The 172,671-nt window shown below is 62.2% G+C and carries 171 protein-coding genes and 1 pseudogene (1 of these 172 cut by a window edge); 78 read left to right on the forward strand and 94 right to left on the reverse strand.

The features are described from left to right. The 7 genes in view from PQT43_RS25765 to thrS are tightly spaced (at most 30 nt apart) and all read left to right on the forward strand, a layout consistent with a single transcriptional unit that may run on beyond the window. On the forward strand, window positions 1–196 hold the end of the coding sequence (locus PQT43_RS25765) for a metal ABC transporter ATP-binding protein (protein WP_102881367.1). Its footprint begins 473 nt before the window's first position; 196 of the gene's 669 nt are visible here — the last part of the coding sequence; its start codon lies off the left edge, out of view; the stop codon is at window positions 194–196. Further along, window positions 196–1,062, forward strand: coding sequence for a metal ABC transporter permease (locus PQT43_RS25770; protein ID WP_102862386.1), 867 nt, complete (start codon window positions 196–198; stop codon window positions 1,060–1,062). Before PQT43_RS25765 ends, PQT43_RS25770 begins: the two co-directional genes overlap by 1 nt. 11 nt (window positions 1,063–1,073) lie before the next feature. After that, a complete protein-coding gene (locus tag PQT43_RS25775) occupies window positions 1,074–1,958 on the forward strand; it encodes a metal ABC transporter substrate-binding protein (RefSeq protein WP_170001394.1) in 885 nt (294 codons plus the stop codon). Beyond that, on the forward strand, window positions 1,955–2,398 hold the full coding sequence (hisI, locus tag PQT43_RS25780; protein WP_110594167.1) for a phosphoribosyl-AMP cyclohydrolase: 444 nt from the start codon (window positions 1,955–1,957) through the stop codon (window positions 2,396–2,398). Before PQT43_RS25775 ends, hisI begins: the two co-directional genes overlap by 4 nt. Next, on the forward strand, window positions 2,388–2,948 hold the full coding sequence (locus tag PQT43_RS25785; protein WP_102862389.1) for a gamma carbonic anhydrase family protein: 561 nt from the start codon (window positions 2,388–2,390) through the stop codon (window positions 2,946–2,948). The genes hisI and PQT43_RS25785 overlap by 11 nt, the downstream gene beginning before the upstream one ends. Window positions 2,949–2,950: 2 nt before the next feature. After that, a complete protein-coding gene (locus PQT43_RS25790; protein WP_272754987.1) occupies window positions 2,951–4,285 on the forward strand; it encodes a dihydroorotase in 1,335 nt (444 codons plus the stop codon). 30 nt (window positions 4,286–4,315) lie between these two features. Then, entirely contained in the window at window positions 4,316–6,205 is a 1,890-nt protein-coding gene (thrS, locus tag PQT43_RS25795) for a threonine--tRNA ligase (RefSeq protein WP_272754988.1), read from the forward strand. A 94-nt stretch (window positions 6,206–6,299) separates the two neighbouring features. On the opposite strand, the gene PQT43_RS25800 is transcribed toward thrS, so the two are convergent. Beyond that, the gene (locus PQT43_RS25800; protein ID WP_170001391.1) at window positions 6,300–6,824 is read right to left on the reverse strand and encodes a DUF3617 domain-containing protein; all 525 of its coding nucleotides are present in this window, start codon (window positions 6,822–6,824) and stop codon (window positions 6,300–6,302) included. A gap of 132 nt (window positions 6,825–6,956) precedes the next feature. On the opposite strand from PQT43_RS25800, the gene cls reads away from it, so the two are divergent. Beyond that, window positions 6,957–8,396: a cardiolipin synthase gene (gene cls / locus PQT43_RS25805; RefSeq protein WP_102881371.1), complete on the forward strand. Its 1,440-nt coding sequence runs from the start codon at window positions 6,957–6,959 to the stop codon at window positions 8,394–8,396. 36 nt (window positions 8,397–8,432) lie between these two features. Here cls and cfaB read toward each other — a convergent pair whose 3' ends face one another. The 5 genes from cfaB to PQT43_RS25830 form a co-directional block, all read right to left on the reverse strand. Beyond that, the gene (gene cfaB / locus PQT43_RS25810; RefSeq protein ID WP_102881372.1) at window positions 8,433–9,620 is read right to left on the reverse strand and encodes a C17 cyclopropane fatty acid synthase CfaB; all 1,188 of its coding nucleotides are present in this window, start codon (window positions 9,618–9,620) and stop codon (window positions 8,433–8,435) included. A 54-nt stretch (window positions 9,621–9,674) separates the two neighbouring features. Next, window positions 9,675–10,493, reverse strand: coding sequence for an HvfC/BufC N-terminal domain-containing protein (locus PQT43_RS25815; RefSeq protein WP_170001389.1), 819 nt, complete (start codon window positions 10,491–10,493; stop codon window positions 9,675–9,677). Further along, on the reverse strand, window positions 10,484–11,329 hold the full coding sequence (bufB, locus tag PQT43_RS25820) for an MNIO family bufferin maturase (RefSeq protein ID WP_102862396.1): 846 nt from the start codon (window positions 11,327–11,329) through the stop codon (window positions 10,484–10,486). Before bufB ends, PQT43_RS25815 begins: the two co-directional genes overlap by 10 nt. 65 nt (window positions 11,330–11,394) lie before the next feature. Next, complete coding sequence (bufA2, locus tag PQT43_RS25825) at window positions 11,395–11,646, reverse strand: BufA2 family periplasmic bufferin-type metallophore (RefSeq protein ID WP_102862397.1); 252 nt, start codon at window positions 11,644–11,646, stop codon at window positions 11,395–11,397. 147 nt (window positions 11,647–11,793) lie between these two features. Beyond that, a complete protein-coding gene (locus tag PQT43_RS25830) occupies window positions 11,794–11,952 on the reverse strand; it encodes a hypothetical protein (protein ID WP_170001344.1) in 159 nt (52 codons plus the stop codon). 470 nt (window positions 11,953–12,422) lie between these two features. Between PQT43_RS25830 and PQT43_RS25835 the strand changes: the two genes are divergently transcribed. The 6 genes from PQT43_RS25835 to PQT43_RS25860 are packed head-to-tail and all read left to right on the forward strand — an operon-like array spanning window position 12,423 to window position 18,172. Next, the gene (locus PQT43_RS25835) at window positions 12,423–13,046 is read left to right on the forward strand and encodes a CDP-alcohol phosphatidyltransferase family protein (protein WP_272754992.1); all 624 of its coding nucleotides are present in this window, start codon (window positions 12,423–12,425) and stop codon (window positions 13,044–13,046) included. Window positions 13,047–13,056: 10 nt separating this feature from the next. Beyond that, on the forward strand, window positions 13,057–14,814 hold the full coding sequence (locus PQT43_RS25840) for a bifunctional alpha/beta hydrolase/class I SAM-dependent methyltransferase (protein WP_272754993.1): 1,758 nt from the start codon (window positions 13,057–13,059) through the stop codon (window positions 14,812–14,814). After that, window positions 14,814–16,160, forward strand: coding sequence for a phosphatase PAP2/dual specificity phosphatase family protein (locus PQT43_RS25845; RefSeq protein ID WP_267269154.1), 1,347 nt, complete (start codon window positions 14,814–14,816; stop codon window positions 16,158–16,160). The genes PQT43_RS25840 and PQT43_RS25845 overlap by 1 nt, the downstream gene beginning before the upstream one ends. Next, a complete protein-coding gene (locus PQT43_RS25850; protein WP_102881376.1) occupies window positions 16,150–16,605 on the forward strand; it encodes a hypothetical protein in 456 nt (151 codons plus the stop codon). Before PQT43_RS25845 ends, PQT43_RS25850 begins: the two co-directional genes overlap by 11 nt. Window positions 16,606–16,614: 9 nt before the next feature. Beyond that, window positions 16,615–17,238 (forward strand): lysophospholipid acyltransferase family protein, encoded by a 624-nt coding sequence (locus PQT43_RS25855; RefSeq protein ID WP_102881377.1) that lies wholly within the window; start codon window positions 16,615–16,617, stop codon window positions 17,236–17,238. A 1-nt stretch (window position 17,239) separates the two neighbouring features. Beyond that, on the forward strand, window positions 17,240–18,172 hold the full coding sequence (locus PQT43_RS25860; RefSeq protein ID WP_102881378.1) for a phosphatidate cytidylyltransferase: 933 nt from the start codon (window positions 17,240–17,242) through the stop codon (window positions 18,170–18,172). Between the two features lie 75 nt (window positions 18,173–18,247). Here PQT43_RS25860 and PQT43_RS25865 read toward each other — a convergent pair whose 3' ends face one another. Further along, a complete protein-coding gene (locus tag PQT43_RS25865; protein WP_272754996.1) occupies window positions 18,248–18,721 on the reverse strand; it encodes an Lrp/AsnC family transcriptional regulator in 474 nt (157 codons plus the stop codon). 160 nt (window positions 18,722–18,881) lie between these two features. Here PQT43_RS25865 and PQT43_RS25870 point away from each other — a divergent pair, with 160 nt between their 5' ends. Next, entirely contained in the window at window positions 18,882–19,496 is a 615-nt protein-coding gene (locus tag PQT43_RS25870) for a LysE family translocator (RefSeq protein WP_306468926.1), read from the forward strand. A gap of 206 nt (window positions 19,497–19,702) precedes the next feature. Here PQT43_RS25870 and PQT43_RS25875 read toward each other — a convergent pair whose 3' ends face one another. From PQT43_RS25875 to PQT43_RS25995, 25 genes and pseudogenes are all read right to left on the reverse strand, one after another. Beyond that, window positions 19,703–21,838 carry a hypothetical protein gene (locus tag PQT43_RS25875; RefSeq protein ID WP_272754997.1) on the reverse strand — a complete coding sequence of 712 codons (2,136 nt, stop codon included), beginning with the start codon at window positions 21,836–21,838 and terminating at the stop codon, window positions 19,703–19,705. Beyond that, window positions 21,825–23,027, reverse strand: a complete 1,203-nt coding sequence (locus PQT43_RS25880) for a DUF3142 domain-containing protein (protein WP_272754998.1) — start codon at window positions 23,025–23,027, stop codon at window positions 21,825–21,827. The genes PQT43_RS25875 and PQT43_RS25880 overlap by 14 nt, the downstream gene beginning before the upstream one ends. A 156-nt stretch (window positions 23,028–23,183) precedes the next feature. Continuing rightward, a pseudogene (locus PQT43_RS25885) lies at window positions 23,184–24,059 on the reverse strand (FAD-binding oxidoreductase); the annotation flags it as partial. Window positions 24,060–24,084: 25 nt separating this feature from the next. Beyond that, window positions 24,085–24,714 (reverse strand): glutathione S-transferase family protein, encoded by a 630-nt coding sequence (locus PQT43_RS25890; protein ID WP_110594511.1) that lies wholly within the window; start codon window positions 24,712–24,714, stop codon window positions 24,085–24,087. A 125-nt stretch (window positions 24,715–24,839) separates the two neighbouring features. Beyond that, a complete protein-coding gene (locus tag PQT43_RS25895) occupies window positions 24,840–25,742 on the reverse strand; it encodes a LysR family transcriptional regulator (protein WP_102881384.1) in 903 nt (300 codons plus the stop codon). A gap of 70 nt (window positions 25,743–25,812) precedes the next feature. Then, window positions 25,813–26,133, reverse strand: coding sequence for a hypothetical protein (locus PQT43_RS25900; protein ID WP_102862408.1), 321 nt, complete (start codon window positions 26,131–26,133; stop codon window positions 25,813–25,815). Window positions 26,134–26,231: 98 nt separating this feature from the next. Then, window positions 26,232–28,064: a glutamine--fructose-6-phosphate transaminase (isomerizing) gene (glmS, locus tag PQT43_RS25905; RefSeq protein ID WP_272754999.1), complete on the reverse strand. Its 1,833-nt coding sequence runs from the start codon at window positions 28,062–28,064 to the stop codon at window positions 26,232–26,234. 10 nt (window positions 28,065–28,074) lie between these two features. Next, window positions 28,075–28,842, reverse strand: coding sequence for a DeoR/GlpR family DNA-binding transcription regulator (locus PQT43_RS25910; RefSeq protein WP_102862410.1), 768 nt, complete (start codon window positions 28,840–28,842; stop codon window positions 28,075–28,077). 187 nt (window positions 28,843–29,029) lie between these two features. Further along, complete coding sequence (gene glmU, locus PQT43_RS25915; protein ID WP_110652496.1) at window positions 29,030–30,397, reverse strand: bifunctional UDP-N-acetylglucosamine diphosphorylase/glucosamine-1-phosphate N-acetyltransferase GlmU; 1,368 nt, start codon at window positions 30,395–30,397, stop codon at window positions 29,030–29,032. A gap of 115 nt (window positions 30,398–30,512) precedes the next feature. Further along, on the reverse strand, window positions 30,513–30,938 hold the full coding sequence (locus PQT43_RS25920; RefSeq protein WP_011064380.1) for a F0F1 ATP synthase subunit epsilon: 426 nt from the start codon (window positions 30,936–30,938) through the stop codon (window positions 30,513–30,515). Between the two features lie 45 nt (window positions 30,939–30,983). Then, on the reverse strand, window positions 30,984–32,360 hold the full coding sequence (gene atpD / locus PQT43_RS25925; protein WP_007924510.1) for a F0F1 ATP synthase subunit beta: 1,377 nt from the start codon (window positions 32,358–32,360) through the stop codon (window positions 30,984–30,986). Between the two features lie 27 nt (window positions 32,361–32,387). Beyond that, window positions 32,388–33,248 carry a F0F1 ATP synthase subunit gamma gene (gene atpG / locus PQT43_RS25930; RefSeq protein ID WP_011064382.1) on the reverse strand — a complete coding sequence of 287 codons (861 nt, stop codon included), beginning with the start codon at window positions 33,246–33,248 and terminating at the stop codon, window positions 32,388–32,390. A 50-nt stretch (window positions 33,249–33,298) separates the two neighbouring features. Next, window positions 33,299–34,843: a F0F1 ATP synthase subunit alpha gene (gene atpA, locus PQT43_RS25935; RefSeq protein WP_102862412.1), complete on the reverse strand. Its 1,545-nt coding sequence runs from the start codon at window positions 34,841–34,843 to the stop codon at window positions 33,299–33,301. A 21-nt stretch (window positions 34,844–34,864) separates the two neighbouring features. Continuing rightward, window positions 34,865–35,401, reverse strand: a complete 537-nt coding sequence (locus tag PQT43_RS25940; RefSeq protein ID WP_102862413.1) for a F0F1 ATP synthase subunit delta — start codon at window positions 35,399–35,401, stop codon at window positions 34,865–34,867. 12 nt (window positions 35,402–35,413) lie between these two features. Then, the gene (locus PQT43_RS25945; RefSeq protein WP_011064385.1) at window positions 35,414–35,884 is read right to left on the reverse strand and encodes a F0F1 ATP synthase subunit B; all 471 of its coding nucleotides are present in this window, start codon (window positions 35,882–35,884) and stop codon (window positions 35,414–35,416) included. A 57-nt stretch (window positions 35,885–35,941) separates the two neighbouring features. Further along, a complete protein-coding gene (gene atpE, locus PQT43_RS25950) occupies window positions 35,942–36,199 on the reverse strand; it encodes a F0F1 ATP synthase subunit C (protein WP_002555987.1) in 258 nt (85 codons plus the stop codon). A gap of 133 nt (window positions 36,200–36,332) precedes the next feature. Beyond that, entirely contained in the window at window positions 36,333–37,205 is an 873-nt protein-coding gene (gene atpB / locus PQT43_RS25955) for a F0F1 ATP synthase subunit A (protein WP_102862414.1), read from the reverse strand. A gap of 16 nt (window positions 37,206–37,221) precedes the next feature. Beyond that, window positions 37,222–37,629: a F0F1 ATP synthase subunit I gene (locus PQT43_RS25960; protein ID WP_016964883.1), complete on the reverse strand. Its 408-nt coding sequence runs from the start codon at window positions 37,627–37,629 to the stop codon at window positions 37,222–37,224. A 148-nt stretch (window positions 37,630–37,777) separates the two neighbouring features. Next, entirely contained in the window at window positions 37,778–38,650 is an 873-nt protein-coding gene (locus PQT43_RS25965) for a ParB/RepB/Spo0J family partition protein (RefSeq protein WP_011064387.1), read from the reverse strand. Between the two features lie 9 nt (window positions 38,651–38,659). Next, window positions 38,660–39,457: a ParA family protein gene (locus tag PQT43_RS25970; protein WP_011064388.1), complete on the reverse strand. Its 798-nt coding sequence runs from the start codon at window positions 39,455–39,457 to the stop codon at window positions 38,660–38,662. 18 nt (window positions 39,458–39,475) lie between these two features. Beyond that, window positions 39,476–40,111 (reverse strand): 16S rRNA (guanine(527)-N(7))-methyltransferase RsmG, encoded by a 636-nt coding sequence (rsmG, locus tag PQT43_RS25975; protein WP_253084183.1) that lies wholly within the window; start codon window positions 40,109–40,111, stop codon window positions 39,476–39,478. Between the two features lie 5 nt (window positions 40,112–40,116). Continuing rightward, entirely contained in the window at window positions 40,117–42,009 is a 1,893-nt protein-coding gene (gene mnmG, locus PQT43_RS25980; protein WP_170001381.1) for a tRNA uridine-5-carboxymethylaminomethyl(34) synthesis enzyme MnmG, read from the reverse strand. Between the two features lie 560 nt (window positions 42,010–42,569). After that, window positions 42,570–42,908: a hypothetical protein gene (locus PQT43_RS25985; protein WP_265073967.1), complete on the reverse strand. Its 339-nt coding sequence runs from the start codon at window positions 42,906–42,908 to the stop codon at window positions 42,570–42,572. Between the two features lie 122 nt (window positions 42,909–43,030). Then, on the reverse strand, window positions 43,031–43,852 hold the full coding sequence (locus PQT43_RS25990; protein ID WP_272755005.1) for a phytanoyl-CoA dioxygenase family protein: 822 nt from the start codon (window positions 43,850–43,852) through the stop codon (window positions 43,031–43,033). Between the two features lie 48 nt (window positions 43,853–43,900). Next, a complete protein-coding gene (locus PQT43_RS25995) occupies window positions 43,901–45,289 on the reverse strand; it encodes an amino acid permease (protein ID WP_272755007.1) in 1,389 nt (462 codons plus the stop codon). 344 nt (window positions 45,290–45,633) lie between these two features. Here PQT43_RS25995 and PQT43_RS26000 point away from each other — a divergent pair, with 344 nt between their 5' ends. Continuing rightward, the gene (locus tag PQT43_RS26000) at window positions 45,634–46,467 is read left to right on the forward strand and encodes an AraC family transcriptional regulator (RefSeq protein ID WP_110594154.1); all 834 of its coding nucleotides are present in this window, start codon (window positions 45,634–45,636) and stop codon (window positions 46,465–46,467) included. A gap of 60 nt (window positions 46,468–46,527) precedes the next feature. Here PQT43_RS26000 and mnmE read toward each other — a convergent pair whose 3' ends face one another. From mnmE to rpmH, 5 genes are all read right to left on the reverse strand, one after another. Continuing rightward, window positions 46,528–47,898 carry a tRNA uridine-5-carboxymethylaminomethyl(34) synthesis GTPase MnmE gene (mnmE, locus tag PQT43_RS26005; protein WP_115581267.1) on the reverse strand — a complete coding sequence of 457 codons (1,371 nt, stop codon included), beginning with the start codon at window positions 47,896–47,898 and terminating at the stop codon, window positions 46,528–46,530. 79 nt (window positions 47,899–47,977) lie between these two features. Continuing rightward, window positions 47,978–49,678 carry a membrane protein insertase YidC gene (yidC, locus tag PQT43_RS26010; protein WP_110652498.1) on the reverse strand — a complete coding sequence of 567 codons (1,701 nt, stop codon included), beginning with the start codon at window positions 49,676–49,678 and terminating at the stop codon, window positions 47,978–47,980. A 2-nt stretch (window positions 49,679–49,680) separates the two neighbouring features. Beyond that, a complete protein-coding gene (yidD, locus tag PQT43_RS26015) occupies window positions 49,681–49,926 on the reverse strand; it encodes a membrane protein insertion efficiency factor YidD (protein WP_003213574.1) in 246 nt (81 codons plus the stop codon). Then, window positions 49,919–50,320 (reverse strand): ribonuclease P protein component, encoded by a 402-nt coding sequence (gene rnpA / locus PQT43_RS26020; protein ID WP_197662869.1) that lies wholly within the window; start codon window positions 50,318–50,320, stop codon window positions 49,919–49,921. Before rnpA ends, yidD begins: the two co-directional genes overlap by 8 nt. A gap of 16 nt (window positions 50,321–50,336) precedes the next feature. Further along, window positions 50,337–50,471: a 50S ribosomal protein L34 gene (gene rpmH, locus PQT43_RS26025; RefSeq protein ID WP_003213577.1), complete on the reverse strand. Its 135-nt coding sequence runs from the start codon at window positions 50,469–50,471 to the stop codon at window positions 50,337–50,339. Between the two features lie 566 nt (window positions 50,472–51,037). On the opposite strand from rpmH, the gene dnaA reads away from it, so the two are divergent. The 8 genes from dnaA (at window position 51,038) to PQT43_RS26065 (ending at window position 58,940) form a co-directional block, all read left to right on the forward strand. Further along, a complete protein-coding gene (gene dnaA / locus PQT43_RS26030) occupies window positions 51,038–52,579 on the forward strand; it encodes a chromosomal replication initiator protein DnaA (RefSeq protein WP_060842037.1) in 1,542 nt (513 codons plus the stop codon). 38 nt (window positions 52,580–52,617) lie between these two features. Then, entirely contained in the window at window positions 52,618–53,721 is a 1,104-nt protein-coding gene (gene dnaN, locus PQT43_RS26035) for a DNA polymerase III subunit beta (protein WP_011058392.1), read from the forward strand. Window positions 53,722–53,741: 20 nt separating this feature from the next. Further along, window positions 53,742–54,845 carry a DNA replication/repair protein RecF gene (recF, locus tag PQT43_RS26040; protein ID WP_102862424.1) on the forward strand — a complete coding sequence of 368 codons (1,104 nt, stop codon included), beginning with the start codon at window positions 53,742–53,744 and terminating at the stop codon, window positions 54,843–54,845. Window positions 54,846–54,849: 4 nt separating this feature from the next. Then, a complete protein-coding gene (gyrB, locus tag PQT43_RS26045; RefSeq protein ID WP_110594153.1) occupies window positions 54,850–57,267 on the forward strand; it encodes a DNA topoisomerase (ATP-hydrolyzing) subunit B in 2,418 nt (805 codons plus the stop codon). A 121-nt stretch (window positions 57,268–57,388) separates the two neighbouring features. After that, entirely contained in the window at window positions 57,389–57,793 is a 405-nt protein-coding gene (locus PQT43_RS26050) for an Imm1 family immunity protein (RefSeq protein WP_110594152.1), read from the forward strand. Between the two features lie 22 nt (window positions 57,794–57,815). Then, window positions 57,816–58,112 (forward strand): hypothetical protein, encoded by a 297-nt coding sequence (locus PQT43_RS26055; protein ID WP_272755013.1) that lies wholly within the window; start codon window positions 57,816–57,818, stop codon window positions 58,110–58,112. A 25-nt stretch (window positions 58,113–58,137) separates the two neighbouring features. Then, window positions 58,138–58,623, forward strand: coding sequence for a DUF4265 domain-containing protein (locus tag PQT43_RS26060; RefSeq protein WP_102862428.1), 486 nt, complete (start codon window positions 58,138–58,140; stop codon window positions 58,621–58,623). Beyond that, on the forward strand, window positions 58,620–58,940 hold the full coding sequence (locus PQT43_RS26065) for an immunity protein Imm33 domain-containing protein (protein WP_272755014.1): 321 nt from the start codon (window positions 58,620–58,622) through the stop codon (window positions 58,938–58,940). The genes PQT43_RS26060 and PQT43_RS26065 overlap by 4 nt, the downstream gene beginning before the upstream one ends. Before the next feature lie 27 nt (window positions 58,941–58,967). Here the strand turns inward: PQT43_RS26065 and PQT43_RS26070 are convergent, their stop codons facing one another. Further along, on the reverse strand, window positions 58,968–59,696 hold the full coding sequence (locus PQT43_RS26070) for a response regulator transcription factor (RefSeq protein ID WP_102881402.1): 729 nt from the start codon (window positions 59,694–59,696) through the stop codon (window positions 58,968–58,970). A 232-nt stretch (window positions 59,697–59,928) separates the two neighbouring features. On the opposite strand from PQT43_RS26070, the gene PQT43_RS26075 reads away from it, so the two are divergent. The 3 genes from PQT43_RS26075 to PQT43_RS26085 all read left to right on the forward strand — a co-directional run bounded on the left by PQT43_RS26075 (window position 59,929) and on the right by PQT43_RS26085 (window position 63,952). Next, window positions 59,929–60,216: a hypothetical protein gene (locus PQT43_RS26075; RefSeq protein ID WP_110594148.1), complete on the forward strand. Its 288-nt coding sequence runs from the start codon at window positions 59,929–59,931 to the stop codon at window positions 60,214–60,216. A 400-nt stretch (window positions 60,217–60,616) separates the two neighbouring features. Then, on the forward strand, window positions 60,617–61,615 hold the full coding sequence (locus tag PQT43_RS26080; RefSeq protein ID WP_102881404.1) for a FecR family protein: 999 nt from the start codon (window positions 60,617–60,619) through the stop codon (window positions 61,613–61,615). 18 nt (window positions 61,616–61,633) lie between these two features. After that, window positions 61,634–63,952: a CHASE2 and HATPase_c domain-containing protein gene (locus PQT43_RS26085; RefSeq protein ID WP_272755016.1), complete on the forward strand. Its 2,319-nt coding sequence runs from the start codon at window positions 61,634–61,636 to the stop codon at window positions 63,950–63,952. A gap of 181 nt (window positions 63,953–64,133) precedes the next feature. On the opposite strand, the gene PQT43_RS26090 is transcribed toward PQT43_RS26085, so the two are convergent. The 4 genes from PQT43_RS26090 to glyQ form a co-directional block, all read right to left on the reverse strand. Next, the gene (locus PQT43_RS26090; RefSeq protein WP_102881406.1) at window positions 64,134–64,904 is read right to left on the reverse strand and encodes a lysophospholipid acyltransferase family protein; all 771 of its coding nucleotides are present in this window, start codon (window positions 64,902–64,904) and stop codon (window positions 64,134–64,136) included. Between the two features lie 82 nt (window positions 64,905–64,986). Beyond that, on the reverse strand, window positions 64,987–65,520 hold the full coding sequence (gene gmhB / locus PQT43_RS26095) for a D-glycero-beta-D-manno-heptose 1,7-bisphosphate 7-phosphatase (protein WP_092318060.1): 534 nt from the start codon (window positions 65,518–65,520) through the stop codon (window positions 64,987–64,989). 17 nt (window positions 65,521–65,537) lie between these two features. Then, the gene (gene glyS, locus PQT43_RS26100; RefSeq protein WP_102881407.1) at window positions 65,538–67,592 is read right to left on the reverse strand and encodes a glycine--tRNA ligase subunit beta; all 2,055 of its coding nucleotides are present in this window, start codon (window positions 67,590–67,592) and stop codon (window positions 65,538–65,540) included. After that, window positions 67,589–68,542 carry a glycine--tRNA ligase subunit alpha gene (gene glyQ, locus PQT43_RS26105; RefSeq protein WP_003177094.1) on the reverse strand — a complete coding sequence of 318 codons (954 nt, stop codon included), beginning with the start codon at window positions 68,540–68,542 and terminating at the stop codon, window positions 67,589–67,591. Before glyQ ends, glyS begins: the two co-directional genes overlap by 4 nt. Before the next feature lie 81 nt (window positions 68,543–68,623). Here glyQ and PQT43_RS26110 point away from each other — a divergent pair, with 81 nt between their 5' ends. The 3 genes from PQT43_RS26110 (at window position 68,624) to PQT43_RS26120 (ending at window position 70,430) form a co-directional block, all read left to right on the forward strand. Continuing rightward, on the forward strand, window positions 68,624–69,187 hold the full coding sequence (locus PQT43_RS26110; RefSeq protein WP_272755024.1) for a DNA-3-methyladenine glycosylase I: 564 nt from the start codon (window positions 68,624–68,626) through the stop codon (window positions 69,185–69,187). A 43-nt stretch (window positions 69,188–69,230) separates the two neighbouring features. Continuing rightward, window positions 69,231–70,118, forward strand: coding sequence for a lysophospholipid acyltransferase (locus PQT43_RS26115; RefSeq protein ID WP_102881409.1), 888 nt, complete (start codon window positions 69,231–69,233; stop codon window positions 70,116–70,118). Between the two features lie 72 nt (window positions 70,119–70,190). Continuing rightward, window positions 70,191–70,430, forward strand: coding sequence for a PilZ domain-containing protein (locus PQT43_RS26120; RefSeq protein ID WP_092318073.1), 240 nt, complete (start codon window positions 70,191–70,193; stop codon window positions 70,428–70,430). A 152-nt stretch (window positions 70,431–70,582) separates the two neighbouring features. Here the strand turns inward: PQT43_RS26120 and PQT43_RS26125 are convergent, their stop codons facing one another. The 5 genes from PQT43_RS26125 to def all read right to left on the reverse strand — a co-directional run bounded on the left by PQT43_RS26125 (window position 70,583) and on the right by def (window position 75,403). Beyond that, on the reverse strand, window positions 70,583–70,900 hold the full coding sequence (locus PQT43_RS26125; protein ID WP_170001370.1) for a tetratricopeptide repeat protein: 318 nt from the start codon (window positions 70,898–70,900) through the stop codon (window positions 70,583–70,585). 106 nt (window positions 70,901–71,006) lie between these two features. Then, entirely contained in the window at window positions 71,007–72,380 is a 1,374-nt protein-coding gene (gene trkA, locus PQT43_RS26130; protein WP_102862439.1) for a Trk system potassium transporter TrkA, read from the reverse strand. A 22-nt stretch (window positions 72,381–72,402) separates the two neighbouring features. Then, window positions 72,403–73,728: a 16S rRNA (cytosine(967)-C(5))-methyltransferase RsmB gene (gene rsmB / locus PQT43_RS26135; protein WP_110594144.1), complete on the reverse strand. Its 1,326-nt coding sequence runs from the start codon at window positions 73,726–73,728 to the stop codon at window positions 72,403–72,405. Beyond that, on the reverse strand, window positions 73,725–74,684 hold the full coding sequence (fmt, locus tag PQT43_RS26140) for a methionyl-tRNA formyltransferase (protein ID WP_267269164.1): 960 nt from the start codon (window positions 74,682–74,684) through the stop codon (window positions 73,725–73,727). The genes rsmB and fmt overlap by 4 nt, the downstream gene beginning before the upstream one ends. A gap of 212 nt (window positions 74,685–74,896) precedes the next feature. Next, window positions 74,897–75,403 carry a peptide deformylase gene (def, locus tag PQT43_RS26145; RefSeq protein WP_102862442.1) on the reverse strand — a complete coding sequence of 169 codons (507 nt, stop codon included), beginning with the start codon at window positions 75,401–75,403 and terminating at the stop codon, window positions 74,897–74,899. 399 nt (window positions 75,404–75,802) lie between these two features. Here def and dprA point away from each other — a divergent pair, with 399 nt between their 5' ends. Beyond that, window positions 75,803–76,909 carry a DNA-processing protein DprA gene (gene dprA / locus PQT43_RS26150; RefSeq protein WP_102881413.1) on the forward strand — a complete coding sequence of 369 codons (1,107 nt, stop codon included), beginning with the start codon at window positions 75,803–75,805 and terminating at the stop codon, window positions 76,907–76,909. A gap of 54 nt (window positions 76,910–76,963) precedes the next feature. Next, window positions 76,964–77,521, forward strand: a complete 558-nt coding sequence (locus PQT43_RS26155) for an L-threonylcarbamoyladenylate synthase (RefSeq protein ID WP_102862444.1) — start codon at window positions 76,964–76,966, stop codon at window positions 77,519–77,521. Between the two features lie 64 nt (window positions 77,522–77,585). On the opposite strand, the gene PQT43_RS26160 is transcribed toward PQT43_RS26155, so the two are convergent. Beyond that, on the reverse strand, window positions 77,586–78,563 hold the full coding sequence (locus PQT43_RS26160; RefSeq protein WP_102881414.1) for an NADPH:quinone reductase: 978 nt from the start codon (window positions 78,561–78,563) through the stop codon (window positions 77,586–77,588). 168 nt (window positions 78,564–78,731) lie between these two features. Between PQT43_RS26160 and hemF the strand changes: the two genes are divergently transcribed. Together hemF and aroE are read left to right on the forward strand one after the other, a co-directional pair. Continuing rightward, a complete protein-coding gene (gene hemF / locus PQT43_RS26165) occupies window positions 78,732–79,649 on the forward strand; it encodes an oxygen-dependent coproporphyrinogen oxidase (protein WP_102881415.1) in 918 nt (305 codons plus the stop codon). 93 nt (window positions 79,650–79,742) lie between these two features. Continuing rightward, a complete protein-coding gene (aroE, locus tag PQT43_RS26170; RefSeq protein WP_102881416.1) occupies window positions 79,743–80,564 on the forward strand; it encodes a shikimate dehydrogenase in 822 nt (273 codons plus the stop codon). Between the two features lie 106 nt (window positions 80,565–80,670). Here aroE and PQT43_RS26175 read toward each other — a convergent pair whose 3' ends face one another. From PQT43_RS26175 to betC, 3 genes are all read right to left on the reverse strand, one after another. Continuing rightward, entirely contained in the window at window positions 80,671–82,239 is a 1,569-nt protein-coding gene (locus PQT43_RS26175) for a SulP family inorganic anion transporter (RefSeq protein ID WP_253084145.1), read from the reverse strand. Between the two features lie 127 nt (window positions 82,240–82,366). Further along, window positions 82,367–83,284 (reverse strand): choline ABC transporter substrate-binding protein, encoded by a 918-nt coding sequence (gene choX / locus PQT43_RS26180; protein ID WP_253084146.1) that lies wholly within the window; start codon window positions 83,282–83,284, stop codon window positions 82,367–82,369. Between the two features lie 15 nt (window positions 83,285–83,299). Beyond that, window positions 83,300–84,814, reverse strand: coding sequence for a choline-sulfatase (gene betC / locus PQT43_RS26185; protein WP_253084147.1), 1,515 nt, complete (start codon window positions 84,812–84,814; stop codon window positions 83,300–83,302). 114 nt (window positions 84,815–84,928) lie between these two features. On the opposite strand from betC, the gene PQT43_RS26190 reads away from it, so the two are divergent. Further along, window positions 84,929–85,879, forward strand: a complete 951-nt coding sequence (locus PQT43_RS26190; RefSeq protein ID WP_102881420.1) for a choline sulfate utilization transcriptional regulator — start codon at window positions 84,929–84,931, stop codon at window positions 85,877–85,879. Here PQT43_RS26190 and PQT43_RS26195 read toward each other — a convergent pair. Then, window positions 85,845–86,306 (reverse strand): DoxX family protein, encoded by a 462-nt coding sequence (locus tag PQT43_RS26195; RefSeq protein WP_019095597.1) that lies wholly within the window; start codon window positions 86,304–86,306, stop codon window positions 85,845–85,847. The genes PQT43_RS26190 and PQT43_RS26195 overlap by 35 nt on opposite strands. A gap of 53 nt (window positions 86,307–86,359) precedes the next feature. After that, a complete protein-coding gene (gene ubiA, locus PQT43_RS26200; protein ID WP_253084148.1) occupies window positions 86,360–87,268 on the reverse strand; it encodes a 4-hydroxybenzoate octaprenyltransferase in 909 nt (302 codons plus the stop codon). 232 nt (window positions 87,269–87,500) lie between these two features. Here ubiA and PQT43_RS26205 point away from each other — a divergent pair, with 232 nt between their 5' ends. Both PQT43_RS26205 and PQT43_RS26210 read left to right on the forward strand, forming a co-directional pair. Next, on the forward strand, window positions 87,501–88,499 hold the full coding sequence (locus PQT43_RS26205; protein WP_253084149.1) for a LysR family transcriptional regulator: 999 nt from the start codon (window positions 87,501–87,503) through the stop codon (window positions 88,497–88,499). A 105-nt stretch (window positions 88,500–88,604) separates the two neighbouring features. Beyond that, window positions 88,605–88,931, forward strand: coding sequence for a DOPA 4,5-dioxygenase family protein (locus tag PQT43_RS26210; protein WP_102881423.1), 327 nt, complete (start codon window positions 88,605–88,607; stop codon window positions 88,929–88,931). Window positions 88,932–89,019: 88 nt separating this feature from the next. Here PQT43_RS26210 and trpA read toward each other — a convergent pair whose 3' ends face one another. Both trpA and trpB read right to left on the reverse strand, forming a co-directional pair. After that, complete coding sequence (trpA, locus tag PQT43_RS26215; protein WP_253084150.1) at window positions 89,020–89,832, reverse strand: tryptophan synthase subunit alpha; 813 nt, start codon at window positions 89,830–89,832, stop codon at window positions 89,020–89,022. Further along, complete coding sequence (gene trpB, locus PQT43_RS26220) at window positions 89,832–91,052, reverse strand: tryptophan synthase subunit beta (RefSeq protein ID WP_102862457.1); 1,221 nt, start codon at window positions 91,050–91,052, stop codon at window positions 89,832–89,834. Before trpB ends, trpA begins: the two co-directional genes overlap by 1 nt. A 130-nt stretch (window positions 91,053–91,182) precedes the next feature. Here trpB and PQT43_RS26225 point away from each other — a divergent pair, with 130 nt between their 5' ends. Then, window positions 91,183–92,076: a LysR family transcriptional regulator gene (locus tag PQT43_RS26225; protein ID WP_253084151.1), complete on the forward strand. Its 894-nt coding sequence runs from the start codon at window positions 91,183–91,185 to the stop codon at window positions 92,074–92,076. On the opposite strand, the gene PQT43_RS26230 is transcribed toward PQT43_RS26225, so the two are convergent. After that, window positions 92,073–92,399, reverse strand: coding sequence for a DUF883 family protein (locus PQT43_RS26230; protein WP_102881426.1), 327 nt, complete (start codon window positions 92,397–92,399; stop codon window positions 92,073–92,075). The two genes, PQT43_RS26225 and PQT43_RS26230, sit on opposite strands and share 4 nt — an antisense overlap. A 157-nt stretch (window positions 92,400–92,556) precedes the next feature. On the opposite strand from PQT43_RS26230, the gene PQT43_RS26235 reads away from it, so the two are divergent. Together PQT43_RS26235 and PQT43_RS26240 are read left to right on the forward strand one after the other, a co-directional pair. Then, window positions 92,557–92,772 carry a dodecin gene (locus tag PQT43_RS26235; protein WP_016965134.1) on the forward strand — a complete coding sequence of 72 codons (216 nt, stop codon included), beginning with the start codon at window positions 92,557–92,559 and terminating at the stop codon, window positions 92,770–92,772. A gap of 134 nt (window positions 92,773–92,906) precedes the next feature. Beyond that, on the forward strand, window positions 92,907–93,131 hold the full coding sequence (locus PQT43_RS26240) for a DUF1161 domain-containing protein (RefSeq protein WP_102862460.1): 225 nt from the start codon (window positions 92,907–92,909) through the stop codon (window positions 93,129–93,131). Window positions 93,132–93,197: 66 nt separating this feature from the next. Here PQT43_RS26240 and PQT43_RS26245 read toward each other — a convergent pair whose 3' ends face one another. Continuing rightward, window positions 93,198–94,199 carry an LLM class flavin-dependent oxidoreductase gene (locus PQT43_RS26245; protein WP_110594134.1) on the reverse strand — a complete coding sequence of 334 codons (1,002 nt, stop codon included), beginning with the start codon at window positions 94,197–94,199 and terminating at the stop codon, window positions 93,198–93,200. A 240-nt stretch (window positions 94,200–94,439) separates the two neighbouring features. On the opposite strand from PQT43_RS26245, the gene PQT43_RS26250 reads away from it, so the two are divergent. After that, window positions 94,440–94,871, forward strand: a complete 432-nt coding sequence (locus PQT43_RS26250) for an OsmC family protein (protein WP_102862462.1) — start codon at window positions 94,440–94,442, stop codon at window positions 94,869–94,871. Between the two features lie 151 nt (window positions 94,872–95,022). Continuing rightward, the gene (locus PQT43_RS26255; RefSeq protein WP_102862463.1) at window positions 95,023–95,256 is read left to right on the forward strand and encodes a DUF1161 domain-containing protein; all 234 of its coding nucleotides are present in this window, start codon (window positions 95,023–95,025) and stop codon (window positions 95,254–95,256) included. 6 nt (window positions 95,257–95,262) lie between these two features. Here the strand turns inward: PQT43_RS26255 and PQT43_RS26260 are convergent, their stop codons facing one another. After that, complete coding sequence (locus PQT43_RS26260) at window positions 95,263–95,682, reverse strand: PA0061/PA0062 family lipoprotein (RefSeq protein ID WP_102862464.1); 420 nt, start codon at window positions 95,680–95,682, stop codon at window positions 95,263–95,265. Between the two features lie 270 nt (window positions 95,683–95,952). Between PQT43_RS26260 and PQT43_RS26265 the strand changes: the two genes are divergently transcribed. After that, window positions 95,953–97,062, forward strand: a complete 1,110-nt coding sequence (locus PQT43_RS26265) for an aminopeptidase (RefSeq protein ID WP_253084153.1) — start codon at window positions 95,953–95,955, stop codon at window positions 97,060–97,062. Between the two features lie 27 nt (window positions 97,063–97,089). On the opposite strand, the gene PQT43_RS26270 is transcribed toward PQT43_RS26265, so the two are convergent. Continuing rightward, window positions 97,090–97,740 (reverse strand): HAD family hydrolase, encoded by a 651-nt coding sequence (locus PQT43_RS26270; RefSeq protein ID WP_102862466.1) that lies wholly within the window; start codon window positions 97,738–97,740, stop codon window positions 97,090–97,092. A gap of 27 nt (window positions 97,741–97,767) precedes the next feature. Continuing rightward, window positions 97,768–98,313, reverse strand: a complete 546-nt coding sequence (locus tag PQT43_RS26275; protein WP_123390219.1) for a gamma carbonic anhydrase family protein — start codon at window positions 98,311–98,313, stop codon at window positions 97,768–97,770. Between the two features lie 87 nt (window positions 98,314–98,400). Here PQT43_RS26275 and prlC point away from each other — a divergent pair, with 87 nt between their 5' ends. The 5 genes from prlC (at window position 98,401) to PQT43_RS26300 (ending at window position 105,041) form a co-directional block, all read left to right on the forward strand. Next, on the forward strand, window positions 98,401–100,479 hold the full coding sequence (gene prlC / locus PQT43_RS26280) for an oligopeptidase A (RefSeq protein WP_170001361.1): 2,079 nt from the start codon (window positions 98,401–98,403) through the stop codon (window positions 100,477–100,479). Then, a complete protein-coding gene (locus PQT43_RS26285; protein WP_047290196.1) occupies window positions 100,476–100,754 on the forward strand; it encodes a YheV family putative zinc ribbon protein in 279 nt (92 codons plus the stop codon). Before prlC ends, PQT43_RS26285 begins: the two co-directional genes overlap by 4 nt. A 430-nt stretch (window positions 100,755–101,184) precedes the next feature. After that, a complete protein-coding gene (locus tag PQT43_RS26290) occupies window positions 101,185–101,937 on the forward strand; it encodes a gluconate 2-dehydrogenase subunit 3 family protein (RefSeq protein ID WP_267269169.1) in 753 nt (250 codons plus the stop codon). 2 nt (window positions 101,938–101,939) lie between these two features. Continuing rightward, a complete protein-coding gene (locus PQT43_RS26295; protein ID WP_110594130.1) occupies window positions 101,940–103,724 on the forward strand; it encodes a GMC family oxidoreductase in 1,785 nt (594 codons plus the stop codon). A 12-nt stretch (window positions 103,725–103,736) separates the two neighbouring features. Further along, complete coding sequence (locus PQT43_RS26300; protein WP_267269170.1) at window positions 103,737–105,041, forward strand: c-type cytochrome; 1,305 nt, start codon at window positions 103,737–103,739, stop codon at window positions 105,039–105,041. A gap of 45 nt (window positions 105,042–105,086) precedes the next feature. Here PQT43_RS26300 and PQT43_RS26305 read toward each other — a convergent pair whose 3' ends face one another. Next, complete coding sequence (locus tag PQT43_RS26305) at window positions 105,087–105,443, reverse strand: hypothetical protein (RefSeq protein WP_110652527.1); 357 nt, start codon at window positions 105,441–105,443, stop codon at window positions 105,087–105,089. A gap of 194 nt (window positions 105,444–105,637) precedes the next feature. On the opposite strand from PQT43_RS26305, the gene PQT43_RS26310 reads away from it, so the two are divergent. The 3 genes from PQT43_RS26310 to PQT43_RS26320 all read left to right on the forward strand — a co-directional run bounded on the left by PQT43_RS26310 (window position 105,638) and on the right by PQT43_RS26320 (window position 109,300). Continuing rightward, window positions 105,638–106,696, forward strand: coding sequence for a PA0069 family radical SAM protein (locus PQT43_RS26310; RefSeq protein ID WP_110594127.1), 1,059 nt, complete (start codon window positions 105,638–105,640; stop codon window positions 106,694–106,696). 242 nt (window positions 106,697–106,938) lie between these two features. Beyond that, the gene (locus PQT43_RS26315) at window positions 106,939–107,673 is read left to right on the forward strand and encodes a carbonic anhydrase (protein ID WP_102862473.1); all 735 of its coding nucleotides are present in this window, start codon (window positions 106,939–106,941) and stop codon (window positions 107,671–107,673) included. Between the two features lie 91 nt (window positions 107,674–107,764). Further along, on the forward strand, window positions 107,765–109,300 hold the full coding sequence (locus PQT43_RS26320) for a SulP family inorganic anion transporter (protein ID WP_253084155.1): 1,536 nt from the start codon (window positions 107,765–107,767) through the stop codon (window positions 109,298–109,300). 69 nt (window positions 109,301–109,369) lie between these two features. On the opposite strand, the gene PQT43_RS26325 is transcribed toward PQT43_RS26320, so the two are convergent. Continuing rightward, entirely contained in the window at window positions 109,370–110,020 is a 651-nt protein-coding gene (locus PQT43_RS26325) for a hypothetical protein (protein WP_253084156.1), read from the reverse strand. A gap of 372 nt (window positions 110,021–110,392) precedes the next feature. Between PQT43_RS26325 and coxB the strand changes: the two genes are divergently transcribed. The 4 genes from coxB (at window position 110,393) to PQT43_RS26345 (ending at window position 114,776) form a co-directional block, all read left to right on the forward strand. Continuing rightward, window positions 110,393–111,520, forward strand: a complete 1,128-nt coding sequence (coxB, locus tag PQT43_RS26330) for a cytochrome c oxidase subunit II (protein ID WP_102862476.1) — start codon at window positions 110,393–110,395, stop codon at window positions 111,518–111,520. Between the two features lie 82 nt (window positions 111,521–111,602). Further along, a complete protein-coding gene (gene ctaD / locus PQT43_RS26335; protein WP_272755035.1) occupies window positions 111,603–113,198 on the forward strand; it encodes a cytochrome c oxidase subunit I in 1,596 nt (531 codons plus the stop codon). A gap of 99 nt (window positions 113,199–113,297) precedes the next feature. After that, window positions 113,298–113,855, forward strand: a complete 558-nt coding sequence (locus PQT43_RS26340; protein WP_102862478.1) for a cytochrome c oxidase assembly protein — start codon at window positions 113,298–113,300, stop codon at window positions 113,853–113,855. A 33-nt stretch (window positions 113,856–113,888) separates the two neighbouring features. Continuing rightward, window positions 113,889–114,776: a cytochrome c oxidase subunit 3 gene (locus tag PQT43_RS26345; RefSeq protein WP_102881438.1), complete on the forward strand. Its 888-nt coding sequence runs from the start codon at window positions 113,889–113,891 to the stop codon at window positions 114,774–114,776. A 14-nt stretch (window positions 114,777–114,790) separates the two neighbouring features. Here PQT43_RS26345 and PQT43_RS26350 read toward each other — a convergent pair whose 3' ends face one another. Continuing rightward, a complete protein-coding gene (locus PQT43_RS26350) occupies window positions 114,791–114,994 on the reverse strand; it encodes a twin transmembrane helix small protein (protein ID WP_016967712.1) in 204 nt (67 codons plus the stop codon). Window positions 114,995–115,064: 70 nt separating this feature from the next. Here PQT43_RS26350 and PQT43_RS26355 point away from each other — a divergent pair, with 70 nt between their 5' ends. From PQT43_RS26355 to PQT43_RS26375, 5 genes are read left to right on the forward strand one after another with little or no spacing between them, the layout of a single operon-like run. After that, a complete protein-coding gene (locus PQT43_RS26355) occupies window positions 115,065–115,805 on the forward strand; it encodes an SURF1 family protein (RefSeq protein ID WP_110594124.1) in 741 nt (246 codons plus the stop codon). Further along, on the forward strand, window positions 115,771–116,361 hold the full coding sequence (locus PQT43_RS26360) for a hypothetical protein (RefSeq protein WP_110594123.1): 591 nt from the start codon (window positions 115,771–115,773) through the stop codon (window positions 116,359–116,361). Before PQT43_RS26355 ends, PQT43_RS26360 begins: the two co-directional genes overlap by 35 nt. A 10-nt stretch (window positions 116,362–116,371) precedes the next feature. Continuing rightward, window positions 116,372–117,451 carry a COX15/CtaA family protein gene (locus PQT43_RS26365; protein WP_213664506.1) on the forward strand — a complete coding sequence of 360 codons (1,080 nt, stop codon included), beginning with the start codon at window positions 116,372–116,374 and terminating at the stop codon, window positions 117,449–117,451. After that, window positions 117,439–118,341: a heme o synthase gene (gene cyoE, locus PQT43_RS26370; RefSeq protein WP_110652531.1), complete on the forward strand. Its 903-nt coding sequence runs from the start codon at window positions 117,439–117,441 to the stop codon at window positions 118,339–118,341. The genes PQT43_RS26365 and cyoE overlap by 13 nt, the downstream gene beginning before the upstream one ends. Then, a complete protein-coding gene (locus PQT43_RS26375; protein ID WP_102862483.1) occupies window positions 118,338–118,973 on the forward strand; it encodes an SCO family protein in 636 nt (211 codons plus the stop codon). Before cyoE ends, PQT43_RS26375 begins: the two co-directional genes overlap by 4 nt. A 231-nt stretch (window positions 118,974–119,204) precedes the next feature. Here PQT43_RS26375 and PQT43_RS26380 read toward each other — a convergent pair whose 3' ends face one another. From PQT43_RS26380 to PQT43_RS26390, 3 genes are all read right to left on the reverse strand, one after another. Next, on the reverse strand, window positions 119,205–119,978 hold the full coding sequence (locus PQT43_RS26380; protein WP_102862484.1) for a MetQ/NlpA family ABC transporter substrate-binding protein: 774 nt from the start codon (window positions 119,976–119,978) through the stop codon (window positions 119,205–119,207). Window positions 119,979–120,041: 63 nt separating this feature from the next. Then, window positions 120,042–120,716: a methionine ABC transporter permease gene (locus PQT43_RS26385; protein WP_102862485.1), complete on the reverse strand. Its 675-nt coding sequence runs from the start codon at window positions 120,714–120,716 to the stop codon at window positions 120,042–120,044. Beyond that, a complete protein-coding gene (locus tag PQT43_RS26390) occupies window positions 120,716–121,723 on the reverse strand; it encodes a methionine ABC transporter ATP-binding protein (protein WP_102862486.1) in 1,008 nt (335 codons plus the stop codon). The genes PQT43_RS26385 and PQT43_RS26390 overlap by 1 nt, the downstream gene beginning before the upstream one ends. A 270-nt stretch (window positions 121,724–121,993) precedes the next feature. On the opposite strand from PQT43_RS26390, the gene katE reads away from it, so the two are divergent. Further along, on the forward strand, window positions 121,994–124,132 hold the full coding sequence (gene katE, locus PQT43_RS26395) for a catalase HPII (RefSeq protein WP_267269171.1): 2,139 nt from the start codon (window positions 121,994–121,996) through the stop codon (window positions 124,130–124,132). 56 nt (window positions 124,133–124,188) lie between these two features. Here katE and PQT43_RS26400 read toward each other — a convergent pair whose 3' ends face one another. Genes PQT43_RS26400 through zur form a run of 4 tightly spaced genes read right to left on the reverse strand, consistent with a single transcriptional unit; the run spans window position 124,189 to window position 126,994 of the window. After that, window positions 124,189–124,908 (reverse strand): PA5502 family lipoprotein, encoded by a 720-nt coding sequence (locus PQT43_RS26400; RefSeq protein WP_272755038.1) that lies wholly within the window; start codon window positions 124,906–124,908, stop codon window positions 124,189–124,191. 37 nt (window positions 124,909–124,945) lie between these two features. Beyond that, entirely contained in the window at window positions 124,946–125,734 is a 789-nt protein-coding gene (znuB, locus tag PQT43_RS26405; RefSeq protein WP_102881443.1) for a zinc ABC transporter permease subunit ZnuB, read from the reverse strand. Then, window positions 125,727–126,512 (reverse strand): zinc ABC transporter ATP-binding protein ZnuC, encoded by a 786-nt coding sequence (znuC, locus tag PQT43_RS26410; protein WP_102881444.1) that lies wholly within the window; start codon window positions 126,510–126,512, stop codon window positions 125,727–125,729. The genes znuB and znuC overlap by 8 nt, the downstream gene beginning before the upstream one ends. Continuing rightward, the gene (zur, locus tag PQT43_RS26415) at window positions 126,512–126,994 is read right to left on the reverse strand and encodes a zinc uptake transcriptional repressor Zur (RefSeq protein WP_060836879.1); all 483 of its coding nucleotides are present in this window, start codon (window positions 126,992–126,994) and stop codon (window positions 126,512–126,514) included. The genes znuC and zur overlap by 1 nt, the downstream gene beginning before the upstream one ends. A gap of 57 nt (window positions 126,995–127,051) precedes the next feature. Here zur and PQT43_RS26420 point away from each other — a divergent pair, with 57 nt between their 5' ends. Next, entirely contained in the window at window positions 127,052–127,981 is a 930-nt protein-coding gene (locus PQT43_RS26420; protein ID WP_102881445.1) for a zinc ABC transporter substrate-binding protein ZnuA, read from the forward strand. Between the two features lie 85 nt (window positions 127,982–128,066). Here the strand turns inward: PQT43_RS26420 and PQT43_RS26425 are convergent, their stop codons facing one another. After that, entirely contained in the window at window positions 128,067–129,017 is a 951-nt protein-coding gene (locus tag PQT43_RS26425) for a homoserine kinase (RefSeq protein ID WP_110652534.1), read from the reverse strand. 65 nt (window positions 129,018–129,082) lie between these two features. Continuing rightward, window positions 129,083–129,370: a DUF2782 domain-containing protein gene (locus PQT43_RS26430; RefSeq protein ID WP_253084161.1), complete on the reverse strand. Its 288-nt coding sequence runs from the start codon at window positions 129,368–129,370 to the stop codon at window positions 129,083–129,085. A 74-nt stretch (window positions 129,371–129,444) separates the two neighbouring features. Here PQT43_RS26430 and polA point away from each other — a divergent pair, with 74 nt between their 5' ends. Next, complete coding sequence (gene polA, locus PQT43_RS26435) at window positions 129,445–132,237, forward strand: DNA polymerase I (protein WP_253084162.1); 2,793 nt, start codon at window positions 129,445–129,447, stop codon at window positions 132,235–132,237. A 411-nt stretch (window positions 132,238–132,648) separates the two neighbouring features. On the opposite strand, the gene yihA is transcribed toward polA, so the two are convergent. Then, window positions 132,649–133,290 carry a ribosome biogenesis GTP-binding protein YihA/YsxC gene (gene yihA / locus PQT43_RS26440; RefSeq protein ID WP_060836883.1) on the reverse strand — a complete coding sequence of 214 codons (642 nt, stop codon included), beginning with the start codon at window positions 133,288–133,290 and terminating at the stop codon, window positions 132,649–132,651. Window positions 133,291–133,481: 191 nt separating this feature from the next. Between yihA and PQT43_RS26445 the strand changes: the two genes are divergently transcribed. From PQT43_RS26445 to PQT43_RS26475, 7 genes are all read left to right on the forward strand, one after another. Then, window positions 133,482–133,772: a c-type cytochrome gene (locus tag PQT43_RS26445; protein ID WP_016963939.1), complete on the forward strand. Its 291-nt coding sequence runs from the start codon at window positions 133,482–133,484 to the stop codon at window positions 133,770–133,772. Between the two features lie 45 nt (window positions 133,773–133,817). Continuing rightward, a complete protein-coding gene (locus PQT43_RS26450) occupies window positions 133,818–134,423 on the forward strand; it encodes a c-type cytochrome (protein ID WP_102862496.1) in 606 nt (201 codons plus the stop codon). A gap of 196 nt (window positions 134,424–134,619) precedes the next feature. Then, window positions 134,620–135,249 (forward strand): thiol:disulfide interchange protein DsbA/DsbL, encoded by a 630-nt coding sequence (locus PQT43_RS26455; RefSeq protein ID WP_102881448.1) that lies wholly within the window; start codon window positions 134,620–134,622, stop codon window positions 135,247–135,249. Window positions 135,250–135,260: 11 nt separating this feature from the next. Continuing rightward, window positions 135,261–136,139: an endonuclease/exonuclease/phosphatase family protein gene (locus PQT43_RS26460; protein ID WP_102862498.1), complete on the forward strand. Its 879-nt coding sequence runs from the start codon at window positions 135,261–135,263 to the stop codon at window positions 136,137–136,139. Beyond that, entirely contained in the window at window positions 136,136–138,343 is a 2,208-nt protein-coding gene (locus tag PQT43_RS26465; RefSeq protein WP_253084163.1) for a diguanylate cyclase, read from the forward strand. The genes PQT43_RS26460 and PQT43_RS26465 overlap by 4 nt, the downstream gene beginning before the upstream one ends. 101 nt (window positions 138,344–138,444) lie before the next feature. Further along, entirely contained in the window at window positions 138,445–139,224 is a 780-nt protein-coding gene (locus PQT43_RS26470) for an N-acetylmuramoyl-L-alanine amidase (protein WP_110594116.1), read from the forward strand. Between the two features lie 76 nt (window positions 139,225–139,300). Continuing rightward, window positions 139,301–140,920 (forward strand): EAL domain-containing protein, encoded by a 1,620-nt coding sequence (locus PQT43_RS26475; RefSeq protein WP_253084184.1) that lies wholly within the window; start codon window positions 139,301–139,303, stop codon window positions 140,918–140,920. Between the two features lie 4 nt (window positions 140,921–140,924). Here PQT43_RS26475 and PQT43_RS26480 read toward each other — a convergent pair whose 3' ends face one another. Beyond that, a complete protein-coding gene (locus PQT43_RS26480; protein ID WP_267269172.1) occupies window positions 140,925–142,709 on the reverse strand; it encodes a KinB sensor domain-containing domain in 1,785 nt (594 codons plus the stop codon). A 10-nt stretch (window positions 142,710–142,719) separates the two neighbouring features. Next, window positions 142,720–144,066, reverse strand: coding sequence for a sigma-54-dependent response regulator transcription factor AlgB (gene algB / locus PQT43_RS26485; RefSeq protein WP_267269173.1), 1,347 nt, complete (start codon window positions 144,064–144,066; stop codon window positions 142,720–142,722). Window positions 144,067–144,506: 440 nt separating this feature from the next. On the opposite strand from algB, the gene PQT43_RS26490 reads away from it, so the two are divergent. From PQT43_RS26490 to PQT43_RS26510, 5 genes are all read left to right on the forward strand, one after another. Beyond that, the gene (locus PQT43_RS26490; protein WP_213664512.1) at window positions 144,507–144,791 is read left to right on the forward strand and encodes a hypothetical protein; all 285 of its coding nucleotides are present in this window, start codon (window positions 144,507–144,509) and stop codon (window positions 144,789–144,791) included. 92 nt (window positions 144,792–144,883) lie between these two features. Beyond that, a complete protein-coding gene (locus PQT43_RS26495; RefSeq protein WP_003170804.1) occupies window positions 144,884–145,048 on the forward strand; it encodes a DUF1328 domain-containing protein in 165 nt (54 codons plus the stop codon). A gap of 2 nt (window positions 145,049–145,050) precedes the next feature. Continuing rightward, window positions 145,051–145,518 (forward strand): inhibitor of vertebrate lysozyme family protein, encoded by a 468-nt coding sequence (locus tag PQT43_RS26500; protein WP_267269174.1) that lies wholly within the window; start codon window positions 145,051–145,053, stop codon window positions 145,516–145,518. A 744-nt stretch (window positions 145,519–146,262) separates the two neighbouring features. Beyond that, window positions 146,263–147,594 (forward strand): glutamate/aspartate:proton symporter GltP, encoded by a 1,332-nt coding sequence (gene gltP, locus PQT43_RS26505; protein ID WP_102862505.1) that lies wholly within the window; start codon window positions 146,263–146,265, stop codon window positions 147,592–147,594. 176 nt (window positions 147,595–147,770) lie between these two features. Continuing rightward, window positions 147,771–149,000 carry a nucleoside recognition domain-containing protein gene (locus PQT43_RS26510; protein ID WP_267269175.1) on the forward strand — a complete coding sequence of 410 codons (1,230 nt, stop codon included), beginning with the start codon at window positions 147,771–147,773 and terminating at the stop codon, window positions 148,998–149,000. Window positions 149,001–149,064: 64 nt separating this feature from the next. Here PQT43_RS26510 and PQT43_RS26515 read toward each other — a convergent pair whose 3' ends face one another. The 9 genes from PQT43_RS26515 to PQT43_RS26555 form a co-directional block, all read right to left on the reverse strand. Continuing rightward, window positions 149,065–149,694 carry an ABC-type transport auxiliary lipoprotein family protein gene (locus tag PQT43_RS26515; protein ID WP_267269176.1) on the reverse strand — a complete coding sequence of 210 codons (630 nt, stop codon included), beginning with the start codon at window positions 149,692–149,694 and terminating at the stop codon, window positions 149,065–149,067. After that, window positions 149,691–150,629, reverse strand: coding sequence for an MlaD family protein (locus PQT43_RS26520; RefSeq protein WP_267269177.1), 939 nt, complete (start codon window positions 150,627–150,629; stop codon window positions 149,691–149,693). Before PQT43_RS26520 ends, PQT43_RS26515 begins: the two co-directional genes overlap by 4 nt. A 1-nt stretch (window position 150,630) precedes the next feature. Continuing rightward, the gene (locus PQT43_RS26525) at window positions 150,631–151,434 is read right to left on the reverse strand and encodes an ABC transporter ATP-binding protein (RefSeq protein WP_213664513.1); all 804 of its coding nucleotides are present in this window, start codon (window positions 151,432–151,434) and stop codon (window positions 150,631–150,633) included. Next, window positions 151,431–152,579: an ABC transporter permease gene (locus PQT43_RS26530; protein WP_102881457.1), complete on the reverse strand. Its 1,149-nt coding sequence runs from the start codon at window positions 152,577–152,579 to the stop codon at window positions 151,431–151,433. The genes PQT43_RS26525 and PQT43_RS26530 overlap by 4 nt, the downstream gene beginning before the upstream one ends. A gap of 54 nt (window positions 152,580–152,633) precedes the next feature. Then, window positions 152,634–153,677, reverse strand: coding sequence for a DUF5924 family protein (locus PQT43_RS26535; RefSeq protein ID WP_123390240.1), 1,044 nt, complete (start codon window positions 153,675–153,677; stop codon window positions 152,634–152,636). A gap of 94 nt (window positions 153,678–153,771) precedes the next feature. Next, on the reverse strand, window positions 153,772–155,157 hold the full coding sequence (locus PQT43_RS26540; RefSeq protein ID WP_267269178.1) for a M16 family metallopeptidase: 1,386 nt from the start codon (window positions 155,155–155,157) through the stop codon (window positions 153,772–153,774). Between the two features lie 56 nt (window positions 155,158–155,213). Further along, entirely contained in the window at window positions 155,214–156,872 is a 1,659-nt protein-coding gene (locus PQT43_RS26545) for a Na/Pi cotransporter family protein (protein ID WP_102881460.1), read from the reverse strand. 217 nt (window positions 156,873–157,089) lie between these two features. Further along, the gene (locus PQT43_RS26550; protein WP_102862514.1) at window positions 157,090–157,857 is read right to left on the reverse strand and encodes a TerC family protein; all 768 of its coding nucleotides are present in this window, start codon (window positions 157,855–157,857) and stop codon (window positions 157,090–157,092) included. A gap of 67 nt (window positions 157,858–157,924) precedes the next feature. Then, window positions 157,925–159,232 carry a CitMHS family transporter gene (locus PQT43_RS26555; RefSeq protein WP_253084169.1) on the reverse strand — a complete coding sequence of 436 codons (1,308 nt, stop codon included), beginning with the start codon at window positions 159,230–159,232 and terminating at the stop codon, window positions 157,925–157,927. Between the two features lie 319 nt (window positions 159,233–159,551). On the opposite strand from PQT43_RS26555, the gene PQT43_RS26560 reads away from it, so the two are divergent. Continuing rightward, on the forward strand, window positions 159,552–159,953 hold the full coding sequence (locus PQT43_RS26560) for a GFA family protein (protein WP_253084170.1): 402 nt from the start codon (window positions 159,552–159,554) through the stop codon (window positions 159,951–159,953). A gap of 23 nt (window positions 159,954–159,976) precedes the next feature. Here the strand turns inward: PQT43_RS26560 and PQT43_RS26565 are convergent, their stop codons facing one another. From PQT43_RS26565 to PQT43_RS26610, 10 genes are all read right to left on the reverse strand, one after another. Continuing rightward, window positions 159,977–161,938, reverse strand: coding sequence for a DUF7844 domain-containing protein (locus PQT43_RS26565; RefSeq protein WP_253084171.1), 1,962 nt, complete (start codon window positions 161,936–161,938; stop codon window positions 159,977–159,979). Then, window positions 161,935–162,255: a DUF2388 domain-containing protein gene (locus PQT43_RS26570; protein WP_102862518.1), complete on the reverse strand. Its 321-nt coding sequence runs from the start codon at window positions 162,253–162,255 to the stop codon at window positions 161,935–161,937. The genes PQT43_RS26565 and PQT43_RS26570 overlap by 4 nt, the downstream gene beginning before the upstream one ends. Window positions 162,256–162,282: 27 nt before the next feature. Continuing rightward, on the reverse strand, window positions 162,283–162,576 hold the full coding sequence (locus PQT43_RS26575) for a DUF2388 domain-containing protein (RefSeq protein ID WP_404942562.1): 294 nt from the start codon (window positions 162,574–162,576) through the stop codon (window positions 162,283–162,285). A 115-nt stretch (window positions 162,577–162,691) separates the two neighbouring features. Next, window positions 162,692–163,009, reverse strand: a complete 318-nt coding sequence (locus PQT43_RS26580; protein ID WP_102881464.1) for a DUF2388 domain-containing protein — start codon at window positions 163,007–163,009, stop codon at window positions 162,692–162,694. A gap of 473 nt (window positions 163,010–163,482) precedes the next feature. Then, window positions 163,483–163,698 carry a DUF1127 domain-containing protein gene (locus tag PQT43_RS26585; RefSeq protein WP_011058498.1) on the reverse strand — a complete coding sequence of 72 codons (216 nt, stop codon included), beginning with the start codon at window positions 163,696–163,698 and terminating at the stop codon, window positions 163,483–163,485. Window positions 163,699–164,017: 319 nt separating this feature from the next. Then, complete coding sequence (locus PQT43_RS26590) at window positions 164,018–165,511, reverse strand: acetyl-CoA hydrolase/transferase family protein (RefSeq protein WP_253084172.1); 1,494 nt, start codon at window positions 165,509–165,511, stop codon at window positions 164,018–164,020. A gap of 179 nt (window positions 165,512–165,690) precedes the next feature. Then, a complete protein-coding gene (locus tag PQT43_RS26595) occupies window positions 165,691–167,127 on the reverse strand; it encodes an NAD(P)(+) transhydrogenase (Re/Si-specific) subunit beta (RefSeq protein WP_016963710.1) in 1,437 nt (478 codons plus the stop codon). After that, entirely contained in the window at window positions 167,127–167,450 is a 324-nt protein-coding gene (locus tag PQT43_RS26600; protein WP_005783507.1) for an NAD(P) transhydrogenase subunit alpha, read from the reverse strand. Before PQT43_RS26600 ends, PQT43_RS26595 begins: the two co-directional genes overlap by 1 nt. Window positions 167,451–167,465: 15 nt before the next feature. After that, window positions 167,466–168,587 (reverse strand): Re/Si-specific NAD(P)(+) transhydrogenase subunit alpha, encoded by a 1,122-nt coding sequence (locus tag PQT43_RS26605; protein ID WP_102862522.1) that lies wholly within the window; start codon window positions 168,585–168,587, stop codon window positions 167,466–167,468. Window positions 168,588–169,038: 451 nt separating this feature from the next. Further along, a complete protein-coding gene (locus tag PQT43_RS26610; RefSeq protein ID WP_253084173.1) occupies window positions 169,039–169,938 on the reverse strand; it encodes a LysR family transcriptional regulator in 900 nt (299 codons plus the stop codon). Window positions 169,939–170,096: 158 nt separating this feature from the next. Here PQT43_RS26610 and PQT43_RS26615 point away from each other — a divergent pair, with 158 nt between their 5' ends. Then, the gene (locus PQT43_RS26615) at window positions 170,097–171,278 is read left to right on the forward strand and encodes an acyl-CoA dehydrogenase (protein WP_267269179.1); all 1,182 of its coding nucleotides are present in this window, start codon (window positions 170,097–170,099) and stop codon (window positions 171,276–171,278) included. 13 nt (window positions 171,279–171,291) lie between these two features. After that, the gene (locus PQT43_RS26620; RefSeq protein ID WP_102881468.1) at window positions 171,292–172,512 is read left to right on the forward strand and encodes a CaiB/BaiF CoA transferase family protein; all 1,221 of its coding nucleotides are present in this window, start codon (window positions 171,292–171,294) and stop codon (window positions 172,510–172,512) included. Window positions 172,513–172,671 lie beyond the last annotated feature (159 nt).

The raw sequence follows: 172,671 nt of genomic DNA on the forward strand, positions 1-172,671 counted from the left end.
CGAAGCGGGCCAGACCCTGCTCTGGCAACACCTGCACAGCTGGCACGCCCAGGGCCGGACGCTGGTGGTGGTTTGCCATGACCTGGCCGCCGTGCGCCAGCACATCCCCCAGACCTTGTGGGTCAAAAGCAGCGGCTGTGTCTTGGGCCAAAGCCAAGAACTGATCGCCCCGCCCTTCCAGACACAGGTGGCGTGATGCAGTTCGCCGCACAGTTCTGGCAACCCTTCAGCGAATTCGTGTTCATGCGCCGGGCCTTGCTCGGCGGCCTGGTCCTGGCCTGTAGCACCGCCCCCCTGGGCGTCTTCCTGATCCTGCGGCGCATGAGCTTGATCGGCGATGCGGTGGCCCACGGCATCCTCCCCGGCGCCGCCCTGGGTTTCTGGTTCGCCGGTCTCAGCTTGCCGGCTCTGACCTTCGGCGGCCTGGGCGCCGGCTTGGGCATGGCCGGCCTCGCGGCCTGGATCACCCGCCGCACCGGCCTGCGGGAAGACGCCAGCATCGCGGCTATCTACCCCATCTCCCTGGCCAGCGGCGTATTGATCCTCGGGTTGGCGGGCAAACGCCTGGATCTGTTGCACCTGCTGTTCGGCTCGGCCCTGGCGGTGGACGGCCCGACCCTCAACGGCATGCTCCTGGTCTCGGCCGTCAGCCTGCTGGCCATGGCCCTGATCTACAAACCCCTGCTGCTGGACACCCTCGACCCACTGTTCCTGCACAGCGTCAGTCGCCTGGGTCCCCTGGCTCACGGCCTGTTCCTGACCCTGGTGGTGCTCAATCTGGTGATCGGTTTCCAGGCCATCGGCGCCCTGATGGTGGTGGGGCTGATGATGCTGCCGGCCGCCGCCTCGCGCTTCTGGAGCCGGCGGCTGCCGCTGTTGATGGGCATCGCCGCGCTGCTGGGTTGTCTCTCGGTGTGGCTCGGCCTGTTGCTGTCATTCCATTACTCGCTGCCCAGCGGACCGGCCATCGTGCTGGTGGCGGGCAGCCTGTACCTGCTGTCCGTGGTGTTCGGTCCGGTACACGGCCTGTTGCACCGCCCGCCGTTGCTCACATCCCCATGAGGTGTTTCCCGATGCGCGCTCTACTCGTGCTGTTCAGCCTGCTGCTGCCACTGTCGTGGTCCACCGCCCAAGCCGCGGACAAGCTGGCCGTGGTCACCAGCTTCAGCATCCTCGCCGACATCACCCGCCAGGTCGGCGGCGAGCATGTACAGATCACCAACCTGGTAGGCGCCGATGAAGACGCCCACACCTACGAACCCACGCCGGACGATGCCAAGGCCCTGCTCAAGGCCCGGCTGATCATCAAGAACGGCCTGGGCTTCGAACCCTGGCTGGATCGCCTGGTGGCCAGCTCGGCCACCAAGACTGCGGTCATCACCGCCAGTCGCGGGGTGATTCCACGGACCCTGGACGAGGACGGCGAACAGGTGCCCGACCCGCACGCCTGGCACAACCTGGCCAACAGCGAACTCTATGTGAACACCATCACCCAGGCGCTGATCGCCGCCGACCCGGCCCACCAGGCCGACTACCAGCGCAACAGCCAGGCCTACCTGCAACAGATCTACCGCCTGCTGGCCGAGGCCAAGACCAAACTCGGCGCCCTGCCCCCGGGCAACCGCAAGATCGTCACCTCCCACGACGCCTTCGGCTACCTGGGCCAGGCCTACGGTATCGACTTCATGGCGCCCCAGGGTCTGTCCACCGAACGCGAACCCTCGGCCGCCGAAGTCGCGGCGCTGATCACCCAGATCCGCAACGCCAAGGTCAAGGCGGTGTTCATGGAGAACATCAAGGACGCCCGCCTGCTCAAGCAGATCGCCGACGAAAGCGGCGCCCATATCGGCGGCACCCTGTACTCCGACGCCCTCTCCGCCACGGGCCCGGCCAGCACCTTCATCGGGCTGTTCGAATACAACCTCAACACCCTGTACGACGCCCTGAGCCGACCATGATCCAACGCCCGCCACTGACGCTGCTGGACCTGGAAAGCGCTGCCCAGGGCAGTCGCTGGCCGCTGACCGCAGTGCTCGATGCCCTGCCCTGGAACAGCGACGGGCTGATCGCCGCCATCGCCCAGCAACACGGCAGCGGCGAGGTGCTGATGCTGGCCTGGATGAACCGCCGGGCCCTGGCCGAAACCCTGGCCAGCGGCCAGGTCTGCTACTGGTCGCGCTCGCGCCAGTGCCTGTGGCGCAAGGGCGAAAGCTCGGGCCACCGCCAGCGCCTGATCGAAGCGCGCCTGGACTGCGATGGCGACGCCGTGTTGCTGCAAGTGGAGCAACAAGGCCCCGCCTGCCACACCGGCCGCCCCAACTGTTTCTACAACGCCATTCGCGATGGCGCGGTGGAAGTCATCAGTTCCCCCTTGAAGGACTCGCGCCATGATTCGTAAAAACCCTTCCGGCGATCTGCCGGTAATCGCCGAATCCGCCTACGTGGACAAGACCGCCATCATCTGCGGCAAGGTGGTGATCGGCGACAACGTGTTCGTCGGCCCCTACGCGGTGATCCGCGCCGACGAGGTCGACGCCAGCGGCCAGATGGAAGCCATCACCATCGGCGCCAATTCGAACATCCAGGACGGCGTGGTGATCCACTCCAAATCCGGCGCCGCCGTCACCATCGGCCAGCACACCTCCATCGCCCACCGCTCCATCGTCCACGGCCCCTGCGTGGTCGGCGACCGGGTGTTCATCGGTTTCAACAGCGTGCTGTTCAACTGCGTGGTGGGCGACGGCAGCGTGGTCCGGCACAACTCGGTGGTGGACGGTCGCGACCTGCCCCCAGGCTTCTACGTGCCCTCCACCACCCGCATCGGCCCCAAGACCGACCTGGCGCAGTTCCCTCCGGTGAGCATCAGTGCCTCGGAGTTTTCCGAGGACGTGGCTCGCACCAACGTCGATCTGGTCCGCGGCTACAAGGCCCTGCAGAACGAGTTTTGAGCATGAGCCGAATCCTTATCCGCAATGCCCGCCTGGTGAACGAAGGACGGGAGTTCGACGCCGACCTGCTGGTCAATCATGGACGCATCGAGACCATCGGCAGCCTCGACCACCTCAGCGCCGAACTGGAAATCGACGCCCAGGGCCAATGGCTGCTGCCGGGGATGATCGACGACCAGGTGCACTTTCGCGATCCCGGCGCCCCGGAAAAAGGCAGCATCCATAGCGAGTCGCGCGCCGCAGTGGCCGGTGGCATCACCAGCTTCATGGACATGCCCAACACCTCGCCGGCGACCTTGACCCTGGCCGCCCTGGCCGACAAGAAACGCCGCGCAGCGATCACCTCGGTGGCCAACTACGGCTTTCACTTCGGCGTCAGCAACGACAACCTCGACACCGTCGCCGCCCTCGACCCCACCGAGGTCGCCGGGGTCAAGGTGTTCATGGGCGCCTCCACCGGCAACATGCTGGTGGACGATCCGCACGTGCTGGACCGGCTGTTTCGCCAGGTACCGACCCTCCTCCTGGCGCACTGCGAACACACCCCGAGCATCCAGCTCAAGCAACAACGCTGGCAGCAACTCTATGGCGAACAGATTCCCGCTGCCGCCCACCCGCGTATTCGCGACGCCGAGGCCTGCTACCGCTCCTCATCCCTGGCGGTGGAACTGGCGAAAAAACACGGCACCCGCCTGCACGTCCTGCACCTGACCAGCGCCCGGGAACTGGCCCTGTTCGAGGACCGGCCCCTGGCCGAAAAGCGCATCACCGCCGAAGTCTGCCTGCACCACCTGCTGTTCGATGACCGCGACTATCCGCGTCTTGGCCACCTGATCAAATGCAACCCGGCGATCAAGACCCAGGCCGATCGCGACGCCTTGCGCCAGGCCCTCAACAGCCAGCGCCTGGACATCATCGGCAGTGACCACGCGCCCCACACCTGGGAACAGAAACAGCAGCCCTACACCCGTGCGCCCGCCGGCCTGCCTCTGGTGCAACACGCCTTGCCGGCCTTGCTGGAACTGGTGGCGGACCAGGTCCTGCCCCTGACCACCCTGGTGGCCAAGACCAGCCACCGGGTCGCCGACCTGTTCGCCATCCCCGACCGTGGCTACCTGCGCGAAGGCTACTGGGCCGACTTGGTGCTGATCCGCACCGAGCCCGCGGGCCTGCTGGTGGACCAGCAGCCGATTCTTGCCCAGTGCGGCTGGACGCCGTTTGCCGGCCAACGCTTTCGCCATAGCGTCGCCACCACCCTGGTCTCGGGTCAGCTCGCCTGGCACCAGGGACGTCTGTATGACCACTGTCAGGGCCTGCCCCTGCGCTTCATCCGCTAATCCCCAAAGCCTGACCAAGGACCACCGAAGATGATCCGCATCACCCTGCCTGATGGCGCGTGCCGTGAGTACGACCAGCCGTTGTCCGTGTTCGAAGTGGCCGCCAGCATTGGCAGCGGCCTGGCCAAAGCCGCCGTGGCCGGACGGGTCGATGGCCGGCTGGTGGACTGTGACTACCTGTTGGACACCGACAGCCGCCTGAGCATCGTCACCGCGACCGATGCCGATGGCCTGGAAGTCCTGCGTCACTCCTGCGCCCACCTGCTGGCCATGGCGGTGAAGCAGCTGTATCCCTCGGCCCAGGTCACCATCGGCCCGGTGATCGAGGACGGCTTCTTCTACGACTTCGCCTATGAGCGCTCTTTCACCCCCGAGGATCTGGAACTGATCGAGGCGCGCATGCACAGCCTTGCCGCCACCAACCACACCTTGCGCCGCCGCGAGCTGTCCCGGGAGCAGGCGCTGCAACACTTCGCCGACCAGGGCGAGCACTACAAGGTCGAGCTGATCCGCGACCTGCCCCCGGAGGCCGTGCTGTCGCTGTACCGCCAGGGCGATTTCGAAGACCTGTGCCGCGGCCCCCACGTGCGTACCACCGGCCAGTTGCGGGCCTTCAAGCTGACCAAGGTGGCCGGCGCCTATTGGCGCGGCGATGCCAGCAACGCGCCGTTGCAACGGATCTACGGCACCTGCTGGGCCACCCGCCAGGATCTGGACGCCTATCTGCTGCGCCAGGAACAGGCCGCCAAGCGCGACCACCGCAAGCTGGGGCAGCAACTGGACCTGTTCCACTTCGACGATTGCGCGCCGGGTTCGGTGTTCTGGCATGCCAAGGGCTGGACCCTGTTCAAGCTGTTGATCGGCTACATGCGCCAGCGCCAGGAACAGGCCGGCTACCAGGAAGTGAACACCCCGGACGTGATGGACCGCAGCCTCTGGGAAACCTCCGGGCACTGGCAGAACTACCGCGACCACATGTTCACCACCAGCACCGAGGATCAGCGCACCTTCGCCCTCAAGCCCATGAACTGCCCCGGCGCGGTGGCGATCTTCGGCCACGGCTTGAAGAGCTACCGCGACCTGCCCCTGCGCATCGCCGAATTCGGCAAGGTCCATCGCTACGAACCTTCAGGGGCACTGCACGGCTTGCTGCGGGTCCGCCACTTTACCCAGGACGACGCCCACATCTTCTGCACCCCGGAACAGATGCAGGACGAATGCGCCCGCACCATCGCCCTGGTGTTCGACATTTATAAGGAGTTCGGTTTCGAAGACGTGGCGGTGAAGCTCTCCACGCGCCCGGCCAATCGCATCGGCAGCGACGAGACCTGGGATCAGCTGGAAAGCGCCCTGGTCGGCGCCCTGCAAAGCATGCAGATCGACTATCGGCTCAACCCGGGAGAAGGCGCCTTCTACGGTCCGAAACTGGAGTTCGTGCTGCGCGACGCCATCGGCCGCGACTGGCAGTGCGGCACCCTGCAAGTGGATCTCAACCTCCCCGAGCGCTTCGCCATCAGCTACATCGCCGACAACGGCGAACGCCGGCAACCGGTGATGCTGCACCGCGCGCTGTTCGGTTCACTGGAGCGCTTCATCGGCATCCTCATCGAGCACCACGGCGGCGCCCTGCCCTTGTGGCTGGCGCCGCAGCAGGTGGTGGTGCTCAACATCAGCGAGGCTCAGGCGGACTATGCCTGGGAAATCAGCGAACGCCTGCGCCGAGAGGGGCTGCGGTCCAGTGCCGACCTGCGCAACGAAAAGATCGGCTACAAGATCCGTGAGCACAGCCTGCAGAAAGTGCCCTACCTGCTGGTGATCGGGGACAAGGAGAAAGCCGGAGGCTACGTCAGCCTGCGCAGCAGAAATGGCGAGGATCTGGGACAGCTGACGCTGGAGCAGGTAGTGGAACGGATTAGCTAGCCGGTGCCCGGGCCTGTCGGCGAGGGCCCTGGTCCAGGTGACTGGAGGGCCGCTTCGCCGGCAAGCGCAGCGGCCGTCGCTGCTACAGGGTCGGTCAGGAAGCGCGAGGTTTGACCGTGCCGCAGTCCTGGCCCAGCCATACGGCGCGGGTGTCCATGCTGCCTTTTTGCTGCAGGCCGGTGGCATTGAAGGTGCCAATCACGTTGGTGGTGAACTCGCGATCACTGATGAACTTGGCCACCCCGTTGCCCTGAGCCTTGGGACAAGTGAAGCGAAACTTCCATTGATTGCCATTGCGCTCGGTGACCTGCTGCTGGCAACCCGATTGCGGGTCCTGCAGCGGAATGGTGTCGGATTTCACCTGGTCCGGCGTCAAGCACACCCGAATCCCCTTGCCGCCCATGGTCACGCCCTGTTTCTCCAGCATCGCCCGTTGTTCCGGGGTCATCTGTTGCTGCAGCTGGCCAAGAATCAGCGACAAGTCCGGCAAGTTCTGGTCATCGACCTTCATGTTGCTGCTGGTCAGTTCCCACAAGCCCGGTTGCAGCATCTGCGCCTGCGCAGCCAGTGGCAGCGCCAATCCCGCCGCCAAGGCCCAACCCAGTAAACGAAGTTTCATCGAATGACTCCTAGACATTAGTGGCCGTTAGACTTCGGCCAAGGCACGGCGTTGCATGCAGAATAAAATAGCGACATTCGCTGTGGAACATGGTCTGTTAGGCATTGAATCTTCAGGAGCAAAGGTTGCCCCATGGATTATTTTGGCCCGCACATCTTCGGCTATCTCATCGCGCTGTTGCATTTTCTCGGGCTGATCGCCGCGATCCACGCGGTGCTCACCGTCAGGACCGCCCAAGGCGCCATTGCCTGGGCCCTGTCACTGATGTTCATGCCCTACCTGACCCTGATTCCCTACCTGGTGTTCGGCCGCAGCACCTTCGATGCCTACATCCAGGCCCGGCGCCAGGCCAACGTGGAAATGCACAAGGCCATCAATGAGCTGAACTGGCGGCCCTGGGTCGAAGAGGCGCTCACCGCCCGTGCCTCCCAGGCCTATGCCACGCTGCGGGCCATGCCCAAGCTGGGGCGCATGCCGTGCCTGGCCAACAATCAGGTGCGCCTGCTGGTCAACGGCGACGCCACCTTCGAAGCGATCTTCAATGCCATCCGCCGCTCCCACAAGGCGGTGCTGATCCAGTTCTTCATCATTCACGACGACGAGCTGGGCCGGCGCCTGCAACGCCTGCTGCTGGAAAAGGCCGCCGAAGGCGTCTCCATCCACTTGCTCTACGACCGCATCGGCAGCCATTCCCTGCCCGCCGCTTATGTGCAGACCCTGCGTGACGCCGGGGTCCAGGTGCATGCCTTCGCCACCCGCAGTGGCTGGCTCAACCGCTTCCAGGTGAACTTCCGCAATCACCGCAAGATTGTGGTGGTGGACGGCTTGCTGGGTTTTGTCGGCGGGCACAACGTCGGTGACGAATACCTGGGCAAGAAACCGCCCCTGGCGCCCTGGCGCGATACCCACGTGCAGGTCAGCGGTCCGGTGGTGGCCTGCCTGCAGGAGTCCTTTGCCGAAGACTGGTTCTGGGCGGCCCGGGAACTGCCGCCGCTGATCCTTCCAGACACCTACCCGGATGACGGCGTGCTCTGCCAATTGCTCGCCAGCGGCCCCGCCGATGCCTACGAAACATGCTCGCTGTTCTTCGTCGAAGCGATCCATGCCGCCACCGAACGGGTGTGGATCACCAGCCCGTATTTCATTCCCGATGAAGCGGTCTTCGCCGCCCTGCGCCTGGCCGTGCTGCGGGATGTGGACGTGCGCATCCTGCTGCCCTCGCGCCCGGACCATCGCATCGTCTACGCCGCCTCCAGCCTCTACGCCTTCGAGGCGGTGCGCGCCGGGGTCCGGGTCTTCCGTTATCAGCCGGGGTTCCTGCATCAAAAGGTGGTGTTGATCGACAACGAGATCAGCGCCATTGGCAGCGCCAACCTGGACAACCGCTCGTTCCGCTTGAATTTCGAAGTGATGCTGCTGACCGTGGACGACGACTTCGCCACCGAGGTGGAGCAGATGCTGGAAGCCGACTTCGCCAAGGCCCGGGAAATCGCCCGGGAAGAAAGCCGCCAGACCCACCGCCTGCAACAACTGGGCATGCGGGTCGCGCGGCTGATTTCACCGATCCTGTAGGGAGCCACTCAGGGTCTGCAGCAAACGCTGCCGGGCCTAGGGGTGATAGAGGTCGTCCCGGGTCCAGGGCAACTCATGACTGCCATCGGCATGGGTCTTGACCGCGAGGATCTGGTGCAGATTGATCCAGCCCTTGGCAAACGCATAGGCGCAACCCGCCAGGTACAGCCGCCAGATCCGTAGCGCTTGCGGCGGCACCTGCTGGCCGGCCGCCTCCAGGTTGTCCTCCAGGCGCTCGCTCCAGTGATCCAGGGTGCGGGCGTAATGCAGGCGCAGGCTTTCGACATCGACGATTTCCAGCCCGGCCTCGCTGATTTGCGCCGAGATCATCGCCAGGTGCGGCAGCTCGCCATTGGGGAATACATACCGCTCGATGAAATCCCCGGCGCCCCGGCCCACGGGACGTCCGTCGGTGTGCTTGGCGGTGATGCCGTGGTTCATCACCAGGCCGCCCTCGCGCACCGCGTTGAACAGGGTCCGGCAGTATTCCGGCAGATTGGCATGGCCCACATGTTCGAACATGCCGACGCTGACCACCTTGTCGAAGCGGCCATCCTGAGGCAGGTCGCGATAGTCCAGCAACTGCAGCTCCACCAGATCGTCCAGGCCTTCGGCACTGACCCGTTCACGGGCCAGGGCCAGTTGTTCCTTGCTCAAGGTGATGCCAAAGACCTTGGCGCCGAACTCGCGGGCAGCGTAACGGGCCAGCCCGCCCCAACCGCAACCGACATCCAGCAGGTAATCCCCCGGTTGCAGGCGCAGCTTGCGGCACAGGTGGCGGAATTTGGCTTGCTGGGCCTGTTCCAGGGACTCGCTGCCGGTCTCGAAGTAGGCGCAGGAATAGGCCATGTCACTGTCGAGCCAGAGCTGATAGAAGGCGTTGGAAAGGTCGTAATGGTAGGAAATGGCCGCCGCGTCCGTGGCCTTGTCGTGCTGCGTGCGCACCGGCTGATCGTCGTCATCCTCATTCAGCAAGGCCTGGCTCAGCTCATCGCACACCCGGATGACTTCACTGATGGAGCCTTCGAGTTCCAGCTTGCCCTCGACAAAGGCGCCCCCCAGTGCGTCCAGGCTGGGATGGGTAAATTGCGCAACCAGCTGCGGGTCCTTGACCACGATGGTGACGCTGGGCTCCGGCCCAAGATTGAATTCATGGCCATCCCAGAGCCGCAGGCGCAAGGGTAATTGCAGATTCTGTAAGGCCGGTGGAAGTTGCGCGAGCATGAAAAATCCCCCCTGTTTCAGACGTCTGAAATGAGGGTAGACCATCTTGGAAAATTAGCTGGCTATCGAATTTCCAGCGGTTTTCCAGGACTCGCGGCGTACCACCAGGCCGTCTTCGACCCACTGTTTGAGCCAGGTAACGGCTTGCAACGGGGCCCCCTCAAGGTAAGTGACGGCCAGCTCGGCACAGAGTTCCGCGAAACTCCACTGCGCCTCGATCATGCCTCGCAACCCTTGGGCTTCTGCTGACGACAAGCTGCGATAGCGGCAGACCCGATCCACCCGCCATACCAGGCAAGGCTGCTCTTGTTCGAGTAAAGCACTCTCGGGGAAATCCGCCCGATCCTTGACCGCGCGCCACTGGGCGAGGCTGTTGTAACGGCAGTCCAGCCACTGCACACAAGGCGCCAGTTGCAGTTGCAGCAGCGGCCACTCTTCGGCGTCCAGGGCCGCCATGTCCGCCACCGTCAGCACCTGGGCCTCGGCGGCGTCAAAGGCCAGGGTGAACGCCCACTCCAGGCGCGCCAGTTCCGCCAGGGGCAGGCCCTGCTCCGGCACCAGATGGCCCTGGATGAACTCGGCGAAGCCCTGCCCCAACCAGCGCAGGCTGAAATGCCGGGAGGGAGATTGGCGTATATAAGCGCCGGCCAGTGACGCGAACTCCTCATCGCCAAGCCACTGCAGGATCGTCGGAAAGTCCGCCACCATGACTTCCAGCAGCCGCGCCTGGTAGGCGTTGTGGTAAATCGCCAGACCGGTGGCGACATTCAGGGTCGGTCCGCCGATCAGGCTGTTGCCCAGTAGGCTGTCCGCCTGGGACTGCTCGGCCAGCAGGTAGCGTTCAAAGGCCAGTTGCCATTCGTTCAGGCGCATTCAAGCCTCCCGGACAGCGCCCGTTGCCCCAGCGCGCGAGCCTTGTGCAGTTCGCCGAGCAGTTCGCTCAACGGCGGAAAATGATCGTCACGCTCCAGCAGGGTCGCGACCGGCCCAAGGTGTTGCAGGGTGCGCTGATACAGCGCCCAGACCGGATCGCACACCGGCTGGTCATGGGTGTCGATCACGTAGTCGCCATGATCCTGATGCCCGGCCAGATGCAATTGCCGCACCCGTTGCGCCGGCAGCCCCTGGATGAACTGCCAGGGATCGAAACCGTGATTGCGTGAACTGACGTAGACGTTGTTCACGTCCAGCAACAGCTCGCAGCCACTGAGCTGGCTCAAGGCGGCCAGAAACTCCCACTCGCTGAACTGATCGGCGGCGGCGCGCACATAGCTGGAGACGTTCTCCAGCACCAGGGGACGCTCCAGCACCTCCTGCACCTGGCGCACCCGGCCCGCCACGTACTCCAGGCTTTCCTCGGTGTAGGGCAAGGGCAGCAGATCGTGCAGTTGATGAGCGTTGCCGCGGCTCCAGCACAGGTGATCGGAAATCCAGGCCGGCTCAACCCGCCGGGCCAGTTGCTTGAGTTGCTTGAGGTAGTCCAGGTCCAGGGCGTGGGGACCGCCAATGGACAACGACACCCCATGCATCACGATGGGGTAACGCTCGGCAATGGCGTCCAGGTAGTAAAGGGCCTTGCCGCCCTCGACCATGAAGTTCTCGGACACCACTTCAAACCAGTCGACGTCCGGTGCTTCATCGAGAATCTGCTGGTAGTAGGCGCTGCGCAAACCCAGGCCATAGCCCAGGCAGGAAGAAAGGTCAGACATAGCGAACTCCTCGCAAGGTGGCCGCAGTGGTCGTCAGTCCCACTGCGGCTGCACGGATTCGCCGCTTACTCGCCGACTTTGCCGCCGGCTTTTTCGCACTCCGACTGGGTCATCGCCTTGAAGCCCTGGCCTTTGCAAGCGCCCATGCCTTTGCAGGCGTGGTCTTTGGTCTTGCAGTCGTTCTGGCCTTTGCAGCCGTTGACGCCATAACAATGAACCTGGGCATCAGCTGCCGAAGCCTGAGTGGCAACACCGGCAAACAGGGTGGCGGCAGCGAAAGCCAGGGCAGCACCAGCAGCGGTTTTCTTCATGTTCATTTTTTGTTCCTCAATAATCGCAGGGGATGACGGGAGGCGTGTGCAATCCCGTCATAGCACTAGAGAGAGGAAGCTCCCCGGCGTTACAGCCGGTTTAAAAAAATTCTGCGCGGCGGCCTTTCGCCGGTAACCCGGCAGCTACAGGCTTCAGCAACGGCTCCTGAAACCGCAGCAGGTGCCGCGGATCAGCAGCACACACACCGCAGCAGCCAGTACCGCGACAGCAAACAGAGCGATAAACGCCAGACGACCGACGGGAATCCACGGGCTACCCAGTTCATGTGTTCCACGTGGAACCTTACTCATGGCTGCGATCCGGATGCTTTGCTCGGCAGGCTCGGCGGACCATCCACCAGTACCCGGAACTGCGCGCCGATCAATACCGCCAGGCGCGCCGGCGCTGCGGATAACGCTGGGACAATGCGTTGCTGTATAAGCCATCGAGTGATTTTTTTGTCGCACGCCATGCCTTTTCATCTACGGCGTGCGTCGTAGTCTCTGTACGAACAGTTTTGAGACGAAGGTCAGGCAAGGCGAAAACGGTCGAGGAACGGCCGGGGTCGCGTTCGACTTTACGGGGTGTAAATGAGCATTCCGATCGGACTCGCGCACGAGACCGTTTTCAACGCAGCATCACCGAGTATCCAGGCTTTTCGTACAGAGCCCAGACACCACTGGCAGCCAGTTGCTCACGCAGAAACTTCTGATGTCAGCCCCTGGCATTTATGGCAATAATCCAGCCCTGCTCACCGCGTGCGACAAGGAACCGTCCCATCATGCTCTCGATTTACCAGCTCAAACCGCGCTTTCAGAACCTGCTGCGGCCGTTGGTGCAGCGCCTGTACGACAACGGCACCACGGCCAACCAGATCACCGTCCTGGCCGCCGTCATCTCAATCCTGGTCGGCACCGTCATCGCCCTGTTCGCCAGCCACACCTGGCTGTTCGCCCTGATTCCGCTGTGGATGATCCTGCGCATGGCGCTGAACGCCATCGACGGCATGCTGGCCCGGGAATTCGGCCAGCAATCGCGCCTGGGCGCCTACCTCAATGAACTGTGCGACGTGGTCGCCGACAGCGCCCTGATCCTGCCTTTCGCCCTGCTCCCGGGCGTCAGCCTGCTGCTGGTGCTGGCGGTGACCCTATTGGCGCTGTTCAGCGAATACGCCGGGGTGCTCGGGCCGATGGTCGGCGCCTCACGGCGCTACGACGGGCCCATGGGCAAAAGCGACCGCGCCTTCGTCCTCGGCGTGCTGGCCACCGGCATCGCCCTGGGCTGGCTCGGCGCCCTGTGGATCAACGGCGTGTTGGCACTGGTCGCCGCACTGCTGGTCTACACCCTGATCAATCGGGTCCGCCAGGGCCTCAAAGAAGTTCAGCACAACGCTCCCTCTGCATAAGGAAATGGTAATGCGCGACGCTCAACACCAGACGTTCCGGACCCATGACGGCGTCGAACTGTTTTACCGCCACTGGCCGGCCACTGAAGTGGCCCCAGGCGAACCGCGGCAGGCGGTGATGCTGTTTCATCGCGGTCACGAACACTCTGGGCGCATTGCCCATCTGGTGGACGAGCTGAACCTGCCGCAGGTCGACTTCTTCGCCTGGGACGCCCGTGGCCACGGCCAATCGCCGGGCGCCCGGGGCGACAGCCCGAGCTTCGCCACCAGCGTGCGCGACGTGCAAACCTTCTGCGACCACCTGGGCAGCGCCCACGGCATCGACGAAGAAAACATCGCCGTGGTGGCCCAGAGCGTCGGCGCGGTGATCGCCTCCACCTGGGTCCACGACTACGCCCCACGGATTCGCTCCCTGGTGCTGGCCTCGCCGGCGTTCAAGGTCAAGCTGTACGTGCCTTTCGCCCGCCCGGGCCTGGCCCTGATGCGGCGCTTTCGCGGCAACTTCTTCGTCAACAGCTACGTCAAGGCGCGCTTCTTGAGCCACGACCCGGAACGGGTCCACAGCTACGACGCCGACCCGCTGATCACCAAGGCGATCTCGGTCAACGTGCTGCTGGGCCTGTATGAAGCAGCCGACCGGGTGGTGGCCGATGCCCAGGCCATTCAGGTGCCGACCCAACTGCTGATCTCCGGCTCGGACTTCGTGGTGCACCGCAAGCCCCAGGAGCAGTTCTTCGAACGCCTGGGCAGCCTGCACAAGGAAAAACACATCCTCCCGGGCTTCTTCCACGACACCCTGGGAGAAAAGAACCGCGCGCCGGCCATGGCCAGCATCCGCCGCTTCATCCTGCAGAACTTCACCCGCCCGCTGAACCGCCCTGCCCTGCTGGACGCCGACCGCCTGGGCGTGACCTGCGCCGAGTCCGAAGCCCTGGCCGCGCCGCTGCCCCACAACTCCCTGCGCGACCTGTACTGGCGCGCCACCCGCGCCAGCATGCGCCTGGGCAGCCAGCTGTCGGCGGGGGTCAAGCTGGGCTTCGACACCGGCTTCGACTCCGGCAGCACCCTGGACTACGTCTACCGCAACCAACCCACCGGGCATTCCGCCCTGGGCCGGCTGATCGACCAGAACTATCTGAACTCCATCGGCTGGCGCGGCATTCGCCAGCGCAAGCTGCACGTGGAAGAGTTGCTGCGCCAGGCCATGGAAAAGCTCCGTGAGCAGGACAGCGAAGTGCGCATCGTCGACATCGCCGCCGGCCACGGCCGCTACATCCTCGAAGCCCTGCAAGGGGTCAGCCCGCTGCCGGAATCGATCCTGCTGCGCGACTACAGCGACATCAACGTGCGCGACGGCAGTGCCCTGATCCAGGAAAAGGGCCTGGGTGACATCGCGCGCTTCGTCAAAGGCAACGCCTTCGACCGTGAGGACCTCGCCGCCCTTGATCCCAAGCCGACCCTGGCGGTGGTCTCCGGGCTCTATGAACTGTTCGCCGACAACCAGATGGTCGGCGGTTCCCTGGCGGGGCTGGCCAGCGCCGTGGAACCCGGCGGCTACCTGGTGTACACCGGCCAGCCGTGGCACCCGCAACTGGAACTGATCGCCCGCGCCCTGACCAGCCACCGCGAAGGCCAGGCCTGGGTCATGCGCCGCCGCACCCAGGCGGAAATGGATCAGTTGGTGGAAGCCGCGGGCTTTCGCAAGATCACCATGCGCGTGGATGAGTGGGGGATCTTCAGCGTGTCCCTGGCGCAACGGGTGCAATGATGAGCGCAGGCGCCTTGCCGGCGCGGGAGCCAGGCCTGCTGAAACCGGCGGTGCTCTGGCTGCTGCTCTTGGCACCGCTGTTCTTCAGCACCTACGGCTTCGCCACCTGGGTCACCGCGCAACGGGACGATGTCGGCAGTCTGGTCTTCGACTGGGAGCGGCATATGCCGTTCTGGGCCTGGACCATCGTGCCCTACTGGTCCATCGACCTGCTCTACGGCTTCTCCCTGCTGCTGCCGCGCAGCCGGGACGAGCTCAAGCGCCACGCCCTGCGCCTGCTCACCGCCCAGGTGATCGCGGTCAGTTGCTTCCTGCTCTGGCCGCTGCGCTTCACCTTTGCCCGGCCAGAGCTGGACGGGGTGTTCGGCTGGCTGTTCGAGGTGCTGGCCGGCTTCGACAAACCCTTCAACCAGGCCCCTTCCCTGCACATCGCGCTGCTGGTGGTGCTGTGGGTCTGCTACGCCCGGCATAGCCAGGGCTTCTGGCGCTGGCTGGTGCATGGCTGGTTCGGCTTGATCGGGGTGTCGGTGCTCACCACTTATCAACACCACTTTGTCGATGTGCCTACCGGCGCCCTGGCCGGCTGGCTGTGTGTCTGGCTATGGCCGCTGGATCGCCCCAGCCCGCTGTTCAGCGCACAGCGGGCCCAAGACCCGCGGCGCCGCCAACTGGCCTGGCGCTACGCCCTGGGCGCGGTGCTATTGGCGGTGGCCGCCTTCACCTGGGGCGGCACCGGGCTGTGGTTGATCTGGCCCGCCGTGGCGTTGTTGCTGGTGGCCCTGAACTACGCGCTGCTCGGCTCCGCAGGGTTCCAGAAACGCGAGGACGGACGCCTGAGCCCCGCCGCCCGCTGGTTGCTGGCGCCCTATCTGGCAGCGGCCTGGATCAACTCGCGGCTGTGGACAAAAAAACATCCACAGCCGGATCAGGTTGTGGATAACGTCTGGCTCGGCCGCCTGCCCACCCCAGCCGAGCTCAAGGACAGCCCCTTTGTCGCGGTGCTCGACCTGTGCGCCGAGCTGTCCCTGGACCGCCGTGGCTTGCAGGCCTACCAGAGCCTGCCGGTACTGGACCTGTGTGCCCTCAGCCCCGAGCAGTGCCTGGCTGCGGCGCAAGCCGTTGAACGCCTGCGCCAGCAAGGCCCGCTGCTGGTGTGCTGTGCCCTGGGCTATTCCCGCAGTGCCACGGCCATTGCCGCCTGGCTGCTGCACAGCGGCCGCGCCGCCACCGTGGACGCAGCCATCGTGCAGATCCAGCGGGCACGCCCGCAGATCGTCCTGCAAGCGGCCCATCGGCAGGCGCTGGAAACCCTGATCAGTAGCAAGAGAGCGGCCCATGTCCAGTGAGATGCAGCTCTACAGCGTCGCCAGCCTGCTGCGCCGGGGCCGGGCCCTGGATCAGTTATCCACAGGCCTGACCCTGCTGGGCGCCCTGTATGGCCTGGGCCAGTACCTGCTGGCCAGTGTCAGCCTGGGAGGCTTGATCGTCAGCCTCGCCCTGGTGCTGCTGGGGCTGGTGGAAAAGTACCTGGCGCTGCGCGTGGCCTTCGACGCCGACCTGTTTCAGCGCGTGGCCGATGGCCCCGCGTCCCTCGAACACAGCACCCAGGCCCTGGATCAGGCCCTGAGCGCCCTCGGCCTGCAACCTGCGCAGCGCGGCGGCCGGCCCTGGAACGAACGCAGCCGCGGTGCCCTTGGCCTGCTGCGCCGCCAGGCGTTGCTGCTGGCGGCACAAGTGCTGGTGCTGTTGAGCTTGATCCTGGCCAGCCCCTGGCTGACCTTCGCCGGATAAGGAATGCCCATGTTCGAACCCCTGGTTGCCAACCTCATCACCTCCGCCGCCCGCAGCATCACTGGCGCCCGCAGCCTGTGGCTCGGCTCCGCGCCGCGACCGGTGCAGCGGATCTACTTCGCCAACCACAGCAGCCACGGCGACTTCGTGCTGCTCTGGGCCTCGCTGCCGCCGGCCCTGCGCAAACTGACCCGGCCCGTGGCCGGTGCCGACTACTGGCACAAAAGCGCCCTGCGCCGCTACATCATCAACCGGGTGTTCAACGGCGTGCTGATCGACCGCGAGCGCAAGGAGGCTGTGGATAACAATCCGCTGCAGCCGATGCTCGATGCCCTGGACAACGGCGACTCGCTGATCATCTTTCCGGAGGGCACGCGCAACCTGGAAGACGGCCTGCTGCCGTTCAAGAGCGGGATCTACCACCTGGCCAAACGTTATCCACAGGTGGAGGTGATTCCGGTGTGGATCGCCAACCTCAACCGGGTCATGCCCAAGGGTCGCTTCCTGCCCCTGCCCCTGCTGTGCACCACCAGCTTCGGTGCGCCACTGACCCTGGAAGAGGATGAAAGCAAGGAACACTTTCTCGAACGCAGCCGCGCCGCGCTGCTGGCCATGGCTCCGGAGCACAGCTGAAATGGATAAGCAGACCCTGATGTTGTTCGGCGGCATCGGCGCCATTCTGGTGCTGGCCTCGCTGATCGGTTTCATCCTCAAGTGGCGCACCCGCGGCGCGCCCAACCCGGTGATCGACAACCTCAATGCGCGGATCAATGCCTGGTGGGTGATGGTGCTGGTGATCGGCATCGCCTTCTGGCTCGGCACGGCGGCGGTGATCCTGCTGTTCTACGCGGTGTCGTTCTACGCCCTGCGCGAATTCCTCACCCTGACCCCCACCCGGCGCAGCGACTACCCGGCCCTGGTGGCGGCCTTCTACCTGGCCCTGCCCCTGCAGTACCTGCTGATCTACTCCGACTGGTACGGATTGTTCTCGATCTTCATCCCGGTCTACGTCTTCCTGCTGCTGCCGATCCTGGCGTCCCTGGGGGGCGACAGCACGCACTTTCTGGAACGGGCCTCCAAGGTTCAGTGGGGGCTGATGATCGCGGTGTTCTGCGTGTCCTTCGTGCCGGCCCTGCTGACCCTGGACATCGCTGGCTACGAAGGCCGCAACCTGCTGCTGATCGCCTATCTGGTGATCGTGGTGCAGCTCTCGGATGTGCTGCAGTACGTCTGTGGAAAACTCTTCGGCAAACGCAAGATCGCCCCCAACCTGTCACCGTCCAAGACCGTCGAGGGCTTTGTCGGCGGCATCCTCCTGGCGTCCTTGATCGGCGGCGCGCTGTTCTGGATCACCCCGTTCAACATCTGGCAGTCGTTCCTGATCGCCCTGCTGATCAACCTGCTGGGCTTTGCCGGCGGCATCGTCATGTCCGCGATCAAGCGCGACCGCGGGGTCAAGGACTGGGGACACATGATCGAGGGCCACGGCGGCATGCTCGATCGCCTGGATTCGGTGTGCTTCGCCGCGCCGATCTTCTTCCACCTGGTGCGCTACTGGTGGACCTGAGACAGGTCCACCAGTAGCGGGTTTGCGCCCGCTACGCGGTCATGCGCGAACAAACGCCCCGGCCAGCGCTGTTGATCACCCCGGTAGATGCCCCAATGGCAGGGGCCCCGGGGTTTTCACCGTATGAATGGCGAAGTTACTGCGGATGTCGCTGACCCCGGGGATCTTCAGCAAGTGGCCAGTGAGGAAACAGTCGTAACCGCGCAGATCCGGGACCACCACCTGCAGCAGGAAGTCCGATTCGCCGGAGACCAGGAACGCCGAGATCACTTCCGGCAACTGCAACACCGCCTGGCGGAAGGCTTCGGCCTCGGCGTCGTTGTGTCGCTCCACCTTGACCCCGACGAACACCGTCAGCCCCAGCCCCACTTCATCCCGGTCCAGGGTCGCCTGGTAGCCACGGATCACCCCCGCCTCCTCCAGCATGCGCACCCGGCGCAAACAGGGTGACGGCGACAGGCCGATCTCCTCGGCCAGTTGCACATTGCTCAGGCGGCCGTCGCGCTGCAGGGCAGCGAGGATCTTGCGGTCGTAGGCATCGAGTTTCATGTTTGGCATATCCGGATGGTCATTCCATTGAAAGCTGGAAGATTATGCCAATTTTCACCGCCTTGCTGGTTGATTACGCAAGCACCTGCCCGCCCCTGTGGCCCTAAACTGGGCGCACCGACTCGACAACGAATGGGGGTGCAAGGTGGCGCAACTGTGGATGTATTTCCTGGCTCTGGCGGTGGTCTACCTGCTGCCCGGGCCTGACATGATCCTGCTGCTGCAGACCGGTGCCCGCCAGGGCAAGGCCCAGGCGCTGGCCACGGCCCTGGGGCTGGCTGTCTCCCGCGGCTGTCATGTGGCCCTGGCCGCCCTGGGCCTGGCGGCGCTGTTCAAGGCCGCCCCCTGGACCTTCGACGTGGTACGCCTGGCGGGCGCCGCCTACCTGCTGTGGATCGGTATCCAGTGCCTGCGGGCCAACCTCCTGCCCAACCTCGACAGCGCCGGCACGGCGGCCACGCCCCTGCGCTGGCGCCAGGCGATCCAGCGCGGCCTGCTGACCAACCTGCTGAACCCCAAGGCGTTGCTGTTCTGCTCGGTGCTGCTGCCGCAGTTCATCGATCCCCAGGCCGGCGCGGTAGCCCCCCAATTCGTCACCCTGGGTGTGTTGCTGGTGGCGGTGGGCGGGCTGTTCGACTGCTGCTACGCCCTGGTCGGTGCCGGGCTGGGCCGCTGGATGCAGCGCAGCCCCTCGGCCCAGCGCTTGCAGCAATGGCTGTTCGGCAGCCTGCTGATCGGCTTTGCCTTGCGCCTGACCTTCGTCCAGCAGGCCTGACGGGCCCAAGGATCGCCGCCACTTCGATCTCTGCTGCACCGATCTCTGTAGCCGCTGCTGAGCCATAGCGAAGCTGCGAAAAGGCCCAAAGGGCCTTGCCTGGCAATCTCCCGACAGCATGCGCACGCCCCAACAATCGCCGCGACCGCTGCGTCGAAGTGCCGCCCAGCTCGTTCGCAGCCTGCGGCAGCGGCTACAGGTCTTGTTTAGGCCCTTTGGACGCGGCGGCGCCACAGCCAATAGGCAGCCCCGAGCACCACGCCGGCCCCCGCCCCCGTCGCCAGCTTGTGCTCGCTCATCGCCGTGCGCGAGGCCGACAGCCACTGGGTCAGGTAGCGCTTGTTGGCGCTGCCGAAGTCCGGCTCCTGGCAGTTCATGCCAAAGTTGCCGGCCCACTCCACAAAGGGACCGTTTTCCACGTAGCGCCGGTAGTAGGTGATCTCCGCATCGCTGCCCCGGGTCCAGCGCGCCGCCTTGCACAGCACCGCGGCATAGGCCTGGCTGGTGTGAGGCAGGAAGTCCGCGGCCTGGTTGCCCAGTTCCCCGGCCAGGTAGCGGTAGTGGTAACGCACGTCGGGCGCGGCGGTGGTGGCTTGCTGACGCTGCACTTCATCGGCGCTGACAAAGGGCCCGGCCTGCACCGGCGGGATCTCCAGGCTATAGCTGCCCCAGAGGCTGTGATAGTCCGGGCCCATTTCGTAACCCAGGATCTCCATGCCCGAGGCACGGGCCAGCTTGCCGGCCTGGTAATAGGCCTCGGCCCGGCGCGTGGGCAACCAGGCCGACTCGGCGCTGCGCCGGTACTCACCGTAAGCCTTGGCGATGGCCTGGCGCTCCGGGCTGTCGAAGTAGCCCCAACCCTCTTCGTAGCGGCCTTCGCGCAGCAGGCGCCGGCCGAGCAATTCGCGCACCTGGGCGGCAATCGGCAGGGTTTCGTAGTAAGCGTCCGGCTGCTTGGGCGTCGGCGACGGCGCCGGAACCTGGGTATCGACGAACTGCTTGAGTTCATCCAGGGTCAGCACCCGCTCCGCCACAGTGGCTGCGTCGTGCCAGTAGATGTCGCCGCTGCGGTAGAGCAGCTCGAAGGCTTGCACGTAGTCGCCACGATCCAGGGCCAGCAGGGCACTTTCGCCTTCGACCCGGCAACCGGGCTTGAGGTCTTCGTAATTGCCGTCGTAATCACCGCGAAAGCCCCAGCTCTCGTCTCGGGGGAAGGCCGCGGCGGCCTTGGCGTATGCGGCGGCAGCAGCCACCTTGTCGCCATCACGCAGGGCCATCTTGGCCCGCAGCCACCAGGCTAGGCCGCCATCGCCGGCATGCTCGAGCAAGCGCTGGGCGGTGGCGAAATCGCCATTCTGATAATTCAGCGCCGCCAGCCGGTCGGCGTTGTCGAAGCTGCCCGCAGTGCCCTGGCTCAGCAGCTTGATCAGTTTCACCTCCGACTCGGGCCGCTCGCCAAAGGACCAGGCCTGGTGCGAGATCAAGGAGGCGGTGAGCAAGCGGGCTACGGAAGGATGCTTGAGCTGCTCCAGCAATTGCGCGTCCGGCAGGCCGCTCAGTTCGCCCACCACCTGCTTCAGGGAGCTGTAGCCGACCTCCGAACCCAGCTGGTTCTGGATGGCATACAGATCGATGGCCTGGCTCCAGTCGTTCTGATCCTTGAGGATGCGGGCCTCCTCCCCCAGGCTGGCGACGCCCAGGCTCAAGGGGTCGCTGAAGGCGTCGATGCTCAGCTGACGGGTCTGGGCGAACGCCTGGCGCGCCGACTGGCGCATGTCGCGCCGGCCCTGATCGTCCAGCTCGTTGGCTTGCTCGCTGATAAAGGACAGGGCCCGCCCCAGGGAATAGGCCGCCCAGGTACTGCGCAGGGCGCGTTGCTCGGCGGGCAGCGCCAGTACCTTGCGGAAATACTCCGCCGCCAACTCATGATCCCCGGCGCTGAAGGCCACGGCGCCCGCGATGTAGAGCTTGATCTCCAGCGGCAGGCTGGCCCCTTGTTGCTCCGCTACGCGTGCGTCATTGAGCTTGCGCAGCTGGCCGACCAGGGTTTGCTGAGCCTGGTCCAGCCCTTGCTGTTCGGCCCAGTTACGCTCTTGCACCGAATAGCTGTCAGGCAGGCTGTAATCGACACTGAAGCCATTCTTGGCGACCGGCATGAGCCCGACGATGGGCTGACCCAGGCGGCTGATCTCGAACTGGAAACTGCCTTCGGGCAGCTGCGCTAGCGTCTGTGGGCGGTCGTCCAGCAGGCGCATGGGGAAAGTCGGTCCGCAGGCCAGGGCCGGAGCCAGGGGCAGGCACAGGCTCAGGCACAGCAGGTGACGGGATCTAGGGACGAACATGCGCAGCTCCTTGGTCAATTTTTGTACAGCGGGCCCAGCCCACGGCGCGGCTGGCGCCTGCGGCCAGGCGGCCGCTCTGTTGCCGGGTCAACCGCAGTTGGCCGTCGCGCAGCTGCGCGGCATAGCCGCCCAGCCCGTCGAATCCGTCGCATTGGGCAACGGCCAGGGTCAGTTGTTCAGGCAAGGGCTGATCGAGGTTGCCCGCGTTGCTCAAGCGGATGTCGAACAGGCCGTCCTGTTCCTCCAGGCGGATGCCCAGTTGGCCGGCCAGGGTATCGCCCCGGGCCACCGCCCGCAGGGTCTCCAGGCTCCAGGCCCGCACATCGCCCTTGAGGGGCAGGCGAAACCAGATCAGGCCGGCCAGGTGCGGCGGCGGGTCGTTGCGCAGGGTTCTGGCCAACTGGCTCAGTTGCTCGGGGTCGGCCATCAGCTCCTGGCGCTGACCGCGCCGTCGCAGCGGCGCCTCGCTTTCCACCAGGGGCGCGCCTTCGGCAGCGGGGAGCAAGGCGACGCCGTAGGCGGGCAAGGCCAGATAGAAGGGTTTGTCGCTGATGCGCGCCCAACGCCTGGCCCACTGTTCGGCTTGTCGTGGGTCGAACAGGCCCTGCCGAGGATCACTCACGGCGTGCACCTGCAGCACGCTGCTGTCGACCTTGGCCAGCAGGCCCGGCAACTCGCGGCTGTCGAGCCAGGCCGGCAAGGCGGTGATGCTCAGGGCCAGGTGGCTCGGCAGTACAGCCCGCAAGCGCTCAAGCAGCTTGGCGTAAGCGGGCAAGCGCGCGCTGCCGGCATCGTGGTCGATCTCGATCCCGGTCAGGGTCAGGCCCTGCTCCTGCCAGTCCGTCAGCAGTTGCTGGACCTGACGGATGATCTCGTCCTGATCCAGGGACGGCAGTTGCCCGTCGAGGCGGATCACCGCGATCAACGGCCGGGCATCCTGCTTGAGCAAGCCGGCGTCGATCCGCGCACGGCTCCAGCCAGCCTGTGGAAAAGCCTGCAGGGCCAGGACCCGGGCTGTGGAAAAGTCGACCCGGGAACCGGCCAGAGCATCGGCGTGGGCGGGCGTCCACTGCCGTTGCCAGATGTAGAGTTGTTGATCCAGAGGGGGGGCGTCTTCGTGGCGGCAGGCGCTGAGCAGCACCGGGCAAAGCAATAGGGCGAAGAGGCGGAGCAAGACCCGGGGCAGCATGAATCGTTGATTCCCTTTAACGCAACAAAGCCCCGGCGTGCCGGGCGCTCTGCAGATGATCAACCTTGAGATCGCGCCAGCCTACGCAGGGCCGCGGCTGGCGGCAATCGCTGGCGAGGACTTTTTTCTGCAGGCGCCCAGGGCCCGTTACAAGCCCCGCAGGGACAGGGCTGCCGGCCGCCGCACCAGCCGCTCCACGGTAAAGCGCCACACGCGCTCGGCCCCCTGGAAGGTGCTGACCAGCGGGCCGCCTAAGATGATTTCGGTACGCCCACTGAGTTGCAGCAACTCGCCACTGTGAAAGTCGATGAACAGCAAACCCGCCCGGGGATTGAGCAGCAGGTTGCCCAAGGTATTGAAATGCAGGTTGCCGGCGAAATCCGGGATGGTCAGGCAGTTGCCTTCGACCCGAACGAACCCGGCCGGGCCGCCACGATGGGAGACATCTACCGCACGCTGGCCCTCCACATCGACATAGCTGGCGACGAAGAAGGTATCGGCGGCGCCGATCAGGGCCCGGGCCGCCGGGTCCAGGTCCTGTCGGTGCTGGGCCGGGCGGCTGGCCGGATCGCTCAAGGGCACCCGCTGCAGATCGCGCAACTGGATGTAGCGCGGGCAGTTGCCAAACGACTGCTGCACCCTGAGGCAAAAGCCTCGGCTATCGAGCTCGCCGATATGACCGTTGAGACGATTGCGTCGCCGGGTATGCAGTTCGATCCCCAACAGGCCCACTGCCGCACCTTCCTGCAACTGCAGCGGATCATCGGCGGCCGGCAGGCTGGCAAGGCGCAGCAGGTTGGCTTGCGGGGCCTGGGCAAAACCGGGCGGACCTTCAAGCAGGCTCGCCCAGGGATCGCCTTGGGCATCCACCGCGCCCACCAGGATGAACGGCAGTTGTCCGAAGAACTGCTGGTGCTGCTCGGGCATGGCCGGACGGATGACTTTGACGCCGAAGGCTTCCATGCGCTCGGCCACCCCAGCCTGGATCTGCAATTGCCGTTCGCCGGCATGCCAAGGTGAATGCGTGCTCATGTGGTGGCCTCCGCAGAGTGGCTCTTCAGGCGCTTTTCAAACCCGCCGCCGTGGATGGCATGGGGACAAAGCCGGGCAAGGCTTCAATACGCTGCAGCCAGGCCCGTACATGGGGGTAAGCGTCCAGGGACACGTTGCCTTCCGGGGCGTGGGCGATGTAGCTGTAGCCCGCGACATCGGCAATGGTCGCCTGCTGCCCTACCAGGAAGGGCCGGCTCGCCAGCTCCTGATCCATGATCTTGAGCAGCGCGTGGGCACGGGCGATGACTTCCTCGGCATTGAACGAGGCGCCAAACACCGTGATCAACCGCGCCGCCGCCGGTCCAAAGGCGATCTGCCCCGCCGCCACCGACAGCCAGCGCTGCACCTGGGCCGCGCCCACCGGATCGCTGGGCAACCAGCGGCCCTGACCATAACGCTGGGCCAGATACACCAGGATCGCATTGGAATCGGCCAGCACCACGCCCTGGTCATCGATCACCGGCACTTGGCCAAAGACGTTGAGGGCGAGGAAGTCCGCCTGCTTGTGGGCCCCCTTGGCCAGGTCGACAAAGATGGTTTCGCTGGGCAGGTCCAGCAGGGACAGCATCAGCTCGACCCGATGGGCATGCCCGGAACGGGGAAAGTTGTAGAACTTGATCGGCAGCAGGGACATGGTCGACTCCGCGAACGAGGCGCGGTCGAAGTGCCGCGCTGGGAGCCCCATCTTGATCCCTGGGAAAAAACAACAGAATCACCAGAAATCGCAATCCATCCTTTCATCCAGCGCAATAACGCTGATCAAGGATTGAGCGATGGATGCTCACGCAGGGCCTGTACGGCGAAGTCGACAAAGCTGCGCACCCGCGCCGGCGCCTTGCGCCCGCCCTGGTACACCACATGGATCGGCAAGGGCGCCAGCTCGAAGGCCTGGAGGACAATTTCCAACTGCCCCGCCGCGACCTGGTCGGCGACCTGATAGGACAGCACCCGGGTCAGGCCCAACCCCAGACAGGCAGCACTGATGGCTGCCTGGTTGGCACTCACCAGCAACCGCGGCTCGGGCCGAATGCTCAAGGGCCGACCGGCATCGTTGAACTGCCAGTTGCGCGCCTGGCCCACGGACGACGGCGCGATCACCGGCGCCTGGCGCAGGTCATCGGGATGCTGGGGACGGCCGTGGACGGCAAGAAACTCCGGCGCGGCGCAGACAACGCGGCGCACTTCGCCGACTCGGACGCTGTGCTGGCCACTGTCGGGCAACTCACCAATGCGTATCGCCACGTCGATGCCCTCCTCCACCATGCTCGCCACCCGGTCCAGCAGCAGGGCGTTGACGCTGACCTGTGGATAACGTTGCAGGTAGCGCACCAGCAGCGGGGTGACGAAGAGGTCACCGAACAGCACCGGCGCAGTCAGGGTCAATTGGCCCCGGGGCTGGGCGTGGATGCCGGCGGCCGAAGCCTCGGCGTCCTGGACCTCGGCCAGAATGCGCCGGCAATCCTCCAGGTAGCCTTGCCCGGCTTCACTCAGATGCACGCTGCGAGTGGTGCGGATCAACAACTGAGTACCGATGCGCTGCTCCAGCGCGGCGACGGCTCGGGTCACACTGGCGGCCGACAGACTCAGGCGCCGAGCGGCAGCAGCGAAGCCTTGCTCCTGAGCGACGCAAACGAACACCTGCATTTCCTGGAACCTGTCCATGCCCTACCTCAGTTGCCGGCGCCTGCCCGGTGAGCGCCGCGAGCCAGCAGCATAATCCAGGGTTCCGGCTTCAGGGGATACACCAGGTGCCGACATCGTGCCGATCGAATCCCGGGCACGGGTTGTTCTTGGCAATCAGCCGGTAGGGCTGATCTTCGGCGTAGGAAAAATAGAAGTAGTAGTGCCGATCTTCCCCGTACAGCCAATAGGAAGAAGAACCCTGATTAATCAGGGTCGGCTCGAAGGTCCAGATGGAGGATTCGGCGGGAATGAAGTTGGCCCGGTCCTTCAGCAGCAACAGGCTGTTGGACAGCACCGGGGTCAGCCCGCCCAGCAGCAGGACAACCAGCATCAGGACCAGCGTCCATCCATAAATCAAACGCAGTTTCATAGGTTTTCCACAGCTCAATAAAAAGTCCCGGCCTGTGCACAAGCCGGGACTTTTTGGGTGATGGGTTCACAGCCGCCTGGCAGACAGCTGTGGATAACTCACTCCACGGTCACCGACTTGGCCAGGTTGCGCGGCTGGTCGACGTCGGTGCCCTTGAGCACGGCAACGTAGTAGGACAGCAGTTGCAGCGGGATGGTGTAGAGAATCGGCGAGAGGATGTCGTGGATGTGCGGCATCTGGATCACGTGGGTGCCTTCGCCATTGGTCATGCCGGCTTGTTCGTCGGCAAACACGATCAGCTCGCCGCCACGGGCACGCACTTCCTGCAGGTTGGATTTGAGTTTTTCCAACAGCTCGTTGTTCGGTGCCACGGTGACCACCGGCATGTCGTTATCCACAAGGGCCAGGGGACCGTGCTTGAGCTCGCCGGCCGGGTAGGCTTCGGCGTGGATGTAGGAAATCTCCTTGAGCTTGAGCGAACCTTCCATCGCTACCGGGTACTGGGCGCCACGGCCGAGGAACAGGGTGTGGTGCTTGTCGGCGAACAGCTCGGCGGTCTTCTCCACTACGCCGTCCATGGCCAGGGCTTCGCCCAGGCGGATCGGCAGGCGGCGCAGTTCTTCTACCAGCTCGGCTTCGACGCCGGCGGCCAGGGTGCCACGTACCTGGCCCAGGGACAGGGTCAGCAATAGCAGACCCACCAGTTGGGTGGTGAAGGCCTTGGTCGAGGCCACGCCGATTTCGCGACCGGCCTGGGTCAGCAGGGTCAGGTCGGACTCACGCACCAGGGAGCTGATGCCAACGTTGCAGATGGCCAGGCTGGCGAGGAAGCCCAGCTCTTTGGCGTTGCGCAAGGCCGCCAGGGTATCGGCAGTTTCGCCGGACTGGGAGATGGTCACGAACAGGGTGTCGGGCTGCACCACCACCTTGCGGTAGCGGAACTCGCTGGCCACTTCCACCTGGCAGGGGATGCCGGCCAGTTCTTCCAGCCAGTAACGGGCCACCATGCCGGCATGGTAGCTGGTGCCGCAGGCAACGATCTGCACATTGCGCACCTTGGCGAACAGCTCGGCGGCTTGTGGACCGAAGGCCTGCACCAGCACCTGATTGGCGCTCAGGCGACCTTCCAGGGTGCGCTGCACCACGGATGGCTGCTCGTGGATTTCCTTGAGCATGAAGTGACGAAACTCGCCCTTCTCCGCCGCTTCGGCGCCGTCGCGGTACTGCACTGCTTCGCGCTCAACCGCTTTGCCGTCGATGTCCCAAATCTGCACGCTGTCGCGGCGGATCTCGGCGATGTCGCCTTCTTCCAGGTACATGAAACGGTCGGTGACCTGGCGCAGGGCCAGTTGGTCGGAGGCGAGGAAGTTTTCCCCCAGGCCCAGACCGATCACCAGCGGGCTGCCGCTGCGGGCTGCCACCAGGCGGTCCGGCTGGCTGGCGCTGATCACCGCCAGGCCGTAGGCGCCGTGCAGTTCCTTGACGGTGGCCTTGAGGGCCACGGTGAGGTCACCCAGGTCCTTGAGCTTGTGATCCAGCAGGTGGGCGATGACTTCGGTGTCGGTGTCCGAGGTGAACGCGTAGCCCAAGGCGCTAAGCTGCGCGCGCAGGGCTTCGTGGTTCTCGATGATGCCGTTGTGCACGATCGCCAGGTCGCCGGAGAAATGCGGGTGCGCGTTACGCTCGCACGGCGCGCCGTGGGTGGCCCAGCGGGTGTGGGCGATGCCCAGGCGGCCGACCAGCGGCTCGCTGGCCAGGGCCTGTTCCAGTTCGCTGACCTTGCCCGGGCGACGCATGCGCTCAAGCTTGCCGGCGTTGGTGTAGACCGCCACACCGGCGCTGTCGTAGCCGCGGTATTCGAGACGTTTGAGGCCTTCCAGCAAAATGGCGGTGATATTGCGTTCAGCAACGGCGCCAACAATTCCACACATGGTTTTTCTCCTAGCTGACAGCCGCGCAAATCAGAGTTATGCCGCGGGCCTGGATTTGGTCGCGGACCTCAAAGGGCAGGCGATCATCGGTAATAAGGGTATGGACGCTGCTCCATGGCAGCTCCAGGTTGGGAATCTTGCGGCCGATCTTGTCGGATTCGACCATCACCACCACTTCACGAGCCACTTCGGCCATGACCCGGCTCAACCCCAGCAATTCGTTGAAAGTGGTGGTGCCGCGGGCCAGATCTATGCCGTCGGCACCGATAAACAGCTGGTCGAAGTCGTATGAGCGTAGAACCTGTTCAGCCACCTGGCCCTGAAAGGACTCGGAATGGGGGTCCCAGGTGCCGCCAGTCATCAACAGCACGGGTTCGTGCTCCAGCTCGCTCAGGGCGTTGGCCACATTCAGCGAGTTGGTCATCACCACCAGGCCGGGTTGCTGGCCGAGTTCGGGAATCATGGCGGCGGTGGTGCTGCCACTGTCGATGATGATTCGTGCGTGTTCCCGGATGCGCTGTACCGCGGCCCGGGCAATCGCCTGCTTGTAGAGGGACACCGGCTGGCCAAGGTCGCTGACCAGTTCCTGAGGCATGGTGATGGCGCCGCCGTAACGACGCAGCAGCAAGCCATTGCTTTCCAGAGCGGCCAGATCCTTTCGAATCGTAACTTCAGAGGTTTCGAAACGCTTGGCCAAAGCATCAACGCTCACTTCGCCCTGTTCATTGAGCAAGGCAAGGATATTGTGGCGGCGTTGGGGGGTATTGCGCTTCGACATGGCGGCTTAAGTTTCGATTCGAAAGATAACAGGCGCAATAAAAACCTATGATCGAAACTTCGTCAAGCGGGGGAGGTGAAAAAATCGCTGTTGTTGGGTTGGAAGTTATCCACATTCAGCCAGCCCCTACCGCTGAGCATAGGAACTGGCTGACCGGCGAACAGGTCCGCCGCGGTTGTGGATAACCTCAGTCTTTCTTGATCTTCTCCGGCCGCTTCCAGCCGTCGATGTTCTTCTGCCGGGCCCGACCCACTGCCAGTTGGGCTGGCGCCACGTTCTGGGTGATGGTGGAACCAGCGGCCGTGGTAGCACCGGACAAGATATCCACAGGTGCCACCAGGGAGTTGTTGGACCCGATGAACACGTCTTCGCCCATGACAGTCTTGTGCTTGTTCACCCCGTCATAGTTGCAGGTGATGGTGCCAGCGCCGATGTTGGTGCGAGCACCGATCACCGCGTCACCCAGGTAAGTCAGGTGACCGGCCTTGGCGCCCTGGCCCAGGTGGGCATTCTTCAGTTCGACGAAGTTACCCACATGGGCACGGGCCTCCAGCACGGTGCCGGGGCGCAGACGGGCGAACGGGCCGGCATCGCTGCCCTCGCCCATCACCGCGCCGTCGAGGTGACTGTTGGCCTTGATCACCACGCCCTTGCGCAGGGTACTGTCCTTGATCACACAGTTGGGACCGATCACCACGTCGTCCTCGATCACCACTCGGCCTTCGAGAATCACGTTGATGTCGATCAGCACGTCGCGGCCGACCGTGACTTCGCCGCGCACGTCGAAACGCGCGGGGTCACGGAGGGTCACGCCCTGGGCCATCAGCCGGCGCGCTGCACGCAGCTGATAGTGACGTTCCAGTTCCGCCAACTGCTTGCGGTCGTTGGCGCCCTGCACTTCCATGGCGTCGTGGGGCTGCTCGGTGGCGACAATCAAGCCGTCGCTGACCGCCATGGCGATCACGTCGGTGAGGTAGTACTCGCCCTGGGCGTTGTTGTTGGACAGGCGGCCGGTCCAGTCACCGAGGCGTTTGCCGGGCACCGCGAGAATCCCGGTGTTGCCTTCGGTGATCGCGCGCTGGGCTTCATTGGCATCCTTCTGCTCGACGATGGCGGTGACCTTGCCACTGGCGTCACGGACGATGCGCCCGTAGCCGGTCGGGTCATCCAGCTCGACGGTGAGCAGGCCCAGTTGTTCCGGACCCACTTGCTTGAGCAGGCGCTGCAGGGTCTCGACTTCGATCAATGGCACATCACCATAGAGGATCAGCACCGTGTCGGCGGTAATGAAAGGTACAGCCTGGGCCACCGCGTGGCCGGTGCCCAGTTGCTTGTCCTGCAACACGAAATTCAGGTCATCGGCCGCCAGGCGCTCACGCACCGCGTCCGCGCCGTGACCGATCACCACGTGGATGCGCTGTGGATCGAGTTGCCGGGCGCTGTGGATAACATGCCCGAGCATGGAGTTGCCGGCGACCGGGTGAAGCACCTTCGGCAGCGCCGAGCGCATACGAGTGCCTTGACCCGCGGCGAGGATAACGATTTCGAGAGACATGACTGGCTACCAATCCTGGGGGGCCGGCGACTGCGACCAAGGGGGGTGAATGGCGGAAAATAAAAAGGGTAGCCGAGGCTACCCTTTTTAATCAATCACACAGAAAGCCTGCGACTTAGCCGCCGAACTTCTTGCGGATCTGCTGGACGGTACGCAGCTGAGCTGCGGCCTCGGCCAGACGTGCAGCAGCAGAACCGTAGTCGAAATCTGCGCCTTTTTCATTCAGGGCCTTCTCAGCAGCCTTGACGGCTTCCTGAGCGGAGGCTTCGTCCAGGTCGGCAGCGCGTTGCACGGTATCGGCAAGAACCTTGACCATGTTCGGCTGAACCTCGAGGAAACCACCGGAGATGTAGAACACCTCGGCTTCCCCGCCCTGCTTGATCAAGCGGATCGGACCTGGCTTCAGGTTGGTGATCAGCGGTGCGTGACCCAGAGCGATACCAAGATCACCCAGTTCACCGTGCGCAACCACCATCTCCACCAGACCGGAGAAGATTTCCCCTTCCGCGCTGACGATATCGCAATGGACTGTCATAGCCATCTGCTTGCCTCAACCTAAATTAGCGCCCGTTGCCGGGCGCCGGGATTACAGTTTCTTGGCTTTCTCGATCGCTTCTTCGATGCCGCCGACCATGTAGAACGCTTGTTCTGGCAGGTGGTCGTAGTCACCGTTGAGGATGCCTTTGAAGCCAGCGATGGTGTCTTTCAGGGAAACGTATTTGCCTGGAGAACCAGTGAAGACTTCAGCCACGAAGAACGGCTGCGACAAGAAGCGCTGGATCTTACGAGCGCGGGATACCAACTGCTTGTCGGCTTCCGACAGTTCGTCCATACCCAGGATCGCGATGATGTCCTTCAGCTCTTTGTAACGCTGCAGTACGTACTGAACGCCGCGAGCGGTCTCGTAGTGTTCGTTGCCGATCACGTTCGGGTCCAGCTGACGGGAAGTCGAGTCCAGTGGGTCTACCGCTGGGTAGATACCCAGGGAAGCGATGTCACGGGACAGAACGACGGTGGCGTCCAAGTGGGCGAAGGTGGTCGCTGGCGACGGGTCGGTCAAGTCGTCCGCAGGTACGTATACCGCTTGGATCGAGGTGATCGAGCCTTGCTTGGTCGAAGTGATACGTTCTTGCAGAACGCCCATCTCTTCGGCCAGGGTCGGCTGGTAGCCTACTGCGGAAGGCATACGGCCCAGCAGTGCGGATACTTCGGTACCGGCCAGGGTGTAACGATAGATGTTGTCGACGAACAGCAGAACGTCGTTACCTTCGTCACGGAACTTCTCGGCCATGGTCAGGCCGGTCAGCGCTACGCGCAGACGGTTTCCTGGTGGCTCGTTCATCTGGCCGTAGACCAGAGCAACCTTGTCCAGAACGTTGGAATCCTTCATCTCGTGGTAGAAGTCGTTACCCTCACGAGTACGCTCACCCACACCGGCGAACACGGAATAACCGCTGTGCTCGATGGCGATGTTACGGATCAGTTCCATCATGTTTACGGTCTTGCCTACACCGGCACCACCGAACAGACCGACTTTACCGCCCTTGGCGAACGGGCAAACCAGGTCAATTACCTTGATCCCGGTTTCCAGCAGGTCGTTGCCGCCTGCCTGTTCTGCGAAGGAAGGAGCTGGACGGTGGATGCCCCAACGCTCTTCTTCACCGATAGGACCGGCTTCGTCGATTGGGTTGCCCAGTACGTCCATGATCCGGCCCAGGGTCGCTTTACCGACCGGTACGGAGATGGCTGCGCCAGTGTTGTTGACGTCCAGACCGCGCTTCAAGCCTTCGGTGGAGCCCATCGCAATGGTACGCACCACGCCGTCGCCCAGCTGCTGCTGAACTTCCAGAGTGGTTTCGGCGCCTTGAACCTTCAAGGCGTCGTAGATGCTCGGTACGCTGTCGCGTGGAAATTCCACGTCGATAACGGCGCCGATGATTTGAACGATACGTCCGCTACTCATAGCTGGATCCTCTGAATATTTGAACCGTTAAACCGCGGCAGCGCCGCCGACGATTTCCGAGATCTCTTGGGTGATCGCAGCCTGACGCGCCTTGTTGTAGATCAGCTGCAAATCGCTGATCAAATCACCGGCGTTGTCGGTAGCGTTCTTCATTGCGATCATCCGCGCCGCTTGTTCAGCTGCGTTGTTCTCGACCACCGCCTGGTAGACCTGCGACTCCACGTAACGGACCATCAAGCCGTCCAGCAGCTCCTTGGCATCCGGTTCGTAGAGATAGTCCCAGTGGTGCTTGAGTTCTTGATCCGGGGTTGCCTCCAGTGGAATCAACTGCTCCACGGTCGGCTGCTGAGTCATGGTGTTGATGAACTTGTTGGATACCACGGACAGGCGGTCAATCCGGCCTTCCAGGTACGCATCCAGCATCACCTTGACGCTGCCGATCAGATCATTGATCGACGGCTCTTCACCCAGATGGCTGATAGCTGCAACGACGTTACCGCCGAAGTTGCGGAAGAAGGCCGCACCCTTGCTACCGACCACACACAGATCGATCTCGACGCCTTGTTCGCGGTTTACCGCCATGTCCTTGACCAGGGCCTTGAACAGGTTGGTGTTCAAGCCACCACACAGACCACGGTCACTGCTCACCACAACGTAACCGACGCGCTTGATAGCACGGTCGATCATGAATGGGTGACGATATTCCGGGTTGGCGTTGGCCAAATGACCAATAACCTGGCGGATGCGCTCCGCATAAGGACGGCTAGCAGCCATGCGCATTTGTGCCTTGCGCATTTTGCTGACCGCCACTTTTTCCATGGCGCTGGTAATTTTTTGCGTGCTTTTGATGCTCGCAATCTTACTGCGAATCTCTTTTGCGCCTGCCATGTAACACCTATCAGGTTAGCAAGCGGGAGCCTTGCGGCTCCCGCTGCGGCTTACCAGGTTTGGGTGGCTTTGAACTTCTCGATACCGGCTTTCAGGCCAGCGTCGATTTCGTCATTGAAGTCACCCTTCACGTTGATCTTCGCCATCAGGTCGGCGTGATCGCGGTTGAAGTAAGCAATCATGGCCTGTTCGAAGCTACCAACTTTGGCAATCTCGACGTCCGTCAGGAAGCCACGTTCAGCGGCGTACAGGGACAAGGACATGTCGGCGATGGACATCGGCGCATATTGCTTCTGCTTCATCAGCTCGGTAACGCGCTGACCATGCTCAAGTTGCTTACGGGTCGCTTCGTCCAGGTCAGAAGCGAACTGGGCGAATGCCGCCAGTTCACGGTACTGAGCCAGAGCGGTACGGATACCACCGGACAGCTTCTTGATGATCTTGGTCTGAGCGGCACCACCCACACGGGATACCGAAACACCGGCGTTCACAGCCGGACGGATGCCGGAGTTGAACATGGCCGATTCCAGGAAGATCTGACCGTCGGTGATGGAAATCACGTTGGTCGGAACGAACGCGGAAACGTCGCCAGCCTGGGTTTCGATGATCGGCAGAGCGGTCAGGGAACCGGTCTTGCCAGTCACTGCGCCGTTGGTGAACTTCTCTACGTACTCCTCGGAAACGCGGGACGCGCGCTCCAGCAGACGGGAGTGGAGATAGAACACGTCACCTGGGTAGGCTTCACGGCCTGGTGGACGGCGCAGCAGCAGGGAAATCTGGCGGTAAGCCACTGCTTGCTTGGACAGATCGTCATAAACGATCAGCGCGTCTTCACCGCGGTCGCGGAAGTATTCGCCCATGGTGCAACCGGAGTACGGTGCCAGGAACTGCAGTGCAGCCGATTCGGAAGCACTGGCAGCAACGATGATGGTGTTAGCCAGGGCACCGTTTTCTTCCAGCTTGCGAACCACGTTGGCGATAGTCGATTGCTTCTGACCGATCGCTACGTAGACGCAGAAAATGCCGCTGTCTTTCTGGTTGATGATCGCGTCGATCGCCAGAGCGGTCTTACCGATCTGACGGTCACCGATGATCAGCTCACGCTGGCCACGGCCGACTGGGATCATGGCATCGACAGCCTTGTAGCCAGTCTGTACAGGCTGGTCTACCGACTTACGCCAGATCACGCCTGGAGCAACTTTCTCGACCGCATCGGTCTCGGTGTTGTTCAGCGGACCTTTGCCGTCAACTGGGTTACCCAGTGCGTCGACTACGCGACCCAGCAGTTCCTTACCAACCGGAACTTCGAGGATGCGGCCGGTGCACTTGGCGCTCATGCCTTCAGCCAGACTGGTGTACGCGCCCAATACAACGGCACCTACGGAGTCTTGCTCCAGGTTGAGGGCCATACCGTAGACGCCGCCCGGAAACTCGATCATCTCGCCGTACATGACGTCGGCCAGACCGTGAATCCGCACGATGCCGTCAGATACGCTGACGACAGTGCCTTCGTTACGGGCTTGGGAGGTCACATCGAGCTTGTCGATGCGGCCCTTGATAATTTCACTTATTTCGGAAGGATTGAGTTGCTGCATTGCTCTGCTGCCCCTTCAAACTCAAGATTTCAATGCTTCGGCAAGGTTCGCGAGTTTGCCGCGAATCGAGCCATCGATAACCAGGTCGCCGGCGCGGATTACGACGCCACCAATAAGGCTGGCATCCTCCGCAGCGTGCAGTCGCACTTCCCGGCCGAGCCGTGCACTGAGAACCTTGGCGAGTTTGTCTTGCTGTTCTTGGTTCAATGCGAACGCACTGGTTACATCCACATCCACCGATTTCTCTTGCTCGGCCTTGTACAGGTCGAACAGAGCGGCGATCTCCGGCAACAGCAGGAGACGGTCGTTCTCGGCGGCAACGTGAATGAAATTCTGTGCCTGTGCATCAAACTTGTCGCCACACACTTCGATAAAAGTGTTGGCCTTTTCTGCGCTCGTCAGTCGCGGGGCCTTAAGCACGCGCTGCATGGTGTCATCTTGTGACACCGCTGCAGCCAGGCCGAGCATGGCTGACCAAGAGGCCAGCTGCTGGTGGGCCTGAGCGTGCTCGAAGGCCGCCTTAGCGTAAGGTCGGGCCAACGTGGTCAGTTCTGCCATGATCGCCCTCGCTTAAATTTCAGCAGCCAGTTTGTTAACCAGCTCTGCGTGCGCGTTTTGATCGATTGTGGCACCCAGGATCTTCTCTGCGCCATTGACTGCCAGGCTACCCAGTTGGGCACGCAGCGCGTCTTTGACACCGTTCAGTTCCTGTTCGATCTCGGCCTGAGCCTGAGCCTTCACACGTTCAGCTTCGACACGAGCCTGTTCACGGGCTTCGTCGACGATCTGAGAACCGCGCTTCTTGGCTTGCTCAATGATTTCAGCTGCCTGAGCTTTAGCTTCGCGCAGTTGCTGACCCGCTTTATCTTGGGCCAGTTCCAGGTCACGAGCTGCTCGGCTGGCAGCGTCCAGTCCATCCGCGATCTTCTTTTGACGTTCGTGCAAAGCAGCAATGACCGGAGGCCAAATGAACTTCATGCAGAACAATACAAAAATTAAGAACGCAACGGACTGGCCAATCAGGGTTGCATTAATGTTCACGCCAACACCTCGCTCGTTCGTTGTCCGTCACACCAATCAACTCGAATACTCGAGTGATTAGCCAGCGAGTTGACCAACGAAGGGGTTTGCGAAGGTGAAGAACAGAGCGATACCAACACCGATCATGGTTACGGCGTCGAGCAGACCGGCAACGATGAACATTTTAACTTGCAGCATTGGAACCATTTCTGGTTGACGCGCAGCGCCTTCCAGGAACTTGCCGCCCAGCAGGCCGAAACCAATTGCGGTACCCAGTGCGCCCAGGCCGATCAACAGTGCAACAGCGATAGCGGTTAGACCAACTACAGTTTCCATCTTTCCTCCCGACTTTTACGTCGTATGGTTTAGGTTTTTTAGATTAAAGCGGTAAAACAAATCGTTTCATCGAGCCCGAGACGGGCCCCCTCTCGCCGCAACGAGAGGGACATCAGACTAGTCGAGACTGGTCTTAATGGTTCTCTTCGTGCGCCATCGACAGGTAGACGATGGTCAGCATCATGAAGATAAAGGCCTGCAGGGTAATGATCAGGATGTGGAACACAGCCCACGCCCATTGCAGAACCACACCCATGCCGCTGAGCCACAGCAGACCGCTGCCGAACATCACAGCGATCAGGATGAACACCAGTTCGCCGGCATACATGTTGCCGAACAGACGCAGTGCCAGAGAGATCGGCTTGGCAATCAGGGTCACGAATTCCAGCAGGAAGTTCACCGGAATCAGAAGCGCTTGAACGAAGATGTTCTTGCTGCCGAACGGATGCAGGGTCAACTCGCCGATGAAACCGCCGATGCCCTTGATCTTGATGCTGTAGAAAATGATCAGCGCGAATACCGACAGGGCCATGCCCAGGGTGGCGTTCGGGTCAGTGGTGGATACGGCACGGAATGGAATGTGCGGATCGCCCGAGATCAACATGGCCAGTTGTGGAATCCAGTCCACCGGTACCAGGTCGATGGCGTTCATCAGGAACACCCAGACGAAAATGGTCAGCGCCAGCGGTGCGATCACCGGGCTGCGGCCGTGGAAGCTGTCCTTCACGCTGCCATCGACGAAGCCAACCATGACTTCAACGAAGTTCTGCAAAGCGCCCGGCACGCCGGAAGTCGCCTTCTTGGCCGCCATGCGGAACAGAAGAATGAAGATCACACCCAGTGCGACAGACCAGCCGAGGGTATCGACGTGGAATGCCCAGAAGCCCATTTCCTTGGCTTCTGCTGCGGAGTGGGCAAAGCCCCAGCTCCCATTGGGTAGCTGACCGAAGGTCAGGTTCTGCAAGTGGTGCTGGATATAGCCCGAAGCGGTTGTTTCTGCTGACATGGTTGCCTCAAACGCCCTAAGGTCTCGAAAGTCTTGTTCTCATTAGCAGGGGAGCGAACCAGCTGACCAGTTGGGTCAGCACGAAGACGCCGAATACAGCCAGCGGCGCCAGTGGCTTCACACCTGCGAACGTCAGTGCAAACAGCACCGCCGTCAAAATCAGTTTGCCCGCCTCACCGGCATAAAAAGACCGGACTATGGCTTGGGCCGCTCGAGCGCCGGAAAACCGAAATGCCCTGTGAGCGAAATACACATTGGGTAGCAAGGCTATCAGTCCTCCGCAAAGGCCTGAGTACCCGGCAACGACTCCACGCCATTGCCAAAGCGCCAGAGCGGCTATCAGCAGAATGACCAACTGAGCCAATAAAACCGGAAAAACCGCCAAGCGATGAAACGGCAAGCGGTTTGGCGTGCGGGTTTCCATCGCTCTTGCTCCTCAAGGGTCGGCCGCCAGAATTCAATAACTTGGCATAATTTGTGCCGACAAAATGCGCGCAGAGTATAGGGGCGGTTCAGCCCCTATTCAACTGCCGGGTAGTGATTTCCGACTGCGCGCTACATGAGGAAATGTTTCAGCGAATGTGAGCGAGGACGCCTTGCAGCTCATCCAGGGAGTTATAGCCGATCACCAGCTGTCCCTTGCCCTTCTTCCCATGACGAATCTGCACCGCAGAGCCTAGGCGCTCGGCCAGGCGCTGCTCGAGACGGGCGATATCCGGGTCTGGCTTGACCGGTTCAGCAGGCTCCTGTTTGCCGCTCAGCCACTGGCGAACCAGCGCCTCGGTCTGACGTACAGTGAGACCTCGTGCGACAACGTGTCGCGCCCCTTCAACCTGTTGATTTTCCGGCAATCCGAGCAAGGCACGGGCATGACCCATTTCCAGGTCGCCGTGGGACAGCATGGTCTTGATTACCTCAGGCAAGGCAATCAGGCGCAGCAGGTTGGCCACACTGACGCGGGACTTGCCCACCGCTTCGGCGACCTGTTGCTGAGTCAGCTGAAATTCCTGCTGCAGGCGCTGCAGGGCCACCGCTTCCTCGATGGGATTGAGGTCTTCGCGCTGGATATTCTCGATCAGCGCCATGGCGATAGCGGTTTCATCCGGTACATCGCGGACCATCGCCGGGATGGTTTCCTGGCCGGCCTGCTGGCTGGCGCGCCAGCGGCGTTCACCGGCGATGATCTCGAAACGACCACCACCAATGGGACGGACCACGATCGGCTGCATCACACCCTGGCTCTTGATCGAGTTGGCCAGTTCTTCCAGTGCCTGCGGGTCCATGTCCCGGCGTGGCTGGTACTTGCCACGCTGGATCAGGTCCAGGGGCAGGTGCTGCAGCTCACGCTGGTCGGCCTGCACCGCTTGTTCTTCCAGTGCGCTGACAGTCGGACCACTCAACAGTGCATCCAGTCCACGTCCGAGACCTCGTTTCTTGACGGCCATGGGGATTCCTTAAGTTGGCTGGGCGGCTGCGACGCGCGATTGTTTACGTTGCCGGCGAACCATCTCGCCCGCCAGGGCCAGGTAGGCCAGCGCGCCACGGGATTGTTTGTCGTACGCCAATGCCGGCATGCCGTAGCTCGGCGCCTCGGCCAAACGGATGTTGCGCGGAATCACGGTGTCGTACAGCTGATCGCCGAAGTGTTCCTTGAGCTGCGCGGAAACATCGTTCATCAGGCTCAGGCGCGGGTCGAACATGGTACGCAGCAAGCCTTCGATCTTCAGCTCGGGGTTGAGCAGTTCAGCGATACGCTTGATGTTATCCACAAGGTCGCTCAAGCCTTCCAGCGCGTAGTACTCGCACTGCATGGGGATAATCACCCCATCGGCGGCCACCAGGGCGTTGAGGGTGAGCATCGACAGCGACGGCGGGCAGTCGATCAGGATGTAGTCGTAGTTTTCACGAATCGGCGCCAGGGCGCTGCGCAGACGGCTTTCCTTCATCTGCATTTCCAGCAGCACCACTTCCGCGGCCGTCAGGTCGCGGTTGGCCGGCAGCAATTGATAACCACCGTGTTCGGAGAAGTGCATGGCCTGGGCCAGGTCGCATTCACCAATCAGCAGGTCATAGACCGAGTTTTCCAAACCGTGTTTATCCACACCGCTACCCATGGTGGCGTTGCCCTGTGGATCGAGATCGATCAACAGCACCCGGCGCTTGGTCGCTACCAGGGATGCTGCGAGGTTGATGCAGGTGGTGGTCTTGCCCACACCACCTTTCTGGTTCGCTATCGCGAATACCTTAGCCATTCTTGCTTGTGTTCCCAATCATGCCGTGCGGCGCAGTATCAGCAGATGGCGTTGGCCTTGGCAACCGGGTACGGCCAAGGCGTGTTCGCTATCGAGGTGGAAGTCTGCCGGCAATGCTAACAGCTCATCCGAGGGATGGACGCCCTTCATTGCCAGCCAGCGTGTATCGCGGTCGCCCAGGTGGCGGGTCCAGTTGGTGAAGTTCTCCATGCTGCTGAACGCCCGGGAAATGATCCCGTTGAAAGGCTGTTCAGGCGTGAAGGCTTCGACCCGGCTGTGGATAACTTGCAGGTTATCCAGCTTGAGTTCGAGTTTGATCTGTGTCAGGAAGCGGGTTTTCTTGCCGTTGCTGTCCAGGCAGGTGACTTGCGACTCGGGAAACAGGATTGCCAGAGGGATACCGGGCATCCCGCCGCCGCTGCCAACATCCAGCCAGCGGCCGTTTTCGATGAACGACATTACGCTCAAGCTATCGAGCAGATGGCGGGAGACCATTTCATCCGGGTCGCGCACCGCAGTCAGGTTGTAAGCCTTGTTCCACTTGATCAACAGGGCCAGGTAACCCAGCAGCAATTCGTGCTGGGCTGCGCTCAGATTGACACCGAGCTGGCGAGCGCCTGTGGATAACTCATCCGCGTGTTGTGGGGTGACCATAGAACTCAAGCGCTTTGCTCCAACTGACGGCCCGCGCCGCGTTTTTTCAAATGAATCATCAACAGGGAAATCGCCGCCGGGGTCACGCCGGGAATACGAGACGCCTGGCCCAGGGTTTCCGGACGGGTTGCGCCGAGCTTGCTCTGGATTTCCTTCGACAGGCCAGAAATGCCGGTGTAATCGATATCCACAGGCAGCTTGGTGTCTTCGCTGGCCCGCAGACGAGCAATTTCGTCCTGCTGGCGATCGATATAGCCTGCGTATTTGGTCTTGATCTCGACCTGTTCCGCGACCTGTGGATCTTCTGCGCCGTGTCCGGTCACTTCGACCAGACCAGCGTAGTCGATTTCCGGACGGCTCAGCAGGTTCAGCAGGTTGTACTCGTGGGTCAGCGGGGTGCCGAATTTCTGAGCAATGGCATCGCCCTGCTCGGTGCCCGGACGGACCCAAGTGGACTTCAGGCGTTGCTCTTCCTGGGCAATGCCTTCGCGTTTCTTGCAGAAAGCGGCCCAGCGCACGTCATCCACCAGACCCAGCTCGCGACCTTTTTCGGTCAGACGCAGGTCGGCATTGTCTTCGCGCAGAATCAGGCGGTATTCCGCTCGGGAAGTGAACATCCGGTACGGTTCCTGGGTACCCAGGGTAATCAGGTCATCCACCAGCACACCGATATAGGCTTCATCGCGGCGCGGGCACCAGCTGTCTTTGCCCTGGGCACGCAGTGCGGCGTTGGCCCCGGCCAGCAAACCCTGGGCGCCGGCTTCTTCGTACCCGGTGGTGCCGTTGATCTGACCGGCGAAGAACAGGCCGCCGATGACCTTGGTTTCCAGGCTGTATTTCAAATCCCGCGGATCGAAGTAGTCGTACTCGATGGCATAACCCGGGCGCACGATGTGTGCGTTTTCCATGCCGCGGATCGATTGCACGATCTGCAACTGCACGTCGAACGGCAAGGATGTGGATATACCGTTCGGGTACAGCTCGTGAGTGGTCAGGCCTTCAGGTTCGATAAACACCTGATGGCTTTCCTTGTCGGCAAAGCGATGGATCTTGTCTTCGATCGACGGGCAGTAACGCGGGCCAATGCCTTCGATCACCCCGGAATACATCGGCGAACGATCGAGGTTCGAGGCGATGATCTCGTGGGTGCGGGCGTTGGTGTGAGTAATCCAGCAACTGACCTGTTGTGGATGCTGTTCTTTCGAGCCCAGGAACGACATCACCGGAATCGGTGTATCCCCAGGCTGTTCGGTCATGACCGAGAAATCCACAGAACGGCCATCGATGCGTGGCGGAGTACCGGTTTTCAGGCGGCCGACCCGCAGTGGCAGTTCTCGCAGTCGTTGCGCCAGGGCAATCGAGGGCGGGTCACCGGCACGACCACCGGAATAGTTCTGCATTCCGATGTGGATAAGTCCACCGAGGAAGGTTCCGGTGGTAAGCACCACGGATTCCGCGAAGAAACGCAGACCCATCTGGGTCACGACACCGCGTACCTGATCCTGTTCAACGATCAGGTCATCTGCGGCTTGTTGAAATATCCACAGGTTCGGCTGGTTCTCGAGGATCTCGCGCACCGCCGCCTTGTACAGAACACGGTCGGCCTGGGCGCGGGTAGCGCGCACGGCTGGGCCTTTGCGGCTGTTCAACACACGAAACTGAATACCGCCTTTATCGGTCGCCATGGCCATCGCACCCCCTAGGGCATCGATTTCCTTAACCAGATGGCTCTTGCCGATCCCACCAATTGCGGGGTTGCAGCTCATTGCTCCGAGGGTTTCCACGTTATGCGTCAGCAACAGGGTTTTGGCCCCCATGCGTGCTGATGCAAGTGCTGCCTCGGTACCGGCATGACCGCCGCCGATGACGATCACTTCAAAACGGGAAGGGAAATCCACCACGCACCTCGTGCCTGCTTCAAGTAGGAGTAATTAGGAGTAGTTGTCGGGTTGGTTTTTGGACCAAGGCGGCAAGTATAGGGACTTAGCCCTTCCTAAAGAACCCTTTGCACAAAATTTAACCAGCTGTGGATGGATCACGGTCAATAGAAATTAAAAGAGAGAAATTTATTAAATCCTTGTTTTTATGTTTATTCTTATGCACATTCCTTTCTGTGGATAGATTGCTACAGGCCTTTATATTCAATATGTACAGAGGTTTTAAACTCTGTGATTAGGTGGCCAGGAGGCCCTTGGATAAGCGGTTTAAACCTGTGGATGAATGGGGTGGTTATCCACAGCCGTGGTTTTCCTCAGTTTTGAAGCCTGGTTATCAACCGAGCTGAAGGGCAGTTATTCACAGGGCTTAATCCACAGAAAACATCCGCGTCCAGGGAAACCCAGGCACAGGTAGACCTTGTTGTGGCCTCAACGGCTACAACGGATCGATCAGGAAGAGGGAGAAACAGACAGGCTGCGCGAGCCTGTCTGTGGATAACACCAGGTGATGATTGCAGCGGTCACTCGGGGCGCTTGACCAGGCGACCTTGTATCCACCAACTCAACGCCAGCGTGACAATGACCAGGACCAGCCAGTACTTCTTCAAGCCAGCCTTGGCGCTATCGAGTATCGAGGCGCTGGCCATGTCATTGCCCGCCAGAGATGGGTTCGTCGAGATCCCATCGTTCAAGCTTTCAGCTTCAACCTCTGGGGAGTTCTGGGCCGAAACAGCGGACGGCTCGAAGGCGGCGACACCCTCCGCCACAGGCGCCTGATCCGAGGGAAGTTGAGCCCAACTGCCTTGGCAGACAAGGGCCAGACCCAGTACCGCGAGATAGCTACAAAAGCGCATAAACACCCTTCCATCCATTTGATAGCAGCGACCGCGGATGCTGGCCGGGGCTTGAACGAATGAATATCAGCTGATTCCGATTCTTCTGACGGCCTCAAGCCGCTGATCCGCTGGTTTCTGAACAGGCTTCATTTGCCCTGGCATGTCCACAAGTAAGGGAAAAGCTCATGTTCCATCGGCGCCCCAGCAGGCAGAGCCGTGGCCAGCCCTGGAAACTCGGGCGAGGTGCGCCAGGGTCGGGGGGCATGACGCATGTCATCTCCCAGAAAACGCAGCGAAAATGCCCGACGCCGGCGATCTCCCCCCACACCGCCAGAGGCATGCAGGGTGAGCATGTGGAAGAACACCGCGTCCCCGGGTTCCAGGGCCCAGCCGAGGATATTGAAGGCCGAGCGATCGGCTTCGATGTCCGGCAGGTCCGCCAGACTGCCTTCGGGAAACCATTTGGCCTGATTGTCCAAGAAGGTTCGCGGCATCAGCCAGGGACCACGGTGGGAACCGGCGACAAACTCCAGTGTGGATGCCCGCGCCACCGGGTCCACGGGCATCCACATGCTGCAGTTTTGTTGGCCCTCGACGTTGTAGTACGGCTGATCCTGATGCCAGGGCGTGGCTTGCCGAGTGTTGGGCTCCTTGACCAGCAGGTGATCGTGATAGAGCCGCACGTTGTCGCTTTGCATCAGCTGGCTGGCGATATGGCCTACCCGGCTGTTGAAGATGAAGCGCCTGTAGTCGGGGTTGTCCTGCCAGTTGCAGAAGTCCTCGAAGAACCAGCCAGGATCATCCGCCTGGCTAGCGACCTTGGCCCGCTCGCTGGGGCTGGCCAGGTTGTGTTCGATCCCCCGCTCCAGCAGCGCCACTTCGTCGGCACTGAACAGCTGGCGAATACACACGGCACCATCACGCTGAAACGCCTCGATGGTTGAGGGGGGCAGGTGGAACGCTTGCATGGTGTTTTCCTTTTCATCCAATGGAGGGCAGCACAACGGCCGAGATCCTCAGTCCGGGAGGGGCACATCAGTGAGGGCTGTGTTCGGCCTGATCCATATCCAGTAGGCCAGTGACAGCAATGCCAGCCAGCCGACACCGACATAAAGTGCCAGGCGGGTTTGCGCAAAGGCGCCGAGCACCACAAAGATGAACAGCATGAAGAGCACCGCGCAGACCTGGCCAGCGGCGCCAAAAGGCACGGGAAAGCCCAGGGCAGCGATTTCCTCCGCGCTCATGCTACGGCGCATGGCCATCTGCGAGAGCAGGATCATCAGCCAGACCCAGACCACCGAGAAGGTCACCAGCGAAGCAAACACCAGGAACAATTCCTCGGGTACCAGGTAGTTGAGCAAAACACCGAACAGCAGAGCCACCGACATCACCAGCACCGTCATCCAGGGGACTCCGAAGCGCGAGGTGCTGGCAAACGCCGCAGGGGCCTGACCGATCGCCGCCATGCCGTACATCATGCGGCCGGCACTGAAAATGTCGCTGTTGATCGCCGAGAACACCGCGGAGATCACCACCAGGTTCAGTACCGTTGCCGCCGAATTTATCCCCAGGCCGCTGAAGATCTGCACGAAGGGACTGCCCTGACTGCCGATACCTGACCAGGGAAACAGCATCAGCAACACCAGCAGGGTCAGGATGTAGAAGATCAGAATCCGCAGTGGCACGGAGTTGATCGCTTTGGGAATCATGCGTTGCGGGTCCTTGGCTTCGCCCGCCGTGATGCCAATGACCTCGATCCCGCCAAAGGCGAACATGACAATGGTGAACGAGGCGATCATGCCCTCCAGGCCATTGGGGAAAAAACCACCATAGGCCCACAGGTTGCTCAGGCCCACAGAATGCTGTCCGTCACCCAGCTGGATACCGAACAGCAGCACCGCAAAGCCTCCGCCGATCATTGCGATGATCGCCGCGACCTTGAGCAGCGATAGCCAGAACTCCATTTCGCCAAAGATCCGCACACTGCACAGGTTCAAGGCGCCGATCCCCAGCACGATGCTCAGCACCCAGATCCAGCGGGGCGTATCGGGGAACCACAGGCTCATGTAGACACCAAAGGCGGTGACGTCCGCCAGGCACACCATGAGCATCGAAAAAGCATAACTCCAGCCGGTGAGAAACCCCGGAAAGCGTCCAAGATAACAACTGGCGTAATGCCCGAAGGAACCCGATACCGGGTTTCTGACAGCCATTTCCCCCAAGGCGCGCATGGTCAGGTAGATCGCCGCTCCGCCGATCAGGTACGCCAGCAGTACCGAAGGACCGGCCTGCTTGATGGCGGCCGCCGAACCGTAGAACAACCCGGTGCCGATGGCTGAACCCAGCGCAATGAAACGGATGTGCCGGGTGCTCAAGCCACGGTTTAACGCAGTCGTGCTAGCCATTTCTGTTCCTTGAATGCCGGACTGTCGACCCCGTCGGCGTCCATCGGCCGACCCAGGGGCAATAGCCGGACTATTTCCTCAGGTGTACAAACCTGTACATCTGCCAGGATGCAAATCAGGTACCACTTGGGGAATGAAGGATAAAAGTGCCGAACGCGTCGGCTAGTGCGGATAAATGGCGGAAACTTGAGCCCACTTACGAAATGGGCCTGTTACTCAAGACCGCAGGTTCATCGGCTGGAATCGGGAAAGGGGGTAAAGGTAACGTCGTTGTCCTCGGGGCCGGTAAAAATCGCAAAATCTGCAAATCTGCCGTCGCTACAGTGGAGTACCAAGGAGGCCTTATGAAACCTGCAACCCGAATCCATTACGGCCAGCGCATGGAGCCGGTGCTGCGTTGGCTGGCAAGCCATCCACACAGCGATCCGGACCTGTACCACCTGGCGGACCTGGCCTGTATGTCGGCTTACCACTTTCATCGCATCTACCGCGCAATGATGGGAGAAACGCTGAACGCCACGGTGCAACGCATTCGCATGCACCTGGCAGCCGCAGCGCTGGCAGGCACCGACGCGGATCTGGCCGAGGTGGCTTTGCGTGCTGGCTACGAGTCGGGGGCGGCGTTCAACCGGGCATTCTCTGGCGTTTTCGGGTTGCCGCCTGGGCGTTATCGCGCAACCCGTTCCCGTCCTTTCGACCCTGAGGTGTCAAATATGTACTCCATCACAATTGAAACCTTCCCCGGCGTTGTTCTGGCAGCCCTGCCTCATCAGGGCTCCTACCAGGAAATCGGTCCGGTGTTCACCCGCGCTTTCATGCTGGCCGCCAGCCGGGGGCTCATGCATTCGGACACCAGCGGATTCGGTGTCTACTTCAACGACCCCGAGCAGGTCCCGACTGAGCAATTGCGCTCGCTAGCCGGAGTCGCGGTCGCGCCCGATGCAGACCTGGGCGAACAGCTGGAAAGGTTCGACATTCCTCCAGGGCGCTACGCAATCCTGAATTACGTGGGCCCCTACAACGAGATGGATAAAGCCTATGCCTGGATGTTCTCCGAGTGGCTGCCTGACAGTGGGCTGACACCAGGGGATTTTCCGATGTTCGAACACTATGTGAACGATCCACGCGTCACCCCACCCGCACAGTTGCAGACACGCATCTACCTGTCGGTGGAATAAACGCCGTCCGTTACCGGCAGGGGTGTGGATAACCTCTGCCGGAGCGCACCGGGGGCGGCTCTACTTGCCGATGCAGAAGCTGGAAAAGATCCGTCCCAACAGGTCATCGGAACTGAAGGCCCCGGTGATTTCTCCCAGCGACTGCTGGGCCTGCCGCAGATCCTCGGCCAGTAGCTCACCGGCGCCGGCCAAGGTCAGCTGGGCACGGCCATGCTCCAGTGCGGCACTGGCGTAGCGCAACGCTTCGAGGTGCCGGCGGCGGGCACTGAAGCTGCTTTCCGACGTCTGTTCATAACCCATGCAAGCCTTGAGATGCTCACGTAGCAAATCCAGCCCGACACCGGCAGACATGGCACTGAGGCTGATGGTCACATGGCCATCCTCACAGGTTTCAAGAGCGATAGGCTCGCCAGTCAGATCGGCCTTGTTGCGGATCAAGGTCACCTTGGCCGGGTCCGGACGCTGCTCAAGAAATTCCGGCCACAGGGCGAAGGGATCAGCCGCTTCTGCTGCAGTGGCGTCCACCACCAGCAATACCCGGTCGGCTTCACTGATGGCCTTGAGCGCACGTTCGACGCCGATTTTTTCCACTTGATCCTCGGTGTCCCTGAGGCCGGCGGTATCCACCACGTGCAACGGCATACCGTCGATGTGGATATGTTCCTTGAGAATGTCCCGAGTAGTGCCGGCGATATCAGTGACGATGGCCGCCTCGCGCCCGGCCAGGGCATTGAGCAGGCTAGACTTGCCGGCGTTCGGACGGCCAGCGATCACCACCGTCATGCCGTCACGGAGCAAGGCGCCCTGCCCGGCTTCCCTCAGTACTGTGGATAACTCGTCGCGGACCGCATCGAGCATGCTCAACACGTGGCCATCGGCGAGGAAGTCGATTTCCTCCTCGGGAAAATCAATCGCCGCTTCGACATAGATCCGCAGGGCAATCAGCTGTTCGGTCAAGTTATGCACACGCTGGGAGAATGCGCCCTGCAGCGAGCGCAATGCGTTGCGCGCGGCCTGTGCAGAACTGGCCTCGATCAGGTCGGCAATGGCTTCGGCTTGTGCCAGATCGAGCTTGTCATTGAGAAAGGCGCGCTCGCTGAACTCTCCAGGTCGGGCCAGCCGGCAACCCAGCTCGAGGCAGCGCTGCAGCAACATGTCGAGAACGATGGGGCCGCCATGGCCCTGCAGCTCCAGTACATCTTCGCCGGTAAAGGAGTTCGGCCCCGGGAAATACAGGGCAATGCCTTCATCCAGCACCTCTCCCTGTTCACTGAGAAAGGGGCCGTAATGCGCAAACCGCGGTTTCAATTCGCGGCCGCTGATGGCCTTGGCGGCCAGGCTCGCCAGGGGCCCGGAAATCCGTACGATGCCCACGCCACCGCGACCTTGGGCAGTGGCGACAGCGGCGATGGTTTCACGAGGGACATTCATAACCCGACATCCAGACAAAAGTGACAGATAGCAAAACGCCCCACTAGGGGGCGTCTTGTGTGGTTATCCACAGCGTAGGTCAGGCTTCAGCTTTCTTGGTAGCCGCTTCGATCTTACGAGTGATGTACCACTGTTGTGCGATCGACAGGCAGTTGTTCACTACCCAGTACAGAACCAGACCTGCAGGGAACCACAGGAAGAAGAAGGTGAAGATGATTGGCATCATTTTCATCACCTTGGCCTGCATCGGATCCGGAGGCGTCGGGTTCAACTGCTGCTGGATGAACATGGTGGCGCCCATGATGATCGGCAGGATGAAGAACGGATCCTTGATCGACAGGTCGGTAATCCACAGCATGAATGGTGCCTGGCGCATTTCCACGCTTTCCAGGAGTACCCAGTACAAGGACAGGAAGACCGGCATCTGCACCAGGATCGGCAAGCAGCCGCCCAGCGGATTGATCTTCTCTTTCTTGTACAGCTCCATCATCGCCTGGGACATTTTCTGACGATCGTCGCCGAATTTTTCCTTCAGCGCGGCCAGTTTAGGAGCCACAGCACGCATGCGCGCCATCGACTTGTAGCTGGCAGCCGACAGTGGGAAGAAGATCCCCTTGATCAGCATGGTCAGGAAAATGATCGACCAGCCCCAGTTACCCACCAGGCTGTGGATATGTTGCAGCAGCCAGAAGATCGGCTGGGCAATGAACCACAGGAAGCCGTAGTCGACAGTCAGTTCCAGACCTGGGGACAACTCTTTCAGCACCGCCTGGCTTTTCGGGCCGGCGTACAGAATGGCACTGGTTTCAGCCTTGGCGCCTGGAGCAACGGTCATCGAAGGGCCGGTGTAGCCAATGATGTAGTTGCCTTTGCTGTCTTTGCGCGCCAGAACCTGGTTATTTTCGCCTTTTGGCGGAATCCAGGCGGTCACGAAGTAGTGCTGCAGCCAGGCTACCCAGCCACCCTGAACATTTTCAGTGATGGGCGCCTTGGTTTTGTCCTCGTTCACCTTGTCCATGTCTTTCATGGACACTTTTTTGTACGGCTCGGAACTTGTCCACAGGGCGGCGCCCAGGTAAGTCGCAGTGCCGGTGGCGGTGCTGGAGGATGGATCGGAACTGGCGTCGCGCTTGAGCTGGGCGAACATCGCACCGGTCCAAGGTTGCGCGCTTTCGTTATCGATCAGGTAGGAAACGGTGATGTCGTACAGGCCACGCTTCAGGGTGAAGCGTTTGATGTAGTTGACGCCGTCCTTGCTGAACTTCAGGTCGACCACCAATTGGTCCTGACCGTCAGCCAGTTGATAACTTTTCTTCTCTGCCGAGTAGATCGGGCGACCGGCCGGGTTGGCGTCCGGGCCGCTGCTGCCAATCAGGCCACTTTGTGCCAGGTAAGTCCGTTCGTTGCCGTTATCGAACAGCTGGAAAGGAATTTCCGGGTGGTCCTGACGACGTGGATACAGTGGCAAACGCAGTTGCGCGATATCCCCACCTTGTGGATCGACAGCCAGGTCGAGCACATCCGTTTTGATCTGAATGAGATCTTTGCTTGCAGCAACCGGCGCTTCTGCGGGTGCAGTGGTATCGCTTGCGGCGCGTGGAATGTCGTCGTTGGCAGCGGAAGTGCCAGTTGGCGTATCCGGCAAGCCCGGAGCGGTCGTGCTGGAAGCAACATTCTGAGTCGGCAGGGCAGCCTGGCCATAATCCTGGTTCCATTTAAGAACCATGACATAGGACACGATTGCCAGGGCGACGATCAGGATCGTGCGTTTGATATCCATGATTACTCGGCCATCGAAGAAGAACGGGAGGTAGGGATAGGTGGAACCGGGTCATAACCACCGGGATTCCACGGATGACAGCGACCTAAACGACGAAAGGTCAGCCAGCCACCGCGCAGAAGGCCATGATTTTCGATGGCTTCTAACGCGTAGCAGGAACAACTGGGGTAGAAACGACAGTGATTGGCCATCAGAGGACTAATGGCATAGCGGTAAAACTGGATCGGAACGAGTGCCAGTTTACGCATCGGGACTGTCTACCCCTACAGTTTCGGATTTGACTGCTGGTTCCGGCTTGTTGCGCGCCAGACGTTTCCAGAGTTTGCCGAAATGCTGAATCAATTCGGGGTTTTCTACATCGCCCAAACCTTTGCGCGCGACGATAACGATATCCCATCCGACCAGTGAGTCCTGGTGGAGACGAAACGATTCGCGCATCAGACGCTTGAGGCGATTGCGCTCAACGGAGAGCTTTACGCTCTTTTTCCCGATCACGAGCCCCAGACGGGGATGATCCAGGTCGTTGTTGCGCGCAAGGAGCAGGAGATTTTTCCCCGGAACCTTGCCGGTAGGGGAGTCAAAGACCGCCTTGAAGTGCCGGGGGGTAAGCAGACGCTTTTCCCGACTGAAGTCCTGACTCACCTCCAGTGCCGGATTATCAAACTGCCAGACGCGCACGACCTTTGGCGCGACGACGCGACAGGACGGCACGACCGTTCTTGGTAGCCATGCGAGCACGGAAACCGTGGGTACGAGCGCGTTTGATAGTGCTTGGTTGGAAAGTACGTTTCATGTCGTGTTACCTGGTTCGTCCACAACGGGCCGGAATGGCCCCCGTTTTAAGAGATCGGCGATTCTAGAGAAAGCAAGCCTCTAGGTCAATTTCCAACCAGCTTTTCCTTTATCTATGTATGTCCGGGTCCTGGGTTGTGAGTCAGTCTTGGCTAGATATAAAAATAAAGAAGGAAAGTATTTAAAGCTTTTCTGTAAAGCTTATAAAGGCTAGGGACGGCACCTTCTGTGGATAACTGGCTTAAGCCCTTATAGTCCGTACTGTACAGAGGATGACAACACGGTTGAGAAACGGTGTTCTGCCTGTGCTGCGCTATCGGAAAACCTGTGTGTGGAACGAGAGGTTATCCACAGGCGAGTTACCCACAGAGTTTTGACCCGAGTTGTGCAATGACCTCAGGCGGGGTTATCCACAGAGCTTATGCACATACCATTGGTCGTGTTTATTCGGGGTAAGGCGTTGATTCTTAGTGTCCTGAGGGCACGCTACATGTGGATAAGTGGACGGCTGATCGCTACAATGGCCGCTTGTTTTTGCCTCACCGGCTTTCAACTTAGGGGATATCCGTGTCAGTGGAACTTTGGCAGCAGTGCGTGGAGCTTCTGCGTGATGAGCTGCCTGCCCAGCAATTCAACACTTGGATCCGTCCGCTACAGGTCGAAGCCGAAGGCGACGAGTTGCGTGTCTACGCACCGAATCGTTTTGTTCTCGATTGGGTCAACGAAAAGTACCTGGGCCGCGTGCTCGAGCTGCTGGATGAACACGGCAACGGCAGTGCGCCGGTTCTTTCCTTATTAATAGGCAGCAAACGCAGTTCGGCGCCTCGCGCTGCACCTAATGCGCCACTGGCCGCCGCTGCCTCGCAAGCGCTGCAAGCGGCAGCAGCCAATGCCACCCCGGCGGCGGCTCCTGCGCCAACTCCGGCACCCACTTCAGCTCCGGCCAAGAAAGCCGCGGCGCAGAAGAGTGCCGAGGTCAGCGAAGAACCCTCTCGTGACAGCTTCGACCCGATGGCGGGCGCTAGCTCGCAGCAGGCACCGGTACGCGCTGAGCAGCGTACTGTCCAGGTAGAAGGTGCGCTCAAGCACACCAGCTACCTGAACCGCACCTTCACCTTTGAAAACTTCGTCGAGGGTAAGTCCAACCAACTGGCTCGGGCAGCGGCCTGGCAGGTGGCGGACAACCCCAAGCATGGCTATAACCCGCTCTTCCTTTATGGCGGCGTCGGTCTGGGTAAGACCCACTTGATGCATGCCGTGGGTAACCACTTATTAAAGAAGAACCCGAATGCCAAGGTCGTGTACCTGCATTCCGAGCGTTTTGTTGCGGACATGGTCAAGGCGTTGCAGCTCAACGCCATTAACGAATTCAAGCGCTTCTATCGTTCGGTCGACGCATTGCTGATCGACGATATCCAGTTCTTCGCTCGCAAGGAGCGTTCCCAGGAAGAGTTCTTCCACACCTTCAATGCCCTCCTCGAAGGCGGCCAGCAGGTGATTCTCACCAGCGACCGTTATCCGAAGGAAATCGAAGGCCTGGAAGAACGCCTCAAGTCCCGCTTCGGCTGGGGCCTGACGGTAGCGGTCGAACCGCCGGAACTGGAAACGCGGGTGGCGATCCTGATGAAGAAGGCCGACCAGGCCAAAGTCGAACTGCCCCACGATGCGGCGTTCTTCATTGCTCAGCGAATTCGTTCCAACGTCCGTGAACTGGAAGGCGCACTCAAGCGAGTCATCGCCCACTCGCACTTCATGGGGCGCGACATCACCATCGAGCTGATTCGCGAATCGTTGAAAGACCTGCTGGCGCTGCAGGACAAGCTGGTGTCTGTGGATAACATCCAGCGCACCGTCGCCGAGTACTACAAGATCAAGATTTCCGATCTGCTGTCCAAGCGACGTTCACGTTCGGTAGCCCGCCCCCGTCAGGTGGCCATGGCCCTGTCCAAGGAACTGACCAACCACAGCCTGCCGGAAATCGGTGATGTGTTCGGTGGCCGCGACCACACTACGGTGCTGCACGCCTGCCGCAAGATCAATGAACTTAAGGAATCCGACGCGGACATCCGCGAGGACTACAAGAACCTGCTGCGTACTCTGACCACTTGATGATTCCAACGCAGCTTATTAAGGCAAGGGACTAGACCATGCATTTCACCATTCAACGCGAAGCCCTGTTGAAACCCCTGCAACTGGTCGCCGGCGTCGTCGAACGCCGTCAGACCTTGCCGGTACTTTCCAACGTGCTGCTGGTTGTCGAAGGCCAGCAACTGTCGCTGACCGGTACCGACCTGGAAGTCGAGCTGGTCGGTCGTGTGCAACTTGAAGAGCCCGCAGAGCCGGGGGAAATCACCGTTCCCGCACGCAAGCTGATGGACATCTGCAAGAGCCTGCCCAACGACGCGCTGATCGACATCAAGGTCGACGAGCAGAAACTGGTGGTGAAGGCCGGTCGTAGCCGCTTCACTCTGTCGACCCTGCCTGCCAACGATTTTCCTACCGTGGAAGAAGGCCCGGGTTCGCTGACCTGTCAGCTGGAGCAGAGCCGCCTGCGTCGCCTGATCGAACGCACCAGCTTCGCCATGGCCCAGCAGGACGTGCGCTACTACCTCAACGGCATGCTGCTGGAAGTGTCCGCCGGGATCATCCGCGCCGTGGCCACCGACGGTCACCGTCTGGCCATGTGCTCGATGCAGGCGGATATCGGCCAGCCCGATCGCCACCAGGTGATCGTGCCGCGTAAAGGTATCCTGGAGCTTGCCCGTCTGCTCACCGAGCCGGATGGCAACGTCAGCATCGTCCTGGGTCAGCACCACATTCGCGCCACTACCGGCGAGTTCACCTTCACCTCCAAGCTGGTGGACGGCAAGTTCCCTGACTACGAGCGTGTGCTGCCAAAAGGCGGTGACAAGCTGGTACTGGGTGACCGTCAGGCTCTGCGTGAAGCTTTCAGCCGTACCGCGATCCTGTCCAACGAGAAGTACCGCGGTATCCGTCTGCAACTGGCCAATGGTCAGTTGAAGATCCAGGCCAACAACCCGGAGCAGGAAGAAGCGGAAGAAGAAGTGGGTGTTGAATACAACGGCGGCTCGCTGGAAATCGGCTTCAACGTCAGCTACCTGCTGGACGTGCTGGGCGTGATGACCACCGAACAGGTGCGCCTGATCCTGTCCGATTCCAACAGCAGTGCGCTGGTGCAGGAATCCGACAACGACGACTCGGCTTACGTTGTCATGCCGATGCGCCTGTAATCATGCTCAGCAGAAGCTAGATGTCCCTCAGTCGCGTCTCGGTCACCGCGGTGCGCAATCTGCACCCGGTGACCTTCTCCCCCTCTCCCCGCATCAACCTTCTTTACGGCGCCAACGGCAGTGGCAAGACCAGCGTGCTGGAAGCCATCCACCTGCTGGGGCTTGCCCGCTCGTTTCGCAGTGCCCGCTTGCTGCCGGTGATCCAGTATGAACAGCTGGCTTGTACGGTCTTTGGCCAGGTGGAGTTGGCCCAGGGTGGGCACAGCAGCCTGGGGATATCCCGGGATCGTCAGGGGGAGTTCCAGATCCGCATCGACGGTCAGAATGCCCGCAGCGCGGCGCAGCTGGCGGAAATTTTGCCGCTGCAACTGATCAATCCGGACAGCTTTCGTCTGCTGGAAGGTGCTCCAAAGATCCGTCGACAGTTCCTGGACTGGGGAGTGTTCCATGTGGAACCTCGCTTCATGTCCACCTGGCAGCGCTTGCAGAAGGCCCTGCGGCAGCGGAACTCATGGCTGCGGCATGGTACACTTGACGCCGCTTCGCAAGCGGCCTGGGACCGGGAACTGTGTCAGGCCAGCGCTGAAATCGATGAATACCGCCGCGCATACATCAAAGCCTTGAAACCAGTCTTTGAGCGGACCTTGGGCGAGTTGTTGCAGCTCGAGGGCCTGACGCTTAGCTATTACCGTGGTTGGGACAAGGACCGAGAGCTCAGTGAAGTGCTCGCGGCCGCCCTGCACCGTGATCAGCAAATGGGTCATACCCAGGCTGGTCCACAACGTGCTGATTTGCGTCTGCGCTTAGGCGGACACAACGCCGCGGACATCTTGTCCCGTGGCCAGCAGAAGTTGGTGGTCTGTGCCTTGCGCATTGCCCAGGGGCACCTGGTGAGCCAGGCCCGTCGCGGTCAGTGTATTTATCTGGTGGATGACTTGCCGTCCGAGTTGGACGAGCAGCATCGCCGCGCACTTTGTCGCTTGTTGGAAGACTTACGCTGCCAGGTGTTTATCACCTGTGTAGACCACGAATTATTGAGGGAAGGCTGGCAGACGGAAACGCCAGTCGCTTTGTTCCACGTGGAACAAGGCCGTATCACCCAGACCCACGACCATCGGGAGTGAAGGCATGAGCGAAGAAAATACGTACGACTCGACCAGCATCAAGGTGCTGAAAGGTTTGGATGCCGTACGCAAACGTCCCGGTATGTACATTGGCGACACCGATGACGGCAGCGGTCTGCACCACATGGTGTTCGAGGTGGTCGACAACTCCATCGACGAAGCGCTGGCCGGTCATTGCGACGACATCAGCATCATCATCCACCCGGATGAATCCATCACCGTTCGCGACAACGGTCGCGGTATCCCGGTAGATGTGCATAAAGAAGAAGGCGTCTCGGCGGCAGAGGTCATCATGACCGTGCTCCACGCCGGCGGTAAGTTCGACGATAACTCCTACAAGGTATCCGGCGGTCTGCACGGCGTAGGTGTATCGGTAGTGAACGCCCTGTCCGAAGAGCTGATCCTCACTGTGCGCCGCAGCGGCAAGATCTGGGAACAGACCTATGTCCACGGTGTTCCGCAAGAGCGGATGAAGATCGTTGGCGACAGCGAAACCACCGGTACCCAGATCCACTTCAAGCCTTCGGCTGAAACCTTCAAGAACATCCACTTCAGCTGGGACGTCCTGGCCAAGCGGATTCGTGAACTGTCCTTCCTCAACTCTGGTGTCGGCATCATCCTCAAGGATGAGCGCAGCGGCAAGGAAGAGCTGTTCAAGTACGAAGGTGGCCTGCGGGCGTTTGTTGAATACCTGAACACCAACAAGACAGCGGTCAACCAGGTGTTCCACTTCAACGTCCAGCGTGAAGACGGCATTGGCGTGGAAATCGCTCTGCAGTGGAACGACAGCTTCAACGAGAACCTGTTGTGCTTCACCAACAACATTCCTCAGCGCGACGGCGGCACCCACCTGGTGGGCTTCCGTTCGGCCCTGACCCGTAACCTGAACACCTACATCGAAGCCGAAGGCCTGGCCAAGAAGCACAAGGTTGCCACCACCGGTGACGACGCTCGTGAAGGCCTGACCGCGATCATCTCGGTGAAGGTGCCGGACCCTAAGTTTAGCTCCCAGACCAAGGACAAGCTGGTGTCTTCCGAAGTGAAGACCGCTGTCGAACAGGAAATGGGCAAGTACTTCTCCGACTTCCTGCTGGAAAACCCCAACGAAGCCAAGTTGGTGGTGGGCAAGATGATCGACGCTGCTCGTGCTCGTGAAGCGGCGCGTAAAGCCCGTGAAATGACCCGTCGTAAAGGCGCGCTGGATATCGCCGGCCTGCCGGGCAAACTGGCGGACTGCCAGGAAAAGGACCCTGCCCTGTCCGAACTCTACCTGGTGGAAGGTGACTCTGCTGGCGGTTCCGCCAAGCAGGGACGCAACCGCAAGACCCAGGCGATCCTGCCGCTCAAGGGCAAGATCCTCAACGTCGAGAAGGCGCGCTTTGACAAGATGATCTCCTCGCAAGAGGTCGGCACCTTGATCACCGCGCTGGGCTGCGGCATCGGCCGCGAAGAGTACAACATCGACAAGCTGCGTTATCACAACATCATCATCATGACCGATGCTGACGTTGACGGTTCGCACATCCGTACCCTGCTGCTGACCTTCTTCTTCCGTCAGTTACCGGAGCTGATCGAGCGCGGCTACATCTACATCGCCCAGCCGCCGCTGTACAAGGTCAAGAAAGGCAAGCAAGAGCAGTACATCAAAGACGACGAGGCCATGGAAGACTACATGACCCAGTCGGCTCTGGAAGATGCCAGCCTGCACCTGAACGACGAAGCTCCAGGGATCTCCGGCGAGGCGCTGGAGCGCCTGGTCAACGATTTCCGCATGGTGATGAAGACCCTCAAGCGCCTGTCGCGCCTGTACCCGCAGGAACTGACCGAGCACTTCATCTACCTGCCGGCCGTGACCATGGAGCAACTGTCCGATCACGCCGCCATGCAGGATTGGCTGGCCAAGTACGACGCCCGCCTGCGCACCTCCGAGAAGTCGGGCCTGGTCTACAAGGCCAGCCTGCGGGAAGACCGTGAGCGTAATGTCTGGCTGCCAGAGGTCGAGCTGATCTCCCACGGCCTGTCCAACTACGTCACCTTCAACCGCGACTTCTTCGGCAGCAACGACTACAAGACCGTCGTTTCCCTGGGCGCTCAACTGAGCACCCTGCTGGACGAAGGCGCGTATGTGCAGCGCGGCGAACGCAAGAAAGCGGTCACCGAGTTCAAGGAAGCCCTGGACTGGCTGATGGCGGAAAGCACCAAGCGCCACACCATCCAGCGATACAAAGGTCTGGGCGAGATGAACCCTGACCAACTGTGGGAAACCACCATGGACCCAAGCATGCGCCGCATGCTTAAGGTGACCATCGAAGACGCCATCGGCGCCGACCAGATCTTCAACACCCTGATGGGTGATGCGGTCGAGCCACGTCGCGACTTCATCGAAAGCAACGCCCTGGCGGTGTCCAACCTGGACTTCTGATCCAGGGACACAGCTGAAAATAAAAAGGCCGACGCTTGCGTTGGCCTTTTTTATTGGCAGATTGTTCAATCCCTCATCCATAACGATTTACGTTTTTATCCGGACAAGGCAGTCATGGCGAATGCTCAAGAAAATCATTGAAGATGAATATGCCGGTAATCGTTGCCACACCCATGAGTGGTTGAACCCCGACTCGACGCAGGTGCTGTCCGCGCTCAACCGCCTGGACGGAAAGGCTTTCAGCTCGACGGTTTTTTTCTTCAGCGACGAGACCCTGATGCATATCGGGGGCGGTGCGGCCGATCAGTATGTGGTCTTTATTGCCCAGGACGTCGACCAATCGTTGCAGACCCTGCTCAGCGCAGACAGTCCTGACGATCAGCGGGTTGAATTGGTCGCGGGCGGCCAGTCCGGCAGTTACCCTCGGTATCAGTGTGTGGTTAAAGAGCGAGCGAGACAGGCCCTGGCTTATTTCTCGGCCTATGGCTCGGCTGATCCCGATCTGGCCTGGGAAGTGGAAGGCTAACTGGACAGTAAGGACGTTGACCTTGGCAGGTACAAGCAGCCACCTATGCGATGAAGCACGCTTCCCCATCGCCTGGCGTTTCAATGCCGCAGATTGTGGTCTGGGTGCTGACGACAAACAGCGCGTTGTGCTGTTTGATCAGGCAGAGTCACAGGTGCTGTGGGACCGATTCATTCTAGTGCCCAGTCTGATCACTGGGCTGCCCAACCTGTTTCAATGCCATGAAAAAACCACGCTGGATTTTGCCCAGCGCGGTGAGTCGTCATTGTTCTTCGAGCGGCGGCTGGGCCCGGCCAGGCTCTTTTCACCCTTTTTTTAAAACAGCAATCGCTCGGAAATTTGTTATGGATGATGAAAACCAGGAAATATCGATCCGGGTTGTTGCGGGGCAGAACAGCCACGGCCCGGTCTATGAGCCGCTGCATGTCCGGCGGCTCGATGAGGACAGTTACGAGATTCTCTACTCACCGGGGCTGACGCTGAACCTGGCCAAGGGCGACATCATTTCGATCAAGGACCCCCAGGCCCCCGCCGTGGTGCTCAAGCGAGGTGGCAACTTCTGCATCCACATTTATGCGGATCACATTCCTGAAGAACATATCGTTGCCCTGGCGGCGGATGTGGCGAGCGAATTGGGCGGGATGCTCGACGGGCGCTACAAGGGCAATCTGACACTGTCGGTGCCGGCGCGAAACGGCATGGACAACATCGCCCGGTTCTTCAACCGCTTCCGCGAGACCACGGGCATCGAGTGGTACTACGCCAACATCTATAAAAACCTCGATGACACCGATGACGAGACCTTGCTCAATTGGTGGCTGGAGCAATGAACGAAAGACAGCAGCTTATCTGTGAGCGCTACGATCTAGCCCCCCAGGCACCGGAGCCGATGATTGCACTGGCCACCGGTTCCCTGGCGCAGTCGCCCATCTATGGTACCCGGGTCGAGTTGCCGGAGAACGGCACGATCAGTTGGTTTATCCACTGCGGCGAACATTCCACAGCCGTGGATTTCTACCAGCCGCTGTGCGCCGAGCATCTGCACGAGCTGCTGCCGGAGGTGATCGATTACCTGTATCTGCCGAGCGGGACGCGTTTCATCATCGACCGCGTCGGCTATGAAGATGTCTGGCAGGACCCGCAGTGATTTCAAGCCGCTTTTGACGGCAAGCAGTCAGTTGCCCTGCTCGTCAGGCGACGCGACACTTTCCAGCCGGTAGCCGTAACCGTAGATCGTCAGCAACTGCCAGCCACGGTCCGCGGTCAGTCCGAGCTTGTTGCGCAGACGGTAGATGTGGGTATCCAGGGGCCGCGAGGAAATGATTTCCTCGTGGGTCCAGAACCGTTCGTACAGGTACTCCCGGGACAGCGGCCGGCCCAGGTTGGCGAACAGGCAGCGGGCCAGGCGGTATTCGCGCTCGGTCAGGCTGATGGGGGCACCGGCACGAGTGACGGTCAGTTCGGCGTCATCGAAACTCAAGTCATTGAAGGTCAGGACCTCCTCGCTGTTGCTGCGCTGCAGGCCGTGGCGGCGCAGCACTGCGTTGACCCGGGCCTTGAGTTCGTTGGGACGAAAAGGCTTGCTCAGGTAGTCATCGGCGCCGGTGTTCAGGGCCTGGACGATATCGCTCTCGGCATCACGGCTGGTGAGCATGATGGCCGCCGGAGGCGAGTCCATGTGCTCGCGGGTCCAGCGCAGCAACGACAGACCGCTGAGGTCCGGTACTTGCCAGTCGAGAATCAGCAGGTCGAAGGTTTCCCGCCGGAGTTGGCGTAGCAGGTCTTCGCCCCGTTCGAAGCGATGCAGGGACCAGGCGGCTTCACCGGGGCCGGGAATTTCTCGCAGTGTCTGTTCCACCCGTGCCAGTTCTGCGGGTTCGTCATCCAGTATCGCGACACGCATGCCAGGCAGTTCCTTATGGTTCGAAGAGCACCTGAGACGCAGATCCAGCGGCTTCAGGCTGGGGGAAGTTTAGGTGCCTTGGCTGATTCTGAACAATTATGGCGAATTGCTCTTGAGCCCCTGCTCCCTCGGTACGCTGATATCAAATAGCCGGTAAGGCACCTGGAGCACGGGTGCCTGGGGGGCTATCGCAGCAGCACGATACCGGCTCGCTCAAGCAAGGAAAAGAACCATGGGGAACATGTTCAGCAAAGGCCAGGTCGCGTTGGTCAGAATGTTCAGCGGCGATGATCCGCTGCGCCTGGTCAGTTTGATGCTGGCGGCTTATCTGGGGATCAGTGCCAACGTCTTGCCGTCGCCATCCGCTTCCTGCTGTGAGGCGGCCAAGGCCGAGGTTTACTCGACACTGGCCTCGCCCGACAGCCATGAAACCCGCCTGACCCTGGATGCCGAACCGGTACTGGGCAGAACAGCCCTGCCTGCGGATTGGCAGGCACCTGCACCACGCTGGGTCTTTTAGCAGGCGGGGCGATGATTCTGAACAAATATTGCAAATCCGTCGCAGCCTCTCGGCCAGCGTTACATTGCTCCTCGCTGAGTGGCACACGGGGGCACCTGGAAGTGCTCCGACACAGGGAGTGTCAACCGCCAGGCTGGCGGCACAACGCGCGCTTGCGTGCGTCGTTGAAGGGGAATACAGGGAGTGCCTCCTCAGGACTTTGGGCCGGGCGACCTGTCGCCTCGGTTCCGACACAGGGACGTGTCACTTTCTTCGCTCCCTGTGCGCTTCCCTCCCGGTTCCGACTCGTCCTCTCTCCTCTGGGCGACGCCGCGCAGCGTCCGGCTTTCTGCCCACGCGCTGCCTCAGGTATGGTGCGTAGGATTTCGCCGTGGTTTTCCCAAAGGCTCAAAGCATATTCATGAATGACCTCTGCCCTTCTCCGTCCATTGGCCGGTTGCAGGTGGCGTGCGCCGCATTGCTGCTAGCGGGTCTGATCCTGCCATCGTGCGCCGTGCAGGCTGCCCCGCAACGCCTTCCCTATATAGATGACAACCAGCAATGCCGTGGCCAGCCCTTGCCGGCTACCGTCGAGCATCTGACGGGTGATGCCTGGAAACTGGATGCCAAGGGCCGCGAGGTGGCCCTGGAAGAAGGCATGAGCATCGATGAGAAAGAAGGGGTGAAAACTTCGCCATCGGCTTTCGTCAGCCTGTCCCTTGGGGATGGTTCGCGAGTGGTGTTGCCCTCCAGTTCCCAGATCACCCTGCAACTCAATACGCAATACAGCATTCCTCAGGTGGTCCTGGAACAGGGCCAGATCGAGTCCTATGTGATCAAGCGCAACAGCGACCACGACCGCTTCCAGATCGTGACCCCCGTGGGCGTGTTGGGGGTACGAGGGACTCATTTCCGGGTGCGTAATGACGATCAGCAATCCCTGGTGGAGGTGCTCAACGGCCAGGTGGCGGTGAGCCGCGAAGACGAGCCGCCGAGCAAGGCTGCTCGACGTTCCGGCAAGCGCGTTGTGGATAAACCTGCAGGTCCGCGGCCAGGGGAAGTCCAGGTCATGGCGCGCCAGGGTTTGCGCATTCAGAAGCAGGGCGAGCTCAAACCAGTGGAACTGCTGGCCGCGCCCCGGCTGCTGGGGCAGGCCGGACAAACCGGCGCCCTGCCCGTCTGGCAGCTGATCCTGCAACCTTTGCCGGGTGCCCGTCGCTATCGGGCACAGGTGGCCACCGACAAGGGTTTCCTCAACATCAAGCAAGAACAGTTCTCCAGCACCCCGGAAGTGAACTTCACTGGCCTGAAGGCGTTTTTCTATCATGTACGGCTCTCGGCGTTCGACGAGCATGGCCTGGAAGGAGAAACCGGGGTCTATGACATCTTCTACTACCCCAGGACCACTCGTGTTCAATAACCCGTCGGCGGGCCGCCGATGAGTCTCTGGAAGCAAAGGGCCAACGGCCGTGAACCGACCCAGGCCCAGCGCCTGTTTCGCCGCCTGGTACGTGAATGGTTGTGGGTTGGCCTGATTCTTCTGCCCCTGACTGCCTTACTGTCCCTGAGCCACGGCCTGGCTTTGAACAACCTGTTCTATGACAACCTGCGACGTTTTACCCCGCTGCCGGTAGACCCGCGCATTCTGTTGGTGACCATCGACGACTACAGCCTGCAGCAACTGGGACGCTGGCCCTGGCCACGGGCGCTCCATGGACAGTTGCTGGACCGGCTGACGGACGCCAAGGTCAAAGGCGTGCTGTTCGATGTGATCCTCAGCGAACCCGGCAGCACTGTAGAAAACGACACGCAGTTGGCCGCCGCCCTGTGTCGCTCCGGCACGGTGTTCCTGCCGGTGCTGCGCGAGGGGGTTGCTCGCTATGGCCAGGACCTGGAGGAGATCCCACCGGTGTCGGTGTTGCGCCACTGTGCTCGGGGCCTGGGGCATATCAATGCGCAAGCGGATGCCGACGGCACCGTGCGCAGCGTCTACCTGCGCGAAGGTCCGCAGCAGGCACCGCGGGCGCAACTGACCTGGTTGCTCTATCAGCTCACCGAAGCCGATCCGCTGTCGTCGCTGATGCCGGGCCCCGCGACTGCGCAGATCAGCAGGGGCTGGCTGCGAGCCAACCCGGTACGTATTGCCTTTATCGACAAGGCGGCGGGCTTTCCCAGCGTGCCCTATGTCAGCGTGCTGCGTGGCGAGGTGCCTGCCGAGTTGCTGCGTGACCGGCTGATCCTGGTGGGGTCCACCGCCCCGGGGCTGGGCGACCGTTATGTCACCCCGCAATCCGGCAGCCAGGGCACCACCCCGGGCGTGGAGATCCAGGCCAACCTGCTCAATGGCCTGTTGCAGCATCGCAGCATCGTCGCCCTGGGCCAGTGGCCGGGGATGCTGTGGTCCATGGCCCTGACCGCAGCCTTGCTCGGATTGTTGCTGTGGCGTCCGCGCCACGCCTTGTGGATAACCCTGGGCTGCATGGGCCTGGCCCTGTTGGGATCGGTGCTGATGCTGCGCTTGGGCTACTGGTGGTCGCCGGTGGCCAGCCTGCTGGGCATGCTGCTGGCGTACCTGATCTGGAACTGGCGTCGGCTCAGCGTGATCCTGGCCTATTTCGGTTGGGAGCTGGAGCGCCTGGACAACGAGCCCAAGGTGTTGCCGGAGCGCCGTCGTGGCCAGACCCCCGCCGGTGATGTGCTGCAAGGGCAGATCGTTGCCCTGGAACAGGCCCTGAGCCGGACCCGGGATACCCGGCGCTTTATCGCCGACGGCTTGGAGTACTTGCCGGTGGCGACCCTGATCAGCGACCCGGACGGCAAGATTCTGCTGGCCAATCGCAATGCCCGGGAAGTGTTCGCCCACTCACTGGTCGGGCAGCCCTTGATCGCGCAATTGGCCGCCCTGGGCTATCCGGGCCTGACGGAACCTGCGCTGTATCCCAGGCTTGAGCAACTGACGGTGCTGGAGTTTCGCGACATTCAGCAACGCAGCCTGCGCATGGAACTGGCGCCGCTGCTGCCGGTGGACAGTGACAACGCCATCGGTTGGTTGTTGAGCCTCACCGACCTCAGCGTCGAGCGGGACGCCGAACAGCAACGGGGCGTATTGCTGCGTTTTCTTTCCCATGACCTGCGCACGCCCCATTCGGCGATCCTTGCGCTGCTGGACGTGCAGAGCCGCCAGCCATCGCCGCCCAGGCAGGTCTACAGCCAGATCGAGCAGCAGGTGCGTCGAGCCCTGGGGCTGACCGAGGCATTCGTGCAATTGGCCAAGGCCGAGTCGGAGGCCTATCAGTTTGCGCCGAGCATGTTTGCCATGCTGGTCCTGGACGCCTTCGACCAGGCCACGACCCTGGCCCAGTTGAAGCATATCCACCTGGTGCACGACCTGGATGAGGAAGGCGAGAGCATGGTCCTGGCGGATCAGCCGCTGCTGACCCGGGCCCTGTTCAATCTGCTGGAAAACGCCATCAAGTACAGCCCGGCGAATTCCACCGTCAATGTTCGGGTGAGCTGTGCCGAGGGCTGGCTGCGTTGCGAAATCATCGACCAGGGCCGGGGCATTGCGGCCCAGGAACTGCCCCTGTTGTTTGGTCAGTACCAGCGGTTTGCCTCGGCCAAGGGCATCGACGGCCTGGGCCTGGGACTGTCCATGGTCAAGGCGGTGGTGGACCGGCATCAAGGGCGGATCAGCTGCCGCAGCGAGGTGGGCCAGGGTTCCTGTTTCATCCTTGAGCTGCCCTTGTTGGAGGAATAAGGGCGCGGGGATATTCCAGGCGAAAAAAAACCGGCATCAAGGCCGGTTTTTTTGGCTGCGGTAAAACTTATGCACGTTTTTCCACATTTTATGAGCTTGGGAAATATACATATAAATCAGTGATTTATAGGTCGATTTCAGCCGTTGTACGAATAGTCGTACACAGGTTATCCACAGAAGCTCATACAGCAACCTTATCCGTGGAAGTCGCCAATGGTGGCAATGAGCCCATATCTCGCTGGGCCTGTTCATTCCAGGCGGCAACCCGGTCGTTGAGCTCGGCGATGGCGCGTGGGCCGCTGCCTTCGGCGTACATCGGCGCGCCAATGGTCACGGTGATGGTACCGGGCCGCTTGGCCCAACCGGTCTTCGGCCAGAACTTGCCGGCGTTGTGGGCCACTGGCAGCACCGGCAGGTCGGCGTTTACCGCCAGGGCACTGCCACTGCGGGAGAACTTGCCGACGGTGCCATAGGGCACGCGAGTGCCTTCCGGAAAGATCAGCACCCAGACATTGTCCTTGAGCAGTTCGTCGCCCTTGCTCGCCACTTGCTTGAGGGCCGCCTTGGGGTTGTCGCGGTCGATGGCGATGGGGCGCAGCATGGCCATGGCCCAGCCGAAGAACGGCACATACAGCAACTCACGCTTGAGGACCTGGCTCAGAGGCTCGAAGTAGGCCGAGAGGAAGAAGGTCTCCCAGGTGCTCTGGTGATTGGAGACGATCACGCAGGGCCGCTCGGGGACGTTTTCAGCGCCCTTCACTTCCACGCGAATGTTCAGAAATACCTTGGTCAGCCACAGCGCGCAGCGACACCAGTAGACGTTGATAAAGCGGTAGCGCGCCTTGAAGGGCAGGAACGGCGCGATAAAAAAGCTCAGGGAGCACCACAGCAAGGAACTGGTGCCCAACAGCAGGTAAAAGAAGAAGGTTCTGATGGCCTGCAGGATCGACATAGCGGCATTTACCATTGCGGGCATGCCCGCCTGTTAAAAAGCGCTCTCCCGAACAGTCCTTGGTCAGGATGCCAGAAGGGGCCTAATTGTGGATAAGTTCAGCGGCAACGGCCGCCAGGTCGTCAAAAATCAAGGTGCCTACCGGCAGGGTTTTCCCCAGGGTCTTTTCGCCTTTCCCGGTCTTTACCAATACTGGCTGAGAGTCGACGGCTTTTGCGGCCTCCAGGTCACCGAGACTGTCACCGACAAACCATAGACCTGTCAGTTCTGCCTGGTAATGCTCGGCAATGGTCCGCAGCATGCCCGGTTTCGGTTTGCGACAGGCGCACCCTTCGTCGGGGCCGTGGGGACAATAGACGATCAGCCCGACCTCGCCGCCCTGCTCCGCCACCAGCTCGCGCAGGCGCGCATGCATGGCGTCGAGGGTGGCCAGGTCGTAGTAGCCGCGAGCGATGCCGGACTGGTTGGTGGCGACCGCCACCGTCCAGCCGGCCTTGCTCAACTGCGCAATGGCTTCGATCGAGCCGGGGATTGGAATCCACTCCTGCACCGATTTGATGTAGGCATCGGAGTCGTGATTGATCACGCCGTCACGGTCGAGTATCAGCAGTTTCACAGCAGTTCCTTACCTGATCAGCTCAGTACCGAAATGTCCGCCACACCCAGGAACAGGCCCCGCAGACGCGCCAGCAGCGCATAGCGGTTGGCCCGCACCTTGGCGTCCTCGGCATTGACCATCACCGCCTCGAAGAAGGCGTCCACCGGCTCGCGCAGGGCGGCCAGGCGGGCCAGGGTCTCGCTATACTGACGCGCCGCGGCCATCGGCTGTACAGCCTGGTCCGCCTGCTGGATTGCCGAGTACAGGGAGAACTCGTTGGCGTTGTCGAAGTACTTGGCTTCGACGGTGGTCGGCACATTGCCTTCGATCTTGCTCAGCAGGTTCGACACGCGCTTGTTCACCGCGGCCAGGGCGGCAGCTTCCGGCAACTTGCGGAAGGCCTGCACGGCTTGCACGCGCTGGTCGAAGTCCAGGGCCGAGCCCGGCTTCAGGGCACGTACCGACAGGTAGGTGGCCACATCCACGCCTTCGTCTTCGTAACGGGCACGCAGGCGGTCGAAGATGAACTCCAGCACCTGGTCGGCCAGGCCGGCGGCCTTGACCTTGCTGCCGAAGGCGCTGACGGCGAAGGCCACGGCGTCGTTCAGGTCGAGGTCGAACTTCTTCTCGATGAGGATACGCAGCACGCCCAGGGCCGCGCGACGCAGGGCGTAGGGGTCCTTGCTGCCGGTGGGCAGCATGCCAATGCCGAAGATCCCCACCAGGGTGTCCAGCTTGTCGGCGATGGCCACGGCGGCACCGGTCACGGTGCTTGGCAGCTCGGCGCCGGCGCCACGCGGCATGTACTGCTCGTTGAGGGCCAGGGCCACGTCTTCCGGCTCGCCGTCATTGAGGGCGTAGTAGTAGCCGGCGATGCCTTGCATCTCCGGGAACTCGCCGACCATTTCGGTGGCCAGGTCGCACTTGGACAGCAGGCCGGCACGGGCGGCGCGCTGGGCGTCGCCGCCAATGCGCGGGGCAATGAAGGCGGCCAGCTTGGAAATCCGCTCGGCCTTGTCGTAGACGCTGCCGAGTTTTTCTTGGAACACTACGTTTTGCAGGCGCAGGTTGAAGTCTTCGAGCTTCTGCTTCTTGTCCTGCTTGAAGAAGAACTCGGCGTCGGTCAGGCGTGGGCGCACGACTTTCTCGTTGCCCTCGATGATCTGGCGCGGGTCCTTGCTCTCGATGTTGGCCACGGTGATGAAGCGCGGCAGCAGCTTGCCGTCCACGTCCAGCAGGCAGAAGTACTTCTGGTTGTCCTGCATGGTGGTGATCAGGGCTTCCTGGGGCACTTCGAGGAAACGTTCCTCGAACGAGCACACCAGTGGCACTGGCCATTCCACCAGGGCGGTCACTTCGTCCAGCAGGTCCGCCGGGACGATCGCCGTGCCTTCCTGCAGGGTCGCCAGTTCCGCGGTGCGCTTGCTGATCAGCTCGCGGCGCTCGTTGGCGTCGGCCAGCACGTAGGCGGCACGCAGGTCGGCCAGGTAGTTGGCCGGCGAGGTGATGCGCACGCTTTGCGGGTGGTGGAAGCGGTGACCACGGGAGTCGCGACCGGCCTTCTGGGCCAGGATGGTGCAGTCGATGACGTCGTCACCCAGCAGCATCACCAGCCATTGGGTCGGACGCACGAACTCTTCCTTGCGCGCGGCCCAGCGCATGCGCTTGGGAATCGGCAGGTCGTTCAGGGAATCTTCGACGATGGTCGGCAGCAGGCTGGCGGTCGGCTTGCCCTTGATGCTCTGGCTGTAGCGCAGTTTCGGGCCGCTCTGGTCGATCTCGCTGAGTTCGACGCCGCACTTCTTGGCAAAACCCAGGGCCGCCTGGGTCGGGTTGCCTTCAGCATCGAAGGCCGCCTGGCGTGGTGGGCCGTCGAGGTTGATGCTGCGATCCGGCTGCTGGGTGTCCAGCTGGGTGATCAGTACCGCCAGGCGCCGTGGCGCGGCGTAGACATGCTTGGCCTGAAAGCTCAGGCCGGCGCTCTGCAGGCCTTTCTCGATGCCGGCCAGGAAGGCTTCGGCCAGGGTGTTCAGGGCTTTGGGTGGCAGTTCTTCAGTGCCCAGTTCAACCAGAAAATCTTGCGCACTCATTGTGCCGCCTCCAACTTAGCCAACACTTCATCACGCAGGTCCGGGGTCGCCATGGGGAAGCCCAGCTTGGCGCGAGCCAGCAGGTAGGCTTGCGCCACGGAACGCGCCAGGGTGCGCACACGCAGGATGTACTGCTGACGCGCAGTCACCGAGATCGCCCGGCGTGCATCCAGCAGGTTGAAGGTGTGCGAGGCCTTGAGGACCATTTCATAGCTCGGCAGCGGCAGCGGCTGATCCAGCTCGATCAGGCGCTTGGCCTCGCTTTCGTAGAAATCGAACAGTTCGAACAGCTTCTCGACGTTGGCGTGTTCGAAGTTGTAGGTCGACTGCTCCACTTCGTTCTGGTGGAACACATCGCCATAGGTGACCTTGCCGAACGGGCCGTCGGCCCAGACCAGGTCGTACACCGAGTCCACGCCCTGCAGGTACATGGCCAGGCGTTCCAGGCCGTAGGTGATTTCGCCGGTCACCGGGTAGCACTCGATGCCACCGGCCTGCTGGAAGTAGGTGAACTGAGTCACTTCCATGCCGTTGAGCCAGACTTCCCAGCCCAGGCCCCAGGCGCCCAGGGTCGGCGATTCCCAGTTGTCCTCGACGAAGCGGATGTCGTGCACCAGCGGGTCCAGGCCCACGTGCTTCAGGGAACCCAGGTACAGCTCCTGGAAGTTCTCCGGGTTGGGCTTCAAGACCACCTGGAACTGATAGTAGTGCTGCAGGCGGTTGGGGTTTTCGCCGTAGCGGCCGTCAGTCGGGCGACGACTGGGCTGCACATAAGCGGCGTTCCAGGTTTCCGGGCCAATGGCCCGCAGGAATGTGGCGGTGTGGAAAGTGCCGGCGCCTACTTCCATATCGTAGGGCTGAAGTACCACACAACCTTGCTCGGCCCAGTACTGCTGGAGGGCGAGGATCAAGTCTTGGAAGGTACGCACGGCTGGCGTAGGCTGGCTCACGAAATTCACCTGTTACTTGGGCTGCGATTTAAGGAGCGGGAGTATACCCGATTCAGTCCTGCGCACGCCCCCTGGAGCCTTATGCCACGCTGCTTTTGGTGTTCCGACGATCCGCTGTACATGGCTTATCACGATCAGGAGTGGGGCGTGCCGCTGCGCGATGGGCAGCGTCTGTTCGAGTTGTTATTGCTCGAAGGGTTCCAGGCCGGGCTGTCCTGGATCACCGTGCTGAAGAAGCGCGAGCGCTATCGCCAGGTGCTGTTCGACTTCGATGTGCAGCGCGTGGCGCAGATGAGCGACGCCGAGATCGAGGACCTGATGCAGGACCCCGGCATCATCCGCAACCGCCTCAAGCTCAACGCCGCCCGGCGCAATGCCCAGGCCTGGCTGGAGCTGGAAGACCCGGTGGCCTTTCTCTGGTCCTTCGTCGGTGGTGTGCCCAAGATCAATCATTTCCGGGACCGCAGCGAAGTGCCGGCGGTGACCCCGGAGGCCGAAGCCATGAGCCGCGGCCTGCAGAAAGCCGGTTTCACCTTCGTCGGCCCGACCATCTGCTACGCGCTGATGCAGGCTTCGGGCATGGTCATGGATCACACCCGCGACTGTGATCGTTACGCCATCCTCTCCAACGCGCGGTTAGAATAGCCGGCTCGCGACACGCTTCAGACCGACAGATCAGGAGTCATTTGTGGATAAGTTCAAAGGCGCCCTGCTGGTGGGCGCTCTGCGGTTGTTTGCCCTGCTGCCCTGGCGCGCGGTGCAGGCGGTCGGCGCGGCCATCGGCTGGATCATGTGGAAGACCCCCAATCGCTCCCGCGACGTGGTGCGCATCAACCTGGCCAAATGTTTTCCACAGATGGACCCCGCCGAGCGCGAGCGTCTGGTGGGACAGAGCCTGAAAGACATCGGCAAGTCCCTGACCGAAAGCGCTTGCGCCTGGATCTGGCCGGCGGAGCGCTCCATTGCTCTGGTGCGGGAGGTCGAGGGCCTGGACGTACTCAAGGACGCCCTGGCCTCGGGCAAGGGCGTGGTCGGCATCACCAGCCACCTGGGCAACTGGGAAGTGCTCAACCACTTCTATTGCAGCCAGTGCAAACCGATCATTTTCTATCGTCCGCCCAAGCTCAAGGCCGTGGACGAGCTGCTGCGCAAGCAGCGGGTGCAACTGGGCAACCGCGTGGCCGCCTCCACCAAGGAAGGCATCCTCAGCGTCATCAAGGAAGTGCGCAAAGGCGGTGCGGTGGGCATTCCCGCCGACCCGGAACCGGCCGAATCCGCCGGGATCTTCGTGCCCTTCTTCGCCACCCAGGCGCTGACCAGCAAGTTCGTGCCGAACATGCTGGCCGGCGGCAAGGCCGTGGGGGTGTTCCTTCACGCCCTGCGCCTGCCGGATGGTTCGGGCTACAAGGTGATCCTCGAAGCGGCCCCGGACGACATGTACAGCACCGACACCGAAACCTCCTGTGCGGCCATGAGCAAGGTGGTCGAACGCTATGTCGGGGCTTACCCGAGCCAGTACATGTGGAGCATGAAACGCTTCAAGAAGCGCCCGCCGGGTGAGGCACGCTGGTACTGACCGAGCTGGCACGATCTGTGGATAACTTCGCGTAGGGCGTTATCCACAGCACACACAACAAGGGCGCAGAAGATGTCCGAGCACCGCAAGTCGTTTCGCATCAAGATTTCCCACGAGAGCATTGGCGAATGCCTGGGGCAGACTCGCAACCTGTCTGCCAGTGGCGTCTATGTGCAAAGCCCGGTCCTGGCGCAGTTGCCCAAGGGCGCGGTGGTCTATGGCCAGGTGCAGGGCTTGCCGGCGGCGGCGCCCAGGGTGCGCATGGAAGTGGTCCAGGCGGACGCGGAAGGGATCGCCCTGCGCTACCTGTGAAATCGTCCTGTAGCCGCTGCCGAGCCCGCGAGGCTGGGAAAAGGACCGAAGGGCCTTGCTTGGCGATCTCCAGCCGAACCTGTGTCGTCTCAAGATCTTTGCGTCCCTGCGGGCCGTTCGCAGCCTTCGGCAGCGGCTACAGGGGATAGAGGTCAGCCTTGAGACTGGCGATCGAGTTTTTTCAGGAACACGGTCATTTCCTTTTCTGCCTGTTTGTCGCCATGCCCCCGGGCCGCTTCCAGGCCCTGTTCCCAGGCCTGACGCGCCGCCGCCAGGTCGCCCTGTCCCTGGCAAGCCTTGCCCAGCAGCTTCCAGGCCGCCGAATACTTGGGATCGAAACTCACGCAGTGCTGCAGGTGCTCGGCGGCCTTGGCGAAATCGCCCTGGTCCAGATAGCCCTTGCCCAGGCCAAAGCGCAGCAAGGCGTTATCCACACCCTTGGCGAGCATTTTTTCCAGCGATTCAAGCATCGTTGTCACTCCTGTGGGCTCATGTAGCCGCTGCCGCAGGCTGCGCAAGGGCAGCGCCTGCGGTGCAGTCGATCGCAGCCTGCGGCAGCGGCTACACAGTGGTTGATCAGAAGAAGCTCAGGCCGACGTGGAACAGTTTCTCCACGTCGCGAATGTGCTTTTTATCCACAAGGAACAGGATCACGTGGTCGCCGGCTTCGATCACCGTGTCGTCGTGGGCGATCAGCACTTCTTCATCGCGAATGATCGCGCCGATGGTGGTGCCCGGCGGCAAGCCGATGCTCTCGATGGCGCGGCCGATCACCTTGCTCGACTTGGCGTCGCCGTGGGCGATGGCCTCGATGGCTTCCGCCGCGCCACGGCGCAGGGAGTGCACGCTGACGATATCGCCGCGGCGCACGTGGGCCAGCAGGGTGCCGATGGTGGCCAGTTGCGGGCTGATGGCAATGTCGATATCGCCGCCCTGGATCAGGTCGACATAGGCCGGGTTGTTGATGATGGTCATGACCTTCTTCGCCCCCAGGCGCTTGGCCAGCAGCGAGGACATGATGTTGGCCTCGTCGTCGTTGGTCAGGGCCAGGAAGATATCGGCGTCGGCGATGTTCTCTTCCAGCAGCAGATCGCGGTCCGAGGCGCTGCCCTGCAGCACCACGGTGCTGTCCAGGGTGTCGGACAGGTAGCGGCAGCGGGCCGGGTTCATCTCGATGATCTTCACCTGATAGCGGCTTTCGATGGCCTCGGCCAGGCGCTCGCCGATCTGCCCGCCACCGGCGATGACGATGCGCTTGTAGGACTCTTCCAGGCGGCGCATCTCGCTCATCACCGCGCGGATGTGGGCCTTGGCAGCGATGAAGAACACTTCGTCGTCGGCCTCGATCACCGTATCGCCCTTGGGCATGATCGGCCGGTCGCGACGGAAGATCGCCGCCACCCGGGTATCGACATTGGGCATGTGCTCGCGCAGCTGGCGCAGTTGCTGGCCCACCAGCGGCCCGCCGTAATAGGCCTTGACCGCCACCAGTTGCGCCTTGCCTTCGGCGAAGTCGATCACCTGCAGGGCGCCGGGGTGTTCGATCAAACGCTTGATGTAGTTGGTGACCACCTGCTCGGGGCTGATCAGCACGTCCACCGGGATCGCGTCGTTGTCGAACAGCCCGGCGCGGGTCAGGTAGGCGGCTTCGCGCACCCGGGCGATCTTGGTCGGGGTGTGGAACAGGGTGTGGGCGACCTGGCAGGCAACCATGTTGGTCTCGTCGCTGTTGGTCACCGCCACCAGCATGTCGGCGTCGTCGGCGCCGGCCTGGCGCAGCACCGTCGGGAACGAGGCGCGGCCCTGCACGGTGCGGATGTCCAGGCGGTCGCCGAGGTCGCGCAGGCGTTCGCCGTCGGTGTCGACCACGGTGATGTCGTTGGCTTCGCTGGCCAGGTGTTCCGCCAGCGTGCCACCCACTTGCCCGGCGCCGAGGATGATGATTTTCATCCAGTCACTCCCTTAAAACCGTTTAGCCGCGAGCTGCGGCGATCTTGATCAGTTTGGCGTAATAGAAGCCGTCGTGGCCGCCCTCTTGTGCCAGCAACTGGCGTCCGTGGGGCTGCTTGAGGCCGGCCGCAGGCTGCCCCAGTTGGCCGCCGATGTCCAACTCACGAGCTCCCGGGGTGCGGGACAGGAAGGCCTCGATCACTTCGGTGTTCTCGGTGGGCAGGGTCGAGCAGGTGGCGTAGAGCAGGATGCCGCCCACTTCCAGGGTCTGCCACAGGGCGTCCAGCAGTTCGCCTTGCAATTGCGCCAGGGCGGCGATGTCTTCGGCTTGGCGAGTGAGTTTGATATCCGGGTGGCGACGAATCACCCCGGTGGCCGAGCAGGGAGCGTCCAGCAGGATGCGCTGGAACGGCTGGCCGTCCCACCAGGCCTGGGTATCCCGGCCGTCGGCGGCAATCAGCTGGGCATCGAGCCCCAGGCGGTCGAGGTTTTCTCGCACTCGCACCAGGCGCTTGGCTTCCAGGTCCACCGCCACCACGCCAGCCAATTGCGGCTGCACTTCGAGGATGTGGCAGGTCTTGCCGCCCGGGGCGCAGCAGGCATCCAGCACCCGTTGCCCCGGGGCCAGTTCCAGCAGATCGGCAGCCAGTTGCGCGGCTTCGTCCTGGACGCTGACCCAGCCTTCGGCAAAGCCCGGCAGGCTGCGCACATCACCGGCTTCGTCGAGGACGATGCCGTCCTGGCTGTAGACGCAGGCCTTGGCCGCAACCCCCGCTTGGCTCAACAGCTTCAGGTAGGCATCCCGGGAGTGATGACGGCGATTGACCCGCAGGATCATCGGCGGGTGAGCGTTGTTGGCGGCGCAGATGGCTTCCCATTGCTCGGGCCAGAAGGCCTTGAGGGACTTCTGCAGCCAGCGTGGGTGGGCGGTGCGCACCACCGGATCATGTTCCAGCTCGGCCAACAGGGCCTCGCTTTCACGCTGGGCGCGGCGCAGCACGGCGTTGAGCAGAGCCTTGGCCCAGGGCTTTTTCAACTTGTCGGCGCAGCCCACGGTTTCGCCGATGGCGGCGTGGGCCGGCACCCGGGTGTAGAGCAACTGATAGAGACCCACCAGCAACAGCGCCTCGACATCGGCATCGGCGGCCTTGAACGGCTTCTGCAGCAGCTTGGCCGCCAGCGCCGACAACCGCGGCTGCCAGCGTGCGGTACCGAACGCCAGGTCCTGGGTGAAGCCGCGATCACGGACCTCGACCTTGTCCAGCTGGACCGGCAGCGAGCTGTTGAGCGAGGCCTTGCCGTTGAGGACCGCGGTCAGGGCCTTGGCGGCGGCCAGGCGCGGGTTCATTGGGCGTCCGCCGTCTGGCCGAGGACGGTGCCGATGGCGAATTTCTCGCGGCGGCTGTTGAACAGGTCGCTGAAGTTCAGCGCTTTGCCCCCGGGCAGTTGCAGACGGGTCAGGCACAGCGCCTGTTCACCGCAGGCGACGATCAGGCCGTCCTTGCTGGCGCCGATGATCTCGCCCGGGGCGCCACGGCCTTCGGCCAGGGTGGCTGCCAGGACTTTCAGGGCTTCGCCATTGAGGGTGCTGTGGCAGATCGGCCAGGGATTGAAGGCCCGGACCAGGCGCTCCAGCTCCACGGCCGGGCGATTCCAGTCGATGCGCGCTTCATCCTTGTTCAGCTTGTGGGCGTAGGTCGCCAGGCTGTCGTCCTGGATTTCGCCTTCCAGGGTGCCGGCGGCCAGGCCTTCGATGGCTTGCAGCACTGCCGGCGGGCCCAGCTCGGCCAGGCGGTCGTGCAGACTGCCGCCGGTGTCCTGGGCGCTGATTGGGGTGCTGACCTTGAGCAGCATCGGCCCGGTGTCCAGGCCGGCTTCCATGCGCATCACGGTCACGCCGCTGGCCTCGTCGCCGGCTTCTACGGCGCGCTGGATCGGCGCGGCACCGCGCCAGCGCGGCAGCAGGGAGGCGTGGCTGTTGATGCAGCCAAGACGCGGAATATCCAGCACCACTTGAGGCAGGATCAGGCCGTAGGCCACCACCACCATCAGGTCCGGCTTGAGCGCCGCCAGCTCGGCCTGGGCCTCGGCATTGCGTAGGGTGGGCTGTTGCAGCACCGGGATCTGGTGCTCCAGGGCCAGCTGTTTGACCGGGCTTGGCATCAGCTTCTGCCCGCGCCCCGCCGGACGGTCCGGCTGGGTGTAGACCGCGACAATCTGGTGAGGGCTGTCGAGCAGGGCCTTGAGGTGTTCGGCGGCGAATTCGGGGGTGCCGGCAAAGACGATGCGCAGTGGCTCAGTCATGGGAATTCTCGATGTTAAACATTCGGAAAAGAAAAAGGCTTGCCGTGCAGGCTGTGTGAAAACTGCTGCGTTCGGCAAGACTGCGTTAAAAACAGGCTCGGAATGCTCATTTAGGGGCCTAAACTCCGCTTCCTCGCCTGTTTTTGCCTTGTCTTGCTCTCACTCGCGACGTTTTCACTCAGCCTGCTTGGCAAGCCTTTGCAAGACGGTCATCAAGCCTGCTGGCGATGCTGCTTTTCCAGCTTCTTCTTGATCCGGTCACGCTTGAGCGTGGACAGGTAGTCGACGAACAGCTTGCCGTTGAGGTGGTCGCATTCGTGCTGGATGCACACCGCCAGCAAACCTTCGGCGATCAGCTCATAGGGCTGGCCGTCGCGGTCCAGGGCCTTGATCTTGACGCGCTGCGGACGGTCGACGTTCTCGTAGAAACCCGGCACCGAAAGGCAGCCTTCCTGATACTGGTCCATCTCGTCGGTCAGGGCTTCGAACTCGGGGTTGATGAATACCCGGGGCTCGCTGCGATCTTCGGACAGGTCCATGACCACGACGCGTTTGTGCACGTTGACCTGGGTCGCCGCCAGACCAATGCCTGGGGCCTCATACATTGTTTCAAACATGTCATCGACCAACTGACGCACTTCGTCGTCCACTACGGCCACGGGTTTGGCGATAGTGCGCAGGCGCGAATCGGGGAATTCGAGGATGTTTAAAATGGCCATAAGCGTAATTGCTACACGTGTGAAGTAAGGGCGGAGTCGGCGTCCTGGCAGGTCCTGGACCTGGGCCGCCGATGCAAAACGTGCTCTGCAAAGGAGCGAGCCGCGCAGGCTCTGGCGTTTTACGCGAACGCACATAATAAAGGGATTCAGCCCCTGAGGAAATGTCTGTTCGCCCTGCTGCTATTGGGCTGGACCGCCATCGGTCGGACCTGCAAGCGGCTGCGTCAGGCCTGATTGGCGTGCTTGCGGTTGGCTGCACGGGTGGTTGGGCAGAGCAAGACCGACCTCGGCAGGGCATCTCCCTGGCGCAGCAGGAAACCTTTCCTCAACAAGTTACCAACAGACTTATCCACAGCTTGTTCCGGCTTTCGCCGGACCGATGACGATCAAGGATGATCCATGTCGCACTCGATCAGTGCCGCCATTTCCCCCGCGGAACTGGAAGCCCGTTTACGTTTGCATGGCCTGCCCGCCCTGGGCGCCATGCGCTTTGGGCGTTTGCTCCAGGCCTTCGGTTCAGCCTCCAAGGCCCTCAGTGCTCCGGCCAGCGCCTGGCACTCCCTGGGTCTGCCGACGGCCTGTACCGATGCCCGGCGCAGTGTCGAAGTCCGGGAAGGCGCCCGCCGCGCACTGGCCTGGATAGACAACCAGGCCCAGCATTTGCTGATGTGGGACCAGCCCGACTATCCCCCGCTGCTGGCGCAATTGGAGGATGCGCCACCGCTGTTGTTCGTGGCCGGCGATCCGTCGATTCTTCAACGACCGCAGCTGGCGCTGGTGGGCAGCCGTCGGGCTTCGCGTCCGGGACTGGACACGGCCGCGGCGTTTTCCCGGAGTCTGGCCGCCGCCGGATTCGTGATCACCAGCGGCCTGGCCCTGGGGATCGATGGCGCTGCGCACCAGGCGGCCCTGGACGTGGGTGGGCGTACCGTGGGGGTGTTGGGCACGGGCCTGGAAAAATGTTATCCACAGCGGCATCGGGCCTTGGCCAGGGCGATGATCGAGCAGGGCAGCGCAGTGATTTCCGAGTTCCCCCTGGACACTGGCCCACGTCCGGAGCACTTCCCCCGGCGCAACCGGATCATCAGTGGCTTGTCCCTGGGGGTGCTGGTGGTGGAAGCCAGTGTCGCCAGCGGCTCGCTGATCACCGCCCGCCTGGCGGCCGAGCAAGGCCGCGAGGTGTACGCGATCCCCGGTTCGATTCATCACCCCGGTGCCCGGGGGTGTCATCAACTGATCCGTGATGGCGCGGTGCTGGTGGAAAGCGTGCAGCACATCCTGGAAACCCTGAGAGGTTGGCAACACCTGCCACCGCCTGCCGCCGCGCCGCTGGAGGCCAGCGAGCATCCGCTGTTGGCGCTGCTTCAGGCGGCCCCCCACAGCAGCGAGGCCCTGGCGCTTGCCAGCGGCTGGTCCCTGCCCCGGGTGCTGGCGGCACTGACCGAGCTGGAAATCGAGGCGCGGGCCGTCAACGAAAACGGCCGCTGGTTTGCGCGTCTGAGCTAGGTTTTATAGGCAGGATCGGTAAACTGCGCACAGCTTTTATCTGGAGATTCGGCAATGGTCAGCAGTTGGCGTGTGCAGCAAGCCGCACGAGAGATTCGCGCAGGGGCGGTGATTGCCTATCCAACCGAAGCGGTCTGGGGCCTGGGGTGCGATCCGTGGAATGAAGAGGCGGTGGATCGCCTGCTGGCAATCAAGTCACGGTCGGTGGACAAGGGCCTGATCCTGATCGCCGACAACATCCACCAGTTCGACTTCCTCTTCGAGGATTTCCCGGATACCTGGATCGAGCGCATGTCCAGCACCTGGCCGGGTCCCAACACCTGGCTGGTGCCCCATCAGAACCTGCTGCCGGAGTGGGTGACCGGGGTGCATGACACGGTGGCGTTGCGGGTCAGCGACCATCCGCTGGTCCGTGAACTCTGTGCCTTGGTGGGGCCGTTGATTTCCACTTCGGCCAATCCCCAGGGGCGGCCGGCGGCGCGTACGCGGCTGCGCATCGAGCAGTATTTCCGTGGACAACTGGACCTGGTGCTCACCGGTAGCCTGGGCGGGCGCAAGAACCCAAGCCTGATCCGCGATCTGGCCACCGGCAAGGTGGTGCGGCCTTCCTGAACCGCTTCGCCGGCAAGCCGTCTCCTATGAACATCCGTAGGAGCCGGCTTGCTGGCGAAAGCGCTTAAGGCAACAACACGGTCGAGCCGGTAGTACGCCGGGCCGACAACTCGATATGGGCCTTGGCCGCGTCCGCCAGAGCGAAGCGCTGGCCAATCTCGATCTTCAGCTTGCCGCTGGCAATCATGCCGAACAGGTCGTCGGCCATGAGCTGCAGGTTCTCGGCATTGTTGGCGTAGCTGGCCAGGGTCGGCCGGGTCACGTACAGCGAGCCCTTGGCCGAGAGAATCCCCAGGTTCACCCCGTCCACCGCTCCCGAGGCATTGCCGAAGCTGACCATCAGCCCGCGCGGTGCCAGGCAATCCAGGGAGGTCAGCCAGGTGTCTTTGCCGACACCGTCATACACCACCGGGCACTTCTTGCCATCCGTCAGTTCCAGCACGCGCTTGGCGACGTCTTCATGGCTGTAGTCGATGGTTTCCCAGGCGCCGAGGGCTTTGGCAATGGCGGCCTTCTCCGGCGAGCTGACGGTACCGATCAGTTTTACCCCAAGGGCCTTGGCCCATTGGCAGGCCAGGGAACCGACGCCCCCCGCTGCGGCGTGAAACAGTACGGTTTCGCCACCCTTGAGTTCATAAGTCTGACGCAGCAGGTACTGCACGGTCAGGCCCTTGAGCATCACCCCGGCGGCTTGCTCGAAGCTGATGGCCTCTGGCAGATGCACCAGATTGGCTTCCGGCAGTACATGCACATCGCTGTAGGCGCCCAGTGGGCCGCTGCCATAGGCCACGCGATCACCTACCTTGAAGCGCGTCACAGCGCTGCCCACCGCTTCCACCACCCCGGCGCCTTCGGCGCCGAGGCCGGACGGCAGTGCTGGTGGGGCATACAGGCCACTGCGGAAATAGGTGTCGATGAAGTTCAGGCCGATGGCCTTGTTGCTGACGCGAACCTGCTGTGGTCCCGGTTCGGCGGGCTGGTAATCCACATACTCGAGTACTTCGGGGCCGCCATGGGCACGGAACTGGATACGTTTGGCCATCTGTACTCTCTCCTTGGTCGTGTCGTGAAAGTGCTCTATCGGACTCCTGTGCTTGACCTTCGTCAACTGCGGAGCGCCCCGACGCGGTGTTATGCTACGCGCCCATTTGCGCGCGTCCCCTGCTCCATCCCTAGCGCCGCGTAGCTTTGCCCGATTCAAGGTGATGCCATGACTACCCGCACCGAGGCCGTAAAAGCCTACCTGCTCGACCTGCAAGACCGCATTTGCGCTGCACTGGAAACCGAAGACGGTGGCGCACGCTTTATCGAGGACGCCTGGACCCGCCCTGCCGGCGGTGGCGGACGCACCCGGGTGATCGGCGACGGTGCAGTGATCGAAAAGGGTGGGGTCAACTTTTCCCATGTGTTCGGCAGCGGCCTGCCGCCTTCGGCCAGTGCCCACCGTCCGGAACTGGCCGGCCGGGGTTTCGAGGCCCTGGGCGTGTCCCTGGTGATTCACCCACACAACCCTCATGTGCCGACGTCCCACGCCAACGTGCGGTTCTTCATCGCCGAGAAGGAAGGTGAAGAGCCGGTCTGGTGGTTCGGTGGCGGTTTCGACCTGACCCCCTACTACGGCAATGAAGAAGACTGCGTGCATTGGCACCGGGTTGCCGAGCGCGCCTGTGCGCCTTTCGGTGCCGACGTCTACCCGCGCTACAAGGCCTGGTGCGACAGCTATTTCCACATCAAGCACCGCAACGAACCGCGGGGCATCGGCGGCCTGTTCTTCGACGACCTCAACGAATGGGACTTCGACACCAGCTTCGCCTTCATGCGCGCCATCGGCGATGCCTACATCGAGGCCTACCTGCCCATCGTCCAGCGCCGCAAGGCTGCCGCCTATACCGAGCAGCAGCGCGAGTTCCAGGAGTTCCGCCGCGGTCGCTACGTCGAGTTCAACCTGGTCTACGACCGTGGCACCCTGTTCGGCCTGCAATCGGGCGGTCGCACCGAATCGATCCTCATGTCGCTGCCGCCGCAAGTGCGTTGGGGCTACGACTGGAAGGCCGAGCCGGGCAGCGAAGAGGCGCGCCTGACCGAATACTTCCTGCAAGACCGCGACTGGCTGGCCGCCAGCAACTAAACCGCACCCACTGCGCAGGAGCCGGCTTGCCGGCGAAGAGGCCTTCAAGGCGGACGCGGTTCCTGCCAGTGTGTTGAGCAAATGGGATGAGAGATGGATCAGTACGTTGTCTTTGGTAATCCGATCGGCCACAGCAAATCACCCTTGATCCATCGGCTGTTCGCCCAGCAGACCGGCCAGCAACTGGAATACAACACCCTGCTTGCGCCTCTGGACGATTTCGCCGGCGCCGCCCGCGATTTCTTCGCCCAGGGCCGTGGTGCCAACGTCACCGTGCCGTTCAAGGAAGACGCCTATCGCCTGTGCGACAGCCTGACCGAGCGCGCCCAGCGGGCCGGTGCGGTGAACACCCTGAGCAAGCAAGCGGACGGCACTCTGCTGGGAGACAACACCGACGGCGCCGGACTGGTACGCGACCTGACGGTGAACGCCGGGGTCAGTCTCAAGGGCAAGCGCATCCTTTTGCTGGGGGCCGGTGGCGCCGTGCGTGGAGCCTTGGAACCCCTGTTGGCGCAGCGGCCGGCGTCGGTGGTGATCGCCAATCGCACCGTGGAAAAAGCCGAGTTGCTGGCCGAACTGTTCGCCGACCTGGGGCCGGTGTCGGCCAGCGGCTTCGACTGGTTGCAGGAGTCGGTGGACCTGATCATCAATGCCACTTCCGCCAGCCTGTCGGGGGACTTGCCGCCGATTGCCAGCAGCCTGATCGAACCGGGCAAAACGGTGTGCTACGACATGATGTACGCCAAGGAGCCGACGCCGTTCTGCCGTTGGGCCAGTGAACATGGCGCGGCGCTGGTGCTGGATGGTTTGGGCATGCTGGCCGAACAGGCGGCGGAAGCCTTCTACCTGTGGCGCGGCGTGCGCCCGGACAGTGCCCCGGTGCTGGCCGAACTGCGCCGCCAGTTGGCGCAGTAATCCCCCGTAGGAACTGGCTTGCCCGCGAAGGCGGCTTCAAGGCTGGGCCAGGCTCTTCGCCGGCAAGCCGGCTCCTACGTCGAGTGTGGGCAAGACGCCTGCGGGTTCAGTCTTCGAAGCGGATCGGGCAGTGCTCCGGTCCTTCGAGCTTGATCAATTCCTCTTTCACCGTCTGCCGTGCCCGGCGCAGGGTCAGGCTGCGGTCCTGGCGTTTCAGTCGGCGCGCCTCCTGATGCAGCATCTCCACCCCTGAATAGTCGATGAAGTTGATCTGCCGGGCGTCGATCACCAGTTTCGGTGCATGGCAGCGTTGCATGCGCACCTGCAGGTAATGACTGGCGCCAAAGAAGATCGAGCCACCCACCCGCAGGATGTCTGCATCGCCCTCGCTGGAATGCTGCACCCGTGGCTGGGAGGTGCGCTTGAGGTAGAAGAACAGCGACGCCAGGACCCCGGCATAGATCGCCGTCTGCAACTCCAGGAGCAAGGTGGCGATGCAGGTCAGGCTCATCACCAGGAATTCGGCGCGGCTGACCCGGAACAGCGCGCGGATGCCCCGATGATCCACCAGGCCCCAGCAGATCAGCAGGATGCTGCCGGCCATGGCCGGAATCGGGATATGGGCGATCAGCCCGGCGCCGGCCACCGCGAACAGCGCCACCCACAGCGCCGAGAACACCCCGGCCAGGGGCGAGCGGGCACCGGCTTCATAACTCAAGCCCGAGCGGGTGAAGGAGCCGGAGGACAGGTAGCCGGAGAAAAACGCCCCCACCATGTTCGACAAGCCCTGGGCGCGGACTTCCTGGTTGGCGTCGAGCAGTTGTTCCGAACGTGCCGACAGTGAGCGGGCAATCGACAGGCTGGTCACCAGCCCCAGCATCCCCACCGCCACGGCACTGGGCAGCAGCCGCAGGACCAGATCCAGGTCCAGTGGCAACGGGCTCAAGGGCGGTAGCCGGCCCACGAAGGCGCTGACCAATTTGACGTGCCCGAACACCCCCGGCAGCAGCCAGACCACCAGCGCACTGAGGACCAGGCTGAGCAACAGGCTGGGCCAGCGCGGCGCCAACAGCTTCAGGCCGAGGCCGACGATCAGGGTGCCCAGCCCCAGCAACAGCGAAGGCTTGTCCACAGCGTCCAGGTGTTCCAGCAGCGAGGTCAGGCTATTGAGGGCGGTGGCCTGGTTTGGCAGCTCCAGGCCCAGGAGGTTGGGCAATTGCCCCAGGGCGATCACCACCGCGGCACCTAGGGTGAAACCCAGCACCACCGAATGCGAGACGAAGTTCACCAGGGCGCCGAAGCGCAGCAGCCCCAGCAGCCACTGGAAGACCCCGGCCAGCAGTGTCAGCAGTAGGACCAGGGTGATGTAGTCCTCGGATGCCGGCACCGCCAGAGGGCTGACACTGGCATACAGAACAATGGAGATCGCTGCCGTGGGCCCGCAGATCAGGTGCCAGGACGAACCCCAGAGGCAGGCGATCAGCACCGGGACTATGGCCGCGTACAGGCCGTACTCCGGCGGCAGGCCGGCGATCAGCGCATAGGCGATGGATTGCGGCAGGGCGAGAATCGCGCCGCTCAGGCCCACCAGCAGATCCCGGCCAACGCTGGCCCGGGTCTGCCGTGGCAGCCAGCCGAGGAAAGGCAGGAGTGAATGGCGGTTGGGCCAGGCCATGGTTCCTCACGGGTGGGTAGATTCAGGGGGGCCAGGGTAAAGCATTGTCCGGCCTTGGGCACGTGCCGAGGCCGGCCCCTGATCCCCTAGGAGCCGGCTTGCCGGCGAATGGCCGGCGCACCTCGGGCTACAACTTGGCCTTCACCGCCGCCAGGGCCTCTTTGTCATCGATGGTCCGGACCCCTTCCAGCCATTGCTCCAGCACCGCCGGGTTGGCCTTGATCCAGGCCTTGGCGGCGTCGGCGTTGCTGACCTTCTTGTTCACCACCTCGGCCATGATGGCGTTCTCCATGTCCTGGGTGAACCGCAGATTGGTAAGGAGCTTGCCGACGTTCGGGCAGGCCTGTGCATAACCCTTGCGCGTCAGGGTGTAGACGCTGCCGCTGGCGCCGAAGTACTTCTCGCCCCCGGTCAGGTAATGCATTTTCAGCTGCACGTTCATCGGGTGCGGGGTCCAGCCGAGGAAGGTCACGAAGCGCTGTTTTTTCGTGGCCCGGGACACTTCGGCGAGCATCGCCTGCTCGCTGGACTCGATCAGCTTCCACTGGCCGAGGCTGAACTCGTTGTTCTTGATGATCTCCTGCAGCGACAGGTTGGCCGGGGCACCGGAGCCGATGCCGTAGATCTTCTTGTCAAACTTGTCGGCGAACTTGCTCAGGTCGGCAAAGTCGTGCACCCCGGCGTCCCACACGTAATCCGGAACTGCCAGGGTGAACTCGGTGCCTTCCAGGTTCTTCGCCAGCTGGATCACCTCGCCATTGGCCACGAACTTGTCGTAGAAGCCCTGCTGCGCCGGCATCCAGTTGCCCAGGAACACATCCACCTGGCCGTCCTTGAGGCCGCCGTAGGTGATCGGCACCGCCAGGGTGTCGATCTTGGCCTTGTAGCCCATGCCGTCCAGTAGAAAGCTGGCGATGGCGTTGGTGGCGGCGATGTCGCTCCAGCCCGGATCGGCCATCTTCACGGTTGAGCACGAGTCGGCCCAGGCGGTTGTGCTGCCCAGAGCCAGGAACCCGACGGCCAGCGCTGTGGATAACTTTTGCATGCTCTTCCCCTTGGATTATTGGTGTTGGCAGGGTTGTGGATAACGCGCCTTGCGCTCCAGATCGTCGAGGTCGATGTGGTTGCGCATGTATTGCGCACTGGCGTCTACCAGTGGCTGGTGATCCCAGCTCTTGCGCGTGCCCCGGCCCAGGGCGTCGGCCACCAGGCGGCGACGGCGCTGGCTGGCCAGGACCTGTTGGTGAAGGGTGGGGATGTCCCACTTGGCCCGGGCTTCGGCGAGGAAGGCGTCGAACAGCGCTCGATGCTCGGCCGACTGGCTGAGGTCGCGGTGTTCCTGAGGGTCGTTGGCTACATCGAAGAGTAGGCAGGGGTCGTCTTCGCTGTAGATGAATTTGTAGGCGCCCCGACGAATCATCATCAGCGGGCTGATGGTGCCTTCGGCCATGTATTCGCCGAACACCTCATCGTGGCCGCCCTGCCCCAGCAGATGGGGGACCAGGGAGCGGCCGTCCAGGGGCAGGTCCGCCTCCACACGGCCGCCGGCCAGTTCCACCAGGGTCGGCAGCAGGTCGGCGGTGGAAACTGCCGCGCTGACTCGCCCGGCGGCGAACTGCCCCGGCGCATGGATCAGTAGCGGCACCCGGGCGGCCATTTCGAACCAGTGCATTTTGTACCAGAGGCCGCGCTCGCCGATCATGTCGCCGTGGTCGCCGGAAAACACGATCAGGGTGTCGTCCGCCAACCCGGTGTCTTCCAGGGTCTGCAGCAGCTTGCCGACGTTGCTGTCGATGTAGCTGCAGGCGCCGAAGTAGGCCCGTCGCGCGTCGCGGATCTTATCCACAGGCAGGGGCTTGTCCCACAGGTCGTAGACCTTGAGCAGGCGCTGGGAATGCGGGTCCAGTTCGCTTTGCGGTGGGGTCTGGGGCAGTGGGATTTCGTCGTCGCGGTACAGGTCCCAGAAGGCCTTGGGGATGGTGTAGGGATCGTGGGGATGAGTCATGGACACGGTGAGGCAGAACGGCTGGTCGCCGGCTTCGCGCACATGGTCGAACAGGTACTGCTGGGCCTTGAACACCACCTCTTCATCGAAATCCAGCTGGTTGGTGCGCACGCAGGGCCCGGCCTGCAGCACCGAGGACATGTTGTGGTACCAGCTGGGACGCACCTCGGGCTCATCCCAGTTCACCGCCCAGCCGTAGTCGGCGGGGTAGATGTCGGTGGTCAGGCGCTCTTCATAACCGTGCAACTGATCCGGGCCGCAGAAGTGCATCTTGCCCGACAGCGCGGTGCGGTAGCCCAGGCGCCGCAGGTAGTGGGCGTAGGTGGGCACGTCGGCGGGAAAGTCCGCGGCGTTGTCGTAGGCGCCGATTCTGCTCGGCAACTGCCCGCTGACCAGGGTAAAGCGCGACGGTGCGCACAGCGGGCTGTTGCAGTAGGCGGCATCGAATACTACGCCCTGGGCAGCCAGACGGCTGAGGTGCGGCAGCTTGATCGGTGATGAACCGTAGAACGGCAGCAAGGGCGCGGCCATCTGGTCGGCCATGATGAAAAGAATGTTCTTGCGCTTCATGGATTCGCGGCATTCCATAGTCGATGGTTATGCGAAAGTGCTGCGATCGAGCATGGATTCCATGTCTTTGGCGGTAAAGCCCATGCACGGCAATGACTAGGATAAGCACAGCTTATGTATGAAGCCCTTGGCGACCTGTCCCTGGACCTGCTCCGGGTGTTTGAAGCAGCGGCCCGTTTGCGCAGCTTCACCGCCGCGGCGGTGGAACTGGGGACCACCCAGCCGGCCATCAGCCAGCAGATCAAACGGTTGGAGGAGCGGTTGAACGTGCGCCTGTTCGACCGGATCTACCGCGGTATCGAACTGACCGAATCCGGCGCCTTGCTACTGGAACAGGTGCAGATTGGCTTGCAGAGCATCGACGCCGGCCTCAGTGCTCTGAGCCAGCAGCATCAGCACGAGGTGCTGCAGGTGGCCACGGACTTCGCCTTCGCCGCCTACTGGCTGATGCCGCGCCTGCATCGTTTTCATGAGGCCAATCCCCAGGTGGACGTCAGCCTGGTGACCAGTGAACGCAGCCACAGCATGCTGCGCAGCGATATCGACGTGGCGGTGCTGTTCGGCGACGGGCGTTTCAAGCACGGCGAAAGTCGCTGGCTGTTCAGCGAGGAAGTGTTTCCGGTGTGCAGCCCGCTGCTGCTCAAGGAGCGTCTGGCTCCCCTGCCCGCCCATGCCCTGCTGGAGATGCCGCTGCTGCACCTGCGGGGTGAAAACGCCAGCCACTGGTTCGACTGGAGCGGGGTGTTCCGCGAACTGGGCCTGGCTGGCGCCCCGCCCCCCGGGCAATTGCGTTTCGACAACTACACCTTGCTGATCCAGGCGGCCATCGGCGGTCAGGGCGTGGCCATCGGCTGGCGTCATCTGGTGGACGATTTGCTGGCGCAGGGGCTGTTGTGCCGGCCGATCGCCCAGAGTGCGCTGTCCGGCTACGGCTATTACGTGGTGCTGCCGCCACGCAAGCGCCGTGGCCCATTGATCCAGCGCTTCGTCGACTGGCTGATGGCCGAGCAAGCCGGCAGCGCTCAATCCCTCAAGGGGCTGTCGTTGCCGTCCATTGCCTTGTAGGCGGCGCCTTGAACAGGCTCAACAGGGACAGTGCGCCGTTGCCCAGGCACACCAGCGACACCGACACCACCGCCAGGAAGGCCAGGTATTCCCAGCCGCCGCCCGGGCTGGTGTAGATCCAGCCGTGGGCGCCGTGGACGAAGACAATCGCCCCCAGCAGCATCGGCAGCAGCCCCAGGGCGATCCAGCGCACGCCGACCCCGAGTATCAGCAACAAGCCCCCCACCAGCTCGGCGCACACCGCCGGGTAGGTCATCCACTCGGGCATGCCGGTGGCGCCGAACAGCTTGAGGGTGCCCGGCCAGCCCAGGACCAGGACTTTGAACAGCGCATGGGCGATGTACATGGCGCCCAGGGCCAGGCGCAGGAACAGGGCGGCCCATTGTTCCGGTGCCGAGAGTGGTGATGCGATTGAGCGGGCAGGCATATGACAAGTCCTTGTGTGGTTGGGAATGTTGCCGATTGCTGAGTGTTCAGCGGTTAAACGATGGCCACCGAGGCGCCGGCCAGGAGCAGCACGCCGACGTGGAAGTTGCTGCGAAACAGGTCGTTGCAGGGCTCCGGGTGGTCCGGACTGAACAGGCTGAGCTGGTAGGCCAGGGACAAGGCGATCGGCAGCAGCACGATGAAAAAGCCCGGGTTGGCACCGGCCAGCAGGCCCGCGCCGCACCAGCACAGCACGGTCATGGCGTAGAACCCGGCGATCCAGGTCTTGCCCCGTTCGGCGAACAGCGTCGCGGTGGAGCGCAGGCCCATTTTCAGGTCGTCCTCACGGTCGCTGTAGGCATAGAGCGTGTCGTAGCCCAACTGCCAGAACAGGCAGCCCAGCCACAGCGCCAGCGCACTGGGTTTCAGGCTGCCGGTGGTTTCCACACTGGCCATGAGCACGCCCCAGTTGAACACCGCGCCGAGAAACGCCTGGGGCCAGTGGGTGAAGCGTTTGAACAGCGGGTAGATCAGGGTCAGCGGCACGCAGCCCAGTGCCAGCAGCACCGTCAGTGGGCGTAGCAATGGCAGCAATGCGGCCGCCAGCAGCAAGAGTACGACCAGGCAAGCCAGGGCCTGATTCAGGCTCAGTGAGCCCTTGGCCAGGGGCCGCTGGCGGGTGCGGTTGACCTGGGCGTCGAAGCGTCGGTCGAGGATGTCATTGATGCAGCAGCCGGCACTGCGCATCAGCAGGGCGCCGAGGGCGAACACCAGCACCGTGCCGAGCTGCGGAATACGTCCGGCGCAGAGTATCAACGCGGCCAGGGCCGGCAGCAGGGTCAGCCAGGTGCCGATGGGCCGGTCCAGGCGCATCAGGCGGGCGTAGGCCTGCCAGGAGCGGGGCAGCCGGGTGGCGACCCAATCGTGGGCGCGAATGTCATTGAGGTCGGGGCTTGCGGGCATCTTCGTTCCCTGAACTTGAGCACGGTCTTGATCGCAACTGAGGACGAGGTTTCAAGGGGTCGAAAAACACTCAGGTCAGTTGCTTTCACTGAACTTCGGGCAAGCCGTGGTCGTGATCGCACGGTTTGATTTTCAGTGCCATCTGCTCGCTTGTCGGATGCGCTAAAGTTGCCCGCGCCCGCCCCCTGGGGCAAGGGAACAATCCGCAATAGCCTCCTGCAGGATATGCAATATGCTCCGTGATGAAGTGCCCCGCGTCCCGCGTATCGACCTCAACCTGCTGCGGGTTTTCGATGCCGTCTATGAGGACCGCAGCATCCTGCTGGCCAGCAAGCGCCTGCATCTGAGCCAGTCGGCGGTCAGCCATGCCTTGACCCGGTTGCGTGAGTCCCTGCAGGACGAGTTGTTTATTCGCACCGCCAAGGGCATGCAGCCGTCGGCCCGTGCCGAAGCAATTGCCGGCCCGCTGCGCGAAGCACTGCTGACCATTCAGCGCACCGTGGGCGTGGAGGCGTTCGACCCCGCCAGCGCAACGCGGACCTTCACCCTTGCCGCCAATGACTATCTGAGTTCGGTGCTGCTGGCACCGCTGTTGCGGCGCCTGGCCCAGGAAGCTCCGGGGGTGGACCTGGTGGTGCGCCCTGCGACTCGCCTGGATCTGGCCGAGCAGATCGACGTCGGGCGCATCGACCTGGCCGTGGGGGTGTTTGCCGAGCTGCCGCAGCGAGTGCACAGCGCCCGTCTCTGGCAGCAGCAGGATGTGTTGCTGATGTGTCCCGAGCATCCCTTGCTCGACCTGCCCGAGTTGACCCTTGAGGCCCTGGCGGACCAGCCATTGATCACACTGTCGGTAGGCGGGCAGGAGGAAGGTGCGGTCAACGGCTACATTCTTGAGCGCGGTATTGCCCGGCAGTCGGAGATGTTCGATCGCCAGCGCCTGGAGCAGGCGCTGGCGGCGATTGGCCGCAGTCCCCAATACAAGGTCACCCTGCCCCATGCCCTGGTGCTGCCGCAGTTGCTGGAACAGTCGCGGCTGGTGGCGATTGTGCCGGGGCCACTGGCCCGGGCTTTCGAACAGCGCTTTGGCCTGTGTCAGCGGGCGCTGCCACTGGCGGTTGAAGCGTCGTCGCTGTTGGCGATCTGGCATGGACGCAACACGGTAGACCCGGCCCATCTCTGGTTGCGCCAGCAGTTGCTGGAGGTGGCAGGCGCGCTGGCGCAACCGCTTTGAGCTGCTCGGCTTTCGGTGTTTTCATGGGGCCGGTGTTTTTTCCACAGAGGGTGCTCAGCCTCTGTGACGAGCTTTGAGGCTTGGTCTTTTATCGCGAGGGTTTGCATGCAACGGATCAAGGGTTATCACGCCCACGTCTACTTCGACGCCAGTACCATCGGCCAGGCCCGGGCCTTGTGCGAGCAGGCCGCGCAGCTGTTTGACCTGAAAATGGGTCGGGTCCACGAGCGGCCGGTGGGGCCCCATCCGGACTGGAGTTGCCAGTTGGCGTTCGCCCCTGAGGTGTTTGCCCAGGTAGTGCCGTGGCTGGCCCTCAATCGCCGGGGGCTGGTGGTGTTCCTGCACCCCGATACCGGGGACGACTTGCTCGATCACACCGATCATGCGATCTGGATGGGGGCCATGCGGCCGCTGGATCTGACGGGGTTCTAAGGAGCTGGTGGTTGCTCGTGCACACCATGCAAAAAGGGGGCGCAACCTTTGGTTGCGCCCCCCTGATCTTGCGGTCTGGTCTTAACCTTCAGCTGACCCGAGCCTTGCGTACGCCTTCGGAAAGGGCTGCGCACAGGCTCAGGACGCCATCCACCGCTTGCTCGGAAGACTCGGCGTTGGCGATGTGGTCGATCAGTGCCGAGCCCACGACCACGCCGTCTGCCAGACGGGCGATGGCGGCGGCCTGCTCCGGGGTACGGATGCCGAAACCGATGCTGATGGGCAGGTCGGTGTGGCGACGCAGGCGGGTCACGGCCTCTTCCACATGTTCCAGGGTGGCGGCGCCGGCACCGGTCACCCCGGCTACCGAAACGTAGTAGACAAAGCCGGAACTGCCGTCGAGCACCTTGGGCAGGCGCGCGTCGTCGGTGGTTGGGGTGGTCAGGCGGATGAAGTCGATGCCGGCGGCCTGGGCCGGGTCGCACAGCTCGCTGTTATGTTCCGGCGGCATGTCCACCACGATCAGGCCATCCACACCAGATGCCTTGGCGTCGGCAATGAAGCGCGCCACGCCGTAATGGTGAATCGGGTTGTAGTAGCCCATCAGCACCAGCGGGGTTTCATTGTTGCCTTCGCGGAACTCGCGGACCATCTGCAGGGTTTTCGCCAGGTTTTGCTTGGCCCCCAGGGCCCGGATGTTGGCCAGCTGGATCGCCGGGCCGTCGGCCATCGGATCGGTGAAGGGCATGCCCAGTTCGATCACGTCGGCACCCGCTGCGGGCAGGCCCTTGAGGATCGCCAGGGAAGTGTCGTAGCTCGGGTCGCCGGCAGTGACGAAGGTCACCAGGGCGGCGCGGTTCTGTTCCTTGAGCTTGGCAAAGCGGGTGTGCAGGCGGCTCATCAGTGTTTCTCCTGCTGGGACTGTTGCATGTGGTGCATGACGGTTTGCATGTCTTTGTCGCCGCGGCCCGAGAGGTTGACCACCATCAGGTGATCCTTGGGCAGGGTCGGCGCGCGCTTGAAGACTTCGGCCAGGGCGTGGGCGCTTTCCAGGGCCGGGATGATGCCTTCCAGGCGGCAGCACTGGTGGAACGCGGCCAGGGCTTCGTCGTCGGTCACCGAGGTGTATTCGACGCGGCCGATGTCGTGCAACCAGGCGTGTTCCGGGCCGATGCCGGGGTAGTCGAGGCCGGCGGAAATCGAGTGGGCGTCGATGATCTGGCCATCGTCGTCCTGCAGCAGGAAGGTGCGGTTGCCGTGCAGCACGCCCGGTACGCCGCCGTTCAGGCTGGCGGCGTGCTTGCCGGTCTCGATGCCGTAGCCGGCAGCTTCAACGCCAATGATCTGCACGCTTTTGTCGTCGAGGAACGGGTGGAACAGGCCCATGGCGTTGGAGCCGCCGCCGATGCACGCCACCAGGCTGTCCGGCAGGCGGCCTTCCTGGGCTTGCATCTGCTCGCGGGTTTCCTTGCCGATCACAGCCTGGAAGTCGCGGACCATGGCCGGGTACGGGTGCGGGCCGGCCACGGTGCCGATCAGGTAGAAGGTGCTGTCGACGTTGGTTACCCAGTCACGCAGGGCTTCGTTCATCGCGTCTTTCAGGGTGCCGGTGCCGGCGACGACCGGGATCACTTCGGCGCCCAGCAGCTTCATGCGGAACACGTTGGCCTGTTGGCGTTCGATGTCGGTGGTGCCCATGTAGATCACGCAATCCAGGCCAAAACGCGCGGCCACGGTGGCGGTGGCCACGCCGTGCATGCCGGCGCCGGTCTCGGCGATGATGCGTTTCTTGCCCATGCGCCGGGCCAGGAGGATCTGGCCGATGCAGTTGTTGATCTTGTGCGCGCCGGTGTGGTTCAGCTCTTCGCGCTTGAGGTAGATCTTGGCGCCGCCGCAGTGTTCGGTCAGGCGTTCGGCGAAGTACAGCGGGCTGGGACGGCCGACGTAGTCGCGCTGGAAGTAGGCCAGCTCCTTGAGAAACTCGGGATCTTCCTTGGCCTTTTCGTATTCACGGGCCAGGTCGAGGATCAGCGGCATCAGGGTTTCTGCCACATAACGGCCGCCGAACGCGCCAAACAGGCCGTTGTCGTCAGGACCATTACGCAATTGGGACTGGGTCATTGGAGCGCTCCCGGGGAAGTGTGTGGAATGACAGATTCGTGGAAGGACAATGGAGCCCACTCTACCCCTGACACTGGAGCCTGAAAACCGATAAGATCGCCGCAACCTGTCAGGAAAACTCACCTATCCCATGAGCCGCGACCTGCCCCCCCTGAACGCCCTGCGGGCCTTCGAAGCCACTGCCCGGCTCAACAGCGTCAGCCAGGCTGCCGAACAACTGCACGTGACTCACGGTGCGGTCAGCCGGCAGTTGAAGGTGCTGGAAGAACACCTGGGCCTGAGTCTTTTCGTCAAGGATGGCCGTGGCATTAAACTCACAGATGCCGGGGTTCGCCTGCGCGATGCCAGCAGCGAGGCCTTCGAGCGTCTGCGGGACGTCTGTGGCGAACTGACCCGGGGCAGTGCCGATGCGCCCTTCGTGCTCGGCTGCTCCGGCAGCCTGCTGGCGCGTTGGCTGATTCCGCGCCTGGGGCGCCTGAATGCCGATTTGCCGGACCTGCGCCTGCACCTTTCCGCTGGTGAAGGCGATCTGGACCCCCGGCGCCCGGGGCTGGATGCCTTGCTGGTGTTTGCCGAGCCCCCCTGGCCGGCGGACATGCAGGTCTATGAGCTGGCCTGCGAGCGAATCGGGCCGGTGCTCAGCCCGCGCTATGCCGGTTACTCGCACTTGCGCGAAGCGCCAGCGGCGGCCCTGGCGGCGGAGTCGCTGCTGCACACCACCTCGCGTCCCCAGGCCTGGCCCAGTTGGGCACGGCACAACGGCATCAGCGCCGAGGCGCTGAAGTACGGGCAGGGTTTCGAGCATTTGTATTACTTGCTGGAAGCGGCCGTGGCCGGGCTGGGCGTGGCAATCGCTCCAGAGCCGCTGGTGGCCGAGGACTTGCTGGCGGGCAGGCTGGTTGCCCCGTGGGGGTTTTCCGACACCCCGGGGCAACTGGCGCTGTGGTTACCCAAGCGCGCCGCCGATGGGCGCGCCCGGCAATTGGCGCAGTGGTTGAAAAACGAACTACGCCAGGCGCTTTAGTTACCGCGCTTGCACAGCAGGTAGGCGGCCAGCAGGCCGATGGCGCCTACCGCCACGCCGGCGGTCGCCCACGGGTGTTCCTGGGCGTATTCGCGAGTGGCGATCCCGGTTTCGCGGGTTTTCACTTTGACTTCTTCGTAGGCATCGCTGATCAGGCTGCGGGAATGCTTGAGCGCATTCTCGGCGTTGCTCTTGAGGGCCTTGAGGGTTTTGCGCGATTCGTCAGTCGCATCGTCCTTGAGGCTTTCCAGGGATTTGAGCAGGCTTTCGATCTCGGCTTCCATACTTTCCAGTGAGGCTTTGCGTAACGAGGTGTTGGCCATGTCGGCTCTCCTGCAGGGTAGTGAACGGACTCTGTAGGTTCCGACTGCGGCCTGTTCAGAAAGTGCAGAAAATCTGAACTAGCCGTGAGCAATGGCGCCCCAAGTAATAAGAAAAATCACTGCTAGGCTGTATTTCACAGCAAAAAAGGAGAGCGCCATGACCGATCATCACACCTATAAGAAAGTCGAACTGGTGGGTTCGTCGCCGAACAGCATCGAAGAGGCAATCAACAACGCGCTGGCCGAGGCGCACAAGAGCATCAAGCACCTGGAGTGGTTCGAAGTGACCGAAACCCGGGGTCATATCAAGGACGGTAAAGCGGCGCATTTCCAGGTCACCCTCAAGGTAGGCTTCCGGATTGCCAATAGTTGAAAGCTTGGGCTAGGCTCTGGAACTTGTGCGCTGGCCGAGTGCCATAGGAAGTGGCAAAGCGCTACAACTGTCTTGAGCCTCTGTCAGGCTGGCTGCAACGCCGCCTCTTTTGATCCGACCAGGGAATGTGACCGATGAAAAAACTAGTATTAGCTGCTGCTTTGTTGAGTCTTGCGGGAACTGCCCTTGCCGCCGGCAAGCCGTGCGAAGAGCTGAAAAGCGAGATCGCCGCGAAGATCGATGCCAAAGGCGCCACCCACTATTCGCTGGAAGTGGTCGACAAAGGCGCGGCGGCTGACGGCAAAGTGGTTGGCTCCTGCGAAGCCGGCACCAAGGAGATTGTCTACAAGCGCGGTTGAGCCTTTGTAGAAGCCCATTGAAAAGCCGACGCATCAGCGTCGGCTTTTTTGTGCCCGAAAGCAGCCTTAGCCCTGCATCACCTGGGCCAGCAACTCATAGGAGTGCAGGCGATCGGCGTGTTCGTACAGGTCGCAGGTAAAGATCAGCTCGTCGGCGCCGGTCTGCTCGATCAGCACCTCCAGCTTGGCGCGGATCTTCGCCGGGCTGCCGATCATCGCCAACCCCAGGAAACTCGACACCGCCTCCTTCTCATGGGGCAGCCACAGGCCGTCCATGCTGTTGACCGGCTTGCGCTGGACCAGGCTCTGGCCGCGCATCAGGGCGAGAATCCGCTGGTACACCGAGGTGGCCAGGTAATCCGCGTGTTCATCAGTATCCGCGGCTACCAGAGGCACGCCCAGCATCACGTAAGGTTTGTCGAGCACCGCGGAAGGCTTGAAGTGATTGCGATAGACGCGAATCGCCTCATGCATGTAGCGCGGTGCGAAATGCGAGGCGAAGGCGTAAGGCAAACCCCGCTCTCCGGCCAGTTGCGCACTGAACAGGCTGGAGCCCAGCAGCCACACCGGTACGTTGGTGCCGGTGCCCGGTACTGCGATCACCCGTTGCTCCGGAGTACGTGGGCCGAGGTAGGCCATCAGTTCCGCCACGTCCTCGGGGAAATCGTCGGCGCTGCCGGAGCGTTCCCGGCGCAAGGCGCGAGCGGTCATCTGGTCGGAACCCGGGGCGCGGCCCAGGCCCAGGTCAATGCGTCCCGGGTACAGGCTTTCCAGGGTGCCGAACTGTTCGGCGATCACCAGCGGTGCGTGGTTGGGCAGCATGACCCCGCCGGAGCCGACGCGAATGCTCGATGTCCCACCGGCCAGATAACCCAGCAACACCGAAGTGGCGGAACTGGCGATGCCATCCATGTTGTGGTGTTCGGCGACCCAGAAGCGGGTGTAGCCGAACTTTTCCACGTGCTGGGCCAGGTCCAGGGAATTGCGCAGGGATTGCGCCGGGCTGCCGTCTTCACGCACGGGCACCAGGTCGAGGGTCGAGAATTTAACAGCGGACAGCGGTTTCATAGGCCTGCTTCTCCATAGGGGTGCAGGCCTTTGTCATGAGCCAAAACCTGCCGAAATTTGTAAGTCAGACTCATGCAATGTGGGCATATACCCGAGTTTCAATAGTCAGAGTGAATTTGTCGGGTAAATAGACGTCGCGCACACCGGCTGAACTTTGCCGCCGGATCTATCCTCAGAACCCTTAGGCAACAGAAACAAGCGCGGTGCGACCCTTCGCACCCGGTTCTTGAGGAGAAAGAGATGAGTATCAAAAAGAAGGCTTCGGCTCATTGGGAAGGTGATCTGAAAACCGGCATCGGCTCGATCTCGACCGAAACCGGGGTGTTGCGTGAGGCGCCCTATGGCTTCAAGGCACGTTTTGAAGGTGGCAAGGGCACCAATCCGGAAGAGTTGATCGGTGCGGCCCATGCGGGCTGCTTCTCCATGGCGTTTTCGATGATTCTCGGTGATGCCGGGCTCAAGGCTGACAGCATCGATACCCAGGCGGAAGTGACCCTGGATCAGGTGGACGGCGGCTTCGCCATCACGGCGGTGCACCTGATCCTCAAGGCGAAGATCCCCGGCGCCAGCCAGCAGCAGTTCACGGAGCTGAGCAACAAGGCCAAGGAAGGGTGTCCGGTGTCCAAGGTGCTCAATGCCAAGATCAGCCTGGAAGCGACGCTGTTGGGTTGATCGTTGCGTCGGCAAGCCAGCTCCTGCTTCGGTTGGCAGGAGCCGGCATGCCGGTGAATGCGTCTGTGCGGCGGACAAGAACCTGTGGTCGAATACGCGACTGCGGCTTCAGCGCATGCTCGTGCGCGCCGTAGCAAGGGAGCTTGAGATCATGAAACGTTTTGCCTTGGCGGTTGTTTGCTGTGCGCTGGCCACATCGGCCTTCGCCGCCCCCAAGCCCTGCGAGGAACTCAAGGCCGAGATCGAAGCCAAGATCCAGGCCCAGGGCGTTGCCTCCTACACGCTGGAAATCGTCACCAACGACGAGGTCCACGACAACAACATGGTGGTCGGCAGCTGTGAGAACGGCACGAAGAAGATCATCTATCAGAAGAACGATCGCTGAGCCGGCTCACGGCACGCAGTTGATCAGGCGCTCCTCGGCGACGATCTCGCGCTTGGCGTTGTACAGCCGGGCGCTGGGAGTGAAGGCCAGGTTGCGCGCCTCCAGGCGATAGCGCTGGCCGGCTTCAAAATGGTCGTAGCGCAGGCTCAGGTAGCACAGTCGCTCCTGGGGATCGGTGGTCATGCCCATGCCGCCGCCGAACACCTCGAAGTCGAAACGCACCATCAGCTCGTGGCTGCCGGGGCTGACCTGGAAGAAACGCCCGTCCCGCAGGCGCTGGTTGTCCAGGCGCTCGGCCATGACCAGCTTGCCCCCCGGCGTCGGCGTGGCCAGGTCGATCCAGGCCTGTTGCGGATCGACACTGGGCAGGGGCGTGCTGCAGGCACTGAGGGTGGCAAGGGCGAGGATCAACAGAAGTGGGCGCATGACGGAGGCCGAGTAAGCGAAAGGCCCTCAGCATAGCGCCGATCAATTGCGCTGGCAGCCCGCCGCCAGCAGGGTGTGCTGCTCATCAGCCAGCAGGTGGCGGTCCTGGGGGCGGCGTGAGGTCGATCCAGGCTTGCGCCGGGGCCGGTTCGGGCAGTCTGGCGCCGCCGGCGAAAGACAAGAGTGCGGCCGTCGGCAGCAACACGCACGTGGCGAAACTCCAGGTTGGCGAGATAGTCTTGCGGGCAGACTCTCTGTGGATGATTCCAATTGAATAGGCCGCGTTCAAGCCATGGGTTACTTGATCCTCTTTTGCGCTTTTTGTTTGCGGCCCTGACGCTTTTGCTGCTCAACGGTTGCAGCAGCGTTGCGTACTACAGCCAGTTGGCCAGCGGCCAGATGCACCTGTTGCGGGCTCGCACGCCGGTGGCCCAGGTGGTCGCCGACCCCACCCGCGACCCGACCCTGCGGGCCCATCTGGCCCAGTCGCAACGGGCCCGTACCTTTGCCAGCCAGCATCTGCACCTGCCGGATAACAACAGCTACCGCCTGTACGTCGACATCGGCCGGCCCTATGTGGTGTGGAACGTGTTCGCTACCCCGGAGTTTTCCCTGAGCCCGCAGACCCATTGCTTCCCCATTGCCGGTTGCGTGGCCTACCGCGGCTACTACAGCCAGGGCGCCGCCCGGGGCGAGGCGGCGTTGCAGCGGCAAAAAGGCATGGACGTGGCGATCGGCGGGGTGGAGGCCTATTCGACCCTGGGCTGGTTCGATGACCCGATCATCAGTTCGATGATGCATTGGGGCGATGAGCGTCTGGCGACCCTGATCTTCCATGAGCTGGCGCACCAGCGCTTCTATGTGAAGGACGACACCGAGTTCAATGAGTCCTTCGCCACTTTCGTCGAGCAGGAAGGCACCCGCCAGTGGCGGGCCTATCGTGGGTTGCCGCCCCAGGACAACGCTGATGTCCGTCAACGGGATCAGTTCATCCAGCTGTTGCTGGATGCTCGCAAACGCCTGGAGCAGCTGTATGCCCAACCCTTGTCCGCCGAGCAGATGCGCCAGCGCAAGGCCCAGGAGTTCGAGGTGCTGCGCCGGGATTATCGGCAGCTGCGGGACCGCGAGTGGGCCGGTTCCAAGCGCTATGACGCCTGGATCAACGCACCGTTGAACAACGCCCGGCTGCTGCCCTTCGGTCTGTACGACCAATGGGTGCCGGCGTTTGCCGCGCTGTTCAAGGAGGTCGATGGCGACTGGCCGGCGTTCTTCCTTGCAGTGGAGAAACTGGGGCGCCTGCCGGCCGAGCAGCGCAAGGCTGATTTGCTCAGGCTGCAGAGCGCCTTATCCGCCAAGCCGGCTCCCACCCCTGACCTGTAGGCGCCGGCTTGCCGGCGAACAGCGGTTCTAACGCCGCAAAAACGCCTGATGCAACTCGGCCAGCGTCTCAAAGTGATAGGCCGGAGCTTCGGCACTCAGCTCCTCACGGCTGCCGAATCCATACCCCACCGCTGCCGCATCCAGGCCATTGCGCTTGGCGCCGATCAGGTCGTGCTTGCGATCGCCGATCATCAGGGTGCTGGCCGGGTCCAGCTGTTCCTGCTCCAGCAAATGGGCGATCAGCTCCACTTTGTCGGTGCGGGTACCGTCCAGTTCGCTGCCGTAAATCACCTTGAAGTGCCGGGCGAAGTCGAAATGGCGGGCGATTTCCCGGGCGAACACCCAGGGCTTGGAGGTGGCGATGTACAGCTGGCGCCCTTGCCCGCCGAGGGTTTCCAGCAGCGGCGCGACCCCGTCGAAGACCCGGTTCTCATACAGGCCGGTGACCTTGAAGCGTTCGCGATAGAAGTTCACCGCCTCCCAGGCCCGGGCTTCGTCGAAACCGTAGAACTGCATGAAGGCCTGCAACAGCGGCGGGCCGATGAAGTGCTCCAGCCGGGTCAGGTCCGGCTCGTCGATCCCCAGCTTGCCCAGGGCGAACTGGATCGAGCGGGTAATGCCTTCGCGGGGATCGGTCAGGGTGCCGTCGAGGTCGAACAGGACGGTTTGGTAATGCATGGCAGTTCCTCGGCAGTCAGTAGCAGATCAGGGACGGTCGTAGCCTTCGGCCAGGTGCAGGTCCTTGAGCTTCACGTAGTTGGCGGCGCTGTAGGTGAAGAAGGCGCGCTCCTTGTCGGTCAGCGGGCGCGCCTGCTTCACCGGGCTGCCGACGTAGAGAAAGCCGCTTTCCAGGTGCTTGCCCGGTGGCACCAGGCTGCCGGCGCCGACGATCACGTCGTCTTCCACCACCGCGCCGTCCATGACGATGCTGCCCATGCCGATCAGCACCCGGCTGCCGATGCGGCAACCGTGGAGCATGACCTTGTGGGCGATGGTCACGTCGTCGCCGATCAGCAGCGGGAAGCCGTCGGGGTTGAAGGGGCCGGCGTGGGTGATGTGCAGCACGCTGGCATCCTGCACGCTGGTGCGCGCGCCGATGCGGATGCGGTGCATGTCGCCGCGTATCACCGTCAGGGGCCAGACCGAGCTGTCGGCGCCGATCTCGACGTCGCCGATGACCACTGCCGAGTGGTCGACAAAGGCCCGTTCGCCCAGGCTCGGGGTGTGGTTCTGATAGCTGCGAATGGCCAAGTGCGAATGCCTCTCTGAGATTTATTAATGGGGGCTATAGCTGCGGTGGCTGCTCATTGTAATTAAGATGGTGCTACGTTTCCCTGCATGTTTCTTCCAGCCAAGGTGCCCACCGTGAGTGTGAACAACCCTCTTCTGCAGCCCTACGACCTGCCGCCGTTCTCGGCGATCCGCGCCGAGCATGTGCAACCGGCCATCGAACAGATCCTGGCTGACAACCGCGCCGCTATCGCTGAAATCCTCAAGACCCAAGCCACCCAGCCCACCTGGGCCGGTCTGGTATTGGCCATGGACGAGCTCAATGACCGCCTGAGCGCGGCCTGGAGCCCGGTCAGCCACCTCAACGCGGTGTGCAACAGCGCCGAACTGCGTGAAGCCTACGAGGCCTGTCTGCCGGCCTTGAGCGCCTACTCCACGGAAATGGGCCAGAACCGCGAGCTGTTCCAGGCCTTCGACGCCCTGGCCAAGAGCCCCGAAGCCGCCGGTTTCGACGTGGCGCAGAAAACCATCCTCGAACACTCCCTGCGGGACTTCCGGCTGTCGGGTATCGACTTGCCGCCCGAGCAGCAACAGCGCTACGCAGAGGTACAAAGCCGGCTCTCGGAGCTGGCCAGCCGTTTCTCCAACCAGTTGCTGGACGCCACCCAGGCCTGGACCAAGCACATCACCGACGAAGCGGCCCTGGCCGGCCTGACCGACTCGGCCAAGGCGCAGATGGCCGCCGCGGCCCAGGCCAAAGGCCTGGACGGCTGGCTGATCACCCTGGAATTCCCCAGCTACTACGCGGTGATGACCTACGCCCAGGACCGTGCCCTGCGTGAAGAGGTTTATGCCGCCTACTGCACCCGGGCGTCGGACCAAGGCCCTAACGCCGGTCAGAACGACAACGGCCCGGTGATGGAAGAGATCCTCGACCTGCGTCAGGAACTGGCCAAGCTCCTGGGCTTTGCCAGCTTTTCCGAGCTGAGCCTGGCCACCAAGATGGCCGAGTCCAGCGATCAGGTACTGAGCTTCCTGCGGGACCTGGCCAAGCGCAGCAAACCCTTTGCCGCTCAGGACCTGGAACAGCTGCGGGCCTATGCCGCCGAACAGGGTTGCCCCGACCTGCAAAGCTGGGACAGCGGTTTCTATGGCGAGAAGCTGCGCGAGCAGCGTTACAGCGTGTCCCAGGAAGCCCTGCGCGCCTACTTCCCCATCGACAAGGTACTTGGCGGCCTGTTCGCCATTGTCCAGCGCCTGTACGGCATCGAGATTGCCGAGCAGCAGGGCTTCGACAGCTGGCACCCGGACGTGCGCCTGTTCGAAATCAAGGAAAACGGTCAGCACGTTGGCCGTTTCTTCTTCGACCTCTACGCCCGCTCCAACAAGCGTGGCGGTGCCTGGATGGACGGTGCCCGCGACCGTCGCCGCACCGTTGACGGTGTGTTGCAGAGCCCGGTGGCCAACCTGGTGTGCAACTTCACCCCGGCCGACAGCGGCAAGCCTGCACTCCTGACCCACGACGAAGTCACCACCCTGTTCCACGAGTTCGGCCATGGCCTGCACCACCTGCTGACCCGGGTCGAGCATGCCGGAGTCTCCGGGATCAATGGCGTGGCCTGGGACGCGGTGGAGCTGCCGAGCCAGTTCATGGAGAACTGGTGCTGGGAGCCGGAAGGCCTGGCGCTGATCTCCGGTCACTATGAAACCGGCGAGCCGCTGCCCCAGGACCTGCTGCAGAAGATGCTCGCGGCGAAGAACTTCCAGTCCGGGCTGATGATGGTGCGCCAGCTGGAATTCTCGCTGTTCGACTTCGAACTGCATGCCACCCACGGCGATGGCCGCAGCGTGCTGCAAGTGCTGGAAACCGTGCGTGACGAGGTCTCGGTGATGCGTCCGCCGGCCTACAACCGCTTCCCCAACAGCTTCGCCCACATCTTTGCCGGCGGTTATGCCGCGGGTTACTACAGCTACAAGTGGGCGGAAGTGCTGTCGGCCGATGCCTTCTCCAAGTTCGAGGAAGACGGCGTGCTCAACCCGGCCACCGGGCGGGCGTTCCGCGAGGCGATCCTGGCCCGTGGCGGCTCCCAGGAGCCGATGGTGCTGTTTGTCGATTTCCGCGGACGGGCGCCGTCGATTGACGCACTCTTGCGCCACAGCGGCCTCAGCGAGGACGCGGCAGCATGAGTGACGCACCCGTGAAGACCAAGAAACGCTTTATCGCCGGGGCGGTATGCCCGGCGTGCAGTGAGCAGGACAAGCTGATGATGTGGAGTGAGGACGACGTACCCCATCGCGAGTGCGTGGCCTGTGGCTACTCCGACACCCTCAACGAGCAGGGCCTGTCGGTGCCCAAGGAACTCGGGACCCGGGTCAACAGCGCGACGCCCAAGGTGGCCGACACCAAGGTGCAATCGGTGCAGTTCTTCCCCAATCCCAAGTTGAAGAAAAAAACCGACTGACCACGCCAGACAAAGCCGGCTCCCTGGTAGGAGCCGGCTTGCCGGCAAAGCGATTCGCCCCCCTTCCTTCGCCCCGTGGGCTTTGGCGAGCCAGCTCGCTCCTACGCGGCCCCCTGACCCCCCACCGTTTCGAACCAGCTTTTCACCGAACAGGTGGCGAACACACAGGTGCTGCAGCCGCCATTGGCCAGCAAAGCCCCGTGAGCCAACTGTCATGGAAACCTGAAGCTGATACGTAATTTTCCGCCGCTTCTGATCTTTTTTTCGCCTGAAACGGTTCATCCAAATGCTTAGCCTGCTACCATTTGTAACCAAATTTTGCTGATGTACTCATAAAAACCGGGTCTTGCCCGGCCTTCTGCGTTGCCAAAACACAAAGTCGCGCCATGACGCGGCTGACCTTTCCATCAATGCCTGATGAGGTGCACCCATGTCTGATCAAGATCGAGACAACCCGCGGCGTGAGTTTTTGCGTAAATCCTTGACCTTGATCCCTGTGGTCACCGTCGCCAGTACCGGCCTGGGCAGTTCCATGCTGGCGGCCGCGCCCGAGACGGCCGTCGCTGCCAGGCCGGCGGCGCCGAGCAAGCTGCCCAGCGGCAGCCAGAACTATGAGCCCAGTTACTTCAGCGCCGAAGAGTGGGCCTTCATCAAGGCGGCGGTGGAGCGCCTGATCCCGGCGGACGAAATGGGGCCAGGTGCCCTGGAAGCCGGGGTGCCGGAGTACATCGACCGTCAAATGAACACCCCCTACGCCGCCGGCGCCCTGTGGTACATGCAAGGCCCGTTCAAGGCCGACACCGCACCGGAGATGGGTTGGCAGAGCAAGCTGGTGCCCAAAGACATCTATCGCCTGGGCATCGCCGCTGTGGATGCATGGTGCAAAGACCTCAAGGGTCAAGTTTTTGCTGCGCAAGACAGCGCTACCCGAGACGCTTTGCTCAAGCAGCTGGAAGCCGGAACCCCGCAGTTCGAGGCGCTCCCGGCCAAGCTTTTCTTCAATCTGCTGCTGCAAAACACCAAGGAAGGCTTCTTCAGCGATCCGATCCACGGTGGCAATAAAGGCCTGGTGGGCTGGACCCTGATCGGCTTTCCCGGCGCGCGCGCCGATTTCATGGATTGGGTGGAACGCAACGAGCAATACCCCTTCCCGGCAGTATCGATTCGCGGCCAGAGGGCTTGAGCATGGCAACAGTGATGAAGAAGGTCGACGCGGTGATCGTCGGTTTCGGCTGGACCGGCGCGATCATGGCCAAGGAGCTGACCGAAGCCGGGCTCAACGTGCTGGCGCTGGAGCGCGGGCCAATGCAGGACACCTACCCTGACGGCAGTTATCCCCAGGTGATCGACGAGCTCACCTACAGCGTGCGCAAGAAACTCTTCCAGGACATTTCCAAAGAAACGGTGACCATTCGCCACAGCGTCAACGACGTGGCCTTGCCCAACCGGCAACTCGGCGCCTTCCTGCCGGGCAACGGCGTGGGCGGCGCCGGCCTGCACTGGTCTGGCGTGCACTTTCGCGTCGACCCCATCGAACTGCGCATGCGTAGTCACTACGAAGAGCGCTACGGCAAGCATTTCATCCCCAAGGACATGACCATCCAGGACTTCGGCGTCAGCTACGAAGAGCTGGAGCCGTTCTTCGACTTCGCGGAAAAGGTCTTCGGCACCTCGGGCCAGGCCTGGACCGTGAAGGGCCAGTTGGTGGGCGACGGCAAGGGCGGCAACCCTTATGCGCCGGATCGCTCGGACCACTTCCCCCTGGAGTCGCAGAAAAACACCTATTCCGCACAGCTGTTCCAGAAAGCCGCCCATGAAGTGGGCTACAAGCCCTACAACCTGCCGTCGGCCAATACCTCAGGGCCTTACACCAACCCTTATGGCGCGCAAATGGGCCCGTGCAATTTCTGCGGCTTCTGCAGCGGCTACGTCTGCTACATGTATTCCAAGGCCTCGCCCAACGTGAACATCCTGCCGGCCCTCAAGCCGCTGCCGAATTTCGAGTTGCGCCCCAACGCCCACGTGCTCAAGGTCAACCTCGACAGCAGCAAGGCCCGCGCCACGGGCGTCACCTATGTCGACGGCCAGGGCCGGGAGATCGAGCAGCCGGCGGACCTGGTGATCCTCGGCGCCTTCCAGTTGCACAACGTGCGCCTGATGCTGCTGTCGGGTATCGGCAAGCCCTACGACCCGATCAGCGGCGAAGGCGTGGTGGGCAGGAACTTCGCCTACCAGAACATGGCCACCATCAAGGCCTACTTCGACAAGGACGTGCACACCAACAACTTCATCGGCGCCGGCGGCAACGGCGTGGCGGTGGACGACTTCAACGCCGACAACTTCGACCACGGCCCGCACGGCTTCGTCGGCGGCTCGCCGATGTGGGTCAACCAGGCCGGGAGCCGGCCGATCGCCGGCACCTCGAACCCGCCGGGCACCCCGACTTGGGGCAGCGCCTGGAAGAAGGCCACTGCCGATTACTACACCCACCAGGTATCCATGGACGCCCACGGCGCGCATCAGTCCTACCGCAGCAACTACCTGGATCTGGACCCGGTGTACCGCGATGCCTACGGCTTGCCTCTGCTGCGGATGACCTTCGACTGGCAGGAAAACGACATCAAGATGAACCGTTTCATGGTCGAGAAGATGGGCAAGATCGCCGAGGCGATGAATCCCAAGGCCATTGCCCGACTGGGCAAGCAGGTGGGGGAGCACTTCAACACCGCGTCCTACCAGACCACGCACCTGAACGGTGGCGCGATCATGGGCACCGACCCCAAGACCAGTGCCCTGAACCGCTACTTGCAGAGCTGGGACGTGCACAACGTCTTCGTTCCCGGGGCTTCGGCCTTCCCCCAGGGCCTGGGCTACAACCCCACCGGCCTGGTGGCGGCGCTGACCTACTGGTCGGCCCGGGCGATCCGCGAGCAGTACCTGAAAAACCCCGGCCCACTGGTTCAGGCATAAGGAGCGATGACCATGAAAGCACTCGTTATCGCTACCCTGGCGCTGCTGGGCAGCGCCTCTGTCAGCGCCGCCGAAGTGGATCAGCAGGCCCTGGTGAAGCAGGGCGAGTACCTGGCCCGTGCCGGTGACTGTGTGGCCTGCCACACCGCCAAGGACGGCCAGCCGTTCGCTGGCGGGCTACCGATGGAAACCCCCATCGGGGTGATCTATTCCACCAACATCACCCCGGACAAGACCGGCATCGGCGACTACAGCTTCGAAGACTTCGACCAGGCCGTGCGCCATGGCGTGGCCAAGGACGGCAGCACCCTGTATCCGGCCATGCCCTTCCCGTCCTATGCCCGGGTCAGCGACGCCGACATGCAGGCGCTGTACGCCTACTTCATGAAAGGCGTGGCCCCGGTGGTCAGGGACAACCAGGACAGCGACATTCCCTGGCCCCTGAGCATGCGCTGGCCGCTGTCGATCTGGCGCTGGATGTTCGCCCCGAGCGTGGAGACCCCGGCGCTCGCGACCGACAGCGATCCGGTGATCAGCCGCGGTGCCTATCTGGTGGAGGGCCTGGGCCACTGTGGTGCCTGCCACACGCCCCGGGCCCTGACCATGCAGGAGAAGGCCCTGAGCGCCAGCGACGGCAGTGCTTTCCTGTCCGGCAGCGCGCCGCTGGAGGGCTGGATCGCCAAGAGCCTGCGCGGTGACCACAAGGATGGCCTGGGCAGCTGGAGCGAAGAGCAACTGGTGCAGTTCCTCAAGACCGGCCGCAGCGATCGCAGTGCGGTGTTCGGCGGCATGAGCGATGTGGTGGTGCACAGCATGCAGTACATGAGCGAGGCCGACCTGACGGCTATTGCCCGCTACCTCAAGTCGCTGCCGGCCAATGATCCCAAGGATCAGCCGCACTTGTATGACCAGCAGGTGGCCGAGGCCCTGTGGAAAGGTGACGACAGCCAGCCCGGCGCGGCGGTGTACATCGACAACTGCGCAGCCTGCCATCGCACCGACGGCCAGGGCTACACCCGGGTGTTCCCGGCGCTGGCGGGCAATCCGGTGCTGCAATCGGCGGATGCCACCTCGCTGATTCACATCGTGCTCAAGGGCGGCACCTTGCCGGCCACCCACAGCGCGCCGTCGACCTTCACCATGCCGCCTTTCGCCTGGCGCCTGTCGGACCAGGAGGTGGCCGATGTGGTCAACTTCATCCGCGGCAGCTGGGGCAACCAGGCGTCGGCGGTGAAGGCCGGGGACGTGGCGGCGTTGCGCAATGGCGACCTGCAGAGCACGTCCAACGATGATTTGGGGCCGTTCACTGGTCGCTAGCGTCGAGGCCGGCGCCCGCGCGGGCGTCGGTCCGGTGGTGGCTGTTCAGTCCTGGGTGAAGCGCTGGATGCCCAAGCGGCTTTCCAGTTGATAGCCGGCGATGCAGTCCGCCAGTCCGGCGTTCATCAGGTCTTCCCAGCTGGCGGGGAGCAGGCCGATGCCATCGTGGTGGGCGCTCCAGCGCACCGCGGCGAACTTCGGGTCCGCTTCATCGAAAGGTTGCTGGTCGTTCACTGTGGCCTTTTCGATGTCCTGGGTGCACAGCTCGAATTCGCAGGCCAGGCCCCAGAGCTGGCCATCGGGCGCCCTGACGATGATCAGGTCGGCGCCTTGTTCGTAGCTGGGGAGGTAGGCATCCGCTGCGTAGAAGATCTTTTCCAGCCTGCCAGGTGTCCTGGGCATGTTTGCGCTCCTGTTCTTTGAGCCTGCCTTATACCCCAACGCCACAAACCTGTAGGAGCCGGCTTGCCGGCGAAGGTGCGGCCTGTGTCGCGCCGGGGAGCGTTCACTTGCGGGGGGTGGGTTTCGGTCCGGCGGTGCTGGTCAGATAAATCCGGCTCCATTACTGTGTATGCATACAGTAACGGAGCGCTCCCATGTTCACCCCCCTGCCTCCCCGTGGTCGCGGTACCGCGAGCAATCCGCACAATCGTTTCGCGCCCAATCGTTCGGTGGCCGAGGACGACGGCTGGTACCAGGAAGTGCCGCTGACCCAGGGCACCGAGGTGCGTTTTGAAACGGCGAAATCCATCATTACCCGCAACACCTCGCCTGACCTGCCCTTCGATCGCTCGATCAACCCCTATCGCGGCTGTGAGCACGGCTGCATCTATTGCTACGCGCGGCCCAGCCATGCCTATTGGGATATGTCCCCGGGGCTGGATTTTGAAACCAAGCTGATCGCCAAGAGCAACACCGCCGCGCTGCTGGAGCAGCAACTGTCCAAGCCCGGCTATCGCTGTGCCCCGATCAACCTGGGGTCCAATACCGACCCCTACCAGCCCATCGAGCGTGAGCAGCAACTGACCCGACGCACCCTGGAAGTGCTGCTGCGCTATCGGCATCCGGTGACCATCGTCACCAAGGGCTCGCTGATCCTGAGGGACCTGGACCTGCTGGTCGAGCTGGCCCGGCAGCGGCTGGTGGCGGTGATGATCAGCCTGACCACCCTGGACGATGAGTTGAAGCGCATTCTCGAACCCCGGGCGGCGGCGCCCAAGGCGCGTTTGCGGGCGATCCGGGTGATGCGTGAAGCGGGCGTTCCGGTGGGGGTGCTGTGTTCGCCGATGATCCCGATGATCAACGACAGCGAACTGGAAAGCCTGCTCAGCGAGGCCCATGCCGCCGGGGCGCAGAGTGCGGCCTACATGATGCTGCGCCTGCCCCTGGAGGTGGCGCCGCTGTTCGAGGAGTGGCTGGCGGCGCATTACCCGCAGCGGGCCGCCCATGTGCTCAGCCTGATCCGCCAGAGCCGGGGTGGTGAGCTCTACGACAGCCGTTTCGGCAGCCGCATGCGCGGTGAGGGACCCTTCGCCGACCTGTTGGCCCAGCGTTTCGCCAAGGCGCTCAAGCGTCTGGGGCTCGATCGGCGCGCGGGCTTCGATCTTGATTGCTCGGCCTTCTGTCCGCCGGGGGGGCAGATGTCGTTGCTGTGAGAAGCATTGGCCTATGGTTGCCTAGCGGATGTTGCTGACGGAGGTCCGCTGGTCACCTTTTGACATCGCTCATAGTGGCGTTCTAGAGCGTTCCATTCAGTTTGAGTTAAGTTTTTAGCGCTACCTTGCCCATCAAGTGACCGACGGGTCGCTGTCGGCGCCCCGGTTATTTTTTAATCGATTACTGGCGTCGTGCCGGATAATTCTGGAAAATTCACCAAATCCGACAGAGAGGCTGAATCATGAGTGACAAGGATAAACAGCCGTTGGCTGCGTCGGCTCCCGCACCCACCGAGGTTGCCGAAACCGCCGATGCAGCGCTGCAGCATATCGTTGACGGCTTTTTGCATTTTCATCATGAAGTCTTCCCGCAGCAGGAAGAACTGTTCAAGAAACTCGCCACCGCCCAGCGGCCACGGGCGATGTTCATTGCTTGCGCGGATTCACGCATCGTTCCCGAACTCATTACCCAGAGCTCTCCCGGCGACCTGTTCGTGACCCGCAACGTGGGCAACGTGGTGCCGCCCTATGGGCAGATGAACGGGGGTGTTTCCACGGCGATCGAATACGCGGTGCTGGCCCTTGGGGTGCACCACATCATCGTCTGCGGGCACTCGGACTGCGGCGCCATGCGCGCGGTGCTCAATCCGCAAAGCCTGGAGAAAATGCCTACGGTCAAGGCCTGGCTGCGGCATGCCGAAGTGGCGCGGACCATGGTCCACGAGAACTGCGATTGCGCCGATGAATCCTCCAGCATGCATGTGCTGACCGAGGAGAACGTCATCGCCCAGTTGCAGCATCTGCGCACCCACCCTTCGGTGGCTTCGCGCATGGCCAACGGCCAATTGTTCATCCATGGCTGGGTCTACGACATCGAGACCAGTTCGATCAAGGCCTACGACGCGGACAAGGGCTGTTTCCTGCCGCTCGATGGCACTCATCCGATCCCCGTGGCGACGCCCAAAGCGCGCTTCTAATCCCGCCTAAATACACCTGAGTGGTTGTAGCCAGGGCCGCCGTTTGGCGGTCCGGCTTTGCCACGCCTGAACAAAAGTCAGGAGAACTGTCATGCGTGCAGCACAGTTGAAAAGTGTCCTGCCACGGGAGCTGCTGGCTTCGGTGGTGGTGTTTCTGGTGGCCCTGCCCCTGTGCATGGGGATCGCCATTGCCTCGGGCCTGCCGCCAGCCAAGGGCCTGATCACCGGGATCATCGGCGGGCTGGTGGTGGGCTGGTTGGCGGGCTCGCCCTTGCAGGTCAGCGGTCCGGCTGCCGGGCTGGCGGTGCTGGTGTTCGAACTGGTGCGCCAGCACGGTGTGGCCATGCTCGGGCCGATCCTGCTGTTGGCCGGGCTGCTGCAATTGCTGGCCGGGCGCCTGCGCCTGGGGGGCTGGTTCCGGGTCACGGCGCCGGCGGTGGTCTACGGCATGCTGGCGGGGATTGGTGTGTTGATCGTGCTGTCCCAGGTGCATGTGATGCTCGATGCCGCGCCCCAGGCCTCGGGGCTGGCTAACCTTGTCGGTTTCCCTCAGGCGCTGGCCCAGGCCTTGCCGAGCCTGGGTTGGCAGGCGGGCTTGCTGGGGTTGTCGACCATCGCGCTGATGTGGGGGTGGGACAAGTGGCGGCCACAATCGCTGCGCTTCATTCCGGGGGCGTTGCTGGGTGTGGGCCTGGCGACCCTGGCCAGCCTGGTTCTGGCCCTGGAGGTGAAGCGGGTCGAGGTGCCGGCCAACCTGAGCGAGGCCATCGACTGGCTGCGCCCCGCCGACCTGCTCAATCTGGCGGACCCCAACCTGTTGATCGCGGCCTTCGCCGTGGCCTTCATTGCCAGCGCCGAGACCTTGCTGTCTGCCGCGGCGGTGGATCGCATGCACAGCGGCGTGCGTTCGGACTTCGACCGTGAACTGTCGGCCCAGGGCGTGGGCAATATGCTCTGCGGCCTGCTTGGGGCCTTGCCGATGACCGGGGTCATCGTGCGCAGTTCGGCCAACGTCCAGGCCGGGGCCCAGACCCGTTTCTCGACGATCTTCCATGGTCTGTGGCTGCTGGGTTTCGTGTTGCTGCTGTCCAGCGTGCTGCAGAGCATTCCGGTGGCGAGCCTGGCCGGGGTGCTGGTCTACACCGGCTTCAAGCTGGTGGACCTCAAGGTCTTTCGCGGCCTGGGGCGCTACGGGCGGATGCCGATGTTGACCTACGCGGTGACGGCCCTGGCGATTGTCTTCAGCGATCTGCTGACCGGGGTGCTGATAGGTTTTGCCCTGACGCTGGCCAAGCTGGCGTTCAAGGCCTCGCGCTTGAAGATCAGCCTGATCGACCTTCCCGCCGCCGGCGAGATGGAGCTGCGTCTGATGGGGGCCGCGACCTTTCTCAAAGTGCCGGCCCTGACTCGGGTTCTGGCGAGCATTCCACCGGCGACGACGGTGCATGTGCCTCTCAACCACCTCAGTTACATCGATCACGCCTGCCTGGAGCTGCTGGAGGAATGGACTCGGGCCAATCAGGCCAAGGGGTCGCGGTTGATGATCGAGGCGCGGGGCTTGAAGCGACGCCTGGAAGGACGCTTGAGCAGTGGTGGTGGGATTGGAGTGGCGTCAGCAAGAAGTTGATGGCAGCAGGGAATGGGCTGCCCCCTTCGCCACAAGGCTCGTTGCGAGCCTTGCTGGCGAGGAGTGGGTTCAGGCGGCGGGCTGGTCGAGCTCTAGCTCCACGCCCAGCTGGCGTGACAGGCAGGGCCAGCGTTTCCAGGCGGCCTCGGTGTCCGGGCTGTTGAGTTTGTCGCGGTAGGCTTCCACTGATTCCAGGGCGAAGCTCTCTTCGTCGAGCATGGCGTCGACCGCGTGGTGTACCGCTTCGTCCAGCTGGTTGGCGAAGGTTTCACCGATCAGTTGGTGGGCGATGAGGTTGGCGACCGTCATGTCCAGGGGGATCAGTGGACGGCTGAAGTGCTTGATGTACAGATCGTTGACCTCTTCCACCAGGCGCAGTGCCAGGTAGGCTTCGTCCAGCAGGCTGTCGAGGCCGACGTGGCCGTCCATGATGGCCGGCGGCTGGAGGAAGAATTGCTCGGCGATCTTCAGTACAGGCTTGATCTGCGATTCGATGCCGGCTTCACGGGCCACCGCATTAGCGGCGTCCAGCAGGTCCGGAACCTGGTCGATGTAGGCGCTGACGAAACGGGTCATGACGTCCTTGGCGTCGACTTCGGGCAGCTGGATGGCAGGGTGCAGGTGAGGCAGTTGCGTTTCCAACTGACGGGTCAGAAGGCCTGTGCTGGCTTCGTGTTGCCGGGCCAGTTGGATCTGCTCGCGCAATGCGGCGGTGTTCATGAAAACTCCAGGGAACAAGGGCAATTGAATAGGGAGAACATAAGTTAGCCTGCTTACGAAAATGCTTAAGACGCATTTGTCATAATTATTTCATGCTTAGACAGCGGGGTTATATCGTTCTGCCATCCCGGGCACTCGATCCCTTTTGTGCCGTGGCCTGCAAACCTCCTTTCCAGTGTTTCAGCTGATTTACGCCCTCGCGTTGCGAGGTCAGAGTCGCTGTCTATACTCGCCATTGTATGAAGTTAGCTGATGACGCCCGACTGCAAATGCAGCGAGGCCCGGCCGGTTTAAGTTCGTAGTCTAGGCAGCCGCTCCCTTGCCGCAGGTGTTAAGCCGGCGGGATAACAAGAACGATAAGGGGAACCCGCAATGATGCGACATCCACATGTCTGGATGGGCCTCCTGTTGTTGTCGATATTCAGCCAGGCGCAAGCCGCCTGGACGGTGAATATGACGCCTGGGGCTACCGAGATAAGCCACGCGGTATTCGACCTGCACATGACCATCTTCTGGATCTGTGTGGTGATCGGCGTCATCGTCTTCGGCGCGATGTTCTGGTCAATGATCGTTCACCGCCGCTCCACGGGCCAGGTCCCGGCCCGGTTCCACGAAAGCACCACCGTGGAAATCCTCTGGACCATCATCCCCTTCCTGATCCTGGTGGCCATGGCTGTCCCGGCGACGGCGACCCTGATCAAGATGTACGACACCAGCGAGCCGGACGTGGACATTCAGATCACCGGTTACCAGTGGAAGTGGCACTACAAATACCTCGGCCAGGATGTGGAGTTTTTCAGCAACCTGGCCACCCCCGCCGAGCAGATCCACAACAAGAGCGTCAAGGGCGAGCACTACCTGCTGGAAGTCGACCAGCCCCTGGTGCTGCCGGTGGGGGCCAAGGTGCGCTTCCTGGTGACCGCCGCCGACGTGATCCACTCCTGGTGGGTGCCGGCCTTTGCGGTCAAGCGTGACGCCATCCCGGGCTTCGTCAACGAAGCCTGGACCCGGGTCGACAAGCCCGGCATCTACCGTGGCCAGTGCGCCGAGCTGTGCGGCAAGGACCACGGCTTCATGCCGATCGTGGTGGAGGTCAAGAGCCAGGCCGACTACGACACCTGGATGGGCGAGCGCAAGGCCGAGGCCGCCAAGCTCAAGGAGCTGACCAGCAAGGAATGGACCCTCGATGAGCTGGTGGCCCGTGGCGATAAGGTCTACCACACCGCTTGCGTCGCCTGTCACCAGGCGGAAGGCCAGGGCCTGCCGCCGATGTTCCCGGCCCTCAAGGGCTCGAAGATCGCCACCGGGCCCAAGGGCGATCACTTGAATATCGTCCTTCACGGCAAACCGGGGACTGCCATGGCGGCCTTCGGCAAGCAGTTGTCGGAAGTCGACATCGCCGCCGTCGTCACTTACGAGCGCAACGCCTGGGGCAACAACAAGGGCGACATGGTCACGCCAAAAGAAGTGCTGGCGCTGAAACAGGCGGAAAGCAAATGAGCCGGCTTATTGGGTATTTCCGCAACCGCTCGGGGTGCAGTGTCCCTGAGCGTCCAGCCCACCCGTTTGCAGGAGACAGGGCATGAGTGCAGTGATCGATGACCACGGCCACGCCGGCCATGATGACCACGCCCATGGTCCCGCCAAGGGCCTGATGCGCTGGGTACTGACCACCAACCACAAGGACATCGGCACCCTGTACCTGTGGTTCAGCTTCGCGATGTTCCTGCTGGGCGGCTCCTTCGCCATGGTGATCCGCGCCGAGCTGTTCCAGCCCGGGCTGCAGATCGTCGAGCCGGCGTTCTTCAACCAGATGACCACCATGCATGGCCTGGTGATGGTCTTCGGCGCGGTGATGCCGGCTTTCGTCGGCCTGGCCAACTGGATGATTCCGCTGATGATCGGCGCCCCGGACATGGCCCTGCCGCGGATGAACAACTTCAGCTTCTGGCTGTTGCCGGCGGCCTTCCTGATGCTGGTTTCGACGTTATTCATGCCCGGCGGCGGGCCGAACTTCGGCTGGACCTTCTACGCCCCGCTGTCCACCACCTACGCCCCGGAAAGCGTGACCTTCTTCATTTTCGCCATCCACCTGATGGGCATCAGTTCGATCATGGGGGCGATCAACGTGATCGCCACCATCCTCAACCTGCGTGCCCCGGGCATGACCCTGATGAAGATGCCGCTGTTCGTCTGGACCTGGCTGATCACCGCCTTCCTGCTGATCGCAGTGATGCCGGTGCTGGCCGGCTGCGTGACCATGATGCTGATGGATATTCACTTCGGCACCAGCTTCTTCAGTGCCGCCGGCGGCGGCGACCCGGTCTTGTTCCAGCACGTGTTCTGGTTCTTCGGCCACCCCGAGGTGTACATCATGATCCTGCCGGCCTTCGGCGCCGTCAGCTCGATCATCCCCACCTTCAGCCGCAAGCCGCTGTTCGGCTACACCTCGATGGTCTATGCCACCGGAGCCATTGCCTTCCTGTCGTTCATCGTCTGGGCGCACCACATGTTCGTGGTGGGCATCCCGCTGGTGGGCGAACTGTTCTTCATGTACGCCACCCTGCTGATTGCCGTGCCCACCGGGGTCAAGGTATTCAACTGGGCGAGCACCATGTGGCAGGGCGCGCTGACGTTCGAGACACCGATGCTGTTTGCCGTGGCCTTTGTCATTCTGTTCACCATTGGCGGCTTTTCCGGGTTGATGCTGGCCATCGCCCCGGCGGACTTCCAGTACCAGGACACCTATTTCGTGGTGGCGCATTTCCACTACGTGCTGGTGCCGGGTGCGATCTTCGGGATCTTCGCCTCGGCCTATTACTGGTTGCCCAAGTGGACCGGGTACATGTACGACGAAACCCTGGGCAAGCTGCACTTCTGGCTGTCCTTCGTCGGCATGAACATGGCCTTCTTCCCTATGCACTTCGTGGGTCTGGCGGGCATGCCGCGGCGGATTCCGGACTACAACCTGCAGTTCGCCGACTTCAACATGGTGTCCTCCATCGGGGCCTTCACCTTCGGCGCGACGCAGATCTTCTTCCTGTTCATCGTCATCAAGTGCATTCGCGGTGGCAAACCGGCCCCGGCCAAGCCGTGGGAAGGGGCCGAAGGGCTGGAGTGGAGCATTCCATCGCCGGCGCCGTACCACACCTTCGTCACGCCACCGGAAGTGAAATGAACAGCTGTGTTGTAGGAGCGAGCTTGCTCGCGAAGGCGCCAGAACCTGGTGCCCGGTTCGTCGGCAAGCCGGCTCCTACAGGTTCGGGAGGACGTTGAGATGGCCGAGATCTCGCTGAAGAAGCTGGTGACCCGCCTGTTGCTGGTGGTGGCGGCGATGTTCGTTTTCGGTTTTGCCCTGGTGCCGATCTACGACGTGATGTGCAAGGCCTTGGGCATCAATGGCAAGACCGGCGGGCAGTACGCGGACCAGGGGCAGCAGATCGACGCTTCGCGCCAGGTGCGGGTGCAGTTCCTGTCCACCAATGCCATCGACATGGTCTGGGAGTTCTATCCCAAGTCTGATGACATCGTGGTCCATCCGGGGGCGGTGAACGAGATGGTCTTCATCGCCCGCAACCCCAGCGATCACCCGATGAGCGCCCAGGCCATCCCGAGCATCTCCCCCAGCAGCGCGGCCATGTATTTCCACAAGACCGAGTGCTTCTGCTTTACCCAGCAGGTGCTGCAGCCCGGGGAGAAGATCGAGATGCCGGTGCGTTTCATCGTTGACCGCGACATGCCCAAGGATGTGAAGCACCTGACGCTGGCTTACACGCTGTTCGATATCACCGCGCGTCATCCACCGGTGGCGGTTGCCGCCAAGACCGGTGGATAGACGATCTGGCGTGCCCGATAAGGAGAACAACCCATGGCGACTCATGAGCACTATTACGTTCCTGCCCAGAGCAAGTGGCCGATCATTGCGACGGTGGGCATGTTCGTCACCGTGTTCGGCCTGGCGACCTGGTTCAACGACCTCAAGGCGGCGCGCCCGGAATCCCATGGCCCGCTGATCTTTTTCGTCGGTAGCCTGCTGCTGGCCTACATGCTGTTCGGCTGGTTTGGCGCGGTGATCAAGGAAAGCCGCGCCGGCTTGTACAGTGCTCAGCTCGACCGCTCGTTCCGCTGGGGCATGAGCTGGTTCATCTTTTCCGAAGTGATGTTCTTCCTGGCCTTCTTCGGCGCGCTGTTCTATGTGCGACACCTGTCCGGGCCCTGGCTCGGCGGTGAGGGGAACAAGGGCATCGCCCATATGCTTTGGCCGAACTTCGAGTTCGTCTGGCCCCTGCTCAACAACCCCGATCCGAAACTCTTTCCATCGCCCACGGGCACCATCAGCCCCTGGGGCTTGCCGCTGCTCAACACCGTGCTGCTGGTCAGTTCCAGTGTCACCGTGACCATCGCCCACCATGCCCTGAAGAAAGGCCATCGTGGAGCGCTGAAGATCTGGTTGGCGCTGACCGTGCTGCTGGGGTGCGCCTTCCTCGGCTTCCAGGCCGAAGAGTACATCCACGCCTATCGCGAGCTGGGCCTGACGCTGGGCTCGGGGATCTACGGCGCCACCTTCTTCATGCTCACCGGTTTCCACGGCGCCCACGTGACCATCGGCACCTTGATCCTGTTCGTGATGCTGATGCGTGTCATGCGTGGGCATTTCGACGCCGAACATCAGTTCGGCTTTGAAGCGGCCAGCTGGTACTGGCACTTCGTCGATGTGGTGTGGATCGGTCTGTTCGTTTTCGTCTACGTGCTCTGACGACCTGCTGCGCCCTACCAGGGCGCGTGGGACACCAGTTGGCCGCTGAAGAAACCCCAGGCGATCAAGCCCACGGTGATCGCGGCCAGGCACACCCGAATACTCAAGGCGGTCACCAGGCGTTTGGATTGGCTGTCGTCCTTGACCAGAAAGAACAGGCCGCTGAACAGGCTGATAACCGTGGCAATCAGCATCAGGACGATGGCTGCTTTGAGCATGGTGGGACTCCGGGGGAAACGCGATGTACAGCAGTATAGCGAGTGGATTTCTCAGCCTTGCGGGCCGGCCATGAAAGGCTTCCGGCCGGGAGTCGTGCCGACCCTGGTGGTGCTGTTGCTGCTGCCTGCGCTGGTTTCCCTGGGCTTCTGGCAACTGAGCCGTGGCGAGCAGAAGCGCCAATTGCTGACCAGCTACGCCGAGCGCCGCGCGGCCGAGCCGGTGTCGTTGTTCGAGTTGCTGGCGGTCGAAGACCCGGCCTTTCGTCGGGTGCGCCTGCACGGTCATTTCGATGCCGATCACAGCCTGCTGCTGGACAACCGCCTGCACGACGGCAAGGTCGGGGTCGAGCTGCTGCAACCCTTCCTCGATCAGGCCAGCGGGCGCTGGTTGCTGGTCAATCGTGGCTGGCTGCCCTGGCCGGATCGGCGCACGCCTGCGGCATTCAGCACCCCGGAGCAGAGCCTGAGTCTGGATGCCTGGGTCTACGTTTCTCCGGGCGCGGCGTTCCAGCTGCAGGCCGACCCGGCGGCTGCGCGCTGGCCACGGTTGATCACCGCCGTGAACCCGGAGGCTCTCTGGGCCGAGCTTGGCCGCAGCGGCTTCAACCATGAAGTGCGTCAGGAGTCCGGTGCTGGCGCCTACCTGACCGCGTGGCCGGTGGTGGCCATGGGGCCGGAAAAACACCTGGGCTATGCCGTGCAGTGGTTCGCCATGGCCCTGGCCCTGCTGCTCCTCTATCTCTATTTCGGCTGGCACAACGCACGGGAGAACCGCCATGGGAACGGCCATGAATCCACCCAACATCTCTGACGCCCAGGTGCCCAACCGGCGCCGCGGCCGTTGGCAACTGATCCTGATCCTGCTGATGGTGATCGGTCCGATGATCCTCGCCACCGGCATGTACAAGCTGCAGTTCTGGGTGCCGGAAAGCCGCAGCTATCACGGTGAGCTGATCGGCAATGGCCAGACCCGGGCGCAGATCGGCGTGCAGTCCGAGGAGGCTCGCTGGCAGATCCTGGTCACGGCCCCCAAGGCGTGTGATGCCGATTGCCAGCAATTGGTGTACCTGGCGCGGCAGATACAGGTGGCCCTGGGCCGCGATGCTTCGCGGGCCAGCCATGCCCTGGCCAGCGCCCAGCCGCTGAGCGCCGAATACCAAGCCAGGCTGCAGCGCGAGTACCCGCAGTTGCAACGCTACCCCCTGGACCTGGTGACCTATGCCAAAGGCGTCAACGACAAGGACGCGCCGCAGCTGTGGATCGTCGATCCCCACAGCAATCTGGTGTTGCGCTACGACGCTCGGGTCAAGGGCAAGGACCTGCTCAATGACCTGCGGCACCTGCTGAAACTGTCGAATATCGGATAAGGGCATCGTCATGGCCAAACCTGGATTTCGCCTCGCGTTGTTTGCCACTTTGCTGGCTCTGATCGTGGTGCTGCTGGGCGCCTACACCCGGCTGACCCACGCGGGCCTGGGCTGCCCGGACTGGCCCGGCTGCTACGGTTTTATCAGCGTGCCCAAAAGCGAAGCCCAACTGGCCCATGCCGAACTGCATTTTCCCGACACCCCGGTGGAAGCCCACAAGGGCTGGAACGAGATGATCCACCGCTATTTCGCCGGCACCCTGGGGCTGTTGATCGTGCTGCTGGCGGCCCGCGCCTGGACCCATCGCCGGCATCCCGGGCAGCCCCTGAAGCTGCCGCTGTTCCTGATGGTGGTGGTGTTTGCCCAGGCGGCCTTCGGCATGTGGACGGTCACCCTCAAGCTCTGGCCGCAAGTGGTCACCGCGCACCTGCTGGGGGGCTTTGCCACCTTGAGCCTGCTGTTCCTGCTGACCTTGCGCTTGTCCGGCGTGCTGCCGGCGCTGATTGTGCCGCGGCGCCTGCAGTACTGGGCAACGGCCGGGCTGGTGCTGGTGATCGGGCAGATCGCCCTGGGCGGCTGGGTCAGCTCCAACTACGCCGCCGTGGCCTGCATCGACCTGCCCACCTGCCATGGCCAGTGGTGGCCAAACATGGATTTCGCCAACGGCTTTCACCTGACCCAGCACATCGGTCCCAACTACCTGGGCGGGCAACTGGACAGTGACGCCCGCACCGCCATCCACATGACCCACCGGGTGGGCGCGGTGCTGGTGACCCTGGTGTTGCTGGGGCTGGCCTGGCAACTCCGGCAAACCGGCATGACCCGCCTGGCCGGGCTGGTGCTGGTGGCGCTGGCGGCGCAGGTCAGCCTGGGCATCAGCAACGTGCTGTTCCATTTGCCGCTGCCGGTGGCGGTGGCGCACAACGCCGGGGGCGCGGCGCTGCTGCTGACCCTGGTGCTGGTCAACTATCACGCCCGTACCAGCCTGGTGCAGGCCCGGGATCGCCTGCCCCTGGGCTGGCGTCTCAGCCCGCGCAAACAGATGGCGGGTCCCATCACCATCAAAGGAGAGATGCCATGGCGACTCTGATCAGCGAACGTCAGCATCCCCAGGCCATCTGGCGCGATTACCTGGAGCTGACCAAACCCAAGGTGGTGGTGCTGATGCTGATCACCTCCCTGGTGGGCATGTTCCTCGCCACCCGCGCGGGGGTGCCGTGGACGGTGCTGGTGTTCGGCAACCTGGGCATTGCCCTGTGCGCGGGTGGCGCGGCGGTGGTGAACCATGTGGTGGACCGACGCATCGACGCGCTGATGGCCCGGACCCACAAACGGCCCCTGGCCCAAGGCCGGGTTTCACCCCGGGCGGCCTTGGCGTTCGCCCTGTGCCTCGCGTTGGCCGGGCAAGCGCTGCTGCTGGCGTTCACCAATCCGCTCACGGCCTGGCTGACCCTGGCGTCCTTGCTGGGCTACGCGGTGGTCTACACCGGCTTTCTGAAACGCGCGACGCCGCAGAACATCGTGATCGGCGGGCTGGCCGGTGCGGCGCCGCCGCTGCTGGGCTGGGTTGCTGCTACCGGGCACTTGAGCGCCGAGCCGCTGCTGCTGGTGCTGATCATTTTCGCCTGGACCCCGCCGCACTTCTGGGCCCTGGCCATCCATCGCAAGGAGGAATACGCCAAGGCCGATATCCCGATGCTGCCGGTGACCCACGGTGAGCACTACACCAAGGTGCACATCCTGCTCTATACCTTTGCCCTGCTGGCGGTGAGCCTGCTGCCCTATGCCATCCACATGAGCGGCGTGCTGTACCTGGTGTGCGCTTTGCTTCTGGGCGGGCGCTTCCTGCAATGGGCCTGGGTGCTGTACCGTGGCACTCGGCCGCACGCGGCGATCAACACCTTCAAGTACTCTATTTACTACTTGTTCCTGCTGTTCATCGCCCTGCTCGTAGACCACTACCTATTGTTGAACCTATGACTCGAACTCAGAAAACCGTCTTTATTCTCGTTGCGCTGGTGGCCCTGATCCTGGGGCTGACCGTCAACAAAGTACTGTCCGGCAAGGGTCAGGGCGATCCCACCGCATTGATCGACGCCGGCATCATCCTCCTGCCCCAGAGCCGTACGCTGCCTGCGGTGAAGATGCTCGACCAGGACGGCCAGCCCGTGGTGATCGATGAGTTGAAGGGCAAGTGGTCGCTGCTGTTCTTCGGCTACACCTTCTGCCCGGACATCTGCCCCACCACCCTGGCTCAACTGCGGCAGATCAAGAGTGAGCTGCCCAAAGAGGCGGTGGACAAGCTGCAGGTGATTCTGGTCAGCGTCGACCCCAACCGCGATACGCCGCAACAGCTCAAGCAGTACCTGGGCTACTTCGACAAGGACTTCAAGGGCCTGACCGCCGCCTCGGTGGAAGACCTGCAGAAGCTCGCCAACGCGGTGAGCATTCCCTTCATTCCGGCGGACACCAGCAAGCCCAACTACACCGTGGACCACAGTGGCAACCTCGCGGTGATCGGTCCGGACGGCCACCAGCGTGGCTTTATCCGCGCACCGTTGAACAACCAGAAGCTGGTGGCCCAATTGCCGGTGATGTTGCAGCGCCAATAACGCGGCATGCTTGAACCGTTGAACCGTTGAACCGTTGAACCGTTGAACCGTTGAACCGTTGAACCGTTGAACCGCTGAATCCTGTAGCCGCTGCCGCAGGCTGCGATCGGCCTCGAAGAGGACGCGTGCTTGAGGCCCTCGGAAGGCGCTTTGCGCCTTATCGCAGCCTTCGGCAGCGGTTACAAACAAAACGGGGCGCCCAAGGCGCCCCGTTTGTATTTCTGCAACCGATCAGAACGCTGGCAGTACGGCGCCTTTGTACTTCTCGAGAATGAATTGCTTCACTTCTGGGCTGTGCAGGGCGGCGACCAGTTTCTTCATGGCGTCCGAGTCCTTGTCGTCAGGACGGGCGACCAGGATGTTCACGTAAGGCGAATCCTTGCCTTCGATCACCAGGGCATCCTTGGAAGGGTCCAGCTTGGCCTGCAGGGCGTAGTTGGTGTTGATCAGGGCCAGGTCGACCTGAGTCAGCACGCGGGGGATGGTGGCGGCTTCCAGTTCGCGGAACTTCAGGTCCTTGGAGTTCTCGGTGATGTCCTTGATGGTGGCCAGGATGTTGTTGGAATCCTTGAGCTTGATCAGGCCGGCTTTGTCCAGCAGCAACAGGGCGCGACCGCCGTTGGTGGCGTCGTTGGGGATCACCACGGTGGCGCCGCCTGGCAATTCGGAGAGTTGCTTGTATTTGCTGGAGTAGGCGCCCAGGGGTTCCAGGTGCACGCCGGCCACGCTCACCAGCTTGGTGCCCTTGGCCTTGTTGAACTCATCCAGGTATGGCTGGTGCTGGAAGAAGTTGGCGTCCAGGCGTTTTTCGGCCACTTGCACGTTGGGCTGCACGTAGTCGGTGAAGACCTTGACCTTCAGGTCCACGCCTTCTTTGGCCAGGGCCGGTTTGACGAATTCCAGGATCTCGGCGTGGGGCACCGGTGTGGCGGCCACGGTCAGGGTTTCGGCGGCGTGCGCGGAGAACGCGGCAACGGCTGCGAAAGCGACGAGTAGTTTTTTCATCGAACAAGCTCCTTGTAAGTCGCCCGACCCCGGGCGCCTGCCGGCCGGGGCCGGCGATTGCAATTATTTGCGGGAAAAATGCACCACCAGCTTATCGCCAACGGTTTGCAGAACCTGAACCAACACAATCAGCATCACCACGGTCACCACCATCACATCGTCCTGGAAACGCTGGTAACCATAACGAATGGCCAGGTCACCGAGGCCGCCTGCACCCACGACACCAGCCATGGCGGTGTAGCCGACCAGGGCGATGGCGGTGACCGTGATCGCCGCGATGATACCGGGGCAGGCTTCGGGCAGCAGGGCGTTCATGATGATCTGCCGGGTCGTGGCGCCCATGGCCTGGGTGGCCTCGATAATGCCGCGATCCACTTCACGCAGAGCGGTTTCCACCAGGCGCGCGAAGAAGGTGGAAGCGCCCACCACCAGCGGAGGGATGGCGCCCGCCACACCCAGGGAGGTGCCCGTGATGAGGATAGTGGTCGGAATCATCACGATCAGCAGGATGATGAACGGCAGCGAACGGATGGCGTTGACCACAAAGCCCAGGATCGAATAGACATTTTTCTGTTCCAGCAACTGCCTTGGGCTGCACAGGAACAGCAAGACCCCCAGCGGCAGGCCGACCAGTACGGTGAATACCAGGGACGTGCTGAGCATGACCATGGTGTCGCTGGTCGCCACTCCGATATCGGCCCAGTCAACGTTGTCGAAGTAATGCAGTAAGCCGCTCATTAGCGCAGCACCTCCATGTGGACATCCGCCGCGGTGAAGCGGGCGAAGGCCGCTTCCATGTCACCGCCGGTGATGGCCAGGGTCAGTTGCCCGTAAGGGGTGTCTTTGATGCGGTCGATGCGTCCGGCGAGGATGCTGTAGTCGACCCCGGTCTCCCGGGCCACAGTGCCCAGCAGCGGTGCGTAGGTGGAATCGCCCTGGAAAGTCAGGCGCACGATACGCCCCGGTACGTGGGCGAAGTCGTCGCGTTGCTCGTTCTCGTCGATCTGCTCGTCTTCCTGGACGAAGCGTTTGGTGGTCGGGTGCTTGGGGTGCAGGAACACCTCGGCCACCGAGCCCTGTTCGACGATCTGGCCGGCGTCCATGACCGCCACTTGGTCACAGACGCGACGGATTACGTCCATTTCGTGGGTGATCAGAACGATGGTCAGGTTCAGCTCGCGATTGATCTCGGCCAGCAGTTGCAGGACCGAGGCCGTGGTCTGCGGATCGAGGGCACTGGTGGCTTCGTCGCACAGCAGGATCTTCGGCTTGGTGGCCAGGGCGCGGGCGATGCCGACGCGCTGCTTCTGGCCGCCGGACAGTTGTGCCGGGTATTTCTTGGCGTGGTCGGACAGGCCGACCCGCTCCAGCAACTCAGCCACACGGCGTTCGATGTCGCTGCGCGACAGCTCGCCGGCCAGGGTCAGGGGCAAGGCGACGTTGTCAGCCACAGTCTTGGAGGACAGCAGATTGAAGTGCTGGAAGATCATCCCGACCTGCTGGCGGAAGCGGCGCAGGCCGTTGGCGTCCAGCGCGGTGACTTCTTCACCGTCGACGATGATCGTGCCGCCGCTGGGGTTTTCCAGGCGGTTGATCAGGCGCAGCAGCGTGCTTTTGCCCGCGCCGGAATGACCGATCAGGCCGAACACCTGACCATTCTCGACCCGAAGACTGGTCGGGTGCAGGGCGGGAATATCCTTACCGGCGACCCGGTAGGTTTTATGGACGTTTTGAAACTCGATCACGTAGCGAACCTTGTGGGGCGCGTTAGAAAAGGATCAGCGGTTAGCCGGGCGCGCATTTTAGCCTGTCCGTATAGAGGTTCTTAGCATTTATTTCGCAATCATCCTGCCATTTGGCAATAACGCGATCAAAGGTCATAAAAAAGGAACGCTCGCGGTTTCTCGTCAGTCACTACTTAAGCCACTCGAAAAGCCCCAGGTGCCGTGCCTGCGGGCCTGTGTTCACGAAGCCCCGGCGCGCCAGGGGCTTCGCCAACGAGGAGTTTTTGTCTGATGAGTACGAAAAAGCCCAATGCCCCGAAAAGCCAGATGGCCGGGACCGATACCCTGGACCGGGGCAACAGCAACACCAAGTTGCAGAGCCTGGAGCCGTTCCGCTCCGACGCCACGGGCCAGGCCCTGCGGACCAATCAGGGGGTGAAGGTCGCTGACAACCAGAACAGCCTCAAGGCGGGCGCTCGTGGTCCTTCGCTGCTGGAAGACTTCATCATGCGGGAGAAGATCACCCACTTCGACCATGAGCGGATTCCCGAGCGCATCGTCCACGCCCGGGGTGTTGGCGCCCATGGCTACTTCCAGAGCTACGACAATCATTCGGCGCTGACCAAGGCCGGTTTCCTGCGCGATCCGCAGAAGAAGACCCCGGTGTTCGTGCGCTTTTCCACGGTCCAGGGACCAAGAGGCTCCGGCGATACCGTGCGTGATGTACGGGGTTTTGCGGTGAAGTTCTTCACCGACGAAGGTAACTTCGACCTGGTGGGCAACAACATGCCGGTGTTCTTCATTCAGGACGCCATCAAGTTCCCCGACTTCGTGCATGCGGTGAAACCCGAGCCGCATAACGAAATCCCCACCGGCGGCTCGGCCCACGACACCTTCTGGGATTTTGTCTCCCTGCAGCCGGAATCGGCACACATGGTGATCTGGGCCATGTCCGACCGGGCCATTCCGAAAAGCCTGCGCAGCATGCAGGGCTTTGGTGTGCACACCTTCCGTCTGATCAACGCCGAGGGGAGCGCAAGCTTCGTCAAGTTTCACTGGCGGCCGACGGTGGGCACCTGTTCCCTGGTCTGGGACGAGGCGCAGAAGCTCGCCGGCAAGGACACCGACTTCCATCGCCGTGACCTGTGGGACTCCATCGAAGCCGGGGATTACCCGGAGTGGGAGTTCGGCGTGCAGATCATCGCCGAAGAAGACGAACACAATTTCGACTTCGACATTCTCGACCCCACCAAGCTGATCCCCGAGGAACTGGTGCCGATCACGCCCCTGGGCAAGATGGTGCTCAACCGCAACCCGGACAATTATTTTGCCGAAACCGAGCAGGTCGCCTTCTGCCCGGGGCACATCGTGCCGGGGATCGATTTCTCCAACGACCCGCTGCTGCAAGGGCGGCTGTTTTCCTACACCGATACGCAGATCAGTCGCCTGGGTGGGCCGAACTTTCATGAGCTGCCCATCAACCGACCGCTGACCCCTTTGCACAATGGTCAGCGCGACGCCATGCACCGCAGCACCATCGACAGGGGGCGGGCTGCCTACGAGCCGAACTCCATTGATGGGGGCTGGCCGAAAGAAACCCCGCCGGCGGCCCAGGATGGTGGTTTCGAGAGTTATAACGAGCGCATCGATGCCCACAAGATCCGCCAGCGCAGCGAGTCGTTCGGCGATCATTTCTCCCAGGCGCGGCTGTTCTTCAACAGCATGAGCAAGCACGAGCAGGAACACATCATCGCGGCCTACAGCTTCGAGCTGGGCAAGGTCGAGCGGCAGTGGATCCGTGAGCGGCAGGTAAACGAAATTCTCGCCAACATCGATCTGCACCTGGCCGCTCGTGTGGCCGAGAACCTGGGCCTGGCGGCGCCGAAGAAGGCCACTGTGGCTGAGCGCAAGACGTCGCTGACACGCTCGCCGGCCCTGAGCCAGGCGAACCTGCTGCCGGGTCATATCAAAACGCGGAAAGTGGCGATTCTTGCGGCCAACGGCGTTGATGGTGCAGCGATTGACGCGTTGAAGAAGGCTCTCAAGGCTGAAGGGGCGCACGCCAAGCTGTTAGGGCCAACCTCGGCACCGGTTACCAGCGCGGATGGCAAGCGTTTGCCGGTGGATGCTTCCATGGAGGGTCTGCCGTCAGTGGCGTTCGACGCGGTGTTCGTGCCGGGCGGCGCGCAGTCGATCAAGACCCTGAGCGGCAATGGTGTGGCGCTGCATTACCTGTTGGAGGCCTACAAACATCTCAAGGCCATCGCCTTGCACGGCGAAGCCCGGGAGCTGCTGGCGGTGCTCAAGCTGGAGGCGGACAAGGGCTTGATCGTTGGAGGAGATGCCAAGGCACTCAAAGCGTTCTTTGCCGCCATTGGGCAGCATCGGGTCTGGGATCGAGAGGAAAAGGCCAAGGCAATCCCGGCCTGAACAAACTTTCGCCGACCAGCCCGCTCCCGATAGGAGCCGGCTTGCCGGCGAAGGCTTTACTGCGCCTTGCGCGGGCTCAAGACAATCTGCGCCGGTACATGGCGCACGATCTGCCGGCTGATCTTCTGTTCAAAGTCCGGGTCGAGTTTCTTCACCCGCTTGCCGAGCAAGGTCGACAGCCAGGGATAATCCTCGGTGCGCGGCACCTGGATGCTCACGTCGCACTGATAATTCACCACATCGGTGGCCAGCGCATCGAGCTGATGACGCAGCTTGCGGATATCGGTGACGTTCAAGGCGATGGTGGTGCTCTGGGCCGCAGGATCGATCAGCTTGGCCGCTGGGCGCGCTTCGGCAGCCTTCAAGGCGGCTTCGGCCTGGTCCAGCTCGGCCTTGCGTGCATGGGCAATGGCGTTGTTGACCCCACCGGTCAGCGCCGGGGCCTTGGGCATCAGCGCCCGAGCCCGACTCAGGGCTGTGGCCGCTGCGTTCACATCGCCCTTTTGCAAGACGATCTGGCTGCGCTGCAGATAGGCTTCGGCAATCTGCCGCTGGTATTGCACCAACTGTGGGTCGTCAGGCGTTTGTGCCTGCAGTGCACTGAGTTGGTCTTCAGCGGTGGCCAGCTCACTGCTGGCAATGTTTTGTTCCAGCTGCGCGATGGCCGAGGCCCGCGCATCGGGGACCTGGGTGGTCGCCGGTGGCGTGCTTTGGCAGGCCCCCAGCAGCAGGGAGAATGCGACAAGGAGCAGATAACGGGAGGCGAACGGCTTCATTCCTGCGACTCTCTAATTGCGCAAAAAGCGAGCAAGTCTACACCCCTCGACGGGGCAGAACAAAACTCAGCAGAAACAATGCGGCGGCCGTGACCACGATCGACGGCCCGGCCGGGGTGTCCTTGAACCAGGACAGCGCCAGCCCGCCGCACACCGCGAGCATGCCCAGCAGGCTTGCGCCCAGGGCCATCTGCTCCGGCGAACGGGCGTGACGCTGTGCCGCAGCGGCCGGGATGATCAGCAACGAGGTAATCAGCAATACCCCGACAATCTTCATCGCCACCGCAATCACCACGGCAATCAACAGCATCAGCGCCAGGCGCAGCGCAGCCACGGGCAGGCCTTCGACCTTGGCCAACTCCTCGTGCACGGTGATTGCCAGCAGGGGCCGCCACAGTGCCACCAGCAGCAACAGCACCGCTGCGCTGCCGCCGAGAATCCACGCCAGATCGCCCGGGCTGATCGCCAGCAGGTCACCGAACAGGTAGGCCATCAGGTCGATTCGCACTTCATGCATGAAGCTTAGTACCACCAGGCCCAGGGACAGGGTGCTGGGAGCAAGAATCCCCAGCAGCGTGTCGGATGCCAGAGGCTGGCGTTGTTGCAGGGTCACCAGCAGCACCGCCAGCAACAGGCAACCTACGGTGACGGCCACGGCGGGGCTGACATCCAGCAGGAAACCCAGGGCGACTCCCAGGAGCGCAGCATGGGACAGGGTGTCGCCAAAGTAGGCCATGCGCCGCCAGACCACGAAGGACCCCAAGGGGCCGGCAACCACCGCCAGGGCCAAACCTGCGAGCAGGGCGTAGAGCAGAAAATCAGCCATGCTTGCAGTTTTCTCCGTGGACATGGGGGTGGCCCGAGGCGGGCTGGGTGACCACCGAGCCATGCAGGTCATGGGCGTGATCGTGATGGTGGTGGTAGATCGCCAGGCTTGGTGCGTTCTTGCCAAACAGCTCGACGAAGGCGGGATCGCCGCTGACCTGTTCGGGGTGGCCCGAGCAGCAGACGTGGCGGTTCAGGCAGACCACCTGGTCGGTGGTGCTCATTACCAGATGCAAGTCATGGGAGACCATCAGCACGCCGCAGCCATGCCGGTCCCGCAGGCGGGTGATCAGGCTGTAGAGCTCGGCCTGGCCGGCGACGTCAACGCCTTGTACCGGCTCGTCGAGTACCAGCAGTTCAGGCTCGCGCAGCAATGCCCGGGCCAGCAGCACGCGCTGCATTTCGCCACCGGAAATGCTTTGCACCGGGCTGTCGATCACCTGCTCGGCGCCGACTTCCTTGAGGGCTGCCAAGGCTCGGCTGCGATCCACGCCCGGCACCAGGCGCAGAAAGCGCAGTACCGACAGGGGCAGGGTCGGGTCGACATGGAGCTTTTGCGGCATGTAGCCGACCCGCAGCTTGGGCTTGCGCCAGACGCTGCCGCTGTCGGGCTTGAGCAGGCCCAGTACGGCGCGCACCAAGGTGGTCTTGCCGGCGCCGTTGGGGCCGATGAGGGTCACGATCTGCCCGGGCTCGACGCTGAGCTGGATGTTGTCCAGGACGTTCTGCCCGGCAAAGGTCACCCCTACCTGCTCGAGGCGGATCAACGCAGTGCTCATCAAGCCCCCTGGCAGCCCGAGCAGAGTCCGACCACTTCGACAGTCTGGCCCTCGACCACGAAGCCGACGTCGCGGGCGCTGGTGATGATGGCGTCGCTGATGGATTTCTGTTCGAGCTCGATGGCGGCGTGGCATTCGCGGCAGATCAGGAACTGACCCTGGTGCGCGTGTTCCGGGTGGTTGCAGCCGACGAAGGCGTTAAGCGAGGCGATGCGGTGTACCAGGCCGTTTTCCAGGAGGAAATCCAGGGCCCGGTAAACCGTTGGCGGGGCGGCGCGACGACCGTCCTGCTCGCTGAGTACGGCGAGAATGTCGTAAGCCCCCAGGGGCTTGTGGCTTTGCCACACCAACTCCAGTACCCGCCGACGCAGGGCGGTCAGGCGCAGGCCTTGCCGTGCGCACAGGGCGTCGGCCTCAGACAGTGCGCTGTGTACGCAGTGAGAGTGGTCGTGTGGACGGCTGGCAAGGGGTGTTTTAGGCATGAGCGGCGACGAGGTTTGTGAGAGACGTTATTATGTTACCCGTTCTCGCCTCTTCGAGTGTCCATCGTGCCCACACTTTTTCGCCTTTTTGTCGCTTTTACCTTCAGCTTGTTCGCGATCGGCTCGGCCCAGGCCGAAGTCCGGGTACTCACCAGTATCAAGCCGCTGCAACTGATCGCGGCGGCGGTGCAGGACGGCGTTGCGGTTCCCGAGGTGCTGCTGCCGCCGGGTGCGTCGCCGCACAACTATGCGCTGCGTCCGTCGGATGTACGCAAGGTGCAGAGTGTGGACCTGCTGTACTGGATCGGTCCGGACATGGAGGGTTTTCTGCCGCGGGTCCTTAAGGGGCGCAGCCTGCCCTCGGTGGCGGTGCAGGATCTGCCGGGCATGAAGCTTCGCCATTTCGCCGAAGATAGCCACTCGCATGCCGAAGAAGCCGACGAACACGATCACGATCATCGCCCGGGAACCCTGGATGCCCACCTGTGGCTGTCGCCGATAAATGCCCGGGTGATCGCGACGCGCATCGCTGCGGACTTGAGCGCTGCCGACCCGGCCAACGCTGCCCGTTACCAGAGCAACCTGAAAGCATTCAACGAGCGTCTGGATGCCCTGGATACCCGTTTGAAGGCTCGTCTGGCGGGGATCGCCGGCAAGCCCTACTTCGTGTTCCATGAGGCATTCGATTACTTCGAGGACGCTTATGGCCTCAAGCACGCCGGGGTGTTCAGCGTTGCTGCGGAAGTGCAGCCGGGTGCGCAGCACGTGGCGGCCATGCGCGCGCGCTTGCAGCAGGTGGGCAAGACCTGTGTGTTCAGCGAGCCGCCTCTGCGTCCACGGCTGGCCGAGACGTTGGTGGCCGGCTTGCCGGTGAAACTGGCGGAGCTGGATGCGCTGGGTGGTTATACGCCCGCGACCGCTCAGGGCTATGAGCAGGTGCTGGAGAAATTGGGGAACGATCTGGCGGGCTGTCTGGAGCAGCTTTAAGCAGGGATTGTTGCGGGATGACTTTCGCGGGCCAGCCCGCTCCTACAGAGTGCACCTGTAGGAGCGGGCTGGCCCGCGAAAAGTTTTACAGGGCGAACGGCAGCGTGAGGCTGACCTGTTGCCGCTGTGCCAGGCGCTGCTGGAACTCCATTGGATCGTGAATCAGTACGTCCTGCCCGGCGAAACTCTCGGCGGCAATCAGTCGTGAGAGCCAGAAGCGTACGCAGGCCACCCGCAGCATGGTCGGCCAGAGTTCGGCCTCGGCCGCAGTGAATGGTCGCAGCGCCGCATAGGCGCCCAACAGCGCCCGGGCCCGTGGTCCGTCGATCACGCCTTCGGCGTCGGAACACCAGTCGTTCAAGGCAATGGCCACGTCGTAGAGCATCGGCCCCGAGCAAGCGTTGTAGAAGTCGATCAGGCCGGTCAGGTGGGTGCCTTCGAACATCGCGTTGTCGCGAAACAGATCGGCGTGGATGTTGGCCCGAGGCAAGGCAAGGATCCCGGTCTTCTGTTCGGTGATTTCATCCAGCGCTCGTTGCAGCAGGTCTTGAGCGGGAGCATCGAGGTGCGACAACAGCTGGGTGCCCTCCTCCTGCATCCAGTCCAGGCCACGATCAGTCTTGCGTTTGATCATGTTGTCCTTGGTCGCCACGTGCAGATGCCCGAGCAACTCACCCACCTGGGCACAGTGCTGGGCGTTGGCTTCCTTGATGTGCTTGCCCGCCAGGCGCGGTTGCAGCAACGCCGGTTTGCCAGCCAATTCCCGCAGGGCTACGCCGTCTGTGGTGCGCAGTGCGTAAGGCACCGGCAGGTCGGCCTGATGCAGCACGTCCAGCAGTTCGATGAAGAACGGCATTTCCTGGACCGGGCCGCGCTCCACCAGGGTCAGGACGAACTCGCCCTGCTCCAGGCTGATGAAGAAGTTGGTGTTTTCGCTACCAGCGGCGATCCCCTGGAAGTCAAGCAGGCGGCCGAGCCCATAAGGGGCGAGAAAGGTTTCCAGCTCGGGCCGAGCCAGGGGGGTGAACACAGACATGGTTAAAAACTGCCAGTACGGGCGCCGCTATCGAGCCAGCGCCAATGAGTTGAAGTCGGAGTGGTTTACCACTCAAAGATTTTCCACGAAGGGATCAGCATATCCGGCTGATCCGAACGGATGAAGTTGCCGTCGGAGCCATCGGCGCGCACCAGGAAGTAGGGTTTACCGCCCTTGGGCGTGACTTTGATGGCGTACAGAAAGCCATTTTGCCGGTATTCCTGGATGGTCTTGTCGCCTTCCGTGCGAATGGTCACTTCCGGGTCCGCTGACGGCGCATCTTCTGCGGCGATCACGGCCATTGAAGCGATTGCAATCAAGCCGGCCAGCAGCAAGCGATTTAGTGTGCGCATGATAACCTTGTCCCTTTGTCGTCAACGGTCCCGCTATTCTAGCGCCGGACCCGCCGAAAAGGTTGATCCTGCTCATGAGCCAAGCCCCCCTCGTCCTGGTGGACGGTTCTTCATATCTGTACCGCGCGTTTCACGCGTTGCCACCTCTGACCACCTCCAAAGGCCTGCCTACCGGCGCGGTCAAGGGCGTGCTGAACATGCTCAAGAGCCTGCGCAAGCAGTACCCGGACAGCCCGTTCGCGGTGGTGTTCGATGCCAAGGGCGGGACCTTCCGCGATGACATGTACGCCCAATACAAGGCCAACCGCCCGAGCATGCCCGATGACATGCGGGTGCAGATCGAGCCGCTGCACGCCAGCGTGATCGCCCTGGGCTTCCCGCTGCTGTGCGTGGAAGGGGTCGAGGCCGATGACGTGATCGGCACCCTGGCCCGCAGCAGCGCGGCGGCGGATCGCCCGGTGGTGATTTCCACCGGTGACAAGGACATGGCCCAGTTGGTCGACGGGCACATTACCTTGGTCAACACCATGTCCGGTAGCAGCATGGATGTGGAAGGCGTGAAGGAGAAATTCGGCGTCGCTCCCGAGCAGATCATCGATTACCTGGCACTGATGGGCGATTCTTCTGACAACATTCCGGGCGTACCGGGTATTGGTCCGAAGACGGCTTCCGGTTTGCTGGTCGGGGTCAATGGCGGCCTGAAGGAGCTCTACGAGCAGCTTGATATCGTGCCGACCCTGCCGATTCGCGGCGCCAAGACCTTGCCGGCCAAGCTGGAAGAGCACAAGGAGATGGCCTTTCTCTCCTATCAGTTGGCGACCATCAAGGTGGACGTGGCCCTGGATGTGGGGCTGGATGACCTGCACTTGCGCGAGCCCGACCGCGAGAAACTGGCGGAGCTCTACAGCCTGCTGGAATTCAAGAGCTGGCTCGATGATTTGCAGCGTGACGCCAAGCGCGTCGAGCTCAGCTCTGCCGATGCGCCTGAGGCGGTGGCAGAGCAACCGGCAGCGGCGGAGCAGGCGCCACTTGAGTTGCAGTACGAAACCATCCTCGACCAGGAGCGTTTTGCGGTCTGGCTGGAGAAGCTGAAAAACGCCAAGCTGATTGCGTTCGATACCGAGACCACCGGTATCGATGCACAACAGGCGCAACTGGTGGGGCTGTCCTTCTCGGTCAAGGCCGGGGAAGCGGCCTACGTTCCGTTGACCCACTCCTATATGGGCGTTCCGGAGCAGCTGGATCGCGACACTGTGCTGCTGGCTTTGAAGCCGTTGCTGGAAGATCCCAAGCTGCTCAAGGTCGGTCAGCACGCCAAGTTCGACATGAATATCCTGGCCAATTGCGCCATAGGTGGCGATCAGGCCAACGGCATCACCGTGCGCGGCATTGCCTTCGACACCATGCTCGAATCCTACGTGCTCAACTCCACCGCCACTCGCCATGACATGGACAGCCTGGCGCAGAAGTACCTGGACCACAGCACCGTGAGCTTCCAGGACATCGCCGGCAAGGGCGCCAAACAGCTGACTTTCGATCAGATCCCCCTTGAGCAGGCGGGGCCCTATGCTGCTGAAGATGCCGATGTGACCTTGCGTCTGCACCAGGTGCTGTTCGAGAAGCTGACAGCCATTCCGAGCCTGGCCAGCGTATTGACCGATATCGAGATGCCGCTGGTGCCGGTCCTGGCGCGTATCGAGCGTCAGGGCGCTCTGGTGGACGACAAGCTGCTGGGGATTCAGAGCATCGAGCTGGGGGACAAGATGGTTGCCCTTGAGCGCGAGGCTTTCGAGATCGCGGGTGAGGAGTTCAACCTGGGCTCGCCCAAGCAACTGGGGACGATTCTCTACGACAAACTCGGCCTGCCGGTGCTGAAAAAGACCGCCAAGGGCCAGCCTTCTACGGCTGAAGAGGTGTTGGCCAAGCTCGCCGAAGACGACTATCCGCTGCCCCGGGTGTTGATGCAGTACCGCTCCATGAGCAAGCTGAAAAGCACCTACACCGATCGCCTGCCTGAGCAGATCAACCCGCGCACGGGGCGTATCCACACTTCCTATCATCAGGCTGTGGCGTCTACCGGGCGTCTGTCCTCTAGTGATCCGAACCTGCAGAACATTCCGGTGCGCACCGCGGAAGGTCGGCGTATTCGCCAGGCCTTTATCGCCCCGGCCGGCTATAAGCTGCTGGCGGCGGACTATTCGCAGATCGAGTTGCGGATCATGGCGCACTTGTCCCGGGACGAAGGCCTGCTCAATGCCTTCCGCAACAACCTGGATGTGCACACCGCTACGGCTGCCGAAGTGTTCAAGGTGGAGCTCAAGGACGTTACGTCCGATCAGCGTCGCAGTGCCAAGGCCATCAACTTTGGTTTGATCTATGGCATGGGCGCGCAGAAGCTGGGCAAGGATATCGGCGTCGATACCAAGCAGGCCAAGGCCTACATCGATACCTATTTCGCCCGCTATCCGGGGGTTCGCGAGTATATGGACCGTACCCGTGCCCAGGCGGCGGACCAAGGGTATGTGGAGACCATCTTCGGTCGCCGGCTGTACCTGCCGGAGATCAACTCCAACAAGCCGCAGGAGCGTGCCGGGGCCGAGCGCACCGCGATCAACGCGCCGATGCAGGGCACGGCGGCGGATATCATCAAGAAGGCCATGGTGGCGGTGGACAACTGGCTGGAGTCCTCGGGGCTGGATGCCCGGGTCATTCTGCAAGTACACGACGAACTGGTGCTGGAGGTGCGTGAGGACCTGGTGGATCAAGTACGTGATGAGATTCGCGGCTACATGAGCGGTGCCGCAACCCTGGATGTGCCGTTATTGGTTGAAGTCGGCGTGGGAAATAACTGGGATGAGGCCCACTAAGGGCTCTTTTAAGCGGTTTTTGCCGCGGCATAGTGTCGCGGTAAAAGCTGGCCAGGGGCTATTAGCACGGAAAATTTCATCGTTTATTGCCAATAGTTTTTGCAATCCGCCGGAACTAAATCGGTGAAAGCTCACTCAGAGTTACTGAATGGCTGGTGAAGCCCTTCGATGCTCCTATGTTGTGTTAAGTGTTGGCAGATATCTGGACCCCGCCCTAGCGGTCTAGAACTTGAACCCCGAACTTCCCCCTCCCCATACGAAGTCCGGGGTTTTTTTTGCCTGAAAATTGCCTGCGCGGCGACCATGCTGCGTTAAAAAGCGGCGGGAAATGCTCATTTAGGCCCCTAAACTCCGCTTTCCCGCCGCTTTTTGCCTTGCCTAATCACCGCGCAGACAATTTGAAACTCTTTCTCAGGCCTCGGTTTCGGCGCCTTTGTCGGCCAGTTCCATCCAGCCTGCCAGCACGGTGTAGGCCTCTTCCAGACCCATGCGCTTGGGGGCCGAGAATAGTTGGATGGTGACCGCTTCGCCCCAGCCCTTGCGGATCTGCGACTGCACCTTGAGCAGGGTGTTCTTGGCTGCGCCATAGGTCAGTTTGTCTGCCTTGGTCAGCAGGATGTGCATCGGCATGCCGCTGGCGACCGCCCAGTCCAGCATCAACAGGTCGAAGTCGGTCATGGGATGACGGATATCCATCATCAGGATCAAGCCCTTAAGGCTCTCGCGGCTGCCCAGGTAAGCTTCCAAGTGGCGCTGCCAGTGCTGCTTCAGCGGGATCGGTACTTTGGCGTAACCATAGCCCGGCAGGTCGACCAGACGGCGATCGTCGTCTAGCTTGAAGAAGTTCAACAACTGCGTGCGACCCGGGGTTTTCGAGGTGCGTGCCAGGCTGGCGTGGGTCAGGGTGTTCAGGGCGCTGGATTTACCGGCGTTGGAGCGCCCGGCAAAGGCCACTTCAAAGCCGTCATCGTCAGGACATTGATCGACTTTGGCGGCGCTGAGCATGAACGTAGCCTGTTGGCACAGACCGAGGATGGGGTTCTTGAGTTGCATGGGATTTCCGATAGGGGCGATGCCGAGAGTGGACGCGGCGAGCGGTGTCGTTTCCGTTTCAGTAACGCCAGTATATAATGCCGCAGATTTTGTGTGCGCTTTGTCCCAGCGTAGGATGAAGTTCACGAGAGCGATAAACCTTGAATGCGCATTAGAACGCAGCACGCTCTCAACCCTGAAAAGGTCGTTTTATGACGAAATGGCTGCTAGCTGCCGGTGTCTTGATGCCGCTTTACAGCGCTCAGGCTACACAGGATCCGGAAGCTGTGTACAACCGTGTTTGTGGGGCTTGTCATTCCGGCCAACTACCCACGGCGCCCCGCAAGGGCGACCAGGAAGCTTGGGCGCCGAGGTTGGCGCAAGGTATGGAGACGCTGGTGCAACACGTGACCCAGGGTTTCAAGGCGATGCCGCCGCGTGGTTTGTGCATGGACTGCAGTGCCGAGGATTACCGAGCCATCATCCATTGGATGAGCGAGTGATTCCGGTCCATAACTCTTAACCCTTAGCCGTAGTTGGATTAGCTGATGAACAAATTACTCGTGAGTCTGCTGTTGACCTTGGGCATCACAGGTGTCGCCCATGCCGCAGGCGACGCTGCTGCCGGTCAGGCGAAAACCGCAGTATGTGGCGCTTGCCACGGCCCTGATGGGAACAGCATGGCGCCAAACTTTCCCAAGCTGGCGGGTCAGGGGGAAAAGTACCTGGAGAAGCAGCTGCACGACATCAAGTCCGGCAAGCGGCAAGTGCTGGAAATGACCGGTATGCTGACCAATCTGAATGATCAGGACCTGGCTGACATCGCCGCCTACTTCGCCAGCCAGAAAGGCAGCGTCGGCGCCGCTGATCCTAAAGTCGTGGCCCGTGGTGAAGAACTCTTCCGGGGCGGCAAGCTGGATCAAGGCATGCCTGCCTGCACCGGCTGCCATGCGCCAAATGGCGCCGGTAACGCAGCGGCCGGCTTCCCTCACCTGGGTGGGCAGCACGCACAATATGTGGCCAAGCAGCTGACCGACTTCCGCGAAGGCAACCGCACCAATGACGGCGATACCATGGTCATGCGCAGTATCGCCGCCAAGTTGAGCAACAAAGACATCGAGGCGGTGTCCAGCTATATTCAGGGCCTGCACTAAGGCCTGCTCGATCAAGTTGCCGAGGGTGTTGAGCCGCGGCAACGTTAATGATCGATTAATCTGACGGTGCAAGCATAAAGGGTGGCTCAGGCCGCCCTTTTTTATGGCGTCTGCCGCTACACTAGCGAACTCAAGCCCGCCATGATCTGTCTGAATTCAGGTCGCGCGAGGCGCCAAAATTGTCCAGGAGTAAAGCATGCGTAATCTGATTCTCAGCGCCGCTCTCGTCACCGCCAGCCTGTTTGGCGTGACCGCTCAAGCCGCCGAGCCGCTTGAAGCCGGTAAAACATATGTCGAGTTGAGCAGCGCCGTTCCGGTTGCCGTGCCTGGCAAGATCGAGGTGGTAGAGCTGTTCTGGTATGGCTGCCCGCACTGCTACGCCTTTGAGCCGACCATCAATCCCTGGGTTGAAAAACTCCCTAGCGATGTCAACTTTGTGCGTATCCCGGCGATGTTCGGCGGTATCTGGAACGTTCATGGCCAACTGTTCATCACCCTGGAAGCCATGGGCGTCGAGCACAAGGTTCACAAGGCCGTGTTCGAAGCCATCCATAACGGCAAGAAACTCGCCACTCCAGAGGAGATGGCTGAGTTCCTGGTGGCCGAAGGCGTCGACAAGGACAAATTCCTGAGCACCTACAACTCCTTCGCCGTCAAAGGCAAGGTCGAAGACGCCAAGAAGAAGGCTCAGGCCTACCAGATCACTGGCGTACCGACCATGGTGGTCAACGGCAAGTACCGTTTCGACCTGGGCTCCGCCGGTGGTCCTGAAGGTGCGCTGAGCGTCGCCGACCAGTTGATTGCCAAAGAGCGCGCAGCCAAGTAAGCGCCGCCGCCATGCCGCGCTGGGGCTCTGAACGCATCGTTGGCCTGCATGATCCGCAGGTCAACGAGCACCATTTGGCGTCGACCGGGCTGCCGGCTGACAGTCGCCTGCGTTTGCTCAGTTTCAATATTCAGGTCGGTATCAGCACCGAGCGTTATCGCCATTACCTGACCCGTGGCTGGCAGCACCTGTTGCCCCATAACGGACGTGCGGACAACCTGCAGAAGATCGGCAATCTGCTGGGGGACTTCGATCTGGTAGCCCTGCAGGAAGTCGATGGTGGCAGCCTGCGTTCGGGCTACGTCAATCAGGTGGAGCACCTGGCCCAACTGGGTGCCTTCCCTTACTGGTACCAACAGCTCAATCGCAACCTGGGACGCCTGGCTCAGCACAGCAACGGTGTGCTCAGTCGCTTGCGCCCCTGGGCCATCGAAGACCATCCACTGCCCGGCCCCAAGGGGCGCGGCGCGATCCTTGTGCGATTTGGCGAAGGCCCCGAGGCGCTGGTGGTGGTGATGATGCACCTGGCGCTCGGCGCCCGGGCTCGAACCCGGCAACTGGCGTACATCCGCGAGTTGATTGGTGGCTACAAGCATCAAGTGCTGATGGGAGACATGAACACCCACGCCAGCGATCTGCTGGAGCACTCCCCTTTACGCGACCTCAGCCTGTTGGCGCCGCAACTGCAGGCGACCTTCCCCAGCTGGCGTCCGCAACGCTGCCTGGACCATATCCTGCTCAGCCCCAGCCTGACCCTGGAGCGAGTCGAAGTCCTGGCCCAACCCATATCCGATCACCTGCCGGTCGCGGTAGAGATTCGTCTGCCGGGTTCGCTCACGGCCGATGCATTGCCCGCGTTGAGTCCTGCACCTCGCGGAACCGATGAATGAGCGACGACGCCCAACGCTGGAAAGAGAAATACCTCAAAAGTATCGAGCAGCAGGAAAAGCTTGAGCGCCGATGGGCCGCTCGACTGGACTTGCTACGTCGTGGCCTGGTGCGTAGCACCCTGGCGGCGGAGGGTACCGATCGTGCGGTCGACCAGTGCATGAAGGAGATGCGCGAGGTTGTGCGCACCGACGACATGGATGCCGGGCTTGCAGCGCTGCTGCCCCGTCTGGAAAAAGCCGTGCTGGACTCCGAGCAGCGGCGTGAAACCCGGGTCAACCAGATGAGCAGTGCCTTGACCGCCCTGGTTACCCAATTGCAGTCACTGCCCCTGCCCCGGGAAGTCAGCCGCCCGTTGAAGGCCTTCGCCAAGCAACTGGATGGCCGGGTCAGTCAGGCGCGAGAGATCCCCTTGCTGCTGGGGGAGCTGAGCAATCTTCAGGGCAAGGCCCTGAGCCAGCTGGAAACTCCCGCCGAACCAGGTCGCCCGAGTCTGCTGCAGCGCCTGTTCGGTGCCCGTGACGCCGCCGATGCTCCCCAGGCTGAGGTGGTTACGCCAGCGGCGCCTGCTCCTGTCCCTGCGGTGGACTCCCGTCCCCAGGTTGAAGAGGCTGGCGAAGCGGACGAAGTGGTTCGCGAGCATTATCAGACCCCGGCCACGGATTTGCCGGAAGTCGCTGAGGTCCCTCCGGCACCTGTCGCCGTGACACCGGCCAAGCCCGAGGCAACACCCGCTGCGCAGCCCGTTTCCGAGGCCCCTGCCAAGATTGAGCCCGAAACGGCCAGCGTACCGCCCCCGTCGTCGGTGGTGGCATTCGTGCCACCAGTCCTGGCACAGGAAGCACCCCTTGAGCCAGCGCCCCAGGTCGCGATCGAAGCTCCGGCTCCGGCTGCAGCCGAGGTCGCGCCTCTGGCCTCTGTCGCCGTCGATGCTTTACCGGTAGCGCCTCTGCAGCCGCCGGCAGAAGTACCCGCCGCACCTCAGAGCGAGCCCGGTCCGCACAACCCCGATGAGCTGTTGCCGCTTCCCGCGGTTTCCCCGGCAGTGCTGCTCGACAGCCTGCCCTTGCCGCCGGTCATGGCCGAGGCCTTGGCGGCCATCGATCCAGAGCAATCCGAGCACGATGTGCTCTACGCCCTGCCGGACTCTCCTGAGCCCTCCTACAGCTCGGTGGCCAAGCATATCGAACACACCCTGCTGGGACTGCTCGATGACCTGAGTCTGCCGGAACGCCATCGGCCTCAGGCCGAAGCCATGCGTGATCGTCTGCAACATGGCCTGAACTGGTATGAATTGCTGCCAATCCTCGATGATCTGGCGGTACTGATGTTGGCAATCACCGATTCGGGCCAGCATGAGTTCGAGACGTACCTCAAACAGCTCAACGAGCGCCTCGAGGCCTTCCAGAGCAATCTGCAGGCGGCCAGTGATGGCCACGCCGACAGTAGCTCGGCGGCACGGGCCATGGACACCCAGATCCGTGAGCAGGTCGATGGCCTGCAGAGCAGCGTGCAGGAGGCGGCAGACCTGGATGACCTCAAGCAGGTACTGGAAAGCCATCTGGAAGGTCTGCTGGGCACCATGGATCACCACCAGAAGCAGCGCGATGAGCGTGAGAAGGAAGTGGCGGCCCGTCTGCAAAGCCTGGCAGAGCGGGTTTCGAGCATGGAGCAGGAGGCCCAGGGCTACCGTGAGCACCTGGAGGAACAGCGGCAAAAGGCTCTGATCGATCCGCTGACCGGGTTGCCCAACCGCGCCGCCTGGACCGAGCGTCTGGAGCACGAGGTCGGTCAATGGCGGCAACATGGCAACAGCTTGCTGCTGGCCATGCTCGACCTCGATCACTTCAAGCGGATCAACGACAACTACGGTCATCTGGCCGGTGACAAGGTGTTGAAGATCATCGCCAACGTGTTGCGCAAGCGCCTGCGTGGCAGCGACTTTATCGCGCGCTTTGGCGGCGAGGAGTTTGTCCTGCTGATGCCCAATACCCCGTTGCCAGCGGGCGCGCGGATAGTGGAAGCGCTGCGAGCGGCGGTCGAGGCGTGTCCGTTCCACTTCAAGGGCGAGCCAGTGACCATTACCGTGTCCGTCGGACTGAGTGCCTTCAAGGCCGGTGATCGCAGCGATCTGGTGATCAAAAGAGCCGATCAGGCGTTGTACCGGGCCAAGGATGCGGGTCGCAACCGGGTAGAGGCAGGCTGAGACGCTTGCCGATTCCTGTCTGAAACCTCGGTTTTGCCCATGGCGTTGGGAGCAGTACGTTACACTGTTGCATTCTTTTCTTCAGCGTACTGCCCTTTGCCATGAAACTTCTTGCTCTTGCTTTTTCGCTCCTGGTCCTCGCCGGTTGTGCCAGCGGTCCGCGTATTGACACCAGCCACCCTTCGGTCAATTACGACCAGCGCGCCCAGTTCATCATCGTTCATTACACCTCGGCATCCCTGGAACGCTCCCTGGCCCTGCTGACCCACGGTCAGGTCAGCAGTCATTACCTGATCGGCGACGACAAGTCCGCCACGATCTACAAACTGGTGGACGAGCAATACCGCGCCTGGCACGCCGGCGAGAGCCAGTGGCAGGGCCGGACCTGGCTCAACTCCAGCTCCATCGGCATTGAAATCGTCAACCCGGGCTTTCGTGATGGCCCCAACGGACGGCTTTGGTATCCCTACAGCGAAGCGCAGATCCAGAACCTGATCGTGCTGCTCAAGGACATCAGCAAGCGCAACAACATCTCCCCGCGTCACATCATTGGCCACAGCGACATCGCGCCATCGCGCAAGCTCGATCCGGGCCCGCTGTTCCCCTGGAAGCGCCTGGCCGACGCCGGACTCGGCCTGTGGCCAAACGCTCAGGCAGTGGCCCGCCAGCAGGCGTTTTTTGCCGCCAACCTGCCGAGCATCAGCTGGTTCCAGCAACAGTTGGCGGTCCTGGGCTATGCCACGCCGCAGACTGGCGAACTGGATGTGGCCACCCGCCACGTGCTGGCGGCTTTCCAGATGCACTATCGCCCGGGCCGATTCGACGGCACCCCGGACGCCGAAAGCGCAGCCATCCTGCAGGTGCTCAACCAGACAAAATAATGACGCCGCCGGACGGTTCGGGCCGATTGCTCAATCAGTTGCTATAACTCATTGGTAATCCTTCGGATCTTTCATGATGCCGGTTGCTCGCCAGACCCTGCGTACCTGGTTCCATCGCCCCTGGTTGCTGGCGACGCTGGCGGCTGCACTGAGCGCGGCGGTGTTGTTGCTGGGCAGTGCCGGAGTGGCCATGCATCAGGTCCAGCAGCGAGAAAGCCAACAGATGAACGCCCAGGGCCAGCGTTTTCTGGAGCGTCTGGAGCAACTGTTCGGACAACTGCGTGAAGGCCTGGATGTGCTGGAGGCCCAGCCGCTGCGTGAGTGCAACGCCGAGCTGATCGCAGCCCTGCAGCAGGTCAGCTACAGCTATCGCTTCATTTATGAAGCGGCCTACATGGATGCCACCCAGACGTGCTCAAACTGGCCGCGGCAGAATCTCCTGCCCTCGCCCAGGGCTCCGGATATCCGCGGGCCGACCTACAGCTACTGGCTCAACACCTCGACCCAACCCAATGAAAACCTCGCTGCTCTGATGCTGGGGCGGGGCAATTTTCGCGTGGCCACCTCCCGTGGGCACTTGACCGATGTGGTGGACTTGCCGGCCGGTGGCAGCCTGATGGTGGTGGTCGAGCATGGCTCCCGAGCGATTCCGGTACTGGGTCAGGCCCGTTCCTGGCCGCCGGTGGAGCCCTGGCGCGCCAGTCGCGATGGGCCGCTGCAGGTCACCCCGGACCTGCTGATCTATCGCATGCCGACCCAGAATCCCGAGTACCAGTTGGTGCTGATCACGCCCCGGGCCAGCCTGCAGGCGGAAATACTCGATGGCTGGTGGTGGTTGTTACCGTTCAGTCTGTTGCTGGCGCTGTTTATCGGCGGGCTGGTGTATCAGTTGGCGCGGCAGCGCCAGTCGTTGGGAGCAGAGCTGCAAGGGGCGCTGCGACGCGGTGAGCTGCAGGTGCTGTACCAGCCGATCTTCGACCTCAACAGCAGGCTCTGTGTAGGGGCCGAAGCGTTACTGCGCTGGCGGCGTCCGGACGGCACCCTGACCAGTCCCGATCTGTTCATTCCGCTGGCGGAAAACACCGGGCAGATCCGCCAGATCACCGACTTCGTGCTGCAGCGTCTGCTGGAGCAACTGGGGCACGTACTGCGAGCCAATCCCCAGCTGTATATCTCGGTCAACCTGGCGGCCTGTGATGTCATGGTGCCGCGCATCGGTCAGGTCATGGCGCGGCTTCTGGCCTTGCACAAGGTGGCGGCGCGACAGATCGCCTTCGAGGTCACCGAGCGTGGCCTGATCGACGTGGCGGTGGCGCGCAACAACCTGCAGGCCTTGCGGGATGTCGGGCATCAGGTGCTGATCGATGACTTCGGCACCGGCTACTGCAGCCTGGCCTATCTGCAAAGCCTGCCGGTGGATTGCCTGAAGATCGACAAGGCCTTTATCGACGCCCTGGGTCACGATGCTGCCAGCAGTGGCGTGGCGCCCCACATCATTCGCATGGCCCACGCCTTGAATCTCACGGTGATCGCTGAGGGCATAGAATTCGAGGACCAGGCTTCGCTGCTCAGCAGCGAGGGGGTGAGCTTCGGTCAGGGTTGGCTGTTCGCCCATGCCCTGAGTGCCTTGCAGTTTACCGAGCTGATTACCCGGGGCCGGCGTCTGGTGCCCCGGCGCCTGGATGATGAAGCCTGAAGCCCTAGAGCGGCAGGGCCAGATAGAACTGGGTGCCCTGCCCCGGCCTTGAGTAGACGCCCATGCGTCCACCGTGGAGCTGGACGATTTCCTTGCACAGGGCCAGTCCGAGCCCGGCGCCGCCTTTCTTGCGTCCGACCTGAACGAAGGGTTCGAAGATCCGACCCTGCTGACCGTAAGCGATGCCCTCGCCATTGTCCTCGACGCTGACAATCACCCGTTCGCCATGGCGCCTGGCCTGTAGGCGGATCTGGCCGCCACTGGCGGTATGGCGCAGGGCGTTGTCGATCAGATTGTCCAGAACCCGTTCCAGTTGCGGACGGTCGGCGTGCAGGCGCGGCAGTGGCGCCTGGATCTCCAGCAGCAGGCTGATGTCCTGCCGCTGCGCCTGTTCGTTGAAGCGGCCTTGGGCCTGCTCCAGCAACTCTTCCAGGGGACAGGGCGCGAGAGTGAGTTTCTGCAGGCCATTCTGATAGCGGGAAAAATTCAGCAGGTCGTTGATCAGTTGCATCAGCCGCTGCATTTCTTCGTTGACTGTATTGAGCAGGTCGGTTTCCCGGGACTCTTCGGCAAAGTGCAGGCGTTCCTGAAGCAGGCCGAAGGCCATGTGCATGCCGGTGACCGGGGTTCGCAGTTCGTGGGAGGCGCGCAATACGAACTCGCTGCGTACCCGCTCGAATGCCCGCTGTTCGGTGACGTCATGAAGCACCATCACCGCGCCAAGGATATGGCCCTGGGTGTGGCTCACCGGGGTCAGGCTGTAGGTCAGCAGGCGCGATTCGCCATCGACCTCGATATCCAGGTCTTCCGGGGCCCGCTCCAGGTTGCCGCCACGCAGAACCAGCTGCAGCTGTTCATCCAGCTCCGGGCGTTGCAGGGCGCTGCCCAGGCCCTGGCCGAGGCGCTCTTGGTCCCAGCCCAATTGCCGTTGGGCCACAGGGTTGAGGTGCTCCAGGCGGCCTTGGCGGTCGATCATCAACAAGCCGTCGTCGATGCTGTCGAGCACCGCCTGCAAGCGCTGCTGGCCGGCCAGCAGTTCATCGACATTGGTGGCCTGATGCTGGCGCAGGGCTTCGGCCATGATGCCGAAGCGGCGGGTCAGCAGGTTCATTTCCGCGGCGGCCGAGATCGGCAGGGTGACGTCGAAATTGCCTTGGCCGATCTTGTCCGCGGCCTTGGCCAGGGCTTCGATCGGTCCGCCAAAGCGCCGGGCAATGGCATGGGCGGTGATGAAGCCGATGATCAGCACCGCCAGGCCGACCAGGCCCAGCAAGCCGGCTACCAGCAAGGCACGGTCCCGGGCCTGGCGTTCCACCTGGCTGATGTTGTCCAGGGCCCGCTTGTGTTCGTTGATCAGGCCGTTGCGCAAGGTATTGAAACGCTCGGTCAGCGCCTCGTTGTTGTTCAGGCTCGCGGCAGTGTTGCTGTGTTCGAAGGCCTGGTAGAAGCTCAGGTAGTCGCTGCGGGCCTGCTTGAAACCACCCACGGACGTGTTCTGCTGTTCGTGGGCGATGCCCTGGTCGAGGAGGTCCAGGTAGTGCTGCCGCGAGGCTTCCAGGGCTGCGGAGTCGGGCTTGTTGCTGAGCATGATGATCAACTGATCACCCAGGGTCTGGCGCAGCTTGAGCCCCAGATCCAGGGTGATGAAGTTGTTGCGGATCAACGATTCCTGGGTACTGGCCATCTGCAGCACGCTGACCAGCCCGAGCACCAGCCCCAGCAGGGCCACGGTGATCAGGGCCGAGATGCTCAGAAACAGCCGGGTCCGCAGTTTCATCGCTAACTTCATAGGGTGATGCTCACAGGTTGTACTGTTTGCGCTTGCGGTACAGGGTCGAAGCGTCGATGCCCAGGGTCTTGGCCGCTTGGTCCAGGGTGTCGCTGGTGGCCAGGACGGCGCCGATATGGGCTTTTTCCAGTTCGTCCAGGCTCAGCGCGGCACCGATTCGCGGGGCGTTGTTGGTGGGCTGTTCGGCCATGCCCAGATGGCTGATTTCAACCCGTTCCTGGGGACAGATGATGCTTGCCCGCTCCACCACGTTGCGCAGTTCGCGGATGTTGCCCGGCCAGCGGTAATTGAGCAGGGCTTCCCGGGCGTCGTCGCTGAAGCCTCGGGCCGGTCGCGAATACTCTTTGACGAAGCGTGCAAGAAAGCGGTCGGCCAGGGGCAGGATGTCTTCGCTGCGTTCGCGCAAGGGCGGCAAGTGCAGGGTGATCACGTTCAGGCGGTACAGCAGGTCTTCGCGGAAGCGCCCGTCGCGCACCATGTCCTCGAGATTGAGGTTGGTGGCGGCGAGGATGCGCACGTCGGCCTGGCGAGTCACCGGGTCGCCGACGCGCTCGTACTCCTTGTCCTGGATAAAACGCAGCAGCTTGGGCTGCAGGGTCAGGGGGAAGTCGCCGATTTCGTCGAGGAACAGGGTGCCGCCATCGGCCTGGTTGACCCGGCCCAGGGTGCTTTCGCTGGCCCCGGTAAAAGCGCCGCGGCTGTGGCCGAAAAGTTCGCTTTCCATCAGCTCGGCGGTCAGCGATGGGCAGTTGATGGTCACGCAGGACTTCTTCGCCCGTTTGCTCCAGCCGTGGATGGCCCGGGCCAGTTCGCCCTTGCCGGTACCCGACTCGCCGAGGATCAGGATATTGGCATCGGTGCTGGCCACCTGGCGGGCGGTTTCCAGTACCACTTTCATCGCCGGACTGTGGGAGTCCAGGCCGTCCTTGGGTTTGCGCACTTCGCCTTCCAGGGCTTCCAGGCGCGCCGAGAGCTGGCGCACTTCCAGTTGCTTAGCGGTAGCCAGGCGCAGTTGGTCGGGGCTGCAGGGTTTGACCAGGTAGTCGGCGGCACCGGCCTGGATTGCGTCCACCGCCGTGTCCACGGCGGAGTGGGCAGTGACGATCACCACCCGCATCCAGGGCGCTTGAGTACGCATCTGGGCCAGCACATCAAGGCCGTTGTCTTCCCCCAGGCGCAGGTCAAGGAAACACAGGTCGAACACCTGGCGTTGCAACAGCGTATCCGCCTGGGCCGCGCTGTTGGCGGTGGCCACGGTATAGCCCTCGTCTTCCAGGCAGTAGCGGAAGGTGCGGAGGATGGCAGATTCGTCATCCACCAGCAGGATGCGGCCTTGATTCTCCGGCGCTGACTCCATTTCCCAGGCTCCTTTAATGAATGATCTTATTTAGTCCCAGAAAAATCGGGCAAGTTGCAAGGTTGATTCTGATCCATTCCACGGCCTGAAGGTTAGATATCTCCGCCGGAAATGGCTAACAGACTGAAATCCCTAATATTTTGCCAAGGCTAGACCCTGGGTGGGTCTGTATCAGGCTGTCCGCGGCTCGGCAAAGTTCCCCCTCTGATCAAAAAGCCATGGACCCGGAACGGTCCGATCGTGCATTTCGCACGGTTGGCCGGTGGGGATCGTGCAGGATGCGTGTGAGTTAGCGTCTTTGAATTGCTATAAGTGATTGATTTTATTGAATTATTTTTCTGATTAAAAGCTGGCATGCAGACTGCAATATCCCTCTCATCGTGAAGCGCAAGTCAGGGCTTCCATAACAACATCACCACCAGTGTGGGAGGAGTTTCAGGATGAATCGCCAAGGTCTTGCCCAATTGCGTATCGCGCCACTGCATCTCCAGCAAGGCCTGTTTGCCAGCCTGGCGTTACTGGTCACCTTGATCGCCGGACAGCAGTTCCAGCGTTGGCAGGATAGCCAGGCACCCGCCCCGCGCGTGCCGGCTCATCACTTCACCCAGACCCATTTCAGTTCGGTGAGCAGTCAGATCAACGATGCAACGCCAGTGCAACTGATGGCCGTCGACCAGGCACAACCGGTGCTTGAGGCTCCGCGTCAGGAACGCTGGGTGTTCTAGGCACCAAGGTCTGGGCCGCATTCGGCGGCGCACGACCGGCTCCATAGGCAGCACCCCTGAGCACTATTAATAGAAGAGTAAGGAGAATCATCATGCTGAGCTGGGCAATCACATTCCTGATCATTGCCATTGTCGCTGCGGTCCTGGGCTTCGGTGGTATCGCGGGCACCGCCACGGGTATCGCCAAGATTCTCTTTGTCGTGTTCCTGGTGATGTTCATCGCTTCGTTCTTCTTTGGCCGTCGTGGTCGAGGCTGACCATGAGTCTTTCGTTGAAAACATTGGTTGCCACGCTGCTGCTGGGCGTCAGCGCCCTGGCGTCGGCGGCCAATGATGGCCAGGCACGTACCAACCAACTGCTGGGTTCGGACCCGCAGTTTCGTGACACCTGGCAGGGGGTTGTGCACAAGGAAGAGCGCTTGCCTGAATGGGTGATGAACCTGTCGGGCGATGCTCAGCAACAGATGAACGCAGTGACTGAAGACGGCGATCAGTACCTGGTTGGACCGCTCTGTGAGACTGCGCAGAGTTGTCAGAACCAGCGCCTGATCGTGGCCTTCAGCTTCGACAAGAAGCATGCCTACGCGATGTTGGTGGAGGTGCCTGCGGGCTTGCCTGCGGACAAGTCACCGACCCGTCACGCGAGCTACCGCTTTCTCGGCAAACCCGATGAAGGAATGCGGGCATTGCTTCAGGAGCAGTTGCGCAAAGACCCGAACTGGTACTGAGCGCGCATTGCCGATTTTGCATAACAGCTAGAAGAAAGGGCCGCCCTGGCTCTTTCGACTGTTGCACCACCCGAGGAGGGTGAGTGCATGACCAAGGGGTCGGGACGTTCTGATCCACTGATGATCGGAGTGACCTAGGGGTACAGGGAGTGCCTCCGCAAGGGCCGGGTCAGGAAAGAGCAGCGGCGTAAGCTCCCAGGTCGAGCATCGACTTGACGAGCTTGCGGCGTGCTTGAAGAGCAAAGTCTTGTCCTAGAGCCATCGGTCCGTCTTTTTCGTGATTCCCCAAGAAAAAAATTTTCCTTTGACTCCAGTCAAACGTTTCCTGGTGTTTCTCTGCGACCGTATATCGAGAAACTTTGCGTCAATTGCGCAACCTTTCCGAACGCCCGAATCAGAGTAATCCTAAACTTTTTCAGACCTTTTCCTGACCCTTCCGACAAGCCTGCACGCCGCCTGAAATGGCCGTTTCACGGTATTTCTGCCTGCCGAAATGTCGTATTCGAACCGGTTGGGACGCCCGTTTAGTTTGTAAAAACTCATGCCGATTCGGCATAGGGTAGGCGTTTACGGCATTAGACGCGCCCCCCTAGCATCGGAATAGTTGCGCCTTTTTTCGCCCGCAGAGAGCCGTAAATGCTCGTTCGGGATGACCTTATACGGGGGCCGATGCACAAACTTTTCCGCCATTGAGCGTTCCAGTTCGCGCATCAGCCCGAGTCCAACTGAAGTAAGGGTAATGATATGAAGAAGGCAAAATTAAGCCTCGCCTGGCAGATCCTCATCGGTCTGGTCCTGGGGATTGCAATTGGCGCGCTGCTCAATCATTTCAGTGCTGAAAAGGCCTGGTGGGTCAGCAACGTTCTGCAACCTGCAGGCGATATCTTTATCCGCTTGATCAAGATGATCGTGATTCCGATCGTCATCTCCTCGCTGATCGTCGGCATTGCCGGTGTCGGCGACGCCAAGAAACTTGGCCGCATCGGTCTGAAGACCATCATCTACTTCGAAATTGTCACCACCATCGCCATCGTCGTGGGTCTGCTGCTGGCCAACCTGTTCCATCCGGGCGCGGGCATCGACATGAGCACCCTGGGTACCGTGGACATTTCCAAGTACCAGGCCACCGCCGCCGAAGTGCAGCATGAACATGCGTTCATCGAGACCATTCTCAACCTGATTCCATCGAACATCTTCGCGGCCATGGCCCGTGGCGAGATGCTGCCGATCATCTTCTTCTCGGTGCTGTTCGGTCTGGGCTTGTCGAGCCTGCAGTCCGATCTGCGCGAGCCGCTGGTGAAGATGTTCCAGGGCGTCTCGGAAAGCATGTTCAAAGTCACCCATATGATCATGAACTACGCGCCGATTGGTGTGTTTGCCCTGATCTCGGTGACCGTCGCCAACTTCGGTTTCGCCTCCCTGCTGCCGTTGGCCAAGCTGGTGATCCTGGTGTACGTGGCCATCGCCTTCTTCGCCTTCGTGATCCTCGGCCTGATCGCCCGCCTGTTCGGCTTCTCGGTGCTCAAGCTGATGCGCATCTTCAAGGATGAACTGGTGCTGGCCTACTCCACCGCCAGCTCGGAAACCGTGCTGCCGCGGGTGATCGAGAAGATGGAAGCCTACGGCGCGCCGAAAGCCATCTGCAGCTTCGTGGTGCCCACCGGTTACTCCTTCAACCTGGACGGCTCGACCCTGTACCAGTCCATCGCGGCGATCTTCATTGCCCAGCTGTACGGCATCGACCTGTCCATCAGCCAGCAATTGCTGTTGGTGCTGACCCTGATGGTCACCTCCAAAGGCATTGCCGGAGTTCCGGGCGTGTCCTTCGTGGTGCTGCTGGCCACCCTGGGCAGCGTGGGCATTCCGCTGGAAGGCCTGGCCTTCATCGCCGGTGTCGACCGTGTGATGGACATGGCGCGCACCGCCTTGAACGTCATCGGCAACGCCCTGGCAGTCCTGGTCATCGCCCGTTGGGAAGGCATGTACGACGATGCCAAGGGCCAGCGCTACTGGAACTCCCTGCCGCACTGGCGCAGCAAAGAGAAGCTGCCGGCAGGCGAAGCGTCCAAAGGCTAAGCGCCTCGGTGTAGGAACTGGCTTGCCGACGCAGAGGCCCTCAAGTCCTCTATACGGCTCAGATGCGCCTTCGCCGACACGCCGGCTCCTGCAATAAACGAACCCCGGGTAATCCGGGGTTTGTCGTTGCTGCGGGCCCCGCTATCATTCGCCGCATCTTCCGAGGGATATGACCGATGCTCAATGGCCTGTGGCTTGGCTTCTTTATCGTAGCGACCGTGTCCGCCCTGGCGCAGTGGCTGGTGGGCGGCAACGCCGGGATCTTTGCCGCCATGGTGGAAAGCATTTTCGCGATGGCCAAGCTGTCGGTGGAGGTGATGGTGCTGCTGTTCGGCACCCTGACCCTGTGGCTGGGCTTTCTGCGGATCGCCGAGAAGTCCGGCATCGTCGATTGGCTGGCCAAGATCCTGGGCCCGCTGTTCAAGCGCCTGATGCCGGAAGTGCCGCCTGGGCACCCGGCCCTGGGGCTGATCACCCTGAACTTCGCCGCCAACGGCCTGGGCCTTGATAACGCCGCCACGCCGATCGGCCTCAAGGCCATGCGCGCCCTGCAGGAACTCAACCCCAGCGCCACCACCGCCAGCAACGCGCAGATCCTGTTCCTGGTGCTCAACGCTTCGTCCCTGACCCTGCTGCCGGTGACCATCTTCATGTACCGCGCCCAGCAAGGTGCGGCGGACCCGACCCTGGTGTTCCTGCCGATCCTCCTGGCCACCAGCGCTTCGACCCTGGTCGGCCTGCTGTCGGTGGCGGTGATGCAGCGCCTACGTCTCTGGGACCCGGTGGTGCTGGCCTACCTGATTCCCGGGGCCCTGGCTCTGGGCGCCTTCATGGCGCTGCTGGCGACTCTGTCGGCCACGGCCCTGGCATCCCTGTCGTCGATCCTCGGCAACCTCACCCTGTTCGGCCTGATCATGCTGTTCCTGGTGATCGGTGCGCTGCGCAAGGTCAAGGTCTACGAGGCCTTTGTCGAAGGGGCCAAGGAGGGTTTTGACGTCGCCAAGAACCTCTTGCCGTACCTGGTGGCCATGCTGTGCGCGATCGGCGTATTGCGGGCGTCCGGGGCCCTGGATTTCGGCCTCGACGGGATTCGCCATCTGGTGGCCTGGGCCGGCTGGGATACGCGCTTTGTCGACGCTCTGCCCACCGCCATGGTCAAGCCGTTCTCCGGCAGTGCCGCCCGGGCGATGCTCATTGAGACCATGAAGACCCAGGGTGTGGACAGTTTCCCTGCACTGGTGGCAGCGACCATTCAGGGCAGCACCGAAACCACCTTCTATGTGCTGGCGGTGTATTTCGGCGCGGTGGGCATCCAGCGGGTGCGGCACGCCGTGGGCTGTGCCTTGCTGGCGGAGTTCGCCGGCGTGGTGGCGGCGATTGCGGTTTGCTACTGGTTCTTTGGATAAGCCTTCGCCGGCAAGCCGGCTCCTACGGAGGTTGTAGGAGCCGGCTTGCCGGCGAAAGGGCCGTTCATTGTTTCAGCGCCAGGTTGCCCTGCCCCACTGCCCAATCCACTACCTGCCGGGTCAGCGCATCGCTGGCCTGGCCAAACCCGGTCACGACTCCCGGCACCTGGATCTGCTCCAGGGGCTGGCGTATTTCGAAGCGCCGGCTGGCGAGGATCTTCTGGTCATAACCTCGAATCAGCCGCGCATCCAGGCGGATTACCACCTGGACGGCGTTGCCTTGGTACTCGGTCTGAAAGGCTTGCAGGTCGCCGCCCAGGGCCAGGTCGGTCTGCAGGTTGCTGTCGTCGGTGCTCAGTAACTGCACCCGGCCATCGCGCTGGAAGCCGTCCAGCAGGCGGTTGCGCAGCAGGATCGGTGCCGGGTCGCTCCAGCGCGAAGCCTTGTAGCTGCTGATCAGGTTGCCCTGGGGAATCACCGCGATGCGTGCGCTGTTCAGCGCATCGCCAGCCTGCGGCTTGAGCAACTGCAGCGACCACGACAGTGCCTTGCCCGTGGCAGGGGTCGCGTTTTGCCCTACCGGCAGCCGGTAGATATCCAGTGGTTCGCCCTTGGGCAGGATCGAGCAGGCAGCGCTCAGGGCCAGGGTGCACCCCAGGGCCAGTCGGGCCAGCAGGTGACAGGCAGGCTTCATGGCGTGAACTCCTTGTTCTTCTCGTTACCCAGCAAGTAACCGCCGGGGTTGGCTTCGAGGCGGCGGGTGATGGCCCGCAGCGAGCTCAGGGTCTCGCGCAGCTCGCGCACCGCCGGCGCCAGGCCGTTGAGCCCTTGCATGCCATTGTTCAGCGAGTCCTGGTTGTCGCTCAGCAGTTTGTTCAGGGTGGCGCTGCTCTGCTCCAGGTTGCGCATGGCGTGCTCGGCGCTGCCGAACATCTGCTTGCCCTGGTCGTTGAGCAGGCCGTTGGCATTGCGCATCAGCGCGGTGGTCTGTTCCAGCATGGCGCTGGTCTGCTTGCTGATAGAGCCCAGTTGCTGCATCAGCTGGTGCAGGTCGTCACGTTGTCCGGCGATGCTGGCCGAGGTTTTCTGCAGGTTGTCCAGGGTGTTGCTGACCCGCTCCACGTTGTCCGGAGAAAACATGCTGTTGGCGTTGTGCAGCAGCAGGTTGACCCCGGTCATCAGGTCATTGCTGTTGTTCAGCAGGCGGGCAATGGGCGATGGCGAGGCAATGATGGTCGGCAGGTGGCCGTCCTTGCCCTTGAGGGGCGGGCTTTGCGGTGTACCGCCGCTGAGCTGGATGATCGAGGTGCCGGTGATGCCGGTCAGGGCCAGCTTGGCCTGGGTGTCCTCCTTGATCGGGGTTTCACTGCCCAGGCGGATCTGCGCCAGTACCCGGCGCGGGTCCTTGGGGTCCAGGCGCAGGTTGACCACATCGCCGACCTTGATGCCGCTGTATTGCACGGCGCTACCCTTGGACAGGCCGCTGACCGCCTCATTGAAGACAATCTGATAGTCCTGGAAGGCGCTGTCGACGCTGGACTTGGCCAGCCACAGGCCGAACAGCAGGGCGCCGGCCACCACGATCACGGTGAACAGGCCGATCAGTACATGATGGGCTCGGGTTTCCATGTCATCCCTCGTTGGTCTGTGTAGCGGCCTGGTAGGCCGCGCGGCCGCGTGGGCCATGGAAGTATTGGTGAATCCATTCGTCCGGAGTTTCGGCGACGATCTCGATGGCGTCCGCCACCAGTACCTTTTTCTGCGCCAGTACCGCCACCCGGTCGGTGATGGTGTAGAGGGTGTCCAGGTCGTGGGTGACCAGGAACACGCTCAGGCCCAGGGCATCGCGCAGGGTCAGGATCAGTTGGTCGAAGGCTGCCGCCCCCACCGGGTCGAGGCCGGCGGTGGGTTCGTCGAGAAACAGGATGTCCGGGTCCAGGGCCAGGGCACGGGCCAGGGCTGCGCGCTTGATCATGCCGCCGGAGAGCGAGGATGGGTATTTGTCGGCGGCCGACAGGGGCAACCCGGCCAGGGCCAGTTTCACTGCCGCCAGGTGTTCGGCGTCGCTGCGGGACAGGCCCGCATGCTCGATCAGTGGCAGGGCGACGTTCTCGGTCACTGTCAGCGAGGTGAACAGCGCGCCCTTCTGGAACAGCACGCCAAAGCGCCGCTCGATCAGGGAACGTTGCTGCTCCGGCAGGCTGGGCAGGTCCTGGCCGAAGACCCGCACCGAGCCTTCGCTGGGTTGGCGCAGGCCGACGATGCTGCGCAGCAGCACTGACTTGCCGCTACCGGAGCCGCCGACCACGCCAAGGATCTCGCCCTTGTACACGTCCAGGTCGAGATTTTCGTGCACGCTCTGCTTGCCGAAGCGGTTGCACAGGCCACGGACCTCGATCACCGCCTCGGCGGGCGGGCGCGTCGGGCGGCTCACCAGCCCATCTCCATGAAGAACAGCGCGGCCACGGCGTCGATGACGATCACCACGAAGATCGACTGCACCACGCTGGAGGTGGTGTGGGCGCCCACCGATTCGGCGCTGCCGCTGACCTTGAAGCCTTCCAGGCAGCCGATGGCGGCGATCAGGAAAGCGAAGATCGGCGCTTTGACCAGGCCCAGCAGGAAGTGCTTAACGCCGATGTCAGAATGCAGCAGCGACAGGAACATCGCCGGGGAAATATCCAGGGACAGGGCACAGACCACGGCGCCGCCGATGATCCCCGAGAGCATCGCCAGGAAGGTCAGCATCGGCAGCGCCACCAGCAGGGCCAGCACCCGGGGCAGCACCAGCAACTCCATCGGGTCCAGGCCCAGGGTGCGGATGGCGTCGATCTCTTCGTTGGCCTTCATCGAGCCGATCTGCGCGGTGAAGGCGCTGGCGGTGCGCCCGGCCATGAGGATCGCGGTGAGCAGCACGCCAAATTCCCGCAGGAAGGAAAACGCCACCAGGTCGACGGTAAAGATGCTGGCGCCGAAGTTGGCCAGCACCGTGGCCCCGAGAAAGGCCACCACCGCCCCCACCAGGAAGGTCAGCAGGGCGACGATGGGCGCGGCATCGAGGCCGGTCTGCTCGATATGCGCCACCACCGGGGTGATGCGCCAGCGCTTGGGGTGCAGCAGGCCCCGGGCCAGGGTTTCGAGGATCAGGCCGATAAAGCCCAGGACCTTCAGGGTGTCCTGCCAGACGGTGTAGACCGCACTGCCAATGCGTGAGAGCAGTTGCACGCTGACGGCAATCTCCGGTTCCTTGACCGGTACACAAAAATCGTTGAGCGAGCTGTAGACCGTATGCAGCAATGCGCGGTCGGCGGTGGACAGGGTGCAATCGGGGTGTTCGGCGGATTGCCCCAGGCGTTCGGTCCCCAGGAGTTCTACCAGCAGCGAGGCACCCGCGGTGTCCAGGGCTCCCAGGCCGTTGAGGTCGACGTGGGTGCTGCTGTCGTAGTGGCCGTTGAGGCTCTGGCAGAGGCGCTTGAGGTCGCTGTAGTGGGCCAGCGTCCAGTCTCCGCCGATGCGCAGTTGCGCCGGAGTGTGGGCGTTATCCAGTTGAGCGGTGCCGGGCGTCATGCGGGTATTCATAAGCTCCGAGCTTGTGTGGCGATTACGCAGTGCTACGTAATAGCACGATCCCCGTTACTTTGCCTCGCCGCTCTTGGCTGGATCTTGATCTGGGTCGGTGATCTCGAAGCGCAGCACACCAATCACCTGTCCGTCCTCGGTGATCACCCGCACTTGCCATTTTCCCGCTGGGTTGCCGGGGAAATTCTGCTTGTGGGACCAGGCGCGGTAGCCCTCCTTGCGTCCGCCGTGAATATCCAGGGCGATGCGATCCACTTCGCTGCCGTTGAACTTCCAGACGTGATAGATGCGCTCGTCCAGGCCCCGGGGGGCGTTGATCGCGGTGTAGGCGTACAAACCGCTGCTGCGTACCTGGCTGGCACTCACCTGTTCCAGGCTGTCCCCGGGCGTGCGGTCCTGGAGTTGGGTGCTGATGGCGTCCTCGGTCAGCCACAGGGTGGCCGGCGGCACCCAGGAGCGCAGCAGCCAGCCGGTGCTGCCAATGGCCAGGGTGATACACAGCACCGCCAGTGCGCTGCGCACGCTGCGGATCGGCAGGATCGACGCCAGGCTCGGGAAGGACAGGAGCATGGCGATGCCCAGGGCCAGCTTGAAGCTCTGGGCTGTGGTCAGGTGCAGGATCAGCGGCAGGGCCGTGAGCAAGGCGGCGAACAGGGTCAGGGTGTGCAAGGCGAGGAACAGCCAGCGCCGCGGCGCCAGCCACTTGTAGTACAGCGGGTCGGTGATGGAAATCAGCGCCGCTGCCCCCAGCAGCCCGGTGAATACCAGTTGGCCGCTGTTCCAGCTGGTGGTGATGAAGAAGAACGGCAGGACGAAGAACAGGCTTTCCTGGTGGATCATTTGTGTCGCGTAGCGCAGCAGCGGTTGTGGGATCTCGCGCTTGAAGACCTTGGTGAACAGTTGGGTCAGGCTGTTTTCCAGCATCAGCCAGACCCAGCTCACCAACAGGATCACGGCGATCCACGAGGCCAGGCCCTGTTGCCGGTCCACCAGGATGAAGCTGCCGACTCCGGAGATGAAACCGCCGAGCGCAATGACCCCCGGGTAGCGCTTCATCAGTTCCAGAATGCGCTGAATATAGTGGGTCAGGTTAGGCATCGGGCGGGGTCACAGTCTTGGCAGGAAAAAACCGTGACAGGATACCTGTTGGCCGCGGCCTGTGGCGAGGGTGCAAGCTCCCTCGCCACACCGGCTAGAGGGTGCGCCGGCGGTACAGCAGGTAGCCGCCCAGGCTGCCGAAGACGATCAGGGCCAGCAGGCCGCCGGTCAGCCAGAGCAGTTGCTCGTCCCCCAATAGGGGCTTTTCGATTCGCACATAGCCCGGCTGTTGCAGCAATTGCCTCAGCGCCAGGTTGACCTGCTTCAGGCTCACCGCCCGCAGGCGCTTGGCCGGATCGCTGAAGCGGCCGTTGTCGAAGTCGCCGAGGGCACTCCAGTAGTAATCCGCCAAGGCGCTGTTGCCCTGTACTGCCCAAGCCTGGCGATCGATGGCGGCCTGCTTCAGGCGCTCGAAAGTCGCGGGGTCCAGACCGTCCTTGAGCAGTTTCGCCTTGAGCTGCTCGACCACCTGTCGGGCCTGGGGCAGGTCATCGCGTTCGAGGTCGGCATTGAGGCTGAGAAAACCGACGCTGCCAAACACTTCACGGTCGCTCCAGGGGCCGTAGGACAGCTCATGCTCCAGGCGCAACTGACGGTATAACGCCCAGTCCAGATACTCCTTGAGCAGGTCGAAGGTCTCGTCGTGCTGCTGCTCCAGCAGGGGTTCGGGAAACAGCCAGTGCAATTGTGCGCTCTGCCCTACCCAGCCATGGATCAAGTTGCGCTCGGCGGCGGCCGTGCCCTGGATCTGTGGCAGCTCGCGGTGCTCGCTGGGCTCTACCGGCTCGAGGGCGCCGTAGGTGCGTTCCAGATAAGCCGGCAGCAGGCGATCCAGTTCGCCGACGACGATCAGGGTCATGTTGTTGGGGGCGTACCAGTCTTTGCGCACTTGCTCCAGCTGGGCCAGGGTCAAGTGCCCGACTTCGGCGCGCTCGGCACATTTGAGGCCCAGTTCCACCGCCAGCTGGTTGCCGGCCTTGTGGCCCAGGTCTTGGCGGTCGAGCCAGCGTTGCAGGTGCGAGTAATGGCCGCCGTCTTCGCGCTCCACCACCTGTTTGGCGGCGGCCACGGCGTTGTCGCCAAGGTGAGTGCGGGTGAGCAATGCCAGCAGCAGATCGAGGACCTTGCGCTGGTTTTTCGCTGGGGCTTCGATGACGAAGGTGGTGTCGGCATTGCTGGTATAGGCGTTCCATTCGCCGCCCAGGGCTTGCATGCGCTCTTCCAGGCCGCCCTCGCCGCTGGCGTCGATGCCGCTGAACAGCAAGTGTTCAAGCAGGTGCGGGAGTTCCTTGTCGGCACAGGCGAAATCGTCCAGGCCGACGCCCACCACCAGGCGGATCGCCACATGGCCGCGTTCGCTGCCGGGCTTGAGCAGCAGTTGCAGGCCGTTGGGCAGGGTGTAGCCTTCGACCTGAAAACGATCCAGGGCCCATCCTTGTGCACTGCCCAGCAACAGGCAGGCGAATAACAGACAACGCATAACAAGCTTCCTTACGGCGTGCGTAAGTTTTAGAGACTTCAGATCACTCTGGACGTTCAGGGTGAATGGGTGATGTCAGCCATGTTCTCGATTTCCAGCGCCCCGGTGTCCGAGGTTTCCAGGACCACATAGGCGCTGCTGCAGAACAGCGAGTTGAGACGCTTCATGTCAGCGATCAGTTCCAGGTGCAGGGAGCTGGTCTCGATGCTCTGGACGATCTTGCGCTGCAGCCGGCTGACGTGGGCGTGGGCCAGGCGCCGTTCCTGGGCGCGGAAGCGGCGTTTCTCCCGCAGCAATTGACGTGCGCTTTCCGGGTCGGCGCTGAGAAATACCGAGAGTCCCAGGCGCAGGTTGGCGATCAGTTGCGCGTGCAGTCCGGTCAGCTCTTCCAGACCCACTTCGGAGAAGGAGCGGCGTTGCGACGTCTTCTGCTGCTGGACCTTGCGCAGCATGCGTTCAATCAGGTCGCTGGCCAGCTTGAGGTTGATCGCCAGTTCGATGATCTCCGCCCAGCGCCGGCTGTCCTGCTCGCTGAGGTCTTCCCGGGGCATTTGCGCCAGGTACAGCTTGATGGCGCTGTACAGCGCTTCGACATCCTCGCTCAGGGCGCGCATTTCCTGGGTAATGGCGGTCTGCTTGCCACGCAGCACATCGCGCATGGCTTCCAGCATATTGTCGATCAGGTCGCCGATGCGCAGGGTTTCCCGGGCGGCGTTGGCCAGGGCCAGGCTCGGGGTGGCCAGGGCAGTGGGATCCAGGTGCCGTGGTCGTGCACGGCCGTTGTCCTGAGGGCGCTCGGGCATCAGCCAGGCACAGAATCGGGCCATGGGCCCGACAGTGGGCAGCAGCAACAGGCAGCGGACGGTGTTGTACAACAGGTGGAAGCCGATCACCACTTCCTGTGGACTGAAGTCCAGGCTGTCCATCCAGTGGGCCAGCGGGTCGAGCACCGGAATGATCAGCAGCAGGCCGATCAGCTTGTACAGCAGGCTGCCCAGCGCCACCTGGCGTCCGGCGGTGTTCTGCATGCTGGTGCTGAGGAAGGCCAGCACCCCGCTGCCGATGTTGGCGCCGATCACCAGGCCGATGGCCACCGGCAGGCCGATCACCCCGGCCCCGGCCAGGGTGGCGGTCAGCAGCACCGCCGCCAGGCTGGAGTAGGACACCATGGCGAACACCGCGCCCATCAGCGCATCCAGGAGGATGTCGCCGGTGAGTGAGGCGAACAGCACCTTGACCCCTTGGGCGTGGGTAATCGGCGCTGCGGCTTCGACGATCAGTTGCAGGGCCAGGATGATCAGGCCCAGGCCGATGCCGACCCGGCCCAGCTGGCCGGCGCGAGTCTGTTTGCGCGACAGAAAGAAAATCACCCCGAGGAAGATCAGCAACGGCGACAGCCAGGACAGGTCGAAAGTCAGCACCCGAGCCATCAATGCGGTACCGACATCGGCCCCCAGCATGGTGGCCAGCGCCGGGGTCAGGGTCATCAGGCCCTGGCCGACAAAGGAGGTCACCAGCATCGCCGTGGCGTTGCTGCTCTGGACCATGGCGGTTACCAGGATGCCGGCGACGAAGGCCAGCGGTCGCCTGGCCATGTTCTGACCGATTACGTGGCGCAGGTTGGAGCCGTAGACCCGCAGGATGCCGGTACGGACGATGTGCGTGCCCCAGATCAGCAGGGCCACGGCGGAAAGCAGATTGAGCAGGGTCAGCATGAGAGGGCCCCCCTGGGGTGAAGAGCCCCAAGCGGGGCCAATGGACGTTGTTGCGCGAGGTTCTACGTTATGTATTTAAGCTGTAGTTGGCTAACGCACAGGACGCCAGCATCGCATAGCTAAACCGGTGATTGAAACAAAACTGTCATGAAAACAGCTGCCTGCAGCCGTGAAAAAGGGGCTCGTACAGCCCCTTTTTCTGTAGCGCGTTGGCGGTTTATTGACCAGGAATGTCCTTGCGCAGTTTCACCGGGTCCTGCTGTTTTTTCTTCTTCGCGATGGCGGTGCGCATCTTGATGTTGATGGCTTCCACCGCCAGGGAGAAGGCCATGGCGAAGTAGACGTAGCCTTTTGGTACGTGCACTTCGAAGGCCTCGGCGATCAGTACCGTACCGACCACCAGCAGGAACGACAGCGCGAGCATCTTCAGCGACGGGTGCTTGTCGATGAATTCGCTGATGGCGCCGGCCGCCAGCATCATCACCAGGACCGCGACAATGATCGCCGCCACCATGACCGGCACATGGGACACCATGCCCACTGCGGTGATGACCGAGTCCAGGGAGAAGACGATGTCGATGATGGCGATCTGGATGATGGTGTAGATGAAGTTGCCGCCCTTGCCTTTGGGTTCATCCAGGGTTTCGTCTTCACCTTCCAGTGCGTGGTACATCTCCTGGGAGCTTTTCCACAGCAGGAACAGGCCGCCGAAGAACAGGATCAGGTCCCGTCCGGAAATGCCTTGGCCGAAGACCACGAACAGATCGGCCGTAAGGCGCATGACCCAGGTGATCGACAGCAGCAACAGAATCCGCGTGACCATGGCCAGGGCCAGGCCGAAGATCCGGGTGCGCGCCTGCATGTGCTTGGGCATGCGGCTGACCAGGATCGAAATCATGATGATGTTGTCGATGCCCAGGACGATTTCCAGGGCGGTCAAGGTAAAGAAGGCAACCCAGATTTCCGGGTTGGTCAGCCATTCCACGTGTATTCCTTTGAGCGGTTGTTATGGCCCGGGCCGGGAAGCCGGCCCGAGCGAAGAATCATTGCTTTTATAGCGTGCTGAACAACGGAAAAATCCCCATCAGCAGAGCGGCGAACATTATGCACAGACAGACCAGCACTGCCCACTTGAGGGTGAAGCGCTGGTGATCGCCGAACTCGATGCCAGCCAGGGCCACCAACAGATAGGTCGAGGGTACCAGCGGGCTGAGCAAGTGCACCGGTTGGCCGACGATCGACGCCCGGGCCATTTCCACCGCCGTGATGCCGTAATGACTGGCGGCTTCTGCCAGCACTGGCAATACGCCGTAGTAGAAGGCGTCGTTGGACATGAAGAAGGTGAACGGCATGCTCACCAGCGCGGTGATCACCGCGAGATAGGGCCCCAGGGCTTCAGGGATCACTGCCAGCAGGCTCTTGGACATGGCGTCGACCATGCCGGTACCGGACAGGATGCCGGTGAAGATACCGGCAGCGAAGATCAGCCCGACCACTGCCAGCACGCTGCCGGCGTGGGCCGCGACCCGGTCCTTCTGCTGCTGCAGGCAGGGGTAGTTGACGATCATGGCAATACTGAAGGCCACCATGAACAGCACGGGCAAGGGCAGCAGCCCGGCGATCAGCGCGCACATCAGGGCGAAGGTCAGGGCACCGTTGAACCAGATCAGCTTCGGACGACGGGCGTCGGGGTACTGCGAGACGCTGATTTCACTGTGATCGATCTCATCGCCCGCCAGGTGCAGTTCGCCCAGGCGTGCCCGTTCACGTTTGCCGTACAGATAGGCGATCGCCAGGATCGCCACCACACCGGCCAGCATCGCTGGGATCATCGGCACGAAAATGGCCGACGGGTCCACGTGCAAAGCGCTGGCGGCGCGGGCGGTCGGGCCGCCCCAGGGGGTCATGTTCATCACCCCGCCGGCGAGGATGATCAGGCCCGCCATGATCCGCGGGCTCATGCCGATGCGGCTGTACAACGGCAGCATGGCGGCCACGCAGATCATGTAGGTGGTGGCGCCGTCACCGTCCAGGGACACCACCAGGGCCAGCACGGCGGTGCCGACCGAGACCTTCAGCGGGTCGCCCTTGACCAGCTTGAGGATCTTGCGTACCGCCGGGTCGAACAGGCCGGAGTCGATCATCAGGGCGAAATACAGAATGGCGAACATCAGCATCACGCCGGTGGGCGCCAGCTTGGTGATGCCTTCGAGCATCATGGGACCGATCTTCGGTGCGAAACCGCCGAACAGGGCGAACAGGATCGGCACGATGATCAGCGCGATCAGCGCGGACAGACGCTTGGTCATGATCAGGAACATGAACGTGATGACCATGGCAAAGCCAAGGAAAGTCAGCATGGGAATACTCCAGGCGTAGCGCGGCTAGGGAATGGCGAACCGGGTGGGATCAGCGCAGAACGGCAAGCACGAGGCGTACGGGAGGAGTCGAAGCGAACAGGCGGGTACGAGCGGACATCAGAATCACCATTGTTGTTGTTAATAGGGCCGGGAGCGCCAGAAACGCCCGCTGTGGCCAACCGGTCTTTTGCCGGTAGTGGAGGCGATCCTAATCGGGGAAGCTTTCAGCCAGCTTTCGGCATTGAAAGGAAACGGTGGATGTTGCGGCAGGCGACCAGCGGCATAAAGTGACGGGCATGGGCCCAAAAGAGGAATGCACATGAGTGAGTTGCACACCGGCGGCTGCCACTGCGGGCGGCTGCGCTACCAGTTCAGCGGGCCACTGCGGGATATCGCCCACTGTCATTGCTCGATCTGCCGCCGGGTCAGCGGCGGTCTGGTGACCACCTGGATCACCCTGCCCGCCGAGGCTTTCAAGTGGCTGGAAGGCGTTCCCGCGCGCTACGACTCATCTGCAAGTTGTGCGCGCTATTTCTGCGCTGACTGCGGTGCTCACTTGGCACTGGTTACCCGTCTGAGCCCGGACAGCATCGATGTCACCATTGCCACTCTGGATCACCCGGAACGGGCGCCTGCGGACCGGCATATCTGGACCGACAGCCGGCTGCCCTGGCTGCACCTGGATGAGCATCTGCCGGAAGAACCCGAGGAAACACTGTAGGAACCGGCTTGCCGGCGAAACTTTCAAGGCAGCTCCAACCCACCCGCTGCTTTGTGCAGAGCCCGCAGGTGCTCGCCCACCTGCTTCAGATTGGCCTCGTTGGCGGCGATCTCGGCGGCCCGGGCTGGTTCGAGCAACGCCCGCACTTCCTTGTCCAGTTCGCCGGTCAGCGATTGCAGCTGTTTCTGCCGCTCACTGCTTTCGGACTCCAGGCGCTGCCATTCGCCGGGCTGAGGCAAGCCATAGCCGCTGCTGCCCAGCAGTTCCGCCGGTCGGCTGAGGAAGCCGCTGTTGGCGAGAATTTCCTGCAGGGTCTTGTTGGCTTTTTCCATGCCGCCATTCTTCAGTTCCCGGGCGCCCAGGTAGCGCTGCTTGACCTCGTCCTGGGCCAGCAACAGTTGCCGGCGATAGCTGGCCTGCTCCAGGAGCAGCAAGGCCGCGCTGGTTCGCAGGTCGGCCCGGTCGAACCACTGGCGGCGTTGCGCAGCGCTCAGTGACAGCCAGTCTTCGACGCTGGCCTGCTTGATCGGCAGGTGCTTTTTGATCACTTCGAACATGGCCTGGTAGCGGTCGCGGAAGGAGTCGAAGCGATAGCCCAGGCGCAGCGCTTCCCGGGGATCGTCGAGCACGCTGGTGTCCGCCAGTCCCCTGCCCTTGAGCACTTCCAGCAAGCCGTTGGGCATGATGCTGTCGAGGCCAATCAGTTGTTTGTTGTTGCTGCCGCTGCGCAGCAGCTTGAGGCTCTCCACTGCGCAGTTGTTGGACAGGAAGTAATAGTTGCCGTCGTAGCTCCAGTGCATCTCGGCAGCGTGCTCCACCACTTCCTCGATCTCGCTGCGTGACAGCTTCAGGGGCACGGATGCCAGGCTGCGCAGTTCGGTCTTGGTGTATTCATCGATGACTTGCGACAGCGGCAGGACGAACAGCCGCGAAGGATATTTGCCCACCAGGCCATCCCAGCTGGACAACTGTACGTCGCCGACAAAGGCGCGGTAGGACAGCACCAGGTGTTGGTCCAGGTCCAGGCGGCAATCCGGGCCTCGGGGGCGGCCCGGGGCACAGATCACCAGGCGCAGCATGCTGTGGCCCCAGCGGCTGACCCAGTTCTGGTTGGCCTCGGCCAGCAGGTAGTCCACCGCGTAGACCCGTTCCGGGTCGACCTTGCCCAGGGGCGTCTTGGCGAAGTCGTTGCCGGCGTTGAGGAAGGCAAAGGACTGGGCACAATTGTCCTTGGCTGCAGGGGCCCAGGCGAAATGTTCCTGGTAGTAGCGATACAGCGCCGGCCGGCGGCAGGCGTAGCTCGGATCGAGGAGGAAGTACTCCATGTTCACCGCTACGAACTCTTTCGGGTTGGTGATCTCGTAGAGGTCCGGACTGCGGGCAACCTGCCGGTTGTGCTGTTCCCGCTCTCCGCGGCGACCGACATATTGCGGCCAGCCGGCCAGGTCCAGCAGCCGCGGGTCGTCGCTGAGGGTAAAGCGGCGATCGTTCTGGCCCCGGCACTCATCCGGCAGGCCGATCAGGCCGGAAGTACCGGTCTTGCGGGTGCAGCGCTGGATCAGGCTGCGTTCGGCGCTGGGCCATAAACGCGCACGATCATAAATATGGGTCAGTTCATGAAGTACGGTGGCGAGCAGTTCCCGGCGCACGGTGCCGTGGGGGCGACTGGTCTTCTGGGTCGCAGCCGAGCCATCGGCCAGGCTGGGCAACAGGGCACGATTGAGGTCCAGTTCCGCAACCAGGGATGCCGCGCCATAGGCATTGTCGGGCATCTGGTCGGTCCAGCCGACATCAATGGTGCGATCCAGTTGCTGGATGAAGCGCGGCGGCAGTGCCTGCATCGCTTCATCCAGCAGCGCCTGGCTGGCGCGTTGTTGCGCCGGGCTCAAACCATCGGTCTTGAGGCGCAATTGCAGGTCGGCTTGGGCGGTGCCACAGAGCAGCCCCAGGGTCCCGGCCAGCAGCCAGGCGAAAACTGGCTTCACAGAGCGAGGATAGCTTCGGCGAGGACCTGATCGCTGGCGTTACGGGCTTCCGGCAATTGGGTGCGCAGTGCAGTGAAGGCAGCTTCCAGTTGTGCGCCACGGATATCGCCATTGCTGGCGACAAAGCTGGCGGCATCGTCATGGGCTTCGCGCACGACTTTGGAGTCTCGGATCGAGGTGGTGGTGTCCGAGGTGAAATCGATCGTGCGGCCAGAGGCGCGGACGATGATATTACTGGTGGCCACCAGGGTTTGTGCCTGGGCCACGTCGGCCAACAACAGCAGGCCAAGGGTGGCGGCAATCAGCGGGCTACGCATGGAACGACTCCGGAATAACAGGGATGGCTATTGGACGAGAATTGCCTGCGCCAGTTCAAGGTCGCTGGCATGAAGTTTTGCCTGGTGTTGCCGCAGATACTTCAGTGCGGACTCCAGGCGTGCCCCACGCAGTTGGCCGTCGGTCGCAATGAAGGCGGCGGCGTCATCCTGGGCGGCGAGCAGCAGTTTATGGTCGAAGGGCGCCGAGGTCACCTGGCTTGTAGCGTAAGCCGTGATGACCGAGCTCTGGGTCGTCAGGTCAAATGCCTGCACCGAGGAGGCCCAACAGATAGCGATCAATAGTGGAGCGAAAAGCGAAATTCGGAACAAACCCAAGAGTCTCGACAGCTGAAAACCAGCGCCAAGGCTAGCGCAATGGCCCGGGCAGGGCCAGTGCAGAGGGTTTCAGGTGCGTACACGCACCTGAAACGGCAGGTCAGATCGCCAGGATTGCTTGAGCCAGTTGTGTGTCAGTGGCCTGCAACTGAGGGGCTTGTTGGCGGATGTGGGCGAAGGCACTTTCCAGTTTTACCCCGCGAATTGCGCCGTCGGTGGCGACGAAGCTGGCGGCGTCATCCCGGGCAGCGCGGACAATCTTGTTGTCGCGCAGGGAGGAGGTGACGTCGGAGGTCGCATCGGTCGTGGCCTTGAGGGCGCCGACAATGGCGTCAGTGGTCACGATCAGGCTAGTGGCGTGGGCATTGGCGGCCAGGGACAGCAGTGCGGCAGCGCTGAGCAGTCGAAGACGGGACATGGGTAACTCCTGTGAATGAAACAGACAATTAAAGGGCGCTGAGTGAGACGCCGGGCAGCCACTGCGAGGTGCTGTGTCCGATGAAACTGACGCAACTCGGAAGAAAATCGCTACGTCACTTCAGATATTAGGCTGAGCTTTTCTATTCGCACAGATCTGTGTCAGGGCTGGGGGCTGCCAACAATGAATTCATGACGCAGTCCTCGTCGAGACGTCGAACGATTGGCTTGCAGCATCAAGCTATTGGGTTTCTCGGCGAAGAGACAGATAGGCTGGGATTTTAACTGTACCTATTATATTTTTGTTTTATTAAACTGTACCTATCATTGGCTGGTACAGACTGCCCTTCACCTCTGAACGTTTGTCATCGGCTCACAACGACAAAACCCGTCGCAGTTTCCCGCGACGGGTTTTGTGTATGCAATTCGGGGTGCTGGCGGTGGACCCGGAGGGTCAGAGCCAGCGACGCTGAGTTAGCGCCAGAACGGCTTGCTCAGCTCTTCGTAGCGTTGTGCTTCGCTGATCCCGGCATCGGCCAGCAGACGCGAATCCAGGCGAGCCAGTTGATGGCGGCTGGAGATGCGGCGCTGCCACAGCATCAGGTTGGCGATAACGCGCAGAGGCAGGGAAGCCTGGGTTTTTTCAGCTTTGTCTTCGAAGAACAGTTCGGAACTGAGTGTACGTTCCATGGTTGACATCCTTCCGCTTGTGGCGGGATCAGGTAGTGATTTAACTGGTGCCCATGATCCTCTTCCCGCGCAAGACTCTGTAGATACAGTTCACCTGTATTGTGAAGGACCAGTTAACTGTTTATAGAGGCTGTACTGTTCGTAAATGGCGCAACTGTACCTGTCAGCACCTTTTTGGTGCGTTTAGGCGGTTTTTGATTGGAAGTTAACGGTTTTAGGCGAGGGAGAGACCGGTACAGCAGTACAGTTTTTGTCGGCCTATGATGGGCTGCTGGCGAGCTGACGAAACTGTGTTTGCGTCAGCTACCAACTGTATCAATCACTCGGCGAGCATTTTCCCGGTTTCTTCCAGATTGATGTGCCAGCTCAGGGCATCACGCAGTATGTGTGGTGTGTGACCACCCAAGGCGCAGGCCTTGGTGAAGTAGTCATTCAGCGCGTCGCGGTAGGACGGATGCACACAGTTGTCGATGATCACCCGCGCCCGCTCACGTGGCGCCAGGCCACGCAAGTCTGCCAGGCCGATCTCGGTCACCAGGATGTCGACGTCATGCTCGGTGTGGTCCACGTGGCTGACCATGGGCACCACGCTGGAAATCGCCCCGCTCTTGGCAATCGACTTGGTGACGAAGATCGCCAGGTGCGCGTTGCGGGCGAAGTCGCCGGAGCCGCCGATGCCGTTCATCATCCGCGTGCCGCAGACGTGGGTGGAGTTGACGTTGCCGTAGATGTCGAACTCCAGGGCGGTGTTGATGCCGATGATGCCCAGGCGGCGCACCACTTCCGGGTGGTTGGAGATCTCCTGGGGGCGCAGAACCAGCTTGTCCTTGTAGCGTTCCAGATTGCCGAACACGTCGGCGTTGCGCCGGCTCGACAGGGTGATGGAGCTGCCCGAGGCGAAGCTGAGCTTGCCGGCGTCGATCAGGTCGAAGGTCGAGTCCTGCAGCACCTCGGAGTACATGGTCAGGTTCTCGAACGGCGACTCGATCAGGCCGCACATCACCGCGTTGGCGATGTTGCCGATGCCCGCCTGCAGCGGGCCGAGCTTGTTGCTCATGCGTCCGGCATCCACTTCCTGCTTGAGGAAGTCGATCAGGTGATTGGCGATGCCTTGTGTTTCGCTGTCCGGGGTGGACACGGTAGACGGCGAGTCGGACTGGTTGGTGATGACGATGGCGACGATCTTTTCCGCTGGGATCGGAATCGCGGTGCTACCGATGCGATCGTCGACCTTCACCAGTGGGATTGGGGTGCGGGTTGGACGATAAGTCGGGATATAGATGTCGTGCAGGCCTTCCAGGTTCGGGTTGTGCGCCAGGTTGATCTCGACGATCACCTGCTTGGCGAAGATCGCGAAGCTGGCGGAGTTGCCCACCGAAGTGGTCGGCACGATATGGCCCTGTTCAGTGATGGCGACAGCCTCGATTACTGCAATGTCCGGCAGCTTGAGCTGCTGGTTGCGCAGTTGCTCGACGGTTTCCGATAAGTGCTGGTCGATGAACATCACTTCGCCGGCGTTGATCGCCTTGCGCAGGGTGCTGTCCACCTGGAACGGCATGCGCCGGGCCAGGACGCCGGCTTCGGTGAGTTGCTTGTCCAGGTCGTTGCCCAGGCTGGCACCGGTCATCAGGCTGATTTTCAGCGGGGTCACCTTGGCCCGTTCGGCCAGGGCATGGGGCACGGCCTTGGCTTCACCGGCGCGGGTGAAGCCGCTCATGCCGACGGTCATGCCGTCCTCAATCAGGGCGGCAGCGTCGGCGGCGCTCATCACCTTATCCAACAACGAAGGCAAGCGGATACGATCACGGTACATGGATTGTTATCTCGGGCAACGGAAGCAAGAAGCGCAGTCTAGTGATTTCAAAAAAAAACGCCCCGCGACAAAGGTCGAATGAAAGGCCCTGATCTAGAGCCTTCTGTCGGCTTTATGGTGTAAATAAAAAACCCCAGCCTACTAAAGGCTGAGGTTTGGGTTATTGCGCTACAGCAGCTTTACTCGACGGCTTTGACCATGTCTTCGATGACTTTCTTGGCGTCGCCGAAGACCATCATGGTCTTGTCCAGGTAAAACAGTTCGTTGTCCAGGCCGGCATAACCACTGGCCATGGAGCGCTTGTTGACGATGATGGTCTTGGCCTTGAAAGCCTCGAGGATCGGCATGCCGGCGATCGGCGATTTCGGATCGTTCTTCGCCGCCGGGTTGACCACGTCGTTGGCACCTAGGACCAGCACCACGTCGGCCTGACCGAACTCGGAGTTGATGTCTTCCATCTCGAACACCTGGTCGTAAGGCACTTCGGCTTCGGCCAGCAATACGTTCATGTGGCCGGGCATGCGCCCCGCTACCGGGTGGATCGCGTACTTCACGGTTACGCCGCGGTGGGTCAGCTTCTCGGTCAGCTCTTTCAGCGCGTGCTGGGCCCGCGCTACCGCCAGGCCGTAGCCGGGAACGATGATCACGGTGTCCGCGTTGGTCAGCAGGAAGGTCGCATCGTCAGCCGAGCCGGATTTCACCGGACGGGCTTCCTGTGCACCGGCCGGGCCACCCGCATCGGCGCTGTTGCCGAAACCGCCCAGAAGCACGTTGAAGAATGAACGGTTCATCGCCTTGCACATGATGTACGAAAGGATCGCGCCGCTGGAGCCCACCAGGGAACCGGCGATGATCAGCATCGAGTTGTTCAGGGAGAAACCGATCCCTGCCGCTGCCCAGCCCGAATAGCTGTTGAGCATCGATACCACCACCGGCATGTCGGCGCCGCCGATCGGGATGATGATCAGCACACCCATGACGAAGGCCAGGGCCAGCATGAGGGCAAAGGCGCCCAGGTTGCCGGTGGCCATGAAGGTCACGCCCAGGCCGAGGGTGGCCAGGCCCAGCACCAGGTTGAGTTTGTGCTGGCCGGCGAACTGTACCGGTGCGCCCTGGAACAGGCGGAACTTGTACTTGCCCGACAGCTTGCCGAAGGCGATCACCGAGCCGGAGAAGGTGATGGCACCGATGGCCGCGCCGAGGAACAGTTCCAGACGGTTACCAGCGGGGATCGCATCGCCCAGGTGTTTGACGATGCCCAGAGACTGCGGTTCGACCACGGCGGCAATGGCGATGAACACCGCGGCCAGACCGATCATGCTGTGCATGAAGGCCACCAACTCCGGCATCTTGGTCATTTCTACGCGCTTGGCCATGATCGAACCGGCGGTGCCGCCGATCAGCAGGCCCACGATGACGTAGCCGATGCCGGCGGTGGCCAGTTCTGCGCCGAGCTTATAGATGAGGCCAATGGTGGTCAGTACCGCCAGGGCCATGCCCAGCATGCCGAACAGGTTGCCGCGTCGGGACGTGGTCGGGTGCGAAAGTCCCTTGAGCGCCTGGATAAAGCACACCGAGGCAATCAGATAGAGGGTTGTTACCAGATTCATACTCATTACTTCTGCACCTCTTCTTTCACGGCTTTGGGCGCTTTCTTCTTAAACATTTCCAGCATGCGGCGGGTCACCAGGAAGCCACCGAACACGTTGACCGCGGCCAAGGCAACGGCCAGGGTGCCCATGGTCTTGCCCAGCGGGGTCACGGTCAGGGCGGCAGCCAGCATGGCGCCGACGATGACGATGGCGGAAATGGCGTTGGTCACCGCCATCAGCGGCGTATGCAGTGCGGGTGTGACGTTCCAGACCACGTGATAACCGACATAGATCGCCAGCACGAAGATGATCAGGTTGTAGATACCGGGGGAGATAAGCTCTTCCATCGTCTGAATCCCTGCTTAGGCGTTTTTGCGGATGACTTGGCCGTCGCGGCACATCAGGCACGCGGCGACGATGTCGTCTTCGAGGTTGACTTCGAACTGCCCTTCTTTAGTGAAGACAAGCTTCAGGAAGTCCAGCAGGTTGCGGGCGTACAGCGCCGAGGCATCTGCAGCTACCGCGCCGGCCAGGTTGGTCGGGCCGACGATGGTTACACCGTTTTCGACCACGACCTGATCCGCTACGGTCAGCGGGCAGTTGCCGCCCTGTGCTGCTGCCAGGTCGATGACCACCGAGCCGGGTTTCATCTGGGCGACGGTCTCGGCGCTCAGCAGCGTCGGTGCCTTGCGGCCTGGGATCAGCGCGGTGGTGATGACGATATCGGACTGCTTTGCACGCTCGTGGACCGCCTGGGCCTGGCGCTGCATCCAGCTGGCCGGCATGGGACGGGCGTAGCCACCGACACCTACAGCGCACTCGCGCTCTTCGTCGGTCTCGTAAGGCACGTCGACGAACTTGGCCCCCAGGGACTCGATCTGCTCCTTCACAGCTGGGCGCACGTCCGAGGCCTCGATCACCGCACCCAGGCGCTTGGCCGTGGCGATGGCCTGCAGCCCTGCCACACCGGCGCCGAGGATCAGCACGCGGGCTGCTTTGACGGTGCCAGCGGCGGTCATCAGCATTGGCATGAAGCGCGGATAGTAGTGGGCGGCCAGCAGCACAGCCTTGTAGCCGGCAATGTTGGCCTGGGACGACAACACGTCCAGGCTCTGGGCCCGGGAAGTGCGTGGTGCCGCCTCGAGGGCGAAGGCAGTAATGCCACGTTCGGCCAGCTTGGCGATGGTTTCATTGCTGAACGGATTGAGCATGCCCACCAACACGGTGCCGCTCTTGATCAGAGCCAGCTCGCTGTCACTGGGGGCCACTACCTTGAGGATCAGTTCGGCGCCAAAGGCATCGTTGGCGTTGCCAATGGTTGCCCCTGCCGCTTCATAGGCACTGTCGACCACGCTGGCGTTAATGCCGGCGCCGCTTTGCACAGTGACTTTATGACCCTGGCCGATCAGCTTCTTGATGGTTTCCGGGGTTGCAGCAACCCGTGTTTCACCCGTCTGGGTTTCGAGAGGAACACCAATGTGCACGTCAAATCTCCTGCTTGATCTTATTGCTTTCGATCTTTCTTAGAAGGCCAGCGCACTGAGGAGGGTGCGGCTGGGGCGGCCGATCAGCACGATCCCGCTGAAATCACAGCGGGGCGCGGCATTTTGCAGGCGAACTTTGAGGCCTTCAAGGGATTCTGACTAGTGACGGAAAATTAACTACAAGTCACCCCGTGACCGAATGTCGCAACGTACAGACTTAAACCCTTGTAAGCCGCGCCTTTCAAGGCTTTAGACATGAAATTAAGATTTTTCTCATCGGTGGCGTGAATAGTCTTACATCGCCTCTAAATAAACCCTACAAGCCGCGTGGTTAGGCGCTTGTAGAACGATTGTCCAAGGTGTCGGTACAGTCTGTCTAGATGCGACAAATAGTTATATCTGTAGGGCTTTGAATTAGTTGACTACGGGGTCAGCTATTGGCGTGTAGCCTTTATTTTCCAAGGTTGTAGCTGTTCGCCTGGTTTACTAGCCAGTCGCGAAATGCCCGTAAAGAGGCTGATTCAACCTTGCGCTCAGGAATCATCAGGTAGTACGCCTTGATGCTCGTGAGTGCTTGAGGGTTGGCAATCACCAGGCGTTTTTCCGCCAGTTCGCGCTGAATGAGAAAGGCTGGAATCAGGGCGATGCCCATGTCATGCATGGCTGCCTGGGCCAGCATGGAGAATAGCTCGTAGCGTGGCCCTGTCATGTCACGGGGGATGCTCATTTGTTGTGAGTTGAACCATTGTCGCCAGGCGTAGGGACGTGTGGTCTGCTGCAACAGGGGCAGTTCGGCAATGGCTTCGGCACTCAGTTGCTGGTGGTTGCCCAGTATGGCCGGGCTGCACACCGGCACTGGATGCTCGCCCATCAGGCGATGGGACTGAGTGCCGGACCAGTCGGCGTCACCGAAGTAGATGGCTGCGTCGAAGGGGGTATCGGCGAACAGGAAGGGGCGTGTGCGGTTGGTCAGGTTGACGGTGACTTCGGGGTGTTGCTGTTGGAAGTCCTTGAGGCGTGGTAGCAGCCATTGAGTGCCGAAGGTCGGTACCACTGCCAGTTCGATGACATTGGCGCCTTGCTGACCCATCACGGAAAGGGTGTCGCGCTCTACGGCATCCAGTTGAGTTGCGACCCGTCGACTGTAGGAAAGGCCGGCTTCGGTCAGTTTGACCCCCCGTCGCGAGCGTCGGAAGAGTTCTACGCCGAGGAACTCCTCCAGGCTGGCGATCTGTCGGCAGACGGCGCCCTGGGTCAGGGAAAGCTCCTGCGCCGCCTTGGTAAAGCTCTCGTGGCGGGCGGCGGCCTCGAAGCTGATCAGGGCGGCGGTACTGGGGATCTTTCTGCGCATGTACGGCTATCTCACTAATGGTGGCTGTAGATGGCACTTTTTGCCGTCACGAAGTGAGAAATTAGCACAACAGTATGCAAAATCCTCGTTTGCCGGGAGGCTCCTGCTGGGTCTAGGATCAGCCCACGATAGTTGACCTACTTCACGAGGATTCACTCATGGGCGGCAAAGCAAGCTTCAACTGGATCGATCCCCTTCTGCTGGACCAGCAACTGACTGAAGAAGAGCGCATGGTCCGCGACAGTGCCGAGCAGTTCGCTCAGGACAAGCTGGCACCACGGGTTCTGGAAGCTTTCCGCCATGAGAAGACCGACCCGGCCATCTTCCGTGAAATGGGTGAAGTCGGCCTCCTGGGCGCGACCATTCCCGAGCAGTACGGCGGCAGTGGCCTGAACTATGTGTGCTATGGCCTGATCGCTCGTGAAGTGGAGCGCGTGGACTCGGGTTACCGCTCCATGATGAGTGTGCAGTCGTCCCTGGTGATGGTGCCGATCAACGAGTTCGGCACCGAAGCGCAAAAGCAGAAGTACCTGCCGAAATTGGCGTCTGGCGAATGGATTGGCTGCTTTGGTCTGACCGAGCCGAACCATGGTTCCGATCCGGGCGCGATGGTTACTCGTGCGCGCAAGGTCGAAGGTGGCTACAGCTTGACCGGTAGCAAGATGTGGATCACCAACAGTCCGATCGCGGATGTGTTTGTGGTCTGGGCCAAGGATGACGCTGGTGATATCCGTGGCTTCGTTCTGGAGAAAGGCTGGAAAGGTCTGAGCACTCCAGCCATTCATGGCAAGGTGGGCCTGCGGGCGTCGATCACTGGCGAGATCGTCATGGATAACGTTTTTGTCCCGGAAGAGAACATCTTCCCGGATGTGCGTGGTCTGAAAGGTCCTTTCACTTGCTTGAACTCGGCACGCTACGGCATCTCCTGGGGCGCGCTTGGCGCGGCGGAGTTCTGCTGGCACACCGCGCGTCAATACACCCTTGATCGTCAGCAGTTTGGCCGTCCTCTGGCTGCGACTCAGTTGATCCAGAAAAAGCTGGCAGACATGCAGACCGAAATTACTCTCGCCCTTCAGGGCTGCCTGCGTCTGGGGCGGATGAAGGATGAAGGGACCGCGGCGGTGGAAATCACCTCGATCATGAAGCGCAACTCCTGCGGCAAGTCTCTGGATATCGCGCGGATGGCTCGTGACATGTTGGGTGGCAACGGTATCTCCGATGAGTTTGGTATCGCCCGTCACCTGGTGAACCTGGAGGTGGTCAATACCTACGAAGGCACTCACGACGTGCATGCGCTGATTCTCGGGCGTGCACAAACCGGTATCCAGGCGTTCTATTAATAGGAGAGCGGCCATGGGCGCGTTATCGCATCTGCGGGTACTGGATTTATCACGGGTACTGGCCGGGCCTTGGTCGGGGCAGATCCTTGCGGACCTGGGGGCCGAGGTCATCAAGGTTGAGCGTCCGGGCAATGGTGACGATACACGCGCCTGGGGGCCGCCCTTCCTTAAAGATGCCTATGGCGAGAACACCACGGAGGCTGCTTATTACCTGTCGGCCAACCGTAACAAGCAGTCAGTGACCATCGACTTCACTCGTTCTGAGGGGCAGCAGTTGGTGCGTGAGCTGGCTGCCAAGTCGGACATTGTCATCGAGAACTTCAAGGTTGGTGGGCTGGCTGCATATGGCTTGGACTATGAATCGCTCAAGGCAATCAATCCGAGACTGATCTATTGCTCGATCACCGGGTTTGGTCAGACCGGTCCCTATGCCAAGCGGGCGGGTTATGACTTCATGATTCAGGGGTTGGGTGGGCTGATGAGCCTGACCGGACGCCCTGAGGGGGATGAGGGGGCTGGGCCGGTGAAGGTCGGTGTAGCGTTGACCGATATTCTGACCGGGCTGTACTCGACGGTGGCGATTCTGGCGGCCTTGGCTCATCGGGATCAGGGCGGCGGCGGCCAGCACATCGATATGGCGCTGCTGGATGTGCAGGTTGCCTGTCTGGCTAACCAGGCCATGAACTATCTGACGACGGGAGTTGCTCCCAAGCGCTTGGGCAATGCGCACCCTAATATAGTGCCCTATCAGGATTTTCCGACTGCGGATGGAGACTTCATCCTCACCGTGGGTAATGACGGGCAGTTTCGTAAGTTTGCTGAGGTAGCGGGTCAGCCGCAGTGGGCGGATGATCCTCGGTTTGCTACTAACAAGCTGCGGGTGGCTAATCGGGCGCTGTTGATTCCATTGATTCGCCAGGCGACGGTATTCAAGACTACTGCTGAGTGGGTAAGTCAGTTGGAGAAGGCAGGAGTGCCGTGTGGGCCGATTAATGATCTGGCCCAGGTATTTGCCGACCCGCAGGTTGTGTTTCGTGGTCTGGCTGTTGAGCTGCCCCATGCGTTGGCGGGGACTGTGCCTCAGGTCGCCAGCCCGATTCGTCTCTCCGAGACGCCTGTGGAGTACCGTAATGCCCCTCCTCTATTGGGTGAGCACACTGCGCAGGTCCTGCAGCGAGTATTGGGAATGCAGGTCGAGGCTGTTGAGGCTTTGACGCGTTCGGGAGTGCTGTAAGGCTTCTCTTCTATATAGAGGGGCGTAATGCCCCTCTATGCGGCTAGCCAAAACACTCTTCTGAGGGTGTTTTTGAGTTTATTCATAGAAAATGCAAATTAAGTGTTGACGGCAGATTCTACAGGTCTATAATTCGCCCCACTTCCGGCGCAGTCGAAA

The sequence above is a fragment of the Pseudomonas sp. BLCC-B112 genome (assembly GCF_028550695.1).
In the GTDB taxonomy this organism is placed as follows: domain Bacteria; phylum Pseudomonadota; class Gammaproteobacteria; order Pseudomonadales; family Pseudomonadaceae; genus Aquipseudomonas; species Aquipseudomonas danubii.

Coding starts and splice junctions, on each gene's coding strand:
- PQT43_RS25770 (WP_102862386.1), top strand. CDS start 196: ATGCAGTTCGCCGCACAGTTCTGGCAACCCTTCAGCGAATTCGTGTTC.
- PQT43_RS25775 (WP_170001394.1), top strand. CDS start 1,074: ATGCGCGCTCTACTCGTGCTGTTCAGCCTGCTGCTGCCACTGTCGTGG.
- hisI (WP_110594167.1), top strand. CDS start 1,955: ATGATCCAACGCCCGCCACTGACGCTGCTGGACCTGGAAAGCGCTGCC.
- PQT43_RS25785 (WP_102862389.1), top strand. CDS start 2,388: ATGATTCGTAAAAACCCTTCCGGCGATCTGCCGGTAATCGCCGAATCC.
- PQT43_RS25790 (WP_272754987.1), top strand. CDS start 2,951: ATGAGCCGAATCCTTATCCGCAATGCCCGCCTGGTGAACGAAGGACGG.
- thrS (WP_272754988.1), top strand. CDS start 4,316: ATGATCCGCATCACCCTGCCTGATGGCGCGTGCCGTGAGTACGACCAG.
- PQT43_RS25800 (WP_170001391.1), bottom strand. CDS start 6,824: ATGAAACTTCGTTTACTGGGTTGGGCCTTGGCGGCGGGATTGGCGCTG.
- cls (WP_102881371.1), top strand. CDS start 6,957: ATGGATTATTTTGGCCCGCACATCTTCGGCTATCTCATCGCGCTGTTG.
- cfaB (WP_102881372.1), bottom strand. CDS start 9,620: ATGCTCGCGCAACTTCCACCGGCCTTACAGAATCTGCAATTACCCTTG.
- PQT43_RS25815 (WP_170001389.1), bottom strand. CDS start 10,493: ATGCGCCTGAACGAATGGCAACTGGCCTTTGAACGCTACCTGCTGGCC.
- bufB (WP_102862396.1), bottom strand. CDS start 11,329: ATGTCTGACCTTTCTTCCTGCCTGGGCTATGGCCTGGGTTTGCGCAGC.
- bufA2 (WP_102862397.1), bottom strand. CDS start 11,646: ATGAACATGAAGAAAACCGCTGCTGGTGCTGCCCTGGCTTTCGCTGCC.
- PQT43_RS25830 (WP_170001344.1), bottom strand. CDS start 11,952: ATGAGTAAGGTTCCACGTGGAACACATGAACTGGGTAGCCCGTGGATT.
- PQT43_RS25835 (WP_272754992.1), top strand. CDS start 12,423: ATGCTCTCGATTTACCAGCTCAAACCGCGCTTTCAGAACCTGCTGCGG.
- PQT43_RS25840 (WP_272754993.1), top strand. CDS start 13,057: ATGCGCGACGCTCAACACCAGACGTTCCGGACCCATGACGGCGTCGAA.
- PQT43_RS25845 (WP_267269154.1), top strand. CDS start 14,814: ATGAGCGCAGGCGCCTTGCCGGCGCGGGAGCCAGGCCTGCTGAAACCG.
- PQT43_RS25850 (WP_102881376.1), top strand. CDS start 16,150: ATGTCCAGTGAGATGCAGCTCTACAGCGTCGCCAGCCTGCTGCGCCGG.
- PQT43_RS25855 (WP_102881377.1), top strand. CDS start 16,615: ATGTTCGAACCCCTGGTTGCCAACCTCATCACCTCCGCCGCCCGCAGC.
- PQT43_RS25860 (WP_102881378.1), top strand. CDS start 17,240: ATGGATAAGCAGACCCTGATGTTGTTCGGCGGCATCGGCGCCATTCTG.
- PQT43_RS25865 (WP_272754996.1), bottom strand. CDS start 18,721: ATGAAACTCGATGCCTACGACCGCAAGATCCTCGCTGCCCTGCAGCGC.
- PQT43_RS25870 (WP_306468926.1), top strand. CDS start 18,882: ATGTATTTCCTGGCTCTGGCGGTGGTCTACCTGCTGCCCGGGCCTGAC.
- PQT43_RS25875 (WP_272754997.1), bottom strand. CDS start 21,838: ATGTTCGTCCCTAGATCCCGTCACCTGCTGTGCCTGAGCCTGTGCCTG.
- PQT43_RS25880 (WP_272754998.1), bottom strand. CDS start 23,027: ATGCTGCCCCGGGTCTTGCTCCGCCTCTTCGCCCTATTGCTTTGCCCG.
- PQT43_RS25890 (WP_110594511.1), bottom strand. CDS start 24,714: ATGTCCCTGCTGCCGATCAAGTTCTACAACTTTCCCCGTTCCGGGCAT.
- PQT43_RS25895 (WP_102881384.1), bottom strand. CDS start 25,742: ATGGACAGGTTCCAGGAAATGCAGGTGTTCGTTTGCGTCGCTCAGGAG.
- PQT43_RS25900 (WP_102862408.1), bottom strand. CDS start 26,133: ATGAAACTGCGTTTGATTTATGGATGGACGCTGGTCCTGATGCTGGTT.
- glmS (WP_272754999.1), bottom strand. CDS start 28,064: ATGTGTGGAATTGTTGGCGCCGTTGCTGAACGCAATATCACCGCCATT.
- PQT43_RS25910 (WP_102862410.1), bottom strand. CDS start 28,842: ATGTCGAAGCGCAATACCCCCCAACGCCGCCACAATATCCTTGCCTTG.
- glmU (WP_110652496.1), bottom strand. CDS start 30,397: ATGTCTCTCGAAATCGTTATCCTCGCCGCGGGTCAAGGCACTCGTATG.
- PQT43_RS25920 (WP_011064380.1), bottom strand. CDS start 30,938: ATGGCTATGACAGTCCATTGCGATATCGTCAGCGCGGAAGGGGAAATC.
- atpD (WP_007924510.1), bottom strand. CDS start 32,360: ATGAGTAGCGGACGTATCGTTCAAATCATCGGCGCCGTTATCGACGTG.
- atpG (WP_011064382.1), bottom strand. CDS start 33,248: ATGGCAGGCGCAAAAGAGATTCGCAGTAAGATTGCGAGCATCAAAAGC.
- atpA (WP_102862412.1), bottom strand. CDS start 34,843: ATGCAGCAACTCAATCCTTCCGAAATAAGTGAAATTATCAAGGGCCGC.
- PQT43_RS25940 (WP_102862413.1), bottom strand. CDS start 35,401: ATGGCAGAACTGACCACGTTGGCCCGACCTTACGCTAAGGCGGCCTTC.
- atpE (WP_002555987.1), bottom strand. CDS start 36,199: ATGGAAACTGTAGTTGGTCTAACCGCTATCGCTGTTGCACTGTTGATC.
- atpB (WP_102862414.1), bottom strand. CDS start 37,205: ATGTCAGCAGAAACAACCGCTTCGGGCTATATCCAGCACCACTTGCAG.
- PQT43_RS25960 (WP_016964883.1), bottom strand. CDS start 37,629: ATGGAAACCCGCACGCCAAACCGCTTGCCGTTTCATCGCTTGGCGGTT.
- PQT43_RS25965 (WP_011064387.1), bottom strand. CDS start 38,650: ATGGCCGTCAAGAAACGAGGTCTCGGACGTGGACTGGATGCACTGTTG.
- PQT43_RS25970 (WP_011064388.1), bottom strand. CDS start 39,457: ATGGCTAAGGTATTCGCGATAGCGAACCAGAAAGGTGGTGTGGGCAAG.
- rsmG (WP_253084183.1), bottom strand. CDS start 40,111: ATGGTCACCCCACAACACGCGGATGAGTTATCCACAGGCGCTCGCCAG.
- PQT43_RS25990 (WP_272755005.1), bottom strand. CDS start 43,852: ATGCAAGCGTTCCACCTGCCCCCCTCAACCATCGAGGCGTTTCAGCGT.
- PQT43_RS25995 (WP_272755007.1), bottom strand. CDS start 45,289: ATGGCTAGCACGACTGCGTTAAACCGTGGCTTGAGCACCCGGCACATC.
- PQT43_RS26000 (WP_110594154.1), top strand. CDS start 45,634: ATGAAACCTGCAACCCGAATCCATTACGGCCAGCGCATGGAGCCGGTG.
- mnmE (WP_115581267.1), bottom strand. CDS start 47,898: ATGAATGTCCCTCGTGAAACCATCGCCGCTGTCGCCACTGCCCAAGGT.
- yidC (WP_110652498.1), bottom strand. CDS start 49,678: ATGGATATCAAACGCACGATCCTGATCGTCGCCCTGGCAATCGTGTCC.
- yidD (WP_003213574.1), bottom strand. CDS start 49,926: ATGCGTAAACTGGCACTCGTTCCGATCCAGTTTTACCGCTATGCCATT.
- rpmH (WP_003213577.1), bottom strand. CDS start 50,471: ATGAAACGTACTTTCCAACCAAGCACTATCAAACGCGCTCGTACCCAC.
- dnaN (WP_011058392.1), top strand. CDS start 52,618: ATGCATTTCACCATTCAACGCGAAGCCCTGTTGAAACCCCTGCAACTG.
- recF (WP_102862424.1), top strand. CDS start 53,742: ATGTCCCTCAGTCGCGTCTCGGTCACCGCGGTGCGCAATCTGCACCCG.
- gyrB (WP_110594153.1), top strand. CDS start 54,850: ATGAGCGAAGAAAATACGTACGACTCGACCAGCATCAAGGTGCTGAAA.
- PQT43_RS26050 (WP_110594152.1), top strand. CDS start 57,389: ATGCTCAAGAAAATCATTGAAGATGAATATGCCGGTAATCGTTGCCAC.
- PQT43_RS26060 (WP_102862428.1), top strand. CDS start 58,138: ATGGATGATGAAAACCAGGAAATATCGATCCGGGTTGTTGCGGGGCAG.
- PQT43_RS26065 (WP_272755014.1), top strand. CDS start 58,620: ATGAACGAAAGACAGCAGCTTATCTGTGAGCGCTACGATCTAGCCCCC.
- PQT43_RS26070 (WP_102881402.1), bottom strand. CDS start 59,696: ATGCGTGTCGCGATACTGGATGACGAACCCGCAGAACTGGCACGGGTG.
- PQT43_RS26075 (WP_110594148.1), top strand. CDS start 59,929: ATGGGGAACATGTTCAGCAAAGGCCAGGTCGCGTTGGTCAGAATGTTC.
- PQT43_RS26080 (WP_102881404.1), top strand. CDS start 60,617: ATGAATGACCTCTGCCCTTCTCCGTCCATTGGCCGGTTGCAGGTGGCG.
- PQT43_RS26085 (WP_272755016.1), top strand. CDS start 61,634: ATGAGTCTCTGGAAGCAAAGGGCCAACGGCCGTGAACCGACCCAGGCC.
- PQT43_RS26090 (WP_102881406.1), bottom strand. CDS start 64,904: ATGTCGATCCTGCAGGCCATCAGAACCTTCTTCTTTTACCTGCTGTTG.
- glyS (WP_102881407.1), bottom strand. CDS start 67,592: ATGAGTGCGCAAGATTTTCTGGTTGAACTGGGCACTGAAGAACTGCCA.
- PQT43_RS26110 (WP_272755024.1), top strand. CDS start 68,624: ATGCCACGCTGCTTTTGGTGTTCCGACGATCCGCTGTACATGGCTTAT.
- PQT43_RS26120 (WP_092318073.1), top strand. CDS start 70,191: ATGTCCGAGCACCGCAAGTCGTTTCGCATCAAGATTTCCCACGAGAGC.
- PQT43_RS26125 (WP_170001370.1), bottom strand. CDS start 70,900: ATGCTTGAATCGCTGGAAAAAATGCTCGCCAAGGGTGTGGATAACGCC.
- trkA (WP_102862439.1), bottom strand. CDS start 72,380: ATGAAAATCATCATCCTCGGCGCCGGGCAAGTGGGTGGCACGCTGGCG.
- rsmB (WP_110594144.1), bottom strand. CDS start 73,728: ATGAACCCGCGCCTGGCCGCCGCCAAGGCCCTGACCGCGGTCCTCAAC.
- fmt (WP_267269164.1), bottom strand. CDS start 74,684: ATGACTGAGCCACTGCGCATCGTCTTTGCCGGCACCCCCGAATTCGCC.
- def (WP_102862442.1), bottom strand. CDS start 75,403: ATGGCCATTTTAAACATCCTCGAATTCCCCGATTCGCGCCTGCGCACT.
- dprA (WP_102881413.1), top strand. CDS start 75,803: ATGTCGCACTCGATCAGTGCCGCCATTTCCCCCGCGGAACTGGAAGCC.
- PQT43_RS26155 (WP_102862444.1), top strand. CDS start 76,964: ATGGTCAGCAGTTGGCGTGTGCAGCAAGCCGCACGAGAGATTCGCGCA.
- PQT43_RS26160 (WP_102881414.1), bottom strand. CDS start 78,563: ATGGCCAAACGTATCCAGTTCCGTGCCCATGGCGGCCCCGAAGTACTC.
- hemF (WP_102881415.1), top strand. CDS start 78,732: ATGACTACCCGCACCGAGGCCGTAAAAGCCTACCTGCTCGACCTGCAA.
- aroE (WP_102881416.1), top strand. CDS start 79,743: ATGGATCAGTACGTTGTCTTTGGTAATCCGATCGGCCACAGCAAATCA.
- PQT43_RS26175 (WP_253084145.1), bottom strand. CDS start 82,239: ATGGCCTGGCCCAACCGCCATTCACTCCTGCCTTTCCTCGGCTGGCTG.
- choX (WP_253084146.1), bottom strand. CDS start 83,284: ATGCAAAAGTTATCCACAGCGCTGGCCGTCGGGTTCCTGGCTCTGGGC.
- betC (WP_253084147.1), bottom strand. CDS start 84,814: ATGAAGCGCAAGAACATTCTTTTCATCATGGCCGACCAGATGGCCGCG.
- PQT43_RS26190 (WP_102881420.1), top strand. CDS start 84,929: ATGTATGAAGCCCTTGGCGACCTGTCCCTGGACCTGCTCCGGGTGTTT.
- PQT43_RS26195 (WP_019095597.1), bottom strand. CDS start 86,306: ATGCCTGCCCGCTCAATCGCATCACCACTCTCGGCACCGGAACAATGG.
- ubiA (WP_253084148.1), bottom strand. CDS start 87,268: ATGCCCGCAAGCCCCGACCTCAATGACATTCGCGCCCACGATTGGGTC.
- PQT43_RS26205 (WP_253084149.1), top strand. CDS start 87,501: ATGCTCCGTGATGAAGTGCCCCGCGTCCCGCGTATCGACCTCAACCTG.
- PQT43_RS26210 (WP_102881423.1), top strand. CDS start 88,605: ATGCAACGGATCAAGGGTTATCACGCCCACGTCTACTTCGACGCCAGT.
- trpA (WP_253084150.1), bottom strand. CDS start 89,832: ATGAGCCGCCTGCACACCCGCTTTGCCAAGCTCAAGGAACAGAACCGC.
- trpB (WP_102862457.1), bottom strand. CDS start 91,052: ATGACCCAGTCCCAATTGCGTAATGGTCCTGACGACAACGGCCTGTTT.
- PQT43_RS26225 (WP_253084151.1), top strand. CDS start 91,183: ATGAGCCGCGACCTGCCCCCCCTGAACGCCCTGCGGGCCTTCGAAGCC.
- PQT43_RS26230 (WP_102881426.1), bottom strand. CDS start 92,399: ATGGCCAACACCTCGTTACGCAAAGCCTCACTGGAAAGTATGGAAGCC.
- PQT43_RS26235 (WP_016965134.1), top strand. CDS start 92,557: ATGACCGATCATCACACCTATAAGAAAGTCGAACTGGTGGGTTCGTCG.
- PQT43_RS26240 (WP_102862460.1), top strand. CDS start 92,907: ATGAAAAAACTAGTATTAGCTGCTGCTTTGTTGAGTCTTGCGGGAACT.
- PQT43_RS26245 (WP_110594134.1), bottom strand. CDS start 94,199: ATGAAACCGCTGTCCGCTGTTAAATTCTCGACCCTCGACCTGGTGCCC.
- PQT43_RS26250 (WP_102862462.1), top strand. CDS start 94,440: ATGAGTATCAAAAAGAAGGCTTCGGCTCATTGGGAAGGTGATCTGAAA.
- PQT43_RS26255 (WP_102862463.1), top strand. CDS start 95,023: ATGAAACGTTTTGCCTTGGCGGTTGTTTGCTGTGCGCTGGCCACATCG.
- PQT43_RS26260 (WP_102862464.1), bottom strand. CDS start 95,682: ATGCGCCCACTTCTGTTGATCCTCGCCCTTGCCACCCTCAGTGCCTGC.
- PQT43_RS26270 (WP_102862466.1), bottom strand. CDS start 97,740: ATGCATTACCAAACCGTCCTGTTCGACCTCGACGGCACCCTGACCGAT.
- prlC (WP_170001361.1), top strand. CDS start 98,401: ATGTTTCTTCCAGCCAAGGTGCCCACCGTGAGTGTGAACAACCCTCTT.
- PQT43_RS26285 (WP_047290196.1), top strand. CDS start 100,476: ATGAGTGACGCACCCGTGAAGACCAAGAAACGCTTTATCGCCGGGGCG.
- PQT43_RS26290 (WP_267269169.1), top strand. CDS start 101,185: ATGTCTGATCAAGATCGAGACAACCCGCGGCGTGAGTTTTTGCGTAAA.
- PQT43_RS26295 (WP_110594130.1), top strand. CDS start 101,940: ATGGCAACAGTGATGAAGAAGGTCGACGCGGTGATCGTCGGTTTCGGC.
- PQT43_RS26300 (WP_267269170.1), top strand. CDS start 103,737: ATGAAAGCACTCGTTATCGCTACCCTGGCGCTGCTGGGCAGCGCCTCT.
- PQT43_RS26305 (WP_110652527.1), bottom strand. CDS start 105,443: ATGCCCAGGACACCTGGCAGGCTGGAAAAGATCTTCTACGCAGCGGAT.
- PQT43_RS26310 (WP_110594127.1), top strand. CDS start 105,638: ATGTTCACCCCCCTGCCTCCCCGTGGTCGCGGTACCGCGAGCAATCCG.
- PQT43_RS26315 (WP_102862473.1), top strand. CDS start 106,939: ATGAGTGACAAGGATAAACAGCCGTTGGCTGCGTCGGCTCCCGCACCC.
- PQT43_RS26320 (WP_253084155.1), top strand. CDS start 107,765: ATGCGTGCAGCACAGTTGAAAAGTGTCCTGCCACGGGAGCTGCTGGCT.
- PQT43_RS26325 (WP_253084156.1), bottom strand. CDS start 110,020: ATGAACACCGCCGCATTGCGCGAGCAGATCCAACTGGCCCGGCAACAC.
- coxB (WP_102862476.1), top strand. CDS start 110,393: ATGATGCGACATCCACATGTCTGGATGGGCCTCCTGTTGTTGTCGATA.
- ctaD (WP_272755035.1), top strand. CDS start 111,603: ATGAGTGCAGTGATCGATGACCACGGCCACGCCGGCCATGATGACCAC.
- PQT43_RS26340 (WP_102862478.1), top strand. CDS start 113,298: ATGGCCGAGATCTCGCTGAAGAAGCTGGTGACCCGCCTGTTGCTGGTG.
- PQT43_RS26345 (WP_102881438.1), top strand. CDS start 113,889: ATGGCGACTCATGAGCACTATTACGTTCCTGCCCAGAGCAAGTGGCCG.
- PQT43_RS26350 (WP_016967712.1), bottom strand. CDS start 114,994: ATGCTCAAAGCAGCCATCGTCCTGATGCTGATTGCCACGGTTATCAGC.
- PQT43_RS26355 (WP_110594124.1), top strand. CDS start 115,065: ATGAAAGGCTTCCGGCCGGGAGTCGTGCCGACCCTGGTGGTGCTGTTG.
- PQT43_RS26360 (WP_110594123.1), top strand. CDS start 115,771: ATGGGAACGGCCATGAATCCACCCAACATCTCTGACGCCCAGGTGCCC.
- PQT43_RS26365 (WP_213664506.1), top strand. CDS start 116,372: ATGGCCAAACCTGGATTTCGCCTCGCGTTGTTTGCCACTTTGCTGGCT.
- cyoE (WP_110652531.1), top strand. CDS start 117,439: ATGGCGACTCTGATCAGCGAACGTCAGCATCCCCAGGCCATCTGGCGC.
- PQT43_RS26375 (WP_102862483.1), top strand. CDS start 118,338: ATGACTCGAACTCAGAAAACCGTCTTTATTCTCGTTGCGCTGGTGGCC.
- PQT43_RS26380 (WP_102862484.1), bottom strand. CDS start 119,978: ATGAAAAAACTACTCGTCGCTTTCGCAGCCGTTGCCGCGTTCTCCGCG.
- PQT43_RS26385 (WP_102862485.1), bottom strand. CDS start 120,716: ATGAGCGGCTTACTGCATTACTTCGACAACGTTGACTGGGCCGATATC.
- katE (WP_267269171.1), top strand. CDS start 121,994: ATGAGTACGAAAAAGCCCAATGCCCCGAAAAGCCAGATGGCCGGGACC.
- PQT43_RS26400 (WP_272755038.1), bottom strand. CDS start 124,908: ATGAAGCCGTTCGCCTCCCGTTATCTGCTCCTTGTCGCATTCTCCCTG.
- znuB (WP_102881443.1), bottom strand. CDS start 125,734: ATGGCTGATTTTCTGCTCTACGCCCTGCTCGCAGGTTTGGCCCTGGCG.
- znuC (WP_102881444.1), bottom strand. CDS start 126,512: ATGAGCACTGCGTTGATCCGCCTCGAGCAGGTAGGGGTGACCTTTGCC.
- zur (WP_060836879.1), bottom strand. CDS start 126,994: ATGCCTAAAACACCCCTTGCCAGCCGTCCACACGACCACTCTCACTGC.
- PQT43_RS26425 (WP_110652534.1), bottom strand. CDS start 129,017: ATGTCTGTGTTCACCCCCCTGGCTCGGCCCGAGCTGGAAACCTTTCTC.
- PQT43_RS26430 (WP_253084161.1), bottom strand. CDS start 129,370: ATGCGCACACTAAATCGCTTGCTGCTGGCCGGCTTGATTGCAATCGCT.
- polA (WP_253084162.1), top strand. CDS start 129,445: ATGAGCCAAGCCCCCCTCGTCCTGGTGGACGGTTCTTCATATCTGTAC.
- yihA (WP_060836883.1), bottom strand. CDS start 133,290: ATGCAACTCAAGAACCCCATCCTCGGTCTGTGCCAACAGGCTACGTTC.
- PQT43_RS26445 (WP_016963939.1), top strand. CDS start 133,482: ATGACGAAATGGCTGCTAGCTGCCGGTGTCTTGATGCCGCTTTACAGC.
- PQT43_RS26450 (WP_102862496.1), top strand. CDS start 133,818: ATGAACAAATTACTCGTGAGTCTGCTGTTGACCTTGGGCATCACAGGT.
- PQT43_RS26455 (WP_102881448.1), top strand. CDS start 134,620: ATGCGTAATCTGATTCTCAGCGCCGCTCTCGTCACCGCCAGCCTGTTT.
- PQT43_RS26460 (WP_102862498.1), top strand. CDS start 135,261: ATGCCGCGCTGGGGCTCTGAACGCATCGTTGGCCTGCATGATCCGCAG.
- PQT43_RS26465 (WP_253084163.1), top strand. CDS start 136,136: ATGAGCGACGACGCCCAACGCTGGAAAGAGAAATACCTCAAAAGTATC.
- PQT43_RS26470 (WP_110594116.1), top strand. CDS start 138,445: ATGAAACTTCTTGCTCTTGCTTTTTCGCTCCTGGTCCTCGCCGGTTGT.
- PQT43_RS26475 (WP_253084184.1), top strand. CDS start 139,301: ATGCCGGTTGCTCGCCAGACCCTGCGTACCTGGTTCCATCGCCCCTGG.
- PQT43_RS26480 (WP_267269172.1), bottom strand. CDS start 142,709: ATGAAGTTAGCGATGAAACTGCGGACCCGGCTGTTTCTGAGCATCTCG.
- algB (WP_267269173.1), bottom strand. CDS start 144,066: ATGGAGTCAGCGCCGGAGAATCAAGGCCGCATCCTGCTGGTGGATGAC.
- PQT43_RS26490 (WP_213664512.1), top strand. CDS start 144,507: ATGAATCGCCAAGGTCTTGCCCAATTGCGTATCGCGCCACTGCATCTC.
- PQT43_RS26495 (WP_003170804.1), top strand. CDS start 144,884: ATGCTGAGCTGGGCAATCACATTCCTGATCATTGCCATTGTCGCTGCG.
- PQT43_RS26500 (WP_267269174.1), top strand. CDS start 145,051: ATGAGTCTTTCGTTGAAAACATTGGTTGCCACGCTGCTGCTGGGCGTC.
- gltP (WP_102862505.1), top strand. CDS start 146,263: ATGAAGAAGGCAAAATTAAGCCTCGCCTGGCAGATCCTCATCGGTCTG.
- PQT43_RS26510 (WP_267269175.1), top strand. CDS start 147,771: ATGCTCAATGGCCTGTGGCTTGGCTTCTTTATCGTAGCGACCGTGTCC.
- PQT43_RS26515 (WP_267269176.1), bottom strand. CDS start 149,694: ATGAAGCCTGCCTGTCACCTGCTGGCCCGACTGGCCCTGGGGTGCACC.
- PQT43_RS26520 (WP_267269177.1), bottom strand. CDS start 150,629: ATGGAAACCCGAGCCCATCATGTACTGATCGGCCTGTTCACCGTGATC.
- PQT43_RS26530 (WP_102881457.1), bottom strand. CDS start 152,579: ATGAATACCCGCATGACGCCCGGCACCGCTCAACTGGATAACGCCCAC.
- PQT43_RS26535 (WP_123390240.1), bottom strand. CDS start 153,677: ATGCCTAACCTGACCCACTATATTCAGCGCATTCTGGAACTGATGAAG.
- PQT43_RS26540 (WP_267269178.1), bottom strand. CDS start 155,157: ATGCGTTGTCTGTTATTCGCCTGCCTGTTGCTGGGCAGTGCACAAGGA.
- PQT43_RS26545 (WP_102881460.1), bottom strand. CDS start 156,872: ATGCTGACCCTGCTCAATCTGCTTTCCGCCGTGGCCCTGCTGATCTGG.
- PQT43_RS26555 (WP_253084169.1), bottom strand. CDS start 159,232: ATGCTGACTTTCCTTGGCTTTGCCATGGTCATCACGTTCATGTTCCTG.
- PQT43_RS26560 (WP_253084170.1), top strand. CDS start 159,552: ATGAGTGAGTTGCACACCGGCGGCTGCCACTGCGGGCGGCTGCGCTAC.
- PQT43_RS26570 (WP_102862518.1), bottom strand. CDS start 162,255: ATGCGTAGCCCGCTGATTGCCGCCACCCTTGGCCTGCTGTTGTTGGCC.
- PQT43_RS26580 (WP_102881464.1), bottom strand. CDS start 163,009: ATGTCCCGTCTTCGACTGCTCAGCGCTGCCGCACTGCTGTCCCTGGCC.
- PQT43_RS26585 (WP_011058498.1), bottom strand. CDS start 163,698: ATGGAACGTACACTCAGTTCCGAACTGTTCTTCGAAGACAAAGCTGAA.
- PQT43_RS26590 (WP_253084172.1), bottom strand. CDS start 165,511: ATGTACCGTGATCGTATCCGCTTGCCTTCGTTGTTGGATAAGGTGATG.
- PQT43_RS26595 (WP_016963710.1), bottom strand. CDS start 167,127: ATGAGTATGAATCTGGTAACAACCCTCTATCTGATTGCCTCGGTGTGC.
- PQT43_RS26600 (WP_005783507.1), bottom strand. CDS start 167,450: ATGGAAGAGCTTATCTCCCCCGGTATCTACAACCTGATCATCTTCGTG.
- PQT43_RS26610 (WP_253084173.1), bottom strand. CDS start 169,938: ATGCGCAGAAAGATCCCCAGTACCGCCGCCCTGATCAGCTTCGAGGCC.
- PQT43_RS26615 (WP_267269179.1), top strand. CDS start 170,097: ATGGGCGGCAAAGCAAGCTTCAACTGGATCGATCCCCTTCTGCTGGAC.
- PQT43_RS26620 (WP_102881468.1), top strand. CDS start 171,292: ATGGGCGCGTTATCGCATCTGCGGGTACTGGATTTATCACGGGTACTG.